This is a genomic window from Oleomonas cavernae (assembly GCF_003590945.1).
Classification (GTDB): Bacteria; Pseudomonadota; Alphaproteobacteria; order Zavarziniales; family Zavarziniaceae; genus Zavarzinia; species Zavarzinia cavernae.
This window is the reverse complement of record NZ_QYUK01000011.1, coordinates 3,124,375-3,348,012: the sequence shown is the minus strand read 5'-3', so window position 1 is coordinate 3,348,012 and position 223,638 is coordinate 3,124,375. Positions and strand designations below refer to the sequence as shown.

Annotated in this window: 225 protein-coding genes, 2 tRNA genes and 5 pseudogenes (1 of these 232 only partly in view); 128 read left to right on the top strand and 104 right to left on the bottom strand. The window is 66.6% G+C overall.

What is annotated here, in order from left to right:
- Positions 1–29 precede the first annotated feature (29 nt).
- From D3874_RS20050 to D3874_RS20040, 3 genes are all read right to left on the bottom strand, one after another.
- Positions 30–593 (bottom strand): TetR/AcrR family transcriptional regulator, encoded by a 564-nt coding sequence (locus tag D3874_RS20050; RefSeq protein ID WP_119780062.1) that lies wholly within the window; start codon positions 591–593, stop codon positions 30–32.
- Positions 594–853: 260 nt separating this feature from the next.
- A complete protein-coding gene (locus tag D3874_RS20045; RefSeq protein WP_119780060.1) occupies positions 854–2,458 on the bottom strand; it encodes a fatty acid--CoA ligase in 1,605 nt (534 codons plus the stop codon).
- A 57-nt stretch (positions 2,459–2,515) separates the two neighbouring features.
- Positions 2,516–4,099, bottom strand: coding sequence for a fatty acid--CoA ligase (locus D3874_RS20040; protein WP_119780058.1), 1,584 nt, complete (start codon positions 4,097–4,099; stop codon positions 2,516–2,518).
- 221 nt (positions 4,100–4,320) lie between these two features.
- Between D3874_RS20040 and D3874_RS20035 the strand changes: the two genes are divergently transcribed.
- Complete coding sequence (locus D3874_RS20035; protein ID WP_147385743.1) at positions 4,321–6,060, top strand: glycoside hydrolase family 17 protein; 1,740 nt, start codon at positions 4,321–4,323, stop codon at positions 6,058–6,060.
- Here D3874_RS20035 and D3874_RS20030 read toward each other — a convergent pair.
- Entirely contained in the window at positions 6,034–6,369 is a 336-nt protein-coding gene (locus D3874_RS20030) for a DUF1491 family protein (RefSeq protein WP_147385742.1), read from the bottom strand. The genes D3874_RS20035 and D3874_RS20030 overlap by 27 nt on opposite strands.
- Positions 6,370–6,383: 14 nt before the next feature.
- On the bottom strand, positions 6,384–7,559 hold the full coding sequence (locus D3874_RS20025) for an MFS transporter (protein WP_119780051.1): 1,176 nt from the start codon (positions 7,557–7,559) through the stop codon (positions 6,384–6,386).
- Positions 7,560–7,669: 110 nt separating this feature from the next.
- On the opposite strand from D3874_RS20025, the gene D3874_RS20020 reads away from it, so the two are divergent.
- A complete protein-coding gene (locus tag D3874_RS20020; protein ID WP_119780049.1) occupies positions 7,670–8,569 on the top strand; it encodes a LysR family transcriptional regulator in 900 nt (299 codons plus the stop codon).
- 55 nt (positions 8,570–8,624) lie between these two features.
- Positions 8,625–8,900 carry a TfoX/Sxy family protein gene (locus tag D3874_RS20015; RefSeq protein ID WP_199699174.1) on the top strand — a complete coding sequence of 92 codons (276 nt, stop codon included), beginning with the start codon at positions 8,625–8,627 and terminating at the stop codon, positions 8,898–8,900.
- Positions 8,901–8,972: 72 nt separating this feature from the next.
- On the opposite strand, the gene D3874_RS20010 is transcribed toward D3874_RS20015, so the two are convergent.
- Positions 8,973–10,181, bottom strand: coding sequence for an acyl-CoA dehydrogenase family protein (locus D3874_RS20010; protein WP_119780047.1), 1,209 nt, complete (start codon positions 10,179–10,181; stop codon positions 8,973–8,975).
- An 80-nt stretch (positions 10,182–10,261) separates the two neighbouring features.
- Here D3874_RS20010 and D3874_RS20005 point away from each other — a divergent pair, with 80 nt between their 5' ends.
- Positions 10,262–10,936, top strand: coding sequence for a TetR/AcrR family transcriptional regulator (locus tag D3874_RS20005; RefSeq protein ID WP_119780045.1), 675 nt, complete (start codon positions 10,262–10,264; stop codon positions 10,934–10,936).
- 95 nt (positions 10,937–11,031) lie between these two features.
- Here the strand turns inward: D3874_RS20005 and D3874_RS20000 are convergent, their stop codons facing one another.
- From D3874_RS20000 to D3874_RS19990, 3 genes are all read right to left on the bottom strand, one after another.
- Positions 11,032–12,258, bottom strand: coding sequence for an acyl-CoA dehydrogenase family protein (locus tag D3874_RS20000; RefSeq protein ID WP_119780042.1), 1,227 nt, complete (start codon positions 12,256–12,258; stop codon positions 11,032–11,034).
- Positions 12,259–12,275: 17 nt separating this feature from the next.
- Positions 12,276–13,406 carry an acyl-CoA dehydrogenase family protein gene (locus tag D3874_RS19995; RefSeq protein WP_119780040.1) on the bottom strand — a complete coding sequence of 377 codons (1,131 nt, stop codon included), beginning with the start codon at positions 13,404–13,406 and terminating at the stop codon, positions 12,276–12,278.
- Positions 13,407–13,521: 115 nt separating this feature from the next.
- A complete protein-coding gene (locus D3874_RS19990; RefSeq protein ID WP_158596115.1) occupies positions 13,522–13,929 on the bottom strand; it encodes a cupin domain-containing protein in 408 nt (135 codons plus the stop codon).
- Between the two features lie 310 nt (positions 13,930–14,239).
- Here D3874_RS19990 and D3874_RS19985 point away from each other — a divergent pair, with 310 nt between their 5' ends.
- Together D3874_RS19985 and D3874_RS19980 are read left to right on the top strand one after the other, a co-directional pair.
- A complete protein-coding gene (locus D3874_RS19985) occupies positions 14,240–14,692 on the top strand; it encodes a beta-lactamase hydrolase domain-containing protein (protein ID WP_119782401.1) in 453 nt (150 codons plus the stop codon).
- Positions 14,693–14,905: 213 nt separating this feature from the next.
- Positions 14,906–15,241 (top strand): hypothetical protein, encoded by a 336-nt coding sequence (locus tag D3874_RS19980; protein WP_119780036.1) that lies wholly within the window; start codon positions 14,906–14,908, stop codon positions 15,239–15,241.
- 63 nt (positions 15,242–15,304) lie between these two features.
- Here D3874_RS19980 and D3874_RS19975 read toward each other — a convergent pair whose 3' ends face one another.
- Together D3874_RS19975 and D3874_RS19970 are read right to left on the bottom strand one after the other, a co-directional pair.
- A complete protein-coding gene (locus D3874_RS19975; protein WP_119780034.1) occupies positions 15,305–15,922 on the bottom strand; it encodes a helix-turn-helix domain-containing protein in 618 nt (205 codons plus the stop codon).
- A 23-nt stretch (positions 15,923–15,945) separates the two neighbouring features.
- Positions 15,946–16,128 (bottom strand): hypothetical protein, encoded by a 183-nt coding sequence (locus tag D3874_RS19970; protein ID WP_147385741.1) that lies wholly within the window; start codon positions 16,126–16,128, stop codon positions 15,946–15,948.
- A 133-nt stretch (positions 16,129–16,261) separates the two neighbouring features.
- Between D3874_RS19970 and D3874_RS19965 the strand changes: the two genes are divergently transcribed.
- Positions 16,262–16,849, top strand: a complete 588-nt coding sequence (locus D3874_RS19965) for an RBBP9/YdeN family alpha/beta hydrolase (protein WP_119780029.1) — start codon at positions 16,262–16,264, stop codon at positions 16,847–16,849.
- Positions 16,850–16,971: 122 nt separating this feature from the next.
- Here D3874_RS19965 and betA read toward each other — a convergent pair whose 3' ends face one another.
- Together betA and betB are read right to left on the bottom strand one after the other, a co-directional pair.
- Positions 16,972–18,630, bottom strand: a complete 1,659-nt coding sequence (gene betA / locus D3874_RS19960) for a choline dehydrogenase (protein WP_119780027.1) — start codon at positions 18,628–18,630, stop codon at positions 16,972–16,974.
- 8 nt (positions 18,631–18,638) lie between these two features.
- A pseudogene (gene betB, locus D3874_RS19955) lies at positions 18,639–20,695 on the bottom strand (betaine-aldehyde dehydrogenase).
- 293 nt (positions 20,696–20,988) lie between these two features.
- On the opposite strand from betB, the gene D3874_RS19950 reads away from it, so the two are divergent.
- The 4 genes and pseudogenes from D3874_RS19950 to glyA all read left to right on the top strand — a co-directional run bounded on the left by D3874_RS19950 (position 20,989) and on the right by glyA (position 25,749).
- A complete protein-coding gene (locus tag D3874_RS19950) occupies positions 20,989–21,930 on the top strand; it encodes a choline ABC transporter substrate-binding protein (protein WP_119780025.1) in 942 nt (313 codons plus the stop codon).
- A gap of 191 nt (positions 21,931–22,121) precedes the next feature.
- Positions 22,122–22,982 carry a choline ABC transporter permease subunit gene (gene choW / locus D3874_RS19945; protein WP_119780023.1) on the top strand — a complete coding sequence of 287 codons (861 nt, stop codon included), beginning with the start codon at positions 22,122–22,124 and terminating at the stop codon, positions 22,980–22,982.
- A 1-nt stretch (position 22,983) separates the two neighbouring features.
- Positions 22,984–24,198, top strand: a complete 1,215-nt coding sequence (gene choV / locus D3874_RS19940; protein ID WP_199699173.1) for a choline ABC transporter ATP-binding protein — start codon at positions 22,984–22,986, stop codon at positions 24,196–24,198.
- 256 nt (positions 24,199–24,454) lie between these two features.
- A pseudogene (gene glyA, locus D3874_RS19935) lies at positions 24,455–25,749 on the top strand (serine hydroxymethyltransferase).
- A gap of 167 nt (positions 25,750–25,916) precedes the next feature.
- Here the strand turns inward: glyA and D3874_RS19930 are convergent.
- The 16 genes from D3874_RS19930 to D3874_RS19870 all read right to left on the bottom strand — a co-directional run bounded on the left by D3874_RS19930 (position 25,917) and on the right by D3874_RS19870 (position 43,214).
- The gene (locus D3874_RS19930; RefSeq protein WP_119780021.1) at positions 25,917–26,669 is read right to left on the bottom strand and encodes an adenine nucleotide alpha hydrolase family protein; all 753 of its coding nucleotides are present in this window, start codon (positions 26,667–26,669) and stop codon (positions 25,917–25,919) included.
- Positions 26,666–27,472, bottom strand: a complete 807-nt coding sequence (locus D3874_RS19925) for an electron transfer flavoprotein subunit alpha/FixB family protein (protein WP_233560061.1) — start codon at positions 27,470–27,472, stop codon at positions 26,666–26,668. Before D3874_RS19925 ends, D3874_RS19930 begins: the two co-directional genes overlap by 4 nt.
- Positions 27,415–27,855: a hypothetical protein gene (locus tag D3874_RS30670; RefSeq protein ID WP_233560059.1), complete on the bottom strand. Its 441-nt coding sequence runs from the start codon at positions 27,853–27,855 to the stop codon at positions 27,415–27,417. The genes D3874_RS19925 and D3874_RS30670 overlap by 58 nt, the downstream gene beginning before the upstream one ends.
- Entirely contained in the window at positions 27,852–29,078 is a 1,227-nt protein-coding gene (locus D3874_RS31310; protein ID WP_274380605.1) for a (Fe-S)-binding protein, read from the bottom strand. The genes D3874_RS30670 and D3874_RS31310 overlap by 4 nt, the downstream gene beginning before the upstream one ends.
- On the bottom strand, positions 28,967–29,740 hold the full coding sequence (locus D3874_RS31305) for a DUF3483 domain-containing protein (protein WP_274380604.1): 774 nt from the start codon (positions 29,738–29,740) through the stop codon (positions 28,967–28,969). The genes D3874_RS31310 and D3874_RS31305 overlap by 112 nt, the downstream gene beginning before the upstream one ends.
- A gap of 239 nt (positions 29,741–29,979) precedes the next feature.
- Entirely contained in the window at positions 29,980–30,300 is a 321-nt protein-coding gene (locus tag D3874_RS32530; RefSeq protein WP_233560058.1) for a hypothetical protein, read from the bottom strand.
- Positions 30,237–32,018, bottom strand: a complete 1,782-nt coding sequence (locus D3874_RS19915) for an NADH:flavin oxidoreductase (protein ID WP_233560056.1) — start codon at positions 32,016–32,018, stop codon at positions 30,237–30,239. Before D3874_RS19915 ends, D3874_RS32530 begins: the two co-directional genes overlap by 64 nt.
- Positions 32,015–33,001 carry a GlxA family transcriptional regulator gene (locus D3874_RS19910; protein ID WP_119780019.1) on the bottom strand — a complete coding sequence of 329 codons (987 nt, stop codon included), beginning with the start codon at positions 32,999–33,001 and terminating at the stop codon, positions 32,015–32,017. Before D3874_RS19910 ends, D3874_RS19915 begins: the two co-directional genes overlap by 4 nt.
- Before the next feature lie 9 nt (positions 33,002–33,010).
- On the bottom strand, positions 33,011–34,108 hold the full coding sequence (locus D3874_RS19905; protein ID WP_119780016.1) for a hybrid-cluster NAD(P)-dependent oxidoreductase: 1,098 nt from the start codon (positions 34,106–34,108) through the stop codon (positions 33,011–33,013).
- A 5-nt stretch (positions 34,109–34,113) separates the two neighbouring features.
- Positions 34,114–35,373 carry an aromatic ring-hydroxylating oxygenase subunit alpha gene (locus D3874_RS19900; RefSeq protein WP_119780013.1) on the bottom strand — a complete coding sequence of 420 codons (1,260 nt, stop codon included), beginning with the start codon at positions 35,371–35,373 and terminating at the stop codon, positions 34,114–34,116.
- A gap of 91 nt (positions 35,374–35,464) precedes the next feature.
- The gene (locus tag D3874_RS19895) at positions 35,465–36,514 is read right to left on the bottom strand and encodes a GlxA family transcriptional regulator (RefSeq protein ID WP_233560055.1); all 1,050 of its coding nucleotides are present in this window, start codon (positions 36,512–36,514) and stop codon (positions 35,465–35,467) included.
- A gap of 189 nt (positions 36,515–36,703) precedes the next feature.
- Entirely contained in the window at positions 36,704–38,071 is a 1,368-nt protein-coding gene (locus D3874_RS19890) for an L-serine ammonia-lyase (protein ID WP_119780011.1), read from the bottom strand.
- Positions 38,072–38,089: 18 nt separating this feature from the next.
- Positions 38,090–38,656 carry a sarcosine oxidase subunit gamma gene (locus D3874_RS19885; protein WP_119780009.1) on the bottom strand — a complete coding sequence of 189 codons (567 nt, stop codon included), beginning with the start codon at positions 38,654–38,656 and terminating at the stop codon, positions 38,090–38,092.
- Complete coding sequence (locus D3874_RS19880; RefSeq protein WP_119780007.1) at positions 38,649–41,648, bottom strand: sarcosine oxidase subunit alpha; 3,000 nt, start codon at positions 41,646–41,648, stop codon at positions 38,649–38,651. The genes D3874_RS19885 and D3874_RS19880 overlap by 8 nt, the downstream gene beginning before the upstream one ends.
- The gene (locus D3874_RS19875; protein ID WP_119780005.1) at positions 41,645–41,947 is read right to left on the bottom strand and encodes a sarcosine oxidase subunit delta; all 303 of its coding nucleotides are present in this window, start codon (positions 41,945–41,947) and stop codon (positions 41,645–41,647) included. The genes D3874_RS19880 and D3874_RS19875 overlap by 4 nt, the downstream gene beginning before the upstream one ends.
- Before the next feature lie 13 nt (positions 41,948–41,960).
- Positions 41,961–43,214, bottom strand: coding sequence for a sarcosine oxidase subunit beta family protein (locus tag D3874_RS19870; protein ID WP_119780002.1), 1,254 nt, complete (start codon positions 43,212–43,214; stop codon positions 41,961–41,963).
- A gap of 160 nt (positions 43,215–43,374) precedes the next feature.
- Between D3874_RS19870 and D3874_RS19865 the strand changes: the two genes are divergently transcribed.
- Positions 43,375–43,698, top strand: coding sequence for a hypothetical protein (locus D3874_RS19865; protein WP_119780000.1), 324 nt, complete (start codon positions 43,375–43,377; stop codon positions 43,696–43,698).
- A 286-nt stretch (positions 43,699–43,984) separates the two neighbouring features.
- Here D3874_RS19865 and D3874_RS19860 read toward each other — a convergent pair whose 3' ends face one another.
- Positions 43,985–44,596, bottom strand: coding sequence for a 2-hydroxychromene-2-carboxylate isomerase (locus D3874_RS19860; RefSeq protein ID WP_119779998.1), 612 nt, complete (start codon positions 44,594–44,596; stop codon positions 43,985–43,987).
- Between the two features lie 136 nt (positions 44,597–44,732).
- Between D3874_RS19860 and D3874_RS19855 the strand changes: the two genes are divergently transcribed.
- Together D3874_RS19855 and D3874_RS19850 are read left to right on the top strand one after the other, a co-directional pair.
- Entirely contained in the window at positions 44,733–45,608 is an 876-nt protein-coding gene (locus tag D3874_RS19855; protein WP_147385740.1) for a hypothetical protein, read from the top strand.
- 4 nt (positions 45,609–45,612) lie between these two features.
- Positions 45,613–46,521, top strand: a complete 909-nt coding sequence (locus D3874_RS19850) for a hypothetical protein (protein WP_119779994.1) — start codon at positions 45,613–45,615, stop codon at positions 46,519–46,521.
- 103 nt (positions 46,522–46,624) lie between these two features.
- Here D3874_RS19850 and D3874_RS19845 read toward each other — a convergent pair whose 3' ends face one another.
- Positions 46,625–47,959 carry a tetratricopeptide repeat protein gene (locus D3874_RS19845; protein WP_147385739.1) on the bottom strand — a complete coding sequence of 445 codons (1,335 nt, stop codon included), beginning with the start codon at positions 47,957–47,959 and terminating at the stop codon, positions 46,625–46,627.
- A gap of 207 nt (positions 47,960–48,166) precedes the next feature.
- On the opposite strand from D3874_RS19845, the gene D3874_RS19840 reads away from it, so the two are divergent.
- Positions 48,167–48,385 (top strand): hypothetical protein, encoded by a 219-nt coding sequence (locus D3874_RS19840; protein ID WP_119779989.1) that lies wholly within the window; start codon positions 48,167–48,169, stop codon positions 48,383–48,385.
- Positions 48,386–48,395: 10 nt separating this feature from the next.
- On the opposite strand, the gene D3874_RS19835 is transcribed toward D3874_RS19840, so the two are convergent.
- Together D3874_RS19835 and D3874_RS19830 are read right to left on the bottom strand one after the other, a co-directional pair.
- The gene (locus D3874_RS19835) at positions 48,396–49,640 is read right to left on the bottom strand and encodes a polyhydroxyalkanoate depolymerase (RefSeq protein ID WP_119779986.1); all 1,245 of its coding nucleotides are present in this window, start codon (positions 49,638–49,640) and stop codon (positions 48,396–48,398) included.
- A gap of 188 nt (positions 49,641–49,828) precedes the next feature.
- Positions 49,829–50,449 carry a TetR/AcrR family transcriptional regulator gene (locus D3874_RS19830; protein ID WP_119779983.1) on the bottom strand — a complete coding sequence of 207 codons (621 nt, stop codon included), beginning with the start codon at positions 50,447–50,449 and terminating at the stop codon, positions 49,829–49,831.
- A gap of 119 nt (positions 50,450–50,568) precedes the next feature.
- Between D3874_RS19830 and D3874_RS19825 the strand changes: the two genes are divergently transcribed.
- Entirely contained in the window at positions 50,569–52,158 is a 1,590-nt protein-coding gene (locus D3874_RS19825) for an MFS transporter (RefSeq protein WP_119779981.1), read from the top strand.
- A 123-nt stretch (positions 52,159–52,281) separates the two neighbouring features.
- Here the strand turns inward: D3874_RS19825 and D3874_RS19820 are convergent, their stop codons facing one another.
- Positions 52,282–52,914 carry a hypothetical protein gene (locus D3874_RS19820; RefSeq protein ID WP_119779979.1) on the bottom strand — a complete coding sequence of 211 codons (633 nt, stop codon included), beginning with the start codon at positions 52,912–52,914 and terminating at the stop codon, positions 52,282–52,284.
- A gap of 53 nt (positions 52,915–52,967) precedes the next feature.
- The gene (locus D3874_RS19815) at positions 52,968–53,393 is read right to left on the bottom strand and encodes a PaaI family thioesterase (protein ID WP_119779977.1); all 426 of its coding nucleotides are present in this window, start codon (positions 53,391–53,393) and stop codon (positions 52,968–52,970) included.
- 101 nt (positions 53,394–53,494) lie between these two features.
- Here D3874_RS19815 and D3874_RS19810 point away from each other — a divergent pair, with 101 nt between their 5' ends.
- From D3874_RS19810 to D3874_RS19770, 9 genes are all read left to right on the top strand, one after another.
- Entirely contained in the window at positions 53,495–54,133 is a 639-nt protein-coding gene (locus D3874_RS19810; protein ID WP_119779975.1) for a hypothetical protein, read from the top strand.
- Between the two features lie 73 nt (positions 54,134–54,206).
- Complete coding sequence (locus D3874_RS19805; protein WP_119779973.1) at positions 54,207–55,325, top strand: toxic anion resistance protein; 1,119 nt, start codon at positions 54,207–54,209, stop codon at positions 55,323–55,325.
- 15 nt (positions 55,326–55,340) lie between these two features.
- A complete protein-coding gene (locus D3874_RS19800) occupies positions 55,341–55,931 on the top strand; it encodes a 5-bromo-4-chloroindolyl phosphate hydrolysis family protein (RefSeq protein ID WP_119779970.1) in 591 nt (196 codons plus the stop codon).
- Between the two features lie 23 nt (positions 55,932–55,954).
- Positions 55,955–56,350, top strand: a complete 396-nt coding sequence (locus D3874_RS19795; RefSeq protein ID WP_119779968.1) for a hypothetical protein — start codon at positions 55,955–55,957, stop codon at positions 56,348–56,350.
- A gap of 379 nt (positions 56,351–56,729) precedes the next feature.
- Entirely contained in the window at positions 56,730–58,355 is a 1,626-nt protein-coding gene (locus tag D3874_RS19790) for an ABC transporter substrate-binding protein (RefSeq protein ID WP_119779966.1), read from the top strand.
- Between the two features lie 62 nt (positions 58,356–58,417).
- Positions 58,418–59,431 carry an ABC transporter permease gene (locus tag D3874_RS19785; RefSeq protein WP_119779964.1) on the top strand — a complete coding sequence of 338 codons (1,014 nt, stop codon included), beginning with the start codon at positions 58,418–58,420 and terminating at the stop codon, positions 59,429–59,431.
- Complete coding sequence (locus D3874_RS19780; protein ID WP_119779961.1) at positions 59,428–60,315, top strand: ABC transporter permease; 888 nt, start codon at positions 59,428–59,430, stop codon at positions 60,313–60,315. Before D3874_RS19785 ends, D3874_RS19780 begins: the two co-directional genes overlap by 4 nt.
- Positions 60,316–60,329: 14 nt before the next feature.
- On the top strand, positions 60,330–62,018 hold the full coding sequence (locus tag D3874_RS19775) for a dipeptide ABC transporter ATP-binding protein (RefSeq protein WP_119779959.1): 1,689 nt from the start codon (positions 60,330–60,332) through the stop codon (positions 62,016–62,018).
- A gap of 71 nt (positions 62,019–62,089) precedes the next feature.
- Entirely contained in the window at positions 62,090–62,773 is a 684-nt protein-coding gene (locus D3874_RS19770; protein WP_199699172.1) for a GntR family transcriptional regulator, read from the top strand.
- Positions 62,774–62,776: 3 nt separating this feature from the next.
- Here D3874_RS19770 and D3874_RS31660 read toward each other — a convergent pair whose 3' ends face one another.
- Both D3874_RS31660 and D3874_RS31655 read right to left on the bottom strand, forming a co-directional pair.
- On the bottom strand, positions 62,777–63,304 hold the full coding sequence (locus D3874_RS31660) for an NAD(P)/FAD-dependent oxidoreductase (RefSeq protein ID WP_338016733.1): 528 nt from the start codon (positions 63,302–63,304) through the stop codon (positions 62,777–62,779).
- Complete coding sequence (locus D3874_RS31655; protein ID WP_338016732.1) at positions 63,304–63,876, bottom strand: NAD(P)/FAD-dependent oxidoreductase; 573 nt, start codon at positions 63,874–63,876, stop codon at positions 63,304–63,306. Before D3874_RS31655 ends, D3874_RS31660 begins: the two co-directional genes overlap by 1 nt.
- Before the next feature lie 89 nt (positions 63,877–63,965).
- Here D3874_RS31655 and modB point away from each other — a divergent pair, with 89 nt between their 5' ends.
- From modB to D3874_RS19750, 4 genes are all read left to right on the top strand, one after another.
- Positions 63,966–64,655 (top strand): molybdate ABC transporter permease subunit, encoded by a 690-nt coding sequence (gene modB / locus D3874_RS19760; protein WP_119782398.1) that lies wholly within the window; start codon positions 63,966–63,968, stop codon positions 64,653–64,655.
- The gene (gene modC / locus D3874_RS19755) at positions 64,652–65,533 is read left to right on the top strand and encodes a molybdenum ABC transporter ATP-binding protein (RefSeq protein ID WP_233560054.1); all 882 of its coding nucleotides are present in this window, start codon (positions 64,652–64,654) and stop codon (positions 65,531–65,533) included. Before modB ends, modC begins: the two co-directional genes overlap by 4 nt.
- Positions 65,524–65,721, top strand: coding sequence for a TOBE domain-containing protein (locus D3874_RS32525; RefSeq protein ID WP_233560053.1), 198 nt, complete (start codon positions 65,524–65,526; stop codon positions 65,719–65,721). Before modC ends, D3874_RS32525 begins: the two co-directional genes overlap by 10 nt.
- A gap of 135 nt (positions 65,722–65,856) precedes the next feature.
- Complete coding sequence (locus D3874_RS19750) at positions 65,857–67,137, top strand: DUF3422 family protein (RefSeq protein WP_119779954.1); 1,281 nt, start codon at positions 65,857–65,859, stop codon at positions 67,135–67,137.
- On the opposite strand, the gene D3874_RS19745 is transcribed toward D3874_RS19750, so the two are convergent.
- A complete protein-coding gene (locus D3874_RS19745; protein ID WP_119779952.1) occupies positions 67,131–67,547 on the bottom strand; it encodes a DUF6691 family protein in 417 nt (138 codons plus the stop codon). The two genes, D3874_RS19750 and D3874_RS19745, sit on opposite strands and share 7 nt — an antisense overlap.
- Positions 67,548–67,560: 13 nt before the next feature.
- Positions 67,561–67,983, bottom strand: a complete 423-nt coding sequence (locus D3874_RS19740) for a YeeE/YedE family protein (protein ID WP_119782397.1) — start codon at positions 67,981–67,983, stop codon at positions 67,561–67,563.
- Positions 67,984–68,059: 76 nt separating this feature from the next.
- Between D3874_RS19740 and D3874_RS19735 the strand changes: the two genes are divergently transcribed.
- The 3 genes from D3874_RS19735 (at position 68,060) to D3874_RS19725 (ending at position 69,487) form a co-directional block, all read left to right on the top strand.
- Positions 68,060–68,776 (top strand): HAD family hydrolase, encoded by a 717-nt coding sequence (locus tag D3874_RS19735; protein ID WP_119779950.1) that lies wholly within the window; start codon positions 68,060–68,062, stop codon positions 68,774–68,776.
- Between the two features lie 82 nt (positions 68,777–68,858).
- Positions 68,859–69,173, top strand: coding sequence for a type II toxin-antitoxin system RelE/ParE family toxin (locus tag D3874_RS19730; RefSeq protein WP_233560052.1), 315 nt, complete (start codon positions 68,859–68,861; stop codon positions 69,171–69,173).
- Entirely contained in the window at positions 69,170–69,487 is a 318-nt protein-coding gene (locus D3874_RS19725) for a helix-turn-helix domain-containing protein (protein ID WP_119779947.1), read from the top strand. The genes D3874_RS19730 and D3874_RS19725 overlap by 4 nt, the downstream gene beginning before the upstream one ends.
- 3 nt (positions 69,488–69,490) lie before the next feature.
- On the opposite strand, the gene D3874_RS19720 is transcribed toward D3874_RS19725, so the two are convergent.
- Together D3874_RS19720 and D3874_RS19715 are read right to left on the bottom strand one after the other, a co-directional pair.
- Positions 69,491–69,946: a PaaI family thioesterase gene (locus D3874_RS19720; protein ID WP_119779946.1), complete on the bottom strand. Its 456-nt coding sequence runs from the start codon at positions 69,944–69,946 to the stop codon at positions 69,491–69,493.
- A complete protein-coding gene (locus tag D3874_RS19715) occupies positions 69,943–70,362 on the bottom strand; it encodes a PaaI family thioesterase (RefSeq protein ID WP_158596114.1) in 420 nt (139 codons plus the stop codon). Before D3874_RS19715 ends, D3874_RS19720 begins: the two co-directional genes overlap by 4 nt.
- Before the next feature lie 137 nt (positions 70,363–70,499).
- On the opposite strand from D3874_RS19715, the gene D3874_RS19710 reads away from it, so the two are divergent.
- From D3874_RS19710 to D3874_RS19700, 3 genes are all read left to right on the top strand, one after another.
- The gene (locus tag D3874_RS19710) at positions 70,500–71,459 is read left to right on the top strand and encodes an MBL fold metallo-hydrolase (RefSeq protein ID WP_119782396.1); all 960 of its coding nucleotides are present in this window, start codon (positions 70,500–70,502) and stop codon (positions 71,457–71,459) included.
- Positions 71,460–71,557: 98 nt separating this feature from the next.
- Positions 71,558–72,550: a fatty acid desaturase gene (locus tag D3874_RS19705; RefSeq protein WP_119779944.1), complete on the top strand. Its 993-nt coding sequence runs from the start codon at positions 71,558–71,560 to the stop codon at positions 72,548–72,550.
- Entirely contained in the window at positions 72,543–73,376 is an 834-nt protein-coding gene (locus D3874_RS19700; protein WP_119779943.1) for a sugar phosphate isomerase/epimerase family protein, read from the top strand. The genes D3874_RS19705 and D3874_RS19700 overlap by 8 nt, the downstream gene beginning before the upstream one ends.
- Before the next feature lie 155 nt (positions 73,377–73,531).
- On the opposite strand, the pseudogene katG reads toward D3874_RS19700, so the two are convergent.
- From katG to D3874_RS19675, 5 genes and pseudogenes are all read right to left on the bottom strand, one after another.
- Positions 73,532–75,712 (bottom strand): annotated as a pseudogene (katG, locus tag D3874_RS19695) (catalase/peroxidase HPI).
- 222 nt (positions 75,713–75,934) lie between these two features.
- A complete protein-coding gene (locus D3874_RS19690) occupies positions 75,935–76,738 on the bottom strand; it encodes an ATP-binding cassette domain-containing protein (RefSeq protein ID WP_119779942.1) in 804 nt (267 codons plus the stop codon).
- Positions 76,735–77,532 (bottom strand): aliphatic sulfonate ABC transporter permease SsuC, encoded by a 798-nt coding sequence (gene ssuC / locus D3874_RS19685; protein WP_119779941.1) that lies wholly within the window; start codon positions 77,530–77,532, stop codon positions 76,735–76,737. Before ssuC ends, D3874_RS19690 begins: the two co-directional genes overlap by 4 nt.
- Positions 77,529–78,497, bottom strand: coding sequence for a sulfonate ABC transporter substrate-binding protein (locus D3874_RS19680; protein ID WP_119779940.1), 969 nt, complete (start codon positions 78,495–78,497; stop codon positions 77,529–77,531). Before D3874_RS19680 ends, ssuC begins: the two co-directional genes overlap by 4 nt.
- A 177-nt stretch (positions 78,498–78,674) precedes the next feature.
- Positions 78,675–78,890, bottom strand: coding sequence for an alkylphosphonate utilization protein (locus tag D3874_RS19675; protein WP_119779939.1), 216 nt, complete (start codon positions 78,888–78,890; stop codon positions 78,675–78,677).
- Positions 78,891–79,035: 145 nt separating this feature from the next.
- On the opposite strand from D3874_RS19675, the gene D3874_RS19670 reads away from it, so the two are divergent.
- Genes D3874_RS19670 through D3874_RS19660 form a run of 3 tightly spaced genes read left to right on the top strand, consistent with a single transcriptional unit; the run spans position 79,036 to position 79,780 of the window.
- On the top strand, positions 79,036–79,191 hold the full coding sequence (locus D3874_RS19670; protein ID WP_199699171.1) for a helix-turn-helix domain-containing transcriptional regulator: 156 nt from the start codon (positions 79,036–79,038) through the stop codon (positions 79,189–79,191).
- On the top strand, positions 79,188–79,367 hold the full coding sequence (locus D3874_RS19665; protein WP_119779938.1) for a hypothetical protein: 180 nt from the start codon (positions 79,188–79,190) through the stop codon (positions 79,365–79,367). Before D3874_RS19670 ends, D3874_RS19665 begins: the two co-directional genes overlap by 4 nt.
- Before the next feature lie 5 nt (positions 79,368–79,372).
- Complete coding sequence (locus tag D3874_RS19660) at positions 79,373–79,780, top strand: hypothetical protein (protein WP_147385737.1); 408 nt, start codon at positions 79,373–79,375, stop codon at positions 79,778–79,780.
- A gap of 118 nt (positions 79,781–79,898) precedes the next feature.
- Here D3874_RS19660 and D3874_RS19655 read toward each other — a convergent pair.
- Positions 79,899–79,973, bottom strand: a tRNA-Thr gene (locus D3874_RS19655).
- A 179-nt stretch (positions 79,974–80,152) separates the two neighbouring features.
- On the opposite strand from D3874_RS19655, the gene D3874_RS19650 reads away from it, so the two are divergent.
- Genes D3874_RS19650 through D3874_RS19620 form a run of 7 tightly spaced genes read left to right on the top strand, consistent with a single transcriptional unit; the run spans position 80,153 to position 85,368 of the window.
- On the top strand, positions 80,153–81,370 hold the full coding sequence (locus D3874_RS19650) for a glycosyltransferase (protein WP_119779934.1): 1,218 nt from the start codon (positions 80,153–80,155) through the stop codon (positions 81,368–81,370).
- A gap of 28 nt (positions 81,371–81,398) precedes the next feature.
- The gene (locus tag D3874_RS19645; RefSeq protein WP_147385736.1) at positions 81,399–81,959 is read left to right on the top strand and encodes a hypothetical protein; all 561 of its coding nucleotides are present in this window, start codon (positions 81,399–81,401) and stop codon (positions 81,957–81,959) included.
- Positions 81,960–81,970: 11 nt separating this feature from the next.
- Entirely contained in the window at positions 81,971–82,732 is a 762-nt protein-coding gene (locus D3874_RS19640) for an enoyl-CoA hydratase/isomerase family protein (RefSeq protein WP_119779929.1), read from the top strand.
- A gap of 27 nt (positions 82,733–82,759) precedes the next feature.
- Positions 82,760–83,338: a sigma-70 family RNA polymerase sigma factor gene (locus D3874_RS19635; RefSeq protein ID WP_233560050.1), complete on the top strand. Its 579-nt coding sequence runs from the start codon at positions 82,760–82,762 to the stop codon at positions 83,336–83,338.
- Positions 83,322–84,095, top strand: a complete 774-nt coding sequence (locus tag D3874_RS19630; protein ID WP_119779925.1) for an anti-sigma factor family protein — start codon at positions 83,322–83,324, stop codon at positions 84,093–84,095. Before D3874_RS19635 ends, D3874_RS19630 begins: the two co-directional genes overlap by 17 nt.
- A 19-nt stretch (positions 84,096–84,114) precedes the next feature.
- Positions 84,115–84,831 (top strand): Bax inhibitor-1/YccA family protein, encoded by a 717-nt coding sequence (locus tag D3874_RS19625; protein WP_119779922.1) that lies wholly within the window; start codon positions 84,115–84,117, stop codon positions 84,829–84,831.
- Between the two features lie 21 nt (positions 84,832–84,852).
- Positions 84,853–85,368, top strand: a complete 516-nt coding sequence (locus tag D3874_RS19620; protein WP_119779919.1) for a DUF2076 domain-containing protein — start codon at positions 84,853–84,855, stop codon at positions 85,366–85,368.
- A 49-nt stretch (positions 85,369–85,417) separates the two neighbouring features.
- On the opposite strand, the gene D3874_RS19615 is transcribed toward D3874_RS19620, so the two are convergent.
- Positions 85,418–85,879, bottom strand: a complete 462-nt coding sequence (locus D3874_RS19615) for an SRPBCC family protein (RefSeq protein ID WP_199699170.1) — start codon at positions 85,877–85,879, stop codon at positions 85,418–85,420.
- Positions 85,880–85,983: 104 nt separating this feature from the next.
- On the opposite strand from D3874_RS19615, the gene D3874_RS19610 reads away from it, so the two are divergent.
- Positions 85,984–86,832 (top strand): SDR family NAD(P)-dependent oxidoreductase, encoded by an 849-nt coding sequence (locus D3874_RS19610; RefSeq protein ID WP_119779915.1) that lies wholly within the window; start codon positions 85,984–85,986, stop codon positions 86,830–86,832.
- A gap of 10 nt (positions 86,833–86,842) precedes the next feature.
- Here D3874_RS19610 and D3874_RS19605 read toward each other — a convergent pair whose 3' ends face one another.
- Complete coding sequence (locus D3874_RS19605; RefSeq protein WP_119779912.1) at positions 86,843–87,391, bottom strand: cysteine hydrolase family protein; 549 nt, start codon at positions 87,389–87,391, stop codon at positions 86,843–86,845.
- A gap of 106 nt (positions 87,392–87,497) precedes the next feature.
- On the opposite strand from D3874_RS19605, the gene D3874_RS19600 reads away from it, so the two are divergent.
- Positions 87,498–88,472, top strand: a complete 975-nt coding sequence (locus tag D3874_RS19600; protein ID WP_119779910.1) for a GlxA family transcriptional regulator — start codon at positions 87,498–87,500, stop codon at positions 88,470–88,472.
- Here D3874_RS19600 and D3874_RS19595 read toward each other — a convergent pair.
- The 6 genes from D3874_RS19595 to D3874_RS19570 form a co-directional block, all read right to left on the bottom strand.
- On the bottom strand, positions 88,456–90,054 hold the full coding sequence (locus D3874_RS19595) for an MFS transporter (protein WP_119779908.1): 1,599 nt from the start codon (positions 90,052–90,054) through the stop codon (positions 88,456–88,458). The genes D3874_RS19600 and D3874_RS19595 overlap by 17 nt on opposite strands.
- On the bottom strand, positions 90,051–90,464 hold the full coding sequence (locus D3874_RS19590) for a DoxX family protein (RefSeq protein WP_119782395.1): 414 nt from the start codon (positions 90,462–90,464) through the stop codon (positions 90,051–90,053). Before D3874_RS19590 ends, D3874_RS19595 begins: the two co-directional genes overlap by 4 nt.
- Before the next feature lie 10 nt (positions 90,465–90,474).
- Positions 90,475–92,430, bottom strand: coding sequence for an amidohydrolase (locus D3874_RS19585; RefSeq protein WP_233560048.1), 1,956 nt, complete (start codon positions 92,428–92,430; stop codon positions 90,475–90,477).
- A complete protein-coding gene (locus D3874_RS19580) occupies positions 92,427–92,687 on the bottom strand; it encodes a XapX domain-containing protein (protein ID WP_119779906.1) in 261 nt (86 codons plus the stop codon). The genes D3874_RS19585 and D3874_RS19580 overlap by 4 nt, the downstream gene beginning before the upstream one ends.
- Before the next feature lie 76 nt (positions 92,688–92,763).
- Positions 92,764–93,429, bottom strand: a complete 666-nt coding sequence (locus tag D3874_RS19575) for a hydrolase (protein ID WP_119779904.1) — start codon at positions 93,427–93,429, stop codon at positions 92,764–92,766.
- Positions 93,430–93,501: 72 nt separating this feature from the next.
- The gene (locus D3874_RS19570; protein WP_119782393.1) at positions 93,502–94,455 is read right to left on the bottom strand and encodes a LysR family transcriptional regulator; all 954 of its coding nucleotides are present in this window, start codon (positions 94,453–94,455) and stop codon (positions 93,502–93,504) included.
- Positions 94,456–94,677: 222 nt separating this feature from the next.
- Here D3874_RS19570 and D3874_RS19565 point away from each other — a divergent pair, with 222 nt between their 5' ends.
- A complete protein-coding gene (locus tag D3874_RS19565; RefSeq protein ID WP_119779902.1) occupies positions 94,678–95,655 on the top strand; it encodes an NAD(P)H-dependent flavin oxidoreductase in 978 nt (325 codons plus the stop codon).
- Between the two features lie 104 nt (positions 95,656–95,759).
- A complete protein-coding gene (locus D3874_RS19560) occupies positions 95,760–97,307 on the top strand; it encodes an AMP-binding protein (RefSeq protein ID WP_119779900.1) in 1,548 nt (515 codons plus the stop codon).
- Between the two features lie 368 nt (positions 97,308–97,675).
- Here the strand turns inward: D3874_RS19560 and D3874_RS19555 are convergent, their stop codons facing one another.
- The 7 genes from D3874_RS19555 to D3874_RS19525 all read right to left on the bottom strand — a co-directional run bounded on the left by D3874_RS19555 (position 97,676) and on the right by D3874_RS19525 (position 103,716).
- Positions 97,676–98,044 (bottom strand): HU family DNA-binding protein, encoded by a 369-nt coding sequence (locus D3874_RS19555; RefSeq protein ID WP_274380598.1) that lies wholly within the window; start codon positions 98,042–98,044, stop codon positions 97,676–97,678.
- Between the two features lie 216 nt (positions 98,045–98,260).
- Complete coding sequence (locus D3874_RS19550) at positions 98,261–99,418, bottom strand: epoxide hydrolase family protein (protein WP_119779897.1); 1,158 nt, start codon at positions 99,416–99,418, stop codon at positions 98,261–98,263.
- Positions 99,419–99,443: 25 nt separating this feature from the next.
- Positions 99,444–99,764 (bottom strand): 2Fe-2S iron-sulfur cluster-binding protein, encoded by a 321-nt coding sequence (locus tag D3874_RS19545; protein ID WP_119779895.1) that lies wholly within the window; start codon positions 99,762–99,764, stop codon positions 99,444–99,446.
- A 24-nt stretch (positions 99,765–99,788) separates the two neighbouring features.
- Complete coding sequence (locus D3874_RS19540) at positions 99,789–101,021, bottom strand: NAD(P)/FAD-dependent oxidoreductase (protein WP_119779892.1); 1,233 nt, start codon at positions 101,019–101,021, stop codon at positions 99,789–99,791.
- Positions 101,022–101,045: 24 nt separating this feature from the next.
- The gene (locus tag D3874_RS19535) at positions 101,046–102,338 is read right to left on the bottom strand and encodes an acyl-CoA dehydrogenase family protein (protein ID WP_199699168.1); all 1,293 of its coding nucleotides are present in this window, start codon (positions 102,336–102,338) and stop codon (positions 101,046–101,048) included.
- A gap of 2 nt (positions 102,339–102,340) precedes the next feature.
- Positions 102,341–102,715: a DUF6285 domain-containing protein gene (locus tag D3874_RS19530; RefSeq protein WP_119779887.1), complete on the bottom strand. Its 375-nt coding sequence runs from the start codon at positions 102,713–102,715 to the stop codon at positions 102,341–102,343.
- Complete coding sequence (locus tag D3874_RS19525; protein ID WP_119779884.1) at positions 102,715–103,716, bottom strand: phosphotransferase family protein; 1,002 nt, start codon at positions 103,714–103,716, stop codon at positions 102,715–102,717. The genes D3874_RS19530 and D3874_RS19525 overlap by 1 nt, the downstream gene beginning before the upstream one ends.
- Before the next feature lie 131 nt (positions 103,717–103,847).
- Here D3874_RS19525 and D3874_RS29510 point away from each other — a divergent pair, with 131 nt between their 5' ends.
- The 9 genes from D3874_RS29510 to D3874_RS19485 all read left to right on the top strand — a co-directional run bounded on the left by D3874_RS29510 (position 103,848) and on the right by D3874_RS19485 (position 110,877).
- Positions 103,848–104,396: a cytochrome P450 family protein gene (locus D3874_RS29510; protein WP_199699167.1), complete on the top strand. Its 549-nt coding sequence runs from the start codon at positions 103,848–103,850 to the stop codon at positions 104,394–104,396.
- Positions 104,315–105,133 carry a cytochrome P450 gene (locus tag D3874_RS29505; RefSeq protein WP_199699166.1) on the top strand — a complete coding sequence of 273 codons (819 nt, stop codon included), beginning with the start codon at positions 104,315–104,317 and terminating at the stop codon, positions 105,131–105,133. The genes D3874_RS29510 and D3874_RS29505 overlap by 82 nt, the downstream gene beginning before the upstream one ends.
- An 86-nt stretch (positions 105,134–105,219) precedes the next feature.
- Positions 105,220–106,392: an acetyl-CoA C-acetyltransferase gene (locus tag D3874_RS19515; protein WP_119779882.1), complete on the top strand. Its 1,173-nt coding sequence runs from the start codon at positions 105,220–105,222 to the stop codon at positions 106,390–106,392.
- A gap of 29 nt (positions 106,393–106,421) precedes the next feature.
- Entirely contained in the window at positions 106,422–107,204 is a 783-nt protein-coding gene (locus D3874_RS19510; protein ID WP_119779880.1) for an SDR family NAD(P)-dependent oxidoreductase, read from the top strand.
- Between the two features lie 134 nt (positions 107,205–107,338).
- Positions 107,339–108,022 (top strand): TetR/AcrR family transcriptional regulator, encoded by a 684-nt coding sequence (locus tag D3874_RS19505; RefSeq protein ID WP_158596113.1) that lies wholly within the window; start codon positions 107,339–107,341, stop codon positions 108,020–108,022.
- The gene (locus D3874_RS19500; RefSeq protein WP_119779875.1) at positions 108,019–108,831 is read left to right on the top strand and encodes a crotonase/enoyl-CoA hydratase family protein; all 813 of its coding nucleotides are present in this window, start codon (positions 108,019–108,021) and stop codon (positions 108,829–108,831) included. The genes D3874_RS19505 and D3874_RS19500 overlap by 4 nt, the downstream gene beginning before the upstream one ends.
- Before the next feature lie 71 nt (positions 108,832–108,902).
- Positions 108,903–109,205, top strand: a complete 303-nt coding sequence (locus D3874_RS19495) for a TetR/AcrR family transcriptional regulator (protein WP_119779872.1) — start codon at positions 108,903–108,905, stop codon at positions 109,203–109,205.
- On the top strand, positions 109,202–109,588 hold the full coding sequence (locus D3874_RS19490; protein WP_119779870.1) for a hypothetical protein: 387 nt from the start codon (positions 109,202–109,204) through the stop codon (positions 109,586–109,588). Before D3874_RS19495 ends, D3874_RS19490 begins: the two co-directional genes overlap by 4 nt.
- Positions 109,589–109,725: 137 nt before the next feature.
- Positions 109,726–110,877 (top strand): M24 family metallopeptidase, encoded by a 1,152-nt coding sequence (locus D3874_RS19485; RefSeq protein ID WP_119779867.1) that lies wholly within the window; start codon positions 109,726–109,728, stop codon positions 110,875–110,877.
- Positions 110,878–111,019: 142 nt separating this feature from the next.
- On the opposite strand, the gene D3874_RS19480 is transcribed toward D3874_RS19485, so the two are convergent.
- The gene (locus tag D3874_RS19480; protein ID WP_119779864.1) at positions 111,020–111,310 is read right to left on the bottom strand and encodes a GIY-YIG nuclease family protein; all 291 of its coding nucleotides are present in this window, start codon (positions 111,308–111,310) and stop codon (positions 111,020–111,022) included.
- A 91-nt stretch (positions 111,311–111,401) separates the two neighbouring features.
- Between D3874_RS19480 and D3874_RS19475 the strand changes: the two genes are divergently transcribed.
- The gene (locus D3874_RS19475; protein ID WP_199699165.1) at positions 111,402–113,750 is read left to right on the top strand and encodes a Tex family protein; all 2,349 of its coding nucleotides are present in this window, start codon (positions 111,402–111,404) and stop codon (positions 113,748–113,750) included.
- Between the two features lie 133 nt (positions 113,751–113,883).
- On the opposite strand, the gene D3874_RS19470 is transcribed toward D3874_RS19475, so the two are convergent.
- Positions 113,884–115,197, bottom strand: coding sequence for an NtaA/DmoA family FMN-dependent monooxygenase (locus tag D3874_RS19470; protein ID WP_119779861.1), 1,314 nt, complete (start codon positions 115,195–115,197; stop codon positions 113,884–113,886).
- 200 nt (positions 115,198–115,397) lie between these two features.
- Here D3874_RS19470 and D3874_RS19465 point away from each other — a divergent pair, with 200 nt between their 5' ends.
- The gene (locus tag D3874_RS19465) at positions 115,398–116,357 is read left to right on the top strand and encodes a helix-turn-helix domain-containing protein (protein ID WP_158596112.1); all 960 of its coding nucleotides are present in this window, start codon (positions 115,398–115,400) and stop codon (positions 116,355–116,357) included.
- Between the two features lie 6 nt (positions 116,358–116,363).
- Here D3874_RS19465 and D3874_RS19460 read toward each other — a convergent pair whose 3' ends face one another.
- On the bottom strand, positions 116,364–116,819 hold the full coding sequence (locus D3874_RS19460; RefSeq protein ID WP_119779857.1) for a TonB family protein: 456 nt from the start codon (positions 116,817–116,819) through the stop codon (positions 116,364–116,366).
- A 29-nt stretch (positions 116,820–116,848) separates the two neighbouring features.
- Entirely contained in the window at positions 116,849–117,286 is a 438-nt protein-coding gene (locus tag D3874_RS19455; protein ID WP_119779855.1) for a TonB family protein, read from the bottom strand.
- Between the two features lie 233 nt (positions 117,287–117,519).
- Between D3874_RS19455 and D3874_RS19450 the strand changes: the two genes are divergently transcribed.
- Entirely contained in the window at positions 117,520–119,163 is a 1,644-nt protein-coding gene (locus D3874_RS19450) for a DUF1302 domain-containing protein (RefSeq protein ID WP_119779853.1), read from the top strand.
- On the opposite strand, the gene D3874_RS19445 is transcribed toward D3874_RS19450, so the two are convergent.
- The 5 genes from D3874_RS19445 to D3874_RS28645 form a co-directional block, all read right to left on the bottom strand.
- Positions 119,160–119,471, bottom strand: coding sequence for a hypothetical protein (locus D3874_RS19445; RefSeq protein WP_147385735.1), 312 nt, complete (start codon positions 119,469–119,471; stop codon positions 119,160–119,162). The two genes, D3874_RS19450 and D3874_RS19445, sit on opposite strands and share 4 nt — an antisense overlap.
- Before the next feature lie 55 nt (positions 119,472–119,526).
- Positions 119,527–121,215, bottom strand: a complete 1,689-nt coding sequence (locus D3874_RS19440) for an SDR family oxidoreductase (RefSeq protein WP_119779849.1) — start codon at positions 121,213–121,215, stop codon at positions 119,527–119,529.
- Positions 121,216–121,218: 3 nt separating this feature from the next.
- Entirely contained in the window at positions 121,219–121,668 is a 450-nt protein-coding gene (locus D3874_RS19435) for a thiol-disulfide oxidoreductase DCC family protein (RefSeq protein ID WP_119779846.1), read from the bottom strand.
- Positions 121,669–121,863: 195 nt separating this feature from the next.
- Entirely contained in the window at positions 121,864–122,442 is a 579-nt protein-coding gene (locus D3874_RS19430; protein ID WP_119779844.1) for a flavodoxin family protein, read from the bottom strand.
- A gap of 58 nt (positions 122,443–122,500) precedes the next feature.
- Positions 122,501–122,911 carry an RrF2 family transcriptional regulator gene (locus tag D3874_RS28645; protein WP_158596111.1) on the bottom strand — a complete coding sequence of 137 codons (411 nt, stop codon included), beginning with the start codon at positions 122,909–122,911 and terminating at the stop codon, positions 122,501–122,503.
- Positions 122,912–123,047: 136 nt separating this feature from the next.
- Between D3874_RS28645 and cydP the strand changes: the two genes are divergently transcribed.
- The 6 genes from cydP to D3874_RS19400 all read left to right on the top strand — a co-directional run bounded on the left by cydP (position 123,048) and on the right by D3874_RS19400 (position 126,734).
- Positions 123,048–123,212: a cytochrome oxidase putative small subunit CydP gene (cydP, locus tag D3874_RS28640; protein WP_158596110.1), complete on the top strand. Its 165-nt coding sequence runs from the start codon at positions 123,048–123,050 to the stop codon at positions 123,210–123,212.
- A 5-nt stretch (positions 123,213–123,217) separates the two neighbouring features.
- Positions 123,218–124,786: a cytochrome ubiquinol oxidase subunit I gene (locus D3874_RS19420; RefSeq protein ID WP_119779840.1), complete on the top strand. Its 1,569-nt coding sequence runs from the start codon at positions 123,218–123,220 to the stop codon at positions 124,784–124,786.
- A 5-nt stretch (positions 124,787–124,791) separates the two neighbouring features.
- A complete protein-coding gene (gene cydB / locus D3874_RS19415) occupies positions 124,792–125,919 on the top strand; it encodes a cytochrome d ubiquinol oxidase subunit II (RefSeq protein ID WP_119779838.1) in 1,128 nt (375 codons plus the stop codon).
- Between the two features lie 13 nt (positions 125,920–125,932).
- On the top strand, positions 125,933–126,031 hold the full coding sequence (cydX, locus tag D3874_RS19410; RefSeq protein ID WP_119779836.1) for a cytochrome bd-I oxidase subunit CydX: 99 nt from the start codon (positions 125,933–125,935) through the stop codon (positions 126,029–126,031).
- Positions 126,032–126,115: 84 nt separating this feature from the next.
- Positions 126,116–126,205, top strand: a tRNA-Ser gene (locus tag D3874_RS19405).
- Between the two features lie 328 nt (positions 126,206–126,533).
- Complete coding sequence (locus D3874_RS19400; RefSeq protein WP_147385734.1) at positions 126,534–126,734, top strand: basic helix-loop-helix domain-containing protein; 201 nt, start codon at positions 126,534–126,536, stop codon at positions 126,732–126,734.
- Here the strand turns inward: D3874_RS19400 and D3874_RS19395 are convergent.
- From D3874_RS19395 to D3874_RS19380, 5 genes are all read right to left on the bottom strand, one after another.
- Positions 126,727–127,884, bottom strand: coding sequence for a recombinase family protein (locus D3874_RS19395; protein WP_199699164.1), 1,158 nt, complete (start codon positions 127,882–127,884; stop codon positions 126,727–126,729). The two genes, D3874_RS19400 and D3874_RS19395, sit on opposite strands and share 8 nt — an antisense overlap.
- Entirely contained in the window at positions 127,800–128,414 is a 615-nt protein-coding gene (locus D3874_RS29500) for a recombinase family protein (RefSeq protein ID WP_199699163.1), read from the bottom strand. The genes D3874_RS19395 and D3874_RS29500 overlap by 85 nt, the downstream gene beginning before the upstream one ends.
- Complete coding sequence (locus D3874_RS19390) at positions 128,411–128,863, bottom strand: DUF2924 domain-containing protein (protein ID WP_119779832.1); 453 nt, start codon at positions 128,861–128,863, stop codon at positions 128,411–128,413. The genes D3874_RS29500 and D3874_RS19390 overlap by 4 nt, the downstream gene beginning before the upstream one ends.
- Positions 128,860–129,402 carry a DUF3489 domain-containing protein gene (locus tag D3874_RS19385; protein WP_119779830.1) on the bottom strand — a complete coding sequence of 181 codons (543 nt, stop codon included), beginning with the start codon at positions 129,400–129,402 and terminating at the stop codon, positions 128,860–128,862. Before D3874_RS19385 ends, D3874_RS19390 begins: the two co-directional genes overlap by 4 nt.
- A 634-nt stretch (positions 129,403–130,036) precedes the next feature.
- The gene (locus tag D3874_RS19380; protein ID WP_119779827.1) at positions 130,037–133,141 is read right to left on the bottom strand and encodes a calcium-binding protein; all 3,105 of its coding nucleotides are present in this window, start codon (positions 133,139–133,141) and stop codon (positions 130,037–130,039) included.
- Positions 133,142–133,823: 682 nt separating this feature from the next.
- Here D3874_RS19380 and D3874_RS19375 point away from each other — a divergent pair.
- The 3 genes from D3874_RS19375 to D3874_RS28095 all read left to right on the top strand — a co-directional run bounded on the left by D3874_RS19375 (position 133,824) and on the right by D3874_RS28095 (position 141,184).
- Positions 133,824–138,494 (top strand): beta strand repeat-containing protein, encoded by a 4,671-nt coding sequence (locus tag D3874_RS19375; protein ID WP_119779825.1) that lies wholly within the window; start codon positions 133,824–133,826, stop codon positions 138,492–138,494.
- Positions 138,440–140,152 carry an FG-GAP repeat protein gene (locus tag D3874_RS31300; RefSeq protein WP_119779822.1) on the top strand — a complete coding sequence of 571 codons (1,713 nt, stop codon included), beginning with the start codon at positions 138,440–138,442 and terminating at the stop codon, positions 140,150–140,152. The genes D3874_RS19375 and D3874_RS31300 overlap by 55 nt, the downstream gene beginning before the upstream one ends.
- A 240-nt stretch (positions 140,153–140,392) precedes the next feature.
- On the top strand, positions 140,393–141,184 hold the full coding sequence (locus D3874_RS28095) for a hypothetical protein (RefSeq protein ID WP_147385733.1): 792 nt from the start codon (positions 140,393–140,395) through the stop codon (positions 141,182–141,184).
- A gap of 936 nt (positions 141,185–142,120) precedes the next feature.
- Here the strand turns inward: D3874_RS28095 and D3874_RS19365 are convergent.
- Positions 142,121–144,013, bottom strand: coding sequence for a DUF1302 domain-containing protein (locus tag D3874_RS19365; protein WP_147385732.1), 1,893 nt, complete (start codon positions 144,011–144,013; stop codon positions 142,121–142,123).
- A gap of 586 nt (positions 144,014–144,599) precedes the next feature.
- Here D3874_RS19365 and D3874_RS19360 point away from each other — a divergent pair.
- The 23 genes and pseudogenes from D3874_RS19360 to D3874_RS19250 all read left to right on the top strand — a co-directional run bounded on the left by D3874_RS19360 (position 144,600) and on the right by D3874_RS19250 (position 166,926).
- On the top strand, positions 144,600–145,919 hold the full coding sequence (locus tag D3874_RS19360) for an OmpP1/FadL family transporter (protein ID WP_119779818.1): 1,320 nt from the start codon (positions 144,600–144,602) through the stop codon (positions 145,917–145,919).
- Entirely contained in the window at positions 145,916–146,992 is a 1,077-nt protein-coding gene (locus D3874_RS19355; RefSeq protein ID WP_199699162.1) for an alcohol dehydrogenase catalytic domain-containing protein, read from the top strand. The genes D3874_RS19360 and D3874_RS19355 overlap by 4 nt, the downstream gene beginning before the upstream one ends.
- Before the next feature lie 442 nt (positions 146,993–147,434).
- Positions 147,435–148,355: a WD40/YVTN/BNR-like repeat-containing protein gene (locus D3874_RS19350; RefSeq protein ID WP_158596109.1), complete on the top strand. Its 921-nt coding sequence runs from the start codon at positions 147,435–147,437 to the stop codon at positions 148,353–148,355.
- A gap of 108 nt (positions 148,356–148,463) precedes the next feature.
- On the top strand, positions 148,464–150,794 hold the full coding sequence (locus tag D3874_RS19345; RefSeq protein WP_147385731.1) for an efflux RND transporter permease subunit: 2,331 nt from the start codon (positions 148,464–148,466) through the stop codon (positions 150,792–150,794).
- A gap of 19 nt (positions 150,795–150,813) precedes the next feature.
- A complete protein-coding gene (locus D3874_RS19340; protein WP_147385730.1) occupies positions 150,814–152,697 on the top strand; it encodes a hypothetical protein in 1,884 nt (627 codons plus the stop codon).
- Between the two features lie 22 nt (positions 152,698–152,719).
- Positions 152,720–154,132, top strand: a complete 1,413-nt coding sequence (locus tag D3874_RS19335; protein ID WP_119779810.1) for a DUF1329 domain-containing protein — start codon at positions 152,720–152,722, stop codon at positions 154,130–154,132.
- A 413-nt stretch (positions 154,133–154,545) separates the two neighbouring features.
- On the top strand, positions 154,546–154,785 hold the full coding sequence (locus D3874_RS19330; RefSeq protein WP_119779808.1) for a phenol hydroxylase subunit: 240 nt from the start codon (positions 154,546–154,548) through the stop codon (positions 154,783–154,785).
- 25 nt (positions 154,786–154,810) lie between these two features.
- Positions 154,811–155,809 (top strand): aromatic/alkene monooxygenase hydroxylase subunit beta, encoded by a 999-nt coding sequence (locus tag D3874_RS19325; RefSeq protein ID WP_119779806.1) that lies wholly within the window; start codon positions 154,811–154,813, stop codon positions 155,807–155,809.
- Positions 155,810–155,825: 16 nt separating this feature from the next.
- Complete coding sequence (locus D3874_RS19320) at positions 155,826–156,116, top strand: MmoB/DmpM family protein (RefSeq protein WP_119782391.1); 291 nt, start codon at positions 155,826–155,828, stop codon at positions 156,114–156,116.
- An 11-nt stretch (positions 156,117–156,127) separates the two neighbouring features.
- Complete coding sequence (locus D3874_RS19315) at positions 156,128–157,663, top strand: aromatic/alkene/methane monooxygenase hydroxylase/oxygenase subunit alpha (RefSeq protein WP_119779804.1); 1,536 nt, start codon at positions 156,128–156,130, stop codon at positions 157,661–157,663.
- 61 nt (positions 157,664–157,724) lie between these two features.
- A complete protein-coding gene (locus D3874_RS19310) occupies positions 157,725–158,084 on the top strand; it encodes a phenol hydroxylase subunit P4 (RefSeq protein ID WP_119779801.1) in 360 nt (119 codons plus the stop codon).
- A gap of 13 nt (positions 158,085–158,097) precedes the next feature.
- Positions 158,098–159,165: an NADH:ubiquinone reductase (Na(+)-transporting) subunit F gene (locus D3874_RS19305; protein ID WP_119779798.1), complete on the top strand. Its 1,068-nt coding sequence runs from the start codon at positions 158,098–158,100 to the stop codon at positions 159,163–159,165.
- A gap of 4 nt (positions 159,166–159,169) precedes the next feature.
- Positions 159,170–159,499, top strand: a complete 330-nt coding sequence (locus tag D3874_RS19300; RefSeq protein ID WP_119779795.1) for a 2Fe-2S iron-sulfur cluster-binding protein — start codon at positions 159,170–159,172, stop codon at positions 159,497–159,499.
- Between the two features lie 15 nt (positions 159,500–159,514).
- A complete protein-coding gene (locus D3874_RS19295; RefSeq protein WP_119779792.1) occupies positions 159,515–160,438 on the top strand; it encodes a catechol 2,3-dioxygenase in 924 nt (307 codons plus the stop codon).
- Between the two features lie 13 nt (positions 160,439–160,451).
- Positions 160,452–161,906 (top strand): annotated as a pseudogene (locus tag D3874_RS32120) (2-hydroxymuconic semialdehyde dehydrogenase).
- A gap of 12 nt (positions 161,907–161,918) precedes the next feature.
- Positions 161,919–162,716 carry a 2-keto-4-pentenoate hydratase gene (locus D3874_RS19285; RefSeq protein ID WP_119782390.1) on the top strand — a complete coding sequence of 266 codons (798 nt, stop codon included), beginning with the start codon at positions 161,919–161,921 and terminating at the stop codon, positions 162,714–162,716.
- Positions 162,717–162,718: 2 nt separating this feature from the next.
- Positions 162,719–163,489, top strand: coding sequence for a 2-keto-4-pentenoate hydratase (locus D3874_RS19280; RefSeq protein ID WP_119779789.1), 771 nt, complete (start codon positions 162,719–162,721; stop codon positions 163,487–163,489).
- A 2-nt stretch (positions 163,490–163,491) separates the two neighbouring features.
- Complete coding sequence (locus D3874_RS19275; protein ID WP_119779786.1) at positions 163,492–163,677, top strand: 2-hydroxymuconate tautomerase; 186 nt, start codon at positions 163,492–163,494, stop codon at positions 163,675–163,677.
- Complete coding sequence (locus tag D3874_RS29495; protein ID WP_233560257.1) at positions 163,677–164,222, top strand: 2Fe-2S iron-sulfur cluster-binding protein; 546 nt, start codon at positions 163,677–163,679, stop codon at positions 164,220–164,222. Before D3874_RS19275 ends, D3874_RS29495 begins: the two co-directional genes overlap by 1 nt.
- Positions 164,183–164,707: a ferredoxin reductase domain-containing protein gene (locus D3874_RS29490; RefSeq protein WP_233560040.1), complete on the top strand. Its 525-nt coding sequence runs from the start codon at positions 164,183–164,185 to the stop codon at positions 164,705–164,707. The genes D3874_RS29495 and D3874_RS29490 overlap by 40 nt, the downstream gene beginning before the upstream one ends.
- A gap of 8 nt (positions 164,708–164,715) precedes the next feature.
- A complete protein-coding gene (locus D3874_RS19265; protein ID WP_119779783.1) occupies positions 164,716–165,543 on the top strand; it encodes an alpha/beta fold hydrolase in 828 nt (275 codons plus the stop codon).
- A gap of 85 nt (positions 165,544–165,628) precedes the next feature.
- Entirely contained in the window at positions 165,629–166,384 is a 756-nt protein-coding gene (locus D3874_RS19255) for a hypothetical protein (RefSeq protein ID WP_147385729.1), read from the top strand.
- Positions 166,381–166,926 (top strand): DUF1329 domain-containing protein, encoded by a 546-nt coding sequence (locus D3874_RS19250; RefSeq protein WP_119779776.1) that lies wholly within the window; start codon positions 166,381–166,383, stop codon positions 166,924–166,926. Before D3874_RS19255 ends, D3874_RS19250 begins: the two co-directional genes overlap by 4 nt.
- 71 nt (positions 166,927–166,997) lie before the next feature.
- Here the strand turns inward: D3874_RS19250 and D3874_RS19245 are convergent, their stop codons facing one another.
- From D3874_RS19245 to D3874_RS30625, 7 genes are all read right to left on the bottom strand, one after another.
- The gene (locus tag D3874_RS19245; protein WP_199699159.1) at positions 166,998–168,713 is read right to left on the bottom strand and encodes a sigma-54-dependent Fis family transcriptional regulator; all 1,716 of its coding nucleotides are present in this window, start codon (positions 168,711–168,713) and stop codon (positions 166,998–167,000) included.
- 274 nt (positions 168,714–168,987) lie between these two features.
- Positions 168,988–169,980 (bottom strand): aromatic/alkene monooxygenase hydroxylase subunit beta, encoded by a 993-nt coding sequence (locus D3874_RS19240; RefSeq protein WP_119782389.1) that lies wholly within the window; start codon positions 169,978–169,980, stop codon positions 168,988–168,990.
- A 26-nt stretch (positions 169,981–170,006) separates the two neighbouring features.
- A complete protein-coding gene (locus D3874_RS19235) occupies positions 170,007–170,321 on the bottom strand; it encodes an MmoB/DmpM family protein (protein WP_119779772.1) in 315 nt (104 codons plus the stop codon).
- A 13-nt stretch (positions 170,322–170,334) separates the two neighbouring features.
- Positions 170,335–170,673, bottom strand: coding sequence for a Rieske 2Fe-2S domain-containing protein (locus D3874_RS19230; protein WP_119782388.1), 339 nt, complete (start codon positions 170,671–170,673; stop codon positions 170,335–170,337).
- A gap of 79 nt (positions 170,674–170,752) precedes the next feature.
- Positions 170,753–170,956 carry a toluene-4-monooxygenase system B family protein gene (locus D3874_RS32115; protein WP_199699158.1) on the bottom strand — a complete coding sequence of 68 codons (204 nt, stop codon included), beginning with the start codon at positions 170,954–170,956 and terminating at the stop codon, positions 170,753–170,755.
- 58 nt (positions 170,957–171,014) lie between these two features.
- Entirely contained in the window at positions 171,015–172,508 is a 1,494-nt protein-coding gene (locus D3874_RS19220; protein ID WP_119779770.1) for a ferritin family protein, read from the bottom strand.
- A gap of 427 nt (positions 172,509–172,935) precedes the next feature.
- Complete coding sequence (locus D3874_RS30625) at positions 172,936–175,680, bottom strand: LuxR C-terminal-related transcriptional regulator (RefSeq protein WP_119779768.1); 2,745 nt, start codon at positions 175,678–175,680, stop codon at positions 172,936–172,938.
- Positions 175,681–176,016: 336 nt separating this feature from the next.
- Here D3874_RS30625 and D3874_RS19210 point away from each other — a divergent pair, with 336 nt between their 5' ends.
- From D3874_RS19210 to D3874_RS19180, 7 genes are all read left to right on the top strand, one after another.
- Entirely contained in the window at positions 176,017–177,519 is a 1,503-nt protein-coding gene (locus D3874_RS19210; protein WP_119779766.1) for a YHS domain-containing protein, read from the top strand.
- 63 nt (positions 177,520–177,582) lie between these two features.
- Entirely contained in the window at positions 177,583–177,867 is a 285-nt protein-coding gene (locus D3874_RS19205; RefSeq protein ID WP_119779764.1) for a toluene-4-monooxygenase system B family protein, read from the top strand.
- Positions 177,864–178,199, top strand: a complete 336-nt coding sequence (locus D3874_RS19200; protein ID WP_119779762.1) for a Rieske 2Fe-2S domain-containing protein — start codon at positions 177,864–177,866, stop codon at positions 178,197–178,199. Before D3874_RS19205 ends, D3874_RS19200 begins: the two co-directional genes overlap by 4 nt.
- 22 nt (positions 178,200–178,221) lie before the next feature.
- Positions 178,222–178,548, top strand: a complete 327-nt coding sequence (locus D3874_RS19195; RefSeq protein ID WP_119779760.1) for an MmoB/DmpM family protein — start codon at positions 178,222–178,224, stop codon at positions 178,546–178,548.
- Positions 178,549–178,579: 31 nt separating this feature from the next.
- Positions 178,580–179,587 (top strand): ferritin family protein, encoded by a 1,008-nt coding sequence (locus D3874_RS19190; RefSeq protein WP_119779757.1) that lies wholly within the window; start codon positions 178,580–178,582, stop codon positions 179,585–179,587.
- 10 nt (positions 179,588–179,597) lie between these two features.
- Complete coding sequence (locus D3874_RS19185; RefSeq protein ID WP_119779755.1) at positions 179,598–179,903, top strand: EthD family reductase; 306 nt, start codon at positions 179,598–179,600, stop codon at positions 179,901–179,903.
- A gap of 59 nt (positions 179,904–179,962) precedes the next feature.
- A complete protein-coding gene (locus tag D3874_RS19180; RefSeq protein WP_199699157.1) occupies positions 179,963–181,771 on the top strand; it encodes a sigma-54-dependent Fis family transcriptional regulator in 1,809 nt (602 codons plus the stop codon).
- 383 nt (positions 181,772–182,154) lie between these two features.
- On the opposite strand, the gene D3874_RS19175 is transcribed toward D3874_RS19180, so the two are convergent.
- The gene (locus D3874_RS19175) at positions 182,155–182,358 is read right to left on the bottom strand and encodes a helix-turn-helix domain-containing protein (RefSeq protein ID WP_119779752.1); all 204 of its coding nucleotides are present in this window, start codon (positions 182,356–182,358) and stop codon (positions 182,155–182,157) included.
- 118 nt (positions 182,359–182,476) lie between these two features.
- On the opposite strand from D3874_RS19175, the gene D3874_RS19170 reads away from it, so the two are divergent.
- Together D3874_RS19170 and D3874_RS19165 are read left to right on the top strand one after the other, a co-directional pair.
- Positions 182,477–183,421, top strand: coding sequence for a restriction endonuclease (locus tag D3874_RS19170; protein ID WP_199699156.1), 945 nt, complete (start codon positions 182,477–182,479; stop codon positions 183,419–183,421).
- Complete coding sequence (locus D3874_RS19165; RefSeq protein WP_119779749.1) at positions 183,418–183,807, top strand: hypothetical protein; 390 nt, start codon at positions 183,418–183,420, stop codon at positions 183,805–183,807. Before D3874_RS19170 ends, D3874_RS19165 begins: the two co-directional genes overlap by 4 nt.
- A gap of 3 nt (positions 183,808–183,810) precedes the next feature.
- Here D3874_RS19165 and D3874_RS19160 read toward each other — a convergent pair whose 3' ends face one another.
- The 5 genes from D3874_RS19160 to D3874_RS19140 all read right to left on the bottom strand — a co-directional run bounded on the left by D3874_RS19160 (position 183,811) and on the right by D3874_RS19140 (position 188,388).
- Positions 183,811–184,671, bottom strand: a complete 861-nt coding sequence (locus D3874_RS19160) for a DUF5681 domain-containing protein (RefSeq protein ID WP_119779747.1) — start codon at positions 184,669–184,671, stop codon at positions 183,811–183,813.
- A complete protein-coding gene (locus D3874_RS19155) occupies positions 184,668–185,993 on the bottom strand; it encodes a site-specific DNA-methyltransferase (protein ID WP_119779744.1) in 1,326 nt (441 codons plus the stop codon). The genes D3874_RS19160 and D3874_RS19155 overlap by 4 nt, the downstream gene beginning before the upstream one ends.
- Positions 185,994–186,570: 577 nt before the next feature.
- Entirely contained in the window at positions 186,571–186,879 is a 309-nt protein-coding gene (locus D3874_RS19150) for a HigA family addiction module antitoxin (RefSeq protein ID WP_119779742.1), read from the bottom strand.
- A gap of 8 nt (positions 186,880–186,887) precedes the next feature.
- Positions 186,888–187,076: a type II toxin-antitoxin system RelE/ParE family toxin gene (locus tag D3874_RS30620; RefSeq protein WP_233560039.1), complete on the bottom strand. Its 189-nt coding sequence runs from the start codon at positions 187,074–187,076 to the stop codon at positions 186,888–186,890.
- A gap of 184 nt (positions 187,077–187,260) precedes the next feature.
- A complete protein-coding gene (locus tag D3874_RS19140; protein ID WP_119779739.1) occupies positions 187,261–188,388 on the bottom strand; it encodes an ISAs1 family transposase in 1,128 nt (375 codons plus the stop codon).
- A 400-nt stretch (positions 188,389–188,788) separates the two neighbouring features.
- Here D3874_RS19140 and D3874_RS28090 point away from each other — a divergent pair, with 400 nt between their 5' ends.
- From D3874_RS28090 to D3874_RS19125, 3 genes are all read left to right on the top strand, one after another.
- Entirely contained in the window at positions 188,789–189,037 is a 249-nt protein-coding gene (locus D3874_RS28090; RefSeq protein ID WP_147385728.1) for a hypothetical protein, read from the top strand.
- A gap of 101 nt (positions 189,038–189,138) precedes the next feature.
- On the top strand, positions 189,139–189,444 hold the full coding sequence (locus D3874_RS19130; RefSeq protein ID WP_119779733.1) for a type II toxin-antitoxin system TacA family antitoxin: 306 nt from the start codon (positions 189,139–189,141) through the stop codon (positions 189,442–189,444).
- Positions 189,445–189,455: 11 nt separating this feature from the next.
- Positions 189,456–189,950: a GNAT family N-acetyltransferase gene (locus D3874_RS19125; RefSeq protein WP_119779730.1), complete on the top strand. Its 495-nt coding sequence runs from the start codon at positions 189,456–189,458 to the stop codon at positions 189,948–189,950.
- A 7-nt stretch (positions 189,951–189,957) separates the two neighbouring features.
- Here D3874_RS19125 and D3874_RS19120 read toward each other — a convergent pair whose 3' ends face one another.
- On the bottom strand, positions 189,958–190,272 hold the full coding sequence (locus D3874_RS19120) for a putative quinol monooxygenase (protein WP_199699155.1): 315 nt from the start codon (positions 190,270–190,272) through the stop codon (positions 189,958–189,960).
- 128 nt (positions 190,273–190,400) lie between these two features.
- Here D3874_RS19120 and D3874_RS19115 point away from each other — a divergent pair, with 128 nt between their 5' ends.
- From D3874_RS19115 to D3874_RS29475, 4 genes are all read left to right on the top strand, one after another.
- Entirely contained in the window at positions 190,401–191,696 is a 1,296-nt protein-coding gene (locus tag D3874_RS19115; protein WP_119779727.1) for an SDR family oxidoreductase, read from the top strand.
- Positions 191,696–192,166, top strand: a complete 471-nt coding sequence (locus tag D3874_RS19110; RefSeq protein ID WP_119779725.1) for a DUF2269 family protein — start codon at positions 191,696–191,698, stop codon at positions 192,164–192,166. Before D3874_RS19115 ends, D3874_RS19110 begins: the two co-directional genes overlap by 1 nt.
- An 80-nt stretch (positions 192,167–192,246) precedes the next feature.
- Positions 192,247–192,657 (top strand): helix-turn-helix domain-containing protein, encoded by a 411-nt coding sequence (locus D3874_RS29480; protein ID WP_199699154.1) that lies wholly within the window; start codon positions 192,247–192,249, stop codon positions 192,655–192,657.
- A complete protein-coding gene (locus D3874_RS29475; RefSeq protein WP_199699153.1) occupies positions 192,639–193,079 on the top strand; it encodes a GyrI-like domain-containing protein in 441 nt (146 codons plus the stop codon). The genes D3874_RS29480 and D3874_RS29475 overlap by 19 nt, the downstream gene beginning before the upstream one ends.
- A 6-nt stretch (positions 193,080–193,085) precedes the next feature.
- Here D3874_RS29475 and D3874_RS19100 read toward each other — a convergent pair whose 3' ends face one another.
- The 3 genes from D3874_RS19100 to D3874_RS19090 all read right to left on the bottom strand — a co-directional run bounded on the left by D3874_RS19100 (position 193,086) and on the right by D3874_RS19090 (position 195,393).
- Positions 193,086–193,958, bottom strand: coding sequence for a DUF1295 domain-containing protein (locus tag D3874_RS19100; RefSeq protein WP_119779722.1), 873 nt, complete (start codon positions 193,956–193,958; stop codon positions 193,086–193,088).
- Between the two features lie 83 nt (positions 193,959–194,041).
- Positions 194,042–194,683, bottom strand: a complete 642-nt coding sequence (gene alkB, locus D3874_RS19095) for a DNA oxidative demethylase AlkB (protein WP_119779719.1) — start codon at positions 194,681–194,683, stop codon at positions 194,042–194,044.
- Entirely contained in the window at positions 194,680–195,393 is a 714-nt protein-coding gene (locus D3874_RS19090) for a 2OG-Fe(II) oxygenase (RefSeq protein WP_119779716.1), read from the bottom strand. Before D3874_RS19090 ends, alkB begins: the two co-directional genes overlap by 4 nt.
- 132 nt (positions 195,394–195,525) lie before the next feature.
- On the opposite strand from D3874_RS19090, the gene D3874_RS19085 reads away from it, so the two are divergent.
- Together D3874_RS19085 and D3874_RS19080 are read left to right on the top strand one after the other, a co-directional pair.
- Positions 195,526–196,278: an endonuclease III domain-containing protein gene (locus D3874_RS19085; protein WP_147385727.1), complete on the top strand. Its 753-nt coding sequence runs from the start codon at positions 195,526–195,528 to the stop codon at positions 196,276–196,278.
- A gap of 31 nt (positions 196,279–196,309) precedes the next feature.
- Complete coding sequence (locus D3874_RS19080) at positions 196,310–196,720, top strand: DUF3574 domain-containing protein (protein ID WP_119779711.1); 411 nt, start codon at positions 196,310–196,312, stop codon at positions 196,718–196,720.
- Positions 196,721–196,919: 199 nt separating this feature from the next.
- Here the strand turns inward: D3874_RS19080 and D3874_RS19075 are convergent, their stop codons facing one another.
- The 4 genes from D3874_RS19075 to D3874_RS19060 all read right to left on the bottom strand — a co-directional run bounded on the left by D3874_RS19075 (position 196,920) and on the right by D3874_RS19060 (position 200,487).
- A complete protein-coding gene (locus D3874_RS19075; RefSeq protein WP_119779709.1) occupies positions 196,920–198,656 on the bottom strand; it encodes a KAP family P-loop NTPase fold protein in 1,737 nt (578 codons plus the stop codon).
- On the bottom strand, positions 198,611–199,006 hold the full coding sequence (locus D3874_RS32110) for a P-loop NTPase fold protein (RefSeq protein WP_119782384.1): 396 nt from the start codon (positions 199,004–199,006) through the stop codon (positions 198,611–198,613). The genes D3874_RS19075 and D3874_RS32110 overlap by 46 nt, the downstream gene beginning before the upstream one ends.
- A 255-nt stretch (positions 199,007–199,261) precedes the next feature.
- Positions 199,262–200,020: a hypothetical protein gene (locus tag D3874_RS19065; RefSeq protein WP_119779706.1), complete on the bottom strand. Its 759-nt coding sequence runs from the start codon at positions 200,018–200,020 to the stop codon at positions 199,262–199,264.
- Positions 200,021–200,076: 56 nt separating this feature from the next.
- Entirely contained in the window at positions 200,077–200,487 is a 411-nt protein-coding gene (locus D3874_RS19060) for an acyl-CoA thioesterase (protein ID WP_119779704.1), read from the bottom strand.
- Positions 200,488–200,652: 165 nt separating this feature from the next.
- Between D3874_RS19060 and D3874_RS19055 the strand changes: the two genes are divergently transcribed.
- From D3874_RS19055 to D3874_RS19045, 5 genes are all read left to right on the top strand, one after another.
- The gene (locus tag D3874_RS19055; protein WP_233560036.1) at positions 200,653–201,051 is read left to right on the top strand and encodes a heme-binding protein; all 399 of its coding nucleotides are present in this window, start codon (positions 200,653–200,655) and stop codon (positions 201,049–201,051) included.
- Positions 201,052–201,098: 47 nt separating this feature from the next.
- Positions 201,099–201,599, top strand: a complete 501-nt coding sequence (locus D3874_RS32520; RefSeq protein WP_456306427.1) for a hypothetical protein — start codon at positions 201,099–201,101, stop codon at positions 201,597–201,599.
- The gene (locus tag D3874_RS32515; protein WP_456306426.1) at positions 201,596–201,868 is read left to right on the top strand and encodes a hypothetical protein; all 273 of its coding nucleotides are present in this window, start codon (positions 201,596–201,598) and stop codon (positions 201,866–201,868) included. Before D3874_RS32520 ends, D3874_RS32515 begins: the two co-directional genes overlap by 4 nt.
- Entirely contained in the window at positions 201,865–203,265 is a 1,401-nt protein-coding gene (locus D3874_RS32510) for a malate synthase G (protein ID WP_456306425.1), read from the top strand. The genes D3874_RS32515 and D3874_RS32510 overlap by 4 nt, the downstream gene beginning before the upstream one ends.
- Positions 203,266–203,367: 102 nt before the next feature.
- Positions 203,368–203,901, top strand: coding sequence for a ribbon-helix-helix domain-containing protein (locus D3874_RS19045; protein WP_233560034.1), 534 nt, complete (start codon positions 203,368–203,370; stop codon positions 203,899–203,901).
- 77 nt (positions 203,902–203,978) lie between these two features.
- Here the strand turns inward: D3874_RS19045 and D3874_RS19040 are convergent, their stop codons facing one another.
- Together D3874_RS19040 and D3874_RS19035 are read right to left on the bottom strand one after the other, a co-directional pair.
- Positions 203,979–205,124, bottom strand: coding sequence for a Rieske 2Fe-2S domain-containing protein (locus D3874_RS19040; RefSeq protein WP_119779702.1), 1,146 nt, complete (start codon positions 205,122–205,124; stop codon positions 203,979–203,981).
- Between the two features lie 142 nt (positions 205,125–205,266).
- The gene (locus D3874_RS19035; RefSeq protein WP_119779700.1) at positions 205,267–206,505 is read right to left on the bottom strand and encodes an oxygenase MpaB family protein; all 1,239 of its coding nucleotides are present in this window, start codon (positions 206,503–206,505) and stop codon (positions 205,267–205,269) included.
- 238 nt (positions 206,506–206,743) lie between these two features.
- Between D3874_RS19035 and D3874_RS19030 the strand changes: the two genes are divergently transcribed.
- The 4 genes and pseudogenes from D3874_RS19030 to D3874_RS19020 all read left to right on the top strand — a co-directional run bounded on the left by D3874_RS19030 (position 206,744) and on the right by D3874_RS19020 (position 212,049).
- Positions 206,744–207,343 carry a hypothetical protein gene (locus D3874_RS19030; RefSeq protein WP_119779698.1) on the top strand — a complete coding sequence of 200 codons (600 nt, stop codon included), beginning with the start codon at positions 206,744–206,746 and terminating at the stop codon, positions 207,341–207,343.
- A 1,057-nt stretch (positions 207,344–208,400) separates the two neighbouring features.
- Positions 208,401–208,634, top strand: a complete 234-nt coding sequence (locus D3874_RS29470) for a hypothetical protein (protein ID WP_199699150.1) — start codon at positions 208,401–208,403, stop codon at positions 208,632–208,634.
- Between the two features lie 83 nt (positions 208,635–208,717).
- Positions 208,718–209,796: pseudogene (locus D3874_RS19025) on the top strand (DUF1329 domain-containing protein).
- A gap of 33 nt (positions 209,797–209,829) precedes the next feature.
- Entirely contained in the window at positions 209,830–212,049 is a 2,220-nt protein-coding gene (locus D3874_RS19020; protein ID WP_119779696.1) for a DUF1302 domain-containing protein, read from the top strand.
- 89 nt (positions 212,050–212,138) lie between these two features.
- Here the strand turns inward: D3874_RS19020 and D3874_RS19015 are convergent, their stop codons facing one another.
- The 4 genes from D3874_RS19015 to D3874_RS19000 all read right to left on the bottom strand — a co-directional run bounded on the left by D3874_RS19015 (position 212,139) and on the right by D3874_RS19000 (position 215,914).
- Positions 212,139–212,618: an alpha/beta hydrolase fold domain-containing protein gene (locus D3874_RS19015; RefSeq protein ID WP_147385726.1), complete on the bottom strand. Its 480-nt coding sequence runs from the start codon at positions 212,616–212,618 to the stop codon at positions 212,139–212,141.
- A gap of 2 nt (positions 212,619–212,620) precedes the next feature.
- Positions 212,621–213,889 carry a cytochrome P450 gene (locus D3874_RS19010; protein WP_119779691.1) on the bottom strand — a complete coding sequence of 423 codons (1,269 nt, stop codon included), beginning with the start codon at positions 213,887–213,889 and terminating at the stop codon, positions 212,621–212,623.
- 118 nt (positions 213,890–214,007) lie between these two features.
- Entirely contained in the window at positions 214,008–214,886 is an 879-nt protein-coding gene (locus D3874_RS19005) for a helix-turn-helix domain-containing protein (RefSeq protein WP_119779689.1), read from the bottom strand.
- Between the two features lie 170 nt (positions 214,887–215,056).
- Positions 215,057–215,914: an SDR family NAD(P)-dependent oxidoreductase gene (locus D3874_RS19000; protein ID WP_119779687.1), complete on the bottom strand. Its 858-nt coding sequence runs from the start codon at positions 215,912–215,914 to the stop codon at positions 215,057–215,059.
- Positions 215,915–216,019: 105 nt separating this feature from the next.
- On the opposite strand from D3874_RS19000, the gene D3874_RS18995 reads away from it, so the two are divergent.
- The 8 genes from D3874_RS18995 to D3874_RS18960 all read left to right on the top strand — a co-directional run.
- A complete protein-coding gene (locus D3874_RS18995) occupies positions 216,020–216,973 on the top strand; it encodes an alpha/beta fold hydrolase (protein WP_119779685.1) in 954 nt (317 codons plus the stop codon).
- Positions 216,974–217,002: 29 nt separating this feature from the next.
- Positions 217,003–217,494 carry a nuclear transport factor 2 family protein gene (locus tag D3874_RS18990; RefSeq protein ID WP_158596108.1) on the top strand — a complete coding sequence of 164 codons (492 nt, stop codon included), beginning with the start codon at positions 217,003–217,005 and terminating at the stop codon, positions 217,492–217,494.
- 64 nt (positions 217,495–217,558) lie between these two features.
- Complete coding sequence (locus D3874_RS18985) at positions 217,559–217,786, top strand: type II toxin-antitoxin system prevent-host-death family antitoxin (protein ID WP_233560032.1); 228 nt, start codon at positions 217,559–217,561, stop codon at positions 217,784–217,786.
- 297 nt (positions 217,787–218,083) lie between these two features.
- A complete protein-coding gene (locus D3874_RS18980) occupies positions 218,084–219,856 on the top strand; it encodes an FAD-dependent oxidoreductase (RefSeq protein ID WP_119779681.1) in 1,773 nt (590 codons plus the stop codon).
- Complete coding sequence (locus tag D3874_RS18975) at positions 219,853–221,529, top strand: FAD-binding protein (protein ID WP_199699148.1); 1,677 nt, start codon at positions 219,853–219,855, stop codon at positions 221,527–221,529. Before D3874_RS18980 ends, D3874_RS18975 begins: the two co-directional genes overlap by 4 nt.
- Before the next feature lie 26 nt (positions 221,530–221,555).
- Positions 221,556–222,320, top strand: coding sequence for an SDR family oxidoreductase (locus D3874_RS18970; RefSeq protein ID WP_119779678.1), 765 nt, complete (start codon positions 221,556–221,558; stop codon positions 222,318–222,320).
- 142 nt (positions 222,321–222,462) lie between these two features.
- Complete coding sequence (locus tag D3874_RS18965; protein WP_119779676.1) at positions 222,463–222,882, top strand: nuclear transport factor 2 family protein; 420 nt, start codon at positions 222,463–222,465, stop codon at positions 222,880–222,882.
- Positions 222,879–223,638: the 5' portion of an SDR family oxidoreductase gene (locus D3874_RS18960; RefSeq protein ID WP_119779673.1), read on the top strand. The gene runs 5 nt beyond the window's last position; 760 of the gene's 765 nt are visible here — the first part of the coding sequence; the start codon lies at positions 222,879–222,881; its stop codon lies beyond the right edge, outside the window. Before D3874_RS18965 ends, D3874_RS18960 begins: the two co-directional genes overlap by 4 nt.

Sequence of the window (223,638 nt, the reverse complement as noted above, 5' to 3'; positions counted from 1 at the left end):
CCCGTGCGGACGATTCCCGAAAGGCCCCGTCAGTCGGCGCAGACGACGCGCCAGATCGCGTCGATGACGGTGGGCGCCAGATCGAGCAGGGAGCCCTCGATCTCGTGATAGACATGGGCATTGGCCGGCTGGGTGATCAGGCCCAGCACCAGATGGGTGCCGAGCTGGACGTCCAGCGGGCGCAGGGTGCCGGCGGCGATCCCCTCGCTCAGCACGTCGCGCAGGACGGAGACCGGCGTGGCGGTGCCATGCGGTACCCGTTCAGTTACGCGGTGGGGCGAGACGAGGAGATAGGTGAAGGCGTCCCGGTCGCGGTCGAAGGCGCCATAGAAGTGGTTCACCATGGCGACGATCTTGGCGAGCGTGGTGGTGTTGCGCCGCTGGATGGAATCGAGCACGCGGGCAAAGGGCAGGTAGTTTTCCAGGAAGATCTCGTCGGCCATTGCCTCCTTGGAGGGGAAATGGCGATAGATCGTCCCTTCGGCGATGCCGGCCTCGGTCGCGATGTCGCGCGTCGTGGTGGCCGCGATGCCCTTCTGGGCGAACAGTTTCAGGGATGCGGCCACGATGCGCTGCCGGGTTTCGGACGACATGGCGCCATCTCCTTGAGTGAACGTTCGCTCAAGTAGCCGTCCCGGCGCCGCGCCGTCAAGACGCCCGCGCCGCCGACTGTTTCAAAAGTTGCGCCTTGCGGCGGCGCCGTGCGTCCTTCGAGACGGCCCTTCGGGCCTCCTCAGGATGAGGAAAAATCATTATGGCAGAAAGACTTACCTCATCCTGAGGAGCCACGCGAAGCATGGCGTCTCGAAGGACGCACGGCGCCGATGCCAGGCGAACCGGCCGAAACCCTCCCTCAATTCACCTGGCGGTCGCGGCCTTCCCAATAGGGCCGGCGCAATTCGCGCTTCAGCAGCTTGCCCGACGGGTTGCGCGGCAGGACCGGGGCGAAATCGACGCTCTTGGGCACCTTGTAGCCGGCGATGCGGGCCTTGGCGAAGGCGATCAGCTCGGCCGCTTCGACCGCCTGGCCGGGCTTGAGCACCACCACGGCCTTCACCGCCTCGCCCCATTTGTCGTCGGGCACGCCGATCACCGCCACGTCGGCGATGGCAGGGTGGCCGAACAGGGCACTTTCGATTTCGGCCGGGTAGATGTTCTCGCCGCCCGAGACGATCATGTCCTTCACCCGGTCGTGGATGTAGAGGTAACCATCCTCGTCCAGATAGCCGGCATCGCCCGAGCGGAACCAGTCGCCGACGAAGGACTTGGCGGTATCCTCGGGCCGCTTCCAATAGCCGGCCATGTTCAGCTTGGAGCGGATCAGGATCTCGCCCACCGTATGCGGCGGCAGGTCGGCGCCTTCGCCATCGACGATGCGGATCGTCGTGCCGGGCAGGGGCTTGCCGCAACTGTGCATGCGCTTGTTGCCGCCCGGCTCGTGATCGGCCTCGGGCAGGCTGACCACCGTGCCGCAGGTCTCGGTCAGGCCGTAAGCCTGGGCCAGGCCGCAGCCGAAGGTCGCCATCGCCTGGCGCAGCAGGTCGAACGGGGCCGGCGAGGCGCCGTAGACCACGGTCTTCAGGGACGAGAAATCGGTGGTCTTGGCCAGAGGGTGCTGGACCAGCAGCATGATCACGGCGGGCACGAACAAGGCCCGGGTGATCTTCTCGCGCTCGATGGTCTCCAGGATGCGGACCGGGTCCACTTCCTTCAGCACATGGACGGCGGCGCCGATGGCAAAGCCGAACATGCCCCAGTTCGAGCCGGCGATGTGGAAGTTGGGCATGCACATCAAGATGCGCTCGTTACCGGCGTCCAACACGCCGTAAACCCCCGCCTCGACCGCCTTCAGCGCCTCGAGGATATTCTCGTTGGTCAGCATCACGCCCTTGGGCAGGCCGGTGGTGCCCGAGGTATAGAGCTGGATGGCGACATCCTGGGGCGAGACGGGAACCATCGGGTCACGGCTCGAGGCGGCGGCCAGCCAGTCTTCGTAACCGAGCCAATCGCCCCGGGCCGGGCCCAGGGTGATGATCCGGCGCACCGCGCCCAACTCGTCCTTGATCTGGTCGATCACGGGGGCGAATTCGGGCGCCACGAACAGGATCCCGGCATCGGAATCGCGGATCACCTGGGCCACCTCAGGGGCGGCCAGGCGCCAGTTCACGCCCACCAGCACGGTGTTGGACTTGGCCGTGCCGCCATAGATCTCGTAGTACCAGTCCGAGTTCTTGGCGAACAGCGCGACCCTCGCCGCCGGTCCGCAGCCGTCGCCGATCAAGGCGTTGGCCACCTGCGACGCCCGGTCGTTCCAGCGGGCATAAGACGACGCCCGCCCCTCGAAGACCAGGGCGGTCGCCTCGGGCCGCACCTGCGCGTGATGGCGTGGAATATCCCCGACGGAACGGATCAACCCATCGGTGATCGCCGTCGAACCCTTGCCGCTTCCCCCAGTCATGCCCCCGTCATCCTCTCGCAATTGGGTGGTTCGAGCCTCCAATGTCGCGAGTGCCGCCTAGTTCACGCGGCGTTCCCTGCCCGCCCAATATGGTTCGCGCAATTCCCGTTTCAACAGTTTTCCGGTCGGGTTGCGTGGCAGGTAATCGACGAAGTCGACCGAGCGCGGCACCTTGTAGCCGGCGATGCGGGTGCGGGCGAAGGCGATGATGTCGTCGGCCGAGGCCTCGACCTCGGGCTTGCGCACCACCACGGCCTTCACCGCCTCGCCCCACCTGTCGTCCGGCACGCCGATCACCGCCACGTCGGCGACCGCCGGGTGGCCGAACAGGGCGCTTTCGATTTCCGCCGGATAGATGTTCTCGCCGCCCGAGACGATCATGTCCTTCACCCGGTCGTAGATGTAGACGTAACCGTCCTCGTCCAGATAGCCGGCGTCGCCGGTCTTCAGCCAGCCCTCGCCGTCGATCGTCTTGGCGGTGGCGTCGGGCCGGTTCCAGTAGCCCGCCATGATGCCGACCGAGCGGGTGCAGATCTCGCCCACCACACGGGGCGGCAGGCTGTTGCCATGCTCGTCGACGATCTTCACCTCGATCCCGGGCAGCGGCTTGCCGGCGCTGCGCATCCGCTCGTTGCCGTCGGGATCGTGGTCCTCGGCCGGCAGGTAGGTACACATGCCCGTGGTTTCGGTCATGCCGTAGACCTGGACGAAGCCGCATTTGAACACGGCCATCGCCTTGCGCAGCAGGTCGAGCGGGATCGGCGAGGCGCCGTAGAGGATGTATTTGAACGACGAGAAATCGGTCGTCTGGCTGGCCGGGTGTTGCAGCAGGAAGAGCAGCACGGCCGGCACGTAGAACACCTTGGTGATGCGGTGCTGTTCGATCTGGCGCAGCACCAGGCCCGGCTCGAAATCGCGGGTGATGATCAGCTTGGCGCCGCTGTAGATGCCCAGGAAGGCCGAGCCGGTGCCGCCGATGTGGAACAGCGGCATGGCGATCTGGGCCACGTCCTTGTCCGTCCACAGGGCCCATTCCTCGGCCGCGGCCTCGCGCTGCTGGATATTCCCCAGGAAGTTGTCGTGCATCAGCATGACGCCCTTGGGGTTCCCGGTGGTGCCCGAGGTGTACATCTGGATGACCGTGTCGCGGGCAGCACCGTCCAGCCTGGGGTCGACGGCGGCATCGACGTCGCCCAGCCACTGGGCAAAGCCCGGCCAGTCGCCGTCGCCCCCGCCCATCACGACGATCTGCTTGACCGTCTTGAAGTCCTGGTGGAAGTAGCGCACCGCCTGCACGAAGTCCGGCCCGACGAACAGGATTTCGGCCTGGGCATCGTCCAGGATGAAGGTGATCTCGGGCGCGGCCAGGCGCCAGTTCACCGGCACCAGCACGGCACCGGCCTTGGCGGTGCCGAACAGCAGCGCGAAATAATCGGCCGAATTCTTGTCGAGGAAGCCGACCCGGCGCTGGGGCTTCACCCCGGCGGCGACGAGGGCGGCAGCGCAGGCGCTGCTGAGCCGGTCCAGCTCGGCATAGCTGATCGACCTGTCGCCTTCGATCAGGGCGACCTTGTCGCTGCGCTCGCGGCCATGGATGCGCGGCACGTCGCCAAGCGCACGGATGTCTGGATGATAAGCCATACGTGTCGTCTCCCCGGAGCGGCGGCGCTCGTTGGCGCCACCTTGTTCTTTGGGCGCAGTCTAGGGGGGCGGCCGACGCGCCTCAAGTCGCGAATTCCGAGCACGTTCCCCACCCGGCCGGTTTGGTGTAAGAGCAAGGGCCATCGCCCGTTGCGGTCCCAGCGCCTTTGCGTTGCTGACGCGGCGTAGGGCGGCGGCGGTTGTTTCCCAGCGAGAGCCTGATGCGTGCCATAACCCCCGCCCATGCCGTCACCCTTTGCGTTGCGATCGGGCTCACATTCCTGGCCTGGTGGTTGCCGAATCGCCCCGTCACCCTGGCCCAGCCCTTCGACGGCGTGATCGAAAGCGTTTCCTTCGCGCCGTTCCGCGGCACGCAAAGCCCGTTGACCGGCAATTATCCCAGCGACCACGAAATCGCCCTGGCGCTCGATGCCCTGGTCGGCAAGGTCCGCGGGGTGCGCCTCTACACCGCCCGGGAAGGCATGGAAATCGTGCCTGGCCTGGCCCAGGCGCGCGGCCTCAAGGTCTTCGCCGGGGCCTGGCTGGGCCAGGTGCTGCGGGTCAACCAGGCCGAGGTCGCCAGCCTGATCGACCTCGCCAACCGCTTTCCCGACACGATCGACCGGGTGATCGTCGGCAACGAGGTATTGCTGCGCCGGGACCTGCCCGTGGACAGACTGATCGAGCACATCCGCACCGTCCGCGCCGCGATCAAGCAGCCGGTCACCTATGCCGATGTCTGGGAATTCTGGCTGCAGAACCCCCAACTGGCGGCGGAAGTGGACTTCATCACCATCCATATCCTGCCCTATTGGGAGGATTTCCCGCTGCCCGTCGAGGTGGGCAATGCCCATGTCGAGAATATCCTGGCCCAGGTCCGCGCCGCCTTCCCGGGCAAGCCGGTGGTGATCGGGGAAATCGGCTGGCCCACCCACGGCCGCAGCCGCGAGGCCGCGGTGCCCGGGCGGCTGGAACTGGCCACCTTCCTCACCAACTTCCTGCACAAGGCGACGTCCGAAGGCATCCGCTACAATGTCATCGAGGCCTTCGACCAGCGCTGGAAGAGCGAGATGGAAGGCACCGTCGGCGCCAACTGGGGCCTGTTCGACAGCAACTGGCATCACAAGTTCAATTTCAACAAGCCGATCGTCGAGGAACCGCGCTGGCCCTGGGGTGCTGCCCTGGCCGCCCTGCTCAGCATCGTCTTCGTGGTCCATCAGCGCGCCCGGGCGGCACGGCTCGGGCTGGGCCGCGCCATCTTGACCGGCCTGCTCCTGGCGGTGGCGACCTATGGCGGCAGCCGTGCCGTCTACGAGGCCTATTTCTACGCCTATATGTGGGCGCCGCAGGTCTGGGCCGGGCTCAAGGCGGTGGTCGCCCTGGGGTTGGGCCTGGCCTTGAGTGTCACCGCCTTCCGCATCCTGACCGGCGATACCCGCCCGGCGGCGGGCAGCGGCCCGGCCATCGGCGGCGACCTGGTGCTGAGCCTGGGGCTGGGCCTGTCGTTCGCGCTGTCGTTCCTGATGGTGGTGCCGGTCAGCACGCTGGCGTCGCAGGTCCTGGCGCCCGCCACCGTCTCGATGCTGTGGCCGATCCTGCCGGTCGACGGCCGCTACCGCGATTTCCCCACGGTCTATCTGGCCCTGGCCGCGGTGGCACCCCTGATCATCTCCGGCGTCGCCGCGGCAACCGGGCGCGACCGTTTCCTGGACCGCCTGGCCTTCGGCCATGTCTTCGGCCGGATCGACGACATACCGCCCAAGGGGCGTGGCTGGTTCTCGCTGGTGGTGGGGTTGGGCTTCATCGCCATGGCCGTGGCCCTGCTGATCCTGGAGACGCCGGCCAATATCGAGGCCTGGGCCTGGGGCGCCTGCATGGTGCTGATGAGCCTGCCGTTCTTCGCCGCGGTGCGCTTCCGCTGGCGCCTGCGCCGCTCAGCCCTGGCCGTTGGGATCGAATAGGGCCTTGGGGTCCTCGATCGAGAGGATCCACAGGTCGGGGTCGCGGCGCGTGCTGCGCTCCAGCCGGTCCGCCAGGTCGGGCGCATCGAGCGGCTTGCCGCCGTCGGCCGGGGCCCAGACCAGGCGCCCGTCACCGTCGCGGGCCTGGGCGAACAGGCGGCTGCCGGCGCCGAAGCGGTCGAGCACCAAGGCGATCGCCCCGGCATCGGCATCGCCCGAGCGCATGACCATGGCGACCAGCCCCGCCACCTCGGCCCGGCGGATCAGGGCCTGGACGACGAGGCGGGACTTGAGGCGCGGGTCGGACATGGCCGCCCCTTCTATCACACCTCCTGCGCGGCGGGGCGGATCGGGATGGCCACCCGGTCCAGGCGCCGGCTGACCAGGGCCAGGGCTAGGCCGCCCAAGGTGATCAGGGCGGCGACCCAGGGCAGGGCGGTGAGCCCCGGGCCGTGGTCGATGGTCAGGCCGCCGGCCCAGGCACCCAGGGCATTGCCCAGATTGAAGGCGCCGATGTTGAGGGCCGAGGCCAGATTGGGCGCCCCTTCCGCCTTGGCCAGGATGCGCATCTGCAAGGGCGGCACCGTGGCAAAGGCGGCGGCCCCCAGCAGGCCGACGGTGACGATCATGGCGACCTGGTTGTGAGATGCCGGCACGATCAGGATCAGCACCGCGGCCAGGGCCACGAGGCTGCCCAGCAGGGTGGGCATCAGGGCGCGGTCGGCCAGCTTGCCGCCGACGATGTTGCCGACCACCAGGCCGGCGCCGAACAGCAGCAGGATCGGCGCCACCGCGTCGGCCGAAAAGCCGCTGATCTGCGTCAGCACCGGGGCGATATAGGTGAAGGCCGCGAACACGCCGCCGAAGCCCAGGGTGGTGATGCCGAGGCCCAGCAGGACCTGGGGGCGGCCCAGCACCTTGAGTTCGTCCATCAGCCGGCCGCTGCCGCTGGGGGCAAGGCGCGGCACCAGCAGGGCGACGGCCGCCATCGCCGCCAGGCCGATCGCGGTCACCACCCAGAAGGTCGCGCGCCAGCCGTAATGCAGGCCCAGCCAGGCGCCGAAGGGCACGCCCAGGACATTGGCCAGGGTCAGGCCGGTGAACATCAGGGCGATGGCCGAGGCCGCCTTGTTTTTCGGCACCAAAGCGGTCGCCACGACCGAGCCGACGCCGAAGAAGGTGCCGTGGGCAAAGGAGGTGACCACCCGGGCGGCCATCAGGCTCCAATAGTCGGGCGCCAGGGCACAGGCCAGATTGCCGATCGTGAACAAGGCCATCAGGCCCAGCAGCAGGGTCTTGCGCGGCAGCCGCCCGGTGGTGGCGGTCAGCAGCGGCGCCCCTACCGCGACGCCCAGGGCATAGCCCGAGACCAGCAGGCCGGCGGCGGCGATGGAGACGTCGAGGTCGCGGCCGACTTCCAGCAGCAGCCCCATGATGACGAATTCGGTGGTACCGATGCCGAAGGCACCGGCGGCAAGCGCGTACAAGGCGAGAGGCATCGGATCGTTCCTCGACGACAGGTCAGGACCCCAAGATGCGCATTCGCGGCATTGATGATTAGATTTTGAAATATCAAGATACTCATGACTTTGACTCACGAGTATCGGCCATGGACAACCGCGCGGGTGAAATGGAGGTCTTCGTCCAGGTGGCGGAGAAGGGCAGCTTCGCCGCTGCCGCCAAGGCGTTGCGCCTCACCCCCTCGGCCGTCAGCCGGACCGTGGCGCGGATCGAGGCGCGCCTGGGCGTGCGCCTGCTGCAGCGGACCACCCGCGCCCTGGCCCTGACGGCCGAGGGCCAGGCCTATCTGGGCCGGGCCAGCGCCATCCTGGCCGACATCGACGAGGTCGAGCGCAGCTTAGGCCAGGCCAATGCCGAACCGCGCGGCCGCCTGCGGGTCAATGCCGCCGTGCCCTACGGCGTCCACTGCCTGATCCCGGTGCTGCCGCTGTTCCTGGCCCGTTACCCCAAGGTGGTGGTCGACGTCACCCTGTCGGACAATGTGGTCGACCTGATGGAGGAGCGGGCGGATGTCGCGGTACGCTTCGGCCCCTTGCGCGATTCCCGCCTGCGTGCCCGCGCGCTGGGCCGTTCCGCCATGACCGTGGTCGCCGCCCCCGCCTATCTGGCCGCCCATGGCGAGCCGCGGCACCCTGACGATCTGGCCCGCCACAACTACCTGCACTTCAACTTCCGCCGCCTCGCCGATCACCGCGCCTTCAGCATCGACGGGGTGGTGCGCGAGCGCAGCTTCACCGGCAATTTCCTCGCCGGCTCGGGCGAGGAGGTCCGCCTGATGGCCCTGGCCGGCGTGGGCGTGGCGCGCCTGGCCAACTACCACATCCAGGCCGACCTCGACGCAGGCCGCCTGGTGCCGATCCTGGAAGCCTTCAACCCCGGCGACACCGAGGAAGCCCACGCGGTCTTCGTCAGCCACGAGCACCTGTCCTTGCGCGTGCGGGCGTTCGTCGATTTCCTGGTGGAACATGCGGGGATTGAGGGACCATGAGCGCGGACAGGCAATTCATCGCCCATCTGGTCGACCTGCTGGCCCCCTGGGGCCGGTGTCGGCGCGCCGGTTCTTCGGTGGCACGGGGCTCGTCCTCGACGGCGTTCAGTTCGCCATGGTCATGGGCGAGACCCTGTATCTGAAGACGGACGGCCAGAACAGGCCGCGCTTCGTTGCTGCCGGCAGCCGGCCGTTCAGCTATCGCACCCGCAAGGGCGAGGTGACGGTCGAGGCCTATTTCGCCCTGCCGGGCGAGATGCTGGATGACGAGGACGAACTTCTGTCCTGGGCCCGCGACGCCGTGGCGGCCGCCCGGCGCGATGGCAAGTGAGCCCGACGCCACCGACCCACCTCACCCCACCCTCTCCCCCTGAAGGGCGGAGAGAGCTTGTAATCTATGAGGTCAGTGTCCCGCACCCCAGGACCAGAAATCCGTGCCTTCGGACGACAGGTGGTTGGAGAGGACCATCTTGTGGACTTCCGAGGCGCCGTCGACCAGGCGGGCCTGGCGGGCGTAGCGGTAGATCCATTCGAGCGGGGTGTCCTTGGAGTAACCCCGGGCGCCGTTGAGCTGGAGCGCGGTGTCGGCAGCCTGGTGCAGCACGTCGGCGACGACGATCTTGGCCATGCTCACCTCCTTGCGGGCGAAATCGCCCTGGTCGAGCTTCCAGGCGGCCTTCATGGTCAGCAGGCGGCCGATCTCGATCTGCAGGGCGACTTCGCCCAGCATGGTCTGGATGCTTTCACGGTCGCGCAGGCGCTTGCCGAAGGCGATGCGGCTGCTGGTGTAACTCTCGGCGATCTCCATCGCCCGCTTGGCCAGGCCCAGCCAGCGCATGCAATGGGTCAGGCGCGCGGTGCCCAGCCGGATCTGGGTCGCCTTCAGGCCGTCGCCCACCCCCATCAGGACATTCTCGTCCTCGATCTCGAGGCCGTCATAGACGATCTCGCAATGGCCGCCGTGCTCCTCCGGCCCCATGATCTCGATGCGCCGCTCGATGCGCCAGCCGGGCTGGTCCTTGTGGTAGAGGAAGGCGGTCAGGCCCTTGCGCTCGTCGTCGCTGGTGCGCGCCAGCAGGATGAAATGGCTCGCCTCCTCGGCCCCGGTGATGAACCACTTGCGGCCGTGGATCACCCACTTGCCGCCCTGGCGCGTGGCCTTGGTCAGCATCATGCCGGCGGGGTCGGAGCCGGAACCGGGGTGCGGCTCGGTCATGACGAAGGACGAGCGCACGTCGCCGTCGATGATCGGCTGGAGCCAGCGGGCTTTCTGGGCTTGCGTGCCCACCTTGTTCAGCAGGAACATGTTGCCGTCGTCCGGGGCGGAGGAATTGAAGCAGACGGGGCCGAAGATCGAGCGGTTCATCTCCTCGTAGGTCGCGGCCATGCCCACCGTGCTCAAGCCCTGGCCGCCACGCGCCTTGGGCATCTGCAAGGCCCACAGGCCGGCCGCCTTGGCCTTGGCGCGCATGGCCTGGAGCGGCGCATGGGCGATGTTCTCATGGGCGTCGTAATTCGCCCGGTCGGCCTCCAGGGGGATGATGTTCGCGTCGACGAAGGCGCGGATGCGGCGGCGGTAATCGTCGATTTCGGGCGAGAGGGTGAAGTCCATCGGGAAGATCCTAAAAAGGCGAGCGAGCGTTCGCTATTTTTATCTCGCGCGCCCGAAAGGCAAGTGTTTTTCTGGGAGGCATGAGCGATTTCGCGACCCAGCACGACGTGACCGACGAGGCGATCTGCGCCCGGCTGTACGAGCGCCACATGGCTTTCATCCGGGTGAAGAAGCCCCATGTGGCGATTCCCAACCTCACCCGCGTGCTGACCGTGGCGCTGGACCTGGCCAACGGCCGGGGCTTCCATTCCATGACCATGCGCGACCTGAGCGAGGCCAGCGGCCTCAGCATGGGCGCGCTCTACAACTACATCGCCGACAAGGAGATGCTGCTGCGCCTGATCCTGGACGGGGTGGCCGACGCCGTCGAACGGGTGCTGGCGCCGATCGGCGAGGGCGGCGGGGATCCGCGCGCGCAACTGCATGCCGTGATCCGCGACCACGTGCTGTTGTCGGAAGCCATGCTGCCCTGGTTCTTCTTCGCCTTCATGGAGGCCAAGAGCTTCAACCGCACCGCCCGCGACCACGCCCTGGGCGAGGAATTGCGCACCGAGGCGATGCTGGCCGGGCCGATCGCGGCGGGCATGGAACAGGGCCTGTTCCGGCCGGGCGATGCCACCATGATGGCCGCGCTGATCAAGCCCCTGCTGCAGGACTGGTACGTGAAGCGCTGGAAGCACCGCGGGCGAGGGGTGACGCCGGAGGCCTATGCCGATACGGTGATCGGGTTCGTGGACCGGGCGATCAGCATCTGACCACTATCGTCATCCCGGCGGAGGCCGGGATCCATTCTTGGGCAGCGCGCGATGTCGCAATGGATCCCGGCCTTCGCCGGGATGACGAGTGAGGGTCACCGCCCGGTGGGCAGGGCGTTGAAGGCGATGTCCTTGTCGACGCGGATGTCGGGCGGCAGGCCCAGGACCCGTTCGGCGATGATGTTGCGCAGGATCTCGTCGGTGCCGCCGGCGATGCGCAGGCCCGGCGAATAGAGCAGGGCCTGCTGGAACAGGCCGGCCGCCGGCTGGCCGGTGCCATGCACCACGCCGCCCATGTCCTGCAGGTCCATGCCGAAGTTCGCCACCGATTGCAGCACATTGGCCGAGACCAGCTTGGTGATCGAGGCTTCCGGCCCCGGTGTCGCGCCACGCGAGAGCGCCGTCATGCCGCGGAACTTGGTGTATTTGAGGCCGCGCGACTGGACGTACCATTCCGCCAGGCGCTGGCGCACCTCCGGGTTGCGGATCGCCGGGCCGTCTTCCAGCAGCACTTCGCGGGCCAGCGCAAAGGCCTCGTCGAAGCCGGGACCCGGCGCGTCACCCACCGCCAGGCGCTCGTTCATCAAGGTGGTCAGCGAAACGGTCCAGCCCTGGCCGACGTCGCCCAAGCGCTGGGCATCGGGGATGCGGACGTCCTCGAAGAACACTTCGTTGAAGTTGGAGGTGCCCGAGATCTGCTTGATCGGCTTGATCGTAATCCCGGGCGACTTCATATCGACGAAGAAGAAGGTCAGGCCTTTGTGCTTGGGGACTGTCGGATCGGAGCGCGTCACCAGGATGCCGAAGTCGGAATAATGCGCGCCGGAGGTCCAGATCTTCTGGCCGTTGATCACCCAGTCGTCGCCGTCGCGCACGGCCCGCATGCGCAGGCCTGCGACGTCGGACCCGGCGGAGGGTTCGGAGAACAGCTGGCACCAGATGGTCTCGCCGCGCAGCATCGGCGGCAGGTAGTGCTGCTTCTGGGCTTCCGTCGCGTACATCATCATGGTCGGGCCGCACATGCCCAGACCGATTTCGAAGAAGCCGCGGGGCACGGCGAAGCGGCTCTCCTCCTGCTCCCAGATCACCCGCTCGATGGGTGTCGCCTCGCGCCCGCCATAGGCCTTGGGCCAGTGCAGGCAGGCCCAGCCGCCGGCAGCCTTCCTGCTCTGCCAGGCCCGGGCGGCCTTCAGGGCGGTGGCCTCGTCGAGGTTTTCGCGGCCCATGCGCTTGGCCTCTTCAGGCGCCGGGGCATTGGCCTCCAGCCAGGTGCGGGCGGCGGCGCGGAAGGCGGCTTCCTGGGGGGTATCGTCGAAGTTCATGGCTCAATACTCCCTGTTCACGCGGCGGCGTTGGCGGCTTCGAGCCGGCTGATCAGCGCATCTTTCCAGCGCCGGTTGGAGCCCAGCGCGAGGCCCAGATGCTTGGCCCGGCGATAGTGCAGGTGGCAGTCGGTCTCCCAGGTGTAACCCATGCCGCCATGGACCTGGATGTTCTCCTTGGAGGCCAGCCACTGCGCGTCGGTCGCGGCGATGCGGGCACCGGCGGCGGCCACCGGCAGTTCGGCGGCATCGGTCGACAGCGCCCAGGCGCCGTAATAGGCGTTGGACCGGGCCAGTTCCACGGCGACATACATGTCGGCCAGCTTGTGCTTGATCGCCTGGAACGAGCCGATCTGGCGGCCGAAGGCGTAACGGCTGAGGGCATAGTCCTTGGCCATCTCGAGGCAGACCTGGGCACCGCCCACCTGCTCGAAGGCGAACAGCACGGCGGCGCGGTCGAACAGTTTCTCGACCAGGGCCCAGCCGTCGCCGGCCGCCCCCAGCAATTCGGCCGGGGCGCCGTCAAAGCTGATCTGGGCGTGGCTGCGGGTGGGATCGATGGTCTTGATCGTCGTGCGGGTGACGCCCGGGCCGGTCAGGTCGACCAGGTAGAGGCCCAGGCCGCGGGGCCCGCGCTCGGCACCCGAGCGGGCGACGACGATGGCGGCATCGGCGATGTCACCGTCGGTCACCGCGGTCTTGGTCCCGGTCAGGGCGCCGCCTTCCACCCGGGCTTCGATATTGCGCGGCGAGGGGGCCTGGGCGCCCTCCGCCAGCCCTAAGCAACCGATCAGGTCGCCGGCGGCGATGCGCGGCAGGAATTTTGCCCGCTGGGCGGCACTGCCGGCCAGCATCAGGGCCTCGGCGAAGAGGTAGACGGTGGAGGCGAAGGGCACGGGCGCCAGCACGCGGCCCATCTCCTCGGCGATCACGCACAGGTCGAGATGGCCCAGCCCCAGGCCGCCGTGTTCCTCGGGGATGGTGATGCCGGTCCAGCCCATGTCGGCCACGCCGCGCCACAGTTCGCGGTCGAAGGGCGCCACCCCTTCCAGGATGCGGCGCACCGCGTCACGCGGGCAGCGGTCGGTCAGGAAGCGGCGGGCACTTTCCCGCAGCGTGTTCTGGTCGTCGGAGAAATCGAAATCCACGGACGCAAGCCTCCCCTTGTGGCGGCCTCTGCGGGCCGTACCGGGGGTTATCTTGCGCGTTTTTCGCCGATGTCAAAGGCCAACGCGTTTGACGTCGCGTCCGCCTTTGCTGCGCTCAGGCCCGGTTGGGCGGATTGCCGTAGGCCAGGACGTAGTAGGCCACGGCCTCGCCCCGGCCGGTGTTGCGATAGCTGTGCGCCACGTCGCCGGCCAGGGTGAAGGCATCGCCTTCGTCCAGGCGGTAGCGTTCGCCGCCCGCGGTCACCTCGATGCTGCCGCGATCCACCACCAGGCGGGTGGTTATGCCGGCGGCGTGTGCCCTGGCCCATTCGCGGCCCTGCCGCTCCAGCCTGATCTCGTAAATCTCGGCCCCATCCCCGGCGGGATAGAGCGCGGCCAGGCTTTCGGCCGACGGCCCCGAGCGGGCCTGCAAGCGCTTGAGCAGGGCGCTGACCAGGCCGCCGAAGGCCTCGCCGCCGGTGGCAGCGCCCGCCCGGCCGGCCGCGGTTTTGTTGTCGATCACTGTCATCATCGCCAAACCCTCTCGACCTCGGGTGAGCCCCAGCCCAGCCTGCCGAGCCAATACACAAATCCATACCATAGAAATTCAGAAATAGTGTAAGATAAATGTTGTTCAAAATGTTTCACATGAATTTGTGGTGTATATCGGTGAGCGCTGTCCCGGATCGTTTCGCCTTCACCGAGCCAACGACGGCATCGCCGCCAAAGGTTCCGTGTTGAAACAAAACTGTCGCCTGTTCGCCGTTCTCCTGTCGCCCCATCGGCGTATGCCGACCCCGCATCCACCACGATTCCAACAGGGAGTGACCGACATGACCATTCGTCCGCCCGCAGGGATCGGCCGCTTCGCCGCCGGCGAACAGCCCGATGCCGTGGATCTCGCCCAACTCGCCGCCCAGGGCTTCAAGGCGGTGGTCAACCTGCGCCAGGCCGGCGAGGTGACGCGCGCCTTCGACCCCTCGGACGAGGGGCAGTTGGTGACCAGCCTGGGCCTCGACTATGTCCACCTGCCGATCGCGGTCGAGGATCTGTCCGCGGCCACGGTCAGCGCCTTCCGCGAGCGGGTGTCGAGCTTGCCCGGCCCGGTCTATGTCCATTGCGGCATGGGCCAGCGGGCCGCGACGCTCGCCCTGATCGTCGAGGCCGAGGCGAGCGGCACTGCCGCCGCCGAGGCGATCACCGCGGTCGAGCTTCAGGGCCTGAGCATCACGCCCAAGGTGAAGAACTTCATCGCCAGCTACCTGAACAGCCGCCTGGCCGCTTGAGGGCGGGGGAGGTGGGCCGGCCGATCATCCAGGATAGTGGCCGGCTTCTCCAAGATCGCGGATGATCCATCCGCTCCCGCCATCAGGTCTTCCGTCAGCTTGGAGGAAAGCGACGGCGCGCGCGGGCTTGCGTTTTGCAGTGCACCAGTCGGGGCGTATCAGGACGGGGACGCCGACGACACGGTCGGCCCACGGACCTGAAGGACACTCCCCATGATGACCGCCCCGATGATGCAGATGCCCCAGATGATGCCGATGCCCATGATGAACAACATGATGCCGATGATGGGCATGCCCATGATGGGCGGCATGATGCCGATGATGAACGGCATGATGGGCAACATGATGATGCCGATGATGGGCGGCATGATGTGCACCATGACCTGCGAGATGACCCCGACCGGCATGGTCTGCACCATGACCCCGGCCGAAGGCATGTCGATGGACATGATGAAGACCTGCTGCGAGCAGATGATGGCCATGATGAAGATGGGCATGCCCTGCATGATGATGTGCGGCGGCATGATGATGATGTGCAAGATGGCGTGATCGCCAGGCACACTAACGCTATCAAGGCCGGGCCATGCGCCCGGCCTTCTGCTTTGTCAGCTGTCAGTCCTGGGCGTCGACATAGGTCATGACCAGGTACATGACCGCGTCCTCGCGCCCGACATTGCGATAGGCATGGGGCACGTCCGCCTCGAAGCGGATGGAATCGCCCGGGTTCAGCTCGAACAGCTTGTCGGCCACCGCGATCTCGATCCGGCCGCGGCTCACCACCAGATTCTCCACCGTGCCCGGGGCATGGGCATCGGCCAGTTCATGGCCCTGGAAAGCCAGACGCAATTCGTAGAATTCGGTCTTGCGCTCGCCCATGAACGGGAACAGGGCGCGGGAGACAAAGCGGCCGTCGCGCGAGCTCAACGACTTGGCGCGTTCGGCGCGCAGTACCACGGTGCCGCCTTCGCCCACCGCCGTGGTCAGGCCCGAGAAGGGCACGCCCAGGGCCCGGGCGATTTTCCACAGGATGTTGATGGTCGGGGCCGAACGGCCCAGCTCGACCTGGCCCAGCATCGACCGGCTGACGCCCGAACGCGCGGCCAGCCTCTCCAGCGACAGGCCCTGGCGGGTGCGCAGGCGCTTGAGGTTGCGGGCGACGGTGGCGATCAGGGCCGCGGCATCGTCCTGGGCCTGGCCGTCGTCGTCGGGGTCGCCGTCCGACGGGGCCATCGCAGCCCTGGAATCCGGGGCGGTCACCACGATGGCGCCACCGTGCCCTGGGACAGCGGCACGAAGAACCAGACCGGGACCCAGCAGAAGAAGACCGGCATCGACTGGCCCTCGAGGGCCGGGCGGGCGGCGGCGGCCGCCGCCGGCTTGGCCGCGCGCCGGGCACGGTATTCGTCGAGGCTGATGACCTGGGACTGCGCGTTCACGTCTGGCTCCTGAACTCTGGTCACGCGTGCAAATTTGACATTGGCAATGCCGCCCGCATTCACCAATTATGATATTCTGATGTAGAAAAAGAAAAATTACAAAATTACGTGTAAAATTGACGCGAGGCGTGAGATGAGCGACGGCAGCCACAGCTTCCTGATCCTGCCCGGGCTGGGCAATTCGGGGCCGGATCATTGGCAATCGGTGTGGGAGGCCGAACTTCCCCGCGCCCGGCGGATCGACCTGGGCCTTTGGGATCGCCCCGTGGGCGAGGCCTGGGTCGAGCGCGCGGCAGCGGCGATCGAGGACAATCCCGGCGCGGTGCTGATCGGCCACTCCCTGGGTGCGGTCCTGGTCACCCTGGTCGCCGCGGCCCGGCCCGACCTCGATATCGGCGGTGCCCTGCTGGTGGCGCCGGCCGATGTGGAATCGAGCGCGCGCACGCCCGATTTCCTGCGCGCGTTCGCCCCCATCCCCGACCAGCCCCTGCCGTTTCCCGCGGTCGTCGTGGCCAGCCGCAACGACCCCTACATGAACTTCGCCCGCGCCCGGGATCTGGCCGGTGCCTGGGGCGCCGACCTGGTCGATGCCGGCCCCGCCGGCCACATCAATGTCGCCTCGGGTTACGGCCCCTGGCCCGAAGGGCGCCGCCTGCTGGGCCGCCTGACCCCGCGACGGGTGCCTGTTCTGGCGGAACAGCAGGCATCGCGCCGGGTTTGAGAATCATTCGTCATTCCGGCGAAGGCCGGAATCCATTGGTATGGCAGGCTGGATCGATACCCCGCTGGCATCGGCATGGATCCCGGCCTTCGCCGGGATGACGTGCGGGATAAGCGGCCCGGCTACCGTTGTGCCGTTTCCCAGTTCGATGCGACGTAGTAGGGCGCGTTCGAGGCGGGCAGGGGATCCTTCCCTAAGATGATGTCGGATGCCTTCTCGCCGATCATGATGGTGGGGGCGTTCAGGTTGCCGGTGGTGACCGAGGGCATGATCGATGAGTCGACCACGCGCAGGGCCTCGAGGCCGATGACGCGGGTCTGCGGGTCGACCACGGCCATGGGGTCGTCGGGGCTGCCCATCTTGCAGGTGCAGGACGGGTGGTAGGCGCTTTCGACCTTGGCCTTGATGAAGGCGTCGATCTGCTCGTCCGTGGTGACATCGGCGCCCGGCTGGATCTCGCGCCCGCGGTACGGGGCGAAGGCCGGTTGCTGGAAGATCTCGCGGGTCAGGCGCACGCAGGCCCGCATCTCGGTCCAGTCGTCTTCATGGCTCATGTAATTGAAGAATACCCTGGGCTTGTCGCGCGCGTCATTCGACTTCAGCCGCACCGCCCCGCGCGACTTGGTGCGCATGGGGCCGACATGGGCCTGGAAGCCGTGTTCGGTCGCCAGCGAACTGCCGTCGTAGGAGACCGCCAGGGGCAGGAAATGATACTGGATGTCCGGGTACCTGATGCCTGTCCGGCTGCGGATGAAACCGCAGGATTCGAAATGGTTGGTGGCGCCCAGGCCGTCGTGGCGCAACAGCCAGCGCAGGCCGATCAGGCCCTTGGCAAACAGGTTCTGGCTGGAGTAGAGGCTGATCGGCTGCGTGCTGGCCATCTGGAAATAGAATTCCAGGTGATCCTGCAGGTTCTCGCCCACGCCGGCCAGGTGATGCAGCGGTTGAATGCCCAGGGCCTGCAATTCCGCCGCCGGGCCGACGCCCGACAGCTTGAGCAGTTGGGGCGAATTGATCGGCCCGCCGGCCAAAATCACCTCGCGCCGGGCCTTCACCTCGTGGACGGCATTGCCCTGGGCATAGCGGATGCCCGCCGCCCGCCGGCCCTCGAACAGGATGCGCTCGGCCAGGGCATGGGTGCGCACGGTCAAGTTCGGCCGCTTCATCGCCGGTTTCAGATAGGCATTGGCGGCACTCCAGCGGCGGCCCTGGCGCACGGTCATGTCCATGCGGCCGAAGCCTTCCTGCTGGTAACCGTTCACGTCCGCCGTGGCGGGATAGCCGGCCTGGCGACCGGCCTCGATCCAGGCGTGATAGAGCGGGTTCTTCAGGGGGCCGTAGCTGGTCGAGAGCGGGCCGTCGCTGCCGCGGTAGGCGTCGCCGCCCTCGCCGCGCCCTTCCGCCCGCTTGAAATAGGGCAGGACGTTGCGGTAGGCCCAGCCGCGCGCGCCTTCCTCCTCCCAGCGGTCGAAATCCAGCGGGTTGCCACGGATATAGACCAGGCCGTTGATCGAGGACGAACCGCCGATGACCTTGCCGCGCGGCGTGTGCAGGCGGCGGTTGTTCAGGTGCGGTTCCGGCTCGGTCTCATAGAACCAGTTGTACTTGGGGCTGTTCATCGGGATCGACAGGGCGCTGGGCATCTGGATGAAGACCGAACGGTCGGAGCCGCCATATTCCAGCACCAGCACGGAATTCTTGCCGTCGGCGCTCAGCCGGTCGGCCAGGACGCAGCCGGCCGAGCCCGCGCCGACGATGATGTAATCGAAACTGTCGCTCATCCGAGGCCTCAATAGGGCGCGTCGATGTCGGCCAGGGCGACATAGACGCTCTTCAACTGGGTGTAGTGCTCGATCGCCGCCTTGCCGTTCTCGCGGCCCAGGCCCGATTGCTTGGTGCCGCCGAAGGGCAGTTCGATCGGCGTCACGTTGTAGCTGTTGATCCAGGTGGTGCCGGCCTCCAGCCGCGCCACCATGCGGTGAGCCCGTGCCAGGTCGCGCGTGAAGACGCCGGCCGCCAGGCCGAAGTCGGTGGCATTGGCGCGGGCGACCACCTCGTCCTCGGTATCGAAGGCCAGCACGGTCATGACCGGCCCGAAGATTTCCTCGCGCACCACGGTCATGGCGTCGGTGCAATCGTCGAAAACGGTGGGGGCGACGAAGAAGCCACGGCCCAGGTTGCCGTCGACCACCCGGTGGCCGCCGGTCAGCACCCGGGCCCTTCGGCCTTGCCCCGCTCGATATAGGACAGCACCTTGTCCATGTGCGCCTGCGAGATCAGGGCGCCCACCTGGGTGCGGGACTCCTGCGGATCGCCGATCACCATGGCCTCGACCCGGGCGACCAGTTTCTCGATGAACCGGTCCTTCACGGCGCGGTGGACGAAGACGCGGGTGCCGTTGGAGCAGACCTCGCCCGCCGAATAGAAATTGGCCAGCAGGGCGCCCGAGACGGCGTTGTCGAGTGCTGCATCCTCGAACACGATCAGCGGCGACTTGCCGCCCAGCTCCAGCGTCACCTGTTTGAGGGTGGCGGCGGCATCGGCCATGATCTTCCGGCCCGTGCCGACCGCACCGGTCAGGGAGACCTTGGCGATCGCCGGGTGGCGGGTCAGCAGGCGGCCGGTCTCGACCGGCCCCTGGACGACATTGAACACGCCGTCCGGCACGCCCGCTTCCGCCATGATCTCGGCCAGTTTCACCGCGGTCAGCGGCGTCAGGTCGGCCGGCTTGAAGATCATGGCATTGCCGCAGGCCAGCGCCGGCGCCGCCTTCCAGCAGGCGATCTGCAAGGGGTAGTTCCAGGCGCCGATGCCGGCCACGATGCCTAAGGCTTCGCGCCTGGTGTAACCAAAGGCGCCGGCGCCGAGGTCGACATGCTCGCCCGTGAGGCCGGCGGCGAGGCCGGCGTAGTACTCGAGGCAATCGGCGCCCGAGAGCACGTCGACCGCCACCGTCTCCTGGATCGGCTTGCCGGTGTCGAGCGTCTCCAGTTCCGCCAACTCGTCGTTGCGGGCGCGCAGCAGGTCGGCGACCCGCTTGAGGACACGGCCGCGCTGGGCGCCGGTCATGGCCGCCCAAAGCTTCTGGCCGCGGCGGGCGGCCTCGACCGCCAACTCGACCTCGCGCGCGCCCGCGATTTCGACCTGGGCCAGCACCTCGCCGGTCGCCGGGTTGATGGTCTCGAAGGTCGGGCCGTTGGTCTCGACCGGGCGGCCGCCGATGTGATTGAACACGGTGGCCGGTCGCCGGGGCCGCCGGATCTCGCTGGCGCCCAGCGTGGTCAACTGGCTGTCGACGAAGGCGGTGGCGATGGCGATCGCCGTGGCGCTGTCGGTCTCGCCCGATTCAGACAGGGTGGCGCGCAGCCACAGCCCGTCGATCACGGCCGCGATCGCCACCGCCGTGCGCTCCGCCTGGTGGAATGGCAGGAGTTCCTTCAGGGGATGGCGCAGGTTGGACAGCATGCGCTGCTGATAGACGTTCTGGATGCGCTTCAGGCGCTTGGAATGGATCACCTGGCCCCAGAAGGCCAGCCAGACGGTGCAGGTCTGGCGGTCGAATTCCTCCGGCGCCAGGTTGGCGTCGATCACCGCCTGGATGCGGGCGCGCGGCGTGTGGGCATGGGCCAGGCGCAGGGCCACCCGGTGGCCCACCCGGCGGGCCAGGTGGCGCAGGGTCGCCTCCAGCAAGCCGTCCTTGTCGCCGAAATAATGCGAGACCAGGCCCACCGAGACCTTGGCGCGCCGGGCAATCTGGCCCAGCGTGGTGCCGATAAAGCCGACCTCGGCCATGGTCTCGATCGTCGTCTCGATCAACTGGCGACGGCGGGCATCCTCCGGCTCCATACGCGACATGGTGCTCCTCCCACATGTTCGCGCTTAGCATTCCACCGATTGAAAGGCCGTTCAATAGGCGGTTTTTTGCCCGGCGCGCGGCCTCGATCTAGAGGCTGGATCAGGCTGACAATTTGTCGCGCAGCCTGCTCAAAAACCGAGCAAATGCGCGGAAATATTCAATAAAAAATCATGATGACAAACGTGCGTATTTAACATTGAATACCCATTCAATGGACGGTCGTGGGGACACAAGCGGCCGCCGGCGACGGGTAGGCTGACTTCAAACGAGCGGAGATCGACTGATGCAACGCAAACGCATTCTCGGCCTGGCGGCCTTCGGCCTTCTGACCTGGGGCGCGGCCACGGCACAGGCTGCCGAGCCGGCTTCGTGCAAGCTCGTGCGCTTCGCCGATGTCGGCTGGACCGACATCACCGCGACCACGGCGGCCACCAGCGTGGTGCTGAAGGCCCTGGGCTATGACACCAAGACCCAGGTGCTCTCCGTGCCCGTCACCTATGCCTCGATGAAGGGCAAGGACATCGACGTCTTCCTGGGCAACTGGATGCCGACCATGGAGGCCGACCTGCGGCCCTACGTCGATGCCAAGACAGTCGACGTGGTGGGCGTGAACCTGGAAGGCGCCAAATACACCCTGGCGGTGCCCACCTATCTCTATGACGCGGGCCTCAAGTCCTTCGCCGACATCGCCAAGTTCAAGGACAAGCTGGGCGGCAAGATCTATGGCATCGAGCCGGGCAACGACGGCAACCGCCTGATCCTCAGCATGATCGAGGGCGACAAGTTCGGCCTCAAGGGCTTCAAGGTCGTCGAGTCGAGCGAGCAGGGCATGCTGGCCGAGGTCGAGAAGGCCACCCGCAGACAAGACGGCATCGTCTTCCTCGGCTGGGAGCCGCACCCGATGAACGCCAAGTTCGAGATGAAGTACCTGGAAGGCGGCGACGACGTCTTCGGCCCGAACTATGGCGGCGCCACGGTCTATACCAACACCCGCGCCGGCTATGTCGCCGAATGCCCCAACGCGGGCAAGCTGATCTCGAACCTCAAGTTCACGCTGGCGATGGAAAACGAGATCATGGGCGCCATCCTGTTCGACGGTACCGACCCGGACAAGGCGGCAACCGCCTGGCTGAAGGCCCATCCCGAGGCGCTCGGCCCCTGGCTCGACGGCGTGACCACGATCGACGGCAAGCCCGGCCTGGACGCCGTCAAGGCGGCTCTCTGACCTTGAAAAAAGCCCTCTCCGCCCTTTGGGGGGAGAGGGTTGGGTGAGGTGGGTCGACGGCGTAGGGCGCGCTCTGCCCCGCCCACCACCTCACCCTCCCATTGCTGACGCAATGGGCCCCACCCTCTCCCCCGCAAGCGGCGGAGAGGGAAATCGGGTGGCGTTGCGACTTATGACAGGGACGTGCGGCGATGGGTGATCTCGAACAGTGGTTCATCGACAACAAGATCCCGGTGGGCAAGTGGATCGAGGCGGTCGTCAATTTCATCAAGGACAACAGCCTCGATTTCTTCGACAGTTTCTCGACCATCGTCTCCTCGGTGGTCGACGGCTTCACCTACCTGATGACCAGCGTGCCGCCCCTGCTGCTGATCGTGCTGCTGGCGGGCGGTGCCTTCGCGCTGCGCCGCTCGTGGAAGCTGGGCCTGTTCGTCGGCCTCGCCCTGCTCTTCATCCTCAACCAGGGCTACTGGCAGGCGACCCTGGAAACGCTTTCGCTGGTCCTCTTCGCCACCCTGATCTCGATGGCGATCGGCGTGCCGTTGGGGATCGCCGCGGCGCACCGCCCCTGGTTCTATGACGCCATGCGGCCCATCCTGGACCTGATGCAGACCCTGCCCACCTTCGTCTACCTGATCCCGACCCTGGTGCTGTTCGGCTTAGGAGCCGTGCCCGGCCTGATCTCGACCATCGTCTTTGCCCTGCCGGCGCCGATCCGCCTCACCTACCTGGGTGTCTCCTCGGTGCCGCGCTCGCTGATGGAGGCGGGCGAGGCGTTTGGCGCGTCCAGGTCGCAGCTACTGTGGAAGATCGAACTGCCCTATGCCAAGCCCACCATCATGGCGGGCCTGACCCAGTGCATCATGCTGAGCCTGTCCATGGTGGTGATCGCCGCCCTGGTGGGGGCGGGCGGCTTAGGGGTCCCGGTGGTGCGGGCGCTCAATTCCGTGCGGGTCGCCATGGGCTTCGAGGCGGGCCTTGCCATCGTGGTGCTGGCGATCATCCTCGACCGGGTCTGCCGCCAGGCCGAACCCAAGAGCAAGGGACGCTGAGATGGTGGCCGCGGTCGAATTCCAGCATGTCGACATCCTGTTCGGCAGCGATCCGGGCAAGGCGGGCGGCGCCGTCGCCCAGGCCAAGGCCAGGCTCGACGCCGGGCAATCGCGCGAGCAGATCCTGGCCGAGCTCAACGTCGTGGTCGGCGTCGCCGATGCCAACCTGGTGATCCAGAAGGGCGAGATCTGCGTCCTCATGGGGTTGTCGGGCTCGGGCAAGTCGACCCTGCTGCGGGCGGTGAACGGCCTCAACAAGGTGGCCCGCGGCAAGGTCCTGGTCGAGCACCAGGGCAAGACCGTCGACATCGCCAGTTGCGATCCGGTCACCCTGCGCCTGATGCGCACCACCCGCATCGCCATGGTGTTCCAGCAATTCGCCCTGCTGCCCTGGCGCACCGTGCGCGAGAATGTCGGCCTGGGGCTCGAGCTGCGCGGCATGAGCATTGCCGAGCGCAATGCCATCGTCGACGAGAAGCTGAAACTCGTCGCCCTCGACAAATGGGCCGACAAATACGCCAGCGAACTCTCGGGCGGCATGCAGCAGCGCGTGGGCCTCGCCCGCGCCTTTGCCACCGACGCCGACATATTGCTGATGGACGAGCCGTTCTCGGCGCTGGACCCGCTGATCCGCACCAAGCTGCAGGATGAATTGCTCGATCTGCAGCAGAAGCTGAAGAAAACCATCATCTTCGTCAGCCATGACTTGGACGAGGCGCTGAAGCTGGGCAACCAGATCGCGATCCTGGAAAGCGGCCGCATCATCCAGGCCGGGGCGCCGGAAGACATCGTGCTGCGCCCGGTCGATGCCTATGTCCGCGAATTCGTCCAGCACATGAACCCGCTGAATATCCTCAAAGGCACGGCCCTGATGACCGGGCTCGACACCATGCCGCGCGACGGCGGCACGGTGACCCTGGACGCCGACCGGCGGCTCTCCGTCATGCTGGACGCCGGCGGGGCGGTCGCCGGGGCCGATCTGGCCGGCAGCCCCTGCAACATCGTCCACTACACCGACATGGCCGGCCCGACGCCGGCCGTGGGCGACGTGGTGGTGGCCCCCGCCGGCTTCCTGATGCGCCGCCTGATCGAACTGCGCCAGGCCAGCGGCAACCCGGTGGTCCTCACCGAAGGCGGCCGGGTCACCGGCATCTGCCGCGAAGACGACATCTTCCGCGCGCTCGCCTCCGACGACTGGCGCGCCCGGGCGGGCTGAGCAGTAAGCCCTCTCCGCCCTTAGGGAGGAGAGGGTGGGGTGAGGTGGGGCGACGGCATAAAGCTCGCTCTGCCCGGCCCGCCACCTCACCCTTCCCATCGCTGACGCGACGGGCCCCTTCCCTCTCCCCCGCAAGCGGCGGAGAGGGATAAAATGCTTCGCAAACGTACAAGGCTGTCGACGCATCCATGCGCGCAGCCGCAGCCTGAGCCGGGCAGGATCCGCCATCGCAACCCTTGTCCGGGGATTTGACGCCATGGCCCTGCCGAGCCCGTCCCACACCTTTGCCGCCGATCCCTTCTTCGCCACCGATCTCGCCGCGGCCGACCCGGCTGTCGCCCAGGCCGTCGCAGCGGAACTCACCCGCCAGCAGACCCGGCTGGAACTGATCGCATCGGAAAACATCGTCAGCCGGGCGGTGCTCCAGGCGCTGGGTTCGGTCCTCACCAACAAATATGCCGAAGGCTATCCGGGCCGGCGCTATTACGGCGGTTGCGAGCATGTCGACGTGACCGAGCAATTGGCGATCGACCGGGCCTGCGCCCTGTTCGGCGCCGCCTTCGCCAACGTCCAGGCGCATTCCGGCGCCCAGGCCAACATGGCGGTCCTCTTCGCGCTGGCCCAGCCGGGCGACACGATCCTGGGGATGAGCCTCGCCCATGGCGGCCACCTGACCCATGGTGCTGCCCCAACGGTCTCGGGCCGCTGGTTCAAGGCGGTGCAGTATGGTGTAACCGAAAGCGACCAGCGCATCGACTACAACGCGGTGGAACGCCTCGCGGCCGAGCACAGGCCAAGGTGATCATCGCCGGCGGCTCCGCCTATCCGCGCGTGATCGATTTCGCCCGTTTCCGAGCCATCGCGGATGCGGTCGGCGCTTATCTAATGGTCGACATGGCCCATATCGCCGGCCTGGTCGCGGGCGGCGCCCATCCCAGCCCGGTGCCCCATGCCCATGTGGTCACCTCGACCACCCACAAGACCCTGCGTGGGCCCCGCGGCGGCCTGATCCTGACCAATGACGAGGCCCTGGCCAAGAAACTGAATTCGGCGATCTTCCCGGGGATCCAAGGCGGCCCGCTGGAACATGTCATCGCTGCCAAGGCGGTCGCCTTCGGCGAGGCCCTGCGCCCCGGCTTCAAGACCTATGCCCAGGCCGTGGTCGACAACGCCCGCGTCCTGGCCGATCGCCTCACCGCGCGCGGCGCCGCCATCGTCTCGGGCGGAACCGACACCCACGTGGTGCTGGTCGACCTGCGGCCCCTGGGCCTCACAGGCAAGGTGGTGGAGCGGGCGCTGGACGATGCCTATATCACCTGCAACAAGAACGGCATTCCCTTCGACCCCGAGAAGCCGGCGATCACCTCAGGGATCCGCCTGGGCACCCCGGCTTGCACCACCCGCGGCTTCGATGCGGCGGCCTTCGCCCAGGTCGGCGACCTGATCGGCGACGTGCTCGACGCCGTCGCCAAGGGCGAACACGAAGGTAGCGCGCTCGATCCCGTCCGCGCCAAGGTGCTGGCCCTGTGCGAGCGTTTCCCGATCTATTGAGGCAAATTTAGCCCTCTCCGCCCTTCAGGGGGGAGAGGGTTGGGTGAGGTGGGTCGGTGGCGTAGGGTGCGCTTTGACCCAACCACCACCTCACCCTCCCCATCGCTGACGCGATGGGTCCCCTCCCTCTCCCCCGCAAGCGGCGGAGAGGGTGTAAGGTGTTACAATCAACCCCGGCGCACGCCGACTCGTTTCAGGAAATCGAGGATCTCGCGGGCGGCCGCCGCGGGATCCGGCTCGACCAGCAGCCTGCCGCCGCCGCCGGTCACTTCCGTCGCCGCTTTCAGGCGATCGGCGGCGGAACCGCCGGCGACACCGCCCATCAGGCGGGGGCGGCGGCGATAGGGGCGTTCCTCGATGGGCTCGGCAATGGCTGTGGGCGCTTCGCCCGGGCGGCGCAGGATGGTGCCGCGGCGCAAGGCGCCGTGGGTGAAGGGCAGGGCCGGCGGCGCGGCGGGGTGCACGGTGACCAGGGCGGGCAGGGGCAGGGTCACCCGGCGCCGGGCCCCGCGCGGCAGGGCCTGTTCCACCACCACGTTGCCGCCGACACGGGTGATCGCCGCCGCGTCGGCAACGATCGGCCGGGTCAACCGCTCGGCCAGCAGATAGGGCACGAGGCCGGTATCGTCACCACCCTGGGCCTGCCGGCCGGCCAGGATCAGGTCAGGGCGCAATTCGGCCAGGGCCTTGGCCAGCGCCGGCACCGGGTCGGCTCCGGCCGGCTGTTCCAGCACGGTGAGGCGGGTCAGGCCGTGGCCCAGGTAGTCGCCGATCGCGGCATCGCCAGGGCCGGCATGCAGGCCCATGACCTCGCCGCCCAGGCTGTGGGCCAGGGCGATGGCCTGGGCATCGCCCCTGGCGGCACAGGCCCGGCCCGAGACGGGATGATGGCCCAGCGAGAGCAGGACGGCGATCTTCATGGCGCCGCCTCCGCCTCGAGGGCCGCGATCAGGGCCGGCATCACCTTTTGCGCATCGGCGACGACGGCCAGGCCGGCGCGTTCGATCATGGCGGCGTGCAGGTCGGTGTTCACCGCCACCACATGCTCGACGCGCGCGATGCCCTGCAGGTGCTGCGGGGCGCCGGCTATCCCTAAAGCGAAGTAACAGGTGGCGCCCAGCACGGTGCCCGAGGCGCCGACCTGGGCGGCGCGCGGCATCAGGCCGGCATCGCAGACCATGCGGCTGGCCCCCGGCGTCGCGCCCAGGGCCTGGGCCAGGGCGTGGAAGCTGGCGAAATCGGTGACGCCGTTGCCGGCGGAAAGCACGAAATCCGCCTCGCTCAAGGGCACCCGGGCGGGATCGGCGGGGATCACGTCGGCAGAGAGGATCGCGCGGCGAACCGGCACGGCCGCCGCCGCGAGGGGGCGTGCCTCGTGGACCCTGCCGCCATGGGCCGCGACCACGTCGGCCACGATGGTGATCAGGCGCGGCGGGCGGCAGCGTTGTTCGACCCTGTGGCCTTTGGCCGGACGCCCCACCGCCTGCGGCGAAATCGACTCGGCACCCGGGAACAGGGGCTCGCCGCTCGCCGCGGCCAGACGGCGGGCGAGATCGCCGCCGGTCTGCGTCTCGGGAAACAGGACATGGCGCGGCGCCAGGGTCGCGATCAGGCCTGCCAGGTCGGCCGTGCGACCTTCAGGATCCCAGTCGCGCTCGAGGGCGATCAGGCGGTCGGCGCCGGCGGCACCGGCTTCCTCGGCTGCCACGGCGCCGGCCAGCACCACCGCCCCGCCGCCGGTGGCGAGTTGACGCGCTGCCCCAGGATTTGCCGGTCGTGGGGCAACAGCCGGTCATTGGCGGCATCGGCCACCACCAGGACCAGGAAGGCGGGATCGTCGATGATCACCCGCTCGGGCGCGGGCTGGTTGGTGGCTTGGATGGCCTGCGCTACTGGTGCGTGGCCGCCGGCCAGCGGCAGGCTGCGGTCCAGGCGCAGGCGGGCGCCGGTGGCCGTAGTTTGCGCCGCGCGTTCGGCCCGCGGGTCGCGGCGTGGCCGATCGCCTTCGGGGCGGGCCGCCGCCTCGATGGTGAAACGCGCCCTGGCGCCGCCCGATACCCGCCGGGCATCGAGGCCGGCCCGTGGGTCGATGCGCCGCCGGCTCATGCCGCCGCCTCGACATTGGCCAGCATCAGCTCGGCCAGGTCGCGCACCTGGGCCCCGCCGCCGACCACGCCTTCCAGCATGGCGGTGCAGCCGGGGCAGCCGACGGCGACGATGGCGGCCCCGGTCTCGCGGGCCTGGGCCATGCGCAGGTCGGGAATGCGGGTGGTGCCCTGGATGTCGCTGACCGGGGCGCCGCCGCCCCCGCCGCAGCACATGGAATGGCGGCCGTGGCGCTCCATCTCGATGCGCGTGAGGCCCAGCCGGTCGAGCAGGCGGCGCGGGGCCTCGAACTCGCCGTTGTAGCGGCCGAGGTAGCAGGGGTCGTGATAGGTCACACTTTCGCCGCTGCCGGCGCCTAAAGGAATGCGCCCCTCGGCGGCCAGGCGGTCGAGCAGGGCGGTGTGGTGCATCACCTCGAACTGCCCGCCGAAGGCCGGGTATTCGTTGCGCAAGACGTGCAGGGCATGGGGGTCGGCGGTGACGATGCGCTGGAAGCGATAGGATTTCAGGGTGGCGATATTCTCCCGCGCCAGGCGCTGGAAGGTCACCTCGTCGCCCAGTCGCCGGGCCAGGTCGCCGCAATCCTTTTCACTGGCGCCCAGCACGGCGAAATCGACGTGGGCCAGGTGCAGCAGCTTGACCAGGGCGCGCAGCGAGCGGCCGTAGCGCAGGTCGAAAGCGCCCTCGCCCAGCCACAGCAGCACCTCCGCCGTGCCCTTGTCGGCGATCAGGGGCAGGTCCAGGCCGGCGACGAAATCGGTTCGGGCGCTCAAGGGCCGGCCGCCGGGATCGTCGGCCAGGCGCAGTTCCGCCAGCGGTTCCACCGCCTTCCCCGGCATGGCGCCGCGTTCCAGGGTCTGGAAGCGGCGCAGGTCGATGATGGTGTCGACATGCTCGATCATCATCGGGCATTCCTCGACACAGGCCCGGCAGGTGGTGCAGGACCACAGCGTGTCGGGGTGGATCATCCCGTCCGTGCCGATGATCGGCAGGTCCGGCCCGCCGACGCCGGCGACAATCGGGGCATTGGGATAGGGGCTGCCGGCATAGGCGGCGTTGCTGCCCTGGGGCTGGGTCGCCGCCGCCAGGTCCTGGATCAGGCGCTTGGGATTCAGCGGCTGGCCGGCGGCGAAGGCCGGGCAGGCCTGTTCGCAGCGACCGCACTGGATACAGGCATCGAAGCTGGCCAGGCGGTTCCAGGCCAGGTCCTGCGGCCGCTCCACCCCAGCTTTTCGGCATTGAGGTTCAGGGGGGCGAGTGCGGTTTCCCGTTCGCCGGCGAACCGGCCGGCGCGGGGATGGGCGATCAGGTGGATGGTGCCGGCGATGACATGGCGCAGCGGCCCCGCGCGCAATTGCAGGACCAGGCCGACACCGCCGCCGATTGCCAGCATCAGGCCGGCGTAGCCGAAGGCCGAGCCGCCGAAGGCCGCATCGGCGGCCACCAGGAAACAGCCGACGGCATAGGCGGCGAGGAGCCAGGGCAGGACCAGGAAGCGCCCGGCCGACAGATGCCGGGGCCGGCGGGGCAGGCGGCGCCGGGCGACCAGCATGCTGCCCGCAATCATCACCGCGAACAGCAGCGCGACTAGGGCCCAGTAAAAGTGGGATGCAGCAAGTCCCGGCACGATGCCCAGGGCCAGTAGCACCGATCCGCCCAGCAGGCCGCCCGCGACCAGCATGTGCATCCGCGCCGCCGCCCGATCGCGCGCGACGATGTGATGGACGTCGACCAGGTAGCGCCGGGGCAAGGCGATGATCCCGCCGATCCAGTTGACGGTCGCCGGCTGGCCTGCCCGCCACAGGACGGCGCGGCGCCCGGCCTCGATCGCGCCGAGGACGGCCAGGACCAGCACCGATGCGATAAGGGCGACGCCGGCGGTCACGGGGAAAGCCCCACGGCAATCTCAATCGTCATCCCGGCGAAGGGCAGGATGGCGGCAAAGGGTAGCCCTCTCCGCCCTTCAGGGGGGAGAGGGTGGGGTGAGGTGGGTGGATGGCGTAAAGCGAGGCTTGGCCCGACGACCACCTCACCCTCCCCATCGCTGACGCGACGGGTCCCCTCCCTCTCCCCCGCACGCGGCGGAGAGGGCACGGGTCCAGGACGGCGGCGCGGCGCCATCGCTCAGATGTCCTTGCACAGGCGCAAGCTGTCGTAGATCGCGGCGTGGATGTTGCGGCCGGCGACGGCGTCGCCGACGCGGTAGAGTTTCAGGCCCGGTTCATCGGCATGGGGCTGGGGCCGGCCTTCGACGATGGCGTGCTGGTCGGTCTGGCCGCGGTTCACCGAACGGGCCTTGAGGTCGAAATAGAGCGCGTCGACGGGCAGCGTGCCGACCTCCACCACCACCCGGTCGACCAGGCGTTCCTCTTCCTGGTCGGTCACGGTGTTGCGCAGGACGGCGACCATGCGGTTGCCCTCCTTGTAGATTTCGGCCAGTTCCATGTTGGGGTCTGGATCACGCCCAGCCGGTAGAGTTCGCGCAGGTGGATCGGCTGGTTGGTGGTGCCCACTTCCTCCGCGATCATGCGGTCGTGGGTGGCGACTTCCACCAGGCAGCCTGATTTGGCCAGGACCTCGGCGACGGACGAGCCCTGGTGCTGCCCGGTCTCGTCATAGAGCAGCACGCTGCCCGTGGGCTGAATCTTAGCCGTAAGCACGTCCCAGGTGGAGACGGCATGTTCGGCGCCCGGCACCTGGATGTCGCCCGGCCGGCCGCCGGTGGCGACAATGACCACATCGGGGTTCTCAGCATTGACGATATCCGCGGTGGCGGCGGTCCCCAATCGCAGGTCGACACCCAGTTTCTGCACCTGGCCCAGCAGCCAGCGGGGAATGCCCGACAGCGCCTCACGCCAGGTCGCCTTGGCGGCGATGTTGATCTGGCCGCCGACTTGGGGCTCCTTCTCGAACAGCACCACCTTGTGGCCGCGCTCGGCCAGCACGCGGGCGGCTTCCAGGCCGGCCGGGCCGGCGCCGATCACCACCGCCTTGCGCGGGGCGGGCGCCTTGGCGATGACATGGGGCATGAAGGCCTCGCGGCCCGTGGCCGCGTTCTGGATGCACAGGGCGTCGCCGCCGACATAGATGCGGTCGATGCAGTAACCGGCCCCGACGCATTGGCGGATATCGTCGTCGCGGCCCTCGATCAGCTTGCGCACCAGGTGCGGGTCGGCGATATGGGCGCGGGTCATGGCCACCATGTCGACATGGCCTTCCGCGACCACGCGGGCGGCGGTGGCAAGATCCGTCACGCGCTGGGCATGGAATACCGCCACATCCACCTCGCGCTTTACGGCGCTGGCGAGGTAGACGAAGGGCGCCACGGGGAAGGACATGTTGGGCAGGACCACGGCATGGGCCATGTGGTCCCGGGCCTGGCCGCCCATGATGTTGAGGAAGTCGACCAGGCCGCGCCCGGCATAGTCGGTCGCGATGGTCAGGCAATCCTCGTGGGACAGGCCTTGGGCATAGAGTTCGTCGGCCGACATGCGCATGCCGATGACGAAATCGTCGCCGGTCGCGGCGCGCATCGCCTCCAGCACCTCGATGCCGAAACGCATGCGGTTCTCGAGCGGGCCGCCGTATTTGTCGGTGCGCTGGTTGACCGACGGGCTCCAGAATTGGTCGATCAGGTGGCCGTGGGCCGACGATAGTTCGATCCCGTCCAGGCCGCCCTCCCTGGCCCGCCTGGCGGCGGCGGCGTAATCGGCGATGATGCGGGTGAAGTCCTCGTCCTCCATCGCCTTGGGGATGGCCCGGCTGGCGGGTTCGCGCCGGGGCGAGGAGGAAACGGTGGGAAACCAGTTGTCGGTATCCCATTTGGTGCGCCGGCCCATGTGGGTGAGCTGGATCATCAGCTTGGCACCGTGGCGGTGTACCCGCTCGGCGAAGTGTTGGAAATAGGGGATGATCGAATCGTCGGCGACCGAGATCTGGTTCCACGGCGTCGCCGGGCTGTCCAGGCCGACCGAGGAGGAGCCGCCGAACATGGTCAGCCCGATGCCGCCCTTGGCCTTTTCCTCGTGATAGAGCTGATAGCGCTCCTGCGGCTTGCCGTCCTTGCCATAACCAGGGGCGTGGCTGGTGCTCATCACCCGGTTGCGGATGGTCAGGCCCTTGATCTTCAGGGGCTTGAGCAGGGCATCGGCATTGGCGATCACAGGTGCATCTCCACGCGTTCATGAGGCGCGAGGACCGACGCCCCGCGCTCGGCCCGCGGCGGCCGGCCGTACTGCGACTTGAAAGCGGTCGAGAAATGGGCCGACGACTGGAAGCCACAGGCGATGCCGATATCGGTGATCGGCATGTTGGTCAGGCGCAGCAATTCCCGCGCCTTGGTCAGGCGCAGGTCGAGGTAGTATTCCGCCGGCGACTTGCCCGTGTGCCGCTTGAACACCCGCTCCAACTGGCGACGGGAAATGCCCATCGCCCGCGCGATATAGGGAATGGTCACCGGCACTTCGATCGTGGTCTGCATGAGCTGATGGGCGAGGCCGATGATCTTGTCGGGATATTCGCCCCAGGGGTTCGGGCGCTGCCGCTCGCTGGCGGCGCGGATACGCTCCTGGATGAACTGCTTGGAGACCTTGCTGGCCACGCCCCGGCCCAGCCGCTGCTCGATCAGGGCCAGCATGAGGTCCAGCGGCGCCACCCCGCCGGTGCAGGTCAGGCGGTCGCGGTCGATCACGAAGAGATCGTCGCAGATGTCGATCTCGGGAAACTCCTCGCGTACCGCGTCCAGGTTCTCCCAATGGACGGCGCAGCGGTAGTTGTCGAGCAGGCCGGCCTCGGCCAGGGCGAAGGTGCCGGTGCACAGCGAGCCCAAGGCGACGCCCTGGCGGGCCAGGCGGCGCAGGGCATCGGTGACGCGCCGGTCGACCGCCTCGCGCACACGCACCCCGCCGCAGACGAACAGGCAGTTGAGCTGGCCGGCGGCCTCCAGGCTCATCGTCGGCGCCAGGCTAAAGCCGTTGCTGGCGGCCACGGGATTGCCGTCCAGGCTGACCGCCTTCCAGGTATAGCTCTCGTGACCGGCGACATAGTTGGCCATGCGGCAGGCCTCGATGGCGCTGGCGACCGCGATCTGGGAATAGTCGGGCAGAGTCAGGAAGCCGATGCGGTCCAGCCGGGCCAGGTCCACCATCGCCGTCTCCTATCGCTCGATCACGAGGTCGCCGAGCGGCTTGGAGCAGCAGATCAGCGCCAGCCCCATGTCGATCTCGCGCTGGCGGATGCCGCCCGCATGCTTCATCTCGACCTTGCCCGAGACGATCTTGCTCTTGCAGGTGCCGCACAGGCCCTTGGTGCAGGACGAGGGCAGGCGCATGCCCGCCTCTCGCGCGGCGTCCAGGATGTGCTTGTCGGCCGGGCAGTCGATGACCCGGCGGCTCTTGGTGAATTCGACGCGGTAGCTCAGGCCCGGCGCCGCCACGGCGACCGCCGTCGCGGTGTCTTCGGCACCCGTCAGCGTGCCGAAGTCGAAGCTTTCCTCATGGTAGCGGTCCATGTCGAAGCCCGCCTGGCCCAGAATCCCGCGCACCGCCGCCATGTAGGGTGCCGGGCCGCAGGTGAAGATTTCCCGTGTCCGGAAATCGGGGGCGATGACGCTCAGCGCGTCCAGGCTCAGGCGGCCGCGGAAACCGCCCCAGCGCTCGCCCGGGCTGTCGGCCTCGCAGATCGAGATCGCCCTGAAACCGGGCAGGTTGCGGCCCATCAGGTCCAGCTCGTCGCGGAAGATGATGTCGGCCGGGCTGCGCGCGCTGTGGACGAAGGTGATGTCGACGGGCAGGGCCAGGTCGTGATGGCTGCGCGCCATCGACATCAGCGGCGTGATGCCGCTGCCGCCCGACAGGAACAGGTACTTGGGCGCCGGGTGGGTGCTGGTGGAGAATTCGCCCATCGGCCCGGTGGCGCGGATTTCGCGGCCGGGCGCCATATGGTCGTGCAGCCAGTTCGAGACCGGCCCGCCGGGCACCCGCTTCACCGTGATCGAGACCAAGTGCGGCCGGGTGGGGGCGGAGGAGATGGTGTAGCAGCGGTTGACCGTCTCGCCGCCGATCTCGAAGTCGAAGGTCAGGAACTGGCCCGGCCGGTAATGGAACAGGCGCGGGGTGCGGGCGGCGAAGATGAAGCTCTTCACATCCGCGGTTTCCGCCCGCACCTGGCGGCAGACCAGGATGTCGTCCTCATCCGCGTTCCAGGGTGCCAGGCCCTGGGCCAGATGCGGGGCGACGGGATCGGGATGGCCCATGGCGCTCAACGCGGCAGCAGGGCGTTGAGACGCCCGATGTACCAGTTGCAGAACTTGTCGACCAGCATCTCGGTATAGGGCGAATAGGGGCCGGGCTCGTAGGCCTGGCTGCGCGCCCCCGCCTGGGCCCAGCCGACCAGGGTGCCGTCCTGGTCGTTGGTCGCGACCCACACGCCGATGACGTTTTCCAGATCGTAGTCGACGCCTTCGACCGCGTCCTTGTGGACCAGCCACTTGGTGCGCAGCAGGGTGCGTTCGGCATCGAGCGGGATCACACTGAAGGTGACGATGTGATCGCTCATGAAATGGTGCCAGGAATTGGGCTGGGTCCAGAACGACAGGCCGCCCAGCTTGGAATTGGTGAACTGGCCCAGCAGTTTCTTCGAGGCGACCTTGGTGTCGATGGTCTGGGATTCGCCGTCGCGGTCGATCGGCAGGCGCTGGGTGCGATAGCCGGTGACCATGTCGTCCAGCCGGTCGACCTCGCGCGAGGGCAGGCCGTCGGCCTCCCACTGGGCGCCGAGATCGCAGACCATCTGCTCGTAGCGCTGTGCCTGCTTCAATTCCGTCTCGTCGACCGAGTCGGGCGAGAAGCCGAAGCCGTAGGCGAAGAGCGGGATCGTCAGTTCCGGGTGGTTGGCCGAGCAGTGGTAACACTCCCGGTTATTTTCCATGGTGAGCTTCCAGTTGCCCAGTTCGATCAGGTCGCTCTGGTGGATCACCTTGCAATTGGCGATGTCGTGGGGCGCGATATAGGGCGTCATCACCGCCGCCATCTCGTCGAAATCCGCCGGCGGATCGTCGCTCAGGCAGATGAACAGCAGGCCGGCCAGCGAACGCAGGTGAACCGGCTTCAGGCCGTGGCAACCGGGATCGAAATCCTTGCCCATGTGGTCGGCGTGAACCAGCTTGCCTTCGAGATTGTAGGTCCACTGGTGATAGCCGCAGACGAGGTTGCCCACGGTCGTCTTGGGCTCGTGCACCAGGCGGGCGCCGCGATGGCGGCAGACGTTGTGGAACGCTTTAACCCCTAAGTCGTCGTCGCGCACGATCAGGACCGAATTGGCGCCGATGTCGACCACCATGACGTCGCCGGGTTCCGGCACGTCGGGCTCGACGCCGACATAGATCCAGTGATGGCCGAAGATCAGGTCGAGATCCGTCTGCAGGATCTGCGGGCTGGTGTAGAACGGCGCCTCGAGCGTGTAGCCCGGCCGGCGCCGCGCGATGAGCGATTTCAGCGGAGTCTGCACCACATCCAGCATGGACCACACCTCGTGTTCGGATAGGCGATTGTGACGCTGCCGCGATCGCCAAGCATTATCAGATTCGACGTGAATTTTAGAAATTGCGACATTAGTCGAACAGCCGGCTGGCCGCGATCGAACCGGCGCCGGAATCCTTGGTCCCGCTACGCGCGTCGGTCGGCGTGTAGCCGTGCATGGCTTTGAACTGGCGCGAGAAATGGGCGCAATCTGAAAAGCCGGATTCCAGGGCGATATCGGTCACCGTGCGGTCGGTCGTGTCGAGCAGCCAGCGGGCGTAGCGCAGGCGAAGCGACCGGTAATAGGCGGCCGGGCGCTTGCCCACGGCGGTCAGGAACAGGCGCTCCAACTGCCGGGTCGAGAGTTTCAGGCGGATGGCGATGTCGGCGATCGGCAGGGGATCGGCGAAATGCTGTTCCATCAGCAGCAGGGCCCGGCGCACCCGGTCGTCGGCGACGCCGTCGGCGGTGGGCGGGTGCGGCTGGGCATCGGTGCCGGCGCGCACCTTGTCGAGCAGGAGGACGTGGCGGCTCTTCTGGGCGATCGACTTGCCGATGTGGCGCTCGATGAGGAAGGTCGCCAGATCGGCCACGCCGCCGCCGCCCGAACAGGTGATGCGGTTGCCGTCGACGACATAGAGCCGGTCGGCCACCGGGTGATGGTGCGGGAACTCGTCCAGGAAATCCTTGTAGTGGTACCAGCTCACGCAACAGCGCCGCCCGGTCATCAGGCCGGCCCGGCACAGCACGAAGGAGCCGGTGCAGACACCGACCAGGGTGACCCCGGCGGCCGCGGCGCGCTTGAGGTAGTTGATGGTTTCCTCGTCGAGCTGGCGGCCGGCATGGAGCACGCCGCCGACCACGACGATGTAGTCGAATTCCCTGGGCTCGACGAATTCGCTGGTCCGCCCGACCGAGACGCCGCAACTGGCGCGCACCGGCTCCTGGCGGTTCGACATGATCGACCAGCGGCACAGGATCGGCCGGCTGCGGTCGCCCTCGTCGGCGGCCAGGCGCAAATGGTCGACCAGCAGCGAGAAGGCCGACAGGGTGAAATTGTCGGCCAGGACGAAGCCGACGGACAAGGGCGGCCGTGTGGCGACCGCCTGTCGTTCCATCTCGCCCGATTTCGTCACGATCATCGTCAACCCTCGCCTGCATCGGCGACCTGCGTCCTTCGAGACGGCCCTACGGGCCTCCTCAGGATGAGGAAAATCTTTATGGCAAAAAGACTTGCCTCATCCTGAGGAGCCGCGCGAAGAGCGGCGTCTCGAAGGACGCACGATGCCATTCCAAGGCCCACCCCGCCGTCGGGGTGGGCATCATACCACTCAACACTCCGTCAAATTCACGGCCAGGCCCCCTTGCGAGGTTTCCTTGTATTTGGACTGCATGTCGGCGCCGGTCTGGCGCATGGTCGCCACCACCTGGTCGAGCGAGACGTGGTGGGTGCCATTGCCGTGCAGGGCCAGCGAGGCGGCGGTGATCGCCTTGACCGCGCCGAAGGCGTTGCGCTCGATGCAGGGGATCTGCACCAGGCCGCCGATGGGATCGCAGGTCATCCCGAGGTGATGCTCCATGCCGATCTCGGCCGCGTTCTCGATCTGCTCGTTGGTGCCGCCCAAGGCTGCTGCGAGGCCGGCCGCGGCCATCGAGCAGGCGACGCCGACCTCGCCCTGGCAGCCGACCTCGGCGCCGGAGATCGAGGCATTCATCTTGAACAGGGCGCCGACGGCGGTGGCGGTCAGCAGGAAGGTGTTGATGCCCTGCGCGGTAGCACCCGGGCAATGGTCGCGGTAGTAGCGCACGACCGCGGGCACCACGCCGGCGGCACCGTTGGTGGGGGCCGTCACCACCCGGCCGCCGGCGGCATTCTCCTCGTTCACCGCGATGGCATAGAGGCTGATCTGGTCCATGATCTCGTGGGGCTGGCGGGTATTGCTGGCGCGCGCGATTTCCAGCGTGCGGCGCAGGCCGCGGGCGCGGCGCTGCACCTTCAGGCCGCCGGGCAGTTCGCCCTCGGTCGCCAGGCCCCGGTCGATGCAGATCATCATGGTGTCGAGGATGCGGTCGAGGTGCTGCTGCACCTCTGCCTTGGGGCGCAGGGCCAGTTCGTTGGCCAGCACGATGTCGGCGATGGAAAGCTTGTTCTGACGGCCGAGGCGGAGCAATTCCTTGCCGCTGTGGAAATCGAACGGCACCTCGACCTGGCCGGCCGGGACCTCGCCCACCGCTTCTTCGCGCACGATGAAGCCGCCGCCGACCGAACACCAGGATTCGACCGCCAGCACGGCATCCGCCGCATCGAAGGCGGTGAAGCGCAGGGTGTTGGGGTGGCGCGGGGTCTGCGTGACGCCGTCGAAGACGATGTGGGAATCGGCGAAGTGGATGTTGCGCACGCCGCCCACGCGCAGGCGTTCCTCGGTGGCGACGGCGTTCAGGATGGCGGTGGCGTCTTCCGGGTCGACTGTTTCCGGGATCTCCCCGGCCAACCCTAAGATCACCGCCCGGTCGGTGCCGTGGCCCTTGCCGGTCCAGGCCAGCGAGCCGAACAGGTCGACGCGGATGCGGGCGACCTTGCCCAGCTTGCCGGCCGCCTCGATGCCGTCGACGAAGGCACGGGCCGCCTTCATCGGCCCGACGGTGTGGGACGACGACGGACCGATACCGATCTTGAACAGCTCGAACACGCTGATCATTGCCGTCTCCCTTGCCTCTTACGTTTCGTGTTCGAGGCGGGCCTGGGTCATCAGGCCCCAGACATAGGCAGCGAAGGAGCGCCAGGTGCCGACGTAGAACCGCGTCGCCTCCAGGCGCCACAGGATGATCTCGGCCTTGCCGAACAGGGTGCGGGTGCAGGCCCCCACCGGAAAGTGCCGCAGGTGCAGGTCCAGCGGGCAACCGGCATTCAGGACGGCCTGCGCCTTCGGGCCGGCGATCTCCAGGGCCACGGTACGCTCTCCCACGGCGACAAGCGAATGGGGCGTGTCGACCAGCGCGAAGGCGGCGGTAATAGTCGGCCCTTCCGCCTCGGGCGCCAGCAGCAGCCATTCGTCGGGGCCCAGCCACAGGGCATGGCGCTCGCCATTGCCGGCGACACCGTAAGCGGCAGTCGGCAGGGCGGCGCCGAAAGCAGCGCCCGCCGCCTCGATCGCGCTCGCCTTGGCGCGCAGGATGAAGGCGGCAGTCGGGGGCAGCGGGGTCATCTCGGCAACCGGGGCCGCCTTGGCCGCCGCGGCCAGGGGGTCGAAGGCGCCCAGGCGGCGCAGGGCGGTATCAGCCATCGAGGCGCACTCCCTTGGGATCATAGAAGACCGGCTCGGTCACCTTGACCGCGATGGTCCCGCCCGGCATGGGGACATGCAGCACCTCGCCCATGCGAGCGCGGCCGCCGGCGACCATGGCCAGCGCGATGGGGTGGCCCAGCGCCGCGCTCCAATAGGACGAGGTGACATGGCCGATCATGGTCATGGGGATGGCTTGCGCGGGATCGGCGACGATCTGCGCGCCTTCCTCCAGCACGGCCTTGTCGTCGAGGCTCAGCAGGCCGACCAGTTGCTTGCGGTTGGGGTTGGACATTTCGGGCCGGGCGAGCGAGCGCTTGCCGACGAAATCCTTCTTGGTCTTGCCCACGGCCCAGCCCAGGCCGACATCGTCCGGCCCGGCGGTGCCGTCGGTCTCCTGGCCGATGATGATGTAACCTTTCTCGGCGCGCAGGACGTGCATCGTCTCGGTGCCGTAGGGGGTGATGCCATGGGCCTTGCCGGCCTCGTAGACCGCTTCCCACACGGCCCGGCCGTAGCTGGCGGGCACGTTGATCTCGAAGCCCAGTTCGCCGGTGAAGGAGACCCGGAACAGGCGGGTGGGAACCCCTAAGATCCTGCCCTCGCGCACGCTCATGTGCGGCATGGCGGCGGGGGACAGGTCGATGCCCTCGACCAGGGGCTCGATCACCTTGCGGGCATTGGGGCCCTGGAGGGCGATCACCGCCCATTCCTCGGTGGTCGAGGTCAGCCAGACATTGAGGTCCGGCCATTCGGTCTGGAGGTAATCCTCCATCATGTTCAGCACGCGTGGCGCGCCGCCCGTGGTGGTGGTGACGTGGAAGCGGTCGGTGGCCATCCGGCCGACGACACCATCGTCCAGCACGAAACCATCTTCCCGCAGCATGGCGCCGTAGCGGCAACGGCCGACTTCCAACTTCAGCCAGGCGTTGGTGTACATGCGGTTCATGAATTCGGCCGCATCCGGGCCGACCACTTCGATCTTGCCCAGGGTGGTCGCGTCGAAAATGCCGACACCGGCGCGCACGGCGACGCATTCGCGGTTCACCGCCGCGTGCATGTCTTCGCCGCCACGGGGGAAGAAGCGCGCGCGCTTCCACAGGGCGACATCCTCGAACACCGCGCCCTGTTCCACCGCCCAGTCGTGGATCGGCGTGGTGCGCACCGGATCGAACAGGTCGCCGCGCGAGAGGCCGGCGAAGGTGCCGAAGGTGGTGGGCGTATAGGGCGGGCGGAAGGTGGTGAGGCCGATTTCCGGGATCGGCTTGTCCAGGGCCTTCGAGACGATGCCGAGGGCATTCATGTTCGAGGTCTTGCCCTGGTCGGTCGCCATGCCGGTGGTGGTGTAACGCTTGATGTGCTCGATCGACTTGAAGCCCTCGCGGGTGGCGAGCTTGATGTCCTTGGCGGTGACGTCATTCTGGAAATCGACGAAGGCCTTCACCGTGGCCGGGTTGCGGGCATGCGGCACGGCACCGACGAAACCGCCGGCCCCGGCATCGAGCGCCGAGGCCGCGAAGGAACGCAGGCCTTTGGGGGCAAAGCCCGCCTTCTGCGCTGCCTCGCTGCCAGCCGCATGGCCGTCGGCGAGCACGCTGGAAAGCGAGAAGATGCCGCGGCAGGCGCCGGCCGAGCGCTCCGCCGCGGCGGAGGTGCCGGGCAGATAGCTCTGGGTCAGCGGGTCGTATTTGAGCTTGCCGCGCGATTGCGAGAACAGGTGCAGCGACGGCGTGAAACCGCCGGACATGGCAACTAGGTCGCAGGCGAGGCGGGACGACTTGCCGACCGTATCGCCGCTCACCGGGGCGATATCGACCGACGAGACGCGCAGGCGGCCCCGGGTTCCGACGACAACGTGACCGGTGAGGATCTTCAGGCCGGCGGCGCGAGCTGCGTCGGGCAGCGGCCCTTCCACCTTCGGCCGCAGGTCGACGATGGCGGCGATCTCGACGCCCACGGCATGGAGGGCCAGGGCGGCGCGGTAGGCCTCGTCGGCGGCGGTGGCGATCACCGCGCGCCGGCCGGGCTTTGCCCCATAGCGGGTGGCATAGAGCCGGGCGGCATCGGCCAGCATCACGCCCGGGCGGTCGTTCTCGGGGAACACCAGCGGGCGCTCGATCGCGCCCGCGGCGAACACCACCTGCCTGGCGCGGACCTGCCACAGCCGCTCGCGCGGCAGGCGCGGATCGGCCTTGGCCAGATGGTCGGTTACACGCTCCGCGAGGCCTAAGAAATTGTGACCGTAGAAGCCGAAGGCGGTGGTGCGCGACAGCAGGGTGACATTCTCGCGCGCCGCCAGGGTCGCCAGGACATCGGCCAGCCATTGGGCAGCGGGCTTGCCGTCGATCGACGACTGATCGTCGCCCAGCAGGGAGCCGCCGAATTCCGCCTGTTCGTCGCACAGCATGACCCGGGCGCCGGAATCGCTGGCCGCCAGGGCCGCGGCCAGGCCGGCCGGGCCTGAACCGACGATCAGGACATCGGCATGGGCGTAACGCTGGGTGTAGCGGTCGGCATCGGCGGCGGTGGGCGCCTTGCCCAGGCCGGCCATGGCGCGGATCTTGGGCTCGTACAGGCGCTTCCAGGCCCCCGCCGGCCACATGAAGGTCTTGTAGTAGAAGCCCGAGGGGAAGAAGGGCGAGAGCAGGTCGTTCACCGCGCCGGCATCGAAGGCCAGCGACGGCCAGCGGTTCTGGCTCTCCGCCACCAGGCCCTCGTAGAGTTCGACCTGGGTGGCGCGCAGGTTGGGCGTGTAATGCGCTTGATCGCGGCCGACGCCGACCAGGGCATTGGCCTCGTCCGAGCCCGCACTCATGATGCCGCGCGGCCGGTGGTACTTGAACGAGCGGCCGATCAGGTGGACGCCGTTGGCGATCAGGGCCGAGGCCAGGGTATCGCCGGCATAGCCCTGGTAGGCCTTGCCGTCGAAGCTGAAGTTGATCGGCTTGGTGCGGTCGATGCGGCCCCCGCCGCCCAGACGGAAGGCGCTCATTTGCCACCTCCCGGGATGAGTTGGCTCAGATCGGGGCGCGGATCGTCCTTTTTATAAATCACGACGAAGGCGTCCGAGACGGTGTGGCGCACGGCATTGAAGAATTGCGCGCAGCCATGGATATGGCGCCAGCGTTCGACATGTAGCCCACGCGGGTTGGTGCGCTTGTAGAGGAAGTCGGCCCAGGCCTCGTCGTCGAGTGCCGATGGGTCGGCCGGACGGGCGATATGCGCCTCGCCGCCATAGCGGAATTCGGTCTCGGGGCGTTCGCCGCAGTAGGGGCAACGGATCAGGAGCATGGTCGGCGCCTTCTCAGTGGGCGACGGCCGCGGCGGCGGCCTCGTCGATCATCAGGCCGTCGCGGAAGCGGTCCAGGGTGAAGGGGGCATTGATCCTGTGCGGCTCGCCCTTGGCGATGTGCCAGGCAAAGACATTGCCGGAGCCGGGCGTCGCCTTGAATCCGCCGGTGCCCCAGCCGCAGTTGACATAGAGGCCGGGGACCGGGGTGCCGCCGAGGATGGGCGAGCGGTCGGGCGTCACATCGACGATGCCACCCCAGTTGCGCAGCATGCGCAGGCGCCGGAACATCGGCACCAGTTCGCAGATCGCATCCAGGGTGTGGGTGGCGATGTGCAGCCCGCCGGTCTGGCTGTAGGAGACATAGGCGTCGGTGCCGGCGCCGATCACCATCTCGCCCTTGTCCGATTGGCTGATATAGGCGTGGATCGTGTTGGACATGACCACGCAGGGGAACACCGGCTTCACCGGTTCCGACACCAGGGCCTGGAGCGGATAGCTTTCCAGCGGCATGCGCACGTCGGCCATCGACATCAGCAGGCTGGTGCTGCCCGCCGTGACCACGCCGATCTTCCTGGTAGCGATCGTGCCCCGGGTCGTCTCGACGCCTGACACCGCGCCGCTCGCATCCCGGCGGATGGCGGTGACCTCGCAGTTCTGGATGATGTCGACGCCCAGGGCATCGGCCCCGCGGGCATAGCCCCAGGCGACCGCATCGTGGCGGGCGACGCCGGCGCGGCGCTGCAGGGCGGCGCCGACCACGGGATAGCGGGTGTTCGGGCTGATGTTCAGGGGCGGGCAGAATTCCTTGGCCTGCTCCGCCGTCAGCCATTCATTGTCGACGCCGTTCAACCGGTTGGCATGGACATGGCGCTTGAACGATTGAACATCGTGGACCGTGTGCGCCAGCATCATCACGCCGCGCTGCGAGAACATGACGTTGTAGTTCAGTTCCTGCGACAGGCCTTCCCACAGCTTGACCGCGTGGTCATAAAGCGCGGCGCTTTCGTCGAACAGGTAGTTGGAGCGGATGATGGTGGTGTTGCGTCCGGTATTGCCGCCGCCGATCCAGCCCTTTTCCAGGATCGCGACATTGCGGATGCCGTGCTCCTTGGCCAGGTAATAGGCCGTCGCCAGGCCGTGGCCGCCACCGCCGATGATGATGACATCGTAAGCCGCCTTGGGCTCGGGCGAGCGCCACTGCGCCTGCCAGTCCTGATGACCGCCCAGCGCCTTGGCGAAGAGATTGAAGCCGGAGAATTTCTGCATGGTGCCGGGTCCCGCCGCGACGATAGGTGATTGTCATCCGCCGACATGAGTGTCGCGAGAATACAAGCGTCCGAAGCGTTGTACGAATCCGACATGGAGGGGGCTTGCCGCCGGGCAGGCGAGGGGAATAGCATTTCGCTGCAGATGACGCAGAGACCCGATGGCGACGGCATCGACACTGGTTCAATTGGACAGCGAGATCGACGCTGCGGCGCGCGACGAAGCCCGCTTGATGAGTCGCAACGTCGCCGAACAAAGCAGCCCCGACGTGTCCTTGTCCCAGGTCCAAGCCGTCTTGCGGGGCCAGGCGAACTACGATGCCCTGAACGTGCCCGAGCAGGCGATCGTGCGTACCGCCTGGGCGGAAGTGATTGCTGAGCGGCGCGCAGCACTCAACCTCGCCGAGGTCTTCGAGGCGGAGGGGCACGCTTATGCCGAACTGGATGAAAAGGGCGAGATCAGGCTCGTGACGCCAAAGCCATAGGTACTCTAGGGCCAAGCGATTTCGAGGCTATCCGGAAAAAAATCGGCCCGCCGTTCGAGGGCCAGGGTGAACGGCGGGCCTGAAGTGAAGGCCGCGTGAACGAGAGGCCCGGGTGAAATAAGCATCACGGGGCAAATCATTCGACGTTGCGCTGCGGCCGTTCCGATCGTCAAGGCGGAGGAGAGATCGCATCGCCAATCGGTACGCAACCATATGAAGCCGATTCTGCTTTGACTACCATTCGACCTTGGTATGAGCCGATTTGACGCAGGGGAATGCTGGCTGTTCAGTATCCCCGTCGCGCCCAGGCAAAGGCTTGTTCCAGGCGGTCGTTGCCCCAGAAAAGCTCGCCGTCCGGGGTCGTGAACGAGGGCGCGCCGAAGATGCCCAGGGCCTTTGCCGCCTGTGTCGAGGCGCGCAGGCGGTCTTTCACGGCCGGGGTCGCCGCGGCTGCCAGTGCCGCGGTACCGTCGCCGCCGGCCGCGGTGACCAGGGCGGCCAGCAGGGCAGGGTCGGCGATATCCTTGTCTTCGCCGAAATTGGCCCGGTAGACCGCGACGACAAAGCCCGGCGCCCAAGCCTCGCCCAGCCCGGCGGTCGCCACCCGGGCGGCCAGCAGGCCGTTGCGCGGGAACTGGCTGGGGCGCTGGAAGGGCAGGCCGAGATCGCCGGCCAGGCGGGCCATGTCGCGCCACATGTAGGCGCCCTTCGCCGCAAACAGGTTGAAGGGCGAGTCGGTCATGCCCTGGTCGGCGAAGATCGGGCCCAGCAGAAAGGGCCGCCAATCGATCGCAATCCCCGCGGCGTGCGCGGCGGCGCCCATGCGCGCGGCGGCGAGATAGGAATAGGTCGAGGCGAACTCGAACCAGAAGCTGAGGCGAGGCCCATCGGTCGACATGCGGGTCAGGCTAGCCTGCCGCGACGTCGGAGGCGAGGCCGTTGCCACCGGTTGCAGAATTGGCGCCGCCGCTCAATGATGGGGTCACCGCCGCGAAGGCGGCACTGGCCGGCAAGGCCGCCTGAGGGGGGATATCATGCGTGTCGTGTTCGCTGCTGCCGTGCTCTTGGGCCTGGCGGCAATGCCGGCGGTTGCCGAGACCTCGATCAGCGGGCCGGCCTCGGCACAGCTCGTCCCGGGCGAGAGCCCGAGCCTCAAGTCGGTCAGCCGGTCTTTCGAACTCGAGAACCTCTACGTGCCGGATGGCAAGACCCGCTGGTTCGTGATCGAGACCGAAACCACGCGCCAGGACGCCTTGATCGACAGCGACGACGGTGTGCCGACGGGCCGCCAGGTGGTCAGCCTGCGGGAAGTGGTCGCGGGTGCCATCGGGCCGGTTACCACCAGGCTGAGCGTCGATGCCCATGCGGTGAAGGTCGACCGCATGCCCTTGGCCGTGGTGGAAAACTGGGGCTGCTGCGTCCAGTCCAATACGCTGCGCTCTTACGACCTGCTCACCGGCCGGCTGATCTCGGTGCGTTCCAGCGACCTGGCGGTGCCGACCTTCACGCGCACCGGCAGCCCGGCCGTGGGCTGGCGGGTGGAAGTGTTCCGCGGTGTCGAGCCGCTGGGCACGGAAATGCTGGGCAATGATCCGACCGCTTTCGGCCTGATCACCCTGATTCGCGAGGACGTGCCGGTGCAGCAAGTGCTCCTGCGCTTTGCCACCGCCAAGGACGGCGACGCCAACACGCCGGTGGACTGGACCAACGAGATCGGCTGGGTGACCCCGGGCAAGGGCGCCTTGACCGATCACTTCGTGCTGAAGCCGGAGGAAGCCTCGACCATGTCGCTGGTCTGGACGCTCGACGAGAAGACCCGGATCACCATCCCCTTCACCGGCGAGAAGCTGGACGTGGCACACGCTGCCCTGCCAGCCGGAATCAGCGCCGCCGACCGCAAGGTGGAGTAACCTCATGCGCCTTGCCGCTCTCGGCCTCCTGATCGCGGCGGGGGCCGCCCCCGCCTGGGCGCAGGACGCGAACCGGCTGGACGGCCAGACGGCGGTGACGATCGTGCCGGCAGTGGGCGAGACCGGGCCGCGCATGCAGACCGTCAGCCGGGATTACCACCGCGCCTACTACTATGGCGGTGCCGATGACCAGCGCTATCTGCTGGTCGAGGTCGAAACCACCCAGTTGCACGACCTCTATTCGAGCGAGAGCAGCTATCCGCCCACGGCGCAACGTGTGCTCAGCATCCGCGATGCCGCCGCAGCGGGCCTGGGGCCGGTCAAGGCACAATGGACGGTCGAAGCCGATGCGATCACCGTGCCGGAATTCGCGCAGGAACCGGTGATCGCCGAGAACTATGGCTGCTGCGATTCATTTCGGACCTTGCGCAGCTTGGATCTGCTGACCGGCAAGATGCTGTCGGTACGCTCGGACAATGTGCCGGTCCCGGTGCTCCGGCTGTTCGGCCGCGACACGGTAGCCTGGACGGTGGAGGTGCTGACCGTCGGCGCGCAATTGGATGTGGATATCCTGGGCGAGGACAACAAGACCGTGGCCCAGATGATCCTGCTGGGCGACGGCAGGCCGGTACAGCGGCTGCGCCTGGAGTCGGTCGCCACCGGGCGGACGGTCGACGACATGCCGGCGCTGGAGCATGTCATGGGCTGGGCGCTCAAGGCCGGCGGCGAGGCCAAGCCGGTCGTCGAGGTGCCGGGCAACAAGGCGGCCGACCCGCTCCTGGTCTGGATCATCGCCGATTACCCGATGGAAAAGCCCAGCCGGCTGGAGATCCCCCTGGTTTCAGGCCGCCTGGACACCACCCGTGCCAAGCTGCCCCGAGGCTTCAAGCTGCTCGAACAGCCGCTCGACTAGCAACGCCACCCTCTATCGTCATTCCGGCGAAGGCCGGAATCCATTCTGGGGCAGCGCGCGACGTCTCAATGGATTCCGGCCTTCGCCGGAATGACGCTGGAGGTTATGACAGTGATGCCAGCGGGGCGACGCCCGGGTGCCAGGCGCGGGCATCCTGGATGATCGCGTCGAGTTCGCGCGGCGACAGTTTTTCCGCGGCATTGCTGCGCAGGGCCAGGGCGGCTTGGCCGTCCTGCGGCATGGCATAGCGCCTGGCCGCGACCTGGGCCCAGAACGTGGCCAGGCGATCGTTCTTCACCACCCCGTCGCCGTGATGCAGCAGGTGGGCCAGATTGTGCTGGGACCGTGGATCATCGGCCAGGGCGCCGCGCTCGAACCATTGGGCGGCGACGGCGCTGTCGCGGGCCACGCCCTGGCCGTGGAAGATGAGCCAGCCCACGGTATAGCAGGCGTCGCCGTCGCCCGCCTCGCCCAGGGCCACCGCCCGGTCGAACTGGGCGGCGAAACTGGGGGCTTCCCTCGTCCAGTCGCGGTACTCGCCGGTGTTGCGCCGGGCGTCATGGTCGCTCTCGCGGTCGACCGCCGCGGCCGCCACGATCCTGGTGTAATCGGTCGGGTCCAGGTCCAGCGGCCACAGCCGCTCGGTGAGCAGGGCGACGGGCTTGCGGGGGCCTATCAGGGCGATCCCCCGGCTGGCCGCCCAGTCGATGGTCAACGGCACGGTGCCCTCGCCGTAGTAGGCGTAGTAACGCCGCCGCGCCCCGTTCGCCGGATCGTCATAGGCGACCTCCCAGGCCCAGATGACGCTGTTGTAGCGCCCGGTCTGTTTGGTGCGCCGCAGGATGTCGACCTCGATCAGGTGGCCGGCCGCCGCCGCGGCCTCCAGTTTCCGTTGCCCGCGCCGCTGCCAGGCCGTGATGAAGAACGGGATCGAGCAGAAGGCGATCATGACCAGGGGGCCGATGAAGGCCCCGCCGGCGCGGTCCAGCAGGCCGGCCCAGGTGGTGACCATGGCATAACCGTCGGGGGACAGGGACAGGCGCCGCACGCCTCGCCCCAGGTCGGCCGAATTGTCGTAGAGGCCCCAATGGGTCGAGAAATCCCATTCGGCCACGGCCGCCGCGCCGCTGCCCACGGTGAGGCGGACGTGGCAGGCATAGCGGCCGAGGCTGCGCCGGCCGCCCGGCTCGTACTGGCAGGCCACCTGGGCCTCGCCGTTGGCCACGGCCTCGCCCAGGCCGATGGTCGCCAGCGTGTCCTGCCACAGGTGCTCGCGATGCGCCGAATACCCGGCCAGCCCGACCAGGCCCAGGCACGCCAGGCCGACCAGGGCGAACAGCAGGACCAGGGCCAGGCGGCGCCAGAAGTTCAGGGGGCGGTCGGGCGGCAGCGCGGCCCAGGGCGGCGGTGGAAAGGCAGCAAGGCAACGCGACGTCATCAAGCCCCCGATGGCCCCCGGATGTGAACGGTGCTCATCATGCCGGTCCGGCCGGCGCAACAAAAGCCTCGTGACAATGACCCGAAAGCCCGTGGCGGCTTGCCCCGCGGGGACATTTCAGCCCGGAAGCTGGGGCCATCTATCCTTGTGTTTGGGCCCTATTTGGGGGATTTTTCCGTCATATCGAGGGTACCCAAGCACGTGGCCATGGTCGACCTGTTCACCAGTTTCCTGAGCCTCACAGTGCCGCCGGTCACGATTCAGGCGGTCACGGTGCAGGCGACCACGATGCGGGCCGCCGTCAGCATGCCCGATTTCGAAAGCTCGTTCTGGGACCTGGTCGATGCCGCCCAGACCACCCACGGCCTCATTGTCGTGGGTGCCGTGGTCGTCTGCGCCTGGCTGGCGCTGCGGGCGTTCCGCTAGACGGCCGGCTTCAGGATTTCTTGGCCAGATTGCTCCTGATGAAATCGCGCACGCGGGGCTGGATTTCGGTGCGCCAGCGGGTGCCGTTGAAGACGCCGTAGTGGCCGACGCCGGGCTGGATGTAGTCGAACTTCTTCGCGGCGGGGATGTTGGGACACAGGTCGTGGGCGGCTTGGGTCTGGCCGATGCCGGAGATGTCGTCGTTCTCGCCCTCGACGGTCATCAGCGCCGTCTTGGTGATGGCGGCCGGGTTCACCGTGCGGCCCTTGAACATCATCTTGCCCAGGGGCAGGGCGTGCTCCTGGAACACCTGGGCGACGGTCTGGAGGTAGAATTCCTCGGTCAGGTCGAGGACGGCCAGGTATTCGTCATAGAATTCGCGGTGCGCCTGGACCGGATCGCCGTCGCCGGCGACCAGGTTCTTGTACAGCGACTGGTGGGCGTCCATGTGGCGTTCCAGGTTCATGGTCATGAACCCGGTGAGTTGCAGGAAACCCGGATAGACCCGCCGGGTAAAGCCGGCGTGAGGCCACGGCACGGCGGTGATCACATTGTCGCGGAACCACTCGATGGGCTTTTGCGTCGCCAGCTTGTTGGGGACGGTCGGGCTGCGCCGGGTGTCGATCGGGCTGCCCATGATGACGATCGAGGCGGGCGCACAGGGATCGTCGTCTTGCGCCATCACCGCGGTCGCCATCAAGAGCGGCACGCCCGGCTGGCACACGCCCATGGCATGGGTGCCGGGGCCGAGCAGTTGCAGGAAGTCGATCAGGTACTGGGTGTAGGTCTCGAGGTCGAACTTGCCTTCGGACAGGGGCACGAGGCGGGCATCGGCCCAGTCGGTCACATAGACCTCGTGTTCGGACAGCATCGCCGACACGGTACCGCGCAGCAGGGTGGCGTAGTGGCCCGACAGGGGGGCGACGACCAGTACCTTGGGGTCGGGCCGCTGGCGCGGGTTGACCGCGGCGTCGCGCTTGAAGTGAATCAGGTTGCAGAACGGCTTGGCGGCGACCACCACCTCGGTCACCGGTACCGGCTGGCCGTGGATCATGGTGGTGTCGAGGCCGAAGGCCGGCTTGCCATAGCGCCGCGTGGTGCGCTCGATCATCTCGCAGGCGGCCGACAGGGCCTTGCCGCCGGGCGTCTCGCCCCAGGGATTGAAGCTGTTGTCCAGCGCCGCCTTGGTGGTCTCGGCCATGTAGCGCAGGGGCGCCACGGCGGCATGAGTCATCTCGAACAAATGATAGAGCATCAACTACACTCCGGGCCGGGAGGCCCCTTTTTCAGACCATACGCCTTGATGCCGGGATTGCCTCTTCGACCATGGAACTAGGCAATCGGTCGCAGCGCACCGGCTAGCAATGTCACCAGATCGTAAAGAAATGATGCGCGCAACATGCCTTCGCAGCCCTCGTCGAGAAATCAACAGGCGGGGAGCGATCAAGTGCCGGTGGCGCTCGGCGCCGTCAGGCCGTTCCACACCGCCATGGCGTGGCGGGCGACGTCCAGGAGTTCTTCCCGGCTGCCGCCGTCGCGCGCCCTGATCGACATGCCCTGCTGGACCGCCATGAAATACGAGGTCAGCGACCGGGCGTTCGTCCCCGGCGGCAGTTCACCCTCGGCGATGGCGCGTTCCAGGCGCAGGCGGACGTGATCGCAGACCGAGAGCCGGCGCTGGGCCATGTCGCGGCGGACCTCGTCGTTCTCGGGTGCGCAGTTGGCGGCCGCGAAAATGGTAAAGCAGCCCGGCGGCTTGCCCGGCGCGGTGACATTCTCCGCCGTCGTGCGCAGCAGCGCCGCGATCGCCTCGCGCGCCGTGGCATGGCCGTCGAAGGTCGCCCAGGTGCCCGAACCCTCGGTCTGGGCATACAATTCCGTCGCCTCGCGGAAAAGCTGCTGCTTGCTGCCGAAGGCGGCATAGAGGCTGGGCGAGGCGATGCCCATCGCCGCCGTCAGTTCCGCCATGCTCGTGCCCTCGTAGCCGCGCGCCCAGAACACTTCCATCGCCTGTTGCAAGGCCTGGGTACGGTCGAAACAGCGAGGGCGGCCGCGCTGGGCCATGGCTCCACCTCTTTCCCATGTTTTTTTGTGTAGTGATCGTTAAATAATCTTGTTGCGGTGCAGCGGCAAGTGGTCTAGCTATTTATATATCAATCAACACATAAATACGAGCCACGCGCATGTCGCAGGATATTCTCCGCACGGCCGGTCCGGCCGTTCCCCTCGATGACGCCCGCATCGCGCCGGAAAAATGGCTGGTGCTGGGCGCGGTTTTCCTCGCCGCGGTGATGATGCCGCTGGGCTTCGTCGCCCCCGTCGTCGCCCTGCCGGCCATCGGCGCCGAGCTGGGCGGCAGCGCGGTGGCGCTGAACTGGGTGGTCAACGGCGCCTTCCTGGCTTTCGGCAGTGCCGTGATGGCGGCCGGCGCCCTGGCCGACATGTTCGGGCGCAAGCGCCTGTTCGGCATCGGCCTCGTCGCCTACACGATCCTGTCCCTGATCGTGGCCTTTTCGCCCACGCTGCTGGTGCTGGACATTGCCCGCACCCTCCAGGGGGCGGCGGGCGCCCTGGCCATGATCGCCGGCTTTGCCGCCCTGGCCCAGGAATTCGAGGGCCGGGCCCGCACCCGGGCCTTCAGCATCCTCGGCACCGGCTTTGGCATCGGCATCGCCTTCGGCCCGATCATCGGCGGCGCCCTGATCGGCAGCCTGGGCTGGCGCGCCATCTTCGTGGCGGTTGCCATCCTCAGCCTGGGTGTGCTGGCGGTGGGCGTGCCGCGCCTGCGCGAATCGCGCGACCCCGATGCCAAGCGCTTCGACATCTGGGGCGTCGTCGCCTTCACCGTGACCTTGACCCTGCTGACGCTGGCGATCATGCAAGGCCCGCAAAGCGGCTGGTCCAGCCCGCTGGTGCTGGCGCTGATCGGCGGCTTCGTCGTCATGCTGGGTGCCTTCCTGGCGATCGAGCGGGCGCAGGAGCGGCCGATGCTGGACGTGACTCTGTTCACCTATCCGCGCTTCCTGGCGGTGCAGTCGCTGCCGGTGGCGGTCGCCTACAGCTTCATCGTGGTGCTGTTCGTCCTCCCCGCGCGCCTGGTCGGGATCGAGGGCATGAGTGCCGCCGAGGCCGGCCTGCTGATGCTGCCGCTCAGCGCGCCGATCGCGATCATCCCCTTCCTGGGCGCCTTGCTGACCAAATGGGTGCCGGCCGGCCCCCTGTCGGGCCTGGGCCTGATCATCGGCGCCGTCGGCCTCGGCCTGCTGGCCTTCGTGGCGCCGGGGGCCGGGCCCGTCGCCTTCGTGCTGCCCCTGCTGCTGATCGGCGTGGGGGCGGCGATTCCCTGGGGCCTGATGGACGACCTGGCGGTTTCCGTGGTGCCCAAGGAGCGGGCGGGCATGGCGGTCGGCATCTTTGCCACCGCCCGCGTGGCCGGCGAGAGCATCGCCATCGCGGTAACGGGCGCGGTGCTGCTGGGCTTTGCCCAGGCGGGCCTGGTGCGGGCCGGCAAGCTTGCGCCCGACGCCGTCATCGCCACGGCCAACGGCATGGTTGGCGGCAAGCTGGGCGAAGCGGCGCTGGCGGCCCCGTCGCTGGGGACCGGCCTGCTCACGCAGCTCTATGCCGATGCCTTTTCCGCGGCGATGCTGGTGCTGGCCGCGATCACCCTGGTCGCCGCCCTCATCGCCATCGTCTTCGTCCGCCGCCACGAGGTGAAGGACGAGGATGAAGCGGACGAAACCCTGGTCCTGTGCGAGCCCGAGGGGGTCTAACGAGGTCAGCCCTGTTTCACCTCAGCCGTCATCCCGGCGGAGGCCGGGATCCATTGCGACATCGCGCGCTGCCCCAGAATGGATCCCGGCCTGCGCCGGGATGACGATATAATCTTCTTCAACCTAGTCGCCGCAGCCGCTCGGTCCCGCGCCGCCGGCGTAGTCGGCAGGCAGCGGCAGATGCAGGATCGTGGTCAACGCCATGTCGGCGTTGCAGAACCGGGCCGTGGGCCGCGCCTTGCTCACGATACGGAACACATCGGGCGTCGTCCCGGCGCCGGTGTCTGGCTGTTCCAGCCTGTAGATACTGATATCCACAGGAGCGTGGTCCGCGAGAATGCCGCTGTCGGACTCGCCGAGGTCGGCGCGAATAACCACGGTTGCCGCGACGCCGTCGAGTTTTGCCCGCGCGAAACGTAATGCACCAAGCACCCGCTCGCCATCAAAGGGCGAGACGCTCGCCGTGTCTTTGAGCGGGCTCACGCCATCGTCGAAGGCGACCACGCCCATCTCGCCGTCAGTGCCCCGGCTTTCCACCAGCGGCAGCAGCACGAGGTAACTGTAGTGGCCATGGGCGTTCCCGTTGCCGCGCCAAGCTCTGATAACGGTGGCGGTTCGGTCGTCCGCGGCGAAATGTTCCACGGTGTTGAAGCCGCCATGAATCGGGATGATGGCGATCTCGCTTATCGCCAATTCCGCCGCTTGGGCGGCCGAGGCGAAGACGCCGAACAGAAGAAAAAGCAAGACGGTGCGCATCGGACCAATCCCTCATGACGGTTTTGGGCAGAGTTCCAGGGGAGTGGCCTCGCCTAACCCGGCGGGATCGAATAGGTGCCGGTGGCGTGGGCGACCAGTTCGGGGTCGTCGGCGGAGAACAGGGAGACCTCGCCGATGACCAGGCGCCTGCCGAATTTGAGCGCGCGGCATTCGGCGATCAGGTCACGAGGGGCGGGCTTGCGCAGGAAGTTGATGTTGAGGTTGGTGGTCACGGCCAGCGCGATCGGCCCCAGCGTACTCAGGATCATGGCGTAGAGGCCGCAGTCGGCCAGTTGGAACATGCTGGGGCCGGAGATCGTGCCGCCCGGGCGCAGGTGGCGGGTGTCGAAGGGCAGGCGGCAGCGGGAGAAGCCGGGCGCGGTTTCCTCGATGCGGATATGGGTCGCCTGTTCGAAGACCTGTTCGATGAAGGCCTGAACTTCCGCGGCGCTCATCGCGACCTTGTCCGGCAATGCCATGAATCATCCCCCAGAACCGGTTCGGGCCCCAAATTAGCCGCACCGGCCCGGCCCCCGCCAGACTTGCGCGCGCATGGCCCTTCGGCGTAAAGCACGGGCCCATGATCCTGACCGCGCTCGACATCGGCGACTTGAGCCAAGTCGCCCTGGTATTCGACGGCCATCTGGCCGCCGAAGCGCCCTGGGCGCGTGCGGCCTTCGCCCGGATCATGGCCAGCGCCGACCTGGCGGCCGGGGGTGTCGACACGCCCGCCCACCGGGCCCAGGCCGTGGCCCTGGCCCAGGCTTTCGGCATGGCGACCCTGGACGAGGAGCCGGCCGTGGCCTTCTCCTGGGATGGCCGGGTGCTGCGCTGCCGCTCGGAATCCTATGTCATCGTTCACGAAGTCGCCCACTACCTGGTCGCCCCGCCGCAGCGCCGCTTCCTGCTCGATTTCGGCCTGGGGGCCGGGCCGGAGACCGGCCGGGTCGAGGAGGCGGAAGCCGTGGCCTGTGTCGATTTCGCCACCCGCGAGACCGAGGAAACGCTCGCCTCGCTGCTGGGCATCCTGTGGGAGGTCGAGATGGGCCAGCCGGGCATCGCCGCCTTCCTCGAGCAGAACTGGCTGGAAGGCTATGCCCGTGCCTCGGCCGCGCGGCATTTCGCCCGCTTCCTGACGCTGCTGGTCGATGGCGGCTTCTGCGACCCCTCGGGGCGACCGACGCCGCCGGCCGCACTCCTGCCGCTGATCGCCGCCTGATCAGCCGCCGTATCGCTTAAGGAGCCCGGTCTCGCTATAGTGGCGGCCCCGGCGGGCCTTTCGGAGATAGTGGATGTCGACAACGGCGATCGTGACGCAGCCTACGAAGAACATCGAGCTGGCGCAGGCCGAGCTTTCCCGCAGTGCCTCGCCGGTGGTGCCGCTCGATGACGGCGAGGTGAAAGCCGTCGCCGAGATCAAGTCGGGCATCAACATCGCCGACAGCGCCGCGGTGCTGCAATACGGCGCCCGGGTGCAGAACGGCATCGCCGATTTCGCCGACAGCGTGCTGAAGACCGTCGCCGCCAAGGATTCCGGCGAGGTGGGCGAGACCCTGTCCGACCTCCTGATGAAGGTGAAGGGCCTGGACGCTGAGTCGCTGGCCAAGACGCCGGGGTTCCTGGGCCGGCTGTTCGGCTCGGCCAGGCGCGAGGTCGAAAAGTTCCTGGGCCGCTACGAGAAGGTCTCGAGCCAGATCGACCGCATCGTCCTGCAACTGGAGCAGACCAAGGACCAGTTGCTGCGCGACGTGGTCATGCTGGACATGCTGTTCGAGAAGAACCTGGAGAATTTCCGCGCCCTGAACCTGCACATCCGGGCGGGCGAGGAACTGATCGCCGAAACCCGCGCGGCCGTGCTGCCCGACCTGGAAAAGGCCGCGGCCGACCCCGACCCGACCATGGCCCAGATCGCGGCGCAGAAGCTGAACGATGCCCGCCAGGCCCTCGACCGCTTCGAGAAGAAGCTCCAGGACCTGCGCCTGTCCAAGACCGTGACCCTGCAGACCATGCCGCAGATCCGCCTGATCCAGGGCAACGACACGGTGCTGGTCGAAAAGATCCAGTCGTCGGTCCTCAACACCATCCCGATCTGGAAGAACCAGATGGTGATCGGCATTTCCATCGCCCGCCAGCAGGGCGCCCTGGCCTTGCAGCGCGAGGTGACCGACACCACCAACGCCATGCTGAAGAAGAATGCCGAATTGCTGAAGCAGGGCTCGATCGACGTGGCGCGCGAGGCCGAACGCGGTATCGTCGACATCGGCACCTTGCAGCAGGTCAACCGCGACCTGATCTCGACCATCGACGAGGTCCTGAAGATCCAGGCCGAGGGCCGTACCAAGCGCAAACAGGCCGAAACCGAACTGGTCACCATCGAGAACGAGCTGAAGGCCCGGCTGGCCCGCGGCTAGGGCAGGGCGCGCGGCTTGAAGCTCTGGGGCCATATTGTGGCGGGCCTGGGCGGCGGCGGCATTTTCCTGGCCTTTCACCTGGGCCTGGATGCCTGGCCGTCGTTCTCCGTCCTGGCCGGGGTTGTCGGCTTCATCGGCTTGCAGCTCGTGCTGCGTGCCGATGGCCTGGCCGGGCATGCGACGACCGATGCACTGCTGCCCGGGTCGCTGGCCCATGAACTGGTCATGGGCGCGCAGGCCAAGCTTGCCCGGCTCGATGTCCTGGCCCGGGCCGGCGACGCCGTGATGGCCGCCCGCCTCGACCGGCTGATCGAGACGGCCGGCACGCTGGTCGAGCGCATCGTTCAGCATCCGGCGGAGGCGATGCAGGCGCGCCGGCCCCTGACCTTCTACCTCGATGCCACCCTGCGCATCATCGAACATTATGCGGCGGTCCGGCAGCGCCGAGGCCCGGGCGACCCCAGTCTTGCCAAAGTCTGGGCGATACTGGACGGCGTCGAACAGGCCTTCACGCACCATGCCGACAAAGCGGTCGAGGCCGAAATCACCGATCTGGAAACCGAACTGACGGTGCTGGAACGCACCTTGAAAGCCGAGCTCAAATGAACACGTTGCGGGAGGAAAGAAACATGCCGGTCGCCACCATGATGCGTCGCACGGTCCTGGGCGCGGCCCTGGCCATGGGGCTGGCGGGGGCAGCCCTGGCGCAGGGGGCCGACGACCTGTCGGGCACCTACCAAGTGCAGGGCCAGAACCCGGGCAGCGGCCAGGGCACCTATGGCGCCGACATCACGGTGAAGATGGTCGGCGAGGTCTACCAGTTGACCTGGGCCAGCGGCGACCAGCAGGCGGTGGGCAGCGGCCTGCGCCTGGGCGATACCTTTGCCGTTACCTGGCAGGACCCCAAGAGCAAGGAAAGCGCCATCGCCGTCTATATCATCATGCCCGACGGCGGCCTGAAGGGGCGCTGGGCCCCGCTCGGCGCAGAGAGCGCCGGCACCGAGGACTGGACCCGCAAGCCCTGAGCGGGTTTTTCGCGTAACCAGGAAAGCCCCCTCCGCCCGCTTGCGGGGGAGGGGCTGGGGGAGGTGGGTCGGCGGCGTAGCGTGCGCTCGACCCAGCCACCACCTCACCCTCCCGCCGCTTCGCGTCGGGCCCCTCCTTCTCCCCCGCAAGCGGCGGAGAGGGTATTTTTGCGGCGGGTTTAATGTATGCAAGTTGATCAGTATGATTAATTTATAGTCAATCCTTGCTAACCACGCTGCGCATTTCGGGCCTAGCCGGCCTGCTTCGGCGGAAAAGTTATAATAAAATCAGTTTGCTATGCTAATCTACCGAATGGCTGTAAAACTGGCACGATGCTTGTAAGGACCGGCGGGCATTCACTTGCCAGGGGGCCAGTCCATGAATCGCCGGGAGTTTCTGAAAACCGCATCCGCCACCGCGGTGGCCGCCGGCAGCGGCATTGCCGCCCCGGCGATCTTCTCGCCGGCCAGGGCCGATGCCCGCTCCGAGACCTTGCTGATCGTCTCCGAAAGCGGGCCGAACAATCTCGACATCCAAGGCGTGGGCACCAATGTCCCGGGTTATGAGGTGAGCTGGAACTGCTACGACCGGCTGATCTCCCACGAGATGAAGACCGGCGACAACGGCATCCCCTATTACGACCGCGCCAAGTTCAAGCCGGAGCTGGCCGAGGACATGGCCGTCGGCGACATGTCGGCGACCTTCAAGCTGCGCAAGGATGCAACCTTCCAGGACGGCGCGCCGGTGACCGCGGCCGATGTCAAATGGTCGCTGGACCGGGCGGTGACCGTGGGCGGCTTCCCGACCTTCCAGATGAAGGCCGGTTCGCTGGAAAAGCCGGAACAGTTCGTGGTCGTCGACGATCACACGGTGCGCATCGATTTCCTGCGCAAGGACCGGCTGACCGTGCCGGATTTGGCGGTGATCGTGCCCGGCATCCTCAATTCGGGCCTGGTGAAGAAGAACGCGACCGACGCTGATCCGTGGGGCCTGGAATACACCAAGCAGAACACCGCAGGCAGCGGCGCCTACAAGGTGACCAAGTGGACCGCGGGCACCGAGGTGGTGCTGGAGCGCAACGAGGATTGGAAGGGCGGGCCGCTGCCGAAGATCCGCCGGGTGATCTGGCGCATGGTGCCGCAGGCGGGCAACCGCCGTGCCCTGCTGGAACGCGGCGATGCCGACCTGTCCTATGACCTGCCGACCAAGGATTTCGCCGAGATGAAGGCGGCGGGCAAGCTGTCGCTGGTCTCGACGCCCTATTCCAACGGCATCCAGTACATCGGCATGAACGTGACCAAGCCGCCCTTCGACAACCCGAAGGTGCGCCAGGCCGTGGCCTATGCCATCCCCTACCAGAAGATCATCGACGCGGTGATGTTCGGCCTGGCCAAGCCGATGTTCGGCGCGCCGGCCGACAGCGCGACCCAGGTCGCCTGGCCGCAACCCCACAAGTTCAACACCGACATGGCCAAGGCCAAGGCACTGCTGACCGAGGCGGGCTTCCCGGACGGGTTCGAAACCACGTTGTCGTTCGACCTGGGCTTTGCCGGGGTGAACGAGCCCCTGTGCATCCTGGTCCAGGAGAGCCTGGGCCAGATCGGCATCAAGGCGACGATCAACAAGATCCCCGGCGCCAACTGGCGCACCGAGCTGAACAAGAAAGAGATGCCGCTCTATACCAATGTCTTCTCGGGCTGGCTCGACTATCCGGAATATTTCTTCTTCTGGTGCTATCACGGCCAGAATTCCGTGTTCAACACCATGAGTTACAAGTCGCCGGCGATGGATGCCCTGATCGAAGGCGCGCGCACTGCCGCCGCCAACGGCGACATGGCGAGCTACGACACCGACGTGAAGGGCTTCGTCGACCTCGCCTTCACGGATATTCCGCGCATCCCGCTCTACCAGCCTTACGTGAACGTGGCGATGCAGCCCCGGGTCAGCGGGTATCAATACTGGTTCCACCGCCGGCTGGACTACCGCAGCCTGGTCAAGGCGTGAGGTGATGTGAACCCTCTCCTCCTGGGAGGAGAGGGCCCTATGGGCGAAATGCAGGGGGTGCCATGCTTACCCAACTTACGAAACGGCTCGCGACCGCCATACCCAGCCTGATCGGCGTCATCATCGTCACCTTCCTGCTGACCCGGGTGCTGCCGGGCGACACGGCGGCCTATTTCGCCGGGCCGGCGGCCTCGGCCGAGGCGATCGAGGAAATCCGGGTGAAGCTGGGGCTCGACAAGCCGCTCTACGAGCAATTCGTCGATTATATCGGCGCCCTGTTCTCGGGCGACCTGGGGGTCTCGCTCACCACCGGGCAGCCGGTGATCGAGGATATCATCACGCGCCTGCCGGCCTCGGCCGAGCTCACCCTGTTCGGCTTGGTGGTCGCGATGCTGATCGCGGTGCCGCTGGGCATCGTCGCGGCGGTAAAACAGGGCTCGTGGATCGACCATGCCTGCCGCATCGTCGCCACCGCCGGCGTCTCGCTGCCGGTGTTCTTCACCGGCCTGCTGCTGGTCTACGTCTTCTACTTCATCCTGGGCTGGGCGCCCGCGCCGCTGGGCCGGCTCGACGTGTTCTTTTCGGCGCCGGAGCCGATCACCGGGTTCCTGCTGATCGACACCCTGCTGGTGGGCGACCTGGAAACCTTCTGGGCGGCCCTGGCCCAGCTTGCGGTGCCGGCGGCGACCCTGGCGATCTTCGCCCTGGCGCCGATCACCCGCATGACCCGTGCCTCGATGCTCTCAGTCCTGTCGTCGGAATTCGTCCGCACGGCCCGGGCCAGCGGCCTGTCGCCCTACAAGGTCGTGGTCACCTATGCCTTCCGCAACGCCATGCTGCCGGTGATCACCACCCTGGGCATGGTGTTCTCGTTCCTGCTGGGCGCCAATGTTCTGGTCGAGAAAGTCTTCGCCTGGCCCGGCATCGGCTCCTACGCGGTCGAGGCGCTGATCGCGTCCGATTTCGCGCCGGTGCAGGGCTTCGTGCTGGCCATGGCCATTCTCTATGTCCTGCTGAACCTGCTGATCGATCTCTTGTACGGGGTCATCGACCCCCGCGTGAGGATGGAAGGATGAGCGCCGTGACCGAGACGACCGTCCGCCCGGCCACCGGCCTTGGCGCCACCCTGCGCCATGCCCGCCATGTGATCGGCGAGAACCCGGTCACCGGCTTCTCCTTCGGCCTGTTCGCGCTGCTGGTGCTGGCCGCGATCTTCGGGCCCTGGCTGGTGCCCTACGACCCGCTGGCCAGCGATACCATGAACGCGCTCCAGGCCCCCTCGGGCGCCCACTGGTTCGGCACCGACCAGTTGGGCCGCGACATCTTCAGCCGGGTGGTGGCGGCCACCCGGCTCGACATGGCGATCGCTGTCTTCTCCGTCGCCCTGGTCTTCGTGCTGGGCGGCCTGGCCGGGGTCGCGGCGGGTTTCTTCGGCGGCTGGACCGATCGCATCGTCGGCCGCCTGGCCGATACGATCATGGCCTTTCCCCTGTTCGTGCTGGCCATGGGCATTGTCGCGGCGCTGGGCAACACCGTCACCAACATCGTCATCGCCACCGCGATCGTGAACTTCCCGCTCTATGCCCGGGTCGCCCGGGCCGAGGCGAACGTGCGGCGCGAGGCGGGCTTCGTCCAGGCCGCGCGCCTGACCGGCAACAGCGAGATCCGCACCCTGCTGACCCAGATCGTGCCCAACATCATGCCGATCATGATGGTGCAGATGTCGCTGACCATGGGCTATGCCATCCTCAACGCCGCCGGCCTGTCCTTCATCGGGCTGGGGGTGCGGCCGCCCACGCCTGAGTGGGGCATCATGGTCGCCGAAGGGGCGGGCTTCATCGTCTCGGGCGAATGGTGGATCGCCTTCTTCCCCGGCATCGCCCTGATGCTGGCGGTGTTCTGCTTCAACCTGCTGGGCGATGGCATGCGTGACATCATCGATCCCCAGCGCCGCACCTGACGGAGGCTCGTCCCATGACCGCTCTCCCGCTTCTCGACGTGCGCGACCTCACCGTCGAATTCGCCACCCGCCGCGGTACCGTGCAGGCGGTGATCGACCTGAACCTGACGGTGCCCAAGGGCGAAATCGTCGGCGTGGTGGGCGAGTCCGGCTCGGGCAAGTCGGTCACCTCCTATGCCGTGATGCGCATCCTCGATCGGGCCGGGCGCATCGCCAAGGGTGCCATCGCCTATACCAACATCGACCTGCTGGCGGCCGGCGAGGGCGAGATGCGCGACCTGCGCGGGCGCGAAATGTCGATGATCTTCCAGAATCCGCGCCTGGCGCTCAACCCCATCCGCAAGGTCGGCCGGCAGATCGAGGATGTGCTGCTGCAACACCTCCAGGCCCAGCCCGACAATGTGAAGCAGAAGGCGATCGACCTGCTGGAACAGGTGCGCATCGCCAGGCCCGAGGAGCGTTACCACGCCTATCCCTTCGAACTGTCGGGCGGCATGTGCCAGCGTATCGTCATCGCCCTGGCCCTGGCCTGCCAGCCGCAACTCCTCATCGCCGACGAACCGACGACGGGCCTCGACGTCACCACCCAGAAGGCGGTGATGGACCTGGTGGTCGACCTGGTGCGGGCGCGCGGCATGTCGGCGATCCTGATCACCCATGATCTGGGCCTGGCCGCGGCCTATTGCGACAAGGTGGTGGTGATGCAGAAGGGCCGGGTGGTCGAAACCGCCGCCTCGGCCGCGATCTTCAAGGCGCCCGAACATCCCTATACGATGAAGCTGATGCGGGCGACGCCGCGGCCCGGCATCACCCTGCACGACCTCCTCCCCGCCGACACGCCGCTGCCCGACCGATCCGCCGCCCCGGCGGCGATCGGCGAGCCGCTGCTGGTGGTCGAGGGCCTGGTCAAGGAATACAAGCGCCAAGAGGCGGGCCGCAGCCTGACCAAGCTGTTTGCCAAGAAGGCGGAACCCCTGCCGCCCTTCCGCGCGGTCGACGGCATCTCCTTTGCCGTGCGCCGGGGCGAGAGCGTCGGCCTGGTGGGCGAGTCTGGTTGCGGCAAGTCCACCACCTCGATGATGGTGATGCGCCTGATCGACCCCACCCAGGGCCGCATCACCTTCGACGGCCAGGATATCGCCGCCGTGCCGGCGCGGGGCTTCGCCGCCTCGCCCCTGCGCAAGCGGATCCAGATGGTGTTCCAGGACCCGACCGAAAGCCTCAACCCGCGTTACACCGTGGCCCGTGCCATCGCCGATCCCCTGCTGCGCATGGGCGGGTTCCGCGGCGGGGCTAAGCTGCGCGACAAGGTCGAGGCGCTGGCGACCATGGTCGGTCTGCCCCACGACCTGCTAGACCGCTTCCCCCACCAATTGTCCGGGGGCCAGAAGGCGCGCGTGGGCATCGCCCGGGCGATCGCCCTCAACCCCGACCTGGTGATCCTGGACGAGCCGACGGCGGCGCTGGACGTCTCGGTCCAGGCGGTGGTGCTCAACCTGCTGCAGCACCTGAAGGAGACGCTGGGCATGAGCTACCTCTTCGTCAGCCACGACCTCCATGTGGTGCGCCTGCTGTGCGACCGGGTGATCGTGATGCGCCAGGGCGCCATCGTCGAGGAAGGTACGGCGCAAGAGGTGTTGGAAGCGCCCAAGGCGGATTATACCCGCGAGCTCCTGTCGGCGATTCCCCATCCGCCGGCTTGATCCCGCGGGGCGGTCCCCCTAGGCTTTCGCCCAGGTAAAGTGGTGAGCGGGGAAGCGTGTCGACCTCCCAGGTGTCAGAATCAGCCCCCAGGGGCACGACAAAGGCGGCGCGCAAGTCGGCGACGCGCACCGAGGAACTGCGCCTGACCCTGGCCGACGAGATCGTGCAGGGCCGCCTGCACCCGGGCACGCCGCTCGAAGAGGTCGAGATCGCCAAGCGTTTCGGGGTCTCGCGGACGCCGGTGCGCGAGGCGATTCGCGAGTTGGCGGCGTCGGGCCTGGTCGAGGCGCGGCCGCATCGCAGCGCCCTTGTCGCCCTGCCGTCGCTGGAGCGGCTGCGCGGCATGTTCGACGTCATGGCCGAGCTGGAGGCGATTTGCGCCGGGCTGGCCGCCGTGCAAATGAGTTCGACCGAACGCCAGGGCCTGCAGGGCCTGCACGAGTCCCTGGCCGATCTGGTGCGCCGGGGCGACCCGCAGCGCTATCACGAGGTCAACGAGCGCTTCCACGGCGCGATCTATACCGGCAGCCACAATGAATATCTGGCCGAGATCACCTTTGCCACAAGGGCCCGGCTCTCCCCCTTCCGCCGGGCGCAGTTCCGCACCCTGGGCCGCCTGGCCCTGTCCCATGCTGAACACGAGCGGGTGGTGACCGCGATCCTGCGCGGCGACAAGGCGGCCGCCGAAGCCGCCATGCGCGGCCACATCACCCTGGTCGAGGACGCCTACGAGCGTTACACCGGCACGCGGTGACAGTCAGAGCCTTGTGACCATCTCCGCCACCGCGGCGGCGATCGACAGGCAGGCGGTCAGGCCGGGGCTTTCGATACCGAAGAGCTGGACCAGCCCGTCCAGGCCGTGATCGGCCGGGCCGTCGATCCGGAAATCCGCCGCCGGCTCGCCGGGGCCGGTCAGCTTGGGCCGGATGCCGGCATAGTCGGGCACCAGGGCGCCGGCCGGCAGGCCGGGCCAATAGCCGCGGATGCGTGCCTCGAAGGCCGCCGCGCGGCCGGGGTCGACGACATAGTCTTCGCGGTCCAGCCACTCGACATCGGGGCCGAAGCGCATGCGGCCGCCCAGGTCCAGGGTGACATGGACGCCCAGGCCGCCGTCGACCGGGGCGGGGTAGATCAGGTGCGTGAAGGCCGGACGGCCGGCGAAGCCGAAGTAGTTGCCCTTGGCCAGGACCAGGCGCGGGATGCGCGCGGCCGGATAGGCCGGGGTCAGGGCGGCGATAGCCTGGGCGCCCAGGCCGGCGGCGTTGACGACGATATCGACCGCCATCACCCCGGGTCGGCCCCGCCGAAATGCACCGTCCAGCCATTTGCCTGCTCGACCCGGCTGATGGGCGTGTTGAAGGCGATGGCCCCGCCGTGATCCTCGAGCTCGCCCTGCAGGGCCAGCATCAGGCCGTGGCTGTCGACGATCCCGGTCTGCGGGCTCAGCACCGCGGCGCTGCAGGCAAGCTGGGGTTCCAGCGCGCGGGCGGCTGGCCCGTCGATCAGGGCCAGGTCTTCGACCCCGTTGGCGAGTCCCGTCGCGTGAATGGCTTCGATCCTGGCGGCTTCCGCGCCATCGGTCGCGACGATCAGCTTGCCGACCCTGGCATGGGCGACGCCGTGGCTGGCGCAGAAATCATAGAGGGCGCGGCGGCCGGCGACGCAATGGCGGTGGCGGGCCGAGCCGGTGGGGTAATACATGCCGCCATGGATCACCTCGCTGTTGCGCGAGGAGACGCCGTTGCCGATGCCGGCGGTGCGCTCGGCGACGATCACCTCGCAGCCCCGGCGGGCCAATTCGCGGGCAATGGCCAGGCCGATGACGCCGGCGCCGATGATCAGGGCTGTCTGAGGCAAGATGGGGCTAATCTGGTCTGGCACGTCGCCGATTGCAAGCCGCGGCCGATGCGGCCATCCTGCGCCCTATCTGTCTGCGGGATGCGCGTGTGTTCGATCTGACGCCCAACGAGACCACGGCGATCCTCCTCTCCCTGCGGGTTTCCTTCTGGGCCGTGGCCGCCAGCCTGCCGTTCGGCATTGCCCTGGCTTACCTGCTGTCGCGCAAGCGCTTTCCGGGGCGGGCGGTGGTGGAGGCCTTGACCTACCTGCCGCTGACCCTGCCGCCGGTCGTGACCGGCTGGGCGCTGCTGATCCTGTTCGGGCGCAAGGGGCCGATCGGCGCCTTCCTGGACGAGCAGTTCGGCATCGTCTTCGCCTTCCGCTGGACCGGGGCGGCACTGGCCTGCGCGGTCATGGGCTTTCCCCTGATGCTGCGGGCGATTCGCCTGTCCTTCGATGCGGTCGATGCCCGGCTCGAGCAGGCGGCAGGCACGCTGGGCGCCAGTCCCGCCTGGGTGTTCCTGACCGTCACCCTGCCCCTGGTGCTGCCCGGCATCCTGGCCGGGGTGATCCTGTCCTTTGCCCGGGCGATGGGCGAATTCGGCGCGACCATCACCTTCGTCTCGAACATTCCCGGCGAAACCCAGACCCTGCCCACGGCGATATACACCCTGACCCAGGTGCCCGGCGGCGATGCCGCGGTGTTCCGCCTGGTGGGCGTGGCCGTGGTCATTTCGCTGGGCGCGCTGATCGTCTCGGAATGGCTGGCGCGGCGCCTGGGGCGGCGGGTCGAATGAGCCTGGTCGTCGACATCCGTCACACCGTGGGCGGCTTCACGCTGGAGGCCGCCTTTGCCATCGACGGGCCGGTGACCGCGCTGTTCGGGCCGTCGGGTTCGGGCAAGACCACGATCATCAATGTCATCGCCGGCCTGGTGCGGCCGGCGCGGGGCCGGGTCGTCGCGGACGGGACGGTGCTGCTCGATACCCGGGCCCGCATCGAGGTGCCGCGCCATCGCCGGCGTGTCGGCTATGTCTTTCAGGAAGGCCGCCTGTTTCCTCATCTGACCGTGCGCCAGAACCTGCTCTATGGCCGTTTCTTCGCGCCCACGGCGGAAGCGGTGGCCGACCTCGACAGCGTGGTCGCCATGCTGGGCATCGGCCACCTGCTGGCGCGCCGGCCGGCGGGCCTGTCGGGGGGCGAGAAGCAGCGGGTGGCGATCGGCCGTGCCCTGCTGGCCAATCCCCGGGTGCTGCTGCTGGACGAGCCGCTGGCGGCGCTGGACGAGGCCCGCAAGGCCGAGGTGCTGCCCTTCCTGGAACGGCTGCGCGACGAGGTCGAGGTGCCGATCGTCTATGTCAGCCACAGCCTGGACGAGGTCCTGCGCCTGGCCAGCCACATGGTGGTGCTGGAGGCGGGCCGGGTCGCCGGCAGCGGCCCGGTCGAAGAGATCATGAGCCGGGTCGATTTCGCCCCCTTCGCCCGCCGGCGCGATGCCGGCGCGGTCCTGGACCTGACGGTGGCGGGCCACGACGCGGCCGGGGGATCACCCGGCTGGAGGGGCGGCTGGGCGTCATCTGCGTGCCGCGGATCGAGGCGGCGGTGGGCGCGCGCCGGCGGCTGTGGGTTCATGCCCGGGATGTCATCCTGGCGGTTGATCGGCCGATGGGGTTGAGCGCACAGAACATCGTGGCCGCCACCATCGACGCCATCGTGCCGCGGGAGGGCGGCGGCGGCGATGTGGCGCTGAACTGTGGCGGCGACAGGCTGATCGCCAGGGTCACCGGGCGGGCGATCCAGGAATTGTCGCTGGCCCCCGGCCGGTCGATCTATGCCATCGTCAAGAGCCGGGCGCTCGATTGACGCTGCGTCGGCGGGCGCTTCGATCGGCCGCATCTTGCTGGCGGCGGAGCTGGGCCATGATCGGGGCGGTCAGGCAAGACCGGGGCAAATCGGCATGAGCAGGCATCTTCTTCAGCACCGGGCAGGTCGACACTGATGTTTGATATTGCTGCCGACCACCCGCTGCGCCGCCGCCTGGCGGATGAACTGCATGCCCGCCCGACCCTGCCGGTGGAGGCGCCGGCGCGGATCTTCCACATGGCCCGCCACAGCGAAGTCGACCCGGCGGCGGATCTTGCCTATCTCACCGCGCTGTGCCTTCGGATCGGCCACGAGGCGCCGCCCGCGGGGACGCGGCAGTTTCGCCTGAGCCTGGACGGCGCCGTGGTGAAGTGGGAGCGCTATACCGAATTCTGCGCCTGGACCGTCGTCGTCCCCGGCGCCGATTTCGGCGCCATGCCGCCGGCCGTCTGCGACGCGATCAATCAGGCACCGGGCCTGACCCTGGCGGCGGTCGACCTCGAACTCTACCGCGGCATCGAGCCGGCGGTGGCGGCGGCAGAAGCCCGTTTCGACTGGAGCAACCTGGTTGCCAGCAACTTAGGGGGCGGCCGCGCCACCATGTGGAGCGATTTTCGCCTGGGCGAGGACGGCAAGGTCAAGCTGATCTTAGGCGTGCGCGAGGACCTGGTGCCGCGCACCATCGGCAATGTCGTCCAGCGGTTCCTGGATATCGAGACCTACCGCATGATGGCGCTGCTGGCCCTGCCGCTGGCCCAGTCGGTCAACCAGCGCACCACGGTGCTGGACCGCCGCCTGGCGAAATTGACCGCCGCCTTTGCCCCGTCCGCCGCGGGCAGCGAGCGGGTGGCGGACGAGACCTTGATGGGCGAGTTGGGCGCCATCGCCAGCGAGGTCGAGCATCTGGCGGCCGAGAGCACCTGGCGCTTCGGCGCGGCGGCGGCCTATCACGCCCTGGTCGAAGACCGGATTGCCGATATGCGCGAGGAATCGGTCAGCGGGTTGGAGACGGTAGGCTTCTTCATGGCGCGGCGCCTGACGCCCGCCATGCGCACCTGCCGTTCCGCCGCCGACCGGCAGGAAAGCCTGTCGGAGCGGGTGGCCCGGTCCAGCCAGATCCTGCGCGCCCGGATCGAAATCGCCCTGGAGGCGCAGAACCAGGCCCTGCTGCGCTCGATGGAAAAGCGCGCCGGCCTGCAACTGCGCCTGCAGGAAACCGTCGAGGGCCTGTCGGTGGTCGCGATCAGTTACTACCTGATCGGCCTCTCGGGCTATCTGCTGAAAGGCCTCGAGGACGTGATGCCGGGCCTGCCCAAGCCCAGCATCAGCCTGGCCGTGCTGCTGCCGTTCGTGGTCGGCGCGGTCTACCTGCTATCGCGGCGGCTCCATCGGCGCCTGCACAACGGGCATCACTGAGGGCGCCGCAGGGCGCGGACCCCGATGGTGCCGAACGCCGCGGCGGCGACGAAGGCGATGAGTTCGATCCGCCCGGCGGCCAGCGAGGCCAGCGCCGGGCCGGGGCAGTAGCCGGCCAAGCCCCAGCCGATCCCGAACAGGGCGGCGCCCAGGACCAGGTCGCGGTCGATCACGGTTGCCGTGGGCAGGATGAAGCGATCGGCCAACAGCGGCGCCTTGCGCCGGAGCACCAGGCGATAACCGATGAAGGTGACCACGACACCGACGCCCATGACGAAGAGCAGGGCCGGGTTCCACGCCCCGGCGACATCGAGGAAACCGATCACCACGGCCGGATCGGTCATACCGGCGAGGGCAAGGCCCGCACCGAAGATCAGGCCGGCGAGCAGGCCGAAGAACAGCTTGGTCATCGCGCGGCCCGCCTCAGCCCAGGTGATGGGTGATGAAGACGGTGACGATCGCCGTCGCCATGAAGGTCGCGACCGCGACGGCCGAGCGGACGGACAGGCGCGACAGCCCGCAGATGCCGTGGCCCGAGGTACAGCCATTGCCCAGGCTGGTCCCGGCCCCCACCAGCAGGCCGGCGATGATCGCCAGGGGCAGGCCGACCACGGGCGCGCCGATACCGGTCGAACCGGTCGCCAGCCCGACCGCCAGCGGCCCCAGCAGCAGGCCGGCGAAGAAGGCGATGCGCCAGCCCGCCTCACTGCCCGACACGCCGTTGGGCGGCAGCAGGCGCCCCACGATGCCGCTGATCCCGGCGATACGTCCCAGCGTGCCCATCAGCAGCACGGCCGAGATCGCGATCAAGGCGCCGCCCAAGGCGGCCGGCAGATATTGTTGCATGATTTCCATGTGCAATTATTCGATCTTAATACTAATGGTGTGAAAATCGAGTGCAAGGGTCATGACCGTGAGTCCCATGTCATCGCGTAGCCCCATCCGGGGCATCCTGTTCGACAAGGACGGCACCCTGGTCGACTACGAGGCCAGCTGGAACCCGGTCAACCGCCGTGCCGCGCGGCTGGCGGCGCGCGGCGACGCCGCCCTGGCCGGCCGCCTGCTGGCCCAGGTCGGGGCCGATCCGCACAACGGCCGCGCCGTCGCCGACAGCATCATCGCGGCGGGCACGACGCTGGCCATTGCAACCGCCTGGGTGGCGGGCGGGGCGCCGTTCACGGTCGCCGACCTGACCGGCGAATTGGACACGCTGTTTCGCGACTCCGCCGCGCACATGGTGCCGGTGACCGACCTCGCCGCCCTGTTCGCCCGGCTCAAGTCGCGCGGCCTGAAGCTGGGGATCGCCTCGAGCGACAACGAAGCCTCGATCCACGCCCTGCTCGCCGCCTTCGGCCTGGGCGGGGTGCTCGATTTCATCGCCGGTTACGACAGCGGTTACGCGGCGAAACCCGACCCGGCCGTGCTGGCCGCCTTCTGCGCGGCAACCGGCCTTGTTCCGTCGCAGGTGGCGATGGTCGGCGACAACACGCACGACGTCGCCATGGGCTGGGCCGGCGGCGCGGGCCTCAGCATCGGCGTGCTCACCGGCACCGGCACCCGCGCCAGCCTGACGCCGTCCAGCGACCTGTGCCTGGACAGCGTCGCCGATCTCGAGGCAGCGCTGTTCGAGATAGGCTGATGTGCCTCGACAATTATATCCATGCCGATATAATTGGCAGGTGACGCGAAAACCCAAGGACGCTATCTTCAGGGGCGACAGTTTGGAACGGCTGATCGCCTTTCCCAAGCCGGCCCGCGCGTCCCTTGGACATAATCTGGACCGGGTCCAGGTGGGTGAGGAGCCCGAAGACTGGAAAGCGATGACCGGGATTGGCGAAGGCGTTTATGAACTGCGGGCGCGGGTGGACAAGCAGGCCTATCGCGTCGCCTACATTGCCCGTTTCGCCGAAGCCATCTATGTCCTGCACGCCTTTGAGAAGAAGACGCAGAAGACCTCGCCCAAGGACAAGTCGCTTATCGAACAGCGGTTCGCCGATCTGGTCCGCGAGCGCAAGGAGAAGGGAATCGATCGATGACCAAGGCCGCCAGCGGTGCCCGCTTTGCCAGCGTCTGGGATGCGCTCAGCGACACGCCCGAAGAAGCCGCCACGATGAAGCTGCGCAGCGCCCTGCTGATGGCGCTTGGCCAGGAAATCAAGCGATGGAATCTCACCCAGGTCGCCGCGGCGAAGCGCCTGGGGGTCACGCAGCCCCGGCTGAACAAGTTGCTCAAGGGGCATATCAACGATTTCAGCCTGGACAGCCTTGTCGACCTTGCAGGGCGTGCCGGTCTCGAAATTGCGGTGAAAGTCGGCCGGCCGAAGGCCAGGCCCGCGGCCAAGGCGGCCTGAACCTCAGGTCCCCAGCACCTTCCAGATCGAGTTGGCGGTGGCGATCAGGCGGTCGTCGACGGTGATTTCGCCGCGCACGAAGATCACCGAGCGGGCCTTGCGGGTGACCGTCGGGCGGCAGATCAGCCATTCGCCGGGGCGCGCGGGCGAGAGGAATTCCGAGGTCAGCGACAGGGTGACCGAGGGCTTGCGGCCGACCGCGTCCCAGGCGGCTGACCCTAAGCTCGCATCGAAGAAGGTCATGATCGCGCCGCCGTGGACGATGCCCAGGCCGTTGGCATGGCGCAGTTCCGGGCGGAAGGCGAAGACGCGCTGGCCATCCTCGACCTGGTCGTAGAAGGCAAAGCTGATGGTGCCGCCCTCGGCACCCGGGCCGCGAGCGCCGAAGACATCCTGCTCGAACGGGTCGTGGGTTTCGATCGGCGCCCAGCCCTCGGGCGCGCCGGTCTCCTCGCTCATGCCCCCAGGACCTTCCAGATGCCGTTGGCCTGGAGGACGACCTTGCCGCGGCAGGTCAGGGCACCGGTGACGAAGACCAGCGAGCGGGTGGCGCGGGTGACGCGGGCCTCGCCCTCGATCACGTCGCCCAGCTTGGCAGCCAGGGCGAAATCGGTGTTCAGGGTGATGGTGGAACAGGGTTTGAAGCCGATCGCCTCCCACACCACGGTGCCCAGGACATGATCGGCAAAGCTCATCAGCATGCCGCCGTGGCAGACCCCGCCCGGGTTGAGATGCTCTTCGCCGACCACGAAGGAGAAGGTCCAGCTGGCGTCCTTGTTCTTTTCGGTGCGCACCGGCCCGATCAGGGCGAGGAAGCCCGGCTGATTGAACTGGACACCCGGCTCTTGCGCCGGCGCGGTCTGGGGGAGGGCCATGGCTTTCCTCGGCAGCAATATGACAATCTGTTCAATTGTCATTAAATGCCCGGCCGGTGCTTGAAAACAGTCAATTTTGCATTGCCGCATGAATGGCCGGCGACCGACAATCCGCGCCGCCGAGGGGAGATCTGGTCATGGCTGAGACTTACCGTAGGGGATTGCACGGGTTGGGCGACGGCCTGTTCGCCTGGTTGCAGCCCGACGGCGGCTGGGGCTGGTCCAATGCCGGCCTGATCACCGACGGGGACGAGGCGATTTTGATCGACACCCTGTTCGACATGACCCTGACGCGCGAGATGCTGGCGGCCATGCGCGATGCCGTGCCGGCCGCCGCGAACATCGGCACGGTGGTGAACACCCATGCCAATGGCGACCATTGCTGGGGCAATGCCCTGGTCGACGGGGCGCAGATCGTGGCGAGCCGGGCCAGCGCCGAGGAAATGGCCGAGGTGCCGCCCGCCATGCTGGCCTCGATGCTGGCGGCGGCCGACCAGATGGGACCGCTGGGCGACTACCTCAAGACCATTTTCGGCAGTTTCGATTTCGCCGGGATCGAGGAGCGGGCGCCCACCCGCACCTTCTGCGAGCGCTGCACCTTGACCGTGGGCAACCGCCGGATCGAATGCATCGAGGTGGGGCCGGCCCACACCAAGGGCGATATCATCGTCCATGTCCCCGATGCCAGGACCGTGTTCACCGGCGACATCCTGTTCGCCAACGGCCACCCGGTGATGTGGGCGGGCCCCGTCGGCAACTGGATTGCGGCCTGCGACCACATCATCGGCCTGGAGGTCGATACCGTGGTGCCGGGGCATGGGCCCATCGCGACCAAGGCCCACGTTGCCCGCCTGCGCGACTATCTGGGCCATATCCGCGACGCGGCCAAGGCCCGCTATGACGCCGGCCTGGGTGCCTTCGAGGCGGCGCGCTCGATCGCGCTCGACCAATGGTCCGACTGGGGCGATGCCGAGCGTATCGCGGTCAACGTGGCGACGCTGTACCGCGAATTCTCGGGCGACACCAACCCGCCCAACGTCCTCGAACTGTTCTCGTGGATGGCACAGTTGCACCGCGACCGGGCGGCAAGCCGCTAAGTTCAGCATTTCCTCAACCAAGATTATCGCAGTGCAAATTTGCTCAGGCCCGGTCCTGCGGCATCAATGAGGCCAATGGATTGGCGGAAGGCCGGGGCATGGACGAGATTTTTGCGCGCAAGAACCTGATCAAACCGGGGCGGCTCCATGCCCTGAGCGCGCGCTCGGATCTCGCCGGCTTCCTCCAGGTCGGCAGTCACCTGGCCGCCATCGTCGCCAGCGGTGCCGCCCTGTGGCTGACCTGGGGCACGTGGTGGGCGGTGCCGGTGTTTGTCTTGCATGGCGCGCTGCTCAACTTCCTCTATGCCGGCCAGCATGAACTGAGCCACTGGACCCCGTTCAAGACCCGGGGCCTGAACGCCTTCTTCGGCCGGATTTTCGGCTTCATCCTGCTCTACCCGCGCAGCTTCGATCAGATCCAGCACACCGCCCATCATCGCCACACCCAGGACTGGGCCCTGGACGGCGAGCTGGCACGCGATCGCTATACCCTGTCCAGCTACCTGCTGTGGTTCTTCGGCCCGACCTACTGGTATTCGCGCGTCGCCCGCATCCTGCGCATGAGCGCGGGGATCGTGATCGAGCCCTATATCCCGGCCGAGCGGCGGGCCGACGTGATCCTGGAGGCCCGCCTGCACCTGGCCGGTTACGCCGCCATCGCTGCCGCCTCGGTGGCCTTGCAGAGCTGGGCCGCGGTGATCCTGTGGCTCGCCCCGCTGGTCGCCACCAAGTGCCTGCACCAGTTGCAGAACACGATCGAGCATTTAGGCCTGACCCACGAGCAGAACATCCTGAAGAACACCCGCACCACCCGCACCAACGCCTTCCTGCGCTGGTTGTGCTGGAACATGCAGTATCACACGGCGCACCATGCCTTCCCCGGCGTGCCGTTCTACAAGCTGCCGGTGCTGCACAAGGAAATCTTCGAGGACAACGGCCTGAAGCCCTATGCCATGACCTATTGGGGTTTCCAGCGCCAGGTCTGGCGCGCCCTGTCGGGCGGCCGCACGGAAGCCGACTACCCCGCCGACCGCGCCTGGATCGCGGAACCGCAGGATCTGCCGCCGGCCAAGGTGGCGGTGAATGCCTGAACTTGCCGTCTACCAGTCGCTTTGGGCCACCGAACAGCGTATTCCCGGCATCGAAGAGGCCCCGATCGAGGCCCGTTTCGAACAGGTGAAGGCGGCGGGCTTCGACGGCATGGCCGTCGACCTGGGGGCGCTGGATCTCGCCACCGCGAAGACCACGGTGCCCTATTTCGCCCGTTACGGCCTGGGCGGCTTGCTGACCGCCTTCCCCAAATCGATCGAGGACCTGCGCCCGGCCTTGCACCTGGCCAAGGAGATCGGCGCGCCCTTCGTCGTGGTGGTCGGCCAGGTCATGCCGCTGTCGCTGGACGGCATGATCCCGGTCATTCGCGAGTGGCTGGCCGTTGCGGCCCAGGAAGGCGTGCCGATCCAGTTCGAGACCCATCGCAACTGCATCACCAACGACCTGTTCACGGCGCTGCAACTGCTCGACGCCATCCCCGAGATGCGCATGGCGGCGGACCTGTCGCATTACGTGGTCGACCGGGAGATGCCCTATCCCATCCCGGCGGAATTGCAGGTGCAGGTCGGCCGCATCCTGGCGCGCTCGGACTCGTTCCAGGGCCGCATCGCCACGCGCCAGCAGGTGCAGGTGCCGATCGGCTTTCCGCAACACGGCAAATGGCTGGACGTGTTCCTGGCCTGGTGGCGCGACGGCTTCGCCCGCTGGAAGGCGCGCGCCGGGGCGGACGACAGGCTGATCTTCCTGTGCGAGTTGGGTCCGCGCGACTATGCGATCACCGACGGCGACGGCAAGGAACTGTCGGACCGGGCGCAGGAAGCCTTGATGCTGAAACACTACGCCCGGGAGATCTGGGCGTCCCTGTAATTCCCTCTCCGCCGCTTGCGGGGGAGAGGGAAGGGGCCCATCGCGAAGCGATGGGAAGGGTGAGGTGGCTAGCCGGCGAATGCGTATCTTTTGCCGGCAAACCACCTCACCCCACCCCTCTCCCCCTGAAGGGCGGAGAGGGAGCTTCCTCAAGATCAGGCGAGGTCGTAACGGTCGAGGTTCATCACCTTGCCCCAGGCGGCGACGAAGTCGTGTACGAAGGCCTCGCCCGCATCGGCGCTGGCATAGACTTCCGCCAGGGCCCGGAGCTGCGAGTTCGAGCCGAAGACGAGGTCGATGCGGGTGGCCGTCCAGACCGGCTCGCCGCTGGCCCGGCTGCGTCCTTCGAAGATTCCCTCGTCCGAGGCCGGCGACCAGACCGTGGCCATGTCGAGCAGGTTGACGAAGAAGTCGTTGCTCAGGGTCCCCGGCCGCGTGGTGAAGACGCCGTGCGGCGACTGGCCGGCATTGGCCCCAGCACCCGCAGGCCACCCACCAGGACCGTCATTTCAGGCGCGGTCAGCGTCAGGAGCTGAGCCTTGTCGACCAGCAGGTCTTCGGCCTTCACACTGAACCGGGTCTTGAGGTAGTTGCGGAAGCCATCGGCCACCGGTTCCAGCACGGCGAAGGAGTCGACATCGGTCTGTTCCTGGGAAGCGTCGGTGCGGCCCGGGGCAAAGGGAACCGTCACCTCGTGCCCCGCCGCCTTGGCCGCCTGTTCGACCGCGGCGCTGCCGCCCAGCACGATCAGGTCGGCCAGCGAGACTTGCTTGCCGCCTGCATTGAAGGCCTTCCGGATGCCTTCCAGGACGTCCAGCACCTTGGCCAACTGGGCCGGCTGGTTGACCGCCCAGTCCTTCTGCGGGCCAGGCGGATGCGGGCGCCATTGGCGCCGCCCCGCTTGTCCGAGCCGCGGAACGTCGCTGCCGAGGCCCAGGCCGTCGACACCAGTTCCGCGATGGAAAGGCCCGAGCCGAGGATCCTGGCCTTCAGGGCGGCGATGTCGCCCGCGTCGATCAGGGGGTGGTCGACGGCGGGGAGAGGATCCTGCCACAGCAGGTCTTCCGCCGGCACCTCCGGGCCCAGGTAGCGGGCGCGGGGCCCCATGTCGCGATGGGTCAGCTTGAACCAGGCGCGGGCGAAGGCATCGGCGAACTGGTCCGGATTCTCGTGGAAGCGCCGCGAGATCTTCTCATAGGCCGGGTCGAAGCGCAGGGCGAGGTCGGTGGTCAGCATCGACGGTGCGTGACGCTTGGCGGGATCGTGGGCATCGGGCACCGAATTGGCCCCGGCGCCGTTCGTCGGCCGCCACTGGTGCGCGCCGGCCGGGCTCTTGGTCAGTTCCCAGTCGTAACCGAACAGATTCCAGAAGAAATTGCTGCCCCACTTGGTTGGGGTCGAGGTCCAGATCACTTCGAGGCCGCTGGTGATCGCATCGGCGCCCTTGCCGGTCTTGAAGCTGCTCTTCCAGCCCAGGCCCTGCTGCTCGATCGGGGCAGCCTCCGGCTCGGGCCGACCGGGGCCGCGTCGCCGGCGCCGTGGGTCTTGCCGAAGGTGTGGCCGCCGGCGATCAGCGCGACCGTTTCCTCGTCGTCCATCGCCATGCGGGCGAAGGTCTCGCGGATGTCCCGGGCGGCCGCGATCGGATCGGGGTTGCCGTTGGGGCCCTCGGGATTGACGTAGATCAGGCCCATCTGCACGGCGCCGAGCGGATGCTCGAGATCGCGGTCGCCGGAATAGCGCTTGTCGTCCAGCCACTTCTTCTCCAGGCCCCAGTAGACGTCTTCCTCGGGTTCCCAGACGTCCGGGCGGCCGCCGCCGAAGCCGAAGGTCTTGAAGCCCATGGACTCGAGCGCGACGTTGCCGGCCAGGATCATGAGGTCGGCCCAGGAAATCTTGGCGCCGTACTTCTGCTTGACCGGCCACAGCAGCCGGCGCGCCTTGTCCAGGCTCGCATTGTCGGGCCAGGAATTGAGGGGGGCGAAACGCTGCTGGCCGGCACCGCCGCCGCCACGGCCGTCGCCCGTGCGATAGGTGCCGGCGCTGTGCCAGGCCATGCGGATGAACAGGGGGCCGTAGTGGCCGAAGTCCGCCGGCCACCAGTCCTGCGAGTCGGTCATCAGCGCGCGCAGGTCCTGCTTCAGGGCGGCGAGGTCGAGGCTCTTGAAGGCCTCGGCATAGTTGAAGCCCTCGCCCATGGGGTTGGACAGGGACGAATTCTGGCGCAGAACCTTGAGGTTCAACTGGTCCGGCCACCAATCCTGGTTGGACGTGCCCCCGCCGGCCTTGTGCATCTGGGTGGCCCCCGCAACGGGGCACTTGCTCTCGCTCGACATGGTTTCTCCATCCGTGTTGGGCATCGCCGGGCGTGGCGGACGGCACGGCTACCCAAGCCATCGGCCACGCAAAATAACTGGATCTGGAACGCTCCCGATGCAATCGGGAATGCCGATCGGCCACCCCACTTTATGCTGATCGGTGATCGGCAAAATTTATACGTAGGTGTTAGGGCGGATCGGCGGGCGCCGTGCGCCCGCCCTCAGGGTCCAGGCAGGGGATCAGACCGCCGCCAGGATCCGGGTCTCCAGCGCCGCCAGGCGCGGGTCGCCATGGCCGCGCGGGCGGGCGTGGTCGACGTCGACGTCGAGCGCGATACTGCCTTCGCGCAGCACGATCACCCGGTCGGCCAGGGTGATCGCCTCGCCCACGTCGTGGGTGATCAGCACGGTGGTGAAGCCGCGCGCCGCCCAGATGCGCAGCAGCAGCGTGTGCATTTCAGCCCGGGTCAGGGCATCCAGCGCGCCGAAGGGCTCGTCCAGCAGCAGCACGCCGGGTTTGGAGACCAGGGCACGGGCCAGGGCCACGCGCTGGCGCTGGCCGCCCGACAAGACCGCCGGCCAGTCGTGCGCCCGTTCGGCCAGGCCCACGTCCGCCAATACCGCCCGGGCGTCCTCGCGCCAATGGGCGCCGCGGGAAATGCCGACATTGTCGAGCACCCGCTTCCACGGCAGCAGGCGTGCCTCCTGGAACAGCAGGCGGACATCCGGCTGCAGGCCGTCGACTGGCCGCTCGTCCAGGCGCACGGTGCCGGCGGTGGGCGCGTCAAGGCCGACGATCTGCCGCATCAGGGTCGACTTGCCGCCGCCCGAGCGCCCCACCACGGCGATGAACTGGCCGGCCGGCACGTGCAGGTCGAGATTGTGCAGGACCTCGCGCTCGCCGAAGGCCTTGCGCACATTGGACAGGGTGATGGCCAGGCCACGGCCGGTGGGGGCCGCCGCCGGCCGGGGGGCCGGCCGCGCCGGCACGGGCAGGTCGTCGACGATGGTCCGTTCCAGGCGGTTGAGCACGGCGGTCATCATGCGGCCTCCGCCGGGGGCTGATAGGCGGGGTGCCAGGCCAGCGCCCAATGTTCGAGCAGGCGGGTCAACACATCGGCCAGCTTGCCCAGCAGGGCGTAGACGATGATGCCCAGCAGCACGACGTCGGTCTGCAGGAACTCGCGCGCATTCATGGTCATGTAACCGATGCCGGCCGAGGCCGAAATGGTCTCGGCCACGATCAGGGTCAGCCACATGATCCCCAGGGCATAGCGCAGGCCGACCAGGATCGAGGGCAGGGCACCGGGCAGGACGATGCGCCAGTAGAGCTCGCCTTGGGACAGGCCGTAGACCCGGCCCATCTCGATCAGGCCCCGGTCGACCGTGCGGATGCCGTGGAAGGTGTTGAGGTAGATCGGAAACATCACGCCGATGGCGACCAGGAAGATCTTGGCCTCCTCGTCGATGCCGAACCACAGGATGACCATCGGGATGATCGCGAGATGCGGCACGTTGCGCAGCATCTGCATCGAGCTGTCGAGGAATTTCTCGGCCACGGGCAGGGCGCCGGTCAGCACGCCCAGCACCAGCCCGATGCCGCCGCCGATGGCGAGGCCCTTCAGCGCCCGCTCGGTGCTGACCCAGGTGTGCACGAACAGGGTGCCGTTCTGGACGCTGTCCCAGAAGGCGAGGGCGACGGCGCTGGGCGCCGGCAGGGTGCGCTGTTCGATCAGGCCGCTGCGCGCCGCGATCTCCCACAGCACCACAAGGGCGACAGGCAGGGCCCAGGCGGCAAGGGCGCCGCCCAGGCGTCTGGCGGTTCGTCGCGCGGTCACGTATTGCTCTTGCGCACGACGTCGGCGATGACGAGCTGCTTGGGGATCAGCCCCAGGCCGAAGAAGGTGTCGGCGATCTTCTGCTGCTCGGCCACCACCTCGGGGGCCAGCGCCTTGACGCCGTAGCCCTGCCGCCCGATCGCGACCGCCAGGATGGGCTGGGGAATGCCGACGATCGGTGCCAGGTCCTTGGCCGCATCGGCGGGCGAGGCCTTGGCCCATTCGCCGATGTCGTAGAGGCTGGCCAGCAGCGCATCGATGACCGCCGGGTTGGCGGCGGCGAACTTCTGTTCCGACAGGTAGAACTGATGGTTGGAGACCAGGCCGGTACCATTGGCCAGGGTCTTGGCGCCGGTCGCCGCCTCGGCCGCGGCCAGGAACGGATCCCAGATCGCCCAGGCATCGACCGCGCCCTTCTCGAAGGCGGCGCGGGCATCGGCCGGCGGCAGGAACACCGTTTCGATGTCCTTGTAGGCGACGCCGTTGGCCTCCAGCGCCTTGACCAGCAGGTAGTGCACGTTCGAGCCCTTGTTCAGGGCGACGCGCTTGCCCTTGAGCTCGGCCACAGTTTTCAGCGGGCTGTCCTTCTGCACGATGATCGCCTCGCCCGCCGGCGCCGGCGGCTCGTGACCGACATAGAGCAGGGGGGCACCGGCGGCCTGGGCGAAAATCGGCGGCGCTTCGCCGGTGGTGCCGAAATCGACCGCGCCGACATTCAGCGCTTCCAGCAACTGCGGCCCGGCCGGGAATTCGGTCCAGGTGACGGTGAAGCCCAGGGGCTTGAGCTTCTCATCGAGGCCGCCCTTGCCCTTCAGCAGGGTCAAGGTGCCGTATTTCTGGAAGCCGATGCGCAGAACCTTGTCGCCTGCCGCGCGGGCGCTGCCGCCCTTCAGGCCGGCGGCAAGGCCGAGGCCCACGGCCGCCGTACCGGCCAGGAAGCTGCGCTTGGTGATCTGGGTGGTCATGACACGGTCCGCCTGTGCTGAATTAACTCGATTTATGTGTGATAAAAATTTATCAACACATCGTCCTTCAACACAATCGATTCACATTCGCCGGCGCGTCAACAAATAACATTACAGAAGTTATGTGTTATTTAAGCGGGCGAAAACGCGGCGTCCGACCGCGACGGCCGAGGCGCTCTAGGCTTTCTTGAGGAATTCCGTGCGCAGCACCAGGCCCTTGACCTTTTCGGCGTTGCATTCGATTTCGGCCGGGTCGTCGGTCAGGCGGATATTCTTGACCACCGTGCCGCGCTTCAGGGTGACCGAGGTGCCCTTGACCTTCAGGTCCTTGATCAGCGTGACCGAATCGCCGTCGCTCAACTTGTTGCCGTTGCTGTCTTTTGTCTCGCTCATGTCGTCCCTCGGGGTGCGATAAACCCGGCGGGTTCTATCATGGAATTCGGCGGCCGGTGGTGGTTTGGTGCTGCCTGCGGACGGCGACAAGAGTACGCGGGAAAAGACCGTCGCCAAGCTCAAGACGTCGAAATAGGAGAGAGACATGGCCACCGAAACCACCCCTTGGAATGCTAGCGATTACCTGGACAGTCCTGAAATGATCGCCGCCTATCTCGATGCCGCCTTCGAAGACGGCGATCCGGCCGTGATCACTGTGGCGGCCTTGACCTGGCTGGGAGGGTTAGCCATCTTTGTATGATGAATAGCGCACGCACCAGCAAGGCCCGTCCTCCCAAGCCACCGGCCGGCCCGCCGGCGGCTGGCGGGCCGCTGCCCGGCAACCGGCCGAGCCAGAAAGTCTGGCGAACCGAGGACCTGCCGGACGAGGTCATGGACGCGTTGCACAAGGTGGCACAGACGCCCTACGACGAGTAGGGCCGGTGCCGTTACCCAAGCCGGTGGCGGGATTGGTCGTCCGCTATGACTATCTGTGGCACCGCGAGCAAGAAGGCGGCCGCGTCGAGGCCAGCAAAAGCCGGCCCGCCTGCATCGTGCTGGCCGATGAAGCCGGCCAGGTGATCTATGTCGCCATCACCCATAGGCCGCCGGCGCCCGACCGCGCCGCCCTGGAATTGCCGGCTGACGAGAAGCGTCGCCTGGGCCTGGACGACCAGCGGTCATGGGTGATGCTCGATGAAATCAACATCGATCAGTGGGCCCAGGGGCTGGAACCGGTGCCCGGCAGGCCCAATGAATTCGCTTATGGACGGATCAGCTATCCGTTCCTGCGCCGGATCATCGACGGCGTAGACGGGCACCGCACCAAACTGCGCCGGGTCAGGCGCTAGGGCGGAGGAAAAGTCCAACGGGTGCCCCTGGCAAAAGTCTAACGTTCGCCTTGTGTTCACGGCAAAATCGGCCGCCAGAAAGTGCCGAAAACCGCAATGATTTCGATGGCTTGGGCGCTGGTGCCGACGCGCGGAATTGAACCGCGGACCTACTGATTACGAATCAGTTGCTCTACCCCTGAGCTACGTCGGCATTGGGCGGGTGACCTTGGGACCGCCTCTATTATCCAAGAAGTGCGGAGGCTGCAAGCCGATCCTGAGCGATGGAGGCTGCTTTGTCGATCGCGGCGGCCATGCCAAGATCGGGCAAGGCTTCCTGTTCTCCCGGTCCGCGACCTTGCCCTCCGTCATTCCTTTCACGCGTTGCCTGTCATGAGTCGCCGCCTGGCGGTGGTGGTGGAGACTTGGCCCTGCCTGTACGCCACGGCCATCGCCCATGAGATTGCCGGGCTGGAGGCGCGGGGCTTCGACATTCACCTGGTCTCGCTGCACCCGGCCGTGACCGCCTTGCGCCATCCCGTGCACGGGGCCGTGCGGGCGCCGCTGACCCTGCTGCCGGGGCGCCCGCTTGCTGCTCCCCGCCGCTGGTGGCGGGCGTGGTGCGTGGTGCGCCGGTGGCCTGGCTATCGCGCGGCGCGGGCCGTGTTGCAGGCCGATCTGGCCCGCCTGGCGGGGCGGGACCGCCGCCGGCGCCGGCGCTGCTTCAATCAGGCCATGATCATGGCGGCGGAGCTGCCGCCGGCGGTGCCCCATATCCATGTTCACGGGCTGGCGGCGACGGCCACGGTCGGCCGTGATGCCGCCCTGCTGCGCGGCATCGGCTTCAGCCTGTCGGCCCATGGCGGCGATGGCCCGGCCTGGGAGCTGCGCGACAAGCTGGAGGCCGCGGCCTTCACCGTCTGCTGCACCCGGCAGGAAACGGCGGCCCTGCAGGACCTGTCGATGAAGCCGGTAACCTGCCAGCATCACGGCCTGGCGGCGGACACCTTCGAGCGGGCCGCGGCCAGTTCGCGCGACGGCACCGATCCGCGCCACCCGGTGCGCCTGCTGTGCGTCGCCCGCCTGGTGGCCGGCAAGGGTCACGAGGATCTGCTCGCCGCCCTGGCCCAGTTACCCGGCAGCCTGGCCTGGCGCCTGGACCTAATCGGCGACGGCCCGCTGCGCGGCAAGCTGGCCACGCTGGCGCGCCGCCTGAAGCTCGACGGCCGGGTAACCTTCCACGGTGCCAAGGTGCTGGGCGATGTCGCCGCCGCCTATGCCTGCAGCGATCTCGCCGTGCTGGCCGGCCGCAACGCCGGCGACGGCCTGCCCCAGGCCGTGGTCGAGGCGCAGGGCGTGGGCCTGGCGGTGGTCGCCGCCCGCCTGCCGGCTATCGCCGAACTGGTCGAGCATGACGTCACCGGCCTGCTGGTCGAGCCGGGCGACCGGGCAGGCCTGGCCCGCGCGATTGCCGCGCTGATCGTCGATCCGGTGCAGCGCCAGGCCCTGGCGGCGGCGGGGGCGGCCAGGGTGGCCCTGGAGTTCGATGCCCAGTCGGGCTTCGACCGCCTGGCCGCCCGGCTGCGGCCGCTGGTGGTGGGCCGGCGATGAGCCATCGCACTTTTGGACGGAGGGCCCGGTGCCGTCACGCATCCTGATCCATGTCGAGCATCCCGCCGGCTGCGGCCCGCTTGCCGAGCATCTCGCCGCCGCGGGGCATGAGGTGACCGTGGCCCATGGCGGCAGGCCTGACGGGGGACTCGCCGGGGTGAAACTTGTCCCGTTACCCAACGCCCCGGCGGCGCCGTCCGACGGCGATTGGGAGGCGCTGCGCTGGACCGCCACCCATCGCCTGGCGGCTGAGCTGCGGCCGGACCTGCTGATCGTCGAGCTGTTTCCCTTCGGCCGCCGGGACCTGGCCTTCGAGCTGACCCCGCTGATCCAGATCGTGGCGGCCCGGGGTGGGCACATCGCCGTGACCCTGCCGGCCACGCTGGCGCCGCCGCGCGATCCGGCGTTGGACCGCGACGCGGCCGCCTTCGCCCGGGATTGGGCCGACCTGATCCTGGTCGAGGGCGATCCCGCGGCCCCGCCGCTCGAGGCCCAGGTGCCGGCCCTGGCCGATCTGGCCGGCCGCCTGCGCTATGCCGGCGCCGACGGGGTTGCCGGGACCGTTGCTGCGCTGCAACCGCTTCTGTAAGGTGCCGCGCCATGACCGATACCGTGCTCCTGACCATCGATGGCCCCCGCGCGACCATCACCCTGAACCGGCCCGAGCGGCATAATGCGCTGGAACGCGCCGACCTCGAGCAGTTCGGCGCGCACCTCGATACCGTTGCCGCCAACCCGGACCTGCGTGTCCTGATCCTGTCGGGCGGTACGGCCAAGAGCTTCTGTTCGGGCGTCTCGATCACCGATCTTGCCGCCGGCGGCCAGCGCGAGGGCCCGCTGGAGCGGCTGGTCAACAAGCTCGAAGCCCTGAACCTGCCGATCATCGCCGCCCTGAACGGCGGCATTTTCGGCGGCGCCGTGGAAATCGCCTTGGTTGCCGATTTCCGCATCGGCGTCTCGGGCATGCGCCTGTTCGTGCCGCCGGCGCGGCTGGGCATTCACTATTCCGTGCTGGGCCTCAAGTGCCTGGTCGAACGCCTGGGGCTGAACGTCGCCAAGCGCCTGATCCTGTCGGTCGAGGAATTCGACGCCGGCCAGTTGCTCGCGGTCGGCTTCCTCGACCGCCTGGTGGCCGATCGCGATGCCCTGGAGATCGAGGTCGCGGCGTTGGCCGCCCGGATCGAGGGGCTGGCACCCCTGGCCGTCCAGGGCATGAAGCAGACGCTGAACGGCATTGCCCGCGGCACCCTGGATGCCGGCGCCGCCGCCGAGCGGGTGGCCGCCTGCTGGGCCTCGGCCGATCACCAGGAAGGGCTGAAGGCCTTCGCCGAGAAGCGCAAACCGGTGTTCAGCGGAAAATAGCTGGCGCCCGGGGATGAAAACGCCGCCGTGCTCCGTATATCAAGCATGGTGTCGCCCAAGTCCCGTTTCGATGTCATCGGCCAGCTCGGCTCGCTGCGGCGCTATGCCCGAGCGCTGACGCGCGATGCCGGCGAGGCCGAAGACCTCGTGCATGACGCCTTGTTGCGCGCCTACGAGCGCCGCGGCTCGTTCCGGCGGGGCGGCAACCTGCGCGCCTGGCTGCTGTCGATCCTGCACAATGTCTTCATCGACAGGCAGCGCGCGCGCCAGGCCGAGGCGGCGCGCGAGGATGCAGCCGGGCAACTGGCCGGTACCAGTGTCGCCCCGCCGCAGGACCATGCCGTGCGCCTGGCCCAGGTGCGCGACGCTTTCTATCAATTGCCCCCGGAACAGCGGGCAGCGCTCCACCTCGTCGCCATCGAAGGCCTGTCCTACCTGGAGGCGGCCGAGGCGCTGGCCATTCCGCTGGGCACCTTGATGTCCCGCATCGCGCGCGCGCGCGCCGCCCTGCGCGCGATGGAGGATGCCGGGGGAGAGAATGCCGGGGGCGACACATCGACCAGCCATCTGCGGATTGTCGGAGGCCGTGATGACAGAACCCCGTGATCCCGTGGTTGAGGGCGACCTCGACGCCTATGTCGATGATCAGCTCGAGGTGACGCGGCGCATCGAGGTCGAAGCCTTCCTGTCGGCCCACCCGGGCGACGCTGCCCGGGTGATGGCGGACCTGCGGGCCCGCGACGAGTTGCGCGTGGCGCTGGCGGGGCAGGGCGGCAGCGGCCGGCCGGCAACCGGCGATGCGGCGCGGCGGTTGCAGCGGGGCCTGGCGGCCGGCGGCATGCTGGAGCGGCTTCGGCGCATGGCCGCGGTCTTCCTGCTGCTGGGGGCTGGCTGGCTGGCCCATGGCGTGCTGGGGCCGGCCTCGATTTCCCCGGTGGTGGCCTCGACCCCGACGCCGGCCTATGTCGAGGATGCGCTGCGCGCCCACAAGACCTCGACCGTGCGGGCCGCGATGGCTTCGCAGCCGCGGGTCGCGGCCTATGACCCGGCCGAGATCCGCACGGCGACCGGCATCGTCATGCCCGCCCTGCCGCAGGACTGGCGCGTGCGCGACGTGCAGATCTACCCGTCGCAGTTCGGCCCCAGCGTGGAGATGTCCTTCGAGACCGACGACTTCGGCATCCTGTCCCTGTTCGCGGTTCGGCCCGGCAGCTTCGACGTCGTCCCGCCCACCGATCTCGAGGCCGGGGATGCCGCCGCCTCGTATTTCCAGGTCGGCGAGGTCGCCTATGCCCTGGTCGCCCGGACCGATGCCGAGAAACTGGGCCGCGCCGCCGCGCGGCTTGCCGATTCACTTTACTAGCCCCCAAGGAGTGCTTGCGATGAATTCACCCAATTTCGGTACGCGTACCGACTATGCCGCCCGGCAGACCGCCCTGTTCGACGAGGGCCTGCGCAAGCATATGCTGCGCATCTTCAACTACATGGCCCTGGGCTTGGTACTGACCGGCCTCGTGGCCTTCACCGTGGCCTCGGTCCCCGCCCTCTATGTGCCGATCTTCTCGACCCCGCTCAAGTGGGTGGTGATGCTGGCGCCGCTGGCCTTCATCCTGTTGTTCTCGTTCCGCATGCAGACCATGTCGGCGGCGGGCGCCCAGGCCATGTTCTGGGCCTTCTGCGCGGTGATGGGCCTGTCGCTGTCGGCGGTGTTCCTGGTCTTCACCGGCACCTCGATCGCGCGCACCTTCTTCATCGCGGCCGGCATGTTCGGCGGCATGAGCCTCTATGGTTACACGACGAAGCGCGACCTGCGGCAGTTCTCGTCGTTCCTGATCATGGGCCTGATCGGCGTGATCATCGCCAGCGTGGTCAATATCTTCATCGGCTCGACCATGCTGCAGTTCATCGTCTCGGTCGCCGGCATCCTGGTCTTCCTGGGCCTCACCGCCTGGGACACCCAGACCATCAAGGAGCAGTATGCCGAGCACCAGGACGCGGAATCACAGCAGAAGCTGGCCGTCTTCGGCGCGCTTTCGCTCTACCTCAACTTCGTCAACATCTTCCAGCTTCTGCTGAATCTGACCGGCGAGCGGGAGTAACGGCAAGGAGTACGCGCAGCCATGGACAAGAACGACCAGCAGGCGATTCAATCGCTGTTCGGCAAGCTTGCCGACGTGGAGCGGCAAGCGCCGCCCCGCGACGCCCAGGCCGAGGCCTATATCCGCGAACAGGTCGCCGCCCAGCCGGCGGCGCCCTACTACATGGCGCAGACCATCGTGGTTCAGGAACAGGCGCTCGAAGCCGCCCAGGCCCGGATCGAGGAACTCGAACAGGCGCGGCCCTCGGGCGGGCTGTTTTCGGCCCTGTTCGGCGGCAGCAGCCGCCAGCCGCCGCGGCCGCGGCGGGCCCAGCAGCAGCCCTATCCGCCGGGCGAGATGCAGCGGGGCGGCGGCGGCTTCCTGGCAGGGGCCGCGCAGACCGCGATGGGGGTTGCCGGCGGTGTCCTGCTGGGCAACGCCATCGCCGGCATGCTGGGCGGTGAGGCCCAGGCCGCCGAAGATCCGGGGGCGGAGGATCCCGGCGCCGAAGACCCGGGCTTCGATGACGGCGGCGACTTCGGCGGCGGCGAGTTCTGAGCGGCATCCGTCGCATCGCGAGGGGGACGGCATGCCGTCCCCCTTTGCGTTACAGGGTCTTGACCAGGGCTTCCAACTGGTCGGTGCAGATCCCCCAGCCTTCGTGGAAGCCCATTTTCTCGTGGGCTTCACGGTCTTCGACCGTCCAGTGCCGGGCCAGGGCGGTGTAGCGGGTCTTGCCGCCCTCCTCCTCGAAGGTCAGCACCAGCGTCATGAACGGTTTGGCCGACGGCACCCAGGCTTGCGTATAGGCGTCGGTGGCGACCAGGCGCCTGTTCTTCACCACCTCGAGGTAGACGCCGGGGTTGGGAAACTCGGTGCCGTCGGGCCCGCGCATCACCACCAGGCTGCTGCCGCCCGGACGGAGATCCACTTCCGCATGCGGCGTGGTCCAGGGCAGCGGGGCGAACCACTGTTTCATCAGTTCAGGTTCGGTCCAGGCCCGGAACAGCTTGTCGGGCGAGGCATCGATCAGGCGGGTCAGGATCAGGTCGCGGTCGGTGGTGGTCATTGGCATTCTCCGGGCCCAAGTGGTTTCATAGCCCAAGGACGCGGCCGGGGGACGGGTTCCGACAGGTTGCCCCGATTTTTTCGCGTCGGACGCAGGAGGTTTGCGTGGCCCATCCAGCCTTTACAGAAAATGCCGTCGCCGTCGTCACCGGGGCGGCCGGCGGCATCGGCCTTGCGGCCGCCACGCGCTTTGCCGGCCTTGGCCTGAAGGTCTGCCTCGCCGATCTGGGCGGCGAACGGCTGACCCAGGCGGCGCTGGCCGTGGCCGCCGCAGCACCCGGGGGTGGTGACAGCGTGATGGCCTGCGCTACCGATGTCGGCAAGCTTGACGATCTCCAGGCGCTGGAGGCCGCGGTGAACGCGCGCTTCGGCGGCACCGACATCCTGATGAACAATGCCGGTGTCCAGCCGGGCAGCACCATCACCGGCCCGCGCGAGAACTGGCAGCGGGTGCTGGAGGTCAACCTGTGGGGCGTGATCAACGGCACCCAGGTCTTCGTGCCCGGCATGATCGCCTGCGGCCGCCCCGGCCTGGTCATCAACACCGGCTCCAAGCAGGGCATCACCACGCCGCCGGGCGATCCCGCCTACAATATCTCCAAGGCCGGGGTGAAGGCCTTTACCGAGGCCTTGCAGCACGAGTTGCGCAACACCCCCGGTGCCAGGCTGAGCGCCCACCTGCTGATCCCCGGCTTCGTCTTCACCGGGCTGACGGCCAAGGGCCGGACGGAGAAGCCCGCCGGGGCCTGGACGGCGGAGGAAACCGTCGACTTCATGCTGGCGAGGCTCGAGGCCGGCGACTTCTACATCCTGTGTCCCGACAACGAGGTGCCCCGTGCGCTCGATGAGCGGCGCATCCTGTGGGCGGCGGGCGACATCGTGGAAAATCGCCCGCCCCTGTCACGCTGGCACCCCGACCACGCCCAGGCCTTCGCCGCCTTCCTGAAGGATTGACCCGCCGCGATCAGGCGGCGAGATGGTCGCGGGTGGAGGACAAGGTGGCATAGGCAAAGCCCAGCGCCGCCATGAACGCCGCATGGGCCTGGGCGGCCGGCACCTGGACGCCGTTGAAGTCGAGATCGCGCGAGGCGCAGGCATCGTGGATGACCGTGACCTTGTAGCCCAGGTCGGCGGCGGCCCTGGTCGCGGCGTCGACGCACATGTGGCTCATGGCGCCGCAGATCACGACCTCTTCGATGCCGGCGGCATCGAGCAGGGGCTCGAGCCCGGTATCGCGGAAGGCATTGACCTGGTGCTTCAGCACCACCGGCTCGCTGTCCTGGTTGTGCACCTTGGCGTGGATCGCCGCCCCCGGCGAGCCCGGCGCGAAGAACGGCGCCTCGGCGGTGGCGAATTCGTGGCGGACGTGGACGACGAGGTCACCCTTGGCGCGCGCGGCGGCGATCAGGCGGGCGGCATTGTCCGCGGCCGCGTCCATCTCGTGCAGCGGCCACTTGCCGCCGGGAAAGTAGTCGTTCTGGATGTCGACGACGATGAGGGCCTGCTTGGTCATGTGTCTGTTCCTTGTGCCTTGCCATCTACTGGTGCTGGCAGGAATAGCCGGAACGGCGCATGCTGCGGATTGGCGGAACCGACATTATTCAGGGCAAAACTGACAAATGACCGTGGACGGCGATCCGGCCGAAATCGGCCTCCTGCTTTATCCGGGGGTTCAGCTCGCGGCGATTCACGGCCTGACCGACCTGTTCACCGTGGCCAGCCGGCTGGCGGGCGAGCGCGCCGGCCGCAGCCTGCCCGGCCTGCGGGTCAGCCAATGGTGCGCAAGGCCGCCGGACGGCGCCGTGGCCTGCGTCGCCGATAGCCATCCCCATTTGCCCAGCGGCCCGGCCGTGATCGTCGTGCCGCCCAGCCTGGGCGCCCCGCCGGACGATGCCGCGCCGCTGGCCCGCTGGCTGAGCGAGCGCCATGGCGGCGGCAGCATTTTGTGCTCGGTCTGCGCCGGGACCTTCCTGCTGGCGCAGACCGGCCTGCTGGACGGCCGCGCGGCGACCACGCACTGGAGCTATACCGACGTGCTGGCCCAGCGTTTTCCCGCGGTCCTGGTCGATACCGACAAGCTGATCATCGACGACGGCGACGTCATCACCGCGGGCGGGGTGATGGCCTGGACCGACCTGGGGCTGCGCCTGGTCGACCGGCTGCTGGGCCCGACCGTGATGATGGCGACCGCGCGCTTCCTGCTGGTCGATCCGCCGGGGCGTGAGCAGCGCTACTACAGCAATTTCGCCCCCCGCCTGCGCCATGGCGACGAGGCGGTGCTGAAGGTCCAGCACTGGCTTCAGGCGCAGGGAATGGCACAGGTCACGATCCTCGAAATGGCGCAGCGTGCCGGCCTGGGCGAGCGCACCTTCCTGCGCCGCTTCCACAAGGCGACCGGCCTGAAGCCCACCGAATACTGCCAGCAACTGCGCGTCGGCAAGGCCCGTGAGCTGCTGGAGTTTACCAGCCGCACCGTCGACCAGGTCGCCTGGAGCGTCGGCTATGCCGATCCGGGCGCGTTTCGCAAGGTGTTCCACAAGGTGACGGGCCTGTCGCCCGGCGACTATCGCCGCCGGTTCAGCGCCGCGCCGTGATACCCAGCAGGTGGCGCACCACCGGGGGCTGGTCGCCGGTGTGGAAGCGGCGGGCCTCTCCTTGCAGGTCGGCATCGGCCTTGGAGACGCGGGCGTGCTGGCGCAGGTGCTCGATCCAGGATTCGACCAGGAACCATTCGACGATGCGGGTCGCGTCCTCCGCATCCTCGGTCAGGCCCCAGGAATAGGCGCCGTCGCGCCGCCGCTCGGCCGAGAGGCGATGCAGGACCTTGAGGAAGGCCGGGCGCTGTGCCTGGTCGACCAGATATTCGATGGTGACCAGCACCGGGCCGCGGTCGCCCTCGATCGGGGTGGCGACCAGCGGCTCGGGCCAGTGATTGGACGGGGTCAGGTCGGCCTCGCCGCCGGGCAGCTTGAAGCGGTGGGCGGCCAGGGCCAGCAGGGTCAGGCCGCCGCCCGCGATGTACAGGGTTACCGGCACGCCGACGCCGTCGGCGACGGCACCCCAGAGGATGCTGCCGGCGGCCATGGCGCCGTTGAAGACGGTGAGGTAGATCGCCAGGCCGCGGCCGCGCACCCAGTTGGGCAGGATCGCCTGCACCGTGCCGTTGATCGTGGTCAGCGCGGCGATCCAGCCGGCCCCCAGGATCAGCAGCACCACGATGGCCAGCCATTGCGGCGGGCCTAAGGCCAGGATCGCCATCGAGCCCGCCGCGATCAAGGCGGCCGCCAGCAGCAGGCCGTCGCCGTCCAGCCTGGCCCGCACGGCGGGCAGCACCAGGGCGCCGGCGATGGCACCGACCCCGACCGCGGCCAGCAACAGGCCGTAGAAGCCGGCATCGCCACCCAGCAGGTTGCGCGCGATCAGCGGCAGCAGGGCCCAGACGGCGCTGGCGAAGGCGAAGAACACCACGGCGCGCAGCAGCACCACATGCAGCTCGCGGCTGGCCCGGGCATAGCGCAGGCCGGCGCGCAGGGCGCCGCCGAACTGCTCCTGCAGGGCATCGTCGGTCTTGGGCGCGCGCCGCCACCAGACCAGGGCCGCGATCACCAGCAGGTAGCTGGCGACATCGGCGCCATAGGTCAGCGCCGCGCCAAAACTCGCCAGCAGCAGACCGCCCACGGCCGGGCCGATCGAGCGGGCGATGTTGAATCCTAAGGAGTTCAAGGCGACGGCACTGCGCAGGTCGGCCCTGGGCACCAGTTCCGGCACGATCGACTGCCAGGTCGGGCCCATCAGGGCGGCGCCGATGCCGCCGACGAAGGTCAGGCTGATCAGGATCTCGACCGTCAGCTCGTTGGTGGCCGCCAACAGCATCAGCAGGGCGCTGACCGCGGTCAGGGCGACCTGGATGGCGATCAGCAGGCGTCGGCGGTCCAGGATGTCCGACAGGACACCGGCGGGGATCGCCAGCAGGAAGATCGGCAGCGAGCCGGCGGCCTGGACCAGGGCCACCGCGGCCGGCGAGGCCGACATGTCGGCGACCAGCCAGGAACTGGCGACGTCGCGCATGAAGGTGCCGGAATTGCCCAGGATGGTGGCCACCCACAGAACCGTGAAAACGCCATGGCGCAGCGGCGCGAAGGCGCCGGGGGGCTTGGGCACCGGGGTGGCGCTCATGACCTGCGGCCGCCGTTGACCAGCAGGGCCGCCGCGGCAAAGCCGCCGACGATCGCCACATGCTCGAAGAAGGTCGCGGTCTGGTGCCCCTGCTCGGGCCCCTCGAAGGCCCAGAAAGGATGGGCCAGCAGGGTTGCCACCACGGTGAAGCCGGCCAGGATGCCGGCGCCCAGCCAGCAGTAGCTTGCCGTCAGGAACAGGATCGAGCCGCCGAGCTGGGCAGCGATCACCGCCCCGGCCACCAGTTCGGGCGACGCCAGGCCAAGGCCTGCAACCTCGCCCGTCGCCCCGGCGAAATCGGTCAGCTTGACCAGGCCGCTGATGGCGAAGGGCGAGGCCAGGGCCAGACGGGCCAGGAATTGCAGGCCGGGCACGGCCAGGAGGGCGGCGATCGGGGCAGGCGGGTTCATCGTCATCTCCTCAGAAGGCCCAGCACGAACAGCCCAGCGCGCCCCAGAACGAGGCTTCATCGGCTGCGGGCGCCGCCGTGGCCAGGACCGCGGCGTGGCCATGGCCATGGACCCCGCAAGCCTTGGCACAGCCGCAGGCGGCGGCAAAGGCCTGGGGCCGGCCGGGCTTGCCCGCCCGCTTCTGATAGCCGCCGTAGGGCCGCACCGGCGACCAGTCGGGCATGGGCGGGGGCAGGGCCGGGGCCAGGTCCTTGAACTCGCCGTCGCTGTAGACCGGCTCGCCGCCCAGCAGGGTCAGGACCGAGGTGATGTCCTGGATCTCGTCTTCGGGCACCGCGAAATAATCGTCCGACAGCACCGCCAGGTCGGCCAGTTGGCCCACCTTGATCTGGCCCTTCTTGGCCACTTCGGTCGAGAACCAGGTGTTCTCCAGGGTCCACAGGCGCAGCGCCGCCTCGCGGTCCAGCCGGTTGGCGGCGGGGTAGAGGGCAAGGCCGCCCAGGGTCTTGCCGGTCACCAGCCAGGATAGCGAGACCCAGGGGTTGTAGGAGGCGACGCGGGTCGCATCGGTACCGGCGCCGACCTTCACGCCGGCCTCGAGCATGCGCTTGATGGGGGGCGAGCGTTCCGCCGCCCGGTTGCCGTAGCGGGCGACGAAATCTTCGCCCTGGAACGCCATGCGGTGCTGCACGGCGATGCCGCCGCCCAGTTTCGCGATACGGTCGATATTGCGGTCGTCGATGGTCTCGGCATGGTCGAAGAACCAGTTCAGGCCGGCCAGCGGCACCTCCCGGTTCACCTTTTCGAAGATGTCCAGCGCGCGGGTGATGGTCTCGTTGTAGGTCGCGTGCAGGCGCCAGGGCCAGCGGTTTTGCGCCAGCAGGCGCACCACCGGCTCCAGCTCAGCTTCCATGGTGGGCGGCATGTCCGGCCGCTCGACCTTGAAATCCTCGAAATCGGCGGCGCTGTAGACCAGCATTTCGCCGGCACCGTTGTGGCGATAGGTGTCGTCGCCCTGGCCCGGCGTCACCTGGGTCGCCCAGGTCTTGAAATCCGCCAGCTCCGCCTTGGGCTTCTGGGTGAACAGGTTATAGGCCAGGCGCACGGTGAGCTGGCCCTGCGCGTGCAGTTCCTCGACGATCTTGTAATCGTCGGGATAATTCTGGAAACCGCCGCCGGCATCGATCACGCCGGTGACGCCCAGCCGGTTCACCTCGCGCATGAAGTGACGGGTGGAGTTCTTCTGGTATTCGGGCGGCAGCTTCGGCCCCTTGGCCAGGGTCGAATAGAGGATCGTGGCATTGGGCCTGGCCACCAGCAGGCCGGTCGGGTTGCCATTGGCATCGCGCACGATCTCGCCGCCCGGCGGGTTGGGCGTGTCCTTGGTATAGCCGACCACGCGCAGGGCGGCGGCGTTCAGCAGGGCGCGGTCGTAGAGGTGCAGGATGAACACCGGCGTGTCGGGGGCGATGGCGTTGAGCTCGTCCAGGGTCGGCAGGCGCTTTTCCGCGAACTGGTGCTGCGTAAAGCCGCCGACCACGCGCACCCATTGCGGCGCCGGCGTGCGGTCGACCTGTTCTTTGAGCATGCGCAGGGCGTCGGCCAGGGAGCGTACGCCGTCCCAGCGCAGTTCCATGTTGTAGTTCAGGCCGCCGCGGATGATGTGCATGTGGCTGTCGATCAGGCCGGGGATGACGCGCCGGCCCCTGAGGTCGATGACGCGCGTCTGCGGCCCGGCCAGGGCGCGGATCTCGCGCTCGTCGCCCACGGCGCTGAACTTGCCCCCGGTGATCGCGACCGCCTGCGGGTTGGGGTTTTCGGGGTCGAGCGTGGAGAAGCGCCCGTTCACCAGGATCAACGAGGGACTCATGCTGCTACCTTCCGCTCGAAGTGTGCCGGGCCTGGCCAGCATGGCGGCCCCGGCCAGGGTGGCAAGGCCCAGATCGCGCCGGGTGAGCCTGCTCACGCCGCGCCGTCCTTGGTGCCGGGCTTGGCCGGCAGTTCGCCGAAGACATGGGGCACGCAGTCCTGTTTCACCCAGGACAGGGTGATGGGCTGGCCGGCGATCAGCCTCTTGGCCACCGGCACCACCTGCTCGCCGACCAGAATCCCCAAGAGCCCGATCAGCGCGATCACCGGCGGCGCCGGTGATCGCACATTCATCAGGCCATAGATCACACCCACCAGGACACCGGCCCCCAGGGCAACGAGATAGAGCTTCATGGCGAAATCTCCCCTAGCGTCATCCCGGAAACGGCAAGGCCGTTTTCCGGGATCTCGGGACCAGTGGTTTCGATGCCTATTCGCCGGCTTCCGAGGCGTGCTCGCCCAGCATGGTCTTGGCATAGATGATGCCCAGGCCATAGGCGCCGCCCAGGCGCTTGGCGATGCCGGTGGTGAGGTCGTAGGTCTCGCCGCGGGCCCAGTCGCGCTGCAGTTCCAGCAAGTACTGGAGCGAGGTCATCGGCCGGGCGCCGGCCTGGATCATGCGTTCCATCGCGCGCTCGTGCGCCTCGGTCGAGACGTCGCCGCAGGCGTCGGCAATGACATAGACCTCGAAGCCCTGCTCGAGCGCCGACAGGGCGGGGCCGACGATGCAGACCGAGGTCCACAGCCCGGAAAGGACGATGCGGCCCTTGCCGATCTCGTTGACGCGCTCGATCACCTTGGCGTCTTCCCAGGTGTTCATCGAGGTGCGGTCGAGCATGGCCTGGCCCGGGAAGGCGGCGTGGATTTCGTCGAACATGGGGCCGGAGAAGGATTTTTCGGCCACCGTGGTCAGGATGGTCGAGACCTTGAAGCCGGCTGCCGCCTCGGCCACCAGGGCGGCGTTGTTGCGCAGCGACACGGCATCGATCGAGCGGGTCGCGAAAGACATCTGCGACTGGAAATCGATCATGATCAGGGTGTGATTGGTCGGGTCGACCAGGCCCTTGCCCGGAACGGGTTTCGCGTTCGTAACCATTTAGATATCTCCTTCGATGTCGGGCGCCGGGTATCGCCGCGGCGGGATGAAGTTAACGGCAAAGATGTGACACTAGGCAGGGCTATTTGCTTGCATCGGTGCAAGGTGACTTTGCAGGGTCCCCTCCAGCCGGTGCCGTTCCTTGCCGATCTCGGCTGACAGAAAATCGAGGAACAGGCGCACCCGGGCGGCGTGGCGCAGGTCGGGGTGGGTGAGCAGCCACAGGTCGGCGGCATAGGCGGCCTGCGGCGGGGCCAGGCGGGTCAGCCCCGGCCGGGTGTCGCCGATGAAACACGGTAGGTGGCCGATGCCCAGGCCCGCCTCCACCGCTTCGGCCACGCCCAGCACGCTGCTGACCTTGTAGGCGATCTTCTCGGGCGGGACGTGGTCGCGGACGAATTTCACCGCCTGCAGGCCGGTCAGGTTGTCGCCCAGCGACACCCAGGGGCGGTCGAACAGGGCCGCCTGGTCGATCTCGTCGGGATCGGGGAAATCGGCGGTGCGGCCGTACAGGGCCCAGGCGATGCGCGCGGCGCGGCGGCCGACCAGGTTGTCGGGCGGGGCGTCGGTGGCGCGGATGGCGACGTCGGCGTCGCGCTTCGACAGGTTCAGCGCCTCGTTGCTGAGCACGATATCCAGCCGCACGTCGGGGCACTGCCTGCGGAAGCGGGCGAACAGCGGGGTGAGCAGGTAGATCAGCAGCGAATCATTGGTGGTGACGCGCAATTCGCCGGCCGGCGTCACCTCGCGCCCCGCCAGCTTGCGGGTGAAGGTGGTGATGTCTTCGGACAGGCGCTCGGCCAGGGCGACCATCTCCTCGCCGGCCGGGGTGGGGGCATAGCCGGTGCGGTGCCGCTCGAACAGGACGGTGCCCAGGGCTTCCTCGATCTGGCCCAAGCGCCGGAACACCGTGGAATGGTTGACGCCCAATTGCAGGGCGGCGCGGGGCAGGCCGCGGGCATCGGCGATGGCTTTCACCAGGCGGAAATCGTCCCAGTCCAGGTTCTTGAAGAGGTCCCCGTTCATCGTCGCCATCCCCTTGCCGCATCGCTGATGGAGGCAGGGTGGACATTTCCCAAACGCAAGGCAAATTGATAAAAGGCAATTCCTGTATTGCAATTGTGCAATGGTCGAGATGTGAGCCCGGTCCCCCTGGTGAAAGGCCGGTCGCCGCAGTTAGGATGCCCGCGGAATTGCCCGGGCCAGGCCGGGTCCCGTTGCCAAAAACAGAAGCAGGAACGCCCCCAGATGAAGACCAAGATCACCGAAATGTTCGGCATTCAGCACCCCATCATCCAGGGGGGCATGCATTTCGTCGGCTTTGCCGAGCTGGCGGCGGCCGTGTCCAACGCGGGCGGCCTGGGCATCATCACCGGCCTGACCCAGCGCACCCCGGCGGACCTGGCGAACGAGATCGCCCGCTGCCGCGCGATGACCGACAAGCCCTTCGGCGTGAACCTGACCTTCCTGCCGGTGGTGACCGCGCCGGATTACCCGGGCTATGTGAAGGCGATCATCGACGGCGGCGTGAAGGCGGTCGAGACCGCGGGCAACAACCCGCAGAAATGGCTGCCGGCCCTGAAAGAGGCGGGCATCAAGGTCATCCACAAATGTACCTCGGTGCGTCACGCCCTGAAGGCCGAGGCGATCGGCTGCGACGCGGTCAGCGTCGACGGCTTCGAATGCGGCGGCCACCCGGGCGAGGATGACGTGCCCAACATGATCCTGCTGCCGCGCGCGGCCGACGAGTTGAAGATCCCCTTCGTCGCCTCGGGCGGCATGGCCGATGCCCGCAGCTTGGTCGCGGCCCTGGCCATGGGCGCCGACGGCATGAACATGGGCACCCGCTTCATCGCCACCAAGGAGGCGCCGGTGCACGAGAACGTGAAGCAGGCGATCGTCGCGGCTTCGGAGCTCGACACCCGCCTGGTCATGCGCCCCTTGCGCAATACCGAGCGCGTGCTGACCAACGAGGCGGTCGAACGCCTGCTGGACAAGGAGCGTGCCCTGGGCGCCGCCATCAAGTTCGAGGACATCATCGAGGAAGTGGCCGGCGTCTACCCCCGCATCATGCTGAAGGGCGAGATGCAGGCCGGGGCTTGGTCGTGCGGCATGGTCGCGGGCCTGATCAACGACATCCCGACCTGCAAGGAACTGATCGACCGCATCATGGCCGAGGCCGAGCAGCTCATCCGTGCCCGCCTGGAAGGCATGCTGGCGGCCTGAGGCAAAGCCTGACGGGCGGGGCGCCAAACCCCGTCCGTGGTAGAATCGATCATGCCATTGTTGCGGCCCCAAACGCCGGGGCCGCCGCCAACGAGAGCATTGAAATGTTGCCATTCGTCGACCCCGCCCAGCTTCATCCCTTCCACGGCCTCGACATCCGCAGCCTGGTCGATGCCCAGGCCGAGAGGCGCGGCACGCACCCCTTCCTGGTCTGGGCCCCGTTCGAGGGCGATGAGCAGACCTGGACCTATGGCGAGTTCCGCCGCCTGGCGCGGGCGCTGGGGGCTGGCCTCGCCGCGCGCGGGGCAAGGCCGGGCGACCGCATCCTGGTGCACCTCGACAATTGCCTGGAGGCGGCGCTGGCCTGGATCGGCTGCGCCTATGGCGGCTTTACCGCGGTGACCACCAACACCAAGTCGGCCGCGGGAGAACTCACCTATTTCGCCGATCATTGCCGGGTGGTCGGGGCGATCACCCAGCCGGCCTATGCCGAACTGGTGGGCGGTGCCTGCCCGGATTTGAAGTGGCTGTGCGTGACGCAGGGGGTGCCGTTCCGCGACAGCTTCGAGGCCCTGCTGGGCGATCCCAACCTGTTCCAGGCACGGCCCGTCGACCCCTTGGGCGAATTCAGCATCCAGTTCACCTCCGGCACCACCTCGCGGCCCAAGGCGGTGCTGTGGAGCCATGCCAATGCCCTGTGGGGTGCCCGCATCAATGCGGTGCACGAAGACCTGCGGGCGCAGGATGTGCACCTGGTCAGCCTGCCACTGTTCCACACCAATGCCCAGGCCTATTCGGTGCTCGCCGCGCTCTGGGCCGGCGCCACCGCGGTGATTACCCCGCGCTTCTCGGCCTCGCGCTTCTGGCCGACGGCGCTGCGCCATCGCTGCACCTGGGCCTCGATCATTCCCTTCTGCGAACGGGCGCTGGCCGAGCAGGAAGTGCCGTCCCGGCACCACTTCCGCCTGTGGGGCAGCGCCTATTGCGAGCCGCCGACGGATGCCCAGTTCGGGGTGAAGACCATCGGCTGGTGGGGCATGTCGGAAACCATCACCCACGGCATCGTCGGCACCCCGCACCAGCAGAACACGCCCTACACCATCGGGCGCCCGGCCCCGGAGTACGCCATCCATGTCGTGAACGACGACGGCCAACCGGTGCGGCCCGGCGAGACCGGCGACCTGCTGGTCGGCGGCATTCCGGGGATTAGCCTGTTCACCGGCTATCTGGGCGATGCGGTGGCGACGGCCGCCAGCTATGACGAGGCGGGGCGCTTCCGTACCGGCGACCGGGTCACCCTGGCCCCCGATGGCAGCCTGGTCTTCGCCGATCGCACCAAGGACATGCTGAAGGTCGGCGGCGAAAACGTCGCCGCGTCCGAGATCGAGCGGGTAATCATCCTGGTTCCCGGGGTGGGCGAGGCCGCGGTGGTGGCCAAGAAGCACCCGATGCTGGACGAGGTGCCCGTGGCCTTCGTCATCCCCAAGGGCGGGGCCGAGGCCGATCCCGGCCTGGCCGAGCGGATCCTGGCGGCCTGCCGGCACGAGCTTGCCACCTTCAAGGTTCCGGCCGAAGTGCGCCTCGTCGACGCGCTTCCCCGGTCGACCCTCGAGAAGGTGGCCAAGAACGAGCTGCGCAAGCTGCTGGGCTGATTGGCGCCGTCCCGGCGGCGGCGCGGGATGAGACGTCAGGGTTTGCATTCACGTCTGGACACTTTCCTTATCGTCATGACCGGGCTTGTCCCGGTCATCCACGTCGGGACGAGCCACCTCTGTTGACGGCATAGGCAGCTTGGCGACGTGGATGGCCGGGACTTCGCCCGGCCATGACGACAAGAGAGCGGTGCCGGATGTCGATTGGTCGCGCCGCCGCGGGAACGACGAGGAAGGTCGGCGCCGCATCGAGCGTAATTGAATAAATTACAATTTGAATTGATGCCCGAGTTTGAGAGGCGGTGGCGGGCAGCGACCGGGCGATCGCCGCCGCACCTGTTGGACGGGGTGCAATGCACCCCGTTCCATCACTTCTTGGCGGCTTTCTTGGCCGGGGCCTTCTTGGCGGCGGCCTTCGGCGCTGCCTTGGCGGCACCCTTGGCTGCCTTGGCCTTCTTGGCCGCGGGAGCCGCCGCCGCCAGCGTGGCTGCCTGCTTGAAGGTCAGGCGCGAGCTCGCCTTGATCTTGATCGCCGCCCCGGTCTGGGGATTGCGGCCGGCACGGGCGGGGCGCTTCTTCACTTCGAAGGTGCCCAGGCCCGGCAGGCGCAGCTTGTCGCCCTTGGCGGTCTTGGTGGCGATGAACTCGATGAGGCCGCGGATCGCCTTCTCGGCAACCTTGGGCTCGAGTTCGGTATGGGTCGCGTAGGCGGCGATCAGTTCCTTAAAGGTCAGCAATTGTCAGTCTCCCCTTCAGCTGATTTGAGGCGGACCCGGATTCGGCGCGGTTCCAGTTTCCTATATGACACCGACCACCGCGGAAGGACACAGATTTGCAATGATCCTGCCGCGAATTTGCCGGTTGATCAGTCGCGACGCGGCATTATCGATCGACGGGGGCTATTGCCCCCGCCGGTGCCGCGTCGACACTGGCGAAGAGCGAGATCCGAAGATTCAGAAATTCTCCCGCGCAAAGGCGCGGATGTCGTCGACCAGCAACGCCGGCTGCTCCATGGCGGCGAAGTGGCCGCCGCGGGGCATGTCGGTCCAGCGGGTGATGTTGTAGGACTTCTGCGCCAGGCTGCGGGGCGGCGGCGGGAAGCAGGGATCGGGGAAGGCGGCGATGCCGACCGGCACGGTCACCGGTGCGGGCAGGCCGCGCGGCGACTGTTCCGCCATGCCGCGGTACATCCAGGTCGAGGTCGCGAAGCTGCGGGTCACCAGATAGATCATGATGTTGGTCAGCAGCCGGTCGCGGGTGTAATGCGCCGAAAGATCCGGCGCGCCGTCGCCGTCGCGCGGCAGGTCGGACCAGGCGGCGAATTTCTCCAGGATCCAGGCGGCGACGCCCACCGGGCTGTCCATCATCGCGAAAGCCAAGGTCTGCGGCTTGGTCGCCTGGAGCTGGAAATAGGCGCCTTCCAGCATCAGGCTGAACTTCATGCGTTGCTCGAAGGCCTTTTCCTCCGGCGTCTCGGCCTTCGCCCCCTCGGCCCGGGTCAAGGCCATGTTGAGGTGCACGGCGGCGCAGGCGGGCGCGTGGTCGTAACCCAGCCAGGCCGACACGGCACTGCCCCAGTCGCCGCCCTGGGCGAGGTAGCGCTCGTAGCCCAGCACCTCCGTCATCAGCCGGTGGAACAGGCCGGCTACCACGCGCGGGCCGATCGGCTTGGCCGGCCGGCCGGAAAAGCCATAGCCGGGCAGCGACGGGGCGATCACGTCGAAGCCGTCGGCGGCCTCGCCGCCGAAGCGTTCGGGATGGGCCAGCGGTTCGATGATGTCGAGGAATTCGGCGACCGAGCCGGGCCAGCCGTGGCTGATGATCAGCGGGCGCGGCGCAGGCGCCGAACCGCGGACATGGATGAAATGAATGTCCAGCCCGTCGACCGTGGCCTTGAACTGCGGCAAGGCGTTCAGCGCCGCTTCCGACCGGCGCCAGTCGTATTCGCTCAGCCAATAGCGGGTGAAGTCGCGCAGATAGGCGATGCTGGTCCCGCTGTGCCAGTGGCCGGCATCGGGCAGGGCATCCCAGTCATAGGCGCGGACCCGGTCGAGAATCCCTTCGAGGGTCTTGTCGTCGACCGCGATGGTAAAGGGCCGGGCTTTGCTCATCGAAACGCTCCGCCCGTTGTGACCCTCAGTGCTGGCTGGCCGGCATCTTGACGGTGAGGCCCTCGAGCGCGTCGGTCACCTTGATCTGGCACGACAGGCGCGAGGTCGGTTCGACATTCTCGGCGAATTCCAACATCGAGGCCTCGAGCTCGTCGGGCTTGCCGGTCTTCTCGACCCAGGCGTCGTCGACATAGACATGGCAGGTGGCACAGGCGCAGGCGCCGCCGCAATCGGCATCGATGCCGGGGACGCTGTTTTTGACGGCGCCTTCCATCACGGAGAGCCCCACCTTCACGTCGATCTCGTGCTGGGTGCCGTTGTGCTCGACATAAATGATCTTGGTCATCGCTACTCTCTTATGTCGCGGCGATCAGGCTGCGACCTCTTTCATGGAAACGGTTGGATTGCGGAGCTTATCGATACTGACCGGCTTGCGCGAGCCGATCAGGTTCTTGCCCATCATGAATTCGGGCGGGGCATTGACCGCCTCGACCGCGACGATCACCCCGGCCTTCAGGTGGAACACGGCGAACTTCGCGTCTGCCGGGTTGCCGCGGATGACGATTTCCTCGACATCGAAGGGCAGGCCGGCGATCTGAAGCTTGAGGTCGAACTGGTCGGACCAGAACCACGGCACCTCCGGCGCCGGGGCCGCCTTGCCGGTGATGGCGCAGGCCGCCTGCTTGGCCTGCTCCAGCGCGTTGGGCACGCTTTCCAGCCGGTGCATGCGGTCGTAGAGCGGCAGGGGCCGCCGGGTGACGTCGCCGATGGCGAAGATCGCCGGATCGCTGGTGCGCGCGGCGAGGTCGACGACGATGCCGCCGTCGCAGGCAAGGCCCGCGGCGCGAGCCATCTCGTCATTGGGCACGGCGCCGACCCCGACCAGGGCGGCATCGCAGGGCAGCACCCGGCCGTCCGACAGGCGCACGCCGGTGACGTTGGTCTCGCCCTCGAAGGCCTCGACCCCGGCATCCAGCTCGAAGGTCACGCCGCGGGCGCTGTGGTAATCCTGGAAGAAGGCCGACAGGGGCTGGCAGGCGACACGCGCCAGCACCCGGGCCTCGCGCTCGATGATCACGGCTTCCGCGCCCAGCGCCCGGGCCGAGGCTGCGACCTCCAGGCCGATATAGCCGCCGCCGACGATCGCCAGGCGCTTGCCCGGGCCGAGGATGGCCTTGACCCGCTCGGCATCGGCGGCGTTACGCAGTTCCAGCATGTTGCCCAGGGTGGCGCCCGGGATCGGCAGCCGCCGCGCCCGGGCCCCCGTGGCCAGGATCAGGTGGTCATAGGCCACCGTGCCGCCGTCGCCCAGGGTGACCGTCCTGGCCGCCCGGTCGATCGCCACCGCCACGGCGGAGAGGCGCAGGTCGACATTGTGTTCGCTGTAATAGCTCTCGGGCTTCAGCATCAGGGCGTCGGCGTCAGCCTCGCCCTTCAACCAGGCCTTGGACAGGGGCGGGCGCTGATAGGGGGCGATCGGCTCTTCGCCGATCAGGGTGATTGCACCGGCAAAACCGTATTGCCTCAGGAACGCTGCCGCCGAACCGCCGGCATGACCGGCCCCGACAATGACAACGCGCGCACCAACCGCCCCGTCCGTCACCCGCTCACTCCCCTTCTACGCGGCTTACAGTTTCTCGAACTCTTTGCGCCGCGGACCCATATAGCCGAACAGATACGCCGCAACCTTGCGCATCTGGATTTCTTCCGCCCCTTCGGTGATCCGATAGCGGCGATGGTGGCGATATATATGCTCGAAGGGCTTGTGGCGGGAATAGCCGATTCCGCCATGAACCTGCATGGCGCGGTCCGCCGCCTCGCAAACCAGCCGGTTTGCCCAGTAATTGCACATCGATACCTTGTCCGACAGGCGGCGTTCAACCTCCGGTTTGGCCATCTGGTCCATCTCCCAGGCGGTCTTGCGGATCAGCAGGCGCAGCATTTCCACCTGAGTCGCAAGCTCCACCAGGGGAAACTGGATGCCCTGGTTCCTGGCCAGGGCTTCGCCGAAGGGTTTGCGGACCCTGGCATATTTGACGCTTTCCTCGATGCAGAAGCTGGCCGCCCCCAGGCTGGACGCCGCCTGGCGAATGCGGTTCTCATGAACAAAGTGCTGCGCCAGGGCCAGGCCGCCACCCGGCGGGCCGAACAGCGCATCCTCGGGCACCCAGACATCGGTGAAGCTGACCCTTGGATGGTCGGTTGGCATGTTGAAGGTCCACAGGTATTCCTCGATCTTCACGCCGGGCGTGGCCGAGGGCACCAGGAAGGCGCTGATCCCGGTGGCGTCGCCATCCTTGCCGGCGGTGCGCACGAAGGTCAGGCAGTGGGTCGCCACGTGCATGCCGGTGGTCCACATCTTCTCGCCATCGATGCGCCAGCCCGCCACCCCGTTGCGGCTTTCGGGCATGGCGCGGGTTTCCATGTGGGTGGCGTCGGAGCCGTGGTTGGGCTCGGTCAGGCCAAAGGCGATGCGGTGGGTCTCGTTCAGCATGCCCTGGGTGAATTCGGCCTGCTGTGCGGCCGTGCCGAAGTCGCGCAGCATCAGGACGAAGGGATTGTTGGCGACGATCGCGTGCTCGTTCTGCAGGTCGCAGTGCAGGCCCAGGCCCTTGGCAGCCAGGTGTTCGCGGATCACCGCCATCCACAGGTTCGAACCGTCCTTGCCGCCGAACTCCTTGGGCAGGCCGAAGCGCAGGTGCCCGGCAGCATCGGCCTTGCGGCGCACCCGGCCCAGCAGCGCCTCCCACTCGTGGGCCGGCAGACCGCCGTTTTCCCAGTCGGTCCGGGCCCATTCGCGGCGGTGGTCGAAGAAGCGGATGTTGTCGTCCTCCGCCTCCATCGGCTTGATCTCGGTCTCGATGAATTTATCGAGTTCCGCCAGATAGGCGACGAGGGCGGGCGGCAGATTGAAATCCATGATCACTTCTTCCCCAGGGCGCGTCGGTAGCTCGAGTATTTGGGCTGGTCTACCGCCAGCTTCTCGATCGCGGTTGCCCGCAGATGGTCGATCAGGCCCGGCGTTTCCAGGCCGATCTCGCCCGCGGCAATGCGCTGGCCGAGTGTCTGGTTGAGGTCTTCCAGCGTGCCCGTCTCGCCCAGCAGGGCCGACAGGCGCGCGGCCTCGGCCGCATCGCTGGCCGGGCTCAAGACCAATTCGCGGCCGACCAGTTCCAGCGCGTTCATCGAGACGCGCAGGTCGAAGGCGGCACGGCCGGACAGCAGGGGCAGGATGGTCTCGCGCAGGAAGGCGTTCACGGTGGCGACGATGGCGGCGGCGTCGGGCTTGTCCTGCATCAGTCGTTCCCCGTCATCAGGTCGATCAGGTCCAGTTCGGTTTCCGAGGTCCGCCGGCCGATCACGGCGCGTTCGATCGAGGGATCGTCGCCGCGGCTGAAGCGGTTGGTGCTGTCGGCGCAGATGATGCCCCAGCGCAAGGTGCCCACGGCCTGCCAGAAGCGGACACGGGCGGGATCGACGGTGCCGCCCGCGGCCTCATAGGCCGCAAACAGATCCTCCCGGTTGCCGAAGCCGCCGACCGGCTTGTCGATCTCGCCAAAGCGCCAGGAATTGACGCAGATCCAACCCAGGTCTTCCATCGGGTCGCCCTGGTGGGCCAGTTCCCAGTCCAGCACGGCGCGGATACCGTCGGCGCCGATGATCAGGTTGCCATTGCGGAAATCGCCGTGGACCAGGGTCGGGTGCGGCACTGTGGCCGGGCAGCGATCCTGCAGCCAGCGCAGCGCCAGGTCGAAGACCGGCCGCACCCAGCCCCCGGCCCGGTGCGCGGCGGCCAGATCGTCGACCTGGCTCCGGGCGGTCGTTGCTTTCAGGTCGACAATCCCTGAGGTGTCGATGCGATGGATCGCCGCCATCGTGGTGCCGCACTGGCGCGCCAGGTCGGGGCGGACGGCATCCAGGGCCGGGTCGCGCAGGATCTTCTGGCCAAGCGTTTCGCCGGCGACGAAGCCCATGATGAAGCCCTTGCCCAGGCCATCCTCGGGCACCAGGACATGGCGCACGCGGGGCGAGGGGACGCCGGCGGCACCTGCCCGCTGCATCAGGATCGCCTCGGTTTCGAGGTCGATGCTCATCTCTGATTTCCAGGTGGCGCTGGGTGCGCGGCGCAGGATGAAGCGCTCGCCGCCGCTGGTCTCGAAGGCCCAGGTTTCCTGGCTGGCCCCGCCTGAAAGGCGCCGCACAGCACAAACGCCCGTGGCCCCTGCGGCAAGGCGCGGGGCAAGGGCGGCAAGGGCCGCTTCAACGCCCGGCACCGCCGGCGCGGCGGTAACTTCCATCCTGGTTTCTCCCCATCCGGGGCTTGCTCGCCCGCTATTAATGCAATATTTAAAACAGCAGACAAAAGACCGCAAGGGATAGCGGGCAAATAAGAGGCGGGCGCGAACGCGCCCTAGGAGGAGAGATCGCCATGACCCAAGCCGACGTGCGTATTCCGGCCGAAATCGCCGCTCACCTGGTCGATCCCGTTGTCTACGGCAGCGACAAGCTCCACGAAACCTATACCTGGCTGCGCGCCAACAACCCCTTCGGCCTGGCCGAGCCGGAAGGCTTCGATCCCTTCTGGGTGGTGACCAAGCACGCCGACATCCTGGACATCAGCCGGCAGAACGAGTTGTTCCGCAGTGGCGAGCGGCAGACCACGATCATCGACAAGAAGGGCGATGCCTTCGTGCGCAAGCTGACCGGCGGCAGCCCACACCTGGTGCGCTCGCTGGTCCAGATGGACAGCCCCGACCACATCAAGTACCGCCTGCTGACCCAGAGCTGGTTCATGCCGCCCAACCTGAAGAAGGTGGAAGACCGGGTGCGCACCATCGCCAAGGGCGCGGTGCAGAAATTCCTGGCGACCGGGGGACCTGCGATTTCGTTGCCGACGTGGCCCTGGGCTATCCCCTCCACGTGGTCATGGACATCCTGGGCGTGCCGCCCCAGGACGAGGACCGTATGCTGCGCCTGACCCAGGAACTGTTCGGCGCCTCCGACCCCGAGCAGCAGCGCATGATGGTCGACATGATGGATCCCGAGCAGGTCGTCATGATGATGCAGGCGACCCTCGGCGACTTTCAGGACTATTTCCGCCAGATCAGCGAGGACCGCCGTATCAACCCCAAGGACGACCTCGCCACCGTGCTGGCCAATGCCAGGATCGACGGCGCGCCGATCTCGGATTTCGAGGCGATGAGCTATTACATCATCGTCGCGACCGCCGGCCACGACACCACCTCGTCCTCGACCGCGGGCGCGATCTGGGCCCTGGCCGAAAACCCGGCGGAACTGGCCCGGGTGAAGGCCGACCCGTCGCTGATCCCCGGCCTTGTCGACGAGGCGATCCGCTGGACCACGCCGGTCAAGACCTTCATGCGCTCGGCCAAGGAGGATACCGAGATCGGCGGCCGCAAGATCGCCAAGGATGACTGGCTGATGCTCTGCTATGCCTCGGGCAACCGCGACGAGGACGTGTTCGAGGATCCCTTCGTCTTCCGCAGCGACCGCAAGCCCAACAAGCACCTGGCCTTCGGCTATGGCGCGCATCTGTGCCTGGGCCAGCACCTGGCCAAGATGGAGATGCGCATCCTGTTCGAGGAACTGCTGCCCCACATCGAAACCCTGGAACTGGCGGGCGCGCCCAAGATCTCGCAGGCGGCCTTCGTCAACGGCCCCAAGGTGCTGCCCATCCGCTTCAAGGCAGCCTGATTTTAAAGAGGCGTTTAAAGCGCGATTGACTCCAGGTCGACCGCGCGATTAAACGGTTCGAGTGACAAAACAAAACGGAGGAAGTCATGGGTGAGGCCTATATCGTCGCCGCGGCGCGCACCGCCGGCGGGCGCAAGGGCGGCCGGGTTTCCGGCTGGCATCCGGCCGACCTGGGCGGCGAAATCCTGAACGCCCTGCTCGACCGGACCGGCGCCGATCCCGCCATCGTCGACGACGTCATCATGGGCTGCGTCACCCAGGCCGGGCAACAGGGCTTCAACGTCGCGCGCAACGCGGTGCTGGCCTCGCGCCTGCCCGAAAGCGTGCCGGCCACCTCGGTCGACCGCCAGTGCGGCTCGTCCCAGCAGGCCCTGCACTTCGCCGCCCAGGCGGTGATGTCGGGCACCATGGACGTGGTCATCGCCTCGGGCGTCGAGAGCATGAGCCGGGTGCCCATGGGCCTGTCCACTGCCCTGCCGGCCAAGAACGGCTTCGGTATCCCGAAGAGCCCTCGTGTCGAGGAGCGTTACCCCGGCGTCGAATTCAGCCAGTTCACCGGCGCCGAGATGATCGCGGTGAAATACGGCCTGTCGAAGGACGAGCTGGACCTCTTCGGCTACGACAGCCAGGTCAAGGCCGCGGCGGCGACCAAGGCCGGCGCCTTCGACCAGGAGATCGTGGCGATCGAGGTGACGCTGGCCGACGGGACCACGGCGATCCACAAGGTCGACGAGGGTATCCGCTTCGACGCCAGCCTCGATGCCATTCGCAACGTCAAGCTGATCGCCGATGGCGGCCGCCTCACCGCCGCCACCTCCAGCCAGATCTGCGACGGCGCCTCGGGCGTCATGGTGGTGAACGAGCGCGGCCTGAAGGCCCTGGGCGTGGCCCCGCTGGCCCGGGTCCATCACATAAGCGTGCTCGGCGCCGATCCGGTGATCATGCTGGAAGCGCCGATCCCGGCCACCAAGCGTGCCCTGGACCGCGCCGGCATGAAGATCGATGACATCGACCTCTACGAGGTCAACGAGGCTTTTGCCTCGGTCCCGATGGCCTGGCTGAAGGAGACGGGGGCCGATCCCGCGCGCCTGAACGTGAACGGCGGCGCCATCGCCCTGGGCCATCCCCTGGGCGGCTCGGGTACCAAGCTGATGTCGACCCTGATCCATGCCTTGGCGGCGCGGGGCAAGCGCTACGGCCTGCAGACCATGTGCGAAGGCGGCGGCCTCGCCAACGTCACCATCATCGAACGTCTCTGATTACAGACTTCCAAGCAAGGTAGAAAAAAATGAAGCTCGATTCTTCCGTTTCCGCCGTCATCACCGGCGGCGCTTCCGGCCTGGGCGCGGCGACGGCTCGCGCGCTGGCGGCCCAGGGTGTCAAGGTCGCGATCTTCGACATGAACGAGACCAAGGGCGAGGAAATCGCCCAGGAACTGGGCGGCGTGTTCTGCAAGGTCAACGTGACCTCGGACGCCGATGTCGACGCCGGCTTCGCCAAGGCGCGCGCGGCCATCGGCCAGGAGCGCATCCTGGTCAATTGCGCCGGCACCGGCAACGCCATCAAGACGGTCAGCCGCGACAAGGAAACCGGCAAGGGCAAGCACTTCCCGCTCGATGCCTTCAACATGATCATCCAGATCAACCTGGTCGGCACCTTCCGCTGCATCGCCAAGTCGGCCCAGGGCATGCTGGACCTGCCGCCGCTGGAATACGGCGAGCGTGGCGCCATCGTGAACACGGCCTCGGTCGCGGCCGAGGACGGCCAGATGGGCCAGGCCGCCTATTCGGCGTCCAAGGGCGGCGTCGTCGGCATGACCCTGCCGATCGCCCGCGACCTGATGAGCGAGGGCATCCGCGTCAACACCATCCTGCCCGGCATCTTCAACACGCCGCTGCTGCAGGCCGCCCCCGACAACGTCAAGGCAGCGCTCGCCGCCTCGGTGCCCTTCCCCAAGCGCCTGGGCGCGCCGGAAGAATATGCCCAGCTCGCCCTGACCATGATCACCAATGGTTACTTCAACGGCGAGGACGTCCGCCTGGACGGCGCCATTCGCATGGCGCCGCGCTAGAGCATGGCCTCTCTTTCGTCATTCCGGCGCAGGCCGGAATCCATGGTGCCGCCAGGGGCGATATCTGGCGTTGCACGACCATGGATCCCGGCCTGCGCCGGGATGACGAAGGATATGGCGCTGCCGCCATGCCCATGAACGACGAACACTCCACCCGGGGCGACGACACGCGCGAGCGCATCAAGCTTGCCGCCCGGCGCCTGTTTGCCCAGCGCGGCTTCGCCGAGGTAACGGTGCGCGACATCGTCGATGCCGCCGGGCAGAAGAACGGCGGCTCGCTGCACTATTATTTCGGCACCAAGGAAGCGCTGATCCGCGAACTGGTGCTGGACGGTTCGCAGGCGATCAACGACGAACGCACCCGCCGGCTCGACGCGATCGAGGCGGCGGGCGGTCCCACCGCGTTGCGCGAGATCGTTCATCTGGTGGTCGATCCGGTGATCGGTGCCGCGCCCAAGGACGAGTTCAGCGTCTCCTTCGCCGTGCGCCTGACCGTCGACCACTACGACATGCTGCTCGAGTCGATGGATGCCCGCCGGCGCGACAGCTCCTATCGCCGCTGCGTCGAGCATATCCACCGCTTCGTGCCGGCGCTGCCGCGCAAGCTGCTGGACCAGCGCATCAAGCTGATGACGCTCTATGTCCTGGCCGCGGTCTCCTCCCGCGAGGGGGCGGAAGGCGGCCGCAACGACTGGGCCGAGCTGTGGAACGATCCGGCGGCTCTGGCCAATCTTCTCGACACGGTGGAGGGCATGCTGTGCCAGCCGCCCTCGCCTGATGCGCTGCGCTTGACCAAGGGGGCCAGTAAGAAGCCATGAGCGACCTGATCTCGATCACCATGGATGGCGGCGTCGCCGATGTCCGCCTGACCCGGCCCGACAAGATGAACGCCTTGAGCGACGGCATGTTCAAGGCCCTGATCGAAACCGGCGACGCGCTGGCGGCCGATACCAGTGTGCGGGCCGTGGTCCTGTCGGGCACCGGCCGCGCCTTCTGCGCCGGGCTGGACCTGGGCAATTTCGCCGGCATGGCCGGCGGTGGCCCGCACAAGGTGGCGGGCGCCACCTTGGAGGAGCGCACACACGGTATTTCCAACGGGCCGCAGCACGCGGTGATGGTCTGGCGCCAGATCCCGGTGCCGGTGATCGCCGCCGTCCACGGCGTCGCCTTCGGCGGCGGCTTCCAGCTCTGCCTGGGCGCCGACATCCGCTACATCGCACCCGACACCCGCCTGTCGATCATGGAAGCCAAGTGGGGCTTGGTGCCCGACATGGCGGGCATGGTCCTGCTGCGCGGCCTGCTGCGCGACGATGTCATGCGCGAACTGATCTACACCGGCCGCATCTTCTCGGGCGAGGAGGCCAAGGGCCTGGGCATCGCCACCAAGGTCTGCGCCGATCCGCTGGCCGATGCCCTGGTCCTCGCCCGCGAGATCGCCGGCAAGAGCCCGGACGCCGTGCGCGCGGCCAAGCGCCTGTGCAACCAGGCAGGCGCCCTGGACGATGCCGCCCTGCTGCTGGCCGAATCGATCGAGCAGGCGGCCCTGATCGGCTCGCCCAACCAGATCGAGGCGGTGATGGCCAATCTGGAGAAGCGGGCGCCCAACTTCGCCGATCCCGCCGCCTGACGTCGCGGCCCCTTGATGACGCGGGGGCATTCTGTTCGTATGCTCGTGTCATCAAAGGTTCAGGAATCAACGTGTCCGCCGCGCCCCGCAGCCGCAAGAAAGCCTCCCCCGACCGACCGGAAACCCGCGAACAGCTCCTGCTGGCCGCCAGTGCCCTGATGACCGAACGCAACACCGTCGACGTGCCGGTGGGCGAGGTGGCGGCGCGGGCCGGGGTGAATGCAGCCCTGGTGAACTATTATTTCCGCACCAAGACCGGGCTGTGGCTGGAACTGGTGCGGCGCGATGCGCAGGTGGCGCTGGGCGAACTCGACCGGCTGATGGCGCTGGACCTGCCCCCGCCGAGAAGCTGCGCCGGCACATCGCCGGCATGATCAAGACCTTCTTCCGCTTCCCCTACCTGCACCGCCTGCTGCGCGAGTTGCTGCGTGACGCCGATACGCGCAATGCCCGCGAGCTGAACGAGTTCTTCACCAAGCCGGTGCTGGACGCCCAGATCGCCATGATCCAGGCCGGGGTGGAACGGGGCGACCTGCGCCCGATCGACCCCATGGTGTTCTATTTCGCCGTCAACGGCGTCTGCGATCACCTCTTTGCCGACGCCAATGCCATGAAGGGCCTGTTCGGCATCAAGCGGCTGGACGAGGCGACCTGCGCCCGCTACGCCGAGCAGGCGGCCGACCTGCTGATGAACGGCTTTCGCAACCGGAGCGACCAAGAGCCCTCTCCGCCCTTTAGGGGGGAGAGGGTTGGGTGAGGTGGGTCGACGGCGTAAAGCTCGTCTTGTCCCGCCGACCACCTCACCCTCCCCATCGCTGACGCGACGGGTCCCCTCCCTCTCCCCCGCAAGCGGCGGAGAGGGAAATCCAATGGCAACCTGTAGCGAGTAGCACCATGGCCATCCATTTCGAACCGGCGGAATTCGCCGCCCGCCAGGCCGCTGTCGTCGCCCGGCTGAACGAACGCGGCCTCGACGGCCTGCTGATGTTCCGCCAGGAATCCATGTATTACCTGACGGGTTACGACACCTTCGGTTATGTCTATTTCCAGTGCCTGGTGCTGGGCGCCGATGGCCGCCTGACCCTGCTCACCCGCCTGCCCGACAAGCGCCAGGCCGAAATGACCTCGGTCATCCCCGACATCCGCATCTGGGAAGATCGCGAAGGGGCGACGCCCGCCGTGATGCTGCGCGACCTCCTCGCCGAGCAGGGTTTTGCCGGCAAGCGCCTGGGCGTCGAATACGAGGCCTACGGCCTGACCGCCCGTTCAGGGTTACAATTGGCCGCGGCGCTCGACGGTTTCTGCACGCTGAGCGACGAATCGAACCTGGTCAGCGAGTTCCGCCTGGTGAAGAGCCCGGCCGAACTGGTCTATGTCCGGCGGGCCGCGGAACTGGCCGACCTGGCGCTCGACAAGGCCAATACCATGGCGGTGCCCGGCGCCGACGAGGGCCATATCCTGGCCGCCATGCAGGGCGCGATCTTCGAGGGCGGCGGGGATTATCCCGGCAACGAGTTCATCATCGGCTCCGGCCCCGAAGCCCTGCTGGTGCGCTATCACGCCGGCCGGCGCAAGCTCGATGCCCAAGACCAGCTCACCGTCGAATTCGCCGGCACCTACCGCCACTACCACGCCTGCCTGATGCGCACGATCCGCGTCGGCGCCGTGCCCCAGCGTGCCCGCGAGATGCACAAGGTGGCGGTCGATGCCATGGCCGCCTGCCTGGAGACCCTGCGCCCCGGCCGCACCATGGGCGAGGTCTTCGATGCCCATGCGAAGGCGATGGACGCCGGCGGCATGGCCGCCCACCGCATGAATGCCTGCGGTTACAGCATGGGCACCACCTTCTCGCCCAACTGGATGGACTGGCCGATGTTCTTCACCGGCAACCCGGTGGTGATCCAACCCGGCATGGTCTTCTTCCTGCACATGATCACGCTCGATGTCGATGCCGGCCTGGCCATGATGCCGGGCCAGACGGCGCTGGTGACGGCGGCCGGGTGCGAGGTGCTGTCGAAGCGGTCGCTGGACCTGGTGGCGAATTAGGCTGGCGGGGTGCGTCCTTCGAGACGGCCCTTCGGGCCTCCTCAGGATGAGGAGAGTCTTTTTTGGCTTGAAGATTGGGCTATTAAAAACCTCCTCATCCTGAGGAGCCACCGCAGGTGGCGTCTCGAAGGACGCACTCTGCTCATGCAGGTCCCCCGCGTTGGGCCAACCTGGGCAAGGCATTGAAATCACCTTCGATCAGCGCCAGCTTCTTGGCCCGGCTCCAGCCCTTGACCTGCCGCTCCCGGGCGATCGCATCTTGGATGCTACTGAACTCTTGCGCAAAGCGCAGCAGCACTGGCCGCCTCGTCGCCGTATAGCCGCCAAAGGCGCCGGCATTGTGTGCAGTGACCCGCTGCTCCAACTCGCCACGAGTCGAGCCCACATACAAGCTGCCGTCACTGCATTCAAGGATATAGACCCAGGCGCTCATGACGCCGATCTTGCCATACAGCCCCCCTGTTGGCACCGCGCGCTCCTCCGCCTATGGTCGCTGCCCTAACCGATTCTTGGACAGGCATGCCATGGCCGCGCAAAACGACCGTATCGCCCGCATCATCGCCGCGGAAATCGCGGCCAAGCCCGCGCAAGTCCTGGCGGCTGTGGCACTGCTCGACGAGGGCGCGACCGTGCCCTTCATCGCGCGCTACCGCAAAGAGGCCACCGATGGGTTGGACGATACCCAGTTGCGCAATCTGGAGGAGCGGCTGGTCTACCTGCGCGAATTGGAGGCGCGGCGGGCTAGCGTGCTCGAGTCGATCCGCACCCAGGGCAAGCTGACCGACGACCTCGCCGCCAAGATCGAGGCGGTGGCGACCAAGGCCGAACTCGAGGACATCTACCTGCCCTATAAGACCAAGCGCCGCACCAAGGCGGAAATCGCCCGCGAGCGCGGCCTGGGGCCGCTGGCCGACACGATCCTGGACGACCGCCGCGTGGTGCCGGCCGAACTGGCGGCGAGCTTCATCACGGCGGAAGTGCCCGACGTGAAGGCGGCGCTGGAGGGCGCCCGCGACATCCTGGTGGAGCGCATGGCCGAGAATGCCGATCTGGTCGGCCGCTTGCGCAACTACATGAAGGAACACGCCTTCCTGCACTCGCGCCTGGCCGAGGGCAAGGCCGAGGCGGGGGCGAAGTTCTCCGACTATTTCGACCATGTGGAACGCTGGGCGAGCGTGCCCAGCCACCGGGCGCTGGCCATGCTGCGCGGCCGCAACGAGGAATTCCTGTCGCTCGACATCGAACTCGACGTGGACGACACCTCGCCCATCAAGCCGGCGGAGCGCATGGTCGCCAACACCTACAATGTCGGCACCAGCGGCATGGCCGATGCCTGGCTGCTGGAGGTGGCGCGCTGGGCCTGGCGGGTGAAGCTGTCGCTGCACCTCTCGATCGACCTCATGTCGCAGATGCGCGAGCGCTCGGAGGAGGAGGCGATCCACGTCTTCGCCCGTAACCTCAAGGATCTGCTGCTGGCCGCCCCGGCCGGCTCGCGCGCGACCATGGGGCTCGATCCCGGCATCCGCACCGGTGTCAAGGTCGCCGTGGTCGACGGCACCGGCAAGCTCCTGGAAACCTCGACCGTCTACCCATTCCAGCCGCGTAACGATCTGCGTGGCGCCATGGCCGAGTTGGGCCGCCTGATCATGAAGCACAAGGTCGAGCTGGTCGCCATCGGCAACGGTACGGCCAGCCGCGAGACCGACCGCCTGGCGGCCGAGCTGATCGGCGACCTGCCGGCCGGCAACAAGCCGATCAAGGTGGTGGTCAGCGAGGCCGGCGCCTCGGTCTATTCGGCCTCCGCCACCGCGGCCGCCGAGATGCCGGACCTGGACGTCTCCCTGCGCGGTGCGGTATCGATCGCCCGGCGCCTGCAGGACCCGCTGGCGGAGTTGGTGAAGATCGAGCCCAAGTCGATCGGCGTCGGCCAGTACCAGCACGATGTCGACCAGTTCCGCCTGGCGCGCAGCCTGGATGCGGTGGTCGAGGATGCGGTGAACGCGGTCGGCGTCGATCTCAACATGGCCTCCGCCCCGCTGCTCGCCCGGGTCTCGGGGCTGGGCACGTCACTGGCGGAGGCGATCGTCGCCCACCGTAATGCCAACGGTCCCTTCAGGACGCGCAAGCAGTTGCTCGAGGTTTCGCGCCTCGGCCCCAAGACCTTCGAGCTGTGCGCCGGCTTCATGCGTATTTCGGGCGGGGAGGAGCCGCTCGACGCGTCCTCGGTCCACCCGGAGGCTTACGGCCTCGCCAAGCGCATCGTCGCCGCCTGCGGCCGCGATGTGCGCAGCTTGATGGGCGACGCGAAGACGCTGAAATCCCTCGACCCGGCGGATTTCGTCGATGCCCGCTTCGGCCTGCCGACGGTGCGCGACATTCTGGCCGAATTCGAGAAGCCGGGCCGCGACCCGCGCCCGGAATTCAAAACCGCGACCTTCGCCGACGGCGTCGATGAAATCTCGGACTTGAAGCCCGGCATGGTGCTGGAAGGCACGGTCACCAACGTCGCCAATTTCGGTGCTTTCGTCGACATCGGCGTGCATCAGGACGGCCTGGTGCATGTAAGCCAACTGGCCGACCGCTTCATCAAGGATCCCAGCGAGGTGGTGAAGGCCGGCGATGTGGTCACCGTGCGCGTGGTCGAGGTCGACGTGAAGCGCAAGCGCATCGCGCTGACCATGCGCAAGGGCGAGAGCACCCCGCGCCGGGATGATGCCAAGCAGGCCCCGCGCAACGAACCCCGCCGCGGCCCCCGCCGCCCCAGCGCGACCGCCCGGCCCAGCAGGGCAGCTTTGGTGCCGCCCTGGCCGAGGCCTTCAAGCGGAAGTAATCTTTGGCGTCATCCAGGCGAAAGCCGGGATACACTGTCGTGAAAGACTGGAGCCCAACCGAGCCTGCCATCACAGTGGATCCTCGCCTGCGCCGGAATGACGCTGCGGTGGATGTCGAAGGATGCACGGCATTACTGCCGCATAGCCCTCTCCGCCACGCGGTGTAGAGGGGGTTTCAGAACGCCAGCAGATTGTCGCGCAGCAGTTTGTGGCTGTATTCCGTTCTCACCAGCCCGCGCCGCTGCAACGCCGGCACCAGGCCGTCCGCCACCTCGGTGATCATGCGGCGGTTGACCCCTAGGTGCGGGCTGGTGATCAGGAAGCCGTCGCCGCCGATCTCCTCCATGACCGCGGCCATCTGGTCGGCCACCGTCTCGGGCGTGCCGACCAGTTCGACCGAGGAGACCAGGCCGCCCGAGGCTTCGTCGACCAGGGCGCGTAGGGTCTTGCCCGTGCCCCATTGCTGGAAGGCGTCGAGCGTGCCTTGTTCGCCGTTGGTCACCAGGCGCCCGGGCAGGGGTTCGTCGAGCGGGTATTTCTTGAAGTCGATGTCGGTGATGGCCGAGATCAGGGTCAGGTTCTTGTGGATGAAGTTGGGGTCGGCGACCATGCGGTCGTACTTGGCCCTGGCCTCGTCGTCGGTATCGGCCAGGACCGGGGCGATCAGGTACAGCACCTTGATATCGTCAGGGTTACGACCCAGCGCCACCGCGCGGGCACGCACGTCGTCGCGGTATTCCTTCATGGCTTTCAGGCCAGGTGCCACCGAGACGATGGCATCGGCATGCTGGGCGGCGAAGTCGCGGCCTTTGGGGCTGCCGCCAGCCTGGACGCGGGTGGGAACCCCTTGCGGCGAGCGCACGCAGTTGAGCGGCCCGCGCGACTTGAAGAACTTGCCCTCGAAATGGATCGGCTTGACCTTGGTGAAGTCGGCGAAGGTCGCCGTCTCGCGGTCGCGGATCACCGTGTCAGGCTCCCACGAATTCCACAACTGGTAGACCAGGTCCATGTATTCGTGCGCCATCTCGTAGCGCAGCTCGCGCGGCGGCAGCCTGTCCAGGCCGAAGTTCTGGGCGGCCGCGTTCTCGGCGCTGGTCACGATGTTCCAGCCGAAGCGCCCGCCGGCGATCGAATCGATGCTGGAGCACAGGCGGGCCAGCAGGAACGGCGGATAGCCCAAGGTGGACAGGGTGGCGACCACGCCGATGTTGCTGGTCGTGCCGCCGATCAGGGCGGCCAGGGGGGCCGGGTCCTGCTTGGGCGTCATGCCCATGGCGTGCTTCAGGTAGGCCTCCGCCGTGCCACCGTAGGATTCGGAAATCGCCAGCTTGTCCTCGAACATGATGAAGTCGAAGCAGGCGCGCTCCAGCGCCTGGGCCATTTCGACATAGAACTTGCCGTCCCAGGGCTCGCCGCCGTTGGAGAAGGGGCCGAGCCATTCGTCGGCACAGAAATTGGTGAACCAGCCCAGGTGAAACTTCTTCGGCATCGCGTGTCCCCAGATCAATCAACGGTACAGGGACCAAGCGTGGCAGGGGTGCGCCGCAGCACAAAGGGCGGGGCTGCCATGGTGCTCGATTCGACAAATCTTTGTGCCGGGATCGACAGCTTTTGGTGCGTCGCAGCATGTCGGGCCTTGGCGAGGCCTGCCCCTTGCCTTACGCTCAATTGTCATCCACGGGGTGCGCGATGTTTCAGGAGTATGCCGCGACAGCCGTTGCCGCCCCCGCCCGGGCCGAATACTGGCAGGGCGCGGTCAGCAGCGTGGTCTTCCCCCTGGCTTCGAGTTTCGAGGCGCCGGAGCGGTTTCGCGGCACCTTGAAATCCTGGGACCTGGGCCGCGCCTCGGTCGTCTACATGGCGTCGGGCGCGATCCGCTACAGCCGCGAGCGCCAGCACCTGGCGGCCGACAAGGAGGAGTGCGTGCTGGCCTCCTTTGCCGCGCGTTCCGACATCTGCTTTTCGCAGGACGGGCTGGAGCTGACCTGCCGCAAGAACCAGTTCCTGATCGAGCGCAGCCACCGCCCCTCGCTGTTCGTGCAGCCCGACGTGAACGAGATCTGGTCGCTGAAACTGCCGATCAGCCAGTTGCGCCCGCGCATCCGCACCATCGACCAGTGGACCTCGCTGGTCTGCGACGCCGAAAACGGTGCCGGCGGCATGCTGTTCGACATGCTGCGCCTGGTGCCGCGGCGTATCGCCGGGGCCGACCCTGCGGTGCTGGACGGCATCGGCCGCTCCCTGCTCGATCTCCTGGTGCTGGCGATCGAGAACGATCCCCGCGCGCTGACCAGCCGCAAATCGTCGGTCCAGGCCGGGCACCTGGCCCGGATCGAACGCTTCATCCGCCAGAACCTGTCCAATCCCGCCCTGTCGGCCGACCTGATCGCGCGGGCGCATGGCATTTCCACCCGCTACCTGCACTGCCTGTTCAGCGGCAGCGAGCTGTCCCTGGGCCAGTGGATCCGCGAATTGCGGCTGGAAGCCTGCCGCGAGCAACTGTCCGAGCCGGCCTGCCGCGAGACGGTGGCCGAGATCGCCTATCGCTGGGGCTTCAGCGACCAGGCCCGGTTCAGCCGTCACTTCAAGGCGCGCTTCGGCCACAGCCCGCGCGCGGCCCGTGCGCTGGCGCGGGGTGGGTTACGCTAAGCGGGATCAATAGAATTTATAATTGATCGTGTAGACGAATTTCAGCTTTTGATAGGGATAGGCGGTGGGAAGCGGCGGAAAGGTCATGCGCTCGAACATTTGCCGCGTGACCTCGTCGACATCTTCGTTGCCGCTCGACTTGGCAACTGTTGCCGCCTCGATCCGGCCGCTGCGGTCGACCGTGAGGCCGATACCTGCGGACGTCGCATCATGCTGGAGCCGGGCGATTAGCGGGAAGTTCATATTTTCGCGAACGATGGTGCGAACCTCGGCGCGCCAAGCATCAAAGATCGACGGGTCGACCTCATGTTTTGCTTCGTCCGGGGCCTTGGGTTCGTCGGCTGTCTCCAGCCACTTCGGGGATACGCCTTTCGGGTAGAGCTCCAAGGAGTCCAAGGCCCCGGCCGGTGCGCCGGTCAGCCAGATTGAGATCGCCAGCATGGCAAGGGCGAGGTATCGCATGTCAGGCCTGTCTGCGCTGCCCGGCCGGGTCAGTCCCGGAAATCGTAGCGGATGGTGTAGAGGAAACTCAGCTTTTCGTGCCCATAGCTGGCTGGCAACGGCGGCAGGGCCAGGTTTTCGAAGAAGCGCTTGGTAACGTCATCAATATCTTCATTGCCGCTGGGCTTTTCCACGGTGGCCGAATCGACCTTGCCGCTGCGGTCGATGACCAGGCGGATGCCGGTGGTGCCGCCCTGGCGGCTGAGCCTGCCGGCCAGCGGGAAGGTGAGCGTGGCGTCGACGATTTCGGCGACCTGGTCCTGCCAGGCGTCCAGGTCGGCATTCGCCTCGGCGCCGGGGGCGGGAACCTTGTACTTGGCGGGCGCGTCGGTCTTCTTGTTGAAATCGCTCGAACCGGTGGCCGCCGATACTGGTGCGCTGCCCAGGGCCATGACGACCGCCAGGGCGGCTGGAACAAAGCGCTGCATTTCGATGTCACGACCTCGGCTGACGGAACAGTGCCCATTGTGCCGAAAGGCCGCGCCGCATCAATATCAAAAATTGGGCTGCGGGCTTCATTGCAATTTAAGGTCGGCGCCCCCGCGGGCCGCAGGCCTAGTCTGAAAGGACGATGCCGCCATTTTGGATTTAATCCCTTCTTGGGCGTAATAGAACCCAAAACAAAGAGCTTCCGGCGTGATCGGGGGCCGGGAGGGCGAGCATGGTGGGGATGCGGGGCAGGATGGGCCGGGCGGTGGTTGGCTTGGCGATGCTGGTGGGGAGCACGGCGGCCAGGGCCGAGACGATCGAGCTGGGCGACGGCTTCGTCCTCGATTTCGGCGGCACCGCGACCTACAGCCTCGGCGTCAGGACCGAGGATCGCGACAGCCGGCTGACCGATCCCAACCGGTCCGACAGCGCCAATGCCAATGACGGCGATTTCAACTTCGACCAAGGCGCGCTGATCAACAACCGCGCCGCCCTGGTGCTGGAAGGCGGCATTCACGACGACCATATCGGCGCCTTCGTGCGCGGCAGCGGCTTCTACGACGATGCCTATCGCAACCCCAACGACAATGCGCCGGGCAACCGGGTCAACAAGTTCGGGCCGGCGGACGAATTCACCGACGAGACCCAGGACTATCATTGGTGGCGGGTGCGGCTGCTCGATGCCTATGCCTATGGCCGCTTCGACCTGGGCGACATGCCGGTCGACCTGCGCGCCGGGCGCCAGGTCGTCTCGTGGGGCGAGAGCCTGTTCTTTCCCAATATCGCCGGCTCGCAGAATCCCTATGACGTGACCAAGCTGATGGTGCCCGGCGCGGAAGTGAAGGATTACGTTCTGCCCACCCTGCAGGCCTCGGCCCGCATCAGCCCGACGCCGTGGCTGAGCTTTGCCGCCTACTACCAGTTCGAGTTCGAGAAGAACGAACTCGACGGGGTAGGGAGTTATTTCAGCTACAGCGATATCGTCGGCCCCGGCGCCACCTTCATGGATACGCTCACCCCGTTTCCCTTGATGCGCCAGGCGGATGTGAAGCCGCCCGACCTGGGGCAATGGGGCGTCTCGGCCCATGTCGCGGTCGGCGATGCAACCGACCTCGGCCTCTATGCCCTGGTCTACCACGACAAGGCGCCGACAGTGACCTTCGGCACCATGCTACTGCCCGTGGCGCCGCCGCTGCCGATCTTCGTGGCGATTCCGATCGACTACCGGCTGACCTATGTCGAGGATATCACGCTCCTGGGGGCGAGCTTCACCACCGCGGTCGGCAATGTCACGGTGGCAGGTGAACTCAGCTATCGCGACGGCGCGCCGGTGCTGGTCGATGTCCCCACCGGCCTGCCGACGGCCCTGCCCATGGCAAGCCCAGGGCAACTGCTGCAAGGCAACCTGTCGTTCGTGAACGTCCTGCCGGTGACGGTGCTGGCCGATTCGACGCGCCTGCTGGGCGAGGTGACGATGGTCCATGTGCTGGATGTCGACGGGGTGGCGCCGCCGGTCATCAACGGCTTCCTGCCGCCGCCGGCGAAGGTCGGCATCGACGACCTGACCTTTGCCCGCACCAGCGCGGCCCTCGAGCTGCAGGTCGAATTCGGCTACACCAATGTCTTCGACGGCTGGGACATGAGCGTGCCCGTGACCTATCAGGGCGTGATCTTCGGGCCGTCGGCCCTGCCGGGCAGCCTGGGGCCGCTGGTGGGCATCGGCGACCACCGCCTGAGCCTCGGCGTCGACTTCACCTACCTGAACAACCTGGAAATCGGCCTGCGCTACAATTTCCTGTTCGGCGAGGGCGATACCCGCGACCGGCCGCTGGCCGACCGAGACTATGCCACCCTGGCGGTCAGCTATGGGTTCTAGCCCACGAACAGCTTGTCGCGGCGTTCGCGCTTGCGGAACAGGACCAGGAACAGGAGGCCGATGACGCCGAACAGCAGCAGGCCGGGGACGCGCAGGATGCTGGTGATGCCCGGGTTCCAGATTTCGGGGAGGGTGTAGCCGGAGACGGCCTCGCCCACCTGCGTCAGGCTGTTGAGGTCGAGCGCCGCCCACAATTCACCCAGCGCGAGCAGGCCCGGCGCGCCGCGTTCGAGCATGGCCATCGCATCGGCACCAAAGCACATCAGCGCCAGACCGATAAAAACCCAGCCCAAAAACCGTCCAACCATGCAATCGCCCTCCCGGCGCTTTCGCGGCGCATCATGGCAAGGGGCGCAGCCAATCTCAAGAATGGGGCGAGAATGGGGCTGGGCCGGCCTCGTCCGCTTCCAGCCAGCCGCGGTAGCGAACCATGCGGCCGACCAGGGGCAGGCTCAGCGCCACGTCGAAATGAAAGCGTCCTTGCGCATCGATGGTTTCTTCTACCGCGATCCTGGGCTCGAGGAAACCCGGCAGGGGCAGGCGCCCCAGGCGCCAGCCCGCGATGTCGTAACGCAAGCCGCCCGGCGTGGGGGTGAGGCGCAGCGGAAAGTGGAACGGGCCGAAACACTCGACCACGCCGCCGCCGCCATCGGGGCGCAGGTGCGAGGAAAAAAGGTGACCGCCGAAATCGCGCCGCCACCGCTCGCCCCGGCCGTCCCGCGCGATGGTCACGCGCACCGGCACGTCGGCCAGGGTCGGGGGAAAGCCGAAGAGGCGGGCGACCAGGCGACCCAGGGGATTGGCGGCGCCGTCGACCCGGCCCCGGCCACGAAAGGCGGCCCACCAGCCGGGGCTGTGCAGCGTGCGGATCGGTGCTGGCAGGTGGGCGAAGCCTGGCCCGACCGCGCCGGCGAACAGGGGCGGGCTGTCGTCGGTTTCGCCGTCGGTTTGCGTGGTGATCCGGTGGCGGTCGAATTCCGCCGCGATGGTGGCGAGGGGCAGCAGCCCGACACAGGGCACCGCGCCGGGGGCCGGTCCCCTGCCGGCGGCGATCGACCTGATCAGCGCCAATGCCGGCAGGGTGGGCACATAGAGCCCCTGGCCCGCCTCGGCCCACAGGATCCAGCGCCGCCGGCAACGCCTGCCCGCGGCGTCCAGCCCCTTGACCTCCACCACCATGCCGCCCCGGTCGGTGCCGAAGGCCAGCAGGCGGTCGGCGCACCAATGCAGCGGCCGGGCCAGGGGTGTCAGCGCGCGCAGCAGGCGGGCGCGGACGAGCAGGCCCAGGGCGTAGAGCCCCAGGTGCAGGATCGGCAGTTCCAGCCCGGCGCGGAAGATCGCGCTGCGCCGGGGCGCCGCCCGCCGCGGCAGCAGCACGAGATCCGGGGCATCGCACAGGGCCAGCCAGCGCGCACCCAGGGGGCCGATCCGGCGGCGAGCCAGCATCGAGAAGCCGGGACGGCTGGCCCATTGCCCATCGACCAGCACGCGCACCGGCCGGCCGACATAGGACAGGATCGCCCGCACCACCGAGAGGCCGCGGGGCGCACGGTTGCCGGGGGATATGGCGACCTCGACCGTGTCCAGGCGCTGCCAGCCCAAGGTCAGGTCGTCGACCACGGCGGCGGAGAGGGCCGGGGTCGAACTGGCCCCGGCCACGACGGCGACACCGGCCCGCTTTGCGGCGCCGTCCAATTGCTCGATGCTCGAGACAAAGCCGGTGGCATCGGCCAGGTCGAGATAGGGGATGCCGGCGGCGATCGCGGCGCGCGGCAGGGCGAGGTCGGTGAACTGGAACGGGCCGGCGGCATCGACCAGGAGGCCGGCGCCCAAGGCGCTGAGTGCGGCGGCGGTGACCGCCGCCCGGTCCAGGGCAATGCCCGTGATTGCCCGCCCGGGAAAGCGCCGTTGCAGTTGGGCGGCGGTCTCTCGTGCCTTGGCGCCGTCACGGCCGGCAACGACCAGGGCCAGGTCGGTGGTGGCGGCCAGCCCTTCGGCGAGGCGGCTGCCGAAGGTGCCGCTGCCGCCGATCAACAGCACCGCCCCGGGCATGGTTCAGCGTGGCGGCAGGGTCGGCGGGGCGAAGCGGTGGGCCTGGGCGGGGTCGGGCACGACGCAATGGTCATAGCGGCCGAACAGCCAGTAGCGGTTGCGGGCGATGCGGTCGTAGAGCCAGTTCCGCAGGCCGCGCGGCAGGATCATGGTGATCCTGATCCAGCGCCAGCCGGGCAAGGTCTCCAGCACCTTGACCGCCGACTCCCATTTGAAATAGGCCTTGTCGCCGATGACGATGGCATTGGATTGGGGCATGTCGGGATGGATGCCGAAGCGGGCGGCCAGGGCACGGCCGGCCGGGTCCTGGATCGGCAGGAACCGGAAACGCTGGGCCTCGTCGCGGCGGATGACGAAGCGTACCCAGCCGTCACACAGCACGCAGACCCCGTCGAACAGGATCAGGCCGTCCGGGAGATCGGCGGCGGGTGCTGGCGCCCAGTTCGGCGACATGACAGGCCCTCACATTATTTCGGAGAGCAGAGGCTGATCCTGCGGCCGGGGCGGATCAACCGCCAAAAGGTCGCGGGGCAGCGCTCGATCGGAAAATACGCGCGGGGCCTGCGGCGCGCGCCTGCCGCGCCAATTGTCGCGCCCCTGCCGCCGGGCGCAAGGAGGGAGATGCCCGGCGGCAGGGGCCGACGCTCGTCAGGCAGCGGCGGCGAAGCTGCGCGTCTTGGCGAGGGTGGCGACGCGTTCGCCCAGACGCTCGGCCGTGCGCTGGTCGGCGGCGGGCGGGCCGGCTTCCGGGCCCTGGTCGGCATTGGACTGGGCCATGGCGCCCAGGAAGCTGCCCAGGCGGTTCAGGTCCTCGACGCTGCCCTTGGAATTGTTGTTGCCCGGCGGCAGGTCGAGGCCGATCCAGATCATGGCGTGCTGGGCGGCGAAGATCGCCAGTTCGACCAGCACGTTCAGCTTGTCGCCGCTCTGGCTGGCGGAATTGGTGAAGCCGGCGGCCAGCTTGTCCTTCCAGCCCTGCGTGTACCAGACTTTGGACGACTTCTCGGCGAACTGGCGGAACGCGGCCGAGGCGGCGCCCATGTAGGTGGGCGAGCCGAAGATGATGGCATCGGCCGCGGCCAGGTCGTCCCAGTGGGCGTCGACCTCGTCGACCTTGATGAGGTTGACGGTGGCGTTGCCGACCCGGCGGGCGCCGCGGGCGACGGCCTCGGCCTGGACCGCGGTATGGCCGTAGCCGGAATGATAGACGATGGCGATATTCGACATGGGGGAGGCGTCCCTTGATTGCGATGACGCCACAAAGGTAGTTTTTAAAACTACTAAATCAAGAGCCGCTGATCAGCGCCGCCAGATTTTTTTGTCCCAGCCGCTCGATCACCGCCGACTTCGCATCCGAGAACACCGGGCACAGCAGGCCGTTGATGCGCTGGCCCACCGTGCAGGCGGGGTTTGGATTGTGGTGGCGGGCGAAAATTTCGCCTTCCTCGATCGCCTGGTAGACCTGGCCCAGCGTGATCTCCGCCGCCGGCCGGCTGAGCCGGAAGCCGCCCTCCCGGCCGCGCTGGGCGGTGACCAGGCCGGCCTCGCGCAACTGGCCGACGATGCGCCGGATCATCACCGGATGGCTGCCGGTGCTGGCGGCGAGGCAGTCCGAATTCAAGGGGCGGTCGCCTTCTGTTCCCAGCAGGACCAGAACGTGCAAGGCGACGGCGAAGTGGCTGGATGACTGTGCCATGGCCCTAATATGGCGTGTGTTGCCGCCCGCTGCCAGATCGGGCGTGATGTGCCAGCGCGGCAAATTTGCGCTGGGGCAAAACGGCGTCTGCGCCCTGGCACCTCTTTGTGCCATCATCGGGCCTATGAGACGTCCCATGCTGCGCCGCGAAATCGCCGTGCTTCTGACGATCAAGCTGATCGCCCTGGCCGGGCTTTGGTATTTCTTCTTCCGGCCGGAGCTCAAGGTGCGGGTCGATCCGCCTGCGGTGGAACAGCATCTTTTCGAGACCGGCAGCAGGGCGCCGGGCAACGGGAGTTGAACCTCATGGAAGCCGTCGATCTCGCCCGCCTGCAGTTCGCCGTCACCGCGCTCTATCATTTCCTGTTCGTGCCCTTGACGCTCGGCCTCTCCATCCTGCTGGGCATCATGGAGACGGTCTATGTCATGACCGGGCGTACCATCTGGCGCGACATGGTGAAATTCTGGGGCACCCTGTTCGGCATCAACTTTGCCATGGGGGTCGCCACCGGTATCACCATGGAATTCCAGTTCGGCACCAACTGGGCCTACTACTCCCACTTCGTCGGCGATATCTTCGGCGTGCCCTTGGCGATCGAAGGGGCGATGGCCTTCTTCCTCGAAGCGACCATGATCGGCCTGTTCTTCTTCGGCTGGAACAAGCTCTCGAAGGTCAAGCACCTGATGGTGACCTGGGCGCTGGCCCTGGCCACCAACCTGTCGGCCCTGTGGATCCTGATTGCCAACGGCTGGATGCAGCACCCCACCGGTGCCTATTTCAATACCGACACCATGCGCATGGAACTGGCCGATTTCATGGCAATCTTCTTCAACCAGGTCGGCCAGGCGAAATTCGTCCACACCGTCAGTGCCGGCTATGTAACCGGCGCGGTGTTCGTGCTGGCAATCAGCGCCTTCTACCTGCTGGCGGGGCGGCACAAGGACCTGGCCCGGCGCTCGATGACGGTGGCCGCCAGCTTCGGCCTGGCCTCGGCGCTGTCGGTCGTGGTGCTGGGCGACGAGAGCGGCTATGTCGCGGGCGAGAACCAGAAGATGAAGATCGCCGCGATCGAGGCGATGTGGGAAACCCAGCCGGCGCCGGCCTCGCTCACCCTGTTCGGCCTGCCCGATGTCGAGGCGCGCACCACCCACTACGCGCTCGAGATCCCCTGGGTTCTGGGCCTGATCGCCACCCGATCCACGGACAAGACGGTGTTGGGCATCGACGACTTGGTGATCGAGGCCGAGCGGCGCATCAAGGACGGCCTGATCGCCTATGTGGCGCTGGAGAAGCTGCAGGCCGATCGCGGCAATGCGGATCTGAAAGCCGCGGCCGTGGCCCATGTGGACAATCTGGGTTACGCCCTGCTCTTGAAAAAGATCCGCCCCGACATCGAGAATGCGACGGAGGCTGAGATCGCCACGGCCGCGGCCTTCACCATTCCCGACGTGCCGGTGCTATTCTGGTCGTTCCGCCTGATGGTCGCCTGCGGTTTCTGGTTCATCGCGCTGTTCGCCGTGGCCTTCGTGCTGGCCTCGCGCCGCTGGCTGGAACGCTACCGCCTGTTCCTGTGGGCGGCGGTGCTCACCCTGCCGCTGCCCTGGGTGGCGGCGGAGCTGGGCTGGATCGTCGCCGAATACGGGCGCCAGCCCTGGGCGGTCGAAGGCCTGCTGCCGACCTTTATGGCGGCGTCGACGGCCTCCTCGGGCAATGTCCTGATCAGCCTGCTGGCCTTCGTCGCCTTCTATACCACCCTGCTCGTGGTCGATATTTTCCTGATGATCAAATATGTGCGCCTGGGCCCCGACAAGGTCCTGGGCCACCCGGTGGCGCCGGCACGGGCGCGCGATCCGATCATCGTGGCGGGGGAGTGAGGGCCATGCTCGACTACGAAACCCTGCGCCTGATCTGGTGGGTGCTGCTGGGCGTCCTGCTGATCGGCTTTGCCGTCATGGACGGCTTCGATCTGGGCGTCGGCACCCTGCTGCCCTTCGTCGCGCGCAGCGACATGGAACGCCGGGTGGTGATCAATACCGTGGGCCCGGTGTGGGAAGGCAATCAGGTGTGGCTGATCCTGGGCGCCGGCGCCATCTTCGCCGCCTGGCCGGCGCTTTATGCCGCCGCCTTCTCGGGCTTCTACTTCGCCATGTTCCTGGTCTTGTGGGCGCTGATCCTGCGCCCGGTGGGCTTCAAGTTCCGCTCCAAGGTCGAACATGCCACCTGGCGCTCGGTCTGGGACTGGGCCTTGTTCGTGGGCGGCGCGGTGCCGGCGCTGATCTTCGGCGTCGCCTTCGGCAACCTGTTTCTGGGCGTCGACTTCACCTTCGATGCGACCCTGCGCTTCCTGCCGCAGATCTCGCTCCTCTCGCTGCTCAGCCCCTTTGCCCTGTTGTTCGGCCTGGTCAGCGTGGCCATGGTGGTGTTCCACGGCGCCACCTGGCTGAACCTCAAGACCACCGACGCGGTGAAGGCCCGGGCCGGGCGGGCCATGGTCTATGCCGGCCTTGCCTTCATCGTGCTGTTCGTGCTGGCGGGTTTCTGGCTTCGGATTCAGGACGGCTACGTCATAACCTCGCCACTGGTGACCGACGGTCCCTCGAACCCGATGCTCAAGACGGTGGACTATGTACCCGGCGGCTGGTTCGCCAATTACGACGCCCATGCGGTGCTATGGGTGCTGCCTGTGCTGGCGGTTTTGGGCGTGCTGGCGGCGATCGCCTTGCGCGGCTGGCCGCTGGCGGCTTTCGCGGCCTCGGCCCTGGTGCCGCTCGGCACCATCGGCACGGCGGGCTGGGCCCTGTTCCCGTTCTTGCTGCCGTCGCGCAGCAATCCGGCCGTCAGCCTGACCGTGTGGGACACCTCGTCGAGCAAGCTGACGCTCGCGGTGATGCTGGGCGCGGTGCTGATCTTCATGCCGTTGGTCGTGGCCTATACCGGCTGGGTCTACCGGGTGCTGCGCGGCCCGGTGCGGCCCGAGCACATCGCCGCCGATCATTCATCCTACTGAGAGGAGAAAGCCGATGTGGTACTTCGCCTGGGTTCTGGGGCTGGGCCTGGCCTGCTCCTTCGCCGTGCTCAACGCCATGTGGCTGGAGCTGAAGGAAGACGCGGACGCCTGATTTCCGCCCTTGTTGCACGCGCGCGCGACTTCGCTATAGTGCCGCCTCTCGCCGGGCGGCCCCAGTGGCCGCCCGCTGCGTCGCGGAGGGGTGGCCGAGTGGTTTAAGGCGCACGCCTGGAAAGCGTGTGGGCTCGAAAGGGCCTCGTGAGTTCGAATCTCATCCCCTCCGCCAGTCATTTTATCCTGTAATATCAATAACTTAGATGTTTTCGGCGGTGCCTCGTAACCGCGCGGAATGTCGGGCTCATTTGGCGTGGTCCCGGAAGGCGAGGCGTCTCTTACCCAGACCGTGTGGCCGCTATTCCCCGATGCTGTAGCCGGAGTCTCTGGAGGGGTGTTCCGCCAGGGCCCTTTCCTTTTCGGAAAGGGCTGGCTGGTTCGCCTGACAGCTTGCCCGCCAGCGAGTTCGCAGCGAACCGGCGTTGACGGCCTCTTTGCAAAGCTTCAGTGGACTTGGCCGCTCCCTCGCGCCTTCCTTGCCGGGCCAAGTGGAGGTGCTTATGGACGAGGTTAGGCGGGATCAGATCAACGAGTGCTTCGCCCAGGTGACCGGCCTGCTGGAGGATGCGCACGAGATCGCCGTGACCGGGCAGTCCGACCGTGCCAGCCTGGACGAACTGATGGATTGTGCAAAGGCCCTGCGACAGACTGTCGACAGGGCCTCGGCAATGGTTACGGTGATCGAAGGGCTACTCAGCTGATCCCCAGGAGTTCCATTCGCTGGCGTTGCCAGCTTGTCGGCACCTCGACATGAACCATGAGTTTCTCCGCAGTCAGATCCAAAGGCTGGCGGCCTTCGAGGATGGCCTCAACGATATCGGGAGCGAGAAAGGCCAGGCGCAGAATTCTGCGGATGGAGACCTTGGCCATCCCCTCCGTCTTGGCAATGGCGGCAATGGTAGGCCTTTCACCGGTGATCAGTTGTTGGGCCCAGGTATGCGCCCTCGCCACCGCTTTGATCAGTGTGGTGTCTGGCTTAAGTGCTTCCGCGCCATTGCCAGGCACGACGAGCTTGAACTGCGTGCCGCGCAACTTGATCCGAATTGGCAGATCCACCGAGAGGGCGTCTGCTCCTGACCTGGTTTGGATTGGTAATCCCAGCAGTTGCTGAAGTGCTGACCTGTCGAAGATGAGCCGGATGCCATCGGCCGTGAGCACGATCTGCTTGAGCGTCGGCCGAATGCGACGGTCCCACGCCACCGTGGCTTGATCCGCCATGTGCCGCTTCAGGGAAGCGACAGCCTCGAACAACGAGCCGGTCTGCTCCGGCCGGCTGATCTCCAGGACTTCTACCAGCTTGAGTGGATCCCGGACGAAGCCCCAAGTGGCTTCCTGCACGGCGCGCTCCAGTTCGCCGGCCGGCACGCGCCGCAGCTTCTCGTCGGTCCCCTTGTGAGCAGGGCGCTCGACGTAATAGCGATATCGCTTGCCGCCCTTGTTCGCATGATTGAGGGCGAAGGTCTTGCCATGCTGATCGACCAGCAGGCCTGCAAGCCAGCCGGGCTCGGTGACGGGCCACTGCGCCCGCTTCCTCGGTCCTTGCGTGTTGTTGGCAAGCAAGGTCTGCACGGCATCCCAGGTCACCTGATCGATGATCGCGGGGTGCGCACCGGCGTAGGTTTTGTCCTTGTGCCGGATGCGGCCGGCATAGACCGGGTTCGACAGCAGATGGTAGAGGTGACCGCGGCCGATGGCATTGCCGCCCGTCTCCCTGCCTGTGGAGGAGATCCGCCGCCGGGTGCGGATGTCCCTGGCCTCGATCGCCTTCAGCAGCTTCCCGACCGTGCCCAGTTCCAGGTAGAGGCTGAAGATGGTGCGGATGTCTGCCGCTTCATCCTCCTTGAAGACCAAGGTGCGGTCCTTGAGGTCATAGCCGAAGGGTGTTGTGCCCCCATCCACAGGCCCTTCTTCTTCGAGGCCGCGATCTTGTCGCGAATGCGCTCACCGGTGATCTCCCGCTCGAACTGGGCAAAGGAGAGCAGCACATTCAGCATCAGCCGTCCCATGGAGGTGGTGGTGTTGAACTGCTGGGTCACCGAGACGAAAGAGACCCCATGGGCATCGAACTGTTCGGCCAGGCGGGCGAAGTCGGGCAGGGAGCGGGTGAGGCGGTCGATCTTGTAGATGACGATGACATCGATCCGCCGGGCCTGGACCATGTCCATCAGGCGCTGCAGGGCGGGACGCTCGAGCGTCCCGCCGGAGAAGCCGCCATCATCGAAGAGATCGGGCAGGGCCTTCCAGCCCTCATGGGCCTGGGAGCGGACATAGGCCTCGCAGGCCTCCAGCTGGGCATCCAGGGAGTTGAAGTCCTGTTCGAGGCCCTCCTCTGAGGACTTGCGGGTGTAGATGGCGCAGCGGACGAGGGGCTTTCGGCTCATGACCGAGCCCCCAGGCCGAAGAACCGGGGACCAGACCATCTGGTGCCAGTGATGGCCTGCGCCACGGCGGTCAACGAGGTGAAGTGTTGGCCCGACCAGAGGAAGCCATCGGCCAGGACTTCCACCAGCTGGGTCTGGCCGTTCCATTCTCGCAGCAGGCGGGTGCCGGGGGCAGGGCCAGCCGCTACAGTCAGCACCGCCGCATGATCATTGCCACGTGCCGCTTCCTCAGCGATCCGGGCGAGACGGCGGGCCAGGGCGGGCTTCAGCCCGCCGAAGGCGTTCTCCTGCAGCCGATAGGCCAAGCCCCGTCGCAGGAAGTCGGCGCGGGCTTTGTAGGGCGCGTCCCTACCATAGAGTTCTCGCCAGCGCTGCTTCAGGGCTTCGGCGTCCAGGGTGTCGAGGGCCGCAATTGCGGCCTCGACGTCAATAGCGGCTGAGCGGCTCATGCCGCGTCACCAGTGTCCGGAGCGACGCGATAGACGCGGCCGCGATCGCCCTCGGTCTCCGAGGTGATGGTTAGGCCGAGCTTCTTCTTGAGCGTGCCGCTGATGAAACCGCGGACTGAATGGGCCTGCCAGTCGGTGGTTGCGCTGATCTCCCCGATGGTGGCACCCTCCGGCCGGCGAAGCAGGTCTAGGACCTGGGCCAGCTTGGTCCCCTGGCGGATCGCCGCCGGGTCGGGCTTGGAAGGTGCAGGCGGTTCGGTACTCTCCGCGGTCTGAGGCGGGTCGATGCCGATCGCCAGCAGGCCCGCTTCGGTGATCTTCAGGGCGAAACGCTGGCCATCACGCTCCTGCCAGGTCTTCTGGCCTCGCTCGGCAGGGCATTCCTCGATAAGCTTCCTCGCGATCAGGCTCTTGAGGACGAGCGTCGCGGCGCCGGCATTGAGCTTCAGGCTATCGGGTAGGGGCAGGGCGGCGAGGTCGCTGCGGGCAGCCGCCGCACCCAAGATGATGAGCTGGCGGTCGGTGAGGTTGGTGGTCATGAGATCCTCCGGTGGTTACGAGGCGGCAACTACCGCCCCTACCACTGCAACCCCGCAGTGGCGGGGTTCTTGGCCGAGGATTGGGTAACTAGATAGGTCTATATGGCAGGCTGCTCCTGCTCGCTATGTGCAGCATACATGCTTGCCTTTGGCAGCAAGTCCAGCGCCCTTGGCGGAAGAATTGATCTTTTGGTAGCGACGATCGAACTCGGCTGATCGCCGCCTTGCTGGCTCTGAATTGTTTCGGCTGTCCGGAAACCCGTCCGACAATCAAATTGTCCGGAAAACCCTCACCAATATCGTTTGCGGACACATCGAGATTTGGCCGCCAAACGGCCCATTGACGGACCGAGCGGGATTGGGCAACGAGCGCATCGCGTTTGCCGCTGGCCAACCACAGTCTGCTAGAGAGGAGTACGTCAGAGGGTTTACAGCTACTCCGTCAGCTGGTGCCCCGTTGGTGGCTTAGCTTCTCGTTTGTGCGCGTGAACCGGACAAACTGATCGCTTCCGTGTCGTCGCCCGTTTCAGAGCGCTCGCTTTCTGCGTCGGAGTCAGGCCCACCCGCCGTACAACAGGCTTGGGCCGCGATGTCGAGAGTCGCTTGCGATTGCCGTCATGCTTCGCGAGGCGGTTCAGAAAAAGGTGTAATCGCTGGCGTGAATGGCCGCGGCGTTTGCGAAGCTGATGACTTCGCGGATGGCGCCGTTGGCGGAATTCACCTGCCAGTGGGTGGCGTCGATCTGTACGAAGGTGGCGCCGGCCGCCGCCGTGCCGAACCCGGTGAAACGGATCGCGTCGCCCGCCGAGGCGCCGTTGCCGGTGAAGTCCACCACGGTGTCACCACTGGCCTGGCTCGCGGCGAAGACAAACAGGTCGTTGCCGGTCCCGCCCGTCAGCGTGTCGACCCCCGCGCCACCGTCGATCGTGTCCGCGCCGCCGCCGCCGTCGACGACGTCGGCCCCGCCGAGGCCGGAGAGCGTGTTGGCGCCGTTGCCGCCGGTCAGGCTGTTGGCCGCGGCATTGCCGGTGCCCGCCACCGCCTGGCTCGTGGTGATCACCAGGCTCTCGAAGCCGCTGGCCAGGGTGAAGGCGACCGTGCTGCGCACCGTGTCGGTGCCGCCGCCGCCTGCCTCGCTGACCGCGTCGCCCACGCTGTCGACGATATAGATGTCGTCGCCCAGGCCGCCGCGCAGGTCGTCGCTGCCCGCCCCGCCGTCCAGCGTGTCGTTGCCCGCCTCGCCCAGCAGGGCATCGCCGCCGCTGTTGCCCAACAGGATATCGTTGCCGTCGCCGCCCCGCAGCGTGTCGTCACCGTTGCCGCCGCCGATCGTGTCGTTGCCGCCCATGCCATAGAGGCGGTTGGCGGCATTGTTGCCGGTCATGGTGTTGTCGAGCGCGTTGCCCGTGCCCGTGGTGGTGGCGCTGCCCATCTGGACCAGGTTCTCGACGCCGGATGCCAGCGTGTGGGTGACGGAGGTCCGCACCGTGTCGATGCCGCCGCCACCTGTCTCGTCCACCACCTCGGCCAGGTTGTCCACGCTATAGATATCGTCGCCCAGCCCGCCCTTCAGCGTATCGGCCCCACGCCCGCCCGACAGGCTGTCGTTGCCGTCGCCACCGGTGATGACGTTGATCATCGCATTGCCTGTTCCGGTAAAGGCCGCGGCGCCGATATAGATCAAGTTCTCGAAATTGGCGGCCAGGGTGGAGCCGGCCACGGTGGTCCGCACCGTATCGGTGCCTTCGCCCTCCTTCTCGGTCAGCGCGTCGCCGGTGGAATCGACGATGTAGGTGTCGTCGCCTGAGCCACCGATCATGCTGTCACTGCCACCGAGCCCGCTGAGGACGTTGTCGCCGTCATTGCCGGTGAGGATGTTGTTGAGCGCATTGCCAGTGCTGTCGATGTTGCCGGCGCCGGTCAGCACCAGCCGTTCGATATTGGCGCCGAGCGTGAAGCTCACGCTGCTGTTGACTGTGTCGATGCCGGCGGCGGCACCTTCCGTCACGACATCGCCGGCATTGTCAGCCGTGTAGGTGTCGTTGCCGAGCCCGCCGGCCATGACGTCGCCGCCCGCGCCGCCGTCGATGGCATTATTGCTGTCGTTCCCGGTGATCTTGTTGGCGAGCGCGTTGCCGGTACCGTTGAGGTTGCGGGCGCCGGTCAGGACCAGGTTTTCGAGATTGGCGCCGAGCGTATAATTGATGCTCGCCTGCACGGTGTCCGCGCCGGCAACCGCGGTTTCCGTCACCACGTCGCCGACATTGTCGACCGCATAGATGTCGTCGTCCGCCCCGCCCAGCATCGTGTCGGCGCCGTCGCCGCCGTCGAGCGTATCATTGCCGGCATTGCCGTGAAGTTGGTCGGCCCCGCCGTTGCCGGTCAGCACGTTGGCGGCGCTATTGCCGGTCAGCACGTTGCCGAGTTCGTTGCCGGCGAGGTTGAAATTCGAGCCGCCCGCCACGATGGCGTTCTCGATATTGGCGTCCAGGGCGTAGGTGAGGCGGCCGACGATGCTGGACGCTGAGACCGTATCGATCCCGGCGTCGAGACCTTCGGTGACAGTATCCCATGTCAGTGAACCGTTGATGTTGGTCGCGTCGGCAAGGACGTAGGTATCGTCGCCGGTGCCGCCGATCAGCGCGTCCAGGCCGCCAAGGCCGTTGAGGGTGTCGTTACCGGCAGCCCCGAAGAGCCCATTGGCGCCGCCGTTGCCAGTCAACGCGTTATTGAGTTCGTTGCCGGTGAGGTTGAAGGCAATCGTGCCGGCGATCGCGCCGTTCTCGACATTGGTGGTCAGCGTGTAGTTGCTGTAGAAATTCGGAGAAGCGATTGGCGTTACGTTCACGAAGTCGATGCCCGCGACCGCCGCCTCGATCACCGTGTCGTAGACGTAGTCCTCGAACTGTCCGATAAAATTCCGGTCGCCGAGCTCGTAATAGTCGCCGTCGGCGCCGCCGATCAACGTGTCCAAACCGCCGAGGCCGTTCAGGAAGTCGTTGCCGCCGTTGCCAGTCAGCGTATTGGCCGCTCTGTTGTTGTCGTCGCCGTTGCCGGTGAGGCTGTTGCCGAGCTCATTGCCCACCAGGTTGAAGTTCGAGAGACCGGTGACGACGGCGTTCTCGACATTCTCGTCGAGCGCGTAGGTGAGACGGCCGACGGTGCTCGAAACCAGGGCCGTATCGGTGCCGTTGCCGATCTCCTCGACGATCTCGTCGAATTGCAGCGCGCCGTCGATCGAGACCGTGTCGGCAAGAACGAAGACATCGTTCCCTGGACCACCGTATAGCGAGTCGAAGCCGCTCCCCCCGTCGAGCCTGTCGTTGTCCAGCCCGCCATCAAGGTCGTCCGCGCCGCCCCTGCCTTCCAGCGTGTCGTGGCCCTCGTCGCCCAGGATGATATTGATGCCGTCGTTGCCGCGCAGCGTGTCGCTGTAGATGGACCCGATCAAATGCTCGATCGAGCTGTAGGTGTCGCCGGCGGCGTCGCCTGTGTTCGCCGCGGGATTGGCGAGGTCCGCCGTGACGGGAAAGAAATATTCGGCGGCATCCTCGCCAAAACTGCCATTGAGGAAATCGGCGCCCGGCCCGCCGTTCAATAGGTCGTTTCCGGAAAGGCCATTCAGCCTGTCATTGCCGCCGAAGCCGTATAGGCCATCCCCTTCATCGAAGGGGTCGGTGAGAGTGTCGTCATTCTCGGTGCCGCGGATTGTATGGCCCGTGACGAATACGATCGACATGGCGTTCTTTCCGGCGGCCCAGCTGCGCCTGAAACTCGACTTGATCCGCGCCGCTGGCGACCGTCGTGCCGTCGGCAGTGAAGAACCACGCCCGGATCTCCGCGACCGGCGTCTCACAGAGAGACGCCGGTCGCGATCACCGCCTTATTTTCTGGATATTACTTCGATTTGCATGAACGCATGAAGTCGTCCCCCGCGCAATCTCGGAGGATTGTTTGCCGCAGGAGTGTCCTGATTTATCGAAGGTCCGCGACAACCGCATGCCAGCCGCCCCGCGGCTCGACCGGCCCGCGGACGCCAAATCCACCAATCCGGCCCAACCAGACACCACATCGACCGATAGGGCCCATTTAGAGGACAAATTACAGCCAAACGCCCCGGCGCAGGGGCACTCGTCTGACCATGAATGCATGTTCCCGCAAACCGCCCAGGGGATATTTTGGGCATTGTGTTGCGAACCGGCGCGTTACAACAAGTTCCAGAAACTGCACCACACTATACCCGGGTACGCTAGATCCGGGCCGGCGCCATGCCCTGCGGAAAGCCGAGCGCTGCCGCCGAATCGGGGTCAATGGCGCTAACATATCTGCATTATACATGCACGGAAATCTTACAACTCTGATAGCATATCGAAAGTGCTTGCTTGTACCCCCTTGGGGCGAGGCACCTCAAGGGGGTCCGCATGGCGACGTTTCGGGGGACGACGGGGACCGATACATTTATCGGCTTCGTCAATGTGGCCGATAATTTCCAGTTCCTGGTCAGCGAGTTGAATGCCGGCGATACGGTGTTCGGCAACGGCGGCAGCGGAACCGACAAGATTACCCTGCTGGACGCCGGCACGGTAAACTTCGGCACCCTGCCGAGCCTGGCCGGCATCGAATCCTATGTCCTGGCCGCGGCCGGCAACAGCGTCACTTTCGTCGACAGCAACGGCATCGACGGCGCCATCTCGGTCACCGCCGGGACGGGCAACGACACCATCAATGCCAGTGCCCTGAGCGCGACAATGAAGGTCTCGGCCACCCTGGGCACGGGTACAGACACGGCGACGGGCGGGGCCGCCGCCGACACTTTCCGCATCACCGCCGCCGGGCTGACGGCCGCCGATACGATCAACGGCGGCGGCAATAACGACACCCTGTTCTTCACCACCGCCGCCAGCATCCTGAGCAGCGCCGTCTTCGCCGGGCTGACCAGTATCGAGCAATTCAGCCTGGCCGCTGGCACCAACACTATCACCCTGTCCGATGCCCTGGTGAATGCCACGGACAAGGACAGCCTGATCGTCAGCGGCGGTACCGGCAACGACACGGTCGACGCCTCGACGGTGCTGGCCGGGCGCACCACGATCCTGCGCGCCGGCGGCGGCAACGACACGCTGACCGGCGGCGCCGGGGTCGACGTGCTGGAGACCACGGCCGCCCAGCTAACATCCGGCGACGTGATGAACGGTGGTGCCGGCACGATCGACCGGGTCGACGTCACCGCCGCCGGCACGGTCGGGTTGAGTGCCTTCGCTGGCATCAGCAATGTCGAGCAGGTGAAGCTCAAGGTCGGTGGCATCACGCTCAATGTCGACAATGCCCTGGCGGCCATCGCCGGCGGTACCCGGGTCGCTGTCGGCGGCAGCAAGGCCAACGACATCGTCAATGCCTCCACGTTCAGCGCCGGCACGGTCTCGGTCGCGCTGTCGACCGGTACCGACACGGTGACCGGGCCGGCCGCCGGGGGCACACTGACCGTCCAGGTCCGCCCGACCGAGTTGACCGCCGCCGATATCCTGACCGGTGGCGCCGGCATCGCCGAGCTATCCTTCCTCGCCGCCGGCACGATCACCACGGCGCAGCTTGCCGGGGTCACCGGTTTTGGCCTGTTCACCCTGTCGTCGGCGGGCAACAGCCTGACCCTGAACGACACCGTGGTGACGGCCAATGATCGCAGCGTCACCCTTGCCACTTTCGGTGAGACTCTGTTCGGCCTTCAGGTCGAGGGGGCCGGTGGCGTCGATCGCATCGACGCCACCGCGCTGACGGGCGCCAATGCCCTGCTGGTGAACAATGCTGGTGCCGGCGACGACATCTTGCGCGGCGGGGCGGGCAGCGACCGGCTGAATGGCGGCAGCGGGGACGATTCCCTATTCGGCGGGGCGGGCGACGACGTCTATGCCGTCGATTCGGCCGGCGACACGGTGGTGGAGAGCCTGGGCGGCGGCACCGACCTGGTGCGCGCGACGGCCAGCCATGTCCTCGCGGCAAACGTCGAGAACCTGACGCTGATCGGCGGTGGCGCGATCAATGGCACCGGCAACGAACTGGCCAATGTCATCATCGGCAATGGCGGGGCCAATGTCCTGGACGGGGCCGGCGGCGACGACATCCTCCGCGCCAGCCTGGGCGACACGGTGATCGGCGGCAGCGGCATCGACGCCCTCAGCCCGGGTGCCGTCGCCAGCTTCAACCTCCTCACCACGCCGGCGGGCATCAGCGGCCTCGAGGTGATCGACCTCACCGGCAACGGGGCGACCGCGCTCAGCCTCACCGCGACGGCAGGCGCGGGTTTCACCGCTGGCCAGATTCGCATCAAGGGCGAAGCCGGCGATACCCTGGTGACCGACGCCGGCTGGGCCGACTTCGGCGAGGTCATGATCGACGGCCAGTCGGTGCAGCGCTTCACCAAGGGCAGCACCATCCTCTATGTCGATGCCGCGATCGCCGGCGTCAATGCCAACGCGCCTGTGTTCGGTACCACGGTCAGCGGCCGCCAGGTGATCGACTTGACCAGCCTAAGCGCGGCGCAGGGCTTCATCATCCAAGGCGACACGATGGGTGATTTTGCCGGCAACAGCGCTGCCGACGCCGGCGATATCAACGGCGATGGCTTCGATGACCTGATCGTCGGCGCTTTATTCGGTGGCGACGGCGGCACCTATGCCGGCGAGGCTTATGTAGTGTTCGGCGCCGCCGGCGGCTTCGGCAGCGCGGTCGGCGGCCGCCAGGTGATCGACCTGACCACACTCTCCGCGGCACAGGGCTTCATCATCCAGGGCGACCTGGCCGGCGACGTCGCTGGCGCCGGCGTTGCCGCGGCCGGCGACGTCAACGGTGACGGCTTCGATGACCTGATCGTTGGCGCCAGTGCCGGTGACGATGGCGGGGGCAATGCCGGCGAGGCCTATGTGGTGTTCGGCGCCGCCGGCGGCTTCGGCTCGGCGGTTGGCGGGCGCCAAGTGATCGACCTGACCAGCTTCTCGGCGGCGCAGGGCTTCATCATCCAGGGCGACACGGCCAATGATTACGCCGGTCACGGCGTCTCCGCGGCGGGCGACGTGAACGGCGACGGGCTTGGCGACCTTATCGTCGGCGCCCATGGCGGCGACGATGGCGGTAGCGAATCCGGCGAGGCCTATGTGGTGTTCGGCAGCACTGGCGGGTTTGGTACGCTGGTCGGCGGCCGCCAGGTGGTCGACCTGACCAGCCTCTCGGCGGCGCAGGGCTTCATCATCCAGGGCGACACACCGGGCGATTTCGCTGGTTACAGCGTTTCTGCCGCTGGTGACGTGAACGGCGACGGGCTCGGTGACCTCGTTGTCGGCGCCTATAGCGGCGACGACGGCGGTAGCAATGCCAGCGAGGCCTATGTGGTGTTCGGCACCAATGCCGGCTTCGGCGGCACGGTCGGCGGTCGGCAAGTGATCGACTTGACCAGCTTGTCCGCGGCCCAGGGCTTCATCATCCAGGGCGACACGATGGACGATCACGCCGGCGTCAGCGTTTCTACCACCGGCGACATCAACGGCGACGGCTTCGCGGATATCATCGTCGGCGCCAGTGGCGGCAGCGATGGCGGCAACTATGCCGGCGAGGCCTATGTGGTGTTCGGCAGCAATGCCGGCTTCGGCAGCGCGGTCGGCGGCCGCCAGGTGATCGACTTGACGAGCCTGAGCGCGGCCCAGGGCTTCATCATTCAAGGCGATGCCACGGGTGACAAGGCCGGAGGCAGCGTCGCCGCGGCGGGCGACATCAACGGCGACGGTTTCGACGACATGATCATCGGCGCCGATTTGGGCGACGATGGCGGCAGCGCTGCTGGCGAGGCCTATGTGGTGTTCGGTACCGATACCGGTTTCGGTACCGCGGTCGGCGGCCGCCAAGTGACCGACCTGACCAACCTCACCGCCGCCCAGGGCTTCATCATCCAGGGCGACATGGCCGGCGACTATGCCGGCCGTGTCGCCGGCGCCGGTGACCTCAACAGCGACGGCTTCGATGACCTGATCGTCGGTGCGCGGTGTGGCGACGATGGTGGCCCCAACGCCGGCGAGGCCTATGTGGTGTTCGGCGGGCCGGCCGGCTTCAACCTGCCGCAACTTGCCGGGACCGAGGGTGACGACATCCTGACCGGCAGCGCTTTGGCCGAACGACTGGTCGGCGGCCGGGGCGACGACACGCTGATCGGCGGCGGCGGGGCCGATGTCTTCAATGGCGGGGCCGGCGACGATGTGATCGATGTGGGCAGCGTCAGCTTCGCCCGCATCGACGGCGGCACCGGCCACGACACGCTGCTGCTGGGCGGCAGCCTGAACCTCACCACCCTGGGTGACAGCCTGATCACGGGCATCGACCAGGTGACCCTCGCCGGTGGCGCCGTCCTGACCCTCGACCCGGGCGAGATCCGCGCCCTTGGCGACCATGGGACGCTGGTGGTGGCCGGCAGCGGCAGCCTGCTCGCCGCCGGCACATGGGAAGAGGCCGGTACCGTGGCGATGGGCGGCGAGCAGTTCATCCGTCTGGCCCGGGGCGGGACGGAATTGCTTGTGGGCGACGGGGTCGACCGCTCGGGCATCGCGCTGACCCCCGCCTTCGGCGGCGCGGTCGGCGGTCGCCAGGTGATTGATCTGACCAACCTTGCCGCCGCCCAGGGCTTCATCATCCAGGGTGACACGGCGGGTGACATCGCCGGCCTCAGCGTTTCCGATGCCGGCGATGTCAACGGCGACGGCTTCGGTGACTTCGTGGTCGCTGCCGCTTACGGCGGCGACGGCGGCACCAAAGCCGGCGAGGCCTATGTGGTGTTCGGTGCAGGCGGGGGCTTCGGCAGTGCGATCGGCGGCCGCCAGGTGATCGACCTGACCAGCTTGTCTGCCGCGCAAGGCTTCATCATCCAGGGCGACACCGCCTATGATTTCGCCGGTGCCAGCGTTTCCGCCACCGGCGACGTGAACGGCGACGGCTTTGGTGACCTCGTCGTCGGGGCAATGGCGGGAACGATGGCGGGAACAATGCCGGCGAGGCCTATGTGGTATTTGGCGCCAGCGGCGGCTTCGGTAGTGCGGTGGGCGGCCGTCAGGTGATCGACCTGACCAGCCTCTCGGCCGCGCAAGGCTTCATCATCCAGGGCGACACGGCCTATGACTACGCCGGCGCCTGCGTTGCCGCCGCCGGCGATGTGAACGGCGACGGGCTCGGCGACATCATCATCGGCGCCTATGCCGGCGACGATGGCGGCGACGGTGCCGGCGAGGCCTATGTGGTGTTCGGCACCACCACCGGCTTCGGCACGGCGGTCGGCGGCCGCCAGGTCATTGACCTGACCAGCCTCTCGGCCGCGCAGGGCTTCATCATCCAGGGTGACACGGCGGGTGATTTTGGCGGCCGCAGCGTGTCCACCGCCGGCGACATCAACGGCGATGGCCTCAACGACCTGATCGTCGGCGCCAGTGGCGGCGACGACGGCGGGACCAATGCCGGCGAAGCCTATGTGGTGTTCGGTACCGATGGCGGCTTCGGCACGGCGGTTGGCGGCCGTCAGGTGATCGACCTCACCAGCCTTTCCGCCACCCAGGGCTTCGTCATTCAGGGCGATACGGAAGGTGACTACGCCGGCCGCAGCGTTTCCGCTGCCGGCGACGTGAACGGCGACGGTTTCGATGACATGATTGTCGGCGCCCACGGCGGTGAAGATGGCGGCGCCAATGCCGGCGCGGCCTATGTGGTGTTTGGCACCGATGCCGGCTTCGGCAGCGCGGTGGGCGGCCGCCAGGTGATCGACCTCACCAGCCTCTCGGCCGCCCAGGGCTTCATTGTCCAAGGCGATGCCGCCGGCGACCTTGCCGGGCGCGGCGTCTCCGCCGCCGGCGACGTCAACGGCGACGGCTTTGATGACATGATCGTCGGCGCCCTCCAAGGCGCCGACGGCGGCATTGATGCTGGCGAGGCCTATGTGGTGTTCGGTACCGATGGCGGCTTCGGCACGGCGGTCGGCGGCCGCCAGGTGATCGACTTGAGCCTGCTTTCGGCCGCGCAGGGCTTCATCATCCAGGGCGACTTGCCGGGTGATTTCGCCGGTGTCAGCGTTTCTGCCGCCGGTGACATCAATAGCGACGGCTTCGCCGATCTCATCGTCGGCGCCCATGGCGGCGACGATGGCGGCATCGATGCCGGTGAGGCTTACGTGCTCTTCGGCGGCCCGGCCGGCTTCACCCTGCCCCAGGTCGCCGGCACCAGCGGTAACGACGCGCTGACCGGCTCGGCAGTGGCGGAGCGGCTGATCGGCGGCCTGGGCAACGACCTGCTGATCGGCGGCGGCGGGGCCGATGTCTTTGTCGGCGCGGCGGGCGATGACATTGTCGATATCGGCGCGGGCGATTTCTTCCGCATCGATGGCGGCACCGGCAGCGACACCCTGAAAGTAAGCGGCGACCTCGACTTCACCGCCATCGGGGGGAGCGCAATCATCGGCATCGAGGGCATCGACAGCACCGGCAACGGCGCACAGGCGCTGACCCTCGACATTGATGCTGTGCTGGCGATCGGCGCAACCAACCGCGACGTCTTGGGTACCACGGCCGACAATGTCCTGATCTTGCGCGGCGACGCCGCCGACAGCCTGGACCTGACCGGCTTTGGCACCGCCGCTTCGACCATCGCCTTCGGCGGCGTCGATTACGACCTCTACCAGATTGCCGGCCGCACCGTGCTGGCAGTAGGAACCGATTTCATTCTGGCATAGCGGCCATTGACAAGGGCGGCATTGATTACAGTCTCCGCCAGCTCCCGGCGGCGCACCAAGGCAAGCTCCAAGCGGGGTAATCTGCCATGTGGCTGATCCCCGAGGTTCCGGGGCATCGATAGGTGATGCGCGACGGGCGGACGCGTGCTTTACTCGGTTGATACGCTACAATTGGGGTGGGCGATGCGATACTTCCGTAAGCCGCCTGGCGCGGCCGATAGCGACGAATGCAAGTACGTCATGAACCCGGCTGACGGGCCTGACGCGGTCTCTCGCATTAAGATTTTGACTCAAAAATGGGGCAAAATTGGCGTGCGGGGCCCAGAACTCGTCTGGCTTCGCTCAAGCAACACGACGGTCGTTATGCCGTCGGCGCTCAAGAGCAAGATGATTGAAGGCGTTACGGTATACGAGCTGTCTGCCTTCAATACAGGAACAGCGACGATAGAGGCTTATTCGCAAGACACAGTATTCGACAAGGTGGAGGTTGACGTTGAGCTGGGGGGCTCAGCGGCGCGTCTGCCACCACCCTCGCGCCTTCCTCCAATTGGGCGAGGCGGGACGAAAAACTGGTCGATTGCATCACCTGGCGGGGCAACTGGCGGCCCCCCTGGTCTGGTTATCGGGTTCAACATCTTCATCATCCGCCAGGATGACCTGAAAGAAATGCGGAGCTATATCAGCCCAATAATCGGCGTTGGGGTTTCGTACGAAGGTCCAGAGTTAGGCAAAAAGCTGCTGGACCTGAAAAAATATGCGACCATACCGAGCGCTGGCGACCTCAGCTTTACCGCGATGTCGGCAAAGCGAGCATTTGACTGGTCCGAAATCGAGTCTTCGGGCGTGCGGGTCTCATCAGCCAGCGCGGGTGTCGTCGTCGGATATTCAGCGGCGATGATATCCTTTTGGAATACGGGGCAGGCGGCCAATTCGTCTACCGAAAATATGTGTGACGTTACGTTGAGCGGCCGAGGCTGGCAATTTGGTGTTGGCGGATATACCGGCGGCGGCGCTCTCATCAAAATTTTATGATCGGCATTCGGTCTGCCTCGCCTCCGGACTCTCAGAGCCTTCTCTGATACATCCTCATCATGAGCGTTTCTTCAGTTGAGGGCAGAACGTTGGAGCCATGTCGCCCGGACAACGAGACGAAAGTCGTCAACGCCCCCGCCGAAAAGGCCTGCAGCGCGTAATGGCGCTGCTCAGTTCTCCCTTAGCGTTGTTTACCGTACTTTCAGCGCTCTACCCTCAACTTCCGATCAGATTGGGCGAGCATCGCGGAGCCGCCACGACGGCACCGCAAGCGGGCCTGATTGGTCGGCACAACCATAGATCGTCAGCCAGGGGCTCTGTGGCGAAGAAATGGGTGCGAAGCCCTCATTCCAGCTCGTGTCCGTCAAACGGAGGTTTGGCGGACAGGGCTGAATTGAGCGGCGGCCTCTTGCGAATTGCTGCTGGTTGTCTGTGAAGCCGTCTGAAGTGTGCGGCATGGGTGCAAGCCGGCCGAAATCCCGCAGCCGATCGATCACGTGGCCTCATGTGAACGACCGATGTCGCGGCGCATAACGGGGGTTATGGAAACTGGGATCAAGATTGGGCGGTTTCCGCCCATTGCACACTCCAAACGACTTCACGGGCGACCAGCGACAGGTTCGCGAGAGGCCTCCGCTCAATCCAGTCCTGTCCACCAAACCTCCGTTTGACGGGCAAGAGTAAAATCCACTGCTTTGCGGCGTAAATCGGCGCCGTAGCGTAATTCATCAGATCAAAGAGATCGATGTGGGTTTGCGCATTGAGCCGTATCTTCTAGTTCACATGCTGCGGCGAATGCGAGGCGCCAAGAGGGATTAAGCGTGCAACGGACATCCGCGGGGAGGGCCTCGCGATGCCGCGGCACGCTTAATCCCTCTTGGCGCCTCGCATTCCTGAGGATTCGCTCGCGGTCCGTTCGATGATCGCAGCCGGTTGCTAAAACTGCATCGTCAGCGAGAATTCCACGTTATCCGCTTGCTGGGCGATGCCGAGGACACCCTGTTCCGGGTTTGCCTCGAAATGGGTGATCTCGATCCGGGGTCGCCAGTGATCACCGAAATAGTTGAAATCCAGCCGCTGGCGGATCGCGAAACCGTTGTTCTGGAGGTCATAGACCGCGAGCAGTTCGGCAGCCAGTTTGCCGTCGTCGAAATTGTGGCTGGCAAGCAGCGTGCCGTAATTCTGCACCGGATGAAGTTTCGCGCCGTAGGAAGCGTAGGGCGCCTGGAACAGCAGATCCTCGCCGTTCGGCGTAATGATGGTGAAGAACTGGACGCTGGTGAAGATGCTCGTGTCCTGCTCGGTCCAGAATGGCAGCCAGAGGAAATAGTCTGCGCCGATCATGAAGGAGAGCTGGTCGCGTTCGGTCACGCCGCGTGATGGATCAACGATCAGGGCGGCGGCGCCTTCTTCCTGGTTGCCGAACATGGTCGTTGCGATCGCGCAGTTGAACGGCTTGTCGAACTCATAGGAGAATTCAGCACGCAGGACGGGGGATACTTCCTTGGGCCCCAATGGCCATTCGACCATGTCGCGCGTGTAACTCGCCCCGATCAGCTTGCGACGATAGCGATAGTCGAGGTCGAACTGGACGTTCACCGAGCAGAATGATCCGCCGGGATAGGGGCAGCCGAGGACGCCGGTCTGGATCTGCTCGGCGCTGGCGCCCGCGCGCAGGGCCGGGACATACAGGCCCTGTACCACCGCTTCCGTGGTTGCGGCATCGAGAGGGATCACGGCGATCGCATTGCTGCCGTCATGCAGGGCGTTGCCGATGACGGCATGGGCGCCTGTCATTTTCACGACCGGCATGTCCTGGTAGCCATAAAGCGCGTTCAGCGTCGCTTCCCCGCCCGCAACTTCGAATTTGAGGCGGCTGCCCAAGGTCGGCTCCCCTGGCCGGAACTGATCGGGCTCGCGATCGCTCAGATTCGCGCCGAAGAATGGCACGCCGCGGCCGCTCGTCTTATCCACCAGCAAGGGATAGGGCAGGCCGTAGAGACCGCCCGAGGTCGAATCTCCCGGGGGCGGGTTGTTGATGACGAAACGGCTGTGGTGATACTCGGGCATGTAGATGAGTTCGAGCTTCGGCTGGGTGATGCCCACGGCCGACAGCAGGTCGCCAAATCCGAGCCGGCCGAGATCCAGGTCTACAGCAGCCATCCAGCTTGGAATGCGCATTTCGTCCGAGTCGCCGAAGATGAACTTCTGCCGGTAATCCTGGGCATGCAGCACGTCGAGGAGGCGGATGCCGTCCGACTGGCCCCAGGCCCGAACGAACTTGCCGATTTTGAGCGCGTATCGGTTCTGCGGATCGGTAACCTTGACGGCCAGCTCACGTATCATCTCGTCGTTGAAGTCCGAGAGGAAGACATTCTGCTCGTCGTCGCTGCCATAGGGGTCGCTGGCGGGATTGGCCAGTGGTCCGCCGGGCGTGCCGGCGCCTCGGCGATTGAGGTGGTAACGGAATTGATCGCGGAATGCGGGAGAACTGTAATCCTGGATGCCGTGCGCCGTCAGATCACCGCCGACATCCTGATAAAGATCACCACGCAGCCAGAAGTCGGCCGTCACCGTCACATCGTTGACCGGGCGCCAGGCCGAGGTCAGTTCCAGCAGATAGGCGGCTTGGCCGATTTCCACACCGCCTCCGGTTACCTTCTTGTCATAGGCCACGGCGACGCCCTGTTTCAACCGGCCGCCGATGGTGAAGCCGTCGGCAAGGCTGACTTCCGCTCGCGCGGCGGAGTTCCAGGCCATGCCGGCGAGTGATGCGAGCACAATACCCCACCATGCGAGAGACCGATCCCGCTTGCCGTTCCCACCCATCCCGCAACTCCCTCGTCGCTGTTATTAGAAATTTATCGCGGCAGATATTTTTCCTCTTGGGATCTCTTTGCCCCGATATGGTGGTTTCAGAGCAAGGGGCATGCCAGTTGTGGGGCGTCGCCGATTTTTGATTTTTTATAGGAAGACCAGTGGTTTACCGCTGAAAGATGAAATTGGCGCAATACGCCAATATGGACGCATATCTACTCATTTGATGATGCGAATTCTGATGATGCATCATTTGGGAAACCGCTTCCGACACCGGGCGAGAGAGACTAGGTGCGTCCCTCGAGGCTCGGTGGGGTTTTTGCTCATTTGGCGCGGGGCCGCCCGGCCTTTGCCGAAAATCATTGAGGTGCGCTGCAGCAAGTGGGTCGCGGGCCACCTCGGGCGTTTACTTGGATTGCTAAGCGTATCAATCGGTTAGCTTGACGGCACACGGCCGCCGCCAGGTTGGCCGCATTCTTGCTTATACCTAGGGCAAGCCGCGAAAACGCGGCGGCACAGGGAGGGCATGATGCCGGAAGGGCTGGGCAATTGCTGATGCTGAACCCGAAAGATTACGAAATCTCAGGCACACGCACCGATGGCTGTTGGTAGCGGGGGCAATGCCGGCTGTAACCCGGTGAGATGGGCCGTCGGCATCGGATTGCTGTGCCTTGCCGGCAGTTGTCCTGCCGGCGCGGCCAGCGGCCTGCTTCTTGACGGCGTGGGCGGCAAGGAAAAAGGCATGGCCGGTGCCGGCCTGGCCTTGCCGCAGGATGGTGTCGCTGTGATCAACAACCCGGCGACCTCCGGTCTTGTGCGGAGTCAGATCAGCTTCGGCGGTACGGCCCTGTTTGCGAGCCCGGAGGCCGACGTGAGCGGCGCCGGGAGCGGTCTGTTCCCGCAGGAACCGGGCACGGCAGATGGGGACGAGCGCTGGTTCGGCATTCCCTATATGGCGGCGGTACAAGACTTCGATAGCCGCTGGTCCGGCGGTCTGTCGATCTATGGCTTCTTCGGCCTGGGAGCAATCTTTGCCGATGTCCCGCGGACCAATTGCCCGCTTGCCCTGGGGCCAGCCGCAAGCGGCCCGCTCTGCGCAGGGGAGAGCCGCATCGACTTCTCCGCCCTGCTGGTGGCACCCTCGGTCGCTTATGCCCTGACCCCGTCGTGGTCGATCGGCGTGGCACCGGTGCTGGCCTATTCGCGTATCGAATTGCGGGGCCTGGGCGGCTTTGCTGCCGGCTCGATCGACCCGTCCGCAGTCTCCGACAATGGCGTCGACGAGGCTTGGGGTTTCGGCGGCGAGATAGGGCTGCACTACCAAGGCCCCAGCCTCTCCTTTGGCCTGACCTATCAGACCAGGATGGACATGAGGCCCTTCGATCGCTACCGCGGCCTCCTTGCCGATGGCGGCAAGGTCGACTTGCCCTCGGTCTTTGCGGCCGGCATCGCCGCGGATATTTCCGAGAATCTGATCGGCCTTCTTGATATCAAGCATGTGCGCTATTCGAATTCGGCGCTGTTGAGCAATCGCTTCGTGCTGCCCGGCCCGCCCGGCAATGCCCTGCTGGGCAGTCCCGATGGTGCCGGCTTCGGCTGGAAGGACCAGACGACGTTTCATCTCGGCCTGCAATATTACTGGCGCGCCGATACCGTACTGCGCGCGGGCTATGCCTATTCCACCAGGCTGTTTCCGGATTCCCAGGTTTCGCTCAGTGCGATCGCGCCGGGCACGATGACCCATCACGTCGCGCTGGGCGGCAGCTATTTCCTGAACGAACTGGTCTCGATTGATCTCGGCGCGACCTATACCCCGGCTACCCACGTCAGGGGCCGCAATGCCGCATCGCCGGATCAGACGATCAGCGAAGCGCTGGAAACCTTGGAGATCGGCCTGGGCTTCAACTATCGGTGGTGACGGGAGGCGGGTATGAAGGCTGCGCTTTACTATGGGCCGAGGATATCCGCTGCACGGCGATCGATGATGCCGTCCTTGATGTACCTCACGGCATCCTGGTCGAGACCCTGGCCACCTCGATCTGCGGCTCCGACCTGCATATCTATCGCGGTGCGCTCGATCCCATCATGATACGCGGCAGATCGCAGACCGGGCACGAGCTGGTCGGCCGGGTGATCGAGGTGGGGGCGGCTGTAACCCGCTTCAGGAAAGGCGACAGGGTCAGCATGGCCTACTCCTGCTCATGTGGGGACTGCCACATGTGCAACCTGGGCCAGACCGCGCATTGCGAGACCACGAACAAGGCAGTCTACGGCTTTGGTGCCGCTTTCGGCAATCTGAACGGCACCCATGCCGAAGCCTTGGTCCTGCCCTATGCCGAGGGTCATGCAAGCCTGGTCCCCGAGGCGATTTCCGACCGGGCGGCGACCACGCTGTCCTGCAACCTGCCTACGGCGGTCATTGCCAACCGGCTGGCCGATATCCAGCCTGGTGAGACCGTGGCGATGATCGGCGCAGGGCCCACCGGCCTGCTCGCGCTCGACATCGCGTTGAGCCGCCGGCCGGGGTGCATCCTTGTGCTCGACCGGGTTCGGCATCGCCTGGACCATGTCCGCCGGCTCGGGGTTGAGACGATCGATGTCGACGACGCCGGATGGAAGGAGTTGGCCCTGACCGTGGCGGGCGAACGCGGTTTCGACAAGATCATCGAGATGGTCGGCCTTCCCGAATCTCTCCAGATGTCTCTCGATCTGGTGCGAGCGGGCGGCACGGTAGCGGCGCTTGGGGTATTTTGCGACAACACCTTCAACCTCAACCTGGCGGATGTCTTCCTGCGCGATATCAGCCTGCACATGAACGGCTTCGCCAATGCGCGGCCCTTCATGGCCGAGGCCATGGCGCTGATTGACCGGGGCATCGTCGATCCGGACAGCCTGTTCTCCCATGAGTACCGGCTCGACCAGATCGGCCAGGCCTTCGCGACCTTTCATTCGAAGCGGGATAACGCTTTCAAGATGCTGATCCGCCCGTAACACGGCAGTACGCATTCACCGGCGCAGACGGCAATCTCGTCGCCAATGCCTCCCCCGGGATATCCCGGTCGATTGTGGCCGATGACCAAGCGCACCTCTCCGGGAAGGCGATTACTCAATTAGTCCACTGGCAGGTTCAAGTTCTCGATATCGCCAAGATGCGCCGCAGCAAATATCCCGCGAGTAGCTGTCCAGTTGGGCGAACTGCAGGAATTTATTCAGCAATATCAATATTTTAATCGCATCGCCCGCGATAGACCGGGCAGTTGGCAACCTTCTTGCACTGATAGCGCCAAAGGCCGCGTGACATAGCGGCCCTGTAGGGAGGACGAACTTGCCAGGGAAATGGAGACCGGCTGTCGAACGCCGGCGCGGGGGACGATTTGCCCTCGCGGTCAAGTCAGCATCGCAAATGGTTACCTCATGGCGCTCGCTCAGGCGCGTGACCCTGGTGCTCGGCCTGTCCATGCTTGTGCAAAGCGCGGCCTTACCGGCCGGCGCGAAGGATGCGGGCAATTACCGCATCTACCCTGACAATCTGTTTGGTGTGGCGCTTGGCGGGCAGGCGAGTGTCGTCTCCGGCTACCATGGTGCACTGTTCGTCTCGGCGGATGGCGGGCGGGCGTGGGTGCAGCAGGACAGCGGAACTGATGATCTGCTGCGGCGGGTGAAACGGCTGCCGGGCGGGCGCTTCGTGGCGGTCAGCCACCGCGGCGCGATAATGATGAGCGACACCGCAGGGCATGGCTGGCGGGTGGTCCACACCGAAGCCGGGCAGTACCTGCGGGATGTTGCCTTCGCCGACGACCAGGTGGGCTGGGCTGTCGGCCACAATGGCCTGATCCTGCGAACGACTGATGGTGGGAATACTTGGACCCCCTTCGGCATCAGCGACTACAAGGGGCGGGACCTGCCGCGCTTGAGCGGCGTCGTGGCCCTGGATAAGAGCCACGCGCTCGCGGTGGGCGAGTTCGGCGTGGTGGCGTCGACGAGCGACGGTGGCGCCACCTGGAAGATCGTAACCGAGCAAGTCTATCCGACCCTGCTCGACGTGGCGGTGGCAGGCAGCGGCGGCTATGCCGTCGGCCTCAATGGGACGCTACTCGCCCTGTCGATGAGCCGCGCCGGCGAATGGACGATGAAGCCGCTGCCGTCCAAAACGATGCAGCACCTGCTGTCTGTTGCCTTGTCGGCAGACGGTTCCAAGGGCCTGATCGGCGGCAACGGCCTGCTGCTGACCCTGGGCAAGTCCGGCTTCGAGCCGGCCATGGTCGTGCCCACCGTGCCGCTGTCCTATCTGTGGGTCGGCGGGTCGCGATCGGCGCGGACGGTGTCGCGATGGCGGTCGGCCAGGGCGGCCTGATCCTGCGGGCTGCCTCAGCCCGGGACGGCTTCGAGCCCGTCGGCACCACCTCAATCACTCTTTCCAGCGTTCGGGAGGTCCAATGATCGCAACGCGCATCGCGGGGTCGTGCGCCGTCGCGCTCCCTTCATCACAGCGGCGATGGTCCTGCTGACCGCGTTCCTCGGCTACATGTCGTTCAGCCAGCTGTCGCTGAAGGTGGTGCTGGAGGCGATGCTGCCCGTTCATCATCCCAATGTGGAGCTGATGGCGAAGTTCGGCGCCCAGTTCGGCGGGGCGAACACCACGCTGATCATGGTCGAGGGCGACGGCAGCACGATCTACAACGAACGCTTCATGGAAGCCTACAAGCGCGTTGCCGACGACATCTACTTTCACCCCTCGGTGCACCGCCACCTGGTGCAGGCGCTGACCCTGCGCAAGACCAAGGCCATCGTCGGCTCCGCCGGTCGCATCGACATCAATGCCATTGCCTGGCCGGACCTGCCGCGCACGCCCGAGGAATGGGCGAATTTCGAAGCGGCGATCAAGATCCAGTACCGCGGCCTGCTGGTCTCGGATGACGAGAAGGCCGGCATGATCATCGCCGACTTCAAGGATGACACTGATTACGCGGCGCTGGTGACCTTCATCGACAAGGTGGGCGCGCGCGAGGCGGCCAACGGGATCAAGGTGCACATGGTCGGCCGGCCGATCCTGCTGGGCACGATCTACAACGACCTGAACGCGACGCTGATCCTGATCGGTATCTCGCTGGTCTTCTCCGGGCTGATCCTGTTCGTCTACTTCCGTTCCTGGATGGGGGTGCTGATCCCCATGCTGACGGCGGCGGTGGGAACGCTGTGGGGTACCGGCGTGATGGCCCTCGTGGGGTTCAACCTCGACCCCTTGCTGATCATCCTGCCGGTCTTCGTCTTCGCCATCGTGCTGTCGCACTGCGTACAGTTCATGTCGCGGGTGTTCGAGCGGCTGCAGCCCGGCGTGCCCATGGCGGACGCGGTGGTGCAGGGGCTGGCCCAGGTCTTCGTGCCCAGCCTGACGGCGATCGTGGCGGCCGCCGGCGGGTTTTTCGTGCTGGTTCTTATCGGTGTGCCGAGCCTGCAGGCCCTGGGCATCATCTGCGGCGCCTGGCTGCTCGCCATCGCGCCGGCCCTGATCTTCACCGCCTCGATCCTGTGCCTGATGCCGCGCCCGAAGCGGTTCCGCGCTCGCACCACCTGGGTCGAGACCGTGTGGCGTCTGGCCCGCTTCGACCGCTATCCCAAGGTGATCATCGCCATCACAGTGCTGTGCCTCGCAGTCGGTGTTTACGGTGCGCGCTTCGTGGTCATCGGCGATGCGGTGGGCAGTCCGATCCTGTGGCCCGATGCCCGTTACAACCAGGACAACGGCTTGATCAACGAGCGCTTCGCCGGTGTCGGCACGGACATCATGCTGGCCTATGTCGAAGGCCCGGACGAGACCATGGTCCAGCCGGCGACCTATCGCGCGGTCGAGGATTTCTCCCGCTTCATCTGGCAGCACGAGCCAAAGGCCCGCCACGCCCAGAACCTGGCTGAAGTAGTCAAGGTGGTGAACCAGGTCCTCTACGAGGGGGATCCCTCCTATGCGGTGATCCCGGATACGGCCGACGAGGTGGCGTTTAACGTCTACCTCTACTCGTCCAAGGGCGAGCCGGGCGATTTCAAGGCCTATACGGACGAGACCTGGACGATCGGCAACATCCTGATCCCGCTCGATGACAAGACCGGCACCACGGTGAAGTCGGTGACGGCGCTGGCCCGGCAGTTCATCGCAAACATGGCGCCGCTCGAAAACGGTGCGCATCTCCTGGTCTCCGGCGGCCAAGTGGGCATCGCGGAGGCGATCAACAGCGAGATCGAGGGCACCAAGGATATTGTGCTGGTGGCGATCGCCGTCTTCATCGCCGCCTGCATCTACCTGGCCTTCCGCTCGGTCTGGGTGACGGCGGTGCTGATCTTCGCGCTGCTGACCTCCACTTTCATGACCGACAGCTTCATGTATGTCATGGGCATCGGCCTCAACATCAACACGCTGCCCCTGGCGGCGCTGGGGGTGGGGCTGGCAGCGGACTACGGGATCTATGTCCTGCACCGGGTGCGCGAGGCCATGGCCGAGGGGGCCAGCTACGCGGAAGCGGTGGATTACGCCCTCAAGACGTCCGGCAACGCGACCATGATCACGGCGATCACCATGATCGCGCCGGTGATGCCCTGGGCCTTCTTCTCGGCCCTGCGCTTCCAGGCCGAGATGGGCGTGCTCCACGCTGTGGTGCTGCTCTTCAACATGCTGGGCGCCCTCATCTTCGTGCCCTGCATGGTCCTGCTCTTCAAGCCGAAGTCACTCGCCAGACACAGGGAAAAGCAAGCCCAAACCGCTGACCTCGATGCCAGCGCCATGGGCGAAGCCGCGGAATAAGGGGCAAAGGGGGAAACACATGCGACTGAAAAGCTTATTGCTGGTATCCAGCATTCTGGGCGGTGCGGCTGCTGGCGCCTTGAGCGCGCTGGCCCTGGATACAGGGGTCGACGGCCTGTCGGTTGGCGGGCGCATCAAGCAGGGGGTAGGTTTCGGTTACTCGGACCTGACCGATGGCATCCTGAAGATCGCCCAGGCCAACTACATCGTCGAGGTGGACTCGAGCTGGAAGCCGTCCAAGAACATTGCCATCACTGGCAACTTCTGGCTACGCGGCGACTGGTATGACAGTTGGGGCGGCGACCTGGTTGCAGGTGGCATCCAGAACCCTTACAGCCAGGATGCGACCAGCCAGTACGGCTATCACCTGAACCGCCGGGGCGGCGGGCGGGACGATCCCTATGGCAACATGGTAGATCACCAGAACCGCTATCTTGACGATTTCGAAGACGAGATGATCCGCGAGCTCGCGGTCAAGATCACCGACGACTACAACCGCTTCGCCTTCAAGATCGGCAAGTTCGTGCGCGGCTGGGGCCAGTCGGACGGCCTGCGCCTGATGGACGTGCTGCATGCCCAGGACCTGCGCATGAAGGGGGCGCTGGGCGACAGCGACGAGATCCGCATTCCCAACTGGATGGCGGCCCTCGACCTCAATTTCGACGAATTGGGCATTGCCAGGCCCTTCGAATGGATCGGCCTGGAAAAGCCGGGGCTTGAACTCATCTTCATGCCTGAAACCAATCACGACCAGTTCGTGATCAACAACCCGACGCCCGGCGACACGACCTCGGGCGGGCTGAACGGCCTGCCCTTCCCCTATCTGATCGATCCGGTCTCGGGCAAGGGCATCCCCTACTTCGCCGCCCATTTGCATGACGTGACGCCACGCGAGTTCTCGGTCACCGACGCCACCGTGGCGGCCCGCTTCAAGTTCCAGGCGCTGGAAGGCGAGGGGACGCTGAACGCCTACTACGGCTGGCAGGAACTGCCGATCGTGAAGCTGCGCGATTCGACCCTCTACGTCGGCAACGCGAACAACGATGCGGACAAGGCCCTGCTCAAGGTGCCGCTCAGCCAGCAACTGCTGGAGACCCTGGTGCATGCACCAGGCATCGGCTACCTCGACGCCATGCGCACGACCACCGGCGGGCTGCTCGGCTCGCTTGGCCAGTTGCTCGGCAATTATCCGATCAACCTCTACGGCTGCGCCACCGGCATCCTGCCACCCATGTGCTCGGTGACCTCCAACTTCGATCTCGACTACAAGTACCGCAAGAAGCTGATCGGGGCGACCTTCACCCGCGACATGGTGGAACTCGGCTTCGGGCCCAAGGACGTGGCCCCGGTGTTCCGCGTGGAAGCCTCCTACGAGTTCGACAAGCCGTTCAATCGCTACCGGGTGAAGACCAACGTGGGCACGGATGCCTATGGCACGCCGGCGCTCATTTCCTCGGTCGATGAGAGCGTGACCTTCCGCGATCAGATCTCGATCATGGCCGGTTTCGACTACTTCCTGTGGCTGCCCTTCTGGAAGAACCAGGAGAGTTCCATCTTCACCTCGTTCCAGCTCTTCAACATCATCACCGAAGACTCCAAGGACCTGATGTTCCAGTCGCCTTATGCGGCCTTCGGTTCCAAGGTCCATCCGGTACAGACCTACGCCACCTTCCTGTGGTGGAAGGCGCTGGACGATGGCCGGCTCTATCTCGAAGGTCTGGCGGCCTACGACTTCCAGAACGAGGGCTTTGCCTACCGTCAGCGTGTCGACTTCAACTACTTCGGCGACCATGTCCGGCCGCGCCTCGAACTTATCCATTACGAGGGCAAAACCGAACAGGGGCTGTTGGGCATCTATGATGCCTCGGACGTCGTCGAATTCTCACTCACGATGCAATTCTGATCGGCCTTAAGGGAGGAGACAAATGAACATCAAGAAGATCGCGGCGGGTGTCGTCGCCGTTGCCGGGATGCTGACGGCATCGCCGGGCGCGATGGCCAATCCCGAGGATGGGGTCGCGGCCTGGAAGGCCTTCGTCGCGGCCAGCGGGCCGGGCAGGGGACGCGACAAGTTCGTCGAAGCCCTCGGCTCGCCCGAGGCGCTGGCCATTGCAAAGCGCTGGTCGGCCTTGCGCGGCTATGATGCGCCGGGCCTGCTCGCCACGGCCAACCTGCCACCCGAGCTCAAGCCCGGCACCGTCATTAACGCCAGCAACGTCGATGCCGCCTGGCTGAAGCCCTATATCGTTCCAGGCTTGGCCGCTCGCTTCAAAGACACCGGCTGGTTCGGTTGGAAGGAGGCGGTGATCGTACCCACGGCCTCCTACTACATGCCCAAGGGCACCCTGGAGCAGACCGAGGAAGCCAAGGCCAAGGGCATCGTCTTCAATGCGACGCCCGACGGCAACCTGCTCACCCCCGACGGCAAGTACGCCCTGTCGACCCAGGGCGCCTTGCCCTTCGTCAACCCCAAGAACGGGCTGGAGGCGACCTGGTCCTTTGTTGCCCACGGCATCTCCAACGACAACCTGAACTTCCACCCCATCACCATGGACGTGTGCAACAGCTCGAACAAGCTGGAGCGCACCTACAAGGCGGAACTGTGGTGGCAGAAAATGCACGGCCGCAAGGACGTCGCGCCCTTCGGCGACATCAACGGCATGGACGGCGTGGTCGAGGGCGGCGCGGTCTATTTCACCGATCCGCGCGACGTGCGCGGTCTCTCCGGTGTCCGCAAGCGTTTCGCCGATGCCAAGAAGGAAGACGACTTCAAGGTCTACGTGCCGACCCTGAAGCGCACCCGCATCCTCTCGGCCACCGATGGCCAGGACCCGCTCGCCGCTGGCCTCGAGCTCATCTGGGATGACTGGCGTGCCTACTGGGTGAAGACCGACCTCAACAAGTTCGACTACCAGATCGTCGGCGAGGGCTGGACACTTGGCTTCCCCCATGTCGGCCACTTCTACGAGGCGGCCGCCCGCTCCAATCCCTGCGCGGTCGACACCGTCGAGCTTGAGCTGCGCCCGGTCTGGATCGTCGAGATCACCGACAAGACCGGCAAGTACATCTACTCCAAGCGCCGCATCTATCTCGACAAGGAGACCTATTACCCCGCCGCCAACGAGTTCTACGACGCCCGCGGCAACCTCATGCGCCTGTGGTGGGACAGCCGCGACTGGGTGCCTCAGACCGGTCTCGCTCAGTGGAAGCAGGTTCCTGTCTGGAACGTCGTCTCCAACCGCCTTACCTGGCTCACCATGGACGCGCGCTGGAAAGACCTCGACACGAACCCCACGCCGTCCCTCTTTGACATCGACCAACTCAGGGACTTTAAGTAATTTATCTGATTACTAACACCCGGCGTGACGTAATGCCGGGCGCCAGCGTTCTCCCCTGGGCCCCCCCAGGAAACTAGAAGACAACGGTCTTCGGCTATGGGCCGTTGTCTTCCTTTTTTGATCGGTTCCCGCAGGCCCCTATCGCAAATGATCGAGCTGGCATCGGGAGATTAATCATTTCGTTCAGTGTTCCAGGGTATCGACAGGATGGTAATGCTGCGTCGCGGCGACCCGCGCTGGCAGGTATCCCGGACAAGGCCGGAAACAGCGAAGAAAACCGGGAACTGGCCAGTCCGCAGTGCAGCATAAACACTTCACCTTCCGCACCCCAAACTCTGGCACGCGGCTTGCACATCACTGGAAAAGCAAGCGGTGATACGAATAAGGTAACGCCCGCGACAGGAGGCGGCGATATGCAGGCGGAAGCAGGAGGGGATCATCCATTGCTGGACCTCACGGCACGCTGGATCAAGGTGACCGAGGTCAAGTCCTCGTTCGTGCTCTTCGCATTCACGGTGGCGGATCCGGACCTGACGGTCGAGCTGATCATGCCCTTCGATGCTTTCGACGAGTTCCGCCGCGCCCAGGGCGCCGTTCTCGAAGTGGCCGCCGCCGCGGCCGTGCCCTTCAGCAAACTAGCAAGCCGCTACTAATCGCCCAGGACACCGGAAAACCAGAATGACCCTCGAAATCAAAACAACCGTTATGAATCCGCGACGCCACACCTTTGGCAATGTCGCGCGGCGGCTGGGCGCGGACAAGCCGGCATCCCGCTATGACGAAGCCATGTTCGATCTGCAGGCGACCGGGGAATTTCACTACCGGCCGACCTGGGCGCCCTCGTTCGAACTCTTCGACGCCCGGCGCACAGCTATCGTCCTGGCCGACTGGCATGTCCTGCGCGATCCCCGCCAGTTCTACTATGGAACCTACACGATTGCGCGCTCGCGCATGATGGAAGCAACCGAGAAGGCCTTCTCATTTGCCGAGAAACGCGGCCAGCTCGCCAGTATCGAACCGGACTGGCTGCGCCGCATCCATACCTATCTGCTGCCCCTTCGGCACTATGAATGGGGCGCGAACATGAACAATTCGCACATCACCGATGTCGGCTTCGGCTCGGCGATCACCCAGGCCGCGATGTTCGCCACCATGGACCGGCTTGGCATCGCGCAACTGATCAGCCGGATCGGCCTGCTGCTTGACGGCAATACCGGCAGCAGCCTGGTCGCCGCCAAGGAGGGCTGGATCGCCTCGCCGGTATGGCAGCCGCTTCGCCGCGCGGTGGAGGACATGCTGGTGCTGCCCGACTGGTTCGAGCTGTTTGTGGCGCAGAACCTGGTGATGGACGGCCTGATCTATCCACTCGTCTATCGCCGCTTCGACCAGGCGGGCCAGGCCCATGGCGCGGCCGCCCTGTCACCGCTCACCGAATTCATGCTCGACTGGCTGGAGGAGACCACTCGCTGGGTCGACGGGGTGTCGGCCGTCGCCGCCAAGGAGTCCGAGGCAAACCAGCAGCTACTGTCGGAATGGACCAAGGTGTGGGTGGGCCGTGCCATCGATGCAGTTACGCCGATTGCGCAGGAGATTCTGGGCGACGATGCGGCGGATAGCATCGATGAACTTGTCGGCCAGCTCGGCCAACGGGTCCACCGGCTCGGCCTGCAGGCTTGATGGGGAGCGAATGGACATGAGCAAGGTCTCCATCACTTTTCAGAACTCCGACGACGCCCGCCATCTGGTCGAGGCGATCCTGGCCGACAATCCGGCGGCCACCGCCAGCGTGATGCCGGCCCTCACCAAGATCGACTGCGAAGGTCGCCTGAGCCTGCGCCGCGAATCCGTCGAGGTGCGGGTTGGCCGCCGCTTCGACCTGCAGGAACTCCACCTCTCACTCATCTCCCTGGCCGGCAATGTGGAGGAGGATGACGACACCTTCACCCTCGCCTGGCACACGGCCGCCGAAAAATCCCAGTCCTGACGAGGTCACCGATGAACGCGATGCAGCCGCCCCCCAAACTGAAGAAGCTCAGTCTCAAAGAGCGTTACGCTCACCTGACGCGGGAACTGGGCTGGAAGACCACCTATCAGCCCATGGACAAGGTGTTTCCCTATGCCGAGTACGAAGGCATCAAGATCCACGACTGGGACGCCTGGGAGGACCCCTTCCGGCTCACCATGGATGCCTATTGGAAGTACCAGGCGGAGAAGGAGCGCAAGCTCTATGCGGTGATCGACAGTTTCGCCCAGAACAACGGGCACCTGAACATCACCGATGCGCGCTACGTCAACGCCCTCAAGCTGTTCCTGACGGGGGTCTCGCCGCTCGAGTATTCCGCGCATCGCGGCTATGCCCATGTCGGCCGGCACTTCGTGGGCGCCGGCCCGCGCATCGCCTGCCAGATGCAGGCGATCGACGAGTTGCGTCACGCGCAGACGCAGCTCCACACCATGAGCCATTACAACAAGTTCTTCGACGGGCTGCACGACTCGCGCCACATGCACGACCGCGTCTGGTACCTGTCGGTGCCGAAATCCTTTTTCGAGGATGCCTGCTCGGCCGGCCCGTTCGAGTACCTGACCGCGATCTCGTTCTCGTTCGAATATGTGCTGACCAATCTGCTGTTCGTGCCCTTCATGTCGGGGGCTGCCTTCAACGGCGACATGGCGACCGTCACCTTCGGCTTCTCCGCCCAGTCGGACGAGGCCCGTCACATGACCCTGGGCCTCGAGATCATCAAGTTCATGCTGGAGCAGGACGAGGCCAACGTGCCGATCGTCCAGCGCTGGATCGACAAGTGGTTCTGGCGCGGCTACCGCCTGCTGGCGCTGGTCGCCATGATGATGGACTACATGCTGCCCAAGCGCATCATGTCCTGGGACGAGGCCTGGGAGATGTATTTCGAGCAGGCCGGCGATGCCTTGTTCAACGACCTGTCGCGTTACGGCATCCGCAAGCCCAAGTATTTCGAGGTGGCGAGCAAGGAGAAGCACCGGCTGAGCCACGAGGTCTGGGCGACCTTCTACAACTATACCCAGGCCACCGCCTTCCACACCTGGCTGCCCAGCGAGGAGGAGATGAAGTGGCTGTCGGCGAAGTATCCCGACACCTTCGACCGACTGTACCGGCCACGCTTCGAATGCTGGCGCGCCATGGAGGAAAAGGGCAACCGCTACTACAACCCGACGCTGCCCCAGCTCTGCGTGACCTGCCAGATCCCGATGATCTTCACCGAGCCGGACGACCCGACCACCACCTGCTTCCGGGCGACCGAATACAAGGGCGAGCGCTATCACTTCTGCTCGGACGGCTGCAAGGACATCTTCTGCTACGAGCCGGAGAAATACGTCCAGTCCTGGCTGCCGGTCCATCAGATCTACCAAGGCAACTGCGGCGGCGCCGACCTGAAGGACGTGATCGCCTGGTATCACATCAACTTCGGGGTCGACAATTTCGACTACACAGGCTCGCCCGATCAGAAACTCTGGGACGAGTGGCAGCTACAGCGATCAAGCAACCCTGTCTGAGGGAACGGCGCGGGCTTCGGCCCGCGCCCTGAAGGGCGGACGAGAGGGCGAGGAAGAGAACATGACTGTTACGGCTATCGGTCCTTATGAATTCAAGTCGCGCGACCATGTCGACAATTTTCACGGCAATCGCGTCGTCTACTGGCACTGGGAGGAACACCTGATGTTCTGCGCCGCCATCGCGCTGATGCTGCCGCCGGCCATGCCTTTCGGCGAGGTCCTCGGCAACGTGCTGCCGGGATGCTACGGCATGCATCCGGAGTTCAGTCAGATCGTCTGGCCGAAAGTGACCTGGATGCTCGACTCCCGGCCCTTCAAGCCGGACATGGAGGCGGGCCTTGCCGCCAACCATGTTGGCCACAAATCCCTGCTGCGCTTCTGGACGCCCGGGCTCCACGGGCTTGGCGGCGCGGTCGTCTGATCGGTTGGCGGCGATGACTTTATCGAGCTACAAGGTGACGGTTGAGCCGCTGGGGCAGGCGGTCTTGGTGGCCGAGGGGCAGACCATCCTGGACGCTTGCCTGCGCAACGGCATCTACCTGCCCTACCAATGCAACCATGGGCTTTGCAGCACCTGCAAGATTACGGTCGTCGACGGCGAGGTGGATCAGGGCGATGCCTCGCCCTTTGCCCTCATGGATTTCGAGCGGGACGAGGGGCGGGCGCTTGCCTGTTGCGCGCGGCCGCTCTCCGACGTCACGATCGAGGCCGACATCGAGGTCGATCCCGACGCGCGCAATTGCCAGGTCCTGGACGTCGAGGCCAAGGTCGCCGCCATCCAGAACCTGTCGCGCGACATCAAGGGGATCTGGCTCGATCCCGGCGCCGCGACGATGGATTTCCAGGCCGGTCAGTATGTCAACCTGCGCCTGCCGGGCATCGAGGGCGAGCGCGCCTTTTCGCTCGCCAACCCGCCGGGCGAGGGCCTGCTCGAACTCCATGTCCGGCTGGTGCCGGGCGGGCGTGGGACGAGTTTCCTCCACCAGATGCTGAAGCCCGGCGATACTCTGTCCCTGAGCGGGCCTTTCGGGCGCTTCTATGTCCGGGAATCCTCGACCGCGCCGATGATCTTCATCGCCGGCGGCTCGGGCCTCTCCAGCCCCAAGTCCATGGTGCAGGATCTGCTCGGCCGGGGCTGCACCCTGCCGATCACGTTGCTGCACGGGGTGCGCCAGCGCCAGGATCTCTATTACGACGACCTCTTCGCCGAGCTGACGGCGCGACATCCGAACTTCGCCTACGTGCCGGTGCTATCGGATCCGCAGCCAGGCGACGGCTGGACGGGTGAGACCGGCTTCGTTCACGAAGCCGCGGTGCGCCGCTTCGACGGTGTGTTCCGGGGGCACAAGGCCTATCTCTGCGGCCCACCGCCGATGATCGACGCCGCCATCCGCGCCCTGATGAAGGGCCGGCTGTTCGAGCGCGACATCCACACCGAGAGTTTCCTGACTAAAGCCGATGGCGGTGCGCCGATGCGCAGCCCGCTGTCGCAGCGGATGTAGCGGCATGGTCGCGCGCTACATCATCGAGATCGAAGATTGCGGCCGTCGCTTTCCCTGCCCGGAGGACGAGGGGGTCCTGCAGGCGATGGAGCGACAGGGATGGCAGGCGATCCCTGTCGGTTGCCGCAATGGCGGCTGCGGCCGCTGCCTGATCAGGGTGATCTGCGGCGCCTTCAGGACCGGACTGATGAGCCGGCGCCACGTGTCGGAAGGGCAGGGGGCCCAGGGCCTGGCCCTGGCCTGCCGGCTCTACCCGCAATCGGATCTGACGGTTCGGCTGGCGACGCCGCACGACCGCGCCGCCACGGAAAATGAGAACGCCCGCGGGGCGTAACGGGAGGGTACGATAATGGCGATATCTGGCGTTTTACGCCCGGGCTATGTCCAGCTGCGGGTGCTCGACATGGAAGCGGCGCTGGTCCACTACCGCGACCGCATCGGTCTTGACGTGGTGCAGACCGACGACGAGGGCCTCGTCTACCTGAAGGCCTATGACGAATTCGATCACCACAGCATCGTCCTGCGCGAGGCGCCCGAGGCCGGCATCGACTTCATGGCCTTCAAGGTCGCCTCGGAGGAGGCGCTGGACGAGTTCGCCCGGCGGCTGCGCGGGGCGGGCTGCACGGTCGAGGAGATCGCGCCCGACGACAAGCGCCACCTGGGCCGGCGCATCGCCTTCACGGCGCCGACCGGGCACCGCTTCGAACTCTTCGCAACGATCGGCCGCGCCGACCTGGGCCCGATGGTCGACAACCCCGAACTGTGGCACACCGAGCCCAGGGCCATGCGGGTGCAGCGCTTCGACCACTGCCTGCTCTATGGCGACGACATCGACGGTGCCATTGACCTCTTCTCCAAGCTGCTCGGCTTTTCGCTGACCGAACGGGTGGTGGCGCCCGACGGCACGGTAATCGCCGCCTTCCTGTCCTGCGGCATGAAGGCCCATGACATCGCCCTGGTCCGCCACGACGAGAAGGGCAAGCTGCACCATGTCTCGTTCCTGCTGGAAAGCTGGAACGATGTCGGCCACGCCGCCGATATCATGAGCCGCTACAACATGTCGATCGACATCGGCCCGACACGCCACGGCATCACCCGCGGTCAGACGATCTATTTCTTCGACCCTTCCGGCAACCGCAACGAAGTCTTCGCCGGCGGCTACACCTTCTATCCCGACCATCCGGTCAGGACCTGGAGCACGGACGAGGTAGGCAAGGCGATCTTCTACTACGAGCGGGCCCTCAACGACCGCTTCATGACGGTCGTGACCTGATCGGGAGCATGGCATGTCGGCACAGATCCTGAATTTCATCGACGGCGCCTACCGCAAGGGCAACGCCTGGTTCGAGAAGCGTAATCCTTGCGATAATAAAGTCTTCGCCGAAGTGGCGGAGGCCGGCGAAGCCGAGGTCGACGCCGCGGTGGCAGCCGCGCGCCGCGCCCTCAAGGGGCCGTGGGGTAAGCTCACGGTGAACGAGCGGGCCGCGATCCTGCACAAGGTGGCGGACGGCATCACACGGCGCTTCGACGAATTCCTGGAAGCGGAATGCCGGGACACGGGCAAGCCCAAGAGCCTGGCCCGTCATATCGACATTCCGCGCGGGCGGCGAATTTCAAGATCTTCGCCGACCTGGTCAAGAACGTGCCGACGGAAAGCTTCATCCTCGACACGCCCGATGGTGCCGGCGCGGTCAACTATGCCCTGCGCCGGCCCAAGGGCGTGATCGGTGTCATCTGCCCATGGAACCTGCCGCTCCTCCTGATGACCTGGAAGGTCGGGCCGGCGCTCGCCTGCGGCAACACGGTGGTGGTGAAGCCGTCGGAGGAGACGCCCTCGACGGCAGCCCTGCTGGGCGAGGTGATGAACGAGGCGGGGGTGCCCCCGGCGTCTACAATGTGATCCAGGGTTTCGGCCCGGGCAGTGCCGGCGAATACCTGACCGGCCATCCCGACGTCGACGCGGTGACCTTCACCGGCGAGACCCGCACCGGGGCGGCGATCATGCGGGCGGGGGCGGGGCGCATCCGGCCGGTCTCGCTGGAATTGGGCGGCAAGAATCCGGCCATCGTCTTTGCGGATGCCGATATCGAGAAGGCGATCGAAGGCACGATGCGCTCGGTCTTCGCCAACTGCGGCCAGGTCTGCCTGGGGACCGAACGCGTCTATGTCCAGCGGCCGCTCTTCGACACCTTCGTGGAACGACTGAAGACCGGGCGGAGGCGCTGGTTATCGGCACGCCGGACGAGTCTGCTGTCAACATGGGCCCGCTGGTCAGCCGCGAACACCAGGCCAAGGTGCTGTCCTACTACGACAAGGCGGGCGCGCTGGGTGCCGAGGTGGTCACCGGCGGCGGCATTCCGGAAATGCCGGCCGGGCTGTCGGAAGGCGCCTGGGTGCAGCCCACCATCTGGACCGGGCTTGGCGACGAAAGCGCCATCATGCGCGAGGAGATCTTTGGCCCCTGCTGCCATGTCAGCCCCTTCGACGAGGAGGACGAGGTCGTCACCCGTGCCAACGACACCGACTATGGCCTCGCCTGCTCCGTCTGGACCGAGAACGTGGCCAAGGCCCACCGGGTCGCGGCGCAGATCGAGGCCGGGCTGGTGTGGGTCAACAGTTGGTTCCTGCGTGACCTGCGCACGCCCTTCGGCGGCTCGAAACGCTCCGGCATCGGGCGCGAGGGTGGGGTCCACAGCCTGGAATTCTACACGGAACTGTCGAACGTCTGCATCAAGCTCTAAGGAATATTGCAGGTGACTATTTCTTCCTTGTCCGCGGCCGAAGCGGCGGCGTTGCTTCGGGACGCTCACGACACGGCGACGCCGATCGCACCCTTGCGCGATCGGGTCGCGGTGAGCGATGCCGCCGCTGCCTATGCCATCCAGGAAACCAACACCCAGCACTGGCTGGCCCAGGGCCGGCGCCTGGCTGGGCGTAAGATCGGCGCTACCTCCAAGGCGGTGCAGACCATGCTCGGGCTGGACCAGCCGGATTACGGAATGCTCTTCGCCGACATGGCTTACGGCGATGGCGAAACCATCCCGATGAGCCGCGTCCTCCAGCCCAAGGTGGAGGGCGAGATCGCCTTCTACCTGAGCGACGATCTTGACGGCGACGGACTCACCCTGGCCGACGTGCTGCACGCGGTCGACTATGCGGTGGCGGCGATCGAGATCGTGGGCAGCCGGATCGCCGACTGGAACATCAAGATCCTGGACACGGTGGCGGACAATGCCAGCGCCGGCCTCTATGTCCTGGGCAGCCAGCCGCGCCGGCTCGGCGAGTTCGATCCCGTGCTGTGCGGCATGGTGATGGAGTGCCGGGGCGAGCCGGTGGCAACCGGGGCGGGCGTCGCCTGCCTGGGGAATCCGCTGGTCTCGACCCTGTGGCTGGCCCGCAAGATGGTCGAGGTGGGGCGACCGCTGAAGCGGGGCGACACGATCCTCTCGGGGTCTCTCGGCCCCCTCGTGCCGGTGGCGGCGGGGGATGCTATCGAATTGCGGATATCTGGCCTTGGCGCCGTCCGCTGCAGCTTTGACGGGGCGCGCTGACCATGGCCGGACTGACTGACCTTGCCGCCCGCGTGGACGACGCGGCGCGTTACGCCAAGGCGATCCCCCAACTCACCGTCGGGATCCCGGACCTGGGCATCGACGATGCCTATGCCATCCAGGCCCTGTCGGTGCGCCGGCGGGTGGACCGGGGCGAGCGGCGGATCGGCGTGAAGATGGGCCTGACCAGCCGGGCCAAGATGCTGCAAGTTGGCGTCGACGAAGTGATCTGGGGCCGCCTCACCGATGCCATGCTGCTGGAGGAAGGCGGCAGCCTGTCCCATGGCCGCTATGTCCATCCGCGGGTCGAACCGGAGGTCGCCTTTCTGATCGGCCGGCCGCTGGCGGGCACGGTGACGGCGCTGGAAGCCATGGCCGCCGTGGCCGGCGTGGCACCTGCCATGGAGATCATCGACAGCCGCTACGAAGCCTTCCGCTTCGCCCTGCCCGATGTGATCGCCGACAACTCATCCTCCTCGGGACTTGTGATCGGCAGCTTCGTACTGCCCACGATCGACATCGGCAACCTGGGCACGGTGCTATCGGTCAACGGCGCGGTGCGCCAGATCGGCTCGACCGCGGCGCTCCTGGGCCATCCGGTGCGCTCGCTGGTGGCAGCGGCGCGCATGGTGGCGCAGGGCGGCGAGCAACTGAACCCCGGCGACATCGTGATGGCCGGCGGCATCACCGCGGCGCATCCGCTGGCGGTGGGCGAGTATGTCCGCGCCGACATCGAAGGTCTTGGCCGCGTGGCCATCAGCGTGAGGGAATAGACATGCCCATCATCGATGTGACCTTGATCGAGGGGCGGCCGCCCGAGGCGAAACGTGCCCTGATCGAAGAGTTGACGGCGGCGGCCGAACGGTCGATCGGTGCGCCGCGCCAGAGCGTGCGCGTGATCCTGCGCGAGGTGCCGGCGGCGCATTTCGGCGTCGCCGGCGTGCCGAAGTCCGAAACGTGATGGCCGACGGCGGCAACACGGCCGAGTGCGCGGCCGTCGTCTCGATCGAGGGCGGCGGCTGCTTCGTCCAGGGGCCGGACGATGCCTCGCTGCTGCAGGCGGCGCTGCGCTGCGGTGTCGGGATGCCCTACGAGTGCAGTTCGGGCGGCTGCGGTAGTTGCCGCATCCAGGTGCTTTCCGGCAAGGTCGAGAGCCTGTGGCCGGAGGCGCCGGGGTTGTCGCCGCGCGACCGGCGCAAGGGGCTGCTGCTGGCCTGCCAGACGCGGGCTGTCGGCGACTTGGCGATCAAGGTGAACACCGATGCGGGATGCCTGCCTAAGGTGCCGCCGCAGGTCATCATCGTGCGCCTGGTCGATGTGCGTGACCTGACCCGTGACATCCGGGAATTTCGCTTTGCCGGGCCTGGCCCTGCCAATTTCCTGCCTGGCCAATATGCCATTCTGCATGACCGGGACGGCCTCAGGCGCTGCTATTCCATGTCCAACCTGCCGAACGGCGAGGGACATTGGGAATTCCAGATCAAGCGCGTGCCGGGCGGGCGGTAACCAATGCCCTGTTCAACATGGTGCCGGGTGAAATGCTTCGCCTGGATGGTCCCTACGGCCTTGCACATATCGTCGCCTATTCGACAAGGCCGGTGGTGTGCATCGCCGGCGGTTCCGGGCTGGCCCCCATGATCTCGATCGCGCGGGCGGTCGGCGCCGATGCCGCCCGCGAACTCGACTTCTTCTACGGCGGGCGCACGGCCGCCGATGTCTGTGGGGCGGAACACCTGTCGGCCCTGCCGGGCTGGCAGCAGACGCTGCGCTATCATCCCGTCGTTTCCTCGCCCGAGGACCCGCTCAGCGCCGGCTGGTCGGGCGAGACCGGCTTCGTCCACGATGTGCTGGCGCGCCGGCTGGGCGACCGGCTGGCGGTATCGGAAATCTACTTCGCCGGCCCGCCGCCCATGGCCGAGGCCCTGCAGCGCCTGCTGATGATCGAACTGAAAGTGCCCTTCGGCCAGATCCACTTCGACCGGTTCTTCTGAGGAATGGCATGACGAACAATCCGGAAATCGGGCAGCAGGTTACCGTCGACGGCATCGTCACCAATTACCACGACCTGGGGCAAGGCCGGCCGGTCCTCATGATCCATGGCTCCGGCCCCGGGGTTTCGGCTTTCGCCAACTGGCGTTTGAATATGGGAGCACTGGCCGAGGCGCGGCGCGTGCTGGCGCCCGACATCCTGGGTTTCGGCTATACCCAGACGCCGCCGGGCACCGCTTTCTCGATGGACCGCTGGCTCGCCCACCTGACCGGTTTCATCGATGTGCACGGGCTCGGGCAGGTCGATGTGGTCGGCAACTCCTTCGGTGCTGCGCTTGCCCTGGCACTTGCTGCGCGGGAGCCCGAGCGGGTACGGCGCCTGGTCCTGATGGGGGCCGCCGGCATCGATTTCCGGCTGACAGTGGGTCTCGACCTCGTCTGGGGCTACGAGCCATCGATCGAGAACATGCGCCATCTGATTGGCCTCTTTTCCTTCGACCCCAGCCGCGCGACCGAGGAACTGGCGCGCCTGCGCTACCAGGCCAGCATCCGACCCGGCGTGCAGGAGGCCTTCGGCGCGCTCTTCCCGGCGCCGCGCCAGCGTTGGGTAACCGCCCTGGCGACACCCCCGGCCAGCATCGCAGCGATCGACAAGCCGGCCCTCATCCTCCATGGGCGTGAAGACCGGATCATCCCGCCCAGCAACGCCGAAAGGCTGTTCCAGCTGCTGCCGCGGGCGGAGTTGCACATGTTCGGCCGTTGCGGCCACTGGACGCAGATCGAACATGCCGCTCGCTTCAATGCCCTGGTCGCCGATTTCCTTTCGGGTGATCCATGACATTCCGCACCCTGCTGCTCGCTCTCGGCTTGACCCTGCCGTTCGCTTCGGCGGCGACTGCCGCGGAACCCGACTGGGTGCAGGAATGGCGGGCGCTGGCAGACAAGAGCGGATTCGAGGGCCATCGGAAAATGGCCGAGCTGCTGGCCGATCCCAGGCGATCGCCCTTGCCGAGGATTGGAAGGCTTTTCTGGGCTATTCCGCGCGCACCCTCGTCGCCGCGGCCAAGGTGCCGCCCGACCTGAAGCCGGGGCTGGAGATCACGGCGGCCACGGCAGGCCAGTATCCGTGGCTGAAAGACTATCTGCCGGCGCCGAGCATGGCGCGGCTCATGTCAACCGACTGGTTCCGCTGGAAGAAGATCCGCATCGTGCCCACCACGCCCTATACGGCGTCGAGGAAACGGCTGGAGGCAACCAAGGTGGCCAGCCCCTTCTCGATCAACGACAAGGGGGAACTGCTCGATTCCCAGGGGAAATTCGCGCTTCTGAACGATGCCGGCCTGCCCTTCGTCAAGCCGACGACCGCGATGGAACTCTATTGGGCTTTCATGGCCGTGGGCATCGGCAACGAGAATCTGGCGCTGAAGCCGATCGAGCTTGCCTCCTGCGTGCCGAGCAACCGGATCGAGCGGCGCTATGTGGTGCACATCTGGTGGCAGAAGATGCATGGCCGGGTCGATCTCGCGCCGCTGGGCGACGTGCGGGGCGAGGATGATACCATCGAGGCGGGCTCGGTGGTGTTCCTCGCGCCGCGCGACATCAAGGGCCTGGCCGCGACACGCCGTCGGTTCGCCTCCGCCGACAAGCCGGACGATTTCCGCGGCTACGTCCCACGATGAAGCGCACACGCATCCTGGGCGGTTCCGATACCCAGGACCCTATGACCCCGGGCATCGAGGTGACCTGGGACGACTGGCGCCAGTCATGGCTGAAACCCGACCCGCGCAAGTTCGACTTCAAACTGATCGGCGAAACCTTCATCCTGTCGCAGCCCGAAGTGGGCCACGCCTACAATCCTGCGGACCACGGCAGCAACGATTGCGAGATCGAGACGATCGACCTCGAACTGCGACCGGTTTGGATTCTCGATATCATCGACAAGACGGGCAACTACGTCTACGGCCGCCGCCGTCTCTACATCGACAAGGAATTTCGCTACGCGCAGTACCAGGAAATGTACGACCAGCGCGGCAATCTGTGGCGCGTCCTCGACGATGCGGGTGACTTCGATCCGTCCACCGGACTGTGGATGGCACGCAACTATGTCCTGTGGAACGTGGTCAGCCAACGTTACAACCGGATCACCATGGAACCGGATTGGTCGATTCTGAAGTCTGAAATGTCCGGCTTCTTCGACATCGAAAGGCTGCGCGACTACTGAAGCACGACAACAAATCGTCATCCCAGCTTTCGCTGGTATGACGAGGCCAGGTCAGTCCGGTGCGCGGCCCCTCAATTCTTCTTGAGGCGATAGGACAGTTGGGCGCGGCTCATGCCCAGAAGCCGGGCAGCCTCGGAAATATTGCCGTTCGCCTGCTCCACGGCGCCGCGCAGCAGCGACTCTTCCAACTGGTCGAGGGAGATGCGCGAATGCAGGACGGTCTGGACCAGTTGTTCCTTGCTGGGCGGGTTCTGGCGTGCCGGCTCCTCCATCAGGGAGTTCAGTTCGCCGTTCTGGTCCATGCCCAGCACGAAGGGATCGAACTTCTCGCCCGAGGTGAAGAGGTGGCACAGGTCGATGGCGCCGTTCTCGGGTGCTAGGATCACGCCGCGTTCCACCATGTTTTCGAGCTCGCGGACATTGCCCGGCCAGTTGTAGGCGTAGAGGCCGGTGATCGCCCGCTGGGTGAAGCCGGTCAGGGGCCGGCCGTGCCGCCGGCAGAAGAAATCGAGGAAGTGGTTGAGCAGGAGGGGGATGTCAGCCCGGCGGTCGCGCAGCGGCGGGATATGGATAGGGAAGACGTTCAGGCGATAGAATAAGTCTTCGCGGAAGCTGCCGTCGGCCACGCCGCGGCGCAGGTTGACATTGGTGGCCGCGACGATGCGCACGTCCACCTTGCGGCTGCGCTGGTCGCCGACACGCTCGATCTCGCCTTCCTGCAGGGCGCGCAGCAGCTTGCCCTGGGCGGCGATGCTGAGTGTGCCGATCTCGTCGAGGAACAAGGTCCCGCCGTTCGCCCGTTCGAAACGGCCGGGGCGGGAGGCGATGGCACCGGTGAAGGCGCCTTTCTCGACGCCGAAGAGCTCCGATTCGGTCAGGGGTTCGGGGATCGCGGCGCAGTTCACGGCGATGAAGGGACCTTCCGCTTTCTTGCTGATCCGGTGCAGGGTCTGGGCGAACATTTCCTTGCCCACGCCCGACTCGCCCAGCAGCAGCACGGTCGCATTGGTCCCCGCGACCTTTTCCAGCATGTGGCAGACGATGTTGAACCCGGCGGAGGCCCCGACCAGGCTCCTCACCGGCGAACTGCTCTCGGGCACCGCCGGCGAGGCAGGCGAGGGGATGTCCGCCGCCTTGGCGGTGACGACAATGCGGCTCTGGTTCGGCCGGTTGGCGAAGGCATGGGGCTGGAGATAGCGGATGTCCTCGTCCGCGTCGGGCCACTCGGCGATCGGCTTGCCGACGATGCGGCAGGCCGAATGGCCCATCGACCGGCATTCGACCTCGCGGAACAGCATCGGCCGCCCCATGAAGATGCTCGTGTAACCTGATGCATAGCCAATCTGCATCCAGCAGGCGGGCTCGGTACCCACCCCATGGGAGGCGATGTGCACCTCGTCTTCGCAGCTATCGTGCCACAGGAACTCGCCGTAGAAACGGCCGGTGGCCACGTCCGATTCGACGCGCACCGGCTCGACCGTCACGATCCCCTCGATCATGTGGAGTTGGGGGCCGACGGTGAAGAAATCGAAGAAGTCGCGGCCGCCACGGACCTTCACGGCGATTTCCGCATCCTGGGCGCCCGAGGCATAGCCCATGCGCGTGAGCAGGGCCCGCGCCCCCTGCAGGCCCAGCGTCTCGATCAGTTCGTTGCGCAGGGCCCCTAGCGACCGGTTGTGCAGCAGGATCATCCGGTTGTCGTCCAGCCAGATGCGCCCGGCCTTGGGACAGAAGCGAACCCTTGCCGCCAGATCGTCCATGTCGGGGAAATTGCGTGAACTTTCCACGTACCGCCGCCCTGCCAATTCAGCCCTTGCGGTTGTGAAGTCCCGGATGACTGCTTCCATAGCGATTGCCCCCAGATTTTTTCTTTATGGGCCGTAGCGTCTTTAAAAGCACTGAAACGATACTGAAGCGGTACCGGTATTATTTTATCTCTTTTCGGTCCAACTGGTCACGAAATCCTGAGATATGGCGCCAATTCAGGGAGAACCTTCTCCAAAGACGCAGCAACGACACATGTGGGGATGAGCGGCCCCGCAGCGCCGCCCATCCCGGCTCTCAGCCGCGCAGTCCCAATGTCTGCTGGAAACGGGCAACACGAGCGGTTGCGGCGTCGCCGTTGTCCGATTCCGGCAGCGCGTTGCAATAGGTCTCGATTGCCTGCTCGGCGCGCGGCGTCCAGGCATCGATCCGCTCGCGCAGCCAGCCGCGGTTGTCCTCGACGGTCAGCGCCATGTCGACGAGGCGGGACGCCCAGCGGCGGTGCCGCTCCGCGTCACGCATCTGCGCCTGGGAGAGCAGGCTGTAGAGCGTGTCGCTATTGGCGCCGGCCGTGTCGGCAAGCGTTCGCAGCAGCGTCTCTTCGACGGCGGGCTTCAGCACCAGGTTGAGCACCGCGAAGGCCTCGGCCCAGTCCCATACGGTCAGGCTTTCCTCCAGCAGCCGGCGGAAACCCTGCCATTGCGGCGCGTTTTCCCAAAGTTCCCGTTCACGGGTGCCGAGCCCCAGATCCGGGCAGGCCTTGGACAGTTCCACCGTGCGATAGGCTGTGTGGGTGACCCAGCGCAGGGAATCGGCGGTCTGGAAGATGGCGCAGGTGGTGATGGTGCTTGCCGGCGCCATCTGGGCCACATAAGACGAGGCCATCTGCAGGCCGTGGTAGAGATAGCGGGCCGGAGTGTAGAAGGCGGCGAGGGTGGCGATCCACTCGCGCGAGATCATCTGGTCGTGACCGCGGTCGCTGAACTGGTCGAGCAGGCCGCCGACATAGGCTTCCTGGCCGTCCTGCATGATGTTGTAGGTGCGGTAGACGAGTTGGTCGGGGTCCTGGAACGTGTCCCAGTCTGGGTGTCTGAGCGGACTTTCGTTGCAATATTTCCGGTACCAGTCGTTCATCGGCAGGTCGGGGTCGAGTTCCCACGGCACCGCCGGGTCGCGCCGGCGATAGTGCAGGCGGGTGGTCACGATGTCGTATTCGCTGGGCCGCTTGCGCCGTTCGGCGAGGTGGGACCAGGTCTTGAGCGGCTTCAGCGGCTCGGGAGCGGCGGACATGGGCGTTTCCTTGCAGGCGTTCGGGTTCAAAGGCGCTGGGCGAGGTAGAAGCGGATGCGTTCTGGCGAGGTGTCGATCTGACCCGAGAAGGAACCCAGGTTGATTTCCAGTTCGCGCATTTGGAACGGCCGCCCCAGCGCGTTCTCCATGGAGGCGCGGGTGAGGATGCACTCGTTGTCGCATTCGATGCGAATATAGGCCGTACGATCCTCGACATGGATCTCCTTGCCCGGGTTGTCGTCCTCGACGGCCTGGATGGCCGCCTGGGCCACTTCGCCCGCGCGCAGGATCGGGCCGACGCGGTTGTTCTTGTAGGCGTCGCCGGTGCTGTGGCTGGTCATGTTCCTCCCCCTGTTACGAGTGTGATTTGCAGGGTTCGATGCCCTGTACATCGACATAGATGTCCTGGCCGTCGACCCTGGCCGGATATTCCGCGATCTGGCAATCGGTCGGGTTCAGGCCCCGCCCGTTCTCGCTGTCGAACTGCCACAGGTGCGCGCGACAGGTGATCACGCCTGCCTCGAACGTGCCTTCGACCAGGGCGATCTCCTGGTGCGGGCACATCGCCTGGAACGCCTTGATGCGCCCGCCGTCGATGCAGACCAGAAGGACATCCCTGCCGCTGCCGGTGGTGAATTCGGCCATTTCCCCTTCCCACACGTCGTCCAGCGTGCAGATCTTTTCGAATGCCATGCTGCCTGCCCCGTGCGCCACGCTCAGATGTCCGAGAAGACGACGTCGATGGTCTCGGTCGGCATCAGGTCGGTGGCCTTCACCAGCATGTCGCGCGGATAGACTTCCCCCGTCGAATGGCGCCGCACGCGCATGATCTTGCCCGGCCGGGGGCCACCCGGCGGTTGACCGAATGCACTGCGCAGGCGGCGGCCACCTCGTCCATGGTCGCGCCGTCGTCCACCACGACGACCTGGATGACGAAATCGCCCTCGAAATTCGAAGACAGCGGAAACAGTGCCATTATTCCTCCCCATTCCTTGTCGGTTGCCGGGGCGGACGATGCCCGCCCCGGCAAGGTGTCACTCGGCGGCGTGCTTCTTGCCGATGCCGGCCCAGGCGTAACCATGGGCATCCGTTCCCATCTCGCCGGGCGCCAGGCCCATGTAGAGCAGGGCGCCGGCCAGGTTCTGCGGCTGGATCTGGCCGGCCAGGAAGCGGTCGACCACGTTCATGTGGCCCTGGTAGCGGGCCGGGTCCTGCTGGAAGCACCAGCGGTCGACCTCGGAGCCGAAGTGGTAGAGCCGGCCTTCATGGAGGAGCTGGTAATCCTTCACATTCCAACTGTCGCCAGGGGCGCCGACCACCGGCAGGTTGCACATGTTGCAGATGGTGGGCAGGGTCTCGGGCAGGGTCAGGTCCTCGCGGCCGTGGCGCAGGTTCTCGGTGATGACGTCCCAGCAGCGGCCGAAGGTCTTGTTCCAGCCGGGATACTTGGCTTCCAGCCATTCCCGCTCCTCGGGCGAAACGCCGGCCGCGGGGTTCCACCACACGGTGGGGCGCCAGTACCAGACACCCATGTGCATGCCATGGTGCGTCTCATCCAGCGAGCGGACGAACTCGTCCCAGTACCAGGGCAGGTCGAGGCCCAGGTCTTTGAGCTGGCGCTCGAACTGGCCGATGATCCATTCCTGCATGAATTCCTTGAAGGACTGCTTCCGGTGCTCGAGCGGGGTGTAGTAGTCGAGGATCGGCCCGGTCAGCACCGAGAACAGTTTCCAGGCGCGCCAGAAGATGACGTCGATCATGTTCTGCGCCTCGGCCTTGCGGCCGTTGGCGATCATGATCTTCAGGATCGGTCCGCCCTGCTGGGCGTGGCGCGACTCGTCCGTCTGCACGCTGGAGATCAGGCTGGCGAAGGTATGGTCGCCGGCTTCTGCCGCATCGGCCGCAAGGCCGAGGAACTGCATGTTGGTGAAGCCGGTCTCGAAGGCGAAGGTCAGCATGATGGCGACGCTGACCGCATCGCGCGTGAACATCATGTCGTCGAACATGTGGCGCGCGGCGACCGCGGCCCATTCATTGGTGTGCATGGCCTTGTGGGCCCAGTCCCACTGGCGGCTGCGCTTGGTGTGTTCGTGCGGGAAGAACAACTGGATCTGGCCGTGGCGCAGTTCGTCCAGCATGCCGAAGGTCGCCATGTTGCGGTTGCCGGGGGCCCGAGAGAAACGCGCCATGCGGGCCTCCGCCGTGGCGGCGGCGTATTCGCCCAGCGCCAGGGCGCCGTAGTGCGCCTGCAGGGTGCTCACCCAGCCGGGGTCGGCGGTGTCGATGTAGTTGGCCCGCTCCAGCGCCGCCTTCACCGAATAGGCGCCGGCGTCCTTCTCGCGCTGGGTCGCGACATAGTCGCTGTAGGTAACCTTATAAGGCTCATCAAAGCTTTCCCAGACTTCCGCCGGGATGCCGCGGGCCCCTGTCATCATGTCGGGGAAGATTTCGGATTCGGCGACATAGCTCGGCGTCCAGTTGGTGGTACGCACGAGGTCGTAATATTCGTTTGACGCCAGTTTCGACATGGCTGTCCTCCCTCTGGATTCGTCGTTCGCGCCAGATACCGGCGATCGGCGGGCGCAGGCCGTACCCGCTGTCATCGTCCCTGATTACAGCAATGATCGTGCCAACGATGCGGCAGGCTAGACCCATCGCACGGTGCCGGACCTTCTCCGGCGCGCCCTGCCGACCGGTCGTTGGGGATTTGCTGCGTTGCGGGGCGGCCGCTGTGCCCGGATATACAGCAATCGGCCAATCCCGAGCGGCCGGGCATTGCTGCATCGCAGCGGGTTGCGCGGCCGCGCCGGTGGCCCATGACGGCTGTTCGCGCGCAAGGCCGCGGGGGCCGCGGATTCCGGCCGCCTTGATGAGTTGGTCAAAAATGTTAACGCCGCGCGGGTTCCCCGTTGTGTCGCTTTGTCGATTTCATCGAAGGCCACCGGACCGGTCTGTTCAGCGGCTGTTGATGACGCCAAGGGTACGAGCGGTGCGGATAGCCTGGCGCCGGCCACGCGCGGCGAACTTGTCGAAGATCCGCTGCCAGTACCATTTGACCGTGCTTTCGGCGATGACCATCTGCGCGGCAATTTCGCCGTTCGAAAAGCCGCTGTCTGCCAGGCGCAGGATTTCCACCTCCCGGTCCGTCAGCGCCTCGTAGAGAGCGGCGCCGGCGACCGCGGTCTCGCCTGCCTTGGCCTGGGACGCCGTGCCGAAGGCTTCCAGGATGGCGCCGACATGGGCCGCCAACGCCGGATCCTGGTCGCCCAGCTTCTGGTGGATCGCGGTGAAGGCGGGCAGCAGCACTGGCCCCTGGTCGGCGAAGCGGCGGATGAACCGGGCCTTGGCCGTACTCTTCAACGTGTCGAGCAGGACGCGCTGGGCGGCCTCCATCTCGCCGTCGCGGATCAGCGCCCTGGCCAGCAGTGCCGCCGTCGAGACCATCGAGGCTTGCGCGTGCCGCTGGTTGGCGAAGCGCAGCCAGCGCCTGAGGATGGCGATGGCCTCCTTGGGCTTGCCCGCCGATACCAGCAACTCGCAATGAACCAGGGCAGCCGTCTCGTGCCGCGAGCCGGGCGTCGGCAGGTGCCAGGGATCGTCGTATTCCGCCGGCAGACAGCTCAGGTCGATGGAATCGAGCGCCCGGGCGAAGAAGGGGTCGAGGGCCGCCACGCGCACCCGCTCCAGCAGGATCACGCCCTGCATCCGGTCGAAGCCGAACTGGCGGGCGGCGCATTCGGCCTCATCCAGCAGCGCCGTTGCCTGGGCGAAGTCGCGGTCGATATAGGCAAGCCGGATCGAGGTGAGGAATGCCTCCATCATGTTGTCGACGAAGCCCAGTTCCTTGCTCAAAGGCAGGTAACCCTCGAGCAGCCGGCGTGCCCGCTCCAGCTCGTCGCGCTCATAGGCGATCGCCGCCAGCAGGGAGATCGGCATGGAGGCGAGCGGGGTGTATGCTCCATGCAGCTTCACCGCCACCTCGTGCGAGCGCGCCAGCACTGTGATCGCCTCGTCCAGGCGGCCGCACCGCTGCAGCGACCGGCCGACGATGGAATCGTGGAACACGGTCCCATAAGGCGCGCCGTGCTCGATGAAGAGGTTGCGCACCTCCTCGGCCCGGGACATGACCAAGTCGAAGCGGAAGAATTCCCGGTCGGTCAGGATCTTCGCCGACAGCGAGGAGGCATACATGAACATGTCGTTGCTGCTGCGGGCGTCGATCCACGCCTGGGCCGCGGCCCGGGCGCCTGCCGAGTCGTCGTTGAGCAGTTTCAGCATCATCTCGCGGTGGGAGAGCTTCTCGCGCAGGTAGCCGAGGTCGATGCCGCAGTTCCTGCCATCTTCCTCGTCGAGCAATTGCACCGCAGCCCTGGCATCCCGCAGGGCCGCCTCGGCTTCCGCGAAGCGCCAGCGCAACTGGTTCTCCCAGGCACGGTCGAGCAGCAGGCGGGGCAGGCGGCGCAGCCGGGCATCCGGCAGACGGCGGGCATAGGCTTCCAGCGTCATCGCGCGGCCGGCAGAGAAGAGCGCGTCGCTGCCCTCGTCCAGGAGGTGGCCGGCGAATTCCTGGTCGCCCGAGGCGAAGGCGTGGCCGATCGCCTCGGTGACCATATCGTGGGAGAAGAGCCAGCCCGCAGCCGCCTTGTGCAGTTCCGGCACGCGCCCCGGATGCACCTCGGTCAGCTTCCGCCGCAGGTAGTCGTTGAACAGATGGTGGTAGCGGAACCACTTCTTCTCGCCGTCGAGCGGGATCAGGAACAGGTTCCACTGCTCGATATAGTTAATGCTCTCGTAATTGGGGCTCTTCGGGTTGACGGCATTGCACAGGTCGAGGGTGAAACGGTCGAGAATGGAAGTATTGAGAAGAAAATCCCGCACGGCTTCGGGATGCTTTTGGAACACCTCATCCGAAATGAAGCCGTCGATCCGCTTGTTCGTGCCAGAAAAGGCGGCGATGAACGAGTCCTTGTTTGCCTCGTTGGTGAGGGCGATGGAGGCGAGTTGCAGGCCGGCGACCCAGCCTTCCGTCTTGTGGCAGAGCAGGCTGCTCTGCGCCTCGGTGACATCGGTATGGCCCCAGAAGTGCAGGACGCGCCGGGTCTCCTCCCGGTCGAACTGCAATTCGTTGAACGTCACCTCCTGCACGGCGCCCAGCATGCGCAGGCGGGCAACCGATATATTGTGATAGTTGCGGGTGGCGATGAAAAAGCGCAGGTGCTGGGTGTTCGCCTCGAAGACGGCATTCATCAGGTCGATGGCGCGCCGGTCAGTCAGGCTGTGATAGTCGTCCAGGAACAGCGTCACATCCTGCTGCAGGTCGGCGAGCTCGTTGAGCAGGGTGCGCTGCAGGATCGCCTCGGGTGGCATCAGGCCGGTTTCCAGCAGGATTGCCGTCGCCGAGCAGGCATTGGCCAAGCCACCGCGGATCGCTGCCGCGACCAGCGCGATCAGGCCGATCGTATCATTGTCCGCCGAATCCAAGCTGGCCCAGCCCACCGTCTGGCCGCCGGCCCGCAACTGGTGGAACGCCTGCACCATCGCCGTGGTCTTGCCCGAGCCGGCAGGTGCGGCGATCAGGATGATGTGGCTCCGCCCACCCTTGCTGATGCCCTCGGTAACGCGCGTGCGCTGAATCGTGTGGCTGTCGTTGCGCGGCGGCTGAAGCTTGGTCTTCCTGATCAATGCGCGGGAAGATTGCATATTTCTTCTCTTTGATTGCTGGTGCGTCGGCCGTGCTCTTGCACCGGCTCTCCCTGTTCAAAGGCTAATCTGCGCAGGGGGGCCTGTCATTCCCGTTGTCGGACTTAAAGTACCCACTTAGCGGATTAATACAGGCCCGGTGTTATCTGTTGCGACGCAGCAAGACGTTCCGTCCTTTTGGACGGCGGCACGACGGGGGCCGCTGCGCCGACAAGCCCTCGCGCCCTCCTTTTCGGCTGGTGTCAGGTGACGTCCGCACCGCCATAACGGCAGTCATCGAAGGCTGCCCGGCCCGCCGGATGCAGCCGCCGCCAAACAGGACGGGAGGACAAGCGAATGGCCCTGCTGCAGCGTAGTGACTGGTACGACGTCGCGCGCGATACCAATTGGACGCCGAGCTTCGTCGGGGAGGAGGATCTCTTCCCGGCCGAGATCAGCGATCCCTTCAACATGCCCAAGGCCGCCTGGGCCGAGTATGATGAGCCCTACAAGGTCTCATACGCCGAGTATGTAAAGGTCCAGCGCGAGAAGGATGCCGGCGTCTATGCCGTCAACACGGCCGCCGCCCGCACCCGCTTCATGGAAGAGGCGGGGCAGCGCTGGCACTCGATCCTCAAGCTGCACTTCGGCGCGGTGTCGCTGGCGGAATCGAGCTCGCAGATTTCGGAAGGCCGGATGGCCCGCTTCGGCCGGGCGCCCGGCATGCGCAACATGGCGACTTTCGGCCTGCTGGACGAGATCCGGCACGGGCAAGCCCAGCTCTACTTCGCCCATGAGAGCCTGAAGCACAGCCCGCAGTTCAACTGGGCACACAAACTGCTGGGCACCCAGGAATGGGGCGCCATCATGACCCGGGCCACGCTGGACGACGTGTTCCTTGGTCGCGACGCGGTGACGACGGCGATCATGCTGACCTTCGCCTTCGAGACCGGCTTCACCAACATGCAGTTCATCGGCCTGGCGGGCGATGCCGCCGAAGCCGGCGACACCAGCTTCTCCAACCTGATCTCCAGCATCCAGACGGACGAGTCGCGGCACGCCCAGATCGGCGCGCCCCTGCTCAAGCTGATGGTCAAGAACGGTTACAAGGCCGAGGCGCAGCGGGCGGTCGACGTCGGCTTCTGGCGCACCTACCGCTTCTTCTCGCTGCTGACCGGCACCACGATCGACTATTTCACGCCCTTGGAGAAGCGCACCGACTCCTTCAAGGAGTTCATGGACGAATGGATCATCGGCCAGTTCGAGCGCACCGTGCTCGATATGGGCCTCGACCTGCCCTGGTACTGGGACTACTTCATCCAGGACGTCAACGAGTTCCACCACGGGATGCATCTGGGTTGGTGGCTCTATCGCGATACGGTGTGGTTCAACGTGCCGGCCGGCGTCTCCCCGGCGGAACGGGACTGGCTGGAAGCCAAGTATCCGGGCTGGAACGACAAGTGGGGCCGCATCTGGGACCAGATCGGCGAGAACATCCGCGCCGGCAAAACCGATCTCACGATCCCCAAGACCCTGCCGGTGGTGTGCTCGTTCAACAACCTGCCGATCTGCCATGACCCCAGCAAGCCCTGGGACCCGGCGGGCCAGATGCTCACCTACAAGGGCAAGAAGTACTACTTCCAGTCCCATGTCGAGAAATGGGTGTTCGAGCAGGATCCGGAGCGCTACGCCGACCACCAGACCCTGATCGACCAGTTCCTGGCCGGCAAGATCCAGCCGCCCAACTACGAAGGCGCGCTGAACTTCATGGGCCTCTCCTCGGTCGAGCGTGGCAAGGACGCGGAGAACTATGCCTGGGCCTTCGCCGGCCGCGGGCCCCAGAAGATCGCCGCCGAGTGACGTGATGCGGGCCTGCCCGGGTGCCAAACCCCGGGCAGGCCGCGAACCCCTGGAGACTGTCCCATGCCCGATATTCCCCTGCTCGTCTCCTGCGAGCATGACTTCCTCATCCACCTGGTGGCGGTGCCGTCGACCGCCCGCGTTTCCGACATGATCGCCGCGGCCGCCTCGCTCGTCGTCGGCATCCATGTCCCGAACTATCCGTCCTCCAGCGTCCGCGCCCGCAAGATCGACCAGGCGGACGCCCTGCCGGCCGATGCCAATGTGCTCGACGCGGGCGTCACCGCGATGGACTGGATCCACCTCTATTTCGAGCCGGACACCGTGGGCGGGACCCGGCTGCAATGACCTTTCACGCCGTGTGTGACCTGGATGATGTCTGGGAGGGCGAAGTCACGGAACTCGAGGTCGAGGGCCACGAGATCCTGATCGTGCACCAGCTCGGCGGCGAGGTGATCGCCTTCCAGGCGCTGTGCCCGCACCAGGACATCCCGCTCTCTGAAGGGACTTTCGAGAAGGGCGTCCTGACCTGCCGGGCCCATCTGTGGCAGTTCGACAGCCGCTCGGGTGCCGGCATCAACCCTTCCGACTGCCACCTCGCGCGTTATCCGGTGAAGGTCGAAGACAACAAGGTGCTGGTCAGCGTGGACGGGATCGTGCCCGTCCGCGTCGGCAGCTAGCAGGTAGAGGGAGGAAACACGAATGACAGCCACTGCCGCCGCCACTGCCGCGGGCGAAGGCCTCAGCAACAACCTGGTCGGGCCGGTGCTGCGCGCCGGCGAACTGGCCGAGGTCGTCGTCGAGGCGATGCGCCGGGACAATCCGGATGCCGAGGTGAACGTCATCGACAAGCGCGCCTATCTCCGGGTGCAGGTGCTGGGCGAGTGCATCGTCCGCCGGGCCACGATCGAGGAGTTGCTGCGCCGGCCTTTCATCATGCAGGAGATCGAGCCGATCCTTGCCTCCTTCGCCGGGCAGATCGAAGCCACCGAACGCTACGTCCGCTTCTTCCTCGACCAGCGCCGTTGAAGAAGCCGAAGACAACACAGGGAGAAATACCATGAAGGAAGGTCCCGTCGAGGCTACGCGCCTCAAGACCTGGAGCGCTCTTTCGGCCCAGCGCCGCAAGCCCAGCGAATACGAGGCGGTGGCGGTCGACGTCCATTTCCTCAACGACCACGTCCAGCCGGGCACCACCGGGCCGGCCCTGCCGTCGCTGGCGGAAAGCGCCTATGTCAACCAGTGGTACCGCAAGAACCTGGCGGAATCGCCGCTGCGCCTGGACGACTGGCACGGCTTCCGCGATCCCGAGGAGGTGACCTACCGGCGTTACAACATCATCCAGGAAGGCCAGGAGCACTACGTCGCGGAGATCCTCGACCGCTTCAACGGCGAAGGCCATGACGGCGGCCTCGACGCCGAATGGCTGGAAGTGCTGGCCAGGCTCTACACGCCAGGCCGCTTCCTGCAGCATGCGGTGCAGATGGCCTCGGCCTATGCCGCGACGGTGACGCCGACCAGCACCATCTCCCACTGCTATGCCTTCCAATCGGCCGATGCGCTGCGCGCAGTCTCCCACGTCAGCTACCGGACGGTGGAACTTGCCCGGGGTCATGGGCAGTTCGGCTTCAACGAGGACGAACGCCGCCATTGGGAGACCGCGCCCGAATGGCAGGGCTTCCGCGAGCTGATGGAACGCACGCTCACCGTCTATGAGTTCGGCGAGACCTTCGCCGCCCTGAACCTGGTGGCCAAGCCCGCCATCGACGAGGCTTGCGTGCGTCAGCTCGGCCGCGCGGCCCGGCGCTTCAACGACACGGTGCTGGACCTGCTCTCCGACGCCATCCTGAAGGATACGGCGCGCTCGCGGAACTGGACCGGTGCCCTGGTCAAGTTCCTGGGCGAGAATGACGCCAACACCGCGCAGCTCAGCCGCTGGGTGGCGAAGTGGGAGCCGCTGGCCGACAAGGCCATCGACGCCTTCTGCGCCGGCCTGCCGGAAGGCGACCGGGCGGCTACTGCGGCCCGCCAGGCGACCCGCGACTTCCGCGCCACGCTGGGCTTTTGAGGGAGGAGCCATGAGCACGTTGATGGTCCTCTACGGCCGGCCCACCGATCCGGCGCGTTTCGATGCCTATTACGGCGAGCGGCATCTGCCGCTCGTCCGCCGCCTGCCGGGGTTGAAGTCCGTCGGTTTCAGCCGGTCGGGCGTCGAGGTCCTGGCCGGCAACGATCTCTATCTCGTGGTGCGGATGGAATTCGACACGGGCGACGCGGTGAAGGCGGCGCTGTCCTCGCCCGAAGGCCAGGCCGCGGCGGCGGACCTGGCGAATTTCGCCGACGGCGGCGTGCAGATCGTCGCCTTCGACGAGGTCGCCACCTGAGCACGGTTCCGGTTGCTTGATCCAGGCGTCAAACAAAAAATCGACGATGGGGGACCGAGATGGCCAATGCCTATGGGGAGCCGGCGAATGAACGGGTGATCAGCCGGATTCGCGACAAGGTCAATCATGCCGGGCAAAATCCCTTGCCCAGCATCGACGACCTTGCCTCGCGCATCCGCTTCTGTCCCAAGGCGGGGCGGATCTGGCTGGACGACAGCCGGATGATCCTGCTGCACGTCCGCTCGCTGGGTGCCCTGCGGCGTGAATTGATCGAGACCGTGGGCCTGCGCGGTGCGCGCGCCCTGCTCACCCGCATGGGCTATGCCTCGGGCGCCCAGGATGCGGAACTGGCGATCAAGGTGCGCGGCGGCGGGGTCTGCGACTTCTATGATTTCTTCACGGTCGGTCCGCAGCTCCACATGATCGAGGGCATCGTCACGGTCGAGCCCCTGTGCATCGAGCGCGACGCCAAGACCGGCCATTTCTTCGGCGAGCTCCTGTGGCACGATAGCTGCGAGGACGAGGTGCACATCGCCGCCTACGGCATCGGCACCGAACCCGCCTGCTGGATGCAGATCGGCTATGCCTCGGGTTATACCAGCGTGATCATGGGGCGACCCATCCTGTTCCGCGAGGTCGAGTGCCGCTCGACCGGCCATGCTGCCTGCCGCATCATCGGCAAGCCGGTGGCGGACTGGGACGACGCGGACGAGGACATCCGCTACCTGCAGCCGCATGCCTTCGCCAACAGCAAGTCGGATCAGCGCCGCATCGTCGTCGGCCTCAGTACCGAGGCGCCCGAGGAACCGGCGGCGGAACCCCCGTCGCCGCCGGCCAAGCGGCTGGTGGGGGCCTCGGCCGGCTTCACTGTCGTCTGCCACATGCTCGAGAAAGTGGCGGGCACCAGCGCCTCGGTCCTGCTGCTTGGCGAGTCGGGTGTCGGCAAGGAGATGTTCGCCCAGACCCTGCACCGCATCAGCCGGCGGGAAGGCCATCCCTTCATCGCGGTCAATTGCGCGGCGATCCCGGAGACCCTCATCGAGTCCGAACTCTTCGGGGTAGAGAAGGGGGCCTTCACCGGCGCCATCGCCTCGCGCCCCGGCCGTTTCGAGCGTGCCGACGGTGGGACCCTGTTCCTGGATGAGATCGGTACCTTGAGCCTGTCGGCCCAGGGCAAGCTGCTGCGGGCACTGCAGGAGGGCGAGATCGAGCGTGTCGGCGACCAGCGGAGCCGCAAGGTCGACGTGCGCCTGGTGGCGGCGACGAATGTCAACCTCCGCGGCTGCGTGGCGGCCGGAACCTTCCGCGAGGATCTGTATTACCGGCTCAATGTCTTTCCGATCCAGATCCCGCCGCTGCGCGACCGCCGGGCGGATATCCCGCTGCTCCTAAACCACTTCTTCCAGGTCTTCCGGCACCGACATCGCAAGAGGGTGACGGGCTTCAGCCAGCGCGCCATTTCAGGCCTATACGCCTATGGCTGGCCGGGCAATGTCCGCGAGCTTGAGAATATGGTGGAACGCGGCGTGATCCTGGCGCCGGAGGACGGCGAGGTGGACCTGTGCCATCTCTTCATTTCGGGCGAAAGGCTCGATCCATATATTCTCGGCATGAATGCCGAAGGCGAATTGAATTCGATGGTCGACGGCGGCGGCGCCAGGGCAATCGGGGATGTCGTCGACGCGGTGCTGGCATCACGGACGCCGCTCGATGCCCTGGAAGAAAGACTGCTCCGCGCCGCGGTCGACCGTGCCGGTGGCAATTTCGCCGAGGCAGCCCGTGCCCTCGGCCTCAGCCGGGCGCAACTCGCCTACAGAATCAAGAAGATCGAGGAGGGGGCCGACGCCGATGCGGTGAGGCATGTGTAGCCATTTCAGAACACGCAACCGCAGCCCACTAAGAAAGCCACAGGAGATGTCCTTAGGAACAGTGAAGTCGTCTCAGTCGCATCGAGCAATTTTTGGCCATTCGCGGTCGTTTGCTCGGTGCGATTTTCGGTTCGACCCTCAGCACCCTCCTGCGGTACGCCGTGCATCCAAAAGCGGTGCCATTGTCACGTTACAGCCTTGCTTGGTTTTGAGTCGCTAATCCTGGCGCGGTGCAATTGACGTACTTTACGCTATTGCGTCGCTGTGTGATCTGATGTGTTGCTCTTGACGTGATCGAGCTTGCCATCTCAGGGCCTACGCGATCATTGGTGATATGTCGCCGGATTTCTGACGGGGCGGACCGGCTCTCAAACTGTGGCTTCTCAATCCAGCAATTCCCCGATCTTCACCCCCAGCGCCCCGGCGAGCTTGTCGATGATGCTGATGCTGGGGTTGCGCGCCTCGCGCTCGAGGTCGCTGACATAGGTCCGGTGCAGCCCCGCCTCGAAGGCAAACTCCTCCTGTGACCAGCCTTTGGCTTGCCGCAGGCGTCGGAGATTCTTGGCGAGGCGGGCTCTGATATCCACCCCGCGAGGTCACCCGCCTGTCGACGATCGGTCTACAGACGATCAGTGACATTCGCCTTGACTGCCGAGCCAACAGCAAGCGTTCATCCACATCACTGATCGTCGACATGGAGCACGGATGATGGACATGGTGGCCTTCCGGCCTGGTGAGGTGCGGTACATCAAGTTGGGCAGCGGTGGCCGCTGGGCGGCCGAGGCGATCAAGCAGGGCATCATCCCCTTCGCCGAGGCCGGCGAGCGGGTGATGGACCATGGCCTTTGCGCCGCCGGCGATTGGGCGGCGGTGCGCGAGCGCTATGCTGCCATGGGCCACAAGGCGCCCGGCCAGCCGGTGCGCGAGATGCGGGACTTCTATGAGCTGGGCGAGGACACCCTATGGGTGACCATGACCGGCGGGCGCCTGTGGTGGGCCTTTGCTGAAGGGCCGGTGATCCCGGTTGGAACGCCATCGCCCGATGGCCCCAGCCGCTACCGCAAGACCCGCGACGGCTGGCATGGCCACAGCCTGGGGGGCGAGCCCCTGGTGACCCGGAACCTGAGCTCGGCCCTGACCCGCACCGCCGGCTTCAGGATGAGTATCTGCAGCATCGACCGGGCCGATTACCTGCTGCGCCGGATCCGCGATGAACAGGACCCCCTGCATGATAAGGCGATGGCCCTGAAGGGCCAGATGCAGGACATCGCCCTGCAGATGATCCGCCAGCTGCATTGGGAAGAGTTCGAGACCCTGGTCGACCTGATCTTTGCCCGCGGCGGCTGGCGCCGGACCAGCCTGCTGGGCCAGAACATGCCGGATGTCGACCTGGTACTCGACCAGCCGGTGTCGGGCGAGACCGCCTGGGTGCAGGTCAAGACCGGCACCGACCAGGCGGCCCTGGATGATTACCTGGATCGCTTTGCCCGTGACGGCAGTTGCGATCGCTTCTTCTTCGTCTGCCATAGCCCGGCCGGCAAGCTGGCGATCCCCGACCTGCCCAGGCATCACCTTTGGACCGGCGATGACCTGGCCGGCAAGGCCATCGACGTGGGCCTGTTCGATTGGCTGCTGGAGCGCACGCGGTGAGGGGCCTTGCACCCGCCCTGGCGGGCCTCCTGATGGCCCTGGCGGCCTCATCGGCCTGGGCCGGTGACCGCCTGACCGTGCGCGATGCTCAGGGCAGGGTCGTCGAACGCATCGCGCCGGGCGCCGGCGACACCCTGGTCCGGCGCGATGCCGCGGGCCAGCGCCTTGGCACGGTTAAACCCGGGGCAGGGGGCCGGCAGCAGCTCTACGACAGCGACGGCCGACGCGCCGGCACGGTGGAGACCGGCCCTGGCGGCCAGCAAGTGGTGCGCGACGCCCAGGGCCGGCGGACCTACACCATCAGCCCCAGCCCGAACCTCACCGGCGACCGGGTGATCCGCGACCGCCAGGGGCGCCGGGTCGGCACCATCGAAGACGAGCCCTGACCATCACTTGACGGGGGCGGCAGATGATCGTGGCTGATCGTTCTCCTGGTTACGGAGCTCGATTGATCTGACATACATCTCGGGGGTCGCGGTCTCGGGCAAGACGATATAGCCACCCACGCCGGCCCCGGTGTCCAGGTAGGGGCGGTATATCTTGTTGAGCAACCTGGCCGCCCGCACCTCGCCGGCCAGCCGCCTGCGATTCAGCGCATGCACCAATAGTTCGACCGTTGTCAGGTCACAGGCCTGGCCGTCGATCGTGGTGCTGTGTCGTTCCTCGGCGATGTCCTGGACGACAGCCTTGATGGTGCGGTGTCCCTTCTTGGGCCGGCGCCTGGGCGCGGTATCATCGGGTACCGCCATGCGGTAGCCCGGATCTTCAAGGGCCGGGTACTTCATGTGCTCATCCCAGCGCCGATCCTCCTCGCTTCGGTGCTTCAGGTATTCGGTTCGGCCGCGGGTGACGTCCCGCGGTGACCAGGGGGGCCGGCCGACATTGAGGAACAGCCACATCGCCATTTCTTCGGGCATGTCGTTGGATGGCAAAAGGACGAGCCCATCGATTCTCTTGGACGCGGGCAGGGCGCCATACTTCTCGAATTCTTCGAACAGATAGGCGATCGATGGCAGGTGGCCGGCCAGGCCCTTCTTCAGGAACTGGCGCAGCTCGAGCTCCTTCTGATGCATGTCCACCGGGCGGCCACCCCGGGTGACTGACACGGGGGTGTCGAGTATTGCCGCCAGGTCGGCCGACCGGCGCTTGCGGGGCCGGCCAAGGGGATTGCCCGACCGACCCTTCTGGAACTGGCTGTGACGAGGCGGGCGGCGATAGCCGACCGCCTCGTCATCGTCATTGGTGGTCATTCTGCCGCCTCCACCGTCTCGGCTCGCCGCGCGACCGCCACCTCTTCGAAGGCCTGGCCGGTGCCTTCCAGCACCGCCTCGAACTTGCACACTGCCTTCAGACGCCTGACGACGACATCGCAATAGATCGGGTCGATCTCGATGCCATAGCCCTGCCGGCCGGTCTTGGCCGCGGCCACCAGGGTGGTCCCCGATCCGGTGAAGGCATCGAGCACGATGCCGTTGCGGCGCGAACAGTCGCGGATCGCATCGGCCACCAGGGCCACCGGCTTCACCGTGGGGTGCAGGGCCAGATCATCCCGCCCGGCGCCGAAGCTGCTGATCCCCGGGTGATGCCAGACATTGGTGCGGTAGCGCCCGTGCTTGCCCAGCTCGACATTGTTGATGTGCGGGGCCTTGCCCGCCTTGTAGACGAACACCAGTTCATGCTGAGACCGGTAGAACGAACCCATGCCGCCATTGTTCTTGGCCCAGACGCAGAGGTTCTTGAGCTCGGTGTAGGCGGCACCGCCGGCGGCCAGCATCTCGTTCATGTGGCGCCAGTCCATGCACTGGAAGTGGATGGCGCCGTCGCTCGAGAACTTGACCAGATGCTCGAAGACCGAGGTCAGGAAGGCGGTGAACGCGGTCGGGGTCATCTCGCCCGAGGCCATGGCGAATTCCCGGTGCTGGGTCTGGCCCAGGCCGCAGACATGGCGGTTGATCGGCACATTGTAGGGTGGGTCGGTAAAGACCATCTGGGCCCGCTCCTCGCCCAGCAGCCGGGCATAGGTCTCGGCTGACAGCGAATCCCCACAGATCAGCCGGTGCTTGCCCATGACCCAGACATCGCCCGGGCGGGTCACCGCCGGGCCGGGATCGATGGGCGGCACCACATCGGCAGGATCGGTCGAGGTCTCCTCGTCCAGCCCGGCGATCAGGGCATCGATCTCGGGCAGGTTGAAGCCGGTCACCGTCAGGTCGAGGTCGATCTCCAGGTTGCTCAGATACTGGAACTCGAGACCCAGCAAAGCCTTGTCCCAGCCGGCCAGTTCGGCCAGGCGGTTGTCGGCAATGACATAGGCCCGGATCTCGTCTTCGCTGAGATCGGCAAGGCAGAGGGTGGGGACTTCCTTCCAGCCCAACTGCTGGGCAGCCGCGATGCGGCCGTGACCGGCAACGACGCCACCCTTCGCATCGACCAGCACCGGGTTGGTGAAGCCAAAGCGCAGGATCGAACTTGCGATCTGCTCGATCTGCCTGGGGCTGTGGGTACGCGGATTACCGGCGCGGGGCTTCAAGGCCTCGAGCGGCATATTGATGATGATGCTGCGCTTTGCCATGGGGCAGGCTCCAATTGATCGGAGCCCGCACAAACAAAAAGGGCGCAGCTCCGGGGTTGATTCCGAAAACCACGCCTGCCGCCATGGGAGCGATGGACCCTATCGGCGGGCACCGAACCCATGTTCAGCACACCGCCTAGCGACAACCGGCAGCGCACGAGCCCATGCTGTGCGTGCCCATCGTCTCAGGCAAAGCGCATATGGGGATCGGCGGGCGGGGTTTGAAGGGGCCACGGGCGAGACCGCGAAAGTTTCATCAGAGGGGAGAGGGGGCACTGCCGAAGGTTGCGCCTGATCGAGATTTGGCCGTGGCCTGATCACCGCCTTGGCCATCGCTGCTTGGTGCCGGGAAATTCCCTGTTATGGGGGCAGGAATTCCCTGTTAGTTGAAGGGCATCCATGTCCATCTCGGTGGGCTAAGCCTCGGAAGAGACGGGAGAATTGCCACCTCGCAGGGGCTGTGAGCCGAAATCCGGGGCGGAAATCTCCGAAAATTCCCTGTTTACAGGGAATTCAGACCCGGAGCAGGGTTCGCTGGCGACTGCGCACACCGCCACTTCAAGACAGGATTTTGAGGTTACGCCGCAGCGCCGAGCGGCTTGGCGCGTTCGATCCGCTCGCGCTCCCTCGGGCTGTTCATGGCCTCCAACAGATCGCCGCGGCGTTGGACGTTGAGCCAGAAATCGGGGCTGTTGCCGAACACGCGGGCCAGGATGAGCGCCGTTGCCGCCGTCACGGTCCGGCGATCGTTGCACAATTCGTTGACGTGCTTGCGCTGAACGCCTATCGCCTCCGCCAACGCGGCCTGCGTGAGCCCCATGGGCTGCATGAATTCCTCGACCAGAATCTCGCCGACCGTGGCCGGCTTGCGCTTTGTCGTCAGCATGTTTCGCCTCACCTGTAGCTGTGGTCGTCGAGATAGAGGCCCGCTGCCTCCCCGCGACTGCCATCCCACCGGAAGACCAGCCGCCACTGGTTGTTGACACGGATCGAGTGGAGCCCCGCCAGGCTGCCGGCCAGCTTCTCGAAGTGATTGCTCGGCGGCACCCGCAAGTCCTGATCGATCGTCGCGTCGTCGATCAATCTGGAGCTTGCGGAAGAGCCGGCTTTCAAGCTCCGACGGGATGTTCCGCGACCGCGTGCCTTCGACGAAGAAGGCGCGCAGCCATTCGTCCCGAAAGCTCACGATCATCCGGCAACTCCGTTCCTGTGTCTAAGCACCACTCGTTGGTACAAAACTCAACCGCTGACGCCCCTACCGCCAGGGTTATCGCATTTGGCCGATGATGGACCTTGCGAAGTCATCGGACCAGCCTGAGCGTTTGCGCTTGCGTCGGACGGAGATGTCGCGGCGAGCGCGGTTGAGGACATTGAGGGCGAGCTTGCGCAAGGTGGCGAGGTTCTCGGGGCCGTGATCCTTGCGGTTTCGGGCGAGGTCCTCGTCGAAGACGACATCGAGAACCCAGTGCAGGCCGTTCTCGATGGCCCAATGGGATCGGGCGGCATCGAGATAGGCCTGGGCGCTCAAGCCACGGGAGGAGAGGTGGAAGTGCCGGGTGATCGTGGTCTTGCCGGCCCGTTCGACGGTGGCCTCGATCATGCCCAGGCAGGCCATTTCGGGCAGCATCACCGGCTCGTGGCAGGAGCTCTTCGCCCCCCGCATCCAGCGCAGATCATGGCTGACCCAGGCGCGCCGGGTCTCGATCCGCCCGTGGCCGCCATCGATCGTCGCCGCCGTGTCCAGGCCGGCGCGGACCGCCGGCGTGTCGAAGTAGCTCGCCACCATCTCGTGCAGGGCGGGACGGTTCGCTTTCAGCCGCAGAAGATAGTCGCTGCCGCGGTCGCGGATCAGTTGGGCCGTCTCCGTCTGGCAATGGAGTGCGTCGGCGGTGACCAGGCGGCCTTCCAGGTCCAGGCAGCGCAGAAGCGCCCGCGCGGCCAGGATTTCGCTGTCGCCGGCCGCGGCCCGGAAGCTCTCCTGCCCGATCACCAGCCGGCTCGACGAAGCAAAGGCCGTCACCACCGCCAGCGGGTTGCCGTGCGAGGCATCGTCGAACGAGCGTCGCAGCGTCTTGCCGTCGATCGCCACCACGCCCTCGCCCACCGCCCCGAGATCCGCCACGAACTGCCCGAAGCAACGCGCGAAGGCCGCCGGATCCAGCAGACGGAAAATCCGCGAGAAAGTGTCGTGGCTCGGCACCCCGTTCTCGAGCCGCAGGAAATCCCGGAACAGGCCCTCCCGGTCCACCGCGAAATCCGCAAAGTCCGAGCAGGTCTCCGCCCCGCACACCGCCGCCGTCAGCGCAATCGTCAGCACCTCCAGCAGGTCATGCCGCTTCGCATTCCCCGTCCGCGGATCCGGCAACGACGCAAACGCCTTCTCTATCCACGACATCCAAGGCTCCAAACATACCCATCAGAGCCTCCTTCAGAATCCCTTTCGCCCCGCCGCGCTACTCAATTTTCCAAATGCGATTCCCCTGAGGGGCGCAGCGTGTCCCGCTGCTCAAGGGCATCATCTTCGACCAGGCCGGGCGCGCGGCCGACAGTTGGTATTTCGCCGCGCAGGACGCGGTCGTCGCCCCGCACGGCGAAGTTCCCTTCACGGCCTGGCGGCTCGCCCGCGAAGGGGCGGCCGTCTCGATGTCGAGTTCGTCCAGCGATGATCGATCAAGGAGATTACCATGTCAGGCAGACTGTTCGTTCCGCTCATCACCATGCTCGTTGTCGCGTCGGGTTCCGCCGGCGCTGCCGAGCGGCCCGCCGCCGCAGCGGACGGGGAAGGAGCTTCCACGATGTCGAGTAACACCCGAAGTTCGGCTCAGGCCGGGTCCAGTGCATCGGCCCGTGCCTCGTCTTCCGCCACGGCGACCTCGCGCGCAACGGGCGCGGATTGCGCCGCCGATGCGACCGCGAGCGTCACGCGCAACGGCGAAACCATCACGGTCCGCAGATCGCAGCGCGCGCAAACCCCGGGCGCCGGCTGCAACGCGGCGGCGCAGGCCAAGACCCGCACCGGGACGGACGGTGCCGGGGCCGAATGAGGCGCGGCTGATTAGGGCCGGGGGCGAATATCCGCTCGCGCGGAGCCCCTTGCCCTGTCCGGCTGCAAGCCGTACATTTGGCAGGTAGCAAGGATAAAGCCATGGCCCCCAAAGCACCGGCAGCAAAACGATCGGCCCCGACGCGAAGCGAGCGCCTCGAGGCGCGGGTGTCGGCCGACCAGAAGGATCTGTTCCTGCGCGCCGCCGAGCTGCAAGGCCGCACCTTGACCGATTTCGTGATTGCCAGCGTGCATGAAGCGGCGGTGCGCACCATCGAGACCATGCAGTCGATTCAATTGACGGCCCAGGAAAGCCGCGCCTTCGCCGAGGCGCTGCTCGAGCCGCGCGAGCCCGGGCGGCGCCTGAAAGAGGCGGCGCGGCGCTATATCGAGACGACGACGCGCTGAGCCGGCCGACCATGGCGCTGCGGATCGCTCCGCTCGGCGATCATCATGATCGTGCCGTCTTCGATTGCGGCGTGGAGGCGCTGGACCGCTATCTCAAGACCCAGGCCGGCCAGGACAGCCGCAAGCGGGTGGCCTCCTGCTTCGTGCTGACCGACGACGGGCCGGCCCCCATCGCCTTCTACACCCTTGCCGCCACCGCCATCGCCCTGACCGATCTGCCACCACCTCTGGCAAAGAAGCTGCCGCGCTATCCCGCCGTGCCGGCGACCCTGATGGGCAGGCTGGCGGTCGACCGCCGGTTTCGCGGCCGCCGCCTGGGCGAGTTCATGCTGATGGATGCCTTCAGTCGCACGCTGCGCAGCGAAATCGCCACCTATGCCTTCGTCGTGGATGCAAAGGACGAGGCGGCAGAGCGCTTCTACAAGGCATACCAGTTCCTGCCCCTGGCGGCCGCCCAGCGGCGGCTCTTCATCCCCATGACGGAAGTCGCCAGGCTCTTTGCCTGACGAGGGCCTATTTCTTGCCGCCGACGCGGCGTAGCAGGTTGGCGTCGAAGATCGCGAGTTCGGGCCCTTCGGTTGCGTGTTTCGACATCAGGGCGGCGAAGCCGGTGCTGGCGGGCACGACGAAATGGGCCTGCAGGGCGGCCATGTCGCTCCATTCCTCGACGAAGACCAGGCGGCCCGGGTTCTCGGCATCGAGATGCACGGCGTGGGAGAGGCAGCCGGGCTCGAGGCGCGAGCGGTGCACATGCTCGAGGCTGGCTGCCATCACCGTGTCCAGGGCCTCGGGCGCCACCGTCAGGGAACCGATTACCATGATCATCATGCGGCCTTTCCGTCAGGGCTGATGCCGCCTACTGGCGCCATTCGCAAAACCATTGCAAGGCCGGCGACGACAGCGGCCGGCGCCTGGCCTAGAATCATGGCCTCGCGGGACTCACGGGGCATCGGGGCATGCGCATTGTGGTGGTTGGCGCCTATGGCCTGATCGGGAGCTATGTCACGGCCCGCCTGCTTGTCGACGGGCATGACCTGGTCGGCGCCGGGCGCGACATCGGCGCGGCGCGGCGGCGCGCGCCGGAAGTCTCCTGGGTGGAAGCGGATTTGCGCACCACCTCGGTCGAGGCCTGGGCCGCATTGCTGCGCGGGGCCGATGCGCTGGTCAATTGCGCGGGCGCCTTGCAGGACAGCCCGCGCGACGACCTGCACGCCGTCCACCTGGAAGGGGTGCGGCGGCTGGCGGCGGCATGCCGCATCGCCGGGGTGCGCCGCCTGGTTCACCTGTCGGCGGCCGGCGTCGCGGCGGGGCGGGGCACGGCCTTCAACCAGACCAAGCTGGCAGCCGAAGTCCTGCTGGCGGGCGAGGATCTCGACTGGATCATCCTGCGGCCGGGCCTGGTGCTGGCGCCGGCGGCCTATGGCGGCACCGCCCTGCTGCGCGGGCTGGCGGCCTTTCCCTATGTCGTGCCGGCGGTCTACCCGGCCAGCGTGGTGCAGGTCGTCTCGGTCGAGGACGTGGCCGCCGCCGTCGAGCGGGCTGTCGCCCCCGCGACACCGGCCCGGGTGAGCGTGGACCTGCTGCATGGCGAGGTGCTGACCTTCGAGGCCATGGTCCTGGAACTCAGGCGCTGGCTGGGCCTGGCCCCGGCGCGGCTGGTGCCGCTGCCGGCCGTGCTGGCGCGGGCGGCGGCGCGGCTCAGCGACGGCCTGGCCTATCTGGGCTGGCGCAGCCCGATGCGCAGCGCGGCATTGGAACAGTTGCGCCTGGGGATCCAGGGCGATGCTGGGGCCGCCGGGCACCACCTGGGCCTGACGCTGCGCTCGCTGCGCCAGATGCTCAACGGCTGGCCGGCCGGGGTGCAGGAGCGCTGGTTCGCCAAGGCCTATTTCCTGAAACCCGCGATCCTGGCGGCCCTGGGGCTGTTCTGGTTCCTCTCCGGCCTGATCAGCCTGGCCGTCGCCTTTCCCGAGGCCGCCTCGGTGCTGACCCTGGCCGGGGTCTCGCCGCCGCTGGCCAAGGGGGCGGTGATCGTCGGGGCGGCGGTCGACATGGCGCTGGGACTGGCCGTCGCCGTCCGGCGCTGGGCACGGCCGGCCTTGCAGGGCATGCTGCTGGTCAGTGCCGCCTATCTGCTGGGCGGCACCCTGGTGCAGCCGGGCCTGTGGCTCGACCCGCTGGGGCCCTTGCTGAAGATCGTGCCGGCCGCGCTGCTGGCGGCCGCGGCCCTGGCGCTGCTGGACGAACGCTGATGGACCTCTACACCCTGGTGAAACTGGCCCATGTCATCGGCGCCACCGTGCTGTTCGGCACCGGCGTCGGCATTGCCTTCTTCATGCTGATGGCGCACCGGACGGGCGATCCGGCCCTGATCGCCCATACCGCCGGCATCGTCGTCGTGGCCGACACGCTGTTCACCGCTTCCGCGGTGATCGTGCAGCCGCTGACCGGGGGCGCCCTGGCGGACATGACCGGCGTGCCGGTGTTCAGCGGCTGGATCGGCCTGAGCCTCATCCTCTATCTGGTGACCGGGGCGTTCTGGCTGCCCGTGGTCTGGATCCAATGGCGCCTGCGTAACCTGGCGCGTGCAGCGGCGCGCGAGCGCCAGCCGCTGCCGCCGGCCTATTTCCGGCTGTACAGGGTGTGGTTCGCCTTCGGCTTCCCGGCCTTTGCTGCCGTGGTCGCGATCATCTGGCTGATGATCGCCAGGCCGGACATCTAGGCGCGCGGCGCAATCGCGATCAAATGCAGCGCTTCAGGCCCCGCCATACTGGGCTTGCTCCGTGTTGAGGAACCTGACGCATGAACCCGGCCGACAAGGCGCTTTGGTACATTGAAAGCCATCTTGGCCAGGCCTTGACCCTGGACGAGATTGCCGGGGTTGCGGCCGTCTCGCGGTTCCACCTGGTCCGGGCCTTTGCCGCGGCGACCGGCTTGCCGGTGATGCGCTATGTCCGGGCCAGGCGGTTGAGCGAGGCGGCCAAGAGCCTGGCCCAGGGCGCGCCCGACATCCTGGCCGTGGCGCTGGAGGCCGAATACGCCTCGCACGAAGCCTTCACGCGGGCCTTCCGCGACCAGTTCGGGCTGCCGCCCGAGACGGTGCGCGCGCAAGCCCGCGTCGACCAACTCTCCCTTCAGGAGGCTGTCATCATGGACTCGACCCTTGCCGATACCCTTATCCCCCGCGTTTCGTCATGGGGGCGCCGCTGCTGATCGCCGGCCTGGGCGAACGCTATGGCTGTGACAGCGCCGCCGGCATCCCCGGCCTGTGGCAGCGCTTCAATGCCCACGACGGCACCATCCCGGGCCAGGTCGGCCCGGTCGCCTACGGCGTCTGCTACAACAGCGACGATGCCGGCAACTTCGACTATATCGCCGGGATCGAGGTGAGCGACTTCTCGGGCCTGCCCGGTGAATTCGCCCGCCTGCGCCTCCCTGAACAGCGCTATGCCGTGTTCACCCATGGCGAGCATATCTCGACCATCCGCCGGACCATGGCCACGATCTGGAACCAGTGGCTTCCCCAATCGGGCCACCGCGCGGCCGATGCACCGATGTTCGAGCGCTATGGCCCATCCTTCAACGGCACGACCGGCGAGGGCGGCTTCGAGATCTGGATTCCGATCAAGGGCTGAGGGGCGCTAGCCCCGGCGCCTGGGCGGCAGGGGCACGATGGCGGAGACCCGCCGCATGTACGCATCGAAGCCCGGCCGGCGCTCCAGGCTGCGCCGGTCCATCAAGGGAATGCTGGCGAAGGTGAACATCGCCGAGATGGTCAGGGCACCCGGCACGATCCAGGGCCATTCCTGGGGCGCCGCGGCCAGGCCGAACAGCATCAGGCCCCACCAGAAGCTCATCTCGCCGAAGTAGTTGGGGTGCCGCGACCAGCCCCACAAGCCGCTTTGGATGAATGCCCCGGGCTGGCGGGTGGCGGTGAAGCGATGAAGCTGCCGGTCGGCAATCGTCTCGATGGCGATGGCACCCAGGGTCACGGCGAAGGCCATCAGGTCGAGCGCGCCCAGCGGCCTGTCGCCATGGCTCATGACGGCATAGATCGGCAGGCAGCCCAGGAAGACCTGCAAGGTCGGGTAGAGGTGGATGCCTGCCAGGTCGGCCCAGAATGCGGCCTTCCCTGCCCGCTGCCGCACCAGCGGGTAGCGCCAGTCCTCGTGCCGCAGCCCGCCCCAGTGCGTCGCCCAATTCGCGGTGAGCCGGATCGCCCACAGCCACACCAGCAAGGTGACGCACATTGCCCGCACCGGATCGGCGCCCGCGCCCGTGGCGTACCAGTAGAGCGCCAGCAGGGGTGGAATCACGCTCCAATAAGGATCGTAGGTGCTGGAGTTCCTGTAGGCCTTGCTGAAGGCGAAGATCACCAGGGTGGCGACGATATCTGCCAGCAGCGCATCCCAGGGTGCCGGGAGGCGGGTGGCATAGAGCACGGCGCCGCCCGCGGCGATGCAGGCGATGTAGGCGACGATGATCGACATGTTCTCGGCCGGCTTTGCCGCCATCTGTGCGCCCCCTCATCTGGTCGTGCATCGTCGCCCCCGATCTGCCTCAGCGACACCTTCGGATGGACTAGAACGATGTGGGTCTAGCGCGCCCGGCGGAAGGTGAGGTTCAGGCGCAGGCGGCCGGTCAACGGGTGCAGGCCCTCGGCCAGGGGCGCGACGCCGTGGAAGGCGAGGCGGGTCGGCCCGCCCCAGACCACGACATCGCCGTGGGCAAGCGGGACCCTGCGCGGCCGGTCGCGGCGCTCGCCCCCGCCGAACAGGAAGGTGGCGGGCAGGCCCAGCGAGACCGAGACGATAGGGGCCATGTAATCGCGCTCGTCGCGGTCCTGGTGCAGGGTGAGGCGGGTGCCGGGCGCGTAGCGGTTGATCAGGCAGGCATCGGGGGCAAAGCCGGCGTAGCCAGCCGCCTGGGCCGCGCGGGCGGCGAGACCCGCGAACAGCGCGGGCATGGCGGGCCAGGGCCGGCCGCTGTCGGGATCGACCGGGTCGTAGCGATAGCCGCGACGGTCGGAAACCCAGCCGACGGTGCCGCAATTGGTCATGGCGACCGACATGCGCAAGCCGCCCGGCGTCACCAGGTGGCGGAACGGTGCGGCCGCCGTCACCTGATCGATGGCCGCCAGCAGGTCCGCGTCGATCGCCAGCGCGAAGCCGCGCAGCACCATGGCCCCGTCGCCCAGGGCCAGGTCGCCGACAGTCTCGGGAAACAGGTCCGGGGTCATGACGCGTCGTGGAAGATGACGCCCAGCGTGTGGCGATGGCCCGAACGCAGGGCGGCAACGCCATGGCGCAGGTTGACGCGGTAGGGGCCGCGGCTGCCCTGCACCGGGCGGTGATGGACGGCGAAGATCACCCCGTCGCCCTGGGCCAGCGGCACCACATGGGGCCGCGACTGCATGCGCGGGCGCTGTTCGGTCAAGACGAATTCGCCGCCGGTGAAATCCTCCCCTGGGCGGGACAGCAGGATCGCCACCTGCAGCGGAAAGACCTGCTCGCCATAGAGATCCTGGTGCAGGCAATTGTAGTCGCCCGGACCATAGCGCAGCAGCAGCGGCGTGGGCCGCACCTGGCCCGCCTCGTGGCAGCGTTCCAGGTAGGCGGCATGGGCGGGCGGATAGCGGGTCTCGATGTCCATCATCTGGTTCCAGCGGTTGGCGATGGGGGCGAGGTGCGGGTAGAGCGCGGTGCGCAGGGCGGCCACCGGCTCGGGCAGCGGATAGGCGAGGTACTTGTACTCGCCCCGGCCATAGCCGTGGCGGGCCATGATCACCTGCGAGCGGAAGCGGCCGCTCTCGTAGAGCGCCACCAGCTCTGCACAGTCGCGCGGGCCCAGCAGGCCTTCGATCCGGGCCCAGCCCTGGCCGTCGAGCGTGGCGGCCAGGCCGGCCCAGTCGCAGGCCGCGACGCGGGAGCAGAGCGTGTGCAGCGCCATGGGTCCGATCCTCTTCCAACACCTTAAGGCGCCGCAGCTTGCCCGCCAACAGCGCGGCGGGCGCCCTGGCGCTTGCGCTCAAATTCCACCCTGCCGGCTTGAAATGTTCGCTATTTGTTCTATAATGGCAAGATGCAAGGGATCCTCGATTTCGGCGCCAGGGCGGACGTCGGGCGCATGCGCGACCGGCTGCTGGCCCATTTCCCGGCCCTGCCGGCATGGTACCGGCCCGACCCGTGCAGCCAGTTGGTGCTGTCCCTGATCAGCAGCCGCACGCGCGATGCCCTGTCCCTGCTCGCCCACCGCAAACTGCTCTGGCACTTCGCGGCCTGGGGCCGGGTGGCCCAGGCGGCACCGGGGGAAATCGAGGCGGTCATCGCCGATGTCCGCTTCGCCGATCGCAAGGCCGTGCAGTTGCAGGCGGCGCTGGCGATCATCGGGCGGCAGCACCCTGATTTCCGGCTGGACTTCCTCGGCACCTGGCCGGTTGCCCGGGCCATGGCCTGGCTCGAGAAGCTGCCCGGCGTCGGCCCCAAGGTCGCCGCCTCGACCCTGAATTTCAGCACCCTGCGGGCCAGCGCCTTCGTGGTCGACAGCCATGTCCACCGCGTGCTGCGCCGTTTCGGCTTCGTCGGCCCCGCCGCCGCCACGCGCCGGGCCTATGATTTCGTGATGGCCGCCACCGCCGGCTGGGGCGCCGACGATCTCGACGGGTTACACATGCTGCTGAAGCAACTGGGGCAGACCGCGTGCCGCGCCCTCGATCCCGCCTGCGCCGCCTGCCCGCTGGCCCCCGACTGCCGCTTCCACCGCCGGGGCGGCCGCCCGCGGCCAAGGCGGCCGGCGCGGGCCAAGGCGGTTGACCAGCCGCGGCCGAGGCTTTAGCGGTGGAGGGTATTTGAGGGGGAGATCGGCCATGCGCCTCATCGGGCTTGCCACGACCGCCGTCCTGCTGGCGGGCACCGCCGGCTGCGCCACCCTGGGCGAGGCGCCGTGTGCGGCGGGCTTCGACCGTTCGACCACGATCGAACTGCTGTTCGGCCGCAACATCGGCAGCCAGTTGGGCGTGAGCGAGGCCGACTGGCGCCGTTTCGTGGCCGAGGAAATCGCCCCCCGCTTCCCCGCCGGCTTCACCGTGCTCGACGGCGCCGGCCAATGGCGCGGCGACGACGGCACCATCGTCTCTGAACCCTCCAAGCTGGTCGTCATCGTTGCGGTAGCGCCCGAGGCCCGGCCGCAGGTCGAGGCGGTTCGGGCGGCTTACAAGGAGCGGTTCAAGCAGGAGGCAGTGCTGGCGATTGCCAGGGAGGAATGCGTGGGGTTTTAGGGGCGTGTGTTGCGGCAGGAGCGCTGGTCGGGAGAATTGCGGGGCTGTGCTAATAGGGCCATCGGTGGCTATTCGTGCCTTTGATTGGGAATGGCAGAGTCTGGCCGATTGCGGAAGGTCCGTATTGGCTGAGCGCCAGGTCAGTAGCGGACGCAGCCCGAACTTATGAGACGTCGGTTCGACGCCAGATGGCGGGTATTTAGTACTCAGTCCCGTCATCAAAAGCAACTGCAAGCCGGGTAGCACGCGCGCCGAGTTTGGTATGTTTCTTCAGAGCATGAATCCTTTGCGCAACGCTTTCATAATCCATGAAGGGAGCAAGATTGTCTCTCTTCAGAATATTGAACTTGCCTCGGTCGCTGCTTTCAATCGTGCTGTTAAGATGCTCAAGCGTCTCGACGAGGCCTTCATCCGAAACAATGTTCGCTTCAATGAGTCGACGCGGCCCTTGTTCATCTCCCCCTTGTTGCCAGGCGAAAAGGAGGCTGATTGGGTTAGGGCAACCAAACACGTCACTTGCGGACATCGTCTGATAGCGACCGAGCATCAGTTCGGTGATCTGGTCCAATTCGGCGTTTCTGAACAGCCACTCATCTTCCGGACGCCGCCTCTCGCCAAAGCGGCCATGTGCGAATGTTTCGTGCCGGAATAGCGATGTCAGCCAAGCGATGGCGGCGCCTTCGCCGAACATTGCCGTGACTACGGCAGCACGGCGCGGCGGCTCAAGACGGGAGAGGAGCAACGGTATCAGCCGTCGTGCCCGGTCCCACAACGAACTGACCCAAAACAGATCGAATGGGTGGCGTCGGTACGCCTCGTCCATCATCTGCGAGAACGCGACGAGTAGGTTCTCGCATTGCCCTGGCGCCAGGACTTCGTAAGCACCACTCTCAATGCGCTCCAGCAAGAGATCGGCTTTGGTGAGCGACCCAGCCAAATGTTCGTCGTGAAGACGTAGCAGGGCCGCTCCTGCTTGACTCGCGCCGGCCTCAGCCGCGGCCCACATTGATGTAAAGTCATCCTGGGTAAGTGCGTGCGACGGGCCTGCCAGCGCGAAATAAAGGCGATAGTGATCGGGGCTAGCAAGGCGTCTTTTCCGAATAGCCTCGGCACGGTCCCGGTCGCTAACACGCTCAAATATACTGAACCCGCTTCCATCTTTGGAATGATCTACTTGGACCCCCGGAAGTTGCTCCGCAAAGTTGTATCGATACGTCAAGTCGTCAAAATGACCCCCAGCTACCGTCGTGAGCAGCGCGGCAAGCGTCTGCGTTTTTTCTGCTTCCTCGACACGCGCTATCCCTAACGAAACTGCTGCGGCAGTGGCGCAGTATTCCTCGATCCAGCGGTAGAGTGCTGGGTTTCCGTCCTTAATAAGTTGAAGCCATATAAGGTCGGCGAGATCGGCCTCCGCCTCGCGTAGCGGCGGCCAGAAGAATCGAACTGCATCCAGCGCGCGTACGACCGACCTTGGCGTCCGCAACTGCCGGCCGCCCTCGTAATCGATGACGAGCTTTAGCCTTGAAAGTTCGTCGTCATCCTTTGTTGATGCTATCAGATGCAATTCGTCGGAAAACCATTGTCGTAACTGTAATGGTTCCGGCCTGGGGACCATCACGGTCAGTTGAACAATCTTCTCTAGATACGACTGACCGCTCTTTACGCCGGTTGCCTTCTTGATGCTGTGCGCCAGAATATCGCTGTCGTAGCAAAGCAAATAGACCACGTCAGGAAGGTCAACGACCGAGCGCACGAGCCGTAAGATCTCAATGACTTCACCTGGCTCAAGCCGATCCACATCGTCTATGGTGATGACGAATCGATGACCGAGGTCACGGAGCGAACGAACGAGCTTGTCCTTCAATTCAGAGAGTTGAGGCGGGGCTGACTTTATGTTGGCCGCATCACCCGCTGCCCTTGCCCCTTTCCGAACAATTTGAACAAGCCGATTCCTGAGGCCTCGCCAACAAACTCAATCGCAGCCCCTGCTTTGCTCAGCCCGTTCATGAAGCTCCGGAGCGCTTCCCCGGCCTTCTTGGCCTTGGCAACAGATATCCGAGTTGCGTCACCCGCATTCAGGGCGATTTGGTCAAGCTGCCTGGAGAGCTCGCCAAACAGGCTCGTGATCAGCGCGTCTCGATTGCCGATCAGCCATGGCCGGAAATTGATAACAGTTGGTTTCCGATCCCCGGGGAGTCTTCCAAGCTCGTCGCCAATTAGGAATAGAAGGCTCGATTTTCCCGAGCCCCAAACCCCTCGATCCCAATAACCAAACCATCTTCGGATGTGCGATCCACGAGCGAAGTTGCGATCCGCTTAGCAACCTCACGAAAACCAAGCCTATCCTGGTCCCCGGAGCTAAGCGCCCGGTCCCCCTTGACTGAATAATTTTGATCCCCCGGCATACTCTTTTTGTACTCGATGATCGACGCGTCTCAAACTAATGTCTGCTATCTGCGATAGTCGCAGGTGAGCACAGTCGGCTGTTATGGGCGTAAAGCAGCCAGTCACCACTCAGTGAGCCAACAACAACCCACCCCTTCAATAAGGCGCCCGCGCCAAACATCTCGGCGCCGCCCACGACAACCGCTCGGGATTGTCCGGCAGGGTCTGCCAGGCGATTAGCGTCGGCCCGTCCTCGGCGGCGGCGGTGTCGTGGTATTCGAGCGCATCGATCGTGCCGGTGACGCCGTAGCAGGCGGTGGTCAGCTTGGTGTCGTAGAGGGTCACGCATAGTTCCTGGCCGCCGACGCCGGCGCGCACGGTCCAGCGGCCGGCGGTCTCGCATTTGTTGTCGCGGCGGACGAGGCGGCCGTCGGGCTCGTAATAGTCGACGACGTCCGCGCTGCTGCGGTGGTCGACCAGGTAGACGGTTCGGCCGCGCAGGGCAGTGGCGAGTTGGCCGGCGGGCAGGGGCATGGTGCGGCCGGCCGGTTCCAGGACCAGGGCGGCGGTGGTGTCGTATTTCTGGATCGCACCCGAGAGCGTGTCGACCAGGCCGATTTCGAAGGCGGTGTCGTCGAACAGGCTCCAGTCGCTGGGCTTAGGATGCAGGGTGACGGTCTTGTCCTTGTAGCCCGGCGCGGTGCAGGCGAGCTGGATGTCGTCGCGGCTCTTGTCCACCGTGTAGATGTGGGTGGCGGGGTCGAAGGCGCCCACCGTCTGGCCGTCCACGCCCGTGCCGTGGCAGGCGGCGGACCAGGGCGCGACCTTCACGAAGATGCGCTGCCTTGTCCCCTCCTGCACGGAGGCACAGGCGCCCAGTGCAAGGATGCCGCACAGAAAAATCGCCCGAACCATGAATGCCCCGCGCCCGTCGCCACAAACCTAGCGAAGCCGGGGCCGTGCCACAATGATCAGGGGGTCTCGTCGGGCAGGGGGCGGGGCTTGCGGTGCTCGTCGATCGCGACAAAGGTGAAGGTCGCCTGGGTCACCTTGATCATCTCGTCGCCCTCGCGGCTGCGCCGCCAGGCCTCGACGAAGATGCGCATCGAGGTGCGGCCGGCCGAGACGATATGGCCGTAGAGGCTGACCTCGTCGCCGACGAAGACCGGGGAGACGAAGCTCATGCTGTCGACCGCAATGGTGGCGGCGCGGCCGCGCGCCCGCTTGGTCGCGATATTGCCCGCCGCCATGTCCATCTGCGACATCAGCCAGCCGCCGAAAATGTCGCCGGCCGGGTTGGTATCATGGGGCATGGCGATGGTGCGGATCACCGGCACCAGCCGGGCATAGTCGATGGGCATGGTGGCGGTATCGTCGGTCATCGGCTCCCCCTTGGCGCGTCCTGCGGCTATTGGTGCCGTCTTCTGCGCCGTTAGGCGAGGCCATTCATCGATCCCGTTTGAATATGCCTATGCGTTGGCATGGGTTGCGCTGCGGCAGCCCGTGCCGTGGAATGGGGCCTTAATCCCTGCGTGGAGAGCCCGTCGATGTTGAGCAAGCCTGTCCTGACCGGCGACGATGTCGCCACCATCCTGGCCGCGGCCGAGGCGGAAGCGAAGGCCAACAAGTGGGTGGTGACGATCGCCGTGGTCGACGACGGCGGCCACCCGCTGGCGCTCAAGCGCCTCGACGGGGCGGCCCCGATCAGCGCCTATATCGCCACCGAAAAGGCCCGGTCGGCTGCGCTGGGCCGGCGCGAGAGCAAGGGCTTCGAGGACATGATCAACGGCGGGCGCACCGCGTTCCTGTCCGCCCCCGTGCTCCAGGGCATGCTGGAAGGCGGCGTGCCGATCGTGGTCGAGGGGGCCATGTCGGCGCCGTCGGCGTTTCGGGCGTCAAAGCGTCCGAGGATGCCCAGATCGCCAAGGCCGGCATCGCCGCCCTGATGATCGCCTGACCCCCCCCCAGCATTTGTGAAAGGCGTGCCGCTGCCATGACCGACCGTGTGATCCGCCATCGGCTGAACGTGGCCGTCGAGCTTAGCCGTTTCATCGAGGCCGAGGCGCTGCCCGGCAGCGGGGTCGATCCGGCCGCCTTCTGGGCCGGCTTCGATGCCCTGGTGCATGAGCTGGCGCCCAAGAACCGGGCCCTGCTGGCCAGGCGCGACGAGTTGCAGGCGCAGATCGATGCCTGGCACAGGGCGCACCCCGGCCGGGTCGATCCCGCCGCCTACCGCGCCTTCCTGGAAGCGATCGGCTACCTGCTGCCGGCGCCGGCCGACTTCAGGATCGACACTGCCGGGGTCGACACGGAAATCGCCGCCCAGGCCGGGCCGCAACTGGTCGTGCCGGTGATGAACGCGCGCTATGCCGTCAACGCCGCCAATGCCCGCTGGGGCAGCCTCTATGACGCGCTCTATGGCACCGATGCGATCCCCGAGGACGGCGGGGCGCAGAAGGGTGGGGCTATAACCCGGCGCGGGGCGCCAGGGTGATCGCCTTCGCCCGCGATTTCCTCGACCGGGCAGCCCCGCTCGACGGTGCCTCGCATGCCCACGCGGCGCTCTATGCCGTGGCTCAAGGCACCTTGCGGGTCACCTTGCAGGGTGGCGCGGTGGTCGGCCTGGCCGAGCCGGCGCAGTTCGCAGGGTTCCAGGGCTCGGTCGACATGCCCTCGGCGATCCTGCTCGAGCACAATGGCCTGCACTTCGAGATCCAGGTCGACCGCGGCCATCCGATCGGCAAGACCGACGGGGCGGGGTGAAGGATGTGCTGGTCGAGGCGGCGCTGACCACGATCATGGACTGCGAGGATTCGGTCGCCGCGGTCGATGCCGCCGACAAGGTGGTGGTCTACCGCAACTGGCTGGGCCTGATGCAGGGCACGCTCACGGAAGAGGTGACCAAGGGCGGGCGCAGCTTCACCCGCACCATGAACCCGGACCGGACCTATCGTGCCGGCGATGGCACCAGCTTAAGCCTGCACGGCCGCTCGCTGATGTTCGTGCGCAATGTCGGCCACCTGATGACCAATCCGGCGATCCTGCTGGGCGACGGCGGCGAGATCCCCGAGGGGATCATGGATGCGGTGCTGACCAGCCTGGGCGCCAGGCACGACCTCTTGGGCAACGGGCCCCTGCGCAATTCGCGCACCGGCAGCGTCTATATCGTGAAGCCCAAGATGCACGGGCCCGACGAGGTCGCCTTCACCGACGAGATCTTCGCCCGGGTCGAGGACCTGCTGGGCCTGGGGCGTTACACCCTGAAGGTCGGCATCATGGACGAGGAGCGGCGCACCACGCTGAACCTGGCCGCCTGCATCGCCGCCGCCAGGCATCGGGTGGTGTTCATCAACACGGGCTTCCTGGACCGTACCGGCGACGAGATGCACACCTCGATGGCGGCCGGCCCGATGATCCGCAAGGGCGCCATGAAGGGCACCAAGTGGATCGCCGCCTACGAGCGCAGCAATGTCCTCACCGGGCTGGCCTGCGGCCTGCGCGGGCGGGCGCAGATCGGCAAGGGCATGTGGGCCATGCCCGACCTGATGGCGGAGATGCTGAAGCAGAAGCTGGGCCACCCGAAGGCCGGCGCCAACACCGCCTGGGTGCCGTCGCCGACCGCGGCGGCCCTGCACGCGCTGCATTACCATGAGGTCGACGTCCAGGCGGTGCAGCAGGGCCTGGAGGGCCAGCGGGCCGACCTGACCGACGAGTTGCTCAGCATCCCCGTGGCCGACGGCCACAACTGGTCGGCGGCCGAGATTCAGGCGGAACTCGACAACAACGCCCAGGGCATTCTCGGCTATGTCGTGCGCTGGATCGACCAGGGCGTGGGCTGTTCCAAGGTGCCCGACATCAACGACATCGGCCTGATGGAGGACCGTGCCACCTTGCGCATCTCCAGCCAGCACATGGCCAACTGGCTGCACCACGGCATCGCCACCGCTCCCCAAGTGAGGGAAACCTTCGAGCGCATGGCCAAGGTGGTGGACGGCCAGAACGCCGGCGACCCGCTCTACCGCCCCATGGCACCCGACTATGTCGGCTCGATCGCCTTCCGCGCCGCCTGCGACCTGGTGTTCGAAGGCCTGACCCAGCCCAACGGCTATACCGAACCCCTGCTGCACAAATGGCGCCTGGTCGCCAAGGCGCGAAATTAGCGAATAGAATCCGGCCCTTGGCTCCCGGTTTACGAGCCTGCCGATCTCTCCCCCCGGTCGTCATCCCGGCGAAGGCCGGGATCCATTCTGGGGCAGCGCGCGATGTCGCAATGGATCCCGGCCTGCGCCGGGATGACGAGATCATGGTGCTACGCCGCCGCCTTCAGGGCGGCGCGGTTCGCGGTGAGGAAGTCGCGCAGCGGAACGGAATTTAGGGAGGCGACGGTGACAGACTCGGCAGATACGGAGGATGAAGGCTGGCCCAGCCGGGCGGAGAGAGCCCAGGCCATCGAACAGGCAAAGGCATTGCGCGAACAGGCGCAGGAGGGTGGCCTGCGCTTCAGCGCCTATTTGCCGCCCGGCCTGGCGGAATGGCTGCTGGGGCTCATCGAGCAGGGCATCTTCTCGAGCCCGAGCGAGGCCGTTTTCGTCATCCTCGGCGAACACCAGGATCTGGAACCCCACCACGACCTTCGTCGTGAACTGCTGTCGCGGACCATCCAAGCCGCGATTGACGACCCGCGCCCGAGCATCCCCGCAGAGGAGGTGTTTGAGCGGATGCGGGAGAGGCTGGCCAAGCCGTTGCCCGAGCCTGCTGTCTGGGAGCCGGCAAGCGGACAGCCCAAAACACTTTGAACGTCCTGCACGCATAAAAAAGCCCCCTCCCCTTGCGGGGAGAGGGCAGTCAGGGAGGAACTATAAGATCTACGCGGTTACTCCGCTGCCTGGGCAGCGGTATTGGCGGCTTCGTCGGCTTCCCAGAGCTGGTTCGACTTGGTCACGTCCATCTCGACGACGAAACGGTCGACCATGTCGGGCTGCACGTCCTTCACATCGACATAGAACTGCTCGTACCAGCGGCGGAGCTGGTAGATCGGGCCATCGGCCTCGCACAGCAGCGGGTTGTCGATGCGGCGCTTGTTCTTCCAGATGTGCACGTCCTGGAAGAAACCGTCTCGGTTACCCTTGGCATAGAGCTGGGCGATCTGCTCGTTCATGGCATCGTCCAGGAACGGGATCTTTTTCACCATCAGGCCGACGTTCAGGTAGAAGCTGTTGTGGTCGATCGGGACGTGGCAGTTGATCAGGTAGGCCTCGACCTTCATGCCGTTCACCAGGCTCGACAGATAGTCGATCATGTAGGACGGGCCGTAATAGGTGGCGACCGAATAGAGCTCGTCGATCTCGACCGTGGAACCGCCGAAGTCCATGCCGGCGGCGCTTTGGAGGTCGCGGCGCGGCTTGCCCTTCATCACCTGCTCGGCGACGTGGCCCTCGAAGGTGTTTTTGAAGTAGGTCGCCCGGGCGCCGTGGATGTAATAGAAGTGCGCCATGTCCGAGACGTTGTCGATCAGCTCGCGGCAGTTGGTGTCGATCTTCACCGTCTCCCAGATCCATTCCGACCATTCGCCGTTGAAGGCCTCGGCGATGTGGGGAATGGTCACCTCGGCCGTGGGCTGGCTGCCCTCGACGTCGTGCCAGACGAAGAACTGCTTGTTCTCTTCCAAGGTCGGCCAGGTCTTCACCCGGGCCCGCGGGGGCACGCGGGTGGCATAGGGGATGGCCTTGCACTTGCCGTCGCCGCCCCATTGCCAGCCGTGGAACGGGCAGGCCACGGTGTCGCCCTTGATCGTGCCTTCGCCCAGATCCGCGCCCATGTGCGGGCAATAGCCGTCGATCGCCTGGAGCTTGCCGGTCGAGTCGGCGAACACCACGATGCGGGTGTTGAAAACATCGAACGAATGAGGCTTGCCATCGCGCAAGTTCGAGGCGAGACCCAGGCAATGCCAGCCGCGGGCGAACCGCGCCGGCGGCTTGTCCGCCTGAATGACCCGAACGTCGCTGTCCACTGCCGCCATTTTCATCCCTCCCGCGCCACGCTGCGGTCGTCGCCTCGTTGTCCGAGGTCACAACCCGACTTATCCGCCAGCCTACGGGCGCTGGCCACGATCATCATACCCTATATGGACTATCGCGGCGTGGGTTCAGGCGTGTGGGGGTTCAGGCGTGCTCGGTGATGTGGGTGACGGCGCCGCCGATCTTGTGATCGGCACGGCCGACCAGGCTGTCGATCCAGGCCTGCTGGCGGATCCGGCCGGCCTCGGCCGTGCGCAGGCGGGCCGACAGGCTGCGATTGCCCACGAGGAAGCGCAGGGCGTTGAGGGGGGCGGCCAGCAGCGGATACCAGGGGATCGGCCGCCAGGGCAGGCCCAGTGCCCGCATGGCCCGGCCGCCTAGGAAGAAGCGGTTGATCGACAGGTTGCGCTCCCGCTCGTAATGGCGGCGCAGGCTGGGCAGGAAGCGGTAGGGCCGGCTCAGGGGCTCGTCCAGCAGGGCGCGGGCCAGGGAGCGGCCGGCCTCGTCGGGATCGGTCAGGCTCAGCGCCATCTGGTAGAGCAGGGCGCGGCCGCTCTGCTCGTCCTGGGGCAGGAATGCCTCCTCGATGCCCATCAGCCAGCCCGAATAGCGCATCAGGTGCATGACGCCCAGGCCATCCTCGCGCGACAGGAGGGTGCCCAGCGTGCGCACGCCGATCAGGAACAGGGCGCTGAAGGCCAGTTGGGTCGCGGCCATGTCCATCTGGTTGATCGGCACGCCGTCACGCGCGCGGTTCCAGTCGGGCCGGTTGCCGACATGGCGGCGCACGATGGCATGGACCAGGCGCACCCGCAGCGTCAGCTTGAAGCCGACGCCGAAACGGGCCATGCCGCCGGTCGCGGTGCAGGCCATCCACCAGGTGGAAGTTTCGGCAATGCGCTTGCCGGCGCCCTTCTCCAGCGCCCCGGTCATGACCAGCACCCGGTTGAGGCCCGAGGCCTGGTAGCCGCCCATCAGGGCGCCGTCGCGCAGCACCTGCGAGCCGGTATTGCCGCACAACTGGCAGGCCGTGGCACCGCGGGCCAGCAGGCCGTTGTCCAGCCAGTCGGGCCGGGCATCGACCACGCGGAAGAAATCGCGCAAAGGTGCCGGAGCATCGGGCACGGTCTCGATGCCGTGTTCCAGGGCCTGTTCGAACAGCGCCCGGGCCGGGCCCATGCCCATCTCGGCCATCCAGTCGACCAGGGCATCGGCGACGGGGTCGCTGCGGTCCAGCGCCTCGCCGATGCGGCGCCATTCGTCGGGTGTGGGTTCGGGGTCGCGGCGGATAACCAGCTTCAGCCGGGCGGTGGCCACGCGCGCCTCGGCCGCACGCACGCCATGCCGGCTCGGAATCCGCGCCGCCTGAATCTCGCCCGTCATGCCGCACTCCCGCCGGTATTTCTCCCGCCAATAATAATGTGACTAATTGCTCGCATTCAATTCGCATGGCAAAGCGAGCAGGGCTGCGGGGATCCGGGCTTTCGGGCGGATTTGCTCATATCGTGATGACCAGTTCCTCGCGATCGCTCCGCCATCCAGGGCCGCTGAGAAGGTGGAAATTCGCTGAAAGCGTGTATGTTTGGATATGAAAGCCACCCAATGATCCAAGGGGCTCAGCATGAAAAGTCGGAAGAGCGGGGTGAGGCAACGGGACGAAGCCCCGATTTTCCTCGGCAGCATCGGCCGGGTCTCGCCGCTGATCGCCGCGGCTGCCTTAGGTGCCCTGCCGGTCGGCTGTGTGACCCCACTCCCGGAGGGGCCGGACTTCATCCCCGTGGCCCAGAGGCATTCCGTGCGGGTGCCCGATGAACTGCCTGTCGCGGAGGCGGCCTTCCGCTATATGTTCAATCGCAATGCCTCGGGGCAGCAGCAGATGGCCTCGGTCTATTGCCTGAGCTTCACGCTCATGGGCGGCGAGGCTTGGGTGGAAAGCGATCCGCCGGCCGATTTCATTAGGCGTTTCTCGGATGTCCCGATACCGGTGAAGCCTGCTTCCGGCTGCCGGACGGATGCCCGCACGATCACGGTCGATAAGGACTCGGGGAAGGATGGCCTCACATTCAGGATCGATTATGTCTCCTGCAGTTCGCAGGATGACTGCGTCGTGGGCGGCGGCTACCAGGAATCCGGTCTCAGCGCGTCAGGGAATGTCTATACCCTGAAGCGGCAAGACGGGCAGTGGCATGTAGAGCACGACGTTATGGAATGGATCTCCTGATATAAACGGGGTCTGTCCCAATGTCTGGTCCCCAATTTCTCCCCCAATTTCTTCCCCCGATTTTCAATCATCCACACTCAGCGAGAATCCAAACTTCGCTTTCGACGCCGTACCCGGCCCTTTCACATTCGTCACGCGAGTCTATCCATGTAAAATGGTCGGGTTTCCCATAGCAGCGCACAAATCTTCTAGGTTTAAAGCACTTTCCTGAAATGGTTATTTGCCCTGCATTTCTATATTCCTCTAGTATATTCTTAATTGCGTTTGAATTTTCACCAGAGCTTAGGCGAAGTGCTACAATTTCTTTGTCTATTTGAGCAATCCGTGTCCGGGCGGCTTCCAGGCCGGCCTTATCTAGTGCGGCGTTAATCCCACCCGGGATTTCCCAAATAGTCGTATAGCCCAACCAAGCTGCAACGACTGCGGCTACGCCCCGCCGAAGATCATCGACATTTTAAGTTGGGAAGAGATTACAGCAACGGCTTTCTCAAGCTCTCTGACCCTATCCTCCATTGTCGCCCCATCTAAAGTTGATGTCAGTTGATACAGTACACGCTTCAGTGAAAAACGAAAGAATTCTCACACCCAGGGGTTCACTCCAATAATCCCTAGATTTCCGAGACTAGGTGTTCAGACCGAAATCGTTGCCCGTCGCGATCGAAGGCCTGAGTTCAGCCGTGAATCCGCCTTGGAGGGGTTGGGTGCCCTCGGCTGGCAACTGCCCAAGGGGCATCATTGGGATCGCGAGGAAGCGAACCGTTGGTAATGACCACCAAGGCATCGTCCCGGATAGCGGCGCTGTCGTTTGCGGGATGACGCGAGCTTGGGGCGCTTAAATCGTCTTCTCAAAGGAACACGCCCCAAAGAACCGGCGGGACGAGATCGGGCCCCGATCGCCCCTTCTTTGAGACCGCCCGCGCCCGCTACGTAACCGTAAAGGTTAAAGCCGCCGCACAAATTTTGCACAAATCAGGCGCAAGCCTGTGTAGCGCCAATTTGCCCGCCCGAGGCTACTGTCCCACCGAAAATCGCCGCCAACAGGCGTGTCGGGGGAAACATGAACACCGTCGCATCGACATATCGACTGGCTGCCGGGTCTTTGCTGGCCTGCACGCTGAGCTTTGCCAGCCCCGCCTGGGCGAAGGTCCCGCAGGGCGAGGCCGACCGCCTGGGCAAGGACCTGACCCTCATGGGGGCCACCCGCGCCGGCAATGCCGAGGGCAGCATTCCCGCCTTCGACGGCGGCATCACGGCGCCCCCGCCGGCTATGCGCCGGGCGGGCAATACGTGAATCCCTTTGCCGCCGATGCGGTCAAGGAGACGATCACCCAGGCGAATGCGGCGCAATACGCGGCCAGGCTGACCGCGGGCCAGATGGCCATGCTGAAGCTGTATCCGACCTACAAGCTCAACGTCTACCAGACGCGCCGCTCCTGCGCCTTCCCCGAGCGGGTCTACGAGGCCAACAAGCGCAACGCCGTCAGCGCGACCATGACCGAGGACCAGAACGGCCTCAACGATGCGATCCTGGGGTTCCTTTCCCGATTCCCAAATCGGGCGTCGAGGCGATCTGGAACCACCGCCTGCGTTACCGCGGCTTCAAGCTGCGGCGCTATTTCGCCTCCGCCGCGGTCAACCGCGACGGCACCTCGATCCTGTTCAAGACCCAGGACGAGGGCATCGTCCACTATTCCGGCCCAGGCCTCGCCTCGGTCGGCGATGTGACGGATATCAAGCAGCTCAAGAACATCGGCATTTCCTACCTGAACGTGACCACGGCGCCGGCCCGTCTCGCCGGCTCGATCGTGCTGGTGCTCGACACGATCAACGCCAAGGAGTTGCCGCGCCAGGCCTGGCAGTACAACCCGGGCACCCGGCGCGTGCTGCGGGCGCCGGAACTGGCCTATGACAACCCGCTGTTCAATACCGACGGGCTGGCCACCATCGACCAGTTCGACATGTATAACGGCGCCACCGACCGCTACAGCTTCGAGCTCAAGCCCTCGGCCGAAAAATACATCGGCTACAACGGCTACGAACTGATGTCGGGCCAGCATCGTTACAAGGAGATGCTGTCGCCGCTGCACGTTAGTCCCGATGTCGGCCGCTACGAGCTGCACCGGACCTTCGTGGTCGACGCCAAGCTGAAGGAAGGGACGCGGCATCTCTACTCGCGCCGCACCTTCTACCTCGACGAGGATAGCTGGAACATCGCCGCCGTCGATCTCTACGACAGCCGCGGCAACCTCTGGCGTGTCCAGGACGGCCCGCTGGTCAACTACTACGACATTCCCCTGTGCTCCTCGGCGCTGGAAGCAACCTACGACCTGCAGTCCGGCCGCTATGTCGTCTTCGGGCTGAAGAACGAGGAGAAGATGTTGAACTGGAACGCCGTGGACGTCGATCCGTCGCGCTTCTCGCCGGACGCCATCCGTCGCATGGGCACCAACTAGGCCACCACGAAAACGGGATCGGGGGAGACGACAATGCGCGGAAAATCGGGCCGCAATACCGGCCGGAAAACATCTCGACGTCTAGATTTTCTGCTGTCTCGCACGGCACTGAGCGGCCTTGCCGTCCTGGGGCTGGCGACAGGGGCGGCGGCCTATGACTTCGAGCTGGGCGAGGAAGTAACGGGATCGGTCATCGTCTCGCTGTCGACCGGCGCCCAGATGCGTATGGCCGACCGCGATCCGCGCAACTATGGTTTCTACTACGGCGGCGGCCTGATCTCGGCGGGCAATGACGACGGCAATTTCAATTTCGACAAGTACGACATCGTCAGCCAGACCTCGACCGCGCGGGCCGAATTGAAGCTGGCCTGGCAGAACTACCTGCTCTTCGTGCGCGGCGCCGCCTTCTACGACTCGATCGCGGCCAACAACGACCTGGCGGATTTCCAGCCCGAACTGCGCCCCTACACCAGCGGCCGCTACCCGGCGGGGGCGGACAACAAGGCGGATTGGGATGCCTACCTGCTCGACTACTATGTTCGCGGCAACTACACGGTGTTCGACCGCCCCCTGACGGTCACCCTGGGCAGCCAGATCCTGAATTGGGGCGAGGCGCTGTTCACCATCAACGGCATCTCGATCATCAACCCGATCGATGTCGGCAAGATCCGCGTGCCGGGCGCCGAGCTGAAAGATGCGCTGATCCCGGTGCCGATGATCTCGGCCAGCATGGAACTGGCCCGCGGCCTGTCGATCGAGGCCTTCTACCAGTTCGATTTCGAACCCTTCAAGTTCGATGCCTGCGGCAGCTTCTTCTCGATCACCGACAATGTCTGCGACGGCGTCAAATACGTCTCGACCTTCACCGATCCCTACGACCCGCGTTCCTACACCCTGGGGAACGGCCTGGACCCGGCGGATTACGACGACCCCAACAGCGTCGCGATCGCGGTCAACCCGCCGATCACCGTCCACGACGATCCCGACGAGAACGACTGGGGCGTGTCGCTGCGCTATTTCTCGCCCGAACTGAACAATACCGAGTTCCAGCTCTACTACGTCAACTACACCTCGCGCCTGCCATCGATCTATGCCCAGTCGCCCCCGCAATTCGCGCCGGGGACCGGGCAGGTGAACCTGGGCAGCTTGCCGCTGCCGGTGCTCCAGGGCCTGCTGAGCCAGCTCAATGTCGATCAGCTCAACGCGTTGACGGCGGCCCTGTCGGACGTGCTGGGCGCCCCGGTGACCGATCTCCTGGGGGCGCTGACCAACCCGGCCAGCAGCGCCGTCATCAACCCGCCTTTCGGCACCGCGCCGCGGTCGACGGTGCTTGAGAACCTCGAAGGCAGCAGCCTCAACCTCTACTATCCGACCGGTCTCGAGATGATCGGCTTTGCCTTCAACACGACCTATGACCCCTTGGCCGTGGCGATCAATGCCGAGGTGAGCTGGAAGCACAATGTGCCCGTCTGGCTGTCCGAGCCGTCGTTCCTCGGCACCTACTACAACCAGGCGGGCGGCGTGCCGATCGATCAGGCGACGCGGGCGCCGACACCGATCTGCGTCGCCGGCGTCTGCGTCCCCAATCCGGGCATCGCCCCGATCCTTGAGACCGGCTTCACCGGCGCCGACGACCAGTATGTGCCCAATCGCCGCTTCTATCTCGATGAGAAGCACGAGGTCTGGCAGGCCGCGCTGCGCTTCACCAAGATCCTGGGCGGGACCCATATCGTTACTCGCGTTCTGGGCGCCAACCAGTTCCTGGCCTTCGTCGAGTTCGGCGGCCTGTACATCGACCTGAACGAAGGCACCCAATATGCCGCCTACGGCCAGAACGGCTTTTCGGGTTTTCACACCAGGCCCCTGGGGCTGGGCCCGGCGACCGTGGTCGGCGCCATCGATGCAACCTCCCTGGGGGCGGCCTTCCCGGCCACCTGGAAGGACCCGACCCAATGGTCGGGCGGGGTTCAGGGCTTCTTCTCGTGGGACTATCCCAATGTCCTAGACGGCGTGACGCTGACGCCGTCGATCGGCTTTTCCCACGGCCTGTTCGGTTACACGCCGGCACCCAACCCCGGCTTCAGCAAGAGCGTTACCGCGATGAATTTCGGCCTGAAGGTCGATTACCTGGAACACTGGTCCGGCAGCATAAACTATTTCAAGAGCTGGGGCGGTGGCGGGGGCGGCGGCGGCCCGCGCAACCCCTATATCGACCGCGATTTCATCGGCCTCAGCGTGTCTTACGTGTTCTAGGGGCATTCGCCGCGCGGCCCGGCTATCCCTCTCCAATGGGGCCGCGCACCTTGACGCCGGAACGCCCGCCAGCGTTCCGGCGTTTTTTTTCAGAGGGATTGAAGATCGTCCAGCGTTTCGATCCGCAGCGCGCAGACGATGGGGAAGACGCGCCGCCGCCGGGCGAGCCGCAGCAGTGCCAGCGCCAGCCCGCCCTCGCGAGCCGGTGCCGCCACCGCCACCCGGTGCGGGTCGACCTTCAGCAGGGCGGTTTGGGAATGCAGCCAGGCCAGGCCGGCATAGCAATCGTCCAGCGCCTGGGGCAGGGGCCCGTCGGGCCCGCGGGCATAGTCGACGCTGACCACGACGCAGCCCAGCAGTGCCGCAAGGCGCCGGGCCAGCCGATCGTCCGCCGCGCCGCCGGCGGCCAGGCGGCACAGCGCGGGCCGGGCGGTACCCCAGCATGCCGGCAGGTAGGCCCGCAGGTCGAGTGCCGAGCCGTCCGGCCGCTCGATCGGGTGCCGCATCACCCTGATGCCCTCCCGGGCATCGTCATCCAGCGGGGAAGGGCGGATGGCAGCTTGAATCACCGTCACTGCCCCCGGCGCGCCGGCACCAGCTTGACGTCGAGGTTCTTCAGGCCGTTGATGAAGTTGGAGCGGAACCGGCGCGGCGCGGCCTGAACCTCGAAGCGCTCCACCCGTTCCGCCAGCAGGCCGAAGGCGATGCGCAACTGCATCTCGGCCAGGCGTGAGCCGACGCAGACATGCTGGCCGGTGCCGAAGCCGACATGCTTGATCTCGCCCCGGCGGATGTCGAAGCGGTCGGCATCGGGGAAGACGGCTTCGTCCCGGTTGGCCGAGACATACCACAGCACCACCTTGTCCCCCTTGCGGATGGGCACGCCGCGCAGGCTGGTGTCCGCGGTCGCCGTGCGCCGCATGTGCATGACGGGCGAGGCATGGCGGACCATTTCGCGCACCGCCGTGCGGGCAAGCTCGGGCGACTGGCGCAGCGCCTGCCACTGGTCCGGGGCCTGGGCAAAGGCCAGAACGCTGTGGCTGATCGAGTTGCGGGTGGTCTCGTTGCCGCCGACCAGCACCAGGATCATGTTGCCCAGGAAATCGGCCAGCCCCATGGGTCGGCCGCGCACCACCGCATTGGCCATCATCGAGGCGATGTCGTCGGTCGGCGTGGCGCGCCGCGCGTCGTAGAGCGATTGGGCCCAGGCCATGAACGCGCCCATCACCTGTGCCATCTCTTCGGGCGAGCGGCGGAATTCAGGATCGTCCTCGCCGATGAAGGCATTGGTCCAGTGATACAGCGACTGCCACATGTCGGGGCCTAGGCCCAGCAATTCGGCCAGGGTCAGCAGCGGCAGCGGGGCCGCGAAGGCCTGCACGAAATCGACCGTCTCGCCGAGGGGGATACGGTCCAGCAGGTCGCTTGCGCGCTGCCTGATGCGCACCTCCATATCGGCCAGCTTCGCCGCCGTCAGGCCGGGCACGATGGTCGCGCGATAGTGGACGTGCTCGGGCGGATCCAGCGAGATGAAGGGGGTGCCGATCAGGCTTTCCCCCGAATTGGCGACCGACACTTCGTTTTCGTTGAAGATGCGGTGCCCGCCATTCTCGTGGGCCGAGGAAAACAGGCCGGGCTGGCGCGATACTTCCAGGATATCGTCATAACGCGTCACCGCCCAGAAACCCGCCCCATCGGCCTCGGGATTCCAATAGACCGGCTGTTCGCGCCGCAACCGGGCAAAGAGCTGATGCGGAACCTCGGCCAGGTAGAGGCCGGCATCCTTGAGGTCGCAGATGAAATTTCGGTCGTCGCCCGTGTGGGCACTGGCATTGTGCATCGGTTTCCCCCTTGCGCCGTCGGCCGGGCGTGATGGTGGACAAAGGCTAGCGCACCGGCGGGGGATTGGCGTTACGAGGACTTGACGGCCAATTGTGCCAAACTTGCTGTCGGCTCGCCTAGAGAACGGTCTGCAGGGTGCGCACCCGGTATTCGCTGGGGGTCGTGCCGGTAAACTTGTGGAACGCCCGGCAGAAGTGGCTCTGGCTGGTAAAGCCCAGTTGTTCGGCGACCAGGCCGATGGAAAGCTGCGACTGTTCCAGCATCTGCTGCGCCTTGTTCAGGCGCGCCATCATGACGTATTGGTGCGGCGACTGGCCGGTCGCGCTCTTGAACACGCGGCAGAAATGCGGGGCGGTCACGCCCGCCACCGCGGCCAGCTTTTCCAGCGAATGATCCTCTTCCGGGTGGCTCAGGATCGCATTCAGGATCTTGTGGATGCGGTAGCTGCTGAAGGCCGAGACGGGAATGTCGGTCGAATTCGCGGTTTCGCCCGCGCGCAGGACATGCGCCTTCAGGGCCGAAACCAGGGCGCCGACATAGGCGTCGCGCTGCGCCGACACGGGGGCATAGATCTCGGCCAGCACCTGCTTGGTCAGGGCAACGCCCAGGGGGTCGGAAAAGGCGAACTTCATCCGCGTCACCTGGTCCAGCGGGGGCGCTGCGTCCAGCCCGCCGGGCGACACGCTCAAGGTGACCACGTCCAGCTCGCCGTCGACCAGCCAGCCGGTCGGCAGCCCGGCCGGTACGATGGTGGCGCAGCCGGGCACGGACCAGGCCTCGCTCCACATGTCGCGGTCCCAGTGCCGCACGCTGGGCTTGCCCGCCAGATGGACGACGAACAGCGGCTCAGGCAGGGCGGGGAGGTTGTAGGCGCCGACGAACTGGCGCCAGCGGCTAAGCACGAAGCCATCCTTGACCGAGCCGATCTGCGCGTCGGGCGCGCGGCCCAGCACGTCGGAAATAATGGCTTCGCTGGTCGAACCAGTCTGTTTCATCCCGTCTCGCGGCTCCAGGATCGCGCCGTCGCATCGAAGGTCGATGACGGCACCCAGGCTTCTTCATTTGCCCGCACTATACCCTGAGACGCCGCCGCCGTATTGACCCGGTTTTGCCCCGCCGTTTGACAAATCTTGTCATGGGCCGCCGCCGCCGCCGAGGCGAGCCGCTAGATCGCCTTCTCGAAGGGGGGCGCGCCGAAGAACTGGCGGAACGAGATCGGGTCGCGGCCGTCCAGGTCCTTGAGGCCGTAGTGCTTGGCCAGTTCGGACGTGAAGTAGGTGCCGCCGGCCAGGCGCATGAAATCCGGGTCCTGCCAGATCGCGTCGATGATCAGGCCGCCGTATTCCGGCGTCTCGGCCCCGGCGTCGCCGCCGATGGCCTCGAACATCTGGGGGAAATGCTCCAGGCCCAGCTTGGTGCGGTCGGTCTTCACCAGGCCGTGCCAGAAGGAGAGGGCGCAGACATTGTGCGGCACAAGGTCCGGGCCCATGTCGAAGGCCAGCTTGTCCTGCCCGATCTTGGACAGGCCGTAGGGCAGCGGGTGCAGGTGGACCTTGGCCCCGGCGGACGAGGTGTTCACCAGCAGGCCCTTGCCGGCCTTGATCAGCAAAGGGATGCCATAGACGCTGGCGACATAGGACGAGCGCAGGCCGACATCGATCTGCAACTGCCATTCGTCGAGCGGGCGTTCCCAGAAATTGCCCGGCATGGCCGAGAGGTCCTGCATGGCGAAGGCATTGTTGACCAGGATGTCCAGCTTGCCCTGCTCGGCCTCGACCTTGTCGAACACCGCCTTGGTCTGGGCGTCGTCCAGATGATCGCAGGCGACCGCGATGCCGGTGCCGCCGGCCGCGGTGATCGCCGCCGCGGTCTCCTGAAGGGTGCCCGGCCAGTTGCCGCTGGGCGCGTCCAGGCTGCGCCCGGTGACATAGACAGTGTCGCCGGCCATGCCCAAGGCAATGGCGATTCCCCGGCCGAGACCCCGGCTGGCGCCGGTAACCACGCTGACGCGACCCTTGGACATTGCTTGCCTCCCGATGTTTCTTGCCCGCATTCTGAGGCAAGATCGGCCGCCGGCATCGTCCATACCAACTAGAGACGAACCGGCAGGCAGGGGAGAGAACAAGCGATGACGGCATCGGTCGAAACGATCCGCGTGGCGGCGAACGGGCTCGATTTCGAGGTCGACCAGATGGGCTCGGGCGACAAGTTGGCCCTGCTGCTCCACGGCTTCCCGGAATCGAAATTCTCGTGGCGGGCGCAACTGCCGGTCTTCGCCGACCGCGGCTACACCGCCTGGGCGCCCAATACGCGCGGCTACGGCAACACCACCAGGCCGCTGGGCAAGGCCGCCTATACGGTCGATCTCCTGCTGGCCGACGTCGCCGGCCTGATCGACGCCGCCCGGGCGCGCGGCATCACCGGCCCGGTCACCCTGGTCGCCCACGACTGGGGCGGGATCGTGGCCTGGACCTTTGCCATCGAGCGGGTGCGGCCGCTAGAGCGTTTCATCATCCTGAACATTCCCCACCCCGCCTTGATGGGGAAGGGCCTGCGCAGCTTCCGCCAGTTGCGCAAGTCCTGGTACATGTTCTTCTTCCAGATCCCCTGGCTGCCCGAATTCATCCTTGGCCTGCGCAAGGCCGAGGCGATCGGCCGGGCCTTCCGCGATATGGCGATCGACAAGAGCCGCTTTCCCGATGCCGTGGTCGACGAATACCGGCACAGCGCGCTGAAACCCGGTGCCCTGACCGCCATGCTCAACTACTACCGGGCCAACATCTTCAACGCGAAGAATCGCAAGCGCTGGACCGATACGCCGCAACTCGACACCCCCACCCTGATGATCTGGGGCGAGGAAGACACGGCGCTGGGCAAGGAATTGACCACCGACACCCACACGCTGGTGAGCGACCTCACCCTGCGCTACCTGCCCCGGGTCTCCCACTGGGTGCAGCAGGAGGCGCCCGAGACGGTGAACGCCATGATCGAGGCCTGGCTCGACGGCCGGCCGGTGCCTCAGGCGGGCGAAATCGCCGCCCTCGTCCATACGGGGGAGGCCGAGGCCGCCGCGACCCCCTAAGCTCCCTTGAAAACAGGGAGGGAATGATAATGGCCGAAGCTGTCGAAGTGCTTACCCGCCGGATCGCGGCGCTCGAGGACATCAACGCCATCCAGGCGCTGAAGCACCGTTACCTGCGCGCCTGCGACCGCAAGCAGCCGGACGTGGTGCGCAATTGCTTCATCGAAGACGGCGCCTATATCGATGCCGCACACATGGGCGTGCACGAGGGGCGCGACAGTTTCGTCGGCCTGTTCGAGATGGTCGGCTGCCGCGACACCATCCTGGACATGCACCATGCCCAGAACCCGGCGATCCAGATCACCGGCGAGAATAGCGCCCACGGCACCTGGGACCTCTATTTCAACCAGATCAACCTCGACACCCGCAGCGCCACCCAGGTCGCCGGCTTCTACGAGGACGACTATGTCCGCCAGGCCGACGGCTGGCGCATCGCCCGCTCGATCTTCCGGGTGACCTCGACCCTGATGACCGAGGTCGACGAGGCCGGCCAGAGCAAGGTGATCCTGCTGGGCCGGTAAGGCGGCTTTGACGATCCGCACTGCATAGGTTTACATATTATATGTATTTCCTGTGAGGCAAGCTGTGGCGAAGACTGAGCGCATCACGACGTCCGCCGGCGATCTGGTGCGCCAGTTTTCTCATTACAGCGATCTCGCCTTGGCGCAGCCGGTGGTCGTTACCAAGAATGGCCGGCCCCGGAATGTGCTGATCTCGGTCGAGGAATACGAACGACTTAAGAGCCGCGACCAGCAGGCGTTTCTGGCAGCGGATACGCCGGAAGAGTTCGTGGCCGACATACAAAAGCGCTAACTGCCTGCATTGAGGCCGTGCGTCCTTCGAGACGGCCCTGCGGGCCTCCTCAGGATGAGGAAAATCTTTATGGCAAAAAGACTTACCTCATCCTGAGGAGCCACTGAAGGTGGCGTCTCGAAGGACGCACAGCGCTGCTCCAGTTCCCGTGCTTCATGTGATCAGCTTGGTGGCCCCGACTGCGTGTCACGTGATCTAGTCCACCGAGACGATGCCGGGGCGGCGGGCTGCGACAGTATGGCCAGGACATCCCCGGGCAAGGGGAGGCGTGCGCGTGAGCGTGGCGAGGGAGGCTCGATGACCAGGGACGAATTCGACGGCACCGTCGGCGATGGCGCGGCATTCGATGTTGTCGTGGTGGGCGCCGGGGCGGGCGGCATGATGGCCGCCAACCGTGCCCACGACCTGGGCCTGTCCGTCCTCCTGGTCGAGAAGAGCGATCGTTTCGGTGGCACCTCCGCCGTATCGGGCGGCGCGATCTGGGTGCCCTGCAACGGCGACCTGGGTGGGCAGGACGACAAGGCCAAGGCCCTGACCTATCTGCGCCTGTGTACCAAGGGGCAGGTGCCGGAGGAAAAGCTCGGCGCCTATGTCGACAATGCGGCGCAGATGGTGCGCTATTCGACCGAGAAGGTCGGCCTCGGCTTCAAGGCCGTGATGGAATATCCCGACTATTATCCGCACTACGAGGGGGCCCTGCCGGGCGGGCGCACCATGGATCCGGCGCCGGTCGACGGCGCCGACCTGGGCGGTGATTTCTTCCGCCTGCGCGAGCCCTATGCGCTGATGAAACTGTTCAGCCGGATCTCGATGACCGTGTCCGAGGCCCGCGCCATCACCACCAAGAAATCCGGCTGGCCGCTCCTGGTGCTCAAGGTCATCGCGGCCTATTGGGCGGACCTGGGCTGGCGTTTCAAGTCGCGGCGCGACCGGCGCCTGACCATGGGCAATGCCCTGGCCGGCGGCATGCTGCGCGGCCTGGTGAAGCGCGGCATTCCCCGCCTGTTCAATACCGCCCTGGTGCGCCTGGTGCGCGACGGCGAGCGGGTGACGGGGGTCATCGTTGCGCGCGACGGCCGCGAGATCGCCATTGCCGCGCGCAAAGGCGTGATCCTGGCGGCCGGCGGTTTCGAGCGTAACCAGGCCATGCGCGAGCAGAACCTGCCCGGGCCGACGGCCGAGAAGTGGAGTGTGACGCCCATCGGCAACAATACGGGCGACGCCATCCGCGCCGGCATCGATGCCGGGGCCGCGGTCGAATTCATGAACCTGGCCTGGTGGGCGCCGACCATGCGCCTGCCGTCGCGCCATACGCCGAACACGGAAACCCGGGTGGGCCTGTTCATGGAACGCGGCTGGCCGGGCAGCGTGATCGTCAACCGCCAGGGCAACCGCTTCGTCAACGAGGCGATCTCCTACAACGATTTCGGCTATGCCATGATCGCCGACCAGCAGGCGAGCGGCGCCAATGTGCCGTGCTGGATGGTGTTCGACGCCACTTTCCGCCGGAAATACATCGTCGGCGGCCTGATGCCGGGGATGATGGAACCCGACAAGAGCCTGCCGCCCGAATGGGTCGACAATGTCTTCTACCGGGCCGAAACGATCGGCGAGCTGGCGGCCAAGATCGGCGTGCCGGCGCCTGCCCTGTCCGACACGGTGACGCGCATGAACGACTATGCCCGCACCGGCAAGGACACGGAATTCGACCGTGGCGGCAATGTCTACGACCGCTATTTCGGCGATCGCTTCGTGGAACCCAACCCATGCCTGGGGCCGATCGAAAAGGCGCCGTTCTATGCCGTGCGCATCGACCTGGGCGACATCGGCACCAAGGGCGGCTTGAAGGTCGATGCCCGGGCGCGGGTGGTCGACCAGGCCGACCGGCCGATCCCCGGCCTCTATGCGATCGGCAACTGCTCGGGTGCCATCACCGCCGCGTCCTATCCCGGCGCGGGGGCGACCCTGGGGCCGGCGATGACCTTCGGCTATATCGCCGCCAACGACATTGCCACCTCGACCACCAACCGGGCGGCCGACGACCTGCTGCGCGAGGCGGCACGGGGATGAGCCTGACCGGTCTGGCTGCCGACCGATCGCCCGGCTGCGCGGCGATCGATGCGCCGATGGCGGCGCCCGCCGCCTATGACACCGAATGCGACCTCCTGGTGCTTGGCTATGGTGCCGCGGGTGCCGCGACCGCGATGGAAGCGGCGGAGCGCGGTCTCGACGTCATGCTGGCCGATCGCTTTTCCGGCGGCGGGGCAAGCTGGCTGTCGGGCGGCATCGTCTATGCCGGCGGCGGCACGAAGCAGCAGCGCCAAGCCGGCCACGACGACACCGCCGATGCCATGGCGGACTACTTGGTGCGCGAAGTGGGCGACGCCGTCAGCGCCGAGACGGTGCGCCGCTATTGCGAGGACAGTGCCGGCATGATCGCCTGGCTGGAGGCTCACGGCGTGGTCTTCGATGCGAGCGAGGCGCCGCACGAAACCTCCTATCCCTCGCGCGATCACTATCTCTATTTCTCGGGCAACGAGAAGGTGCCGGCCAATCTGGGGCACGGCAAGCCGGCGCCCCGCGGCCATCGGCCCAAGGGCGACTGGCTGTCGGGCCGGACCATGATGGAAGGCATGATGGCCCATGTCGCTGCCACGCCGGGCATTACCATCCGCACTGAATCGGCCGTCCGCCGCCTGATCGTCGACAAGGACGGGGCGGTGGTCGGCGCCGAATTGATGTGCCTGCCGCCGGGGGCGGCAATCACCCGCCTGCACCGCCGGCTGGAGCGGCTGGCCCGGGTCATGAGCCTGCAGGCCATGGGCATTTCGCGACGTTTCGTGGGCCTGCTGACCCGGATCGAGGCGCGCCATGCCCGGCCGGTGCTGGTGCGCGCCAGGCGCGGCGTGGTGCTGGCGACCGGCGGTTTCATCAAGAACCGGGCGATGGTGGAACGCCATGCGCCCGAATTCGTCAAGGGCTTCGCCCTGGGCTCCACCGGCTGTGACGGCAGCGGCATCCGCTTAGGGCTGAGCCTGGGCGGGCGGCTGGACCGGGCAGGCACGATTTCGGCCTGGCGCTTCATCAACCCGCCCCACGCCTTTGCCAAGGGCATCGTGGTCGATACCGCGGGCCGGCGCTTGACCAACGAGGAGCAATATGGTGCCCGCTTGGGCGACGCCATGATGCGCCGCGCCGGCGGCCGGGCCTATGTGATCATCGACCGGGCCATGCGCGATGCCGCCAAGGCGGAAATCGCCGGCGGCAGCATGTGGGGCTTCCAGACCTTCCCGGCGCGCTACCTCCTGGCGCGGCCGGCAGCCAAGGCGGCCACGATCGAGCAATTAGCCCAGCGGCTGGGCATGGCGCCCGCGGTGCTGGCCGAGGCGGTCGCCGCCAACAATGCCGCGGCCCGGGGCGAGGCGCCCGATCCGGTGGGCAAGTCGGACGAGATGCGCGGGACAATCGCGACCGGGCCGTTCTATGCCCTGGATATTTCCGTGGGACAGCCCGCGTTTCCGCTGCCGGTGCTGACCCTGGGCGGGCTGGCCGTCGACGAGCGCTCGGGCGCCGTGCTGCGCGAGGCGGGCGGCATCGTGCCGGGGCTCTATGCGGTGGGGCGCGCGGCGCGCGGCCTGCCGTCCAATTTCTACGTCAGCGGCCTGTCGCTGGGCGATTGCATCTGGTCGGGGCGCCGCACGGCGGCCTTCGTGGCCACATCGGTTGCGGCCTCGGCCGCGTGAAACGCTAACACACAAGGATGGGTTCTATGGGGCGCGTACAGGACAAGGTGGTGCTGGTGACCGGGGCGGGCAGCGGGGCGGGCAAGGCCGACGCGCTGACCCTGGCAGCCCAGGGGGCCAAGCTGATCGTCACCGACATCAACGGCGATTCGGCCAAGGCCACCGCCGCCCTGATCGGCGCCGACAAGGCCCTGGCGCTGACCCACGACATCGCCCAGGAAGCCCAATGGGAGGCGGCCTTTGCCGCCGGCATCGAGCGTTTCGGCTTCGTCAACGGCCTGGTCAACAATGCCGGCATCCTGATCCAGGCCAGCATCGAATTCATGGCCTTCGAGGACTGGCAGAAGATGCTGTCGGTTAACGTCACCGGTTACTACCTGGGCTGCAAGCACGCCATCCTGAACATGAAGGAAAAGGGCGGCGCCATCGTCAACATGGGATCGGTCCTGTCCCATCACGGCAGCCCGAACTACTTCGCCTATGCCGCGGCCAAGTCGGCGGTGGTCTCGCTCACCCGCTCGGTCACGGCGCACTGTAAGTTCGGCGGCTATGACATCCGGGCCAACGCGATCATGCCCGACGGCATCCTGACCCCCATGGTGCTGGCGCAGATGGGCCTGCCGCCGGATTCGGACGTGAACATGATCAAGGAATCGCCCATGGGCCACCGCTTCTGCGACCCGCAGGAGATTGCCAACCTGGTGCTGTTCCTGATCTCGGACGAATCCCGTTTCGTGCGCGGCGCCGACATCGCCATCGACAACGGCAACTTCCGCATTACGGAGTTTTGATGTTCCACCCCCTATCCGTCATGGCCGGGCTTGTCCCGGCCATCCACGTTGAGACGGTGCAGGGCTGGTTGAAGGTAAGTGGCGGCGGCCCGACGTGGATGGCCGGGACCAGCCCGGCCATGACGATGGAGGGGAGGGTGTCATGCTGAAACAGGCCTTGGTCGGCATGTTGCAGGGGATCCCGGCGACGGTGAGCCGCGCACATGTCGAGGCGGTGGTGAAGGCCTATCTGGGGTCCTTCGCCACCAAGGACATGACCGCGCGCCTGGCCCTGTTCGCCGAGGGTGCGCAAGCCGACGACCCGGTCGGTCTGCCCACCCATGTCGGCAAGGACGCGCTGGCCGCCTTCTGGACACCGTCCGACGAGGGGCCGGCGCAATTCTCGAGCGCGCTGCACCGGGTCATCGTCTGCGGCGACGAGGCGATGGTGCATTTCACCGTGACCATGGTGATGCCGGGCATGGGCGAGGCCGCGATCGAGGGCTTCGAGACCCTGGCCTTCGATGCGGCCGGCAAGATCACCAGGCTGCGCGCCTTCTGGGATGAAAGCTGCCTGACATGAGCGTCTTGCTCGATTTCACCGGCAAGGCCGTGGTGGTGACCGGCGGCACCAAGGGAACCGGGCGCGTCATCGCCACCCGGTTCCTGGAGGCTGGCGCCCGGGTGTTGATCTGCGGGCGCAATGCCCCCGCGTCCTTGCCCGCGGCAGGCGGGCGCGAAGCCGTGTTCGTCGCGGCCGATGTGCGCGATCCAGACCAGGCCAGGCGGGTGATCGAGGCCGCCGTCGAGGCTTTCGGCCGGCTGGACGTGCTGATCAACAATGCCGGCGGCTCGCCCGCGTCCGATGCCGCAACCGCTTCGCCCCGGTTTGCCGAGCAGATCCTGCGCCTGAACCTGCTGGCGCCGCTTTATCTCTCCCAGGCGGCGTGCCTGGCGATGCGCGGGCCGGGCGGCAGCATCGTCAATATCGCCAGCGTCTCGGCCGTCCGGCCGTCGCCCGGCACCGCGGTCTATGGCGCGGCCAAGGCGGGGCTGGTCTCGCTCACCCGGTCGCTGGCTCAGGAATGGGCGCCGTCGGTCAGGGTCAACGCCATCATTGCCGGCATGATCAAGACAGAGGCGGCGCTGGACCACTACGGCGGCGCGGAAGGCCTGGCCCGGATCGAGGCGGCCCTGCCCCAGGGCCGCATGGCGGCGCCCGGCGATATCGCCGATGCCTGCCTGTTTCTCGCCTCCGCCCTGGCCGGCCATGTCACGGGGGCGGCCCTGGAAGTCCACGGCGGCGGCGAAAAACCCCCATTCCTGAGCCTTGCCGACG

Excerpts from the sequence above, each read along its gene's own strand:
- D3874_RS20050 (WP_119780062.1), bottom strand. The coding sequence starts at position 593 with ATGTCGTCCGAAACCCGGCAGCGCATCGTGGCCGCATCCCTGAAACTG.
- D3874_RS20045 (WP_119780060.1), bottom strand. The coding sequence starts at position 2,458 with ATGACTGGGGGAAGCGGCAAGGGTTCGACGGCGATCACCGATGGGTTG.
- D3874_RS20040 (WP_119780058.1), bottom strand. The coding sequence starts at position 4,099 with ATGGCTTATCATCCAGACATCCGTGCGCTTGGCGACGTGCCGCGCATC.
- D3874_RS20035 (WP_147385743.1), top strand. The coding sequence starts at position 4,321 with ATGCGTGCCATAACCCCCGCCCATGCCGTCACCCTTTGCGTTGCGATC.
- D3874_RS20030 (WP_147385742.1), bottom strand. The coding sequence starts at position 6,369 with ATGTCCGACCCGCGCCTCAAGTCCCGCCTCGTCGTCCAGGCCCTGATC.
- D3874_RS20025 (WP_119780051.1), bottom strand. The coding sequence starts at position 7,559 with ATGCCTCTCGCCTTGTACGCGCTTGCCGCCGGTGCCTTCGGCATCGGT.
- D3874_RS20020 (WP_119780049.1), top strand. The coding sequence starts at position 7,670 with ATGGACAACCGCGCGGGTGAAATGGAGGTCTTCGTCCAGGTGGCGGAG.
- D3874_RS20010 (WP_119780047.1), bottom strand. The coding sequence starts at position 10,181 with ATGGACTTCACCCTCTCGCCCGAAATCGACGATTACCGCCGCCGCATC.
- D3874_RS20005 (WP_119780045.1), top strand. The coding sequence starts at position 10,262 with ATGAGCGATTTCGCGACCCAGCACGACGTGACCGACGAGGCGATCTGC.
- D3874_RS20000 (WP_119780042.1), bottom strand. The coding sequence starts at position 12,258 with ATGAACTTCGACGATACCCCCCAGGAAGCCGCCTTCCGCGCCGCCGCC.
- D3874_RS19985 (WP_119782401.1), top strand. The coding sequence starts at position 14,240 with ATGACCATTCGTCCGCCCGCAGGGATCGGCCGCTTCGCCGCCGGCGAA.
- D3874_RS19980 (WP_119780036.1), top strand. The coding sequence starts at position 14,906 with ATGATGACCGCCCCGATGATGCAGATGCCCCAGATGATGCCGATGCCC.
- D3874_RS19975 (WP_119780034.1), bottom strand. The coding sequence starts at position 15,922 with ATGGCCCCGTCGGACGGCGACCCCGACGACGACGGCCAGGCCCAGGAC.
- D3874_RS19965 (WP_119780029.1), top strand. The coding sequence starts at position 16,262 with ATGAGCGACGGCAGCCACAGCTTCCTGATCCTGCCCGGGCTGGGCAAT.
- betA (WP_119780027.1), bottom strand. The coding sequence starts at position 18,630 with ATGAGCGACAGTTTCGATTACATCATCGTCGGCGCGGGCTCGGCCGGC.
- D3874_RS19950 (WP_119780025.1), top strand. The coding sequence starts at position 20,989 with ATGCAACGCAAACGCATTCTCGGCCTGGCGGCCTTCGGCCTTCTGACC.
- choW (WP_119780023.1), top strand. The coding sequence starts at position 22,122 with ATGGGTGATCTCGAACAGTGGTTCATCGACAACAAGATCCCGGTGGGC.
- choV (WP_199699173.1), top strand. The coding sequence starts at position 22,984 with ATGGTGGCCGCGGTCGAATTCCAGCATGTCGACATCCTGTTCGGCAGC.
- D3874_RS19930 (WP_119780021.1), bottom strand. The coding sequence starts at position 26,669 with ATGAAGATCGCCGTCCTGCTCTCGCTGGGCCATCATCCCGTCTCGGGC.
- D3874_RS30670 (WP_233560059.1), bottom strand. The coding sequence starts at position 27,855 with ATGAGCCGGCGGCGCATCGACCCACGGGCCGGCCTCGATGCCCGGCGG.
- D3874_RS32530 (WP_233560058.1), bottom strand. The coding sequence starts at position 30,300 with ATGGAACTGGCCGAAATCTACAAGGAGGGCAACCGCATGGTCGCCGTC.
- D3874_RS19910 (WP_119780019.1), bottom strand. The coding sequence starts at position 33,001 with ATGGTGGACCTGGCCCGGCTGGACCGCATCGGCTTCCTGACTCTGCCC.
- D3874_RS19905 (WP_119780016.1), bottom strand. The coding sequence starts at position 34,108 with ATGGGCCATCCCGATCCCGTCGCCCCGCATCTGGCCCAGGGCCTGGCA.
- D3874_RS19900 (WP_119780013.1), bottom strand. The coding sequence starts at position 35,373 with ATGCTGGATGTGGTGCAGACTCCGCTGAAATCGCTCATCGCGCGGCGC.
- D3874_RS19895 (WP_233560055.1), bottom strand. The coding sequence starts at position 36,514 with ATGATCGTGACGAAATCGGGCGAGATGGAACGACAGGCGGTCGCCACA.
- D3874_RS19890 (WP_119780011.1), bottom strand. The coding sequence starts at position 38,071 with ATGATCAGCGTGTTCGAGCTGTTCAAGATCGGTATCGGTCCGTCGTCG.
- D3874_RS19885 (WP_119780009.1), bottom strand. The coding sequence starts at position 38,656 with ATGGCTGATACCGCCCTGCGCCGCCTGGGCGCCTTCGACCCCCTGGCC.
- D3874_RS19880 (WP_119780007.1), bottom strand. The coding sequence starts at position 41,648 with ATGAGCGCCTTCCGTCTGGGCGGCGGGGGCCGCATCGACCGCACCAAG.
- D3874_RS19875 (WP_119780005.1), bottom strand. The coding sequence starts at position 41,947 with ATGCTCCTGATCCGTTGCCCCTACTGCGGCGAACGCCCCGAGACCGAA.
- D3874_RS19870 (WP_119780002.1), bottom strand. The coding sequence starts at position 43,214 with ATGCAGAAATTCTCCGGCTTCAATCTCTTCGCCAAGGCGCTGGGCGGT.
- D3874_RS19865 (WP_119780000.1), top strand. The coding sequence starts at position 43,375 with ATGGCGACGGCATCGACACTGGTTCAATTGGACAGCGAGATCGACGCT.
- D3874_RS19860 (WP_119779998.1), bottom strand. The coding sequence starts at position 44,596 with ATGTCGACCGATGGGCCTCGCCTCAGCTTCTGGTTCGAGTTCGCCTCG.
- D3874_RS19855 (WP_147385740.1), top strand. The coding sequence starts at position 44,733 with ATGCGTGTCGTGTTCGCTGCTGCCGTGCTCTTGGGCCTGGCGGCAATG.
- D3874_RS19850 (WP_119779994.1), top strand. The coding sequence starts at position 45,613 with ATGCGCCTTGCCGCTCTCGGCCTCCTGATCGCGGCGGGGGCCGCCCCC.
- D3874_RS19845 (WP_147385739.1), bottom strand. The coding sequence starts at position 47,959 with ATGACGTCGCGTTGCCTTGCTGCCTTTCCACCGCCGCCCTGGGCCGCG.
- D3874_RS19840 (WP_119779989.1), top strand. The coding sequence starts at position 48,167 with ATGGTCGACCTGTTCACCAGTTTCCTGAGCCTCACAGTGCCGCCGGTC.
- D3874_RS19835 (WP_119779986.1), bottom strand. The coding sequence starts at position 49,640 with ATGCTCTATCATTTGTTCGAGATGACTCATGCCGCCGTGGCGCCCCTG.
- D3874_RS19830 (WP_119779983.1), bottom strand. The coding sequence starts at position 50,449 with ATGGCCCAGCGCGGCCGCCCTCGCTGTTTCGACCGTACCCAGGCCTTG.
- D3874_RS19825 (WP_119779981.1), top strand. The coding sequence starts at position 50,569 with ATGTCGCAGGATATTCTCCGCACGGCCGGTCCGGCCGTTCCCCTCGAT.
- D3874_RS19820 (WP_119779979.1), bottom strand. The coding sequence starts at position 52,914 with ATGCGCACCGTCTTGCTTTTTCTTCTGTTCGGCGTCTTCGCCTCGGCC.
- D3874_RS19815 (WP_119779977.1), bottom strand. The coding sequence starts at position 53,393 with ATGGCATTGCCGGACAAGGTCGCGATGAGCGCCGCGGAAGTTCAGGCC.
- D3874_RS19810 (WP_119779975.1), top strand. The coding sequence starts at position 53,495 with ATGATCCTGACCGCGCTCGACATCGGCGACTTGAGCCAAGTCGCCCTG.
- D3874_RS19805 (WP_119779973.1), top strand. The coding sequence starts at position 54,207 with ATGTCGACAACGGCGATCGTGACGCAGCCTACGAAGAACATCGAGCTG.
- D3874_RS19795 (WP_119779968.1), top strand. The coding sequence starts at position 55,955 with ATGCCGGTCGCCACCATGATGCGTCGCACGGTCCTGGGCGCGGCCCTG.
- D3874_RS19790 (WP_119779966.1), top strand. The coding sequence starts at position 56,730 with ATGAATCGCCGGGAGTTTCTGAAAACCGCATCCGCCACCGCGGTGGCC.
- D3874_RS19785 (WP_119779964.1), top strand. The coding sequence starts at position 58,418 with ATGCTTACCCAACTTACGAAACGGCTCGCGACCGCCATACCCAGCCTG.
- D3874_RS19780 (WP_119779961.1), top strand. The coding sequence starts at position 59,428 with ATGAGCGCCGTGACCGAGACGACCGTCCGCCCGGCCACCGGCCTTGGC.
- D3874_RS19775 (WP_119779959.1), top strand. The coding sequence starts at position 60,330 with ATGACCGCTCTCCCGCTTCTCGACGTGCGCGACCTCACCGTCGAATTC.
- D3874_RS31660 (WP_338016733.1), bottom strand. The coding sequence starts at position 63,304 with ATGGCGGTCGATATCGTCGTCAACGCCGCCGGCCTGGGCGCCCAGGCT.
- modC (WP_233560054.1), top strand. The coding sequence starts at position 64,652 with ATGAGCCTGGTCGTCGACATCCGTCACACCGTGGGCGGCTTCACGCTG.
- D3874_RS32525 (WP_233560053.1), top strand. The coding sequence starts at position 65,524 with ATGGGGTTGAGCGCACAGAACATCGTGGCCGCCACCATCGACGCCATC.
- D3874_RS19750 (WP_119779954.1), top strand. The coding sequence starts at position 65,857 with ATGTTTGATATTGCTGCCGACCACCCGCTGCGCCGCCGCCTGGCGGAT.
- D3874_RS19745 (WP_119779952.1), bottom strand. The coding sequence starts at position 67,547 with ATGACCAAGCTGTTCTTCGGCCTGCTCGCCGGCCTGATCTTCGGTGCG.
- D3874_RS19740 (WP_119782397.1), bottom strand. The coding sequence starts at position 67,983 with ATGCAACAATATCTGCCGGCCGCCTTGGGCGGCGCCTTGATCGCGATC.
- D3874_RS19735 (WP_119779950.1), top strand. The coding sequence starts at position 68,060 with ATGTCATCGCGTAGCCCCATCCGGGGCATCCTGTTCGACAAGGACGGC.
- D3874_RS19725 (WP_119779947.1), top strand. The coding sequence starts at position 69,170 with ATGACCAAGGCCGCCAGCGGTGCCCGCTTTGCCAGCGTCTGGGATGCG.
- D3874_RS19720 (WP_119779946.1), bottom strand. The coding sequence starts at position 69,946 with ATGAGCGAGGAGACCGGCGCGCCCGAGGGCTGGGCGCCGATCGAAACC.
- D3874_RS19715 (WP_158596114.1), bottom strand. The coding sequence starts at position 70,362 with ATGGCCCTCCCCCAGACCGCGCCGGCGCAAGAGCCGGGTGTCCAGTTC.
- D3874_RS19710 (WP_119782396.1), top strand. The coding sequence starts at position 70,500 with ATGGCTGAGACTTACCGTAGGGGATTGCACGGGTTGGGCGACGGCCTG.
- D3874_RS19705 (WP_119779944.1), top strand. The coding sequence starts at position 71,558 with ATGGACGAGATTTTTGCGCGCAAGAACCTGATCAAACCGGGGCGGCTC.
- D3874_RS19700 (WP_119779943.1), top strand. The coding sequence starts at position 72,543 with ATGCCTGAACTTGCCGTCTACCAGTCGCTTTGGGCCACCGAACAGCGT.
- D3874_RS19690 (WP_119779942.1), bottom strand. The coding sequence starts at position 76,738 with ATGATGACCGCCGTGCTCAACCGCCTGGAACGGACCATCGTCGACGAC.
- D3874_RS19680 (WP_119779940.1), bottom strand. The coding sequence starts at position 78,497 with ATGACCACCCAGATCACCAAGCGCAGCTTCCTGGCCGGTACGGCGGCC.
- D3874_RS19675 (WP_119779939.1), bottom strand. The coding sequence starts at position 78,890 with ATGAGCGAGACAAAAGACAGCAACGGCAACAAGTTGAGCGACGGCGAT.
- D3874_RS19670 (WP_199699171.1), top strand. The coding sequence starts at position 79,036 with ATGGCCACCGAAACCACCCCTTGGAATGCTAGCGATTACCTGGACAGT.
- D3874_RS19665 (WP_119779938.1), top strand. The coding sequence starts at position 79,188 with ATGATGAATAGCGCACGCACCAGCAAGGCCCGTCCTCCCAAGCCACCG.
- D3874_RS19650 (WP_119779934.1), top strand. The coding sequence starts at position 80,153 with ATGAGTCGCCGCCTGGCGGTGGTGGTGGAGACTTGGCCCTGCCTGTAC.
- D3874_RS19640 (WP_119779929.1), top strand. The coding sequence starts at position 81,971 with ATGACCGATACCGTGCTCCTGACCATCGATGGCCCCCGCGCGACCATC.
- D3874_RS19630 (WP_119779925.1), top strand. The coding sequence starts at position 83,322 with ATGACAGAACCCCGTGATCCCGTGGTTGAGGGCGACCTCGACGCCTAT.
- D3874_RS19625 (WP_119779922.1), top strand. The coding sequence starts at position 84,115 with ATGAATTCACCCAATTTCGGTACGCGTACCGACTATGCCGCCCGGCAG.
- D3874_RS19620 (WP_119779919.1), top strand. The coding sequence starts at position 84,853 with ATGGACAAGAACGACCAGCAGGCGATTCAATCGCTGTTCGGCAAGCTT.
- D3874_RS19615 (WP_199699170.1), bottom strand. The coding sequence starts at position 85,879 with ATGACCACCACCGACCGCGACCTGATCCTGACCCGCCTGATCGATGCC.
- D3874_RS19605 (WP_119779912.1), bottom strand. The coding sequence starts at position 87,391 with ATGACCAAGCAGGCCCTCATCGTCGTCGACATCCAGAACGACTACTTT.
- D3874_RS19600 (WP_119779910.1), top strand. The coding sequence starts at position 87,498 with ATGACCGTGGACGGCGATCCGGCCGAAATCGGCCTCCTGCTTTATCCG.
- D3874_RS19595 (WP_119779908.1), bottom strand. The coding sequence starts at position 90,054 with ATGAGCGCCACCCCGGTGCCCAAGCCCCCCGGCGCCTTCGCGCCGCTG.
- D3874_RS19590 (WP_119782395.1), bottom strand. The coding sequence starts at position 90,464 with ATGAACCCGCCTGCCCCGATCGCCGCCCTCCTGGCCGTGCCCGGCCTG.
- D3874_RS19580 (WP_119779906.1), bottom strand. The coding sequence starts at position 92,687 with ATGAAGCTCTATCTCGTTGCCCTGGGGGCCGGTGTCCTGGTGGGTGTG.
- D3874_RS19575 (WP_119779904.1), bottom strand. The coding sequence starts at position 93,429 with ATGGTTACGAACGCGAAACCCGTTCCGGGCAAGGGCCTGGTCGACCCG.
- D3874_RS19570 (WP_119782393.1), bottom strand. The coding sequence starts at position 94,455 with ATGAACGGGGACCTCTTCAAGAACCTGGACTGGGACGATTTCCGCCTG.
- D3874_RS19565 (WP_119779902.1), top strand. The coding sequence starts at position 94,678 with ATGAAGACCAAGATCACCGAAATGTTCGGCATTCAGCACCCCATCATC.
- D3874_RS19560 (WP_119779900.1), top strand. The coding sequence starts at position 95,760 with ATGTTGCCATTCGTCGACCCCGCCCAGCTTCATCCCTTCCACGGCCTC.
- D3874_RS19550 (WP_119779897.1), bottom strand. The coding sequence starts at position 99,418 with ATGAGCAAAGCCCGGCCCTTTACCATCGCGGTCGACGACAAGACCCTC.
- D3874_RS19545 (WP_119779895.1), bottom strand. The coding sequence starts at position 99,764 with ATGACCAAGATCATTTATGTCGAGCACAACGGCACCCAGCACGAGATC.
- D3874_RS19535 (WP_199699168.1), bottom strand. The coding sequence starts at position 102,338 with ATGGATTTCAATCTGCCGCCCGCCCTCGTCGCCTATCTGGCGGAACTC.
- D3874_RS19530 (WP_119779887.1), bottom strand. The coding sequence starts at position 102,715 with ATGCAGGACAAGCCCGACGCCGCCGCCATCGTCGCCACCGTGAACGCC.
- D3874_RS19525 (WP_119779884.1), bottom strand. The coding sequence starts at position 103,716 with ATGGAAGTTACCGCCGCGCCGGCGGTGCCGGGCGTTGAAGCGGCCCTT.
- D3874_RS29510 (WP_199699167.1), top strand. The coding sequence starts at position 103,848 with ATGACCCAAGCCGACGTGCGTATTCCGGCCGAAATCGCCGCTCACCTG.
- D3874_RS19515 (WP_119779882.1), top strand. The coding sequence starts at position 105,220 with ATGGGTGAGGCCTATATCGTCGCCGCGGCGCGCACCGCCGGCGGGCGC.
- D3874_RS19510 (WP_119779880.1), top strand. The coding sequence starts at position 106,422 with ATGAAGCTCGATTCTTCCGTTTCCGCCGTCATCACCGGCGGCGCTTCC.
- D3874_RS19505 (WP_158596113.1), top strand. The coding sequence starts at position 107,339 with ATGAACGACGAACACTCCACCCGGGGCGACGACACGCGCGAGCGCATC.
- D3874_RS19500 (WP_119779875.1), top strand. The coding sequence starts at position 108,019 with ATGAGCGACCTGATCTCGATCACCATGGATGGCGGCGTCGCCGATGTC.
- D3874_RS19490 (WP_119779870.1), top strand. The coding sequence starts at position 109,202 with ATGATCAAGACCTTCTTCCGCTTCCCCTACCTGCACCGCCTGCTGCGC.
- D3874_RS19485 (WP_119779867.1), top strand. The coding sequence starts at position 109,726 with ATGGCCATCCATTTCGAACCGGCGGAATTCGCCGCCCGCCAGGCCGCT.
- D3874_RS19480 (WP_119779864.1), bottom strand. The coding sequence starts at position 111,310 with ATGAGCGCCTGGGTCTATATCCTTGAATGCAGTGACGGCAGCTTGTAT.
- D3874_RS19475 (WP_199699165.1), top strand. The coding sequence starts at position 111,402 with ATGGCCGCGCAAAACGACCGTATCGCCCGCATCATCGCCGCGGAAATC.
- D3874_RS19470 (WP_119779861.1), bottom strand. The coding sequence starts at position 115,197 with ATGCCGAAGAAGTTTCACCTGGGCTGGTTCACCAATTTCTGTGCCGAC.
- D3874_RS19465 (WP_158596112.1), top strand. The coding sequence starts at position 115,398 with ATGTTTCAGGAGTATGCCGCGACAGCCGTTGCCGCCCCCGCCCGGGCC.
- D3874_RS19460 (WP_119779857.1), bottom strand. The coding sequence starts at position 116,819 with ATGCGATACCTCGCCCTTGCCATGCTGGCGATCTCAATCTGGCTGACC.
- D3874_RS19455 (WP_119779855.1), bottom strand. The coding sequence starts at position 117,286 with ATGCAGCGCTTTGTTCCAGCCGCCCTGGCGGTCGTCATGGCCCTGGGC.
- D3874_RS19450 (WP_119779853.1), top strand. The coding sequence starts at position 117,520 with ATGGTGGGGATGCGGGGCAGGATGGGCCGGGCGGTGGTTGGCTTGGCG.
- D3874_RS19445 (WP_147385735.1), bottom strand. The coding sequence starts at position 119,471 with ATGGTTGGACGGTTTTTGGGCTGGGTTTTTATCGGTCTGGCGCTGATG.
- D3874_RS19440 (WP_119779849.1), bottom strand. The coding sequence starts at position 121,215 with ATGCCCGGGGCGGTGCTGTTGATCGGCGGCAGCGGCACCTTCGGCAGC.
- D3874_RS19435 (WP_119779846.1), bottom strand. The coding sequence starts at position 121,668 with ATGTCGCCGAACTGGGCGCCAGCACCCGCCGCCGATCTCCCGGACGGC.
- D3874_RS19430 (WP_119779844.1), bottom strand. The coding sequence starts at position 122,442 with ATGTCGAATATCGCCATCGTCTATCATTCCGGCTACGGCCATACCGCG.
- D3874_RS28645 (WP_158596111.1), bottom strand. The coding sequence starts at position 122,911 with ATGGCACAGTCATCCAGCCACTTCGCCGTCGCCTTGCACGTTCTGGTC.
- cydP (WP_158596110.1), top strand. The coding sequence starts at position 123,048 with ATGCTGCGCCGCGAAATCGCCGTGCTTCTGACGATCAAGCTGATCGCC.
- D3874_RS19420 (WP_119779840.1), top strand. The coding sequence starts at position 123,218 with ATGGAAGCCGTCGATCTCGCCCGCCTGCAGTTCGCCGTCACCGCGCTC.
- cydB (WP_119779838.1), top strand. The coding sequence starts at position 124,792 with ATGCTCGACTACGAAACCCTGCGCCTGATCTGGTGGGTGCTGCTGGGC.
- cydX (WP_119779836.1), top strand. The coding sequence starts at position 125,933 with ATGTGGTACTTCGCCTGGGTTCTGGGGCTGGGCCTGGCCTGCTCCTTC.
- D3874_RS19400 (WP_147385734.1), top strand. The coding sequence starts at position 126,534 with ATGGACGAGGTTAGGCGGGATCAGATCAACGAGTGCTTCGCCCAGGTG.
- D3874_RS29500 (WP_199699163.1), bottom strand. The coding sequence starts at position 128,414 with ATGAGCCGAAAGCCCCTCGTCCGCTGCGCCATCTACACCCGCAAGTCC.
- D3874_RS19390 (WP_119779832.1), bottom strand. The coding sequence starts at position 128,863 with ATGAGCCGCTCAGCCGCTATTGACGTCGAGGCCGCAATTGCGGCCCTC.
- D3874_RS19385 (WP_119779830.1), bottom strand. The coding sequence starts at position 129,402 with ATGACCACCAACCTCACCGACCGCCAGCTCATCATCTTGGGTGCGGCG.
- D3874_RS19380 (WP_119779827.1), bottom strand. The coding sequence starts at position 133,141 with ATGTCGATCGTATTCGTCACGGGCCATACAATCCGCGGCACCGAGAAT.
- D3874_RS19375 (WP_119779825.1), top strand. The coding sequence starts at position 133,824 with ATGGCGACGTTTCGGGGGACGACGGGGACCGATACATTTATCGGCTTC.
- D3874_RS28095 (WP_147385733.1), top strand. The coding sequence starts at position 140,393 with ATGAACCCGGCTGACGGGCCTGACGCGGTCTCTCGCATTAAGATTTTG.
- D3874_RS19365 (WP_147385732.1), bottom strand. The coding sequence starts at position 144,013 with ATGGGTGGGAACGGCAAGCGGGATCGGTCTCTCGCATGGTGGGGTATT.
- D3874_RS19360 (WP_119779818.1), top strand. The coding sequence starts at position 144,600 with ATGGCTGTTGGTAGCGGGGGCAATGCCGGCTGTAACCCGGTGAGATGG.
- D3874_RS19340 (WP_147385730.1), top strand. The coding sequence starts at position 150,814 with ATGCGACTGAAAAGCTTATTGCTGGTATCCAGCATTCTGGGCGGTGCG.
- D3874_RS19335 (WP_119779810.1), top strand. The coding sequence starts at position 152,720 with ATGAACATCAAGAAGATCGCGGCGGGTGTCGTCGCCGTTGCCGGGATG.
- D3874_RS19330 (WP_119779808.1), top strand. The coding sequence starts at position 154,546 with ATGCAGGCGGAAGCAGGAGGGGATCATCCATTGCTGGACCTCACGGCA.
- D3874_RS19325 (WP_119779806.1), top strand. The coding sequence starts at position 154,811 with ATGACCCTCGAAATCAAAACAACCGTTATGAATCCGCGACGCCACACC.
- D3874_RS19320 (WP_119782391.1), top strand. The coding sequence starts at position 155,826 with ATGAGCAAGGTCTCCATCACTTTTCAGAACTCCGACGACGCCCGCCAT.
- D3874_RS19315 (WP_119779804.1), top strand. The coding sequence starts at position 156,128 with ATGAACGCGATGCAGCCGCCCCCCAAACTGAAGAAGCTCAGTCTCAAA.
- D3874_RS19310 (WP_119779801.1), top strand. The coding sequence starts at position 157,725 with ATGACTGTTACGGCTATCGGTCCTTATGAATTCAAGTCGCGCGACCAT.
- D3874_RS19305 (WP_119779798.1), top strand. The coding sequence starts at position 158,098 with ATGACTTTATCGAGCTACAAGGTGACGGTTGAGCCGCTGGGGCAGGCG.
- D3874_RS19300 (WP_119779795.1), top strand. The coding sequence starts at position 159,170 with ATGGTCGCGCGCTACATCATCGAGATCGAAGATTGCGGCCGTCGCTTT.
- D3874_RS19295 (WP_119779792.1), top strand. The coding sequence starts at position 159,515 with ATGGCGATATCTGGCGTTTTACGCCCGGGCTATGTCCAGCTGCGGGTG.
- D3874_RS19280 (WP_119779789.1), top strand. The coding sequence starts at position 162,719 with ATGGCCGGACTGACTGACCTTGCCGCCCGCGTGGACGACGCGGCGCGT.
- D3874_RS19275 (WP_119779786.1), top strand. The coding sequence starts at position 163,492 with ATGCCCATCATCGATGTGACCTTGATCGAGGGGCGGCCGCCCGAGGCG.
- D3874_RS29495 (WP_233560257.1), top strand. The coding sequence starts at position 163,677 with ATGGCCGACGGCGGCAACACGGCCGAGTGCGCGGCCGTCGTCTCGATC.
- D3874_RS19265 (WP_119779783.1), top strand. The coding sequence starts at position 164,716 with ATGACGAACAATCCGGAAATCGGGCAGCAGGTTACCGTCGACGGCATC.
- D3874_RS19255 (WP_147385729.1), top strand. The coding sequence starts at position 165,629 with ATGGCGGGCGCTGGCAGACAAGAGCGGATTCGAGGGCCATCGGAAAAT.
- D3874_RS19250 (WP_119779776.1), top strand. The coding sequence starts at position 166,381 with ATGAAGCGCACACGCATCCTGGGCGGTTCCGATACCCAGGACCCTATG.
- D3874_RS19240 (WP_119782389.1), bottom strand. The coding sequence starts at position 169,980 with ATGTCCGCCGCTCCCGAGCCGCTGAAGCCGCTCAAGACCTGGTCCCAC.
- D3874_RS19235 (WP_119779772.1), bottom strand. The coding sequence starts at position 170,321 with ATGACCAGCCACAGCACCGGCGACGCCTACAAGAACAACCGCGTCGGC.
- D3874_RS19230 (WP_119782388.1), bottom strand. The coding sequence starts at position 170,673 with ATGGCATTCGAAAAGATCTGCACGCTGGACGACGTGTGGGAAGGGGAA.
- D3874_RS32115 (WP_199699158.1), bottom strand. The coding sequence starts at position 170,956 with ATGGCACTGTTTCCGCTGTCTTCGAATTTCGAGGGCGATTTCGTCATC.
- D3874_RS19220 (WP_119779770.1), bottom strand. The coding sequence starts at position 172,508 with ATGTCGAAACTGGCGTCAAACGAATATTACGACCTCGTGCGTACCACC.
- D3874_RS30625 (WP_119779768.1), bottom strand. The coding sequence starts at position 175,680 with ATGCAATCTTCCCGCGCATTGATCAGGAAGACCAAGCTTCAGCCGCCG.
- D3874_RS19210 (WP_119779766.1), top strand. The coding sequence starts at position 176,017 with ATGGCCCTGCTGCAGCGTAGTGACTGGTACGACGTCGCGCGCGATACC.
- D3874_RS19205 (WP_119779764.1), top strand. The coding sequence starts at position 177,583 with ATGCCCGATATTCCCCTGCTCGTCTCCTGCGAGCATGACTTCCTCATC.
- D3874_RS19200 (WP_119779762.1), top strand. The coding sequence starts at position 177,864 with ATGACCTTTCACGCCGTGTGTGACCTGGATGATGTCTGGGAGGGCGAA.
- D3874_RS19195 (WP_119779760.1), top strand. The coding sequence starts at position 178,222 with ATGACAGCCACTGCCGCCGCCACTGCCGCGGGCGAAGGCCTCAGCAAC.
- D3874_RS19190 (WP_119779757.1), top strand. The coding sequence starts at position 178,580 with ATGAAGGAAGGTCCCGTCGAGGCTACGCGCCTCAAGACCTGGAGCGCT.
- D3874_RS19185 (WP_119779755.1), top strand. The coding sequence starts at position 179,598 with ATGAGCACGTTGATGGTCCTCTACGGCCGGCCCACCGATCCGGCGCGT.
- D3874_RS19180 (WP_199699157.1), top strand. The coding sequence starts at position 179,963 with ATGGCCAATGCCTATGGGGAGCCGGCGAATGAACGGGTGATCAGCCGG.
- D3874_RS19170 (WP_199699156.1), top strand. The coding sequence starts at position 182,477 with ATGATGGACATGGTGGCCTTCCGGCCTGGTGAGGTGCGGTACATCAAG.
- D3874_RS19160 (WP_119779747.1), bottom strand. The coding sequence starts at position 184,671 with ATGACCACCAATGACGATGACGAGGCGGTCGGCTATCGCCGCCCGCCT.
- D3874_RS19155 (WP_119779744.1), bottom strand. The coding sequence starts at position 185,993 with ATGGCAAAGCGCAGCATCATCATCAATATGCCGCTCGAGGCCTTGAAG.
- D3874_RS19150 (WP_119779742.1), bottom strand. The coding sequence starts at position 186,879 with ATGCTGACGACAAAGCGCAAGCCGGCCACGGTCGGCGAGATTCTGGTC.
- D3874_RS19140 (WP_119779739.1), bottom strand. The coding sequence starts at position 188,388 with ATGTCGTGGATAGAGAAGGCGTTTGCGTCGTTGCCGGATCCGCGGACG.
- D3874_RS28090 (WP_147385728.1), top strand. The coding sequence starts at position 188,789 with ATGTCGAGTAACACCCGAAGTTCGGCTCAGGCCGGGTCCAGTGCATCG.
- D3874_RS19130 (WP_119779733.1), top strand. The coding sequence starts at position 189,139 with ATGGCCCCCAAAGCACCGGCAGCAAAACGATCGGCCCCGACGCGAAGC.
- D3874_RS19125 (WP_119779730.1), top strand. The coding sequence starts at position 189,456 with ATGGCGCTGCGGATCGCTCCGCTCGGCGATCATCATGATCGTGCCGTC.
- D3874_RS19120 (WP_199699155.1), bottom strand. The coding sequence starts at position 190,272 with ATGATGATCATGGTAATCGGTTCCCTGACGGTGGCGCCCGAGGCCCTG.
- D3874_RS19115 (WP_119779727.1), top strand. The coding sequence starts at position 190,401 with ATGCGCATTGTGGTGGTTGGCGCCTATGGCCTGATCGGGAGCTATGTC.
- D3874_RS19110 (WP_119779725.1), top strand. The coding sequence starts at position 191,696 with ATGGACCTCTACACCCTGGTGAAACTGGCCCATGTCATCGGCGCCACC.
- D3874_RS29480 (WP_199699154.1), top strand. The coding sequence starts at position 192,247 with ATGAACCCGGCCGACAAGGCGCTTTGGTACATTGAAAGCCATCTTGGC.
- D3874_RS29475 (WP_199699153.1), top strand. The coding sequence starts at position 192,639 with ATGGGGGCGCCGCTGCTGATCGCCGGCCTGGGCGAACGCTATGGCTGT.
- D3874_RS19100 (WP_119779722.1), bottom strand. The coding sequence starts at position 193,958 with ATGGCGGCAAAGCCGGCCGAGAACATGTCGATCATCGTCGCCTACATC.
- alkB (WP_119779719.1), bottom strand. The coding sequence starts at position 194,683 with ATGACCCCGGACCTGTTTCCCGAGACTGTCGGCGACCTGGCCCTGGGC.
- D3874_RS19090 (WP_119779716.1), bottom strand. The coding sequence starts at position 195,393 with ATGGCGCTGCACACGCTCTGCTCCCGCGTCGCGGCCTGCGACTGGGCC.
- D3874_RS19085 (WP_147385727.1), top strand. The coding sequence starts at position 195,526 with ATGCAAGGGATCCTCGATTTCGGCGCCAGGGCGGACGTCGGGCGCATG.
- D3874_RS19080 (WP_119779711.1), top strand. The coding sequence starts at position 196,310 with ATGCGCCTCATCGGGCTTGCCACGACCGCCGTCCTGCTGGCGGGCACC.
- D3874_RS19065 (WP_119779706.1), bottom strand. The coding sequence starts at position 200,020 with ATGGTTCGGGCGATTTTTCTGTGCGGCATCCTTGCACTGGGCGCCTGT.
- D3874_RS19060 (WP_119779704.1), bottom strand. The coding sequence starts at position 200,487 with ATGACCGACGATACCGCCACCATGCCCATCGACTATGCCCGGCTGGTG.
- D3874_RS19055 (WP_233560036.1), top strand. The coding sequence starts at position 200,653 with ATGTTGAGCAAGCCTGTCCTGACCGGCGACGATGTCGCCACCATCCTG.
- D3874_RS32520 (WP_456306427.1), top strand. The coding sequence starts at position 201,099 with ATGACCGACCGTGTGATCCGCCATCGGCTGAACGTGGCCGTCGAGCTT.
- D3874_RS19045 (WP_233560034.1), top strand. The coding sequence starts at position 203,368 with ATGTCGCAATGGATCCCGGCCTGCGCCGGGATGACGAGATCATGGTGC.
- D3874_RS19040 (WP_119779702.1), bottom strand. The coding sequence starts at position 205,124 with ATGGCGGCAGTGGACAGCGACGTTCGGGTCATTCAGGCGGACAAGCCG.
- D3874_RS19035 (WP_119779700.1), bottom strand. The coding sequence starts at position 206,505 with ATGACGGGCGAGATTCAGGCGGCGCGGATTCCGAGCCGGCATGGCGTG.
- D3874_RS19030 (WP_119779698.1), top strand. The coding sequence starts at position 206,744 with ATGAAAAGTCGGAAGAGCGGGGTGAGGCAACGGGACGAAGCCCCGATT.
- D3874_RS29470 (WP_199699150.1), top strand. The coding sequence starts at position 208,401 with ATGAACACCGTCGCATCGACATATCGACTGGCTGCCGGGTCTTTGCTG.
- D3874_RS19020 (WP_119779696.1), top strand. The coding sequence starts at position 209,830 with ATGCGCGGAAAATCGGGCCGCAATACCGGCCGGAAAACATCTCGACGT.
- D3874_RS19010 (WP_119779691.1), bottom strand. The coding sequence starts at position 213,889 with ATGCACAATGCCAGTGCCCACACGGGCGACGACCGAAATTTCATCTGC.
- D3874_RS19005 (WP_119779689.1), bottom strand. The coding sequence starts at position 214,886 with ATGAAACAGACTGGTTCGACCAGCGAAGCCATTATTTCCGACGTGCTG.
- D3874_RS19000 (WP_119779687.1), bottom strand. The coding sequence starts at position 215,914 with ATGTCCAAGGGTCGCGTCAGCGTGGTTACCGGCGCCAGCCGGGGTCTC.
- D3874_RS18995 (WP_119779685.1), top strand. The coding sequence starts at position 216,020 with ATGACGGCATCGGTCGAAACGATCCGCGTGGCGGCGAACGGGCTCGAT.
- D3874_RS18990 (WP_158596108.1), top strand. The coding sequence starts at position 217,003 with ATGGCCGAAGCTGTCGAAGTGCTTACCCGCCGGATCGCGGCGCTCGAG.
- D3874_RS18980 (WP_119779681.1), top strand. The coding sequence starts at position 218,084 with ATGACCAGGGACGAATTCGACGGCACCGTCGGCGATGGCGCGGCATTC.
- D3874_RS18975 (WP_199699148.1), top strand. The coding sequence starts at position 219,853 with ATGAGCCTGACCGGTCTGGCTGCCGACCGATCGCCCGGCTGCGCGGCG.
- D3874_RS18970 (WP_119779678.1), top strand. The coding sequence starts at position 221,556 with ATGGGGCGCGTACAGGACAAGGTGGTGCTGGTGACCGGGGCGGGCAGC.
- D3874_RS18965 (WP_119779676.1), top strand. The coding sequence starts at position 222,463 with ATGCTGAAACAGGCCTTGGTCGGCATGTTGCAGGGGATCCCGGCGACG.